The following is a 228705-nucleotide window of genomic DNA, read 5'->3' on the forward strand; positions in this document are numbered from 1 at the left end:
AATCGATAATTTCTATCGTTATAAAACCTATTTCATCGATAATAAACCCGTTCTAAGATGGCCGCAATCATCAACTTTCTTGGAGCAAGTATATGGCAAACGTTCTCTACATCAATAGCAGCGTGCGTAGCGCTGGTTCCCTGTCCCGCCAACTGTCGGCTGAGTTCATCGCCAAGTGGAAGGCTGCCAACCCCGCTGATACTGTGGTCGAGCGCGACCTGGCTGCCAATCCGGTGCCGCACCTGACGGAGCAGATGATGGGCGCCTTCTTCACGCCCGCCGAAGCGCGCAATGCGGAACAGGCGCAGGTGGTCAAAGTATCCGACACCCTGGTTGACGAACTGTTTGCAGCCGACGTGGTGGTGATCGGCGCCCCGATGTACAACTTCTCCGTGCCATCGTCGCTGAAGGCCTGGATCGACCACGTAGCCCGCGCCGGCCGCACCTTCCAGTACACCGCCAACGGCCCGGAAGGCCTGCTGAAGGGCAAGAAGGTCTACGTCTTCACCGCCAGCGGCGGCGTGTACAGCGAAGGCGCGGCGGTCGCCTACGACCACCTGACCACCTTCCTGCGCACCGTGCTGGGCTTCATCGGCCTGACCGACGTGCAATTCATCCGCGCCGAAGGCGTATCGATGGGCGAGCAAGCCGTCGCCGATACGCTGGCCAAGGCCCAGAAGTCGATCGAGCAACTGATCGCAGCCTGATACAGCCCAGCCCGTGTCACACCTTGGGGTCTCACCCCAGGGTGTGACACGGGCTCGACCATTCACTCTCCCCGTAGTGGACTTGGCAGCATCGGCCCGCCGGCCCGTGCTGCCTTTTTTATCATTTGCTATCATTGCAAAATGAAACGCCACTACCACTTGCTCATCATCGATCCGCAGAACGATTTCTGCGACTTGCCCGTCGAGGCCAATTCTCCTGCCGTACCGGCCTTGCCGGTTCCCGGCGCCCACCAGGACATGCTGCGCGTCGCCAGCCTGATCGACCAGGGCGGCGCCGGGCTGTCGGCCATTACCGTCACGCTCGATTCGCACCATCGCTATGACGTGGCGCATCCGACCTTCTGGCGTACGGCCGAAGGCACAGCGCCGGGGCCGTTCACGCAGATTTCCGCTGCCGACGTGCGCGCCGGCCGCTTCGCGCCGCGCGATGAAGCCGCCTTGCCGCGCGCGCTGGCTTACCTGGATGCGCTGGAATCGGCAGGTCGCTATCAGTTGATGGTGTGGCCCGTCCACTGCGAAATCGGTAGCTGGGGCCACAATGTGCACGACGCCGTGCGCGCTGCCTACAACGCCTGGGAAGAGGCGCGCCATGCCGTGGTCGCCAAGGTCGGCAAAGGCTCCAATCCGTGGACCGAGCACTATTCGGCTGTCATGGCCGAAGTGCCCGATCCAACCGACCCTGCCTCGCAATTGAACCGCGAACTGATCGCCAGCCTGTCGCAAGCCGACACCGTCTACATCACCGGCGAAGCCGGCAGCCATTGCGTGAAGGCGACCACCGAACATATCGCCGACCACGTCGACCCGCGCAAGCTGGTGCTGGTGACCGACTGCATGAGCCCTGTGTCCGGCTTTGAAAACCAATACCTCGAATTCGCGCAAGCCATGCAGCGCCGCGGCGCGCGCCTTGCCACTTCGGCTGAAGTCCTGCCGGAACTGCTGGCCAATGCGGAGAACAAATAATGATCCCTGTCGTCCGCAGCTTGCTTGAAACCGACCTGTATAAATTTACGATGTGGCAGGCTCTGCTGCATAGCCACCCAAGCGCCCATGCCGAATATGAATTCGTATGCCGCAACCAGACCGTCTTCCCGCTGTCTGAGCTGAAGGAGGAAGTCGAGGCGCAGCTGGACCACCTGTGCGGCATGTCCTTCACCGAGGACGAGCTGAATTACCTGCGCTCCCTGCGTTATATCAAGAGCGACTTCGTTGACTTTCTCGCCGTGTTCCGCTTCCAGCGCAAGTTCATCGAAGTACGCGCGCAAGGCGATACCCTGGTCATCCACGCCGAGGGCCCACAAGTGCACATCATGGCGTATGAGATCTTCGTGCTCTACATCGTCAACGAGTTGTACTTCCGCCGCGCCGGTACGCCGGCCGCGCTGGAAGAAGGGCGCAAGCGCCTGGGCGAGAAGATCGCGCAGTTAAAGGCTTTCGGCACGACGCCGGCGCTGCGCCATCCCTTCGAATTTTCCGACTTTGGCCTGCGCCGCCGCTTTTCTTCCGCTTGGCACGATGAAGTCGTCGAGCGCCTGGCACGCGAAGTGCCGCAGTGCTTCAAAGGTACTTCCAACGTCTATATCGCGAAAAAATTTGGCCTGATCCCTATCGGCACCATGGCCCACGAGTACATGCAGTCCTTCCAGGCGTTCGGCGTGCGGCTGCGCGACTTCCAGAAAGCCTCGCTCGAGGCCTGGGTGCAGGAGTACCGCGGCGACCTCGGTATCGCGCTGACTGACGTGGTGGGCATGGACGCCTTCCTCAACGACTTCGACCTGTACTTCGCCAAGCTGTTCGACGGCTTGCGGCATGATTCGGGCGATCCGATCGTGTGGGGCGAAAAGGCCATCGCGCATTACCAGGCCTTGCGCATTGATTCCAACACCAAGCGCCTGGTGTTCTCGGACGGCCTGGACTTCGACACGGCGTTCCGCCTGTACCGCCAGTTCGCCGACCGCATCATGGTGGGCTTCGGCATTGGTACCTGGCTGACCAACGATGTCGGCATCAAGCCGCTGAACATCGTGATGAAGCTGATCCGCCTGAATGGGCAATCGGTCGCCAAGCTGTCCGATTCGCCGGGCAAGACCTTGTGCAAGGACGAGACTTTCCTGGCCTACCTGCGGCAGGTGTTCAACCATCAGGCGTCCTGAGGACGGAAGCGCAGGCGGTAGTCGCCCGGCGTTACGCCGAGGCGGCGCACAAAGGCCCGCCTTAAGCTGTTCTGGTCGTGGAAGCCGCTGCGTGCCGCTATCCGCTTGAGCGGGTTGGCGGTTTCCTCCAGCAAGCGCCGCGCTGTGTCGAGCCGCGCGGCTTCGACAAAATCAGCCGGGGTTTCACCAGTATCGCTCTTGAATGCGCGCGAGAAGTTGCGCACGCTCATGCCCGCTTGTGCAGCCAGCTGGTCCACGGTCAGATCCTCGTCCAGGTTTTTCAGCACCCATTCCTGCACTTGCCGGATCGGGTCGCGTTGCGCGGTTTGCGCGGCCAGGTGGGCGCTGAATTGCGACTGGCCACCAGGGCGCTTGATGAACATTACCAGTTCGCGCGCCACGGCCAGCGCCACGTCGCGGCCAAGGTCTTCTTCGACCAGGGCCAGCGCCAGGTCCATGCCGGCCGTCACGCCGGCCGAGGTATAGAGGTTCCCGTCGCGCAGGTAGATCTGGTCGTGCTCGACCTGCACCTGTTCGAAGCGCCGCGCCAGCGAGGCCGAAAGATTCCAGTGGGTGGTGACGCGGCGGCCGTGCAGCAGGCCGGCGTGCGCCAGCAGCCAGGCGCCGGAGCATACGGAGCCGATGCGGCGCACCGCGGCCGCTTGCCGCTGCAGCCATTGCATCAGGCGCGCGTTGCCGGTGACGTCCTGTACGGCGTGGCTGCCGGTGACAAGCAGGGTGTCGACCACGCGGTCCAGCGTATCGATGGTGGCCGTCGGCTGGAACAACATGCCGTTGTCTGCGCGAACCGGGCCTTCCTCCAGCGCGACCAGGTCGAACTGGTAAGCGCCTGGCTTGCCCGACTGCCGGGACGCTTCGTGGAAGACATCCATCGGCCCGGCCACGTCGAGCAATTGCACGCCAGGGAAAACGAGTAAAGCGATACGCATGGTTAGCCTGCCAGGAGTTTGCCGGTGTACAGCGAATATAAGGTACGCAGCAGCAGCGCGGCAATCGTCACGGTCAGGAAGGCAAGCAGCACGCCGGCCAGCACCACCACGCCAGCGCTATCGGCCACGGCGGCATATTTGATCGCAGCGTTCACCAGCGCAGCGATCGGGAAGCTGATAGCCCACCAGGCAGGGCCGAAGGGTACCGAACGACGGAACACGCGCGGAGCCAGCACCAGGAACATGAACAGGCCAAAGTAGAACAGCATGGCGGCGAACATGTCGACGTGCTGCGTGACATTGACGTAAGCCAGGAAGCCGACTTCGAACGGCGCGATCATCACCATCAGCGATGGCAGCATGCCGGCCGGCAGCGGGTCGCCGTGCACCAGGCGGCTGAAGATCATCACGTAGAAGACGATGGCGATGGCCGTGCCGATGCCAAGCGCGATCATGTTCATTTCATGGCCCCAGGCGCCGCCGGTGACGGCGATATCGAGCGAAGCCACGCCGGGAATCAGCCAGGCCGGCACTACATTGGCCGGCGTGATATTCCCTTGCAGGACGCGTGACACCACCACATAACCCAGCACCAGCGTGGCGACCGAACCGACAGTCCACACCAGTTTCTGGAGCTGCCCGCTCCAGGGCGCCACAACGCTTGAAAGCAGCAGCACAGCGATGGCAATCGTGCCGAAGAAGTTGCTCGCCACCGGGTGCGAGAATTCGGCCTTCACAGCATCAGGGAACGCAGCCAGTTTCGACAGGTAGCCCACGGCCAGCACCGCAAACACCAGCAGCGACAGGATGCCGACGCCATCGGCGATCAGCGTGCTGCTGCCGAACAGGTGGGCGGCGCCGCGCCAAGCCAGGGCCAGGCCGGCGATGCCCATGACGGAGCCAAACAGGTTGACGGGGAGGTTTTTGACCGAGGCGCTGCCGGCGGGCAGGGCGGCGATGGTAGTGGTTTGCATGATTTTCATCCGATGGATTTGCGATGAATCCATTATCGGACGGCAAGCTTTTGGCCGATAGTGTGTGCATGCATCATTTTCGGCCAACCCTGCGCCACCCTCGGCCAAGGCCATTCCTTTCGGGGTGCGCCGGCCCGACAATGGCCGTCCCCAAACAAGTTGCATCTTTACAACCCCAGCCCACTTGCTTAGTTGTATATTGAATAATTATTTCTTGGCAATGGGGACTTTTATGTGGAAGTCGCAATTTGCTGCATTGAGTTTGGCGCTGCTGGCCAGTGACGCGATAGCGCAACAATTACTGGCGAAAGAGGAAATTCTGCAGATGAAGAGCGGAACTAATTTCACGCTGAATAATTTGGAGAATGGGCAGACACAAAGCTTCAAGAAATCGCAGTTGAGTGGGCCGCCTCACGTAATTTTGCAAGATCTGGAGGGCAACGTTGTCATGGATTCGAAACTTTCCGTGAGCCCAATGATGAAATCTGGACTGGATAAGCTTCATTCACGGCCAGAAACTATGCAAGTAGTTTCGCCGGACGGAATCATCAGATTAAACGAACAGCAGCCACGTGACGGGCTCATTTCTGCATTTTGTGACCAAGCCGACCAAACCTGCAGGGATGCAATCAAAGCATACGGCACAAGGGCAAAAGAATATGCCTCTGCCATTTCACAAGAGTGCAAGCAGGCAAAAGTCGCGTTAGCAAAAAATGATGCGATGACTAATGGTGATGCTGACAGAATCGATACCAATGACCTCGCATTGGTGCGTACTTACTATGAGAAGTGTACCAGCCATGTTTTTCCAAGCGAAATGCGACAGCGAATTGGCGTCATTGTCGATCTGGGCGAGTCGTTGGGCGATGGTCATTCAGGGATCGTCATCAATAGCAAGACTTATCTGCCAATAGGCATGGCTGTACAACTGGCGCCAGACCGAATTTATACGGCAAGGCATGTGATTTTTCGTTGGGCATCTGATGATGGCGCGCTGCAAAGTAAACGACAAATCAGCAGTCTGGTCTTCATTCCCATGAACGCACCGCAGCGTGTCATAAGTCTGATGAGCGAGCTCGGCTCAGCAGAGGATAATCGAGATGACGGCCTGGTGGCCTTTGACCAAGTTATGTTGAAGCTTCAACAGCCGTATAACCCAGGTGGGTTATGGCCAATTGTTCGCGATGAGCGCTCCAAAGTGAGTAGCGAACCTCCAGAAGTAATATTGGCTGGCTTTCACGCCCCGTTTGCTCGAGCGCTTGCAGCGCCATCGTCGAAGCCAGCAGCCATTAAGTTGGCCGACTGGCCGCAATATGTCCGATTTGATTCCTCACTTTCTTGTCGCATCGTCACCAAGAGTGTGGATGGATGCATGATTCATGCGTGCGACACGATTGGCGGCGTCAGCGGAAGCCCAATTTTCCTGGCCAGACTTGAAAGTGGCAGGCCGGTCGTCGTAGGTGTGCATCATGGTACTGCATTCAATACCCAGCACCGCGCTTGCGCCGCTGGAAATACTGGAGTCGTGTTCAATATGGGGGCGATTCCACTCAAAACGGCAATCCAAAACTAAAGGGAATATATGAAAAAAATACTGTGTTTCGCGATGTTGACGGGAGCCTTGTCGTCCGTTGCTCTCGCTGCAGATGAGAAAAAGGAAGTTTCGGCCACCGCAGCGCCACAATTCCCTCGCGCCGATCCGCCCCTGTTCATCGACGTCAGCAACAAATGCCCGGTTACGAAATCCGGGCAGGACGACTCGCCTATGCTGTTGATCGCAGGCGCTCTCCTTAAACCGCTGGTCGATACCGTTGTGCCTGCGGCGACGGGGTGGTTGTATGACAAGGGCGTTCAGGCTCTCGCGAAACACAACGAGAAAAAGACTTCATCTTCTACCGCAGTACAGACTACGATGTTGTACTCGCCAGATGCCAAGAAATTCAGCTTCGGTTGCATCACGTTGATACGTGCCCCTCATGGCAGGGCGGAAAGCGATAATTATTTGAAATTGTCGAAAGATCTCAATGCGAAATTGAGTGCTGACAGCCCTTGGCATGCAATCGACAAGGACAGTGCGATTGGTAAGCTGAATCTCGCGCGCGTGCCTGATTTTTATATGGAGTTGACACTCGGTTCCGAAAAATCTTCCCCTGCACCAGTTGCTCCAGCTGCAGCAAAGAAAACTCCCCCGCCTGAAGCTAAGCAGCCACGTACCTTATATCGTACGTTGCGCCCGGGCCGTTTGGATTACTTCAACACGGGGGCGGAAGATGGCAAGCGCAAACATGTCAGCGTTGAATTGCACATGGATATTATGGAAGCCAATGGGGAATGGAAGCCCTTTTACGCGAAGACGTATGATCTTGGGATGCTAAGCGTCAACAGCGAGAATGTAGATTTGCAATCTCAAGGTAAAGATACATTCCTGCCTCCGTTGCCTCGTACTACTGCGGACGGCTATATCGATCCGATTCCTTTGCGTATTACTGCCGTGTTGACCGAAACCGAAGATAACCTGGATCTAGGACGCGCTATCGAGACTGCCCTTAAAGAAGATCAGCACCGTAAAGCAGTGGTTGATGCAGCGTCTACATCAATCGGCGACGCAATTAAGGATGCTATTGACAAGAAAACTGGTACAGCGTCGACTCCCGCCAAATAATTCGCCAAAGGCCTTGCGTTGGGCCCAACTTCGATGCATGGATTAATTGGTGCGAAATTGGTCTGCGTGGCGCCTTTGGTTGTCACGCTTCCTGCGCGCCGAAGCGGGACATGATGCGGTCGGCCTGTTCGCGCTGGGCGTCGTCGTCGACGTCGACCGACAGCAGGGCGGCAGGGCGGTCCGGCTTGTCGGTGTTGTCGACATCGTCCGGCGTGAGCGAATCCATGATGTTCTGCACCGCCGAAGCAGTGGTGCTCAATGGGCGTGCTTCGTGCAGGTTCAGTTGTACGGCCGAATTGGCAAAGCCTTCGGCCAGCAGGGCGCTGCGTGCGCCTTCGGCATCAGCGATCTGGCGGAAATTTCGGTAAATGGTGCTTGGCATGATTAGTCTCCTGTTTGGCGGGATTGTCGCGTAAGGCGCTGCGACGTGGCGCGCGCTTACTTCGCCTGCGACTTGCGTGACGACCAGTGCAAATGGACGATCTGCCAGCCGTCGCCCGCTTTTTCCAGCACGGCGGTTTCCAGCCCGAACAGGTGAATCTCGGCATCCTTGTAGCTGCCGGTGGTTTCCGTCTCGCGCATGACGATTGCGGTCGCGCCATCGCGGCGTTCTTCATGGCGCAGCAGGCGCGATTTTGTCGTGCGCAGGAAGTCGATATCGCTGTCGAGATGGTGCGCGGCATATTCGTCGCGGCTATTTTCGGTATAGCCCGATTCGAATATCTTCACCTTGGGGCTGAGCAGGGCAAGCGCCGCATCGCGCTTGCCTTCGGCCAGCGCGCGCTGGAAAGCGTCCATCGTCTCGGCCGGCGTGGCGGCCAATGCTGGCAGGCTGGCCGCAGCCAGCAGCAGGCAGGCGAGGATTCGCATCAGAATCCGGCGACGACGTTGCTGGTGTGTTCGACGCGCGGGGTGTTGGCGAAGTATTGGCCAACCATGCCGCGCCACGCCTGGAAGTCTTCGCTGCCGCGGAAGTCGACGGTGTGGTTCTCCAGCGTTTCCCACACGATGACCAGCATATAGGTGTTGGCGCGCTCGATCACGCGCTCCAGCCGCATCGACTTGCAGCCTTTGGCGCGCTGGAACAGCGGCACGGCTTTCTGCACCGCTGCTTCAAACTCGGCGCCCTGGCCATCCTTGATCTCAAATTCCGCCAGCTCGTAAATCATCGGGACATTCCTTTCGCAAAGTAATGTCCCGATTGTGCCTCAGATGGATCAGAAGCGGTAGCGGGCCGTTACGCGGAAATTGCGCGGCGCGCCCGGCAGGTTAAGCAGCTTGCTTGACCCGTGGCCGGAAACGATGTACTCGCGGTCGAACAGGTTGTTCACGTTCAGCTGCACGTCGTACGACGCGGTGCGGTAAGCCACCATGGCATCGACCACGGTGTAGCCGGGCAGGGTGGTGGTGTTGCCCGGGTTGGCAAAGCGGTCGCCCTGGTAGTTCACGCCGGCGCCGGTGAACCATCCGCCGCCCAGTGCCTTGTTCAGCCACAGGTTGGCGCTGCGCTTGGGCGTCAGCGTTGGCTGCTTGCCTTGTACGTTCTGGCCGTCGTCGCGGGCGATGGACTTGATGATTTCCGCATCCAGCAGCGCCAGGCCGGAAGCCACTTGCCAGCCCTGGCCCAGTTCACCGGTGAAGGTCAGCTCAAGGCCGTCGGTACGCTGGGTGCCGACCGGCATGACGACGTTGGTGATTGGATCGGTGGCCTTGATGCCGGTGCGCTGCAGGCGGAACAGCGATGCGCCAACAGTCGCCTGGCCATCGAACAGGTCGATCTTGGCGCCCACTTCCTTGTTGGTGGTTTCTTCCGGTTCGATGGCTGCGTTGTTGGCGGCCAGCGCGAAGGTTTCACCCGAAGGCTGGAAGGACTTGCTGAACGAAGCGTAGTAGGAAACGCTGCCGCTTGGCTGGTACACCAGGCCCGCGCGCGGGCTCCAGGCGCGGTCGGTGCGCTCCAGGTCTTTCTGGCCTGCGCGGCGTTCGCGTGTCTCCTGGCTGAAGTCATCGTAGCGGACGCCGGCCAGCAGCTTCCACTGCGGCGTGAGCGTCGCCAGGTCTTGCACGTAGACGCTCTTGTTCTTCATGATGCCGAGGTTGTCCGTGCCCGGAGCGACGTTGGCTTCCAGTTGCAGCACCGGCAGCACCGGGTTGAACAGGTTGACCGTGGCGACATTGGTCTTGGAGCGGTTGACCTGGTCCTTGTCCTGCTTGCCGATCTCCACACCGTACAGTAACTGGTGCTGCATGCCGAAGAATTCTGCGCGCTGGGTCAACTCGGTCTGGTTGAAGTAGCCGTCTTCTTCGCGGCGCACATTGCCGTGGGTGAGGGAGGCGGTTTGCGCCGCTTCATTAACGCTGCCGACCAGGGTGTTATTGCGGTTCAGCGAATAGTCGTAGCGGCGGAAAGCGTTGCGCAGCGACCAGTTGGCGTTGAGGCGGTGGTCCAGCACGACGGCCAGCGATTTCACGCGCGCCTGGCTGAAGTCCGTGTCGCGTGCATTGGCGGCGCCGTAGTAGGTGCCAGGTTCCACGTCGACCGGCAAGCCCTTGTAGGAAGGGATGCCGAAGTCGGTCAGGCGGCGGTCGGACAGGTATTCACCCTGCAGCAGCAGGGAGGTATCGGCGCTCAGCTTCCACAGCAGGGACGGCGACAGTGCTTCACGCTTGAGGAATTGCTGGTCGCGGTAGCTGTCCGAATCTTCCTTGGCGCCGGTGACGCGGAAAGCGACGCCACTGTCCTTCAGGTTGCGCGCCACGTCGAACTCGCCGCGCTTCTTGCTCCAGCTGCCGAAGGTCACGCTGGCTTCCGTGCGGTCGATGCCAGGCTTCTTGGTGATGCGGTTGATCATGCCACCCGAAGAACCGCGGCCATACAGCACGGAGGCCGGGCCCTTGATCACTTCAATCTGTTCGACATTGGACAGGTCGCGGAAATACAGCGCGTCGTCGCGCATGCCATCGATGAACTGGTCGGCGATCGCTGTGAAGCCGCGGATGGTCACCTGGTCGCGCTGGCCGTCGCCGTGCGACAGGCCGACGCCCGGGATACCCTTCATAGCATCCTCCATCGAGCTCACGCCTTTGTCGCGCAGCAGTTCCTGCGGCACCACGTTCACAGTTTGCGGAATGTCGCGCAGCGGCGCGTCGATCTTGGTGGCGCTGGTGGCCGTGCCCGGGTTGTAGGCAGCTTCGCGGCCGGCGGTGACGGTGACGGAGGGGAGGGTGGCTTCTTCGGCGAATACGGCGAAATGCGGCAACGCCAGCGCAATGGCAAGCGCCAGCGGGGACTTGTTCAACGACATGCTATTTCCTAAGTGGCTGCGTAATGAGAATTGTTATCATTCTCAATTGTGCGCCACCCAGGAAATTTGTTCAACAGTAAATCTTGTACTGGATTAAGAATTAGCGTTCGCTGCGGCGGACGGTATCGGGGCCGGTTTGCCGCGCGTCGCCTTGCCGATATTGCGGACCGGTCTGGAAACCGTGCTCGCGTTCGTCCTCATCGACACAGCCGGATAGCAGGTCGTCGGTACGGCCGGCCGTGTCGGCCGATTGCTGGTTGCCTTGCTGGGATTGCGACAGGTTGCGGCGGCCAGTGCAGCCGTCGCCCATGGTCGCAATGCTGCTGGTGCCATCGTGGGTTTGCTGCGCCAGGCTGCGTCCCTTGTTGAGTGTGGACATGATTGCCTCCTTGTAGCTAGGGCCAAAGTTCATTGTAGGCCTGCGGGGAGGAATCTCCTAGTTCTCGGTGTACTTGCGGAGCAGCAGGTTGAAGCGTTTGTTGCCCTCGGTGCCCATCCAGTTCCAGAGCGTATCGACGTCGTGGCGGTGGGCCTCGTAATAGGCGGTATTGGTTGCGATCCAGTTAAAGGATTTGAGCACGGGTTTCTCCAACCGGACCAGTTGGCCCTTGTAGCGGTCGGCCACATACTTGTCGAGGTCCGTCGCGGTGAGCATCGGCACCACAAAGGCATCGATGCGGCCAAGCTGGAGCTTTTCAAAATTGCTCGGGACAGTGGGGGCGCCCTGGTCGATGACGGCGCCGGCCTTCTCCAGCCGCACCGCATAGGACGAGCCAAACATCACGCCCACCCGTTTGCCGCGCACCATTTCCAACGGGTCGAGGTCGCGCGGATAGCCATCTTTGGCGCGCACGAAGGCGGCCACGACCAGGGTGGTGGCGCGCTTGGTGTCTGGCTTGCCCTGTGCATCGCGCGGGATCACGATGCCCGGCTGACCGACGGCAGTGATGTCGACCGGCACGAAGTCCACGGCGCCGCTGATGAGCGAGCTGCGCAAGCGCATCACCGGCAGTCGCACCAGCTCGATCGCACAGCCACCGCTGGCGGCAAACTCGCGGATCCAATCAACGTTGGCGCCGGGCGGATTGGGCACGGTGGGGCCATTGCCCAGCCAATATGGGGGGCGGTGCTGGTCGGGGTAGGCGTAACGGATCGTGCCGCAGGCGGCATGCACGGTGTTGGCAGCGAATGCGAGGAGAGCAGCCGCAATGAAAGCTATGCATTTCATACTGCTACTATTCTAAGCCAACAGTACAGCGGCAGGCTGGGCAGAGTAGAATCTTATGGAAGGAGGCGACTATGGAAACCACTATGCGCCCGATCCATCCGGGCGAAGTCTTGCTGGAAGAATTCATGGACCCAATGGGGCTGACCGCGAGCACGCTGGCAGGCGTGCTGCACCTGGAACCCGGCTACCTGACTGGCATCGTGCGGCAGGAGCGCAGCATTTCGCCCGCCACCGCCCAGCAACTGGCCAGCTATTTCGACACCACGCCGGAGTTCTGGCTCAACCTGCAAACCACCTATGACACGCGCCGGGCCTTGCTGAAAGGGCGGCGCGCGCTAAAACGCACGCTGCATTGAATCGCCGCGGCGGTCGCTGGAGTGCCAGGGCAGGGATGCGACCGAGCGAACTTGCGTCGGGAAGCGCTCGGCGAAGGAGCGGATCAGCATGTGCTCCACGCCGCACAGGGCAAGGTATGTATATGCTGCGCCCTGGTCGAAAGCCAGGGCTGTACGCACTGCCATGTCAAAACGTTCGGCAGTGCCGCTGTCGTTGCGTCGTTCCTGGTGACTTCGTTTTTCCACGCTGCCTCCTCGACCAAGCGCTTAGGCTATTGTGCGCGAGTTGGTGTGGTCTGTGCGTCAGTCCACATCGTGCAGCCAATAACCCTTCATGCCGGGATCAAGTTTGACTGCGGCGATGCCGACCAGCAGGCCTATGGCGCTTGCGATGAGTGCAGGTGTGGCCGACGTTTGCCAAAATGCGATGACAGGTAACCCAAAAGAGCCAGCAGCGGCAAGTATGGTCGCTATCGACAAAAAGAATGGCTTGCGTTGCGGCGAAGGAGCGTTGTGGACCGTTTTCGCTTCTCTCTCCTCCATGCAAATGATTGCTTCTTCAAGGAGCTTTGCCTCGTTCTCCGAAATGCTGACATTGGAGCGATTCGTCGCGAATCGGTCACGTAGCTTCATCAGGATGTATTGCCGATTTTCAGTATCGTTCTCGGTCATGTTTAAGCTCCCTCTTGTGCGAAATAGCCTAAAGTTAGTACTCCAATGACCAAGAGGCTTGCGAAGACCTTGAGCGGCTGTCGAGGTTGCCAGCCTGAAGCTTGCCCGCGTTGATTCATTGCAGCCAGCAATAGCATTAGACAAAATCCTGCACCAATCATACACCCCCATGTTAGGAGTGAACGTTCGGCCCTTCCGACCGCACTTCTGATAGAAGCCTGAGGTGCAATGATTAATGCACCGTAAAGCCAACCTAGCGGATCAACCGCTTCACGCCAAGCAAATGCCGGTTTCCAAGACCCTCTCGCTATGGCGATCAACAGGCCCCATAGGCTATAAAGGACGCCAGCGCCGAAAATTGGGAGCAGCCCTTCGAAGATGAGCCATTTCATCGGACCGTCGAGTGCCATTGTGGTATCCCTGGTCTGCAGTAGACCCAGGATACGCGTGAGTCAATCGGTTCGATTGAGCTTGCTCAATGGCTGGTGGCTTCAGCCTAAGTCGCGGGCGTCGACGTAAGCCCACGCAACAGTTCCGGATGCCAGCGTGACGCCGTGCCGACGATACGCTGCCACCTTGTACGAGTCCGCTTGTCGTAGCTCCTCAGGTGTGACAAGGAGTACCGAACCCGTGACAGCATCCTCCTCGTTGCGACTGCGCGAAATGATCGGATGGTGCGTCTTGCCGCTCGTCGCAACCACGGCAGGATCATCGATCTCCTGCAGCCCGAGCTTATACCCGTTCAACTTGTCCGCCATGCCTTCAAGCTTGCGCCCAAACGTCGCAAGCTGAACGTCTTCCTGTTGCAGCGTCCCATAAGAAAACAGCCTCTCAAACTTTTCCATCTCGCCTCCGATGCAAACATTGAATTGTTTTAATGATAATGTAACGCGGCTGTCCACCATTCAAACACCAATACCGGAGCAAAGAATGCGACAAGATTTCCAGCCACGTTTCCGATCATTCCTGCGCGTGTTCAGCGGCCTGCTGCTGATGGCCTCCGCAGGCTTCGCAGCCGCAGAACCATGCCGCAAGATCAGCACAGAAGCCGAACTTTCCAGCTACGCCCAAACACAGGGAACCCAGGCCACAGTAGCCAGGGACATCTGCTATGCCGAGGGCACAGCGTGGGAGGAGAAGTCGCTAGCCGGTGCTTACGACGTTACGCTGGACCAGCGCTTCGACTTCTATCGACCTGCTTCACTGCCTGCATCGCAAAGGCTGCCCTTGATCATCTGGGCGCATCCGAACGGCATGACCGATAACCTGCCGCAGCAGGGCGACCTTTATGCCAAGCTGGTGACGCCCGCGCTGGCGCTGGGCTTCGCGTTCATGTCGGTCGAATTCCGCCACCCGGTTGCGAGCCAGAGGTATGGCCAGCCGCCCAATCTCGATATCCCCAATACGGACATCGCACGCGCGGTGCAATGGGCGCGGCACCGCTCCGGCATGCTCGGCATTGATGGCATGAATATTTTCATCGTCGGCCAATCACGCGGCACGCTTGGGCTGATGAACGCGTTGTCGAAGAACCTGGCCGATGACCAGAGCCCGTTCCCGTACCAGACCAAGTCTTCGCGTGTCAGGGCCGTGTATGCGGTGCAGGCGCAAACGAGCTACGAGAAAGACCAGGTCAAGGAGACCTTTATCCACCCGGACAGTTGGCCGGCATTCGATGAGCTCTACGCAAACTTCCACCAGCCGGGTAGTGCGATCAACGAAATCTCCACCGACGACCCACCCATCGCGATGCGATATGAGCGCATGCCGACTGACCAGTCGCTGCAGACAGTCGTGCCCCTTCATCTACCTGCGCAGAACGGCAGCTGTGCTTATCCGGAGGGATGCTTCGACTTCCATCATCCGAACTTCGGCTTGAAACTGCACTTGGCATTCAAGGCGCTCTCACCAACCCAGCCGGCTTCGAAATTCGACATCGCGTACAACGTGCCGACCGGGTATCTCTACGTTGACCAAGCGACCAACCGCCCCTATGCCTGCTTCTTCGCGAAGAACCTGACGCTGGAAGGTCGTGCGAATCTGAGCGCTTATGCAGTTGAGGCATGCGGACTGTAAGCGGAATTCTGCGAGGGAAAACGACAAATCACCCTGAAAATGCGAGGGAAAACGACAAATCCGTCTAGATGAGCTGGAAAATGCGAAGGAAAACGGCAAGTCAAGCAATTCTATGAGCGAAAACGACATACCGCTAGAATTGGTGTGCGCCAAAAAACTGGGGCTCCAAGCTTGGCTTGGAGCCCCAGTTTTTGTTCGGTTGGTGGAGACGGCGGGAATCGAACCCGCGTCCGCAAGCACTCTACAGACAGTTCTACATACTTAGCACTATCATTTAATTTAACCTGTACGGCACGGATGTGCACGTTCCGGACAAGCGATTCACCTTAGATTTAGAGCTACTCGAAGTGAACCCTCGTAGCTCGATCCCTTCTAAATGACCCAACACGGCCTTGCGGCCACACCCGAAGGGCGAGGTGTTGTCGGGCAGGTCAGCGATTAAGCTGCCAGTGCGTACGAGTTATCGTTTGCAGTTAGTTTGTTTCTGGATGTATTTACGAGGTGACCAGCCCTCGGTATGCCCTGTTCTGCTTTGCAACCCACGTCGAAACCAGGTCGTCCCCACAGAAGGAAGCTCTATTTTACATGAATCTTTTCCGCCGCGTCACTCTTCGAGCGAAACCAGCGGGCGGGCATCCTCGGGCAGGCGATTGGCGTGGATCTCGCCGCCGGGGCCGAAGGTGAATTCGACCAGGTGGCGGCGCGAGACTGGCACGTTGGCGGACTTCAGGTCGTGGAAGCTGTCGGCTTCCTTGAAGCCGAGGTCGACGGTCAGGCTCTGCAGCTGGTAAGTCTCGACCAACTGCTCCACGCGGTTGCGCCGGTTGTTGCTTTCGATAGTACCGTGGTGGGCAGGTTTTTCGCCTTCGAAGTAGCGGATCAGCGCGCCTTCCATGACTTCGACGTGCGAGCGGGTGGTGGCTTCGCCGAGCGGGTCCTGGGTTGCGGTTTCCACTTTCACATCCATGCGCTTGATCAGCAGGAAGGTGTCGCGCGCGCCGTCATTTTCTTCCACGATGCGGTTGACGGACGGCAGGCGGCCCTTGGCCAGGCGCGATTGCTGATCGCGCGTGATGCCGACGTATTCCACCGTGCTTTCGTACTTCAGGTCGTTCGGGAATTTCTGCAGCAGGTCGTGCGCGGAATAGCATTCCGTCAGCGCGCCCCAGTTCAGCGTGATGTATTTGTCGTGCAAGGTGACGATCGGCTTTTTGAAGGTCGCTTCAAACGGCACTTCCAGCTCGATCGTGAGCGATTCCTTGCGGTTGTCGGTGCCGGCCAGCAGCGGCACAGTCAGTTTCAGGCCGAAGAAGCCCCAGCTCGTGCCTTTCTTGATGTCGAAGCGCAGGCGCGGGCGGGAGACGACGAAGAACAGCAGCTGCTTTTCCATGGTCGCGTCGAGCGCGAACTGCATGCGGCGCTGGTAGCGGCCGATCGGGGCGCGGAAGTCGGGCTCGAGCGGGTCGTTGACCAGCAGGTCGTACCAGTAGAAGCGGCTCTCGGCAACGGAGGCATCCCAGACCTGCGGCGCGCTGCTGCGCGGTGGGAGCGCCGTCTCGATGTTGTCGTCCCCGTCCATAAAATCTCCAGTTGCCTTTTTCTGTAATCGCTACTGACTATAGTATAGAAATTTATTGCCGTTGGGCAAGTGATAACGTAGTTTCTAGGCTGCCAACGGTGTCGGGGATGGTACGGTTGCGCGAATCAGGGCCAGCAAGTCGGCCGGTGAGGCCAGCAGGTGGTCGGCGCCCCAGGCTGCGGGTTCGACCGCGCCGCAATAGCCCCACTGACAGGCGACGGTGCGCATTCCGGCGGCATGGCCGGCCTGGATGTCGCGCAGGTCGTCGCCGACGTACCAGCATTCTTCCGGCGCCAGGCCAAGGCGGGAAGCGGCTTCCAGCAATGGGGCGGGGTGCGGCTTTGCGTGGGGAGTCGTGTCGCCGGAGACCACGCAGCTTGCCAGTTCCAGGCCGATTTGCGGCACCAGCGGGTCGGTGAAGCGGGCTGGCTTGTTGGTGACGATGCCCCAGCGCAGCCCGGCTTCGGCAATCCCGGCCAGCAGTTCGTGAATGCCGTCGAACAGGGTGCTGTACACTACCATCGCCGCTTCGTAATTGGTGAAGAAGCCGTCGCGCAGTTCTTCAAAGCCTTCGTCCTGCGGCTTGAGGCCGAAGGATACGCCGATCATGCCGCGGGCGCCGTGCGATGCCTGTGGGCGCAGCACCTCGTACGGCGTCGGCTCCAGCCCGCGCACGGTGCGCAGCAGGTTGATTGCGGCGGCCAGGTCGGGCGCGGTGTCGGCCAGGGTGCCATCCAGGTCAAACAAGATGGCGCGCGGGGCTGGGAACAGGCTCATGGTAGGGAAGGGGCTTTCGAAACAGGCGGCGCGCAGGCCGCCTGGCTTTATGCGGGGCGGGTGCAGGCCACCAGGTAATTAACGCTGGTGTCGTTGTTCAGGGAGTAGACCTTGGTGAGCGGATTGTAGCCCATGCCCTTCAAGGCATCTACTTGCAGTCCAGCAGTGCGCACATATTGCGACAGTTCGGCTGGAGTGATGAACTTTTCATAATCGTGCGTGCCCTTGGGGAGCATGCGCAGCAGGTATTCGGCGCCGATCACCGCGAACAGGTAGGCCTTGGGGTTGCGGTTCAGGGTGGAGAAGAAGACGTGGCCGCCCGGCTTTACCAGGGCGGCTGCTGCGCGCACGATGGCGCCCGGGTCGGGCACGTGTTCGAGCATTTCCATGCAGGTGACCACGTCGTATTGGCCTGCTTCCTGGGCTGCCATTTCTTCGGCGGCGATCAGCTTGTAGCGTACCGGTACGCCGGATTCCAGGCTGTGCAGGTCGGCTACTTTGAGGGCTTTTTCGGACAGGTCGATGCCGGTCACCTTGGCGCCTTTGCGGGCCATGGACTCGGACAGGATGCCTCCGCCGCAGCCGATGTCGATCACGTTCTTCCCGGCCAGCGGGGCGCGGGCGTTGATCCATTCCAGGCGCAGCGGATTGATCTCGTGCAGGGGTTTGAATTCGGACGTGGGGTCCCACCAGTGATGGGCCAGCTCGCTGAATTTTTGCAGTTCTAATGGGTCGGCGTTCATAGGGCGGATGATACTTTAGATTCTTCTGGTGCCCAAGCACAAAACCGGTGAATCTGGGGCTGACCCAAGGGTCAGACCCAGGTTTACCGGTTCAAAAAAAAGCCCCGCTCAGGGCGGGGCTGCAATAGCGCTTTAGCGCCGGGAATTACTTCTTGGTGCCAACAACCTCGATTTCCACGCGGCGGTTCTTGGCGCGGCCTTCGGCGGTCGTGTTGTCCGCGATTGGCTGCTTCTCGCCCTTGCCTTCGGTGTACACGCGGTTGGCTTCAACGCCCTTGCTCAGCAGGTATGCCTTGACGGCTTCAGCGCGGCGCAGCGACAGCTTGTCGTTGTACTGGTCGGTGCCCATGGAGTCGGTGTGGCCGACGCCGATGATCACTTCCAGGTTGATGCCGTCCAGCTTGCCAGCCAGTTCGTCCAGCTTTTCTTTCGCTTCTGGCTTCAGCACGGCCTTGTCGTAGTCGAAGAAGGCGTCGGCTGCGAAGGAAACTTTCTCAGCGGTCGGTACTGCGGTCGGGGCTGTCGGGGTTGCAACTGGCGGTACGGCCACTGGCGGCTGCTCTGGTGCTGGTGGTGGAGGTGGCAGCACGCACTTGCCATCCTTCAGCTCTTCCGGTGGGGTGCAGAGCGGCAGGTCGCAACCTGGCACGGCATCGGCCGGAGTCCAGTAGCCGGTGCGCCAGCACAGGCCGAACGGATTGCGGGCGATGACGCCGCGGGCATCCTGCACATAGGCGCTCTTTGGCGTCGCGGCCTTGATGTCCTGGGTTACTGGTGCGAACGGAGGAGCGGTTGGCTTGTCTTGTGCTAGCACAGGGCCGGCCAGAACGGAAGACGCAGCAAACACGGTGGCGAGGATTTTCTTCATATTGGTCTTTTCCTTAAACGGGGTGTCACGCAAATAAAACTAGCTTTTTCATTAGTTTCTCGACCATTTTGCCATATTTTGCAAAACCGCATCAAAACTGGGGGAAAAGGGCAGTTTCGCGTATCTGACCAAAATGTTGTTTTGTTGCAACGCAGCGGTCATAATAAGGTGCATTTGTGTCAACCAGATGACTTTCGTCCGGCCGCCTTGGCGCCATGCTAAAATCGCAGGCTTGTACGCCTGGACACTATAGATCGACCCGCCAATGGATCAATTCGCAAAAGAAACAATCCCAATTTCCCTCGAAGAAGAGATGCGCAAGAGCTACCTCGATTACGCCATGAGCGTGATCGTTGGCCGAGCTCTGCCGGACGCTCGTGACGGTCTGAAGCCAGTACACCGCCGCGTCCTGTTCGGGATGCACGAACTGAACAACGTGTGGAACCGTCCTTACGTGAAATGCGCCCGTGTCGTCGGTGAAGTCATGGGTAAGTACCACCCGCACGGCGACGCGTCGATTTACGACACGCTGGTGCGTATGGCGCAGGACTTCTCCCTGCGCTACATGCTGGTCGACGGCCAGGGTAACTTCGGTTCCATCGACGGCGACAACGCTGCGGCGATGCGTTATACCGAGTGCCGCCTGGACAAGATTTCGCAGGAACTGCTGGCCGACATCGACAAGGAAACCGTCGATTTCGCGCCCAACTATGACGGCAAGGAGAAAGAGCCTACCGTCCTGCCGACCAAGATTCCTAACCTGCTGATCAACGGTTCCTCCGGTATTGCAGTGGGTATGGCGACCAATATCCCGCCGCACAACCTGACGGAAGTGATCAACGGCGCGCTGCACGTGCTGTCCAACCCGGATTGCTCGATCGATGAACTGATCGAGATCATCCCGGCGCCGGACTTCCCGACCGGCGGCACGATTTACGGCGTGTCCGGCGTGCGCGATGGTTACCGCACCGGCCGTGGCCGCGTGGTCATGCGCGCCAAGACCCACTTCGAGGAATACGGCAAGGAAGGCGGCCGCACCGCGATCATCGTGGACGAGCTGCCATACCAGGTCAACAAGAAGTCCCTGCTGGAGCGCATCGCCGAAAACGTGCGCGACAAGAAGCTGGAAGGCATTTCCGACATCCGCGACGAGTCCGACAAGTCGGGCATGCGCGTGGTGATCGAGCTGAAACGCGGTGAAGTGCCGGAAGTGGTGCTGAACAACCTGTACAAGCAGACCCAGTTGCAGGATACCTTCGGCATGAACATGGTCGCCCTGGTGGACGGCCAGCCGAAGCTGATGAACCTGAAGGACCTGCTGGCCACCTTCCTGTCGCACCGCCGCGAGGTGGTGACCCGCCGTACCGTATTCGAATTGCGCAAGGCGCGCGAACGCGGCCACGTGCTGGAAGGCCTGGCGGTTGCACTGGCCAACATCGACGATTTCATCGCCATCATCAAGGCGGCGCCGACGCCGCCGATCGCGAAACAGGAACTGATGGCGCGCGGCTGGGATTCGTCCATCGTGCGCGAAATGCTGAAGCGTACCGGCGAAGAAGGCCAGGGTGGTATCGAAGCCTTCCGTCCGGAGCACCTGCCGAAGCACTACGGCCTGCAGTCCGACGGCCTGTACAAGCTGTCCGACGAACAGGCAGGCGAAATCCTGCAGATGCGCCTGCAGCGCCTGACCGGCCTGGAACAGGACAAGATCGTCAACGAGTACAAGGACGTCATGGCCCTGATCGCCGACCTGCTGGACATCCTGTCCAAGCCTTCGCGCGTGACCGCCATCATCACCGACGAACTGAATGCCTCCAAGCTGGAGTTCGGCGAGAAAGATCCTCGCCGCTCGAACATCGAGAACAACGCGACCGATCTGGAAACCGAAGACCTGATCACGCCGCAGGACATGGTGGTGACCCTGTCGCACATGGGCTATATGAAGGCCCAGCCGCTGTCCGAATACCGCGCCCAGAAACGCGGCGGCCGCGGTAAGCAGGCAGCGGCAACCAAGGATGAAGACTGGATCGACCAGCTGTTCATCGCCAACACCCATGACTACATCCTGTGCTTCTCCAACCGCGGCCGCATGTACTGGCTGAAGGTGTGGGAAGTGCCGCAAGGCTCGCGCACTTCGCGCGGCAAGCCGATCGTGAACATGTTCCCGTTGCAGGATAACGAGAAGATCACCGTGGTGCTGCCGCTGTCCGGCGAAAACCGCACCTTCCCGGAAGACCACTACGTCTTCATGTCGACCAGCCTGGGTACCGTGAAGAAGACCCCGCTGAAGGACTTCTCCAATCCACGCAAGGCCGGCATCATCGCGGTCGACCTGGACGAAGGCGACTTCCTGATCGGTGCTGCGCTGACCGACGGCAAGCACGATGTGATGCTGTTCTCCGACGCCGGCAAGGCAGTGCGCTTCGACGAAAACGACGTGCGTCCGATGGGCCGTACTGCGCGCGGTGTGCGCGGCATGAACCTGGAAGAAGGCCAGAACGTGATCGCGCTGCTGGTGGCAGAGAACGAGCAGCAGTCGGTGCTGACCGCAACCGAGAACGGCTTCGGCAAGCGTACCCCGATCACCGAGTACACCCGCCACGGCCGCGGCACCAAGGGCATGATCGCGATCCAGACCTCCGAGCGCAACGGCAAGGTGGTGGCGGCCACCCTGGTGCAGGCAACCGACGAGATCATGCTGATCACGACCGGCGGTGTGCTGATCCGCACCCGGGTATCGGAGATCCGCGAGATGGGCCGCGCGACTCAGGGCGTGACCCTGATTGCGGTGGAGGATGGCACCAAGCTCTCGGGCTTGCAGCGGATCGTCGAGGCAGACGCCGACGAGCCTGAAGCGGAAGCCGAAAACGGCGACGCGGCCGAATAAGGCCGACCCGCAACGGGCCCCGTCTGAGTGATCAGGCCGGGCCCGTTAGTTTTTTCAACGACCAAATTCGAAAAACGGATAAGCAATGAAGAACATCGTCGTAGCCTTGATCGCTTCCCTCGCCCTGGTCCAGGGCGCATTGGCTGCCGACCCGGCGCCGGCCAATGCCGCCGCAGTGCGCGAACTGCTGGACGCAATGAACTACCGCACCATGTGGAAGGCATCGATGGAGCAGATGTCGAAGACCCTGCCAGGCATCATGCGCCAGCAGATCGAAGCCACGATTCAGGCCGACACCACCCTGACCGAGGCGCAGCGCAAGGAAAAGCTGCAGCAGCTGCAGGCGCAATTGCCGAAAATGACTGAAATACTGAACAGCGTTTTCACGGACCCGGGCCTGATGGCGGATATGGAAGCCGAAATGATCGCGCTGTACTCGCGCCATTTCACTGCCGACGAACTGAAACAGATCGCGGCTTACTACCGCACGCCGGTCGGCATGAAGAGCATGCAGTTGATGCCGCAAGTGATGGCTGAATCGATGGCGATTGGCCAGCGCGTGACCACGCCGCGCATTCAGAAGGCAATGGAGCAGTTCCGTTATAAATAAGGGAGCAAGCATGAAGAAGATCGCCTTTGCAGCTGCAGTATTCGCTTTCGCCGCCTCAGTCCATGCCGCCCCGGCAAGCGAAGCATCGGTCCGTGAGCTGATGGAAACGACTGGCGCCCGCGCCAACATGGCTATTTCGCTGCAAAACCTGGCGAAGACGCTTCCGCAGATCCTGCGCATGCGTGCGGAAACGATGGCGCGCAATAATCCCAAGCTCAGCGAGGAGCAGCGCAAGGCGGAACTGGCGACTGTGGAGCGCCGCATGCCGGCCATTACCATCGCGCTGCAAAAGGACCTGAACGATCCGAAACTGGTCGACGAGCTGTACAACCAGGTGGTGCCGCTGTACACGCGTCATTTCACGCAAGATGAAGTGAAGGCATTGACGGCTTTCTACCGCAGCCCGGCCGGCAAGAAATCGCTGGAAGTCATGCCTGTCCTGATGGGCGAAAGCGCACAGGCTGCACAAAAGCTGGTGCAGGAGCGCGCCAAGCGCATTGTCGAACAAACGAAGTGAGGAGTATCGAAGTGACGAACATCTACAATTTCTCCGCCGGCCCGGCCGTGCTGCCTAAGGAAGTGCTGCAACAGGCGGCCGCTGAAATGCTTGACTGGCAGGGTAGCGGGATGTCCGTCATGGAGATGAGCCACCGTGGTCCGGAGTTCATTTCGATCTATAGAGCGGCCGAGCGTGACCTGCGCGAGCTGCTGGCCGTGCCGGACAATTACAAGATCCTGTTCATGCAGGGCGGCGGCCTGTCGCAGAATGCCGTGCTGCCGATGAACCTGTGCGGCGGCGCCGACAGCACTATCGATTTCGTGCAGACCGGCTCCTGGTCCAGCAAGTCGATCAAGGAAGCGGCGCGCTATGCCCGCGTCAATGTGGCTGCCTCGTCGCAGGCTACCGGCTTCGACCGCGTGCCGGACCAGAAGGACTGGAAGCTCACGCCGGGCGCGTCCTACCTGCACATCTGCACCAACGAGACCATCGACGGCGTTGAATTCAACTTTGTGCCGACCGCGCAGGGCGATACCGATATCGTGGCCGACATGTCGTCCCACATCCTGTCGCGTCCGGTGGACGTCAGCAAGTACGGCGTGATTTTCGGCGGCGCGCAAAAGAATATCGGTCCGGCCGGCGTGACCGTGGTTATCGTGCGCGATGACTTGATCGGCAAGGCGCTGCCATTCTGCCCATCCGCCTTCGACTTCAAGAACGTGGCGGATAATGAATCGATGTACAACACGCCACCGACCTACGGCATTTATATTGCCGGCCTGGTGTTCCAGTGGCTGAAGAAGCAGGGCGGCGTGGCTGCCATGGAAAAGCGTAATATTGAGAAAGCCGAGCTGCTGTACAACGCACTCGACGCCGACGAGTTCTACCAGAATCGCGTCGCAAAAGAATACCGTTCGCGCATGAACATCCCGTTCTACCTGCGCGACGAATCGAAAAATGAAGCATTCCTGGCCGGTGCGAAGGCGCGCGGGCTGTTGCAGCTGAAGGGCCATAAGTCCGTCGGTGGTATGCGGGCGTCGATCTATAACGCGATGCCGATCGAGGGCGTGCAAGCGCTGGTCGATTATTTGAACGAATTTGCTGGCCGTTAAAACCGGCAAACCGGTGTCTGACCCACGGGGTCAGACACCTATACGCAGCCGCCGCAGGCCGGAGGTGCCTGACCCTGCGGGTCAGGCACCGGGTTACCGGTTTAAGCCAGCACAAAAGTGAACGCAAACTAATGACAGACAAACTGAAACCCCTCCGCGAGAAGATCGATTCGATCGACGCGCAAATCTTGGCGTTGCTCAACGAGCGCGCCAAAGTGGCGCAGGAAGTCGGCCACGTCAAGGCCGAAACCAACGCGCCCGTGTTCCGTCCCGAGCGCGAAGCCCAGGTGCTGCGCGGCGTGGCCGACCGCAACCCTGGCCCCCTGGGTGCACGCGAAGTGCAGACCATCTTCCGCGAAATCATGTCGGCATGCCGCGCCCTGGAGCGCCGCGTGACCGTGGCCTATCTCGGCCCGGCCGGCACCTTCAGCGAACAAGCGGTGTACGCCCAGTTCGGCACAGCAGTGGATGGCATCCCTTGCGCCTCCATCGACGAAGTGTTCCGCGCGACGGAAGCCGGTACCGCCGATTTCGGCGTGGTGCCGGTCGAGAATTCCTCCGAAGGAGCGGTGAACCGCACCCTGGACCTGATGCTGGCGACGCCTTGCCTGATCTCCGGCGAGATCGCCATTGCGGTCCATCACAGCCTGATGACCAAGACCGGCACCATGGAAGGCGTGCAGGTGATCTGCGCCCATTCGCAGGCCTTGGCCCAATGCCAGGTCTGGTTGAACCAGAATTATCCGCACATCGAGCGCCGCGCCGTGGCCTCGAATGCTGAAGCGGCACGCATGGCGGGCGACGACCCGACCATCGCTGCCATCGCCAGCGAACACGCCGGCGCGCAATATGGACTGGGCGTGGTCAATGCCCACATCCAGGACGACCCGCACAACCGCACCCGCTTCGTGGTGATCGGCAGCCTGCAGACCAACCCGTCCGGCCGCGACCACACTTCGATGGTGCTGGCGGTGCCGAACAAGGCCGGCGCCGTGTACCAGTTGCTGGCTCCGTTGGCCAAGCATGGCGTGTCGATGACGCGCTTCGAGTCGCGCCCGGCCCGCATCGGCACCTGGGAATACTATTTTTATGTAGACGTAGAAGGGCACGTACAAGACCCGTCCGTGACAAAGGCATTGGCTGAACTCAAGGACAATGCTGCCTTCTTCAAAGTGCTGGGCTCTTACCCGACCAGCCTCACCTGACCTTTAAAAGAGATTAGAAACATGTCCAAGACTTACGGCCCTGAATACGTTCGTGCAATCGCTCCTTACCAAGCGGGCAAGCCTATCTCCGAGGTGGCGCGCGAATTTGGCCTGAAAGAAGAATCCATCGTCAAGCTGGCATCGAACGAAAACCCGTTCGGCGTGCCGGAATCGGCGCAGAAGGCCATGGCCGCTGCCGCCGCGGAACTGGGCCGCTACCCGGATGCCAACGCCTTCGACCTGAAGATGGCGCTGTCCAAGCGCTACGATGTGCCGATGGATTGGATCACGCTGGGCAACGGCTCCAACGATATCCTGGAAATCGCTGCACACGCTTTCGTTGAGCGCGGCCAGTCCGTCGTGTACTCGCAGTACTCGTTCGCCGTGTACGCATTGGCGACCCAGGGCATTGGCGCGCGCCATATCGTGGTGCCGGCCAAGGACCATGGCCACGACCTGGATGCGATGGCTGCCGCGATTGAGGCGGACACCAAGCTGGTGTTCATTGCCAACCCGAACAACCCGACCGGCACTTTCGTCTCCGGCGCCGAGATCGAAGCTTTCCTGCAGAAGGTTCCGGCGCACGTTGTCGTGGTGCTGGACGAAGCTTACAACGAATTCCTGAAGAAGGAAGACCAGTACGAGTCGGCTGCCTGGGTCAAGAAGTACCCGAACCTGCTGGTGTCGCGTACCTTCTCCAAGGCCTATGGCCTGGCGGGCCTGCGCGTGGGCTTTGCGCTGGCGCAGCCCGAAGTGACCGACCTGATGAATCGCATTCGCCAACCGTTCAATGTCAACTCGCTGGCGCAGGCTGCGGCGATTGCGGCGCTGAACGACAAGGAATTCCTGGACAAGTCGGCTGCCAACAATGCCGCGGGCTACGAGCAGTTCGTGGAGGCGTTCAAGGATATGGGGCTTGAGTTCGTGCCGTCGTACGGTAACTTCGTGCTGGTGCGCGTGGGTAACGATGACGCGGCTGGCGCGCGCATCAACCTGGCGCTGCTGAAGCAGGGTGTGATCGTGCGCCCGGTGGGCAATTACGGCTTGCCGCAGTGGCTGCGTATTTCCATCGGCCTGCCGCAAGAGAATGCGGTGCTGATTTCTGCGCTGCGCAAGGCGCTGGCGGAGGATCGTGCTTAACAAGGTCGTCATCTTTGGCGTTGGCCTGATCGGCGGCTCGTTTGCGCGAGGGCTGAAGCAGGCTGGCGCTGCTCGGCATATTGTTGGCGTTGATCGCTCGGAGGCATTCCTGGCGCGGGCGCTTGAGTTGGGCATCATCGACTCGGCCGCCCAGACCGGTAACCCGGTGCCTGACCCGCAGGGTCAGGCACCGATACGCGACGGCCGCATACCGGTGTCTGACCCTGCGGGTCAGACACCGATACGCGACGGCCGCATACCGGTGTCTGACCCTGCGGGTCAGACACCGCTTTACAGGTTTGAAGACGCAATAAAAGGCGCCGACCTGATCCTGCTGGCCGCGCCAGTCGCGCAAACAGCCCGTATCCTGTCATCGATCCTGCCACACCTGGACGCCAACACCGTGGTCACCGACGCCGGCAGCACCAAATCCGACGTCGTCGTTGCCGCGCGCACCGTCATGGGCGACAAAGTCAGCCAATTCGTCCCCGGCCACCCCATCGCCGGCCGCGAAACCAACGGCCCCGACGCCGCCATCGTCGACCTGTACAAAGGCAAAAAAACCGTCCTCACGCCCCTGGCCGAGAACGCCCCCGCCGCCATCGAGCGCGTGGCGCAAGCCTGGAAAGCCTGCGGCGCCGTCATCCACACCCTGACCCCGGAAGAGCACGACAAAGTGTTCGCCGCCGTCAGCCATCTTCCCCACCTGCTGGCCTACGCGCTGGTAGACGACATCGAACGCAAGCCCCACTCGGATTTGCTGTTCCAATATGCTGCCAGCGGATTCCGCGACTTCACCCGCATCGCCGGCAGCTCGCCTGAAATGTGGCGCGACATCAGCCTCGCCAACCAGGCCGCACTCCTGACTGAGCTGGATGCATATCTGGCACAATTAACCCGTTTGCGCGCCAGCCTTGCCGCTGGCGACGCCGCCGCCCTTGAAGCGACCTACGCCAACGCCCAGCGCGCGCGCCGGCAATGGATCGAGACCATCGAGGCGGCTGAGCCGCCGCAGCCGAAAGACGCGGCGGCAGAATAAGGAACACGCATGACTGATTATCCGCATTACCTCGACCTGCTGCCGGTCGCCCGCGCCGAGGGCACGGTGCGCCTGCCAGGTTCGAAATCCATCTCCAACCGCATCCTGCTGCTGGCCGCGCTGGCCGAAGGCGAAACCCGCGTGATCGACTTGCTAGCCTCCGACGACACTGCCGTGATGCTGGCCGCCCTGCGCTCGCTGGGCGTGGAATGGACCGAGCATCGCGAAGGCGAAAGCACAGTGCACGTGGTGCAGGGCGTGAAAGGCAGCTGGCCGCTGCGCACTGCCGACCTGTTCATGGGCAACGCCGGCACCGCGATCCGCCCGCTGACCGCTGCGCTGGCCGTGATCGGCGGCGACTACAAGGTGCACGGCGTGCCCCGCATGCACGAGCGCCCGATCGGCGACCTGGTCGACGCGCTGAACGCCGCCGGCGCCGATATCGAATACACGATGAACAAGGGCTACCCGCCGCTGCACATCCGCACTGGCGAGTTCAAATCGCAGCGCTTGAAGGTGCGCGGCGATGTGTCGAGCCAGTTCCTGACCGCGCTGCTGATGGTGGCGCCGCTGATGGCGCGCGAGCATGCGGTGACCATCGAAGTGGAAGGCGAACTGATTTCCAAGCCTTACATTGAGATCACCCTGAACCTGATCCGCCGCTTTGGCGGTGTGGTCGAGCAGGATGGCTGGTCGTCGTTCACTACTCCGGCCAGCCAGACCTACAAGAGCCCGGGCACCATCCATGTGGAAGGCGATGCCTCCAGCGCCTCCTACTTCCTGGCTGCCGGCGCGATTGGCCGCGGCCCGGTGCGGGTGCAGGGGGTGGGCCGCGATTCGATCCAGGGCGACGTGCGCTTTGCGCAGGCGCTGGAGCAGATGGGCGCGACCATTGTCATGGGCGACAACTGGATTGAAGCCAGCGCGCCTGGCCCGCTGAAGGCGGTCGACATGGACTTCAACCACATTCCGGATGCGGCGATGACCATTGCCGTGGCGGCGCTGTATGCCGAGGGCACGACCACCTTGCGCAATATCGCTTCGTGGCGCGTGAAGGAGACCGACCGGCTGTCGGCCATGGCGACCGAGCTGCGCAAGCTGGGCGCAACGGTGGAGGAGGGGGTCGACTGGCTGTCCGTGACGCCGCCGGCTACACTGCTGCCGGCTGCCATTGATACCTATGACGACCACCGCATGGCGATGTGCTTCTCGCTGGCTTCCCTGGATGGGTTCATCCGCCAGGGCGCCAAGGTTCGCATCAATGATCCAAAATGCGTCGCGAAGACGTTCCCTGAGTACTTCACCGCGTTTGCGTCTATCGCTAAGCGTGGTAGCGTTTAACTTTTAGCCAAGACCTGGAAAACCGGTAAACCAGTGTCAGACCCGCAGGGTCTGACACTCGGCCTGCGGCTGCCGCGTCATAGGTGTCTGACCCTGTGGGTCAGACAACGGTTTACCGGTTTTAATGATTAAATTTATGCCAACATCGAACATCCCAGTCATCACCATCGACGGCCCGACCGCTAGCGGCAAGGGCACCGTGGCCCACAAGGTCGCGGATAAGCTTGGCTTCCACCTCCTCGATTCCGGCGCCCTGTACCGCCTGACCGCCCTGCAGGCCCTGCGCCGCGAAACCAACCTGAACGACGAGCACGCCCTGGCCAAGCTGGCCGAGCACCTGAACATCCATTTCGCTGGCGACGCCATCTACCTGTCGCAGGAAAACGTCACCGACGCCATCCGCGCCGAGGAAGTTGGCAATACTGCATCGAAAATCGCTGCTTTGCCCGCCGTGCGCCAAGCCCTGTACGGCCTGCAGCTGAGTTTCCGCAAGACCCCAGGCCTGGTGGCCGACGGCCGCGACATGGGCTCGGTCATCTTCCCGCACGCCCCCCTGAAGGTGTTTTTGACCGCCTCCGTCGAAGCGCGCGCCGATCGTCGCTATAAGCAATTGATCGGAAAGGGAATTTCTGCTAGTATGCAAGACCTGCTGATGGATTTGAAAGCGCGCGACGACCGGGATATGAACCGGGCCATTGCACCGCTGGCGCCGGCAGAGGGTGCGTACCTCCTCGATACGTCTGCCATGAACGCTGATGAAGCGACCGAGCAGGTGTTGAAATGGTGGGCCGCCGCCCATAAATAAATAGCTGTTTTTGTTCAACCCTCAACCCAGTTGAAGCCGCATAGTGCGGGCCTTACTGGCTAACCTGGAAATAAATAATGGAAAGTTTTGCAGCCCTCTTCGAAGAGTCCCTGTCGCGTCAAGACATGCGCTCTGGCGAAGTGATCTCCGCTGAAGTCGTGCGTCTGGACCACAACTTTGTGATCGTTAACGCAGGCCTGAAATCGGAAGCTTTCATTCCTGTTGAAGAATTCAAGAATGACCAAGGCGAACTGGAAGTCAAAGTAGGCGACTTCGTTTCCGTGGCCATCGAATCGCTGGAAAATGGTTTCGGCGATACCATCCTGTCCCGTGACAAGGCCAAGCGCCTGGCATCGTGGCTGGCACTGGAAAAAGCAATGGAATCCGGCGAAATCGTCGTTGGTACCGTCAATGGCAAAGTCAAGGGCGGCCTGACCGTTCTGACCAACGGCATCCGCGCTTTCCTGCCAGGTTCGCTGGTAGACACCCGTCCAGTCAAGGACACCACCCCATTCGAAGGCAAGACCCTCGAGTTCAAGGTTATCAAGCTGGACCGCAAGCGTAACAACGTGGTTCTGTCCCGCCGCGCCGTCATCGAAGCTTCGATGGGCGAAGAGCGTCAGAAGCTGATGGAAACCCTGAAAGAAGGCACCGTGGTGACCGGCGTCGTCAAGAACATCACCGACTACGGTGCGTTCGTTGACCTGGGCGGCATCGACGGCCTGCTGCACATCACCGACCTGGCATGGCGCCGCGTGCGTCACCCGTCGGAAGTCCTGACCGTTGGCCAGGAAATCACCGCCAAGGTCCTGAAGTACGATCAAGAGAAGAACCGTGTGTCCCTGGGCGTGAAGCAACTGGGCGACGATCCTTGGACCGGTCTGTCCCGTCGTTACCCACAAGGCACCCGCCTGTTCGGTAAAGTCACCAACCTGACCGACTACGGTGCGTTCGTTGAAGTTGAACAAGGCATCGAAGGCCTGGTTCACGTGTCCGAAATGGACTGGACCAACAAGAACGTGGCTCCTAACAAAGTCGTTCAACTGGGCGACGAAGTTGAAGTCATGGTCCTGGAAATCGACGAAGAGCGTCGTCGTATCTCCCTGGGCATGAAGCAGTGCAAGGCAAACCCTTGGGACGACTTCGGCATGACCCACAAGAAGGGCGATAAGGTCAAGGGCGCCATCAAGTCGATCACCGACTTCGGCGTGTTCATCGGCCTGCCAGGCAACATCGACGGCCTGGTGCACCTGTCCGACCTGTCCTGGACCGAGTCCGGCGAAGAAGCCGTACGCAAGTTCAAGAAAGGTGACGAACTGGAAGCCGTGGTTCTGGCAATCGACGTTGAGCGTGAGCGCGTTTCCCTGGGCGTCAAGCAACTGGAAGGCGATCCATTCAACAACTTCGCAGCCATGAACGACAAGGGCTCCCTGGTGACCGGTACCGTTAAGTCGGTTGAGCCAAAAGGCGCCGTGATCGCCCTGTCCGAAGAAGTTGAAGGCTACCTGCGCGCTTCCGAAATCTCCCGCGACCGCGTGGAAGATGCCGGCACCCACCTGAAGGTTGGTGATTCCGTGGAAGCCCTGGTGATCAACATCGATCGCAAGGCACGTTCGATCCAGCTGTCGATCAAAGCTAAGGACAACGCAGAAACCGCTGAAGTGATGTCGAAGATGGCTGCTGATTCCAGCGCCGCATCCGGCACCACCAGCCTGGGCGCGCTGCTGAAAGCCAAGTTCGACAACAAGAACTAATCTACCGAGCACTTAGATGACTAAGTCCGAATTGATCAACCGACTGGCTGAGCGGTACTCCCAGCTGGTGGCCAAAGATGCGGAGTATGCCGTCAAGACCATCCTCGATGCGATGACCAACGCTTTGGCCGACGGCCAGCGCATCGAGATCCGTGGTTTTGGCAGCTTTGCCCTGAATTCGCGGCCGCCACGCATTGGGCGCAATCCCAAGTCCGGCGACAAGGTGATGGTCCCTGAAAAACGGGTGCCGCACTTCAAGCCGGGCAAGCAGCTGCGCGAGCGGGTCGATGCGATGGTCGGGCAACCGATCATTGAGGACTGAGTCTCTGGCACAGTAGAATGAAGGGGCGGGCATTTGCCTGCCCTTTTTTTTGTTGTTTAGAACCGGTAAACCAGGGTCTGACCCGCAGGGTCAGACCCTCAACGGTTTCGAAGCCGCGGGTTTGGTTTCGAGGCCTTTGATCTTTTTCGAAAGTCAAAAGCTCAGAACCAACACCAACGGCCGTCGAGCAGACAGGGTCTGACCCTGCGGGTCAGACCCTGGTTTACCGGTTTTAAAGATAGGAACCAAGAATGAAATTTATTTCCACCGCCTTCGGCGTTGTCCTGTTTGTCCTGTTCTTTGGTTTTGCGTTAAAAAACACGCAGGAAGTCGACCTGCACCTGTTCCTGAATTACGAGCTGCGCGGCCCACTGGTGCTGATGCTGCTGGCCTTCTTCGTGGCCGGCGCCGCCCTGTGCATCCTTGCGCTGACTCCTACCTTGTTCCGCCAGCGCCGCGAATCGAACAAGCAGAAATCCACCATCCAATCCCTGCAGACCGCGGCCATGCAAGTAAACGAGCGCCCGCTGCCGGACAGCATCAACCCCCAGCGCTAAAATAAATATGGATTTTGAACTCTGGTGGCTGCTGGGCATCCCAGCCATGTTTGCCCTTGGCTGGATCGCCGCACGCGTCGATATCCGCGCCGTGGTATCCGAATCGCGCACGCTGCCGCGCGGTTATTTCCGAGGCCTGAACCATCTATTGAACGACCAGCCGGACAAGGCCATCGATTCGTTCATCGAGATCGTCAAGCTCGATCCCGAAACCGCCGACATGCACTTCGCACTGGGCAACCTGTTCCGCCGCCGCGGCGAAACGGAGCGCGCTATCCGCGTGCACCAGAACCTGCTGTCGCGCCCAGACCTGCCGGCCGAGCAGCGCGCCCATGCCGAATATGAGCTGGGCCAGGATTACCTGAAAGCCGGCCTGCTGGACCGCGCCGAAGAAACCTATACCCGCCTGCTGGACACTTCCTACGCCGTGCAAGGCCGCAAGGCGCTGCTGGAAATCTACCAGCGCGAAAAGGAATGGAAGCGCGCCATCGAAGCCGCGCTTGCGCTGCAGGAGTCCGGTGCCGGCTCGCGCCAGAAGGAAATATCGCAGTTCTACTGTGAACTGGCGCAGGACGCACTGGTGCACATGAAGCCCGAAGAAGCGGAAAGCCTGCTGGAACAAGCCCTGCAGGCCGACCGCAGCAGCGTGCGCGCCACCATCCTGTGCGGCGACGCGCAGCTGGCGAAAGGCGACACCGAAGCCGCGCTGGTCACCTGGCGCCGCGTCGAGCAGCAATCCGTGCCGCATACCGCGCTGGTCGCAACGCGCCTGATGGACGGCTACCGCAAGGTGGGCCGCCCGCAGGAAGGTGTCAGCCTGCTGAAGTCCTACCTGGAACAAGCATCCTCGATCGACCTGCTGGAAGTAGTGTTCAAGGCCGTCATCGAACTGGAAGGCGTGGACGCCGCCAAGCAAGTGGTGCTCGACGAACTGCGCCGCACGCCGACCCTGCTCGGCCTCGACAAGCTGCTGGAAGCGCGCATGATGGACGCGCCGGCCTCCGTGCTGTCCGAGCTGTCGATGGTCAAGAACCTGGTGCACGGCTACACGCAAAAGCTGGCCCGCTACCAGTGCAGCCACTGCGGCTTCAAAGCCCGCCAGTTCTACTGGCACTGCCCGGGATGCAGCCGCTGGGATTCCTACCCGCCGCGCCGCACCGAAGAACTCAACGTGATGAATTAATAGGTGCCTGACCCTGCGGGTCAGACACCGGTTTACCGGTTTTCAAAAATGACCACTAAAAAAGCGCTCGCACTCGACAAAGTACGCATCCTGGTCGCAGGCGACGTCATGCTGGACCGCTACTGGTTCGGCGACGTCAGCCGCATTTCGCCGGAAGCCCCGGTACCCGTGGTGCGCATCGAACGCCGCGAAGCCCGCCTGGGCGGCGCCGCCAACGTCGCACGCAATGCCGCAGCCTTGGGCGCACACGCCGGCCTGCTGGGCATCGTCGGCGCCGACGAAGCAGGATCGGAAGTGGAGCTGCTGCTGCAAAGCGGCGGCATCCACAGCTACCTGAAGCACGACAACGCCATCTCCACCATCATCAAGCTGCGTGTGATCGGCCGCCAGCAGCAGATGGTGCGCATCGACTTCGAAGAGCCGCCAAGCGACGCCGTCTTGCGCAACAAGCTGGTGCAGTTCAAGACCCTGCTGCCGGAATACGACGTGATCGTGCTGTCCGACTACAACAAGGGCGGGCTGGTCGACGTGGCGGAAATGATCGCCACCGCACGCGCAGCCGGCAAGATCGTCATGGTCGACCCGAAAGGCGACGACTTCTCGCCATACAAAGGCGCCACCGTACTGACCCCGAACAAATCGGAACTGAAGCGCATCGTCGGCTCGTGGAACAGCGAAGAACAGCTGGTCACCAAGGCACAGAACCTGCGCGCAGAATTGTCGCTGGACGCGTTGCTGCTGACCCGATCGGAAGAGGGCATGACCCTGTTCACCGACGAAGGCATCTTCAACGTGCATGCCAGCGCCCGCGAAGTGTTCGACGTCTCCGGCGCAGGCGACACCGTGATCGCCACCATGGCCGCCATGCTCGGCTCCGGCGCCGGCTGGCAAGAAGCCGTCGAGACCGCCAACCGCGCCGGCGGCATCGTCGTCGGCAAGCTCGGCACCGCCACCGTCACCCGCGACGAGCTATTCGCATAAAAGTCGGGGTCAGGTCTGGCAATCCGCCACAAAAGGCACGAATGTGCCTTTTGTGGCGGATTGCCAGACCTGACCCCGACTTTTATGGTAATTGCCGCGTGAGATTACCGGCGCGGGAGGGGAGGGATCTTTGTTATATTGGCAATCCGCTCACTCTTCCCGAATTGCCATGCGCCCGATCATCCTTTCCCTGCTGGCTGCCGCGTCGCTGCAAGCGAACGCGCAGCCGAACTTCAATAAAGACATCGCGGGCGGCAGCGACCATCCGCTCGTGCACCGCTATCAAGGTTCGATGCTCTACATGGTCGGCGGCGAAAACCTGGGCCAGGCTAAGGTCGTCGATACCGAAGCTGGCAAGCCGGTACTGAAAAAGGTGGAAGGCAAGACTGCCAACCGTTATTACTGGGGCCCGAAAGGCCGCAGTCCGCTGGAAATCCATCGCAACTACCAGCAGGCGCTGACTGCCGCCGGCTTCAAGGTCCTGTACGCCTGCGAGACCGACCAGTGCGAAAAGGCCAAAGTGCAGAACCTGGTCCAGGAGCTTCCGCGTGAAGTGAACTGGAAATCGTTCGACGCGTATATCAGCAGCACCTTTAATAGCGCCAACCAGCCGGGCTTCCATCTGGTGAGCGCTGCCAAGCCGGGGCCTGGTGGAAACACCTATGTCATGGTCGCACTGTCCGAGTACACCGACTTCCAGCGCGTGCGCCAGTTCGTGCAGATCGTCGAACCGACCGTGATGGAGGGCGGCAAGGTCACCGTTGACACGCGCGCCATCCAGGAAGGCTTGCAGCGCGACGGCAAGGTGGCGCTGTATGGCGTGACCTTCGACACCAACAAGGCCGTGATCCGTGAGCAATCGAGCGAACAACTGGAGCAGATGGCCAAGGCCCTGCAGGCGCAGCCCAAGATGAAAGTCTTCATCGTCGGCCATACCGACGACCAGGGCGAGTTCGAAGCCAACATGACGTTGTCGCAGAAGCGCGCCCAGGCCGTGGCCGATGCGCTGGCAGGCAAGTACGGCATTCAGGCCAGTCGCATGATGCCGCGCGGCGTTGCCAACATGGCGCCGGTGGCCAGCAACGCCAGTGATGAAGGGCGGGCAAAGAACCGTCGTGTGGAATTAGTTGTGCGTTGATTGATCTGCCTCAAACCGCGCGCGGCCCGTGTCAGCCGGGCGGCGCGGGCTGCGTTGTGGCGAAACGAGGTCTTCTCGTGTCCACTTTATGGAGGCAATCATGATCAGGAAACTGCTGCTCGCCGTCGCTACGCTGGTCGCTTGCATGGGCATGGCATTCGCCCAGGTTGACGTCAACAAGGCCGACCAGGCCGCACTGGATAGCGTCAAGGGCATTGGCCCGGCCAAGTCCAAGGCCATCATGGCAGAACGCGCAAAAGGGGAGTTCAAGGATTGGGCCGACCTGGAACAGCGCGTCAAAGGCATCGGCGAGAAAAACGCCATCAAGCTGTCGGAAGCTGGCCTGATGGTCAACGGCAAATCGCGCGAAGGCGCGGCGCCGCGCAAGGAGACTGCGCGCAAATAAGCCAGGACTCGCCGCGTTAATCCGCAGGCAGCGCCATTTATCGGGACGGGGAGGCGTTCATCGCATGCTTCCCCTGGCGCCAGCGGCATGGGGCACAGTTATGGACATGACAATGTCGTCATGCCATGAGAAACTAACGCCCCATGAAACCCCACGTTGTATTCCTCGCCGCAGTCGCCTCTGTTTCTTTGCTTGCATTAGCCCAGCCCACCGCAAGCCTAGACAAGAGCTGGTACCTCGCCGGTGAAAACCCGGACCTGTACGAAATAGGCGCCGACCCCAATGGCTACCGCCGGGGCAGCTTTGCGAAGTTCCTGCGCGCGAAAACAGATGATCGCAAAGCATGGGCAACGCTGATGCAGACCATCGCTGCCGACAAGTACCGCGGCAAGCGCGTGCGTTTATCTGCGCAGGTGCGTGCCGACAGCATCGGTGCCTGGAGTGGCCTGTGGATGCGGGTGGACCTGGAAAACGGCGAGACGGATGGTTTCTACAATAGCCAGGATAAGCCAATCAAGGGCAGTGCTGATTGGCAGCTGCGCAGTGTGACGCTTGATGTCGCTGAAAACGCGGACGTTGTCTTATTTGGCGTGAATGGCGTCGGCGGCGGCACGGTGTGGATCGATGACCTCAAAATGGAAGTGGTGGACAAGAGCGTGCCGGTCGATAAAATGCCGCCGCGCGAATATTGGCGTGCCCAGCACACCAATCCAAGCTTGTAATATGCAGAACGGACCCAAGGCCGCCTTGCGCGCCCTCTTATCCGTGAGCCTGCGGGAAGGCGCTTCCAGTGCCTGCATATTTTTGCTGGTGGCCGGCTGCGCCGTGTTTGCTGGCTCTTACGACCGGCTTGCCTTGTTCGGTGCGCTCTTGCTCGATGCAGCGATCGTGCTGGCCGGTGCGCTGGCGCTGCGATGGCTGCTGCCGTCAAAGGCTGGCTGGACCTGGTGCTGGGCAGCTCAGCCACTATTGCAACTAATCGCTGCCGTGGCAGCGATGCAGGCTTACGGCAAGGGGACAAGCTACTTCCTGCTACTGGCGCTGTCGCCCTTGCAAATGCTGGGGAGTGCGCTGGCTTTCGGAACCATCGTGCTGACGGTCCCGCTCATGTATGCCCATCGCCAGGCACGTGCTCTGGAAATTTCGGAGTTGCAGCGCGCAGCCTTGCAGGCGGAGTTGAGGTCCCTCCAGGCGCAGGTCGAGCCGCATTTCCTTTACAACACGCTGGCCAATACGCGCTACCTGGCGCGCCATGCACCGGAACGTGCGGTGGACATGCTGGACCACCTGATCGCCTATTTGCGCACGGCCTTGCCCGACATGCGCACATCGTCGTCGACGCTGGCCCGGGAGTGCGAATTGGCGGGCCATTACCTGGCGCTGATGGAGATCCGTTTCGGCACGCGCCTGGCCACCAGCATCGAGTGCCCGCAAGGGTTGGGCGAGCTGCCGGTGCCGCCGATGATGCTGATGTCATTGGTGGAGAACGCGGTGCAGCACGGAGTGGAGCCGAAACCTGGCGCCGTTTGCGTGAGCGTGGCAGCTGGACTGCGGGGCGATGGCCGGTTGGGCATCATCGTGCGCGACGATGGAGCTGGTTTGCAGCGCGAACAAGGCGCGCAGCTGCTGGGCAGCGGAGTTGGACTGCGCAACGTCCGCGAAAGGTTGCAGGCGTTATACGGCGGCCAGGCCGCGTTCGAACTTCGCCAGGCAGACGATGGCGCCACCGAGGCGGAACTGCTGTTGCCGGTCGGGGGCGCTGCATGAAACCGCGCATCCTGATCGCTGACGATGAACCGCTGCTGCGCGCCGAGTTGCGCGAACTGCTGGCTGCGCTGTGGCCCGAAGCGCAGCTGCTGCCCGATGCGGCGGATGGTTTCGAGGCGTTGCGGCTGGCACGCGAATTGGCGCCCGACGTGGCTTTCCTTGATATCCGCATGCCGGGGCTGGACGGCCTGCAGCTTGCGGCCACCTTCGGCTCACGCACGCACGTGGTATTCGTCACCGCGTACAACGAACACGCACTGGCCGCCTTCGAGCAGGGGGCGCATGACTATTTGCTGAAGCCGCTCGATGCGGCGCGGCTGGCTCGCACTGTCGAACGGCTGCGCGAACGCGTGTGGCTGCCGCCGCCAGACTTGCGCCGCATCGCCGGCGTTCGCGCGGCAAGCGCCGCTCCAGTGCAGCCGCCGTCATGGATCCAGGCTTCGGTGGGGCAGGCGGTGCACTTCATCGCGCTGTCCGACATCCTGTACTTCGTGGCGGAGGACAAGTACACGCGCGTGGTGGCGCAGGGCTTGGAGGCGCACATCCGCACTCCGCTCAAGGAACTGGCCGAAACGCTGGAAGGGGAGGGATTCTGGCAGGTCCACCGCAGCTACGTGGTGGCCGTGAAGCGCATTGCCGCCGCCGTGCGCGACGGCGACAACGCCATGTGGCTTTCTTTACGCGGGCATGGAGCGCGGCTGCCGGTCAGCCAGCGCTTCCAGCACCGCTTCAGGACGATGTGACAGGCAGGTTGGCCAGGAAGGCGTGGATCTGCGACACCACGGCCGCGCCTTCGCCGACGCCGGCTGCCACGCGCTTGGTGGAGCCGGAGCGCACGTCGCCGATGGCAAACACGCCGGGCACGCTGGTTTCCAGCGGCGCGCGCTGCGGCGCGTCGGCCAGCGTCATCTTGGCGCGGCACTGGTCCTTGATGGCGTCGAAGCCGGTGCGGATGAAGCCCTGCGCATCGACTTCCACGCCGCAGTCGGCCAGCCATGCCGTGTTCGGGTCGGCGCCGATGAACAGGAACAGGCGGCATACGTCGCAGCTATCGACTTCGCCGGTGTCCTTGCAGCGGAAGGTCACGCGCGACAGCCCGTCGTCATTGCCTTCCAGCGCCACGATCTCGGTATGCGTGTGCAGTTCGATATTCGGCGTGGCCTTGATGCGATCGATCAGGTAGGTCGACATGGTGGCCTTCAGGCCGTCGCCGCGGATCACCATATGCACCTTGGAGGCGAAGCTGGACAGGAATACTGCCGCCTGGCCGGCCGAGTTGCCGCCGCCCACCAGCACCACTTCCTCCGACTTGCATAGCTTGCCTTCGATCGGCGAGGCCCAGAAATAGATGCCGCGGCCTTCGAATTCGCCGATATTGTCGAGGGCAGGGCGCTTGTAGCGCGCGCCGCTGGCCAGCACCACGGTCTTGGCGCGCACCACCTGCCCGCCGGCGATCTCGACGCGCAGCGGCCAACTGTCGCACAGCAGGCGAGTGGCTGGCGCGGGAATGGCAACTTCGACGCCGAACTTCTGCGCTTGCACGAAGGCGCGGCCGGCCAGGGCGCCGCCGGATATGCCGGTCGGGAAGCCCAGGTAGTTTTCAATGCGCGCGCTGGCGGCGGCCTGGCCGCCAAAGGCGCGCTGCTCCAGTGCCAGCACGGACAAGCCTTCCGAACCGGCGTAGACGGAAGTCGCCAGGCCGGCAGGGCCGGCGCCGACCACCACCACGTCCCACAGTTTTTCGGTATCGATGTCCGGCAGCAGGCCGATGCAATAGCCTACTTCCGCATTGCTCGGGTTCTTCTTCACCACACCGTCCGGGCACACCACCAGCGGCCAGTCGTCCGGGCCCGGCGCGTAGTACTCGCACAGCGCGCGCGCCTGCTCGTCGTCTTTCGGATCGAGGATGCGGTAAGGGTAGCCGTTACTGCTCAGGAAGCTGCGCAGGTGGAACAGGGCCGCATTGCCGGTCGGGGAAACCAGCACCAGGCCGCCGCCTTCCTTTTCCAGCAGGCCGACGCGGCGCAGGATCAGGGCGCGCACGATGCGCTCGCCCAGTTCCGCTTCCGCGATCACCAGCGCGCGCAGGTTTTCCGGCGATACTTCCAGCACTTCGACATCGTCCTTGGCGGTCGCATTGACCAGGGAAGGGCGGCCGGACAGCTGCGATACCTCGGCGGTGAATTCGCCGGGACCATGCTCGGTCAGGAATTCGGAATTGCCAAGGCCGTCGTATTTGCAGATCGTGATCGTGCCTTTCAGCCCGATGATCAGGCCGAAGCAGGTGTGGCCCGCTTCGAGGATGCGCACGCCGCGCGCATACTGGCGCACCGTGCCGAATCGGTGCAGGCGCTTGATTTCCTGCTCGGTCAGCACCGGGTTGACCTGGTGCCGGCGGCTCTCCAGCGTGGAGGGCATGGATATGACTTCGGTGTCGCTCATGGGGTAGGGCTCCTGTGTTATCCGGGTAGTTTAATTCAATTACCCCGGCCTGCTATGATTTGTCATGACCTTTACCATCCGGCCGCTGCATCCAGAAGAATTGGCCGCCTTCTTCCGCTACCTCAACGACCACCTGCTCGATAACGGCCGCGATGGCGCTCCCCTGTTCCAGCCCATGTCGCGCACCAGCGCCGGCTTCCCGCCGGAAAAGGTGAATGGCTTCAGTACCGGCCTGCAGGCCAGTTTTGGCCAGCAAGGCTGGCGCCGGGTCTGGGTCGCGCTGCGCGATGGAGAAATCATGGGCCATATCGACCTGCGTTCGCGCCCCGAGCCGGCGGCACGCCACCGCTGCTTGCTGGGCATGGGCGTGCACCGCGCTGCGCGGCGCAGCGGCCTTGGTACGGCGCTGGTGGAAGCGGCTGCCAACTGGGCGCATGGCCAGGGGCTGGAATGGGTCGACCTGGAGGTCTTGGCGGGCAACCAGCCGGCCAGGGCCCTGTATCGCCGCTGCGGCTTCGTGCAGACGGGCGAGATTCCCGATCTGTTCCGGATCGACGGCGAGAGCCTGGGCTATGTCTTCATGTCCCTGCAGCTCGCCGCTGGAGCGGATAGAATGGGCGTTTGACAGAACAATTCATAGCAGGAACCATGGCATACAAAACAATCGCCGATACCATCGGTAACACGCCGCTGGTGCAGCTGGTGCGCATCCCCGGCGCGGAAGCGGCCGCACGCGGCAATATCATCCTCGGCAAGCTGGAAGGCGACAACCCGGCCGGCTCGGTGAAGGACCGCGCTGCCATGTCGATGCTGCGCCGGGCCGAAGAGCGCGGGCAGATCAAGCCGGGCGACACCCTGATCGAAGCAACCAGCGGCAACACCGGCATCGCGCTGGCCATGGCCGCCGCCATCAGCGGCTACAAAATGATCTTGCTGATGCCGGAAAACCTGAGCGAAGAGCGCCGCATGAGCATGGCCGCCTACGGCGCCAACATCATCCTGACGCCGAAAACCGGCGGCATGGAATACGCGCGCGACCTGGCCGAGCAGATGCAAAAGGATGGCAAGGGCATCATCCTCGACCAGTTTGCCAACGGCGACAACCCGCGCGCCCACTACGAAGGCACCGGTCCGGAGATCTGGCGCGATACCGAAGGCCGCGTGACGCACTTCGTGTCCGCCATGGGGACCACCGGCACCATCATGGGCGTGTCGCAATACCTGAAGGAACAGAACGGGAACATCCGCATCATCGGCGCCCAGCCTGAAGAAGGCTCGTCGATCCCGGGCATCCGCAAATGGCCGGAAGCCTACCTGCCGAAGATTTACGACAAGGCGCGCGTGGACCAGGTGGAATACGTGTCGCAGGCCGCGGCGGAGCGCATGGCGCGCCGGCTGGCTGCTGAAGAGGGCATCTTCTGCGGGATTTCGGCAGCGGGTGCCTGTGAGATTGCGCTGCGCATTTCGCAGCAAGTGGAAAACGCGACGATCGTGTTCATCGTCTGCGATCGTGGCGACCGTTATCTGTCGACCGGAGTGTTCCCAGCCTGAGCATAGGGCCGCTCACCCTCCCCGGGCGGGGAGGGTCAACCAGGGCTGGAATCAGCCCTCGTTTTTCGAGCCGCCGGCGCCTTCTTTCGGCTTGAACTGCTTGTCGCTGATGCGGAACTTATTGCGGCGGTCGCCCATCAGGTAGCGCAGGTCACGGATGCTCAGGTCGGAAACCTCGTGCATGCGGATCAGCAGCGATGCGCCAACCGGCAGGCGGTGGTGGCGGATCTTGGAGATCACAGGCGGCGCCACTTCCAGAGCGCGCGACAGGGCCGCATCGTTCTTCAGGCGCAGGTTTTCGATCAGGGTGTCGAGCAGACGGTTCGGATTGTACTGCAGCAGATCATCGCCTTCCGACTCGTTGTTCATATCATTACCGACTTGGTTGGTCATGTCTTCTGTTCCTTCTCTAAAGTTGTCCTGCTAACGACCCACGTCCTGCGACGGATTCCTGTTTAACAAGTTTCATAATATATACACAATTGTACAACAGTGCGGTCAGCAGTACTGGCGTGCAACAAAAAATAGTATATTGCTCTCGAAACGCGTTGTCCTATCGCAACATTCTGAGAGAATTCTACCTGAATTTTTGTGTTAGGGTAATTCTCTACTCTTGTATTTCACACAAGTTACACGCAGTTACAAAGTTTCTTTCATTGAAAGCTTTACGGCGCGCCCAAGTTCGACTACTGACATGGCATAGAAATAACTTCGGTTGTACTTGGTGATAGAAAAGAAATTATTGCTGCCAACCCAGTACTCGGTCGGTTCAGGGCCGTTTTGCAGGTCGACCAGGCCGTACAGGCCCGGCGGCAGGTCGGCGTCCGGGTGCACGCCGGCAGCCAGCAGGTCGGCGCCGCTATATTGGGCTTCCAGTCCGGTGCCCAGGTATTTTTCCCAGCCGCGTTCGGGCGATACGGTTGCCGGATAGGCCAGCCGCGCCGGGTCGTCGCGCTTCCAGCCATGAGCAATTAGGAAATTGGCCACGCTGCCGATCGCGTCGGCTGGCGAATTGCGCAGGTCGACCTTGCCGTCGCCATCGAAGTCCACACCCAGCTTGTAGATATTGCTCGGCATGAATTGCGGCATGCCAACCGCGCCGGCGTAGGAACCGGTCAGCGATAGCGGGTCGATTCCGGTCTGGCGCGCCGAAACAATGGCTGCTTCCAGTTCGCCGCGGAAGAATTCCATGCGCGCTTCGCGGTTCGGCGTCAGCGGGTAGGAGAAGGCCAGGGTGGCCAGTACGTCGAGCACGCGGAACTTGCCCATGTCGCGGCCGTAGATGGTTTCCACGCCGATGATGCCGACGATGATTTCGGCCGGCACGCCATACAGCGCCTCGGCCCGCGCCAGTGTGTCGCGGTTGGCGCTCCAGAACTCGACGCCCGCATTGATGCGCTTGGGTTCGATGAAGCGGCTGCTGTAGGCTTGCCAGTTTTTCGGCTTGCCCGGCGGCGCCGGTTTCACCAGCTGCACCGCGGCGTCGATATAGCGCAGTTCGAGAAACAGCTTTTCGGATTCGGCGATCGGCACGCCATGCTTCAGTTCCAGGTCGCCCATGAACTGCTGCACGTCCTTCCATTGGCCGAAGTTGACGAATTCGCCGCTGTAGTCAATGGCTGGCTTCTTTGGCGCTTTCTTGACCTTGGCCGGCTTGTGGATGGCGGCGTCGGCCACTGGCGCCAGTGCCAGGCCAAGGCAAGCCAGGGCGAGCGTAATGGTGGGGAATTTCTTTAGAAAAGTCATCGGCATTGCTTCAGCAAACTATTCAGTCGTGCGACCGGGTTATCGTTTTGCGCCACCGGTGCGCCATATTTGAGCGCGCCGTATAGCTCCAGGAATCCTGTCATGGCCGCTATTTTCTCGCGGGGCAGGTTCAGCTGCCGCACGCGTTGGGCCAGGCCCAGCGGGCCTTCGTCCGGCGCCTTGTGCACGCCATGCCGCGCCAGCTGGCGGCAGAAGGCGAGGTAAGCAGCATCGACGGGGTCGCGCGCGCTTTCGCTGCGGCGGTATTTGATCATCAGCCACAGCCCGGCGCACAGGGCCAATGCCGCGAGCAGGCGCCAGTCGCCAAAGGCGGTGGCTAGTTCTCTGAGGAAATCTTGCTGCCTGTTTGGATTGTAGTCGAGGATCCATTGATTCCAAGCATTATTCATCGCGCTGATGCCAAAACGCATCTGCGCCAGCCAGGAATCCTGGTCGCGCGCCAGGTCGGCCAGGCCTTGCAAGCCGAAAGGTGCTGCTTGCGGCAAGGTTTGCGCCAGGCTGGTGCGGATGCGTTCCGGCGCCACCGCGGCAGTCGGGTCGATGCGCATCCAGCCGCGCTGGGGGCCCAGCCAGACTTCGCTCCAGGCGTGCGCATCGGACTGGCGCACCGTATAGTAGCCATCGACCGGATTGAGTTCGCCGCCCTGGTAGCCGGTCACCACCCGGGCCGGCAGGCCGGCCGCCCGCATCACGTAGACGAAGGCGCTGGAATAGTGTTCGCAAAAGCCCTTGCGGGTATCGAACAGGAATTCGTCGATTTCATCGCGGCCCAGGCGGCCCGGCTCCAGCGTGTATTCGAAGCCTTTGCGGAACATGTCCAGCACGGCAGCAATGGCGGCTTCGTCGCCGCGTTCGGCGCGCAGGGCCTGGATCTGCGCCGCATAGCGCAGCGTGCGCGGGTTGTAGCCTTTGGGGAGCTGCAGCCAGCGCCTCAGCGCCTGCGGCTCCAGGTCGGGTTGTGCGAGGTAATCCGGATGTGCCACGGAACTGTAGCGCAGGCGCTTGTCGCTGCTGGCCCGCACCAGCTGTTCCAGCTCGCCGGTATAGAACGTATCGCCATCGCTGGTCCTGGCGCCCGGTTCGCTCAGTTCCAGCATGAACAGGAACTGATGGCGGCCCGGCTCCAGCGTCACCTCGTAGGGATAGGACGGCCCTTTCCAGGCCAGTTGCCTGGAAAGGCGCAACTGGGCGCTTGGAAGCAGCGCCTGGGCGATGCGGTTCCAGGTGCGGCCGTCGTAGTTGCTCATCACCGGGCCGCGCCAGTACAGCAGCGCTTTCGGCGGTGCGGCGCCCTTGAAGCTGGCGCGGAACGCCACCTCTTCTGACAGCGCCAGGCTGCTCATCGAGCCGGGCGACATGGTGTCCGACATGCCGCTCTTGCCCGCAGCGTCGCCCGGCAAGCCCCACAACGGCCCCTGGATGCGCGGGAATCCGACAAACAGCAGCATGCCCAGCGGCGCGGCGATGAGAAAAATGCGTCCGGCCAGCTTCAGGCGTGCGGCCAGCGGTGGCACGGCGCCGGTGAACTGGAAGGTAATCTGCGCCGACAGCAGCACGATGATCGTGGCAATCATCGCCAGCGCCGTGAGAATCGATTGCGAGTAGAAGAAGTTGGTCAGCAGCAGGAAGAAGCAAAGGAAGATCACCACGAACAGGTCGCGCCGCGCATGCATTTCCAGGAGCTTGAAGGTCAGCAGCAGGGCCAGCATGGTGACGCCGGGTTCACGCCCCAGCAAGGAGCGGAAGGTCAGGTAGACGCCAGCCATGGCCAGCAGCGAGACCGGCAGCAGCAGCCACATGGGCGGCAGGCGGCTGCCGCGCAGCGTGATGGCGCCGCGCCAAGCCAGGGTCACGCAGACCGCAGCCGAGGTCCACAGCGGCAGGTGACCGAAGTGCGGCAGCAGAACCATCACGGCAGCCAGCAGCAGCAACAGGGTGTCGGCTTTGTCGCGTGTGAGGCGATTGGCCATGCCGGTCAGGCGCGCAATCATGCCCCCTCCTTGCCATATAAGGCGAGCACGCGCAGGCAGTCGGCGCAATGCGCCTCGCCCAGGCCCTGCGCGATCTGGCGGTGGCCAACGGTAAGGGCGTAGGGCAGGGCGCGCCGCTCCGCTTCCAGCACCCAGGCGGTCAGGCGTGACAAGCGTAGCTCAATATCGAGCTGCGGCGGCAGCGCGTTGAGGTCCAGCAGCAAGTCGGATACGGCGCCTCCTTCGAAATGCTTGCTGACCAGGTTGCCCCCATCGGCCGGGTGCAGGCGCGCAATCTGGCGCCAGGCCAGGTGGCGCATCGGGTCGCCCGGCTGGTAGTTGCGGATGCCGGAGAAATTATCCAGGCCCACGGTGCCGTGGCCGTCCTCGCGTGCAGCGCCGGTGGTCGGCAGCGGCGGCGGCGCCACTTCCGGCTGCGGATAGACCAGTACTTTCAGGTCCGGTTGCCAGTACGACCAGGCGCCAAACAGGCCAAGCGGGAAGCGGGTGAACAGGCGCACGCGCGGCGCCGCCAGCCAGCCGCGTTCCGTGGTGGGGCGCGACAGCACGATAGCCGCGCTGCCTTTCGACGCGACATCGATCGACTGGCGCGGTTCGCCGTCTTCCTGGAAACCAAGCCAGATCGCGTAGCGGTCGCGCGGCGTGGCGTTACGCACCAGCAGTTCGAACTGGGCCTCGTCGCCGGCAAACACCGGCTGGGCACGGCCCGGCGACAAGTGCAGGAAGGCCAGGTTCTTGGCCGTCATGTACATGTCGACGATGGCGCAGGATCCGGTGAAGAAGGTCAGCACGAAGCCCAGGCCAAGGGTGTAGTTGATGGAGCCGATCAGCATGATCAGCAGCAGGCCGATAAAAGCCAGGCCGGGCCTGGTCGGCAGGATGAACACGCGGCGCATCACCAACTGCACCTCGCCCGGTTCCCTTTCCTTCAACTGGAAGATCCAGCCCCTGAGCCATCTCTGCGTTGCAGCAAACATGGACTTAAACAGGTACGGATTTCTGCAGCTGCAGCACCAGGTCGCGGCTGGCCATCGCGGTGCCGTGCGAGGACTTGAGCGGGCGCAGGCGGTGCGCGCAGACCGGCACCAGCACGGCTTGCACGTCTTCCGGCATGACGTGGTCGCGGCCTTCCAGCGCGGCCCAGGCACGCGCCGCCTGCAGCAGGGCCAGCGCGGCGCGCGGGCTCAGGCCTTCGGCAAAGAAGCCGTTCTGGCGCGAAGCCTGCGCCAGCGCCTGGACGTAGTCGATCAGGGCCGGCGAGGCATGGATCTGGCGCAGCGACTGCTGTGCTGCAAAGAGTTCGGCCGGCGTCATGGCCGGCGCCAGGTGCTTGAGCATCTGGCGGCGGTCTTCGCCCATCAGCAGCGCGCGTTCGGCGGCAGCGTCGGGGTAGCCGAGCGAAATGCACATCAGGAAGCGGTCCAGCTGCGATTCCGGCAGGGGGAAAGTGCCGACCTGGTGGGTCGGGTTCTGCGTCGCGATCACGAAGAACGGTTCGGGCAGGGGGCGGGTCACGCCATCGGCCGAAACCTGGCGCTCTTCCATCGCCTCCAGCAGGCCGGACTGGGTCTTCGGCGTGGCGCGGTTGATTTCGTCGGCCAGCAGCACTTGCGTGAAGATCGGGCCTGGATGGAAGCTGAAAGCATTCAGCTCGCGTTCATAGATCGAAATGCCGGCCACGTCGGCCGGCAGCAGGTCGCTGGTGAACTGGATGCGGTTGAACTGCAGGCCCAGCGACAGCGCCAGGGCGTGCGACAACGTGGTCTTGCCGACGCCCGGCAAGTCTTCCAATAAAAGGTGGCCGCCGGCCAGCAGGCAGGTCAGGGACTGGCGCACTTGCAATTCCTTGCCGACGATGACCTGGCCAACCTGGCGTGCTACGGCGTGTAATTTGGTATACATGGTTTTGGTACTCATCCCGCCGCGTGGTAGATTAGTCGCATTCTATGCGAGAACGCGATTCATGAGCACAGCAATTTACAGCCATCCCGACTGCCGGCGCCACGAAATGGGCGATTGGCATCCAGAATGCCCGGCGCGCCTGCAAGCCATTGCCGACCAGTTGATCAACGCCCACATCGACGACCTGCTGGAACACCGCGAAGCCCCGCTGGCCGAGGAAGCTTCCATCGCACGCAACCACACTGCCAACGCCATCGCCATCGTGCGCGACCACCTGCCGGCTGCCGGCGACTACTACCCGATCGATGGCGACACCTCGCTCAACGCGCATAGCTGGAACTCGGCGCGGCGCGCGGCCGGCGCCGCGATTGCGGCCACCGACGCCGTGATTGACGGCGAAATCGACAATGCCTTCTGCGCCGTGCGCCCGCCGGGCCACCACGCGCGGCCGACCGAGCCGATGGGCTTCTGCCTGTTCAACAATGTGGCAATCGCCGTCAAGCATGCGCTGGACGTGCGCGGGCTGGCGCGCGTGGCGGTGGTCGATTTCGATGTCCACCACGGCAACGGCACCGAAGAAGCGCTGCTCGACGAGCCGCGCGCGCTGATGGTGAGCTTCTTCCAGCATCCCTTCTATCCGTATTGCGAAGTGCTGCCGGAAACGCCGAACCGCGTCAACGTGCCGGTGCCGGCCGGCTCCAAGGGCGACATGGTGCGCGCACTGGTGCAGGAGAAATGGCTGCCCGCGCTGCACGCCTTCAAGCCGCAGATGATCTTCATCTCCGCCGGCTTCGATGCCCACCGCGAGGACGACCTGGGCGGCATGGGCCTGGTGGAAGCCGATTACGCATGGATGACGCAGCAAGTGATGGAGGTCGCGCGCCAGCACGCGCAAGGCCGCATCGTGAGCTGCCTGGAAGGCGGCTACAACCTGTCGGCCCTGGGCCGCAGCGTGGTGGCCCACGTAAAGGCCCTGGCCGAGATCTGACATGCTGTCGCTGCTGCTCGCGCTGGCCGGTGCCAGCGCTTTCCCCTATGAGTCGCTGGCCACCCCGGCCAGTTGCACCGTGCCCGAGTGGCCGCGCGAAGCCGTGCGCTACGAAATCGAAGGCACCACCACGCTGCAGTTCCAGGTCGGGCCCGACGGCGCCGTGCGCAATGCGCATGTGAAGCAGGGCAGCGGCTGGAGCATCCTGGACCAGGCGGCGCTGGCGGGCCTGGCGCGCTGCCGCTTCAAGCCCGGCCTGCTGGCGGCGCGCGAAGGCACGGTGTTCCCGCTGCAGTATGCGTGGACGCTGGAAGGCCCGGCGCCATTGCGGCCGGTTCTGATCCCGGGCAGTTGCAAGGCGGAGCCCCACATCGCCGGCTACGCCAACTTCGACCAGCAGGCGGAACTTCGCGCCGGCGTCAAGGTACGCTTCCTGGTCGGTTCCGACGGTGTGCCGCGCAATATCATTCCCGAACCGGGGCGCTATGCCCCACAGGTGGTGCGTGACGCAGTTGCCTACGTCGCCGGCTGCCGCTTCGGCATTGCACCTGGCGCCAGCGGCGAGCGCACCGATACCTCGTTTGGCAGGGTGCTGCTGAAGTAATGGTGCTATCAGCCGACCGAAGCGTTGGAGCTGCCAATCAGCTTGCATCCGCACTCAGTTTCGCAACCTTCTACCGCTACGGGAATTCCGCCGACTGTCAGTGACTCGTGGGCGGTGATGATCTTGTTGATCCCGTGTGGCTTGCCGCCCGGGTAGTGGTCCGGACAATCGACTTCGTCGCCTAGCCGTGCAATGGCCTTGCCGGCGATGTCGTGATCAGGCGAACCACTAATGACTTTGCCGTCATGGCTGGTTTTGTCGCCCACAGTGATGATTACTAAAGACATACTTCCCTTTCGAGGAAAACAGAACGCTTTTCCCGGACCGCATTGCTCGGGACGTGACGTGATCGCTGCATAGCTTGTTCAGCGGCATTGGGAGAGATATTTTGTCAGATGAGCGTAGGCCGCCGGAGGGTAGCTATGCATTCGGTGCGACAAGATGATTTCAATGTGGGTCAATTTAGCTGACCTGCGCATCGGCAGCATCCATTAGGTGCCACGTCAAATCCGTTGCTGGCAGGTCTAGTAGCCAGTCTTTGTCCGCTTGCGGGAAAGGCTGGCCTGCTGTGAGCCATGCCTGTCGCCAAGACTGATTGACGATGCAACTCAAAGCGTGATCTGGGTGCACCCACGGTTGCCAAGTGCCGGTGGCAGGACAAAGATCCTTGGCTGCGGCTGATTGGGCAAGAGGAAGCGGGGCGGTACGCGTAAGTCCGCTTGCCGCGCGTGGTGCGACCGAAGAGTGGTCGTGGCGGATGGTGTCCCAACGTTCCCATACCACGTCGCTGATCAAACGCCCGCCACCATTTGGCTGATAGAAGCGTTCGAAGGGCTCGTCCTGCAAGTACAGGCCTGGCGGGATAGCTGCCAGCGCTGCCTGGATCGTGGCATCCTGACCTGGCGCGGTAGGTTGCCAGTAGGCCGGAGCGGGCGCCAGCACTGCTGGGGCCTTGACTTCAGACTTGCGCAGCGTGAATTCGGCAGCCACGAAGTGTCGGCCTTTGAGTTGGGCCGCTGCGCTTGGTGGTGGTGCAACTGGTGGTGGATTCACACCCATCGCAGCTTTCAGCAAGGATTCTTTCTTGCCGTCCCAAGGAGGAAGTTTAGCTGGAGGCAGTGGCAAAATTTTGTCGAGGTTGGGGAACCGACGGTTGGGGTTAAAGCTCAAAGCATCACCAAGAATTCCATAGCGTTGCGCGCGACTCTTGTCAATTTGTGGTGGCAGCATCTTGGCTGGATCAAATGGCTCGCCGAATTCGATCTGCAATTTGTTAGCACAGTCTGCACAACCCAATTTGACCCCCTCGTGTAAAACCTTCAACGCACGTTCGTTGTTCTCTCGAGTTGGATTGCGGGCGATTTCGCGGTATTCGGACGCCAAGTAGTATGCCGCTGGACCGAAACCTTGTCCAAAGGCGCATTCGAGCATTTTTCTTCCAATAGGGATATTTGCCCAAAATCCATCCGCCGGACTGTCCCAAGTTGCCGTCAATTTCTCGCCAAGGAAAGTCATCGATTGTGGGTTACCCATTTCAGCTGCGCGCTGGAAAAATGAATACGCTTTGGTGGCGTCACTGTCGACTCCTGTGCCATTCATGTAATAAACACCCATGCGATCAAAGGCAGCAGGTACTCCGAGCTGCATCGCGTCTTCGACTAGCTTGATTGCATCTTGCGCGCCGTATTGGGGATCACGTTTTTCTAGGTAAAGGCTGGCCAGATTAAGCATCGCTTTCCAGTGATGTCGCTCGGCGGCCTGCCTCGTCAGCGCAACGATTTGTTTGTAATCACGGTCGTCTACGTAGATGGACGGGTCTTCGAGTTCAATGGCTTTTTTCAACCACGCATCGGCTTGCGCATCAATTGGGGGCAACTTATCAGCCTCGACCGTGCAAGTGAAATCTGGGCGGTGAGGGTTAAAAAGTGGAAGTTCTTGACTTCGCGGGCGGCTGTCATGTGTCATTTTGCAAGCGAATAACGTGAAACATAAGAATGCGAGCGCAGCAAGCGCCCTTAATCGTTGAAAGTTCTGTAGTAGTAGCATGACTAACTAAAACGAATTGTTGAACTGCGATTGTCACTGAAAGGAAGCAGGAAGCCGGTCATGCCTTGCCTCTTTGACTTCTGTATTTTGTTTGTCTTCATCAAATCGGCCCATTTCTTAAATGCTGAAGTAATCTCTTCCGCCGTGCCGTTCCCTCCTGATACTACGTCACCGCTATGCATCTTAAATATGCGCTGCCTCAATTCCGTCGCATGTCGCGGATCGTCGCTCGCGATATTGATCTCGCTGTCGACCGCCATGCTGCGCTGGTTTAAGTTGGCGCTGCCCAACGTGAAGAAACTGTCGTCAACTAACAGCAGCTTTGAATGGATGTAGATTTCGCGATAGCGCCAATGACCTTTGTCGACGCCGCTTGTTTGTAACATGGCAGTGCTCACCCTTAGGCCGAATTGATCTTCCAACATTTTCAGACTAGGCTTGCTGATGGTATTCGCGTACTGCACCACTTCAGGCGGCGGGGCCGGGCCTAAGTCGCGGGCGCCGGCTCGGGTGACTACGATGTGGCGTTTTGGGTTTTCATTGGCGTCTTTGATCAGCTTGCCTTGACCGGTCATGCCATCTTGTTGACCGAGTACGGCAAGGGTGTCGTAGGTGCGGGGAACCATCTGCGCGCGCTCGGGGGCCGGGATGACGATGAATACATGCATGTGGGGCATTTCTTCCATGCTTTTGCCGGCTTTTGCGCGGGCACGGTTCCAGGCGGCGACCACGCTTTTGCGCTTTTCGAGCAGGCGGCGCGACCAGTCTTCATATTGGAAGTACTGGTTCTCCATATACAAATAGCCACCGCCGAGGGCGGCGATATCGGTGGCCTGGAAATAGACCTCTTTGATCGTCATGTCATCATTTTCTTCGGGTTGGGTGCGTACGATCTGGACGGTAGAATCGTCGGGCCTTGCCGGGCGCGCCAAGCGGGCGGGCGGGGCACTGCAGCCATCTTGCCAGCTCGTGCAGGCGCGTTCCGCTGCGCGCGTTCGGTCGTCGACGGCGCGATCCCAAGCAGTGACAAAATTCTTGTACAGGCAGTGCAAGGCAGCGCCTTCAACTCGGCATGCGTAGTCCTGGTAGGGCTTTAGCGTGGCAAAGCCTTGGTCAGGATTAACTATTGCAGTGCCGTCGGCAGCGCTAAGTTGCACGGCCTCCTCGGCTTCTTTCTCGCCCCCACATTCGCGGCGAGAGTCTTCCAGCAAGTGTGCCGTGGTACACCAGTAGTCGGTGACGGAGTTGAGGCCCATAACGTATCCGACGGCTTTCGCCCCCTCATTGTGGGCGTAATCGATCAGGATCGGTTTCTGGTGGTGGGTGCCGCCGTGCACCAGGAGCGCACGTTCGACTTCGCCATCGCGCAGCCTGCCGGGTTTCAGCCTTTCCATGCCAAGGGCGGAGTTGATGGCACTCGCATCTCCTGTACGGACCCGAACTTTAATCAGGCCCAGCAAGCCATGCATCGCCGCCTTGTACCAGCTGCAGCAATATTCGGTGCGAGCATCGGAGTGAATGTTCTCCTGCTTGAGTCTGCTGAAGAAGCCGGGGTCCTTCTGCGCAGCCTGGCGCCGCGCCAGGCTATTTGCAGCGCTAAAGTGTTCCCTGTCGACCCGGTCATCGGTCCAGGGATCATTATCGTGTGAATAGCCCGGCATGTTTTTTTGCAGCCAACTTCCAATGGTGTCGTGCCAAATTAGCAGACGAACTGTGACGCCACGTTTGGCCGCCGCGATTAGCAGGTCGCCGTAGGTAGGTCCTCGTGGCCAGGTTTTCCCCGTGCGCACCAGTTCCATGCCGGGGTCGAAGCCCCAGCACACCAGGTCGATGCTCTGTTGGGCGGCTGCGATTTCTGCTGCGATGTCGGCGAACCCTTCCTGGCCGCAGATGAACAACTTAAGTTGATTGTTGTGCGTGATCGGATGGCTTGCCGCGCCTTTTTTGTTGCGATTTTCGGCAAACCATTGCACTGAACCATTGGCGGTGCGGTTTGTTTCGCAAATGTGCGAGGTTTCAGTTCGTTTGATCGGATCGGTCATGAATTGCTTGAATTACTCTGTCAGATGGTGCCGGTTTAAACATAGGTGCGGCTTTGCGCTTCGCCGTCGAGGGCGCGTGAACCGCGATTGGAAAGCGTTTGTTCCGCATGGGCGGCGTCGCCCGCCTGGGCCAATTGCTCTCTGACGGCCACCACGAACTCTTCGCCGGTCGGCAGTTTGACTTTATATTGCGGCGTTCCTGGCTCGTGATCGATGACGATGCGGCCGAACTCGTCGCTGAGGCCATCCTCGACCTTGGCGTCGCCCTTGTACAGCTCGTAGGGGACGTTGGCGAAAGGCCGCCCGCCGGCGCGCGATCGAATGGTGTAGTGCAATTGCTCTGGTGTGGGCTTGAGGTCCTTGTCAACCAAGGTTGGCGGTGTCGCGTTTTGCGGCCCCACGAGGCTATGTTTTGCGGCGTGGGCGACGAAGTCCCCATTGGTACCATGCTCAATGCCACCGGCTTTATAGATGCTGTAGCTACCCCCGCCGATGATTTTCAGTTCTTCCTTGGCACTGATGGTGATGCGATTGGCAGTCATGCTGATATCGAGTTTGGCGAGCATGTGGATGTTGTGCTTCAGTGCCTGAATGTCGATATCGCCGCTGTAGGCTAGCAGTTTCATGCCCAAGTTCTCGACGAAGAGGCGGAAAGTCTGTTTGACGCTGGCGAACAGGCTGCCGCCGCTGGCGAGCGACAAGTTTTTGCCGGTCGTCAAGGCGGTATCCTGGTCGCTGGCGATGTGCGTGGACTGGGCGGTTGTTGTTGCGATGCCAGCGGGGCTGGCCAGCACCAGCAAGGGCTTGCTCAGTTCCGGGAAGGGGCCACTGCCACCCCGGATGGCGTCGTTTTGCTGCTGGATGCCAGCCGCCACGATGGCTTGTTGCTGTGCTTCCTGGGCACCAGCCTGCTGCGCCAGGTCAGCCAGCGCGGCATGGTTTTCGCTCGCCACGTCCAGTCGCCGGGCGGATTCACCCATGTCCTTCACAGTGCCGCGCGCGCGCTCGCGCGCTTCGGTCGAAACCAACATGCCGAGACCGGCCCGGATCACGCCCCAAGCACCGGTGGCGAGTTCAAACCCTTCGCCACGCGTATCTTTGCGTCCGGCATTGTCTTCGATGCGGGTGATCTTGCCGAGGCTGAGTTGGCTGTGCTGGTGATCGCTCTTGAGCTGGGCCTGGATGTTCTGGTTGGTGTCATCGAGGATCAGATGGTTGCTGCGTCCGCCGGCCTGATTGCCGCCGCCCGGTGCCAGCTCGCGGCTGCGCATGCCGGTCAGCGCTTGTTGTTCGGGCAGCTTCCACGCCGGCATATTGTCCTGGTTGCTGACGGCTCCCATGATGATGGGGCGGTCAGGTGAACCATCCAGCCACTGCACGACGACTTCGCTGCCGACCCTTGGCGTTGCGGGGCTGCCCAGTTGGCTGCCTGCCCATGGATTGACGACCCTGATCCAGGCCGAGCTGCGGTCGTCGTGCTGGCCAATCCGGTCCCAATGGAATTGCACGCGGACCCGTCCAAATTCGTCGACGTGGATGCTGTCGTTTCCGTTTGGCCCGACCACCGTCGCTGTCTGTGGCGCAAAGATTTTGGTGTCGATGCTGTTGAAGCTGCGTCCTGGCCGCCATGGAATCATCTTGCGGATGCAGCTCAGGCTATTTGCATACTCGACGGCGTACTCAGGCTCTTGCAAGTAATTATTGGTGGCTATGTGGCGAACCTGAAGAACCAGGAACTCGTTCTGGTTCGAGGTGGCGTTGCCGAAATCCGCAGTGTCATCGAAATGGCCGGTCAAATGGAAGGCGCGACCAGGCATCATGAAGCGGTTGTTACCAGCACCGTCAAAGTGCTTGCCAAGCGCTTCCATCTCTTGCATGCGCAAGGTTGCCAGACCATCGCCGTCCTGGTCTTTGAACCCGTAAGCGCCGGTGTATTCGTAAGATTCGATATCCAGCACCGAGCCTTGCTTGTTCAAGGTGGGAGCAGTGCTTTGCATTTGCGGGCTTTGCAAAGGGTTCTTGAAATCGTACTGGGACAAGCGGACGCTGCCCGGCATAACCTGGCGTGTGGGCGACCATTCGCCTATGCCGTCTTCTTCGGTGGCGCCGCCGTGGCGCTGGAAGGGGGCACTGCCGCTGCCGTCGATGGGGGCGGCAGCCGTGGAGTCGTCCGTCAGGATCAGCTTATGCCCGGTGCTGCTGTGCTCATACCAGTAAAGCAGGCCAGCAGCCTCCCATCGGCGGCTGAGGTAATTGTGGTCGCTTTCGGCAAACTGGCAGGCGTCTGTCATTTGCGGATCCATTCCGGCGACGCGCCAGTCCCAGTCGGGGAGGGCACCGTAGCTGCCCAGGATGGTTTCTGTCTGGCCGTGCAGGTTCTTGTTGTGGAAGAGGTAACTATTCTTACGCAGGCTCAGGTATTTCAGCCAGGGACCGAGCTGAGCCTCGTAAAATGCCACCGCTCCGTCGGTCCGCTTCAGGCGGAATGCAAAGCAGTAACCTGTGAAATAGCGCAGAGTGCCATCGCCCCTGACCAATTCGATGCAAAGGAGCTTTCCTTGAAGTTGTTTGAGTTCCAGGGTGGCGCTGCCTGAGAGGAGTTCGACAGTAAATTCGAAGTCCCGCGACAGGCCCTCGTCCGCGTCGAGGCGGTTTACCAGCAGTTGCGCGGCAGGGCCGTCTTTATGCGGGAAAGCCAGGCGCAAAATACGGTTGTGTTGAGGGGTACTAATGAGTTCCCTGAAACTCTGGATGAACTTACTCATGCATTTTCGGCCCAACCACGAAGGATTGGTGTTGCAAATTGACAATAGTTACAAACTTTACCACATTATCAAAAATCTTCGGGATGGGCAGCGGGCAATCGTGTGAGCCCAAGTGTATGTGGGTAAAAGGCTGTGGCGCCATGTAAAATAGCGGATTGTTTATTCGATTTTTAGGGCAAGAGCATGTCTATCCAATGGTTCCCCGGGCATATGAACGCCGCCAAGAAAAAGGCGGCGGAACAGATGGCCGACGTCGACGTCGTCATCGAAGTGGTTGACGCGCGCCTGCCTGCGGCCAGCTGCAATCCTCTTGTGGAAGAGCTGCGCAAATTCCGCTCGCGCCCTTGCCTGAAGATCCTGAACAAGATCGACCTGGCCGATCCCGATGCCACCGCGGCCTGGATTCGCCATTTCGAGCAGGACAAGACCGTCACTGCCTACGCGATGACGACCAAGAAGCCGTCCGACGTAGCCAAGGTGATCGCCAAGGCGCGCAAGCTGGCGCCGCACCGCAATGAGCCGACCAAGCCATTGCGCATGATGATCATGGGAATTCCCAACGTCGGCAAGTCGACCCTGATGAACGCGCTGCTCAAGCGCCGCGTGGCGAAGGTGGGCGACGAGCCGGCCGTCACCAAGCAGCAGCAGAAGATCTACCTGGATATGGAAACGGTGCTGATCGATACGCCGGGCCTGCTGTGGCCGAAGATCGAGATGCCGTCCGACGGCATGGCGCTGGCGGCCTCGCACGCGATCGGCGCCAACGCGCTGATCGAGGAAGAAGTGGCGGTTTGGCTGGCGGAAGAACTGTTGAAGCGCTATCCGGAATTGCTCAAGGCGCGCTACAAGGCCGACGTGTCGGCGATGGATGGCGTGGCGCTGATCGAACGCGTGGCGCAATTGCGCAGCTACCGCTTGAAGGGCGGCGACTGGGATTTCGAGAAGGCGTCGCATATGCTGCTGCAGGATTACCGCAGCGGCGCACTGGGTCGCATTTCGCTGGAAACGCCGGCCACCCGTGCCGAAGCGCTGGCAGTCCACGCGGAGGCCGAGCGCATCAAGGCGGAAGAGGCGGAGCGCAAGGCCGCAGAGAAGGAAGCAGAGCGCATGAAGGGCAAGCGCGGGACCTGAAACCGGTAAACCCGGGTCAGACCCACAGGGTCAGACCCGCCTGCTCACCTGCAAACTGGAAAGTCTCCAGCAGCAGCTGATTTGACCGGGTCAGACCCTTGGGTCTGACCCTGGTTTACCGGTTTTAGCCGAGCTTAAAGCTGGACACCGCCAGCGCCCCCATGAAACGGTCTTCGTGATACACCACTTCGGCGGCTGCATCCTCGGCCGCACCCACCACCACCATCAAAGGCAGCAAATGCTCTTCGCGCGGATGCGCCATGCGCGCGGCAGGCGCCCGTTCCCATTCCAGCAAGCGCGCCGTGCGTTCACCCGGTGCTGCCGCCATGGTCTCGCGCAACCACGCATCGAACAGGCGTGAAGCCTCTGCGCCAGCGGCGTTGAATGCGCGCAGGTTGTGGAAACTCAGGCCGCTGCCGACGACCAAAATACCCTCGTCGCGCAAAGGACGCAGCAAGCGGCCAATCTCCAGGTGCTCCGCCGGGTCCAGGCCGTGGCGCAGCGAAAGCTGCACGATCGGCACATCGGCTTCAGGAAAAGCGGGATACATGGCGCTGAACGTGCCATGGTCGAAACCGCGCTCCGGATCGAGGCGCGCCCGCCCGGCAAGCAGTCCTGCCACGCGTTCGGCCAGTTCCGGCGAGCCGGGGGCGGGGTACTGGATCTGGTAGGTATGCGGCGGAAAGCCGCCGTAGTCGTAGATCATCGGCGGCCTGGCCGACGATGAAACGAGGAAGTCGCGTCCCTCCCAATGGGCGGTGACGACCAGCAAGGCCTTCGGCTTGCCGCCGGCCTGGCGCGGCAAGTCGCGCAGCGATGCATCGAGTTGGTCGTAAGCGTTGCCGAACTGGTCACGCATCCAGGGCCATGGGCCGCCGCCGTGGGACAGGAAGAAGGTGGGCAAGGTAGTCATGCCCACCAATATACTCTGGTCAGCGATTCGTTGCAGACAGCGACATCAGCGCAAACAGGCGGGCGGCGCGCATCCACGCCATCGCCAGGGCGATCAGCTGTGCCAGCACGAACGCAGCTACCAATAGCGCGGCATTGCTGCCGGCCACATTCAGCCGTGCCACTGCCAGCACGGCCGCCAGCAGCAGGCCGCCCGCAGTCAGCGCCGTGTAGGCGCCCAGCATGGCCGCGGGCCGGCGCAAGAGAAGCTTGACGCCCCACCACCAGGCCTTGACGGCAGACGTGCGGCGGCGGTCGATCGCCAATTGGGCGCGCCCGGCATCGAGCGTCAGGTTGGCCAGCGCCACCAGCAGGGCTGTGACGACCGTGGCTGCCAGCTGCCAGCGTGCCGCATCGGCTTCCAGTACTGCCTTGCCGGCATAGTTCTCGGCAGCTTCCGCCAGCGCACCGCCCAGTGCAAACGCCACGCCCAGCGGCACGATCGCCCACAGCAGCATGCGGAACATGCGCGGGTATTCGGCGACCCCGCCTGCGCACAGTTCGCGCAGGGTGGCGGTTTGCTGCGCACGGCCGGCAGTGACGATGGCGCCGGTCAGGAACGGCGACAGAAGCAGGGTCAGGACCAAGGCAGCGATGCCGCCGGCTTGCAGCGAAACGGCGTTGCGCCGCAGTTCGGCGGATATGTCGGTGAAAGCGAGGCCGTCGAGCGCGCGCGCCAGTTCGGGGGCGTGCACCGAGTTGTCCAGCAGCGGCGCCAGGCTATTCCAGATGGGCAGGGCCAGCAGGGCTGTCGGCAGCAGCATGGCGATCAGCCAGATCAGCATCAGGCGCCATTGCAGGGCGGCGCGGGCGGCATGTTTGAGGTTGGTTGTCAGCTTCATACAGTGGCGATGAAAGAGAGCAGGGTCTGGATGATGGCGGCCAGGTCGAAGGTCCAGCGGCGCGAGGCGCTGCCGTCCTTCTTCAGGGTGCGGCTGTCATCGAGCTTGCTGACGTCGAGCAGGTGTTTGCCCTCAGGGTCGAGCTGGGCGGATACCGCTTTCACGGGCTTGGTCCACTCGTAGGTATGCCAGCGCTGTTCGCCGCCCCAGAACACGGTCTCCTTGCTGCCATCGGCGAAGGTGACCACCAGTGTTTGCGAGACATCGGCGCCGCGCCGGCGCACGGTGACCCGTGTCAGGTAGGGGAACGGGCCAGTGCCCGGCTTGGCTTCCGGGTTGGCCTTTTCCCATGCATCGCGCAGTTGTTCGACGTGCTGGTCGACCTGCTCTTCGCTCAAGTCGGCAAGCTTGCCGCCCTTCATTTGCCGGCCCGGCAGTGGCAGCACCTCTTCGCTGCTGAAGGAGGAAATGCGGTCATCCACGCGAGTGGTGGCGTAGACCTGCTGCGCGAAGACGGTTTCCACCAGCTGGCGCTGGCCGCTGACTTCTGCCAGCGTCTCACGGAAATCAGCCACGCTTGGGTGGCGGAATTTCCAGCGGCGGTAATACTCCTTGAAGGCGCGCTCCATGGTTTCCTTGCCCAGCTGCGCTTCCAGGTCGTGCATGACCAGGGTGGTGCGCGAATACACCGGGCCAATGCCTTGCAGGCGGGTATAGGCATTCTGGCCCAGCGGATCGGAGGGCTCGTCACGCGGCGTGCCCTGGCGTTCGAACTCGAAGCCCTTGATGGTGGGCGCAAATCCGATCGCGCGCAGGAACGGCGTCGTGAGGTAGGCCTTGCGGCCCGTATCGCGCAGCATGCGCTGGTTCCAGTACTCGTTCAGGCCTTCGTCCAGCATCGGCTCTTCGAACTCGTTGCTGGCGAGGATGCCGTAGAAGTAGCCATGGCCGAATTCGTGAATGGTGACGAAATCCAGCGCCGCCGATGCGAACGTGCCCGGCTTCAGGCCGGCAAAGTTGTCGACAGTGAAGAAGGTGGGGTACTCCATGCCGCCCGCTTCGCTGGCGTTATGCGGAGGAATGACCACAGTCACGGTTTTGTACGGATAGGGGCCGAGGGTCTTCGAGAAGTAGTCCAGCGAATCCTTGGTGGCCTGCAAGGCAGGCGCCGCGTTGGATGCGAATTCCGGCGGATAAAGCACGGTGATCTTCACTTGCGGGCTGCCGGGCCCGGTCCAGGTGCCGGTCAGCGGTGCCGCAGTGCGCTTGTCGGCGGTCCACGCGAAATCGTGCACGTCGCCCTGCACGAAATGGTGGGTCAGCTTGCCGTCCTTTTCCTGCGGGGCGCCCTGCAGTTCGCCGGTGGCTCCCACGGTATATTCCCTGGGGACGGTGAGCTTGACGTCATAGCTGCCAAAGTCCGCGTAATACTCGGATTCCGCGTGGTATTCATGCGCGTTCCAGCGCACCGCGGTGGCGCCCCGTTCGCCCGGCAGTTCCAGCACGGCGATCTTGGGGAACCATTGCGCCACCAGGTGGAAGCTGTCGAAGTAGCCGCTGCGCGCCATCACGCGCGGAAGCTGGTCGAAAAAGGCGATATCGAGCGTGGTGCTGGCGCCCGCTGCGACAGCCTGCGGCAGGTCAAGGCGCACCACGGTCTGGTCGGCCGCCGGGCCGCCGTCGGGATGCACGAAAGTCCACGGCACCTTGGCGCCGCCTTGCTGCACGCTGCGCAATTCCGTGTAGCCCCATTCTCCATCTTTGCTCAGGGCGCTGTTGCGAATGCCGCTGCCGGTTTTGCGCTCCTCGGTGTGGAAGGTGCTGTAGCCGTTCTGGAAGGCATTCAGGTACAGGTGCAGGTAGACGCTGCGCACCGGTTCGGCGCTGCGGTTGCGCCAGGTCAGGCGCTGCTTGCCGTCGATGGTGTGCTTGACCGGGTCCAGGCTGGCTTCGATCTGGTAGTCCACCACGCGGTCGGACAACGTGGCCTCCTGGCCGGTGCGGATGCCGCCCCAGGCGCCGGGAGCGCTGGGCTGCATGACGGCGGCCGCCTTGGCTGGCGCCAGTGCGATGCCGCTACCGGCTTCCGGCACGGTGGCGGACGTCGCGCCACCGGCCCACAGGCTGGCCTGGACCGCGACCCCGCCCAACAGGGCGGCCGCGGCCAAAAGGTGAGTGATGCGCATAAGACTCCATTAGGTTTTTTGCAACACCAAAATATAGCCCGGGTGGCGGCCGATTGCCAAACTTTTATGCCAACTTTAACCGGCGTATAATGGCGGCGCCTTGGTGCCCGCCTCCTGTTCATGGAGGCAGTTAAACGGGAAACGCAATGTGCTGCCCCCGCAACGGTACGCAAGCGCCGTCATTGAGACGGCAGGCCGCGCCAATTAGCCACTGCTGCTGCAGGAAGGTGGCCCGGTCAGTCTTGCCAGCCCGGATACCGGCCAGGGAGGTGGAAGCGCGCCCGCGCAGGGTTCGTCTTCTGTGGATTCCGGCTGCGGGGACGCAGGCGGATACTCTTTCTACTGATTTGCCATGACCTTCATCACTTCGCGCTGCGCCGTTGCCGCAGCGGTTGCCCTGTGCTTTGCCGCAGCGGCCCAAGCCCAATCGAACACCGTTGTCGTTTCCGGTTCCCGCTTCGCCAGCGATCCGTCGCTGCTGCCGATCGGCGCCACCACCATCACCGCGGCCGACATCCGCCGCGCCGGCGTGTCCGACGTCAACCAGGCGATCCGCAAGATCGGCGGCGTGTACGGCCGCCAGAGCCTGACCGGCAGCCCCGACTTCGGCCTCGACCTGCGCGGCTTCGGCACCAACAGCGACCAGAACGTGGTGATTGTGCTGGATGGCGTGCGCCTGAACGAAAACGAGCTGTCCAGCGCAACCCTGTCCACCATTCCGATCGACATGGTGGAGCGCATCGACATCATGCGCGGCGGCGCCAGCGTGCTGTATGGCGAAGGCGCCACCGGCGGCGTGATCCAGATCACCACCAAGCGCCCGCAAGCCGGCGAGCGCAGCGGCAATATGTTCACTGAGCTGGGCCAGTTTGACAGCGGCGAGGTGCGCGCCAGCGTGGCACAGGGCTTCGACGGCTTTGCCTTCGACGCGTCGGCCGGCCACCAGCGCTCCGACAACTACCGCGACAACAATGAATTCAAGCAGTCGCGCCTTGACGGCGGCGTGAAATTCAGCACCGGCGTGGGCAGCTTCTCGCTGCGTGCCGACATCGCGCGACAGGACCAGCGCTTCGCCGGCAGCCTGACGGAAGCGCAATTCAACGCCAATCCGCGCCAGACCCTGACCCCGAACGATTTCGGCAAGCTCGATAGCGACCGATATACCGCCGCCTGGGAGCACAAGGTAGGCGCCTTCGACCTGGCTGCGGAGCTGTCGCATCGCAAGAAGGAAGCGGAAGCCACTTACTTCAGTCCATGGGGCGTTTCCAGCTCCGCCTACGACACGAAGCAGACCCAGTTCTCGCCGCGCGTGCGCCACCTTGGCCAGTTCGACGGCATGCTGAATGAACTGGTCGCCGGCTTTGACTTCGGCCGCTGGAACCGCGTCACCACCGCGTCCTTCTCCGCCGCCGACGCCAGCCAGCGCAGCAAGGCTTTCTACCTGCGCGACGAAATGAAGTTCTCCGGCCCGCAGCAATTCCGCCTGGCCGCCGGCGTGCGCCGCGAACTGTTCGACAAGGATTCGATCGATCCAGTGCCATTCACCACCGCCACCTACAGCGTGAAGCAAGCCAACAACGCCTGGGAAGTGCAGGGCAGCATGCTTGCCGCGCCGGGCCTGACAGCGTGGGCCAAGATTGGCCAGAGCTACCGCGTCGCCAACTCCGACGAGAACGGCTTCACTCCGCAGGCCAACAAGCCGCTGGAAACCCAGACTTCGCACGATGCTGAAATCGGCCTTGGTTATGCGCAGGGCGCCGCCAAGCTTGACGCGCGCATTTTCCGCCACAACCTGGACAACGAGATCTATTACGACCCGACCGCAGGCATGTTCGGCGCCAACACCAACCTGGCGCCAACCCAGCGCAAGGGCTTCGAGCTCGATGGCAGCTACCGCTTCGCGCCGGAATGGCAGGTGCAGGGCCACTTCCAGCAGGTGGATGCCGAGTTCCGCTCCGGTCCGAACGCCGGCCGCGAACTGGCGCTGGTGCCGAAGAACATCCTGACCGTGCGCCTGGCCTGGCTGCCGTCCGACGGCCAGAGCGCCGACATCGGCGTGCAGCGCGTCGGCAAACAGCGCTACGGCAGCGATTTCGACAACAGCTGCGACGCCCGCATGCCGGCGTACACCGTGGTCGATGGCCGCTACGCGCGCAAGTTCGGCCAATGGGAACTGGCTGTGACCGCGCTGAACATGTTCGACAAGGAGCATTTCAGCCAAGCCTTCAGCTGCCGCGCAGGCATCTACCCGAACAGTGGCCGTCAACTGAAAGTATCGGCACGCTACGACTTTTAAGCGCTTAAAACAGGCTTAAAAATGCCCCGTTGGCGCCTTTTTGGCCCACGGGGCTGATCACGGCGCGCAAAAAATGGTAATCTCGCGGCGTTTACCATTTACCTGTAAGGATGACCATGCGTTTGCTGCGACTGCTGCTTGCTTCTGCCGCCCTGATGTTCACCGCTGCCGGCGCCTATGCCGCCGAGCCGAAACAAGGCGTTGACTATACGGTTCTCGACACCCCGGTGCGCACCGAAGCCCAGGGTAAAAAGGTCGAGGTGGTCGAGTTCTTCATGTTCACTTGCCCGCACTGCAATGCGCTCGAACCGCGCATGTCGGCCTGGGTCAAGCAGAACGCCGACAAGATCCACTTCCGCCGCATCCACTTTGCCCGCGGTGAAAAAGACGTGCTGGCACGCGCCTACGTCACCCTGGAAACCATGGGCACGCTGGAACCAGCCAGCCAGAAGCTGTTTGACGCCATCCACAAAGAGCACAAGCGCCTGATGCGCGAGGACGACGTGACCGCCGTGGTGGTAAGCGCCGGCGTCGACAAGGCCAAGTACGAAAGCGTCTACAAATCCTTCAGCGTCGAGTCTAAAATGAAGCGCATGGAGACCATCATCGCCCAGTACAAGGTGGACAGTGCGCCAACCCTGGTGATCGATGGCCGTTACGTGACTTCCCCATCAATGGCCGGTCGTCCAGGCCAGCCGGAAGACCAGTCCCAGGCAGCCGCCCTGGCAGTTGCGGACTACCTGGTAGCCAAGGCTGCAGCGACCAAGAAGTAAGACATGGATCAACGTGAAGAAGGCGTGATGCGTGCGTTCCGGGAGTCGGCCCCTGATGAGGCCGGCCTGGTGCAGCGCACCTGGGTCAACCATTTTGCCTGGACGCTGGTGGTCCTGTTGTCCGGGCTGGTGTTCTGGCTCGTGGTGGCCGTGGTGAATGCCGAAAACCAGCGCAATGCGCTGGCCAATATGCAATGCCGCGACCGCGTCTTCAAGGAAGAGATCGACCGCCAGTGCATGCTGAGCGTGCAGTCACGCGAGCACTGGTGGCAGCACCTGGTCTACGCAATGAAGCACACCAAGCCCCAGAAATAAAAAAAATGGGGACGTACCCCATTTTTTTAATCAGGCTGTGACGTCGAGGTTGGCGAGTTGGCGCTTGAAGAGCTGTTCCTGCACGCGGATATCGTCGCCGTTGTAGCCGTCGTAAGCGCGGGTGGTGCGCGACCATACTTCCGGCATCACCTGCTCGATCAGGTTGCGGCCGGCATCGGTGAGGGTAATCATCACGCAGCGGCGGTCGCCCGGGCGGTTGCCGCGGGTGATCAGGCCTTGCGCTTCCAGGTCGTTGCAGACCCTGGTCAGGTTGGCCGGCTTTTCCATGCAGGCTTCGCCCAGGTTGGACGCCGTCGAAGTTTCATTCTCCGACCCATACAGCACCGCCAGCACCATGTAGCTGGCATCGACCAGGTCATACTTGCGCAACACCGAATTCGCCAGGTCCTTCATGCGTTTCTGGACGTGATAGGTCATGCGCAGCAGGCGTACCAGGTCTTCCGGGAATTCCGGGATGCGAGTATGAATATTTTTCAGGCGCTTATTGGTTGCGTCAAAACTACTCATTCTGCAGGCACTCCTGTGCAATTTGTTCAAGCCTGAATTGTACTAGTGTTGACCTAAGGTAAATGCCTTTTTGATCTGTATCAAACCCCAAACGAAAGCTTCGGTGACGCTCGGGTTGCGTCTTTTTTGAAAGTTACATATTGGGAAAACCTTATACTTAAAGGGGAAATTTGGTGCAAGCCGGATACGGCCGAAGATGTTTCAGCTTTATTGCCCATGTAACATAGTGTTGGCAACTTCCAACACTGCGCCGCTTGGCCCCTGTTTTCGTTAGATTATTGGAAACAGGAGGACACCATGTCAGGAACCAGTACCCTCGACCCGGACAATATGCCAGCCCAGCCTGACCGCGAAGTCAGCAAGGGCCATGGCACCGGGGCCCTTGGCCCCAGCGATTCGTCCGATTCCGGCAGCGACCTGCAAGGCGCGCGCCCGCCAGGGCCCGGCGACACTGAACTCGACAGTGATTCCGATGCCCAGGGCACCGGCGAACGCGCCAGTGTCGGACGCGATACGCCGGCCCCGGATGGCGGCGATATCGATGTCGACCATGTCGAATCGCTGCCCGACGCCAAACGCCAGGAACACGACGACGTCGAGCGCGGCAGCTAAAGGCTGTTGCTACAAGACTACAACCCACCCCGGCAGGGCGGGCCGGAAGAGGCACGAACGCGCTTTCTCCTCTGGGCCGCGCCGCTCCTCGATATCAAAACTGGTATTAAAGTCGGAAAAGATTTAATTGGATTGCATCCCGCTTGATCCCCTACATTCGGTTTTAACAAAAACCAACTCAGGGAGACCGCAAATGCAACACCAGTTAAATTTGAAAACCACCGTCGCCTGCATGCTGGCCACTGGCCTGCTGAGCAGCGCATCGGTCTGGGCGCAGGAAGCCGCCCAGGCCAATCCTGACGTCGTCGCCGAGAAGAAGGAAGCGACTGACAACGCGACCGTGATCGTCACCGGCGTCAAGGCATCGATGATCAAGAGCCTGGCGATCAAGCGCACCAGCGACCAGGTCCTGGAATCGGTCGTTGCCGAAGACATCGGCAAGCTGCCCGATAATAATGTCGTTGAAGCGCTGCAGCGCGTGACAGGGATTCAGGTCACCAACCGTTCCGGCGGCGAAGTCGGCACCTTGTCCATCCGTGGCCTGCCGGACGTGCAAACCACCTGGAACGGCCGCAACATCTTTACCGCGTCGGGCACCCAGGTCGCGCTCCAGGACATTCCTTCGACCCTGGTGCGCCAGATCGACGTCTACAAGACGCGCGACGCCAGCCAGTTGGACACCGGCATTGCAGGCCAGGTTGACGTCAAGTCGCTGCGGCCGTTCGATTTCAAGGGGCCAAAAGCTTCGCTGTCGGTGCGTGAAACCTATCTCGATCCCGCGAAAAAGGCGAACCCGCAGCTCAGCGGCATGTTAAGCAACCGCTGGCAAACCGGCGTCGGCGAAATCGGCGCCCTGGTCAATCTGTCGGTCAACAAGACGAATTACCGCAATGAAAGCGTGACCCCGGGCGCCATGGTGCCGTTCACCAGCCCCAATGCCGGCGAAGTTCCCCCAGGTTACATCCCGTTGCAGCGCATCTTCGATAATAAGATCTGGACGCCAGGCACCCATGCCGGCTTGCCGATGGCCGAGGGTTCAACGCTGGATTTCAACGGCAAAGCTTATCCTTACTACCTCGCGCGTGACGCCGTTTTCCAGAGCGACACCCACGGGGAGCGAAAGCGTCCGGCCGCCAATATCGCCTTGCAGTGGAAACCGAACGCCGATTCGGTCTACACCTTCGAATCGATGTACAACGGTTATCGTGACAAGTCCTTCAACCGCTTGCTGTTCAGCTTTGTTGACTGGTGGGGGGATCTCGGCAGCAATCCTGCGGGGACCATTACGACGTACCCGGGAACCAACGTTATCAAGAGCCGTCAAGTCAATAACGTCTATGGCTTCAACAGCGGCGACTACACCACATCGGCAACCGATTCTCGCATATATGCCCTGAACGGCAAGTGGGACCTTGGCGATCGCCTGAGGCTGGAAGGCGACCTGTCGTACCAATCCAGCACCTATCACTCGGAATTCACGGCCACCCGGATTGATCGCGTTGCACCGTCGATCAACGTCAACTTCAATGACGGCGGCAACAATACCGCCTTCCATTTCAACAACGATGCCGACCTGGCCGACCCGGCCAAGTGGAATGTTGCGCAGTTCTACGATAACGCCAACCGCAACAAGGGCAGCGCCGCGACGGCCAACCTGTCGGGCGTCTACGATGCCAACTGGGGTGCGCTGGAGACGATCCAGTTCGGCGTGCGCTTCGACGACCGCAAGGCGTCGGAGGCCAACCGGACGCAATCGGGCAATCTGGGCCGCACGCTCGCCTCGCTGGGCCCGGCGTATTCCTCCACCAACTCGAACTTCGGCACGGACATTTCGGACGTTCCGCGCTCATGGGTGGAGCCGAATGCTTATTACATCCGCGACCACATCGACGACTGGCGCAAGCTCTATAACTCGGTCGATGCCAACTTCCTGACGACAGACAAACTGAGCCTGCAGAAGACGTTCGAGGTCGATGAAAAGACGAACAACCTCTTCCTGATGGGGAATACCCAGAACGAATTGTTCGGCCGTCGCCTGCGCGGCAATTTCGGCGTGCGCTACGTCAAGGTCGATACCGACATGACCTTCTATAAGGTTGATCCCACCACCAAGGCGGTCTCGTCGTCTACTGCCAGCAAGTCGACTAGCAAGGTCCTGCCTAGCATGACCCTGATTTATGACGCATCCAAGGACGTGGTGACGCGCTTCAACTATGGTGAAACCCTGCGCCGCCCGAAGTTCAGTGACCTCAACCCTATCCTGCAGCTCAACGACGATGTTTCGAAGGTGGGTTATGGCTCGGGCAGCGGCGGCAATCCGGACCTGAAACCGACGCATTCCAAGAACTTCGACCTGACGGCCGAGTGGTATTTCCAGAAGGACAGCGCACTCTACGGCACGCTGTTCAAACGCAAGATCGACGGCTTGACCGTAGACTTGCGCCACAAGGTTCACGTCGATCCGGCGAACGACCCATTCCGCAACTCGACCGCGGGCGGCGACCATACGAACGGCTATGACTACGTCATCAACTCGCCGGTCAACGCCTCCAACGGCACGATCAAGGGCGCCGAGCTCGGCTTCATTTACTTCCCGAAGGGGCTGCCGAGCCTGCTGGACGGCCTGGGCGTCCAGGGCAGCTATACGCGACTGACCTCGTCGCAAAACGTGCCTGACGCCAATGATGCCGGCGTCATCGTCTCGCAACTCGAAACGCCGTTCTTCGGCGTGTCCAAGAGCTCCTACAACGCCACCCTGGCGTACGAAAAGGGCCCGGTCAGCGCGCGCTTGTCCTATGTCTGGCGCTCCGGCTTCCTGGACCGCAATGAAGCCGCCTTGTTTGCCAATCCGATTGGTATCTGGCGTCATCCGGAAAAGAGCGTGGACATGCAGATCTCGTACAAGATCAACGACAACATGTCGTTCGATATCAGTGGCGTCAACTTGACGAACGAAATGCAGCAGCAGTACTACCACTTCGGCAATGCGGGTAACGCGCAGTTGACCAATTTCGGCACGGTGCAGATCGGACGTTCGGTTTCGGCAGCGTTGCGTTGGAGGATGTAAGGCTAGACGGTCAAGAAGACCCCCTAGCCACGCAGGGCGTTGCTCGGTTCACACCGGCAACGCCCTTTTTCATGCACTCGGCCGGTCCCGGCGCTGGTGCAGGTGATCTGCCGCCAGCGGGACCGCAGGGTTCTCCTCCGCGCTCGCGAGGTAGATCGGCGTAACCTCAAGCAGCGTGTCGATTGCGACCCGCAGCTTGGCGGGCATGTAGGGAGTATGGGGCCACACCAGGTGCATGCGCGAGGCTTCCATTTCTCCGCAATCGAACAGCACCTTCAGTTCGCCCCGTTTCACGTACGGGGCCACCAGCCAGCAGGGCAGCCATGCCAGACCCATGCCGCGCGCTGCCGCGTCGGCAATCACCTGCAAGTCATCCACCAGCATGCGCTGCCGCGGCAGCAAGTCGTGCGTGCGGCCGTCCGGCATGGCGACCGTCCATTCTTTCACCACGCGTCCGCGCGAGTACAGGATGCCATCGCGCTCGCAGACTTCCTGGATGTCCTGCGGTTCGCCGTGCGCCTGCAGATAGGAGGGCGCGGCGCAGATCAGCATGCGCTGCTGGCCCAGGGGGCGCGCAGCCAGGCTGGTACTGTTCGGCAGCGGACCGACGCGCAGGCCGAGATCGAAGCCTTCATCCAGCAAGTCCACCACCCGGTCGCTGAACGAGATATCGATGGTCAGTTGCGGGTAGCGCTGGGCCAGGTCCATCATCAGCGGCGCCACGAACTGCCGGCCGAACAGCACCGGCACGCTGATGCGCAAGCGGCCGGTCGGCTCGCTGCGGCCGGTACCGATGCAGGCTTCGCCCGCATCCAGTTCGGCAAGAGCGCGCACGCAGCGCTCGTAATAGGACTGGCCCGCTTCGGTCAGGGCCTGGCTGCGCGTGGTGCGATGGAACAGGCGCACGCCCAGCCGTTCTTCCAGCCGCGCGATGGCCTTGGCCACGGCGGAGCGGGTCTGGTGCAGCCGCGTGGCCGCCGCCGAAAAACTGCCTGCCTCCACGGCCTGCACGAAGACGTTGATGCCATTCAGGCGTTCATTCATATTGATTCCTTTTGGGCGACAATCTGTCGATGAAACTCCACCACTGTGGATAACGTGGAAACTATATAGTTCTTCTCACTTAACCACAACTTGTAAGGAGATCCAAATGCATGCATACCAAATCACCCCCGGCGGCGGTATCGACAGCCTGGAAGCCGTCAAGCTGCCGAAACGTGAACTGCAATACCACGAGGTTCGCGTAAAGGTGCGCGCGGTTTCGCTGAACTATCGCGACCTGATGGTGGCGCAGGGCACTTACCCGACCAGCGGCGAAGGTGCAGTGGTGCCGGGTTCCGACGCGGCCGGTGAAGTGGTCGAGGTAGGCCCGGGCGTTGAACGATTCCGCGTCGGCGACCGCGTAGCGACCGCGTTTTTCCCTGAGTGGGAAGAAGGCAAGGTCACGCCGGGCAAGACGGCGGTGACGCTGGGGGCGGGCAGCAATGGCGTGCTGTCGGAAGAACTGGTGATCAAGGAAGGCGGCCTGGTTGCCGTGCCGGCGCACCTGAGTTATGAGGAAGCGGCGACCCTGACCTGCGCCGGCGTCACAGCCTGGAATGCGTTGTTCGTGGAAGGCGGCGTGAAAGCCGGCGACACCGTGCTGTTGCTGGGCACCGGCGGCGTGTCGGTGTGGGCGCTGCAACTGGCCAAGGCGGCAGGCGTGCGCACGATCGTCACCTCGTCCAGCGACACCAAGCTGGAACGGGCACGCGCCTTGGGCGCCGACGTGTTGATCAACTACCGCAAGACGCCTGAATGGCAGGACGAAGTGCTGCGCGCCACCAACGGCGAAGGCGTCGACCTGGTGCTGGAAGTGGGTGGCCAGGATACGCTGGCGCGCTCGATTGCCTCGGCCGGCATGGGCGGCAAGGTGGCAGTGATTGGCGGCCTGGGGGGCGGCTTCGAAACCAGCGTTCAACTGCTTGGCATTGTCATTGGCGGCAAGAGCATGAGCGGCATTTACGTCGGCAGCCGCAAGATGCAGGAAGACTTGTCGCGGCTGGTCTCCCAGCGCAACATCAAGCCGGTGGTGGACCGCGTGTTCGACATCCACGAGGCGCGCGAAGCCTACCAGCACCTCGCATCCGGCAACCACTTCGGCAAGGTCGTGATCAGCGTCAAGCCGCGCTATTGATCCTTCAATTCGGGGTCAGGTCTGTCATTTGGACACGCGTGCAGTTTGTTTGACAAATCTCAATACGCAAATTCCGTGGAATTAGCGTATTGAGAAATATCAAATGAGAGCGCTAGCTGTCCGAATGACAGACCTGACCCCGAATTTGACCCCGAATTTGGTCGAAAAAAAGCCCGCTCGTAGCGGGCTTTCGATGGGCGAACAACCGCGATCAAGCAAAGTTCTGGGCCACGAAGTTCCAGTTCACCAGGTTCCAGAAGGTTTCAACGTACTTAGGACGTGCGTTGCGGTAGTCGACGTAGTAGGCGTGTTCCCATACGTCGCAGGTCAGCAGCGGCTTGTCGGCGCCGGTCAGCGGAGTGGCGGCGTTGGAGGTGTTGACGATCTCGACCGAGCCGTCAGCCTTCTTCACCAGCCAGGTCCAGCCGGAACCGAAGTTGCCCACGCAGGACTTGGTGAATTCTGCCTTGAAGTTGTCGAAGGAGCCGAACTTGGCGTTGATGGCGTCAGCCAGGGCACCAGCTGGTGCGCCGCCGGCGTTGGGAGCCATGCAGTTCCAGTAGAAGGTGTGGTTCCAAACCTGGGCTGCGTTGTTGAACACGCCGCCGGAAGACTTCTTCACGATCTCTTCCAGGGACAGGTTTTCGAACTCGGTGCCCTTGATCAGGTTGTTCAGGTTGGTGACATATGCCTGGTGATGCTTACCGTAGTGGAATTCCAGGGTTTCCTTGGAGATGTGCGGCTGCAGTGCGTCCATCGCATACGGCAGTGGTGGCAGGGTATGTTCCATGAATGTTTCCTTTTGATTGAGACGAAAAGTTATTTTTGCCGAAACGGCCACTATTCTAATACGAACGCTAGGTAAGCGTCGGTTGCACGTTGGCCACGCCGATTTGGGCGCTGCCTTCGGCCAGGCGGACGCCCAGCGGCTGCCCCGGTTGGATATGCGCCGGGTCGCGCAGTACGGCGCCGGCGGCATCGGTGACGATGGCGTAGCCGCGTTCCAGCGTGCGCTGGGGATTCAGTAATTCCAGTTGCGCCGACAGCGCATTCAGGGCATCGCGCCGCTGCAGCAGTTGCGCACGCATGCTGGCGCCGGCGCGATGCTGCAAGGCTTCCATTGCGGCACGTGCCTTGCTCGCGTCGGGCTTGCGCGCGGCCAGGCGGCCGGCCAGCCGGTCGACCGTGAAGCGGGCCTGCTGCAGCGGGTTGCGCGTGGCGTGCATCATGGCGGTGGACAGGCTTTGCAACTGCATGCGCTGCTGGGCGATGCGGGCCGTCGGGCTGAGCAGGCGGCGCTGCAGGTTGTCCAGCGTCTGCGTGGCGTCGCTGAGGGCGCGGCGCATGGCGCGGCGCAGGTCGGTGGCGTCGGCGCGCAATGAACCGAGCCAGTCGGCACGCGGCGTTGCTGCCAGTTCGGCTGCGGCGGTTGGCGTGGCGGCACGCACGTCGGCGGCGAAGTCGCAGATGGTGAAGTCGGTTTCGTGGCCAACTCCGGACACTACAGGGACATTGCAATTGGCGACGGCGTAAGCGACCACTTCTTCATTGAAGCACCACAGGTCTTCCATGCTGCCCCCACCACGCACCACCAGCAGCACGTCGCATTCGGCACGGCGCGAGGCAGTTTCGATGGCGGCCGCAATCTGGGCGCCCGCTTGCTGGCCCTGCACCAGGGCAGGGTAGAGCACTACGTTGACATGCGGCGCCCGGCGGTGCAACGCAATCAGCACGTCGCGCAGGGCGGCTGCCTGGGGGCTGGTGACGATGCCGATGGTGCGCGGGAACAGGGGCAGGGCGCGTTTGCGCTCGGTGTCGAACAGGCCCGCCGCCGCCAGGCGCTCCTTGAGGCGCTGAAAGGCTTCGAACAGGGAGCCGACGCCGGCCCGACGGATTGCTTCTACATTGATCTGGTAGTCGCCGCGTGGCCCGTACAGGGTGACCAGGGCCCGCACCTCGACCTTGTCGCCTTCGCGCGGCACGAAGCCGGCGTACTGGGCGCGGCCGCGGAACATGACGGCGCGCACCTGGGCGGCATCATCTTTCAGGGTGAAATACCAATGGCCCGAACTGGCGCGCGTGAAATTCGAGATTTCCCCAGATATCCACTGCAAGGGGAATGAGCGCTCCAGCAGGCGCGCGACTGCCTGGTTGAGGGCGCTGACTGAAATGACCTGGTTGGGTTCGGGGCTATTGATCATGGACCTGTCCACACTTTTTGAAAGCGGTCATGCTTATGTCATATATCACTTCATATCGCAAGTATTTTTTGTAAACACATGATTATTAAGGGTAAACGCCAATGCCACATAAGCGGGCAATTGTTGAATTTCCTTATAGATCAAGGACTTTGCGATAGCGCGTGGCTGTTACGCACAAAGATATCCACAGAATGTGTGAGGAACTTCTCCGCCCGAAGCCTTGCGTGATGAAAATGTTTGCAGGGTAACTTTCATTTTAGAAATCAACGACTTGGCACTCCAGTCTGTCCCTTGCTAACAATTTTATCCACAGAAGCTGTGGGGAAAAACGCTGCCTAAATTTTCAGCTCGAAGTGATTGTCTTTCCATATCAAAGACTTGCGCTACCTCCTGTGGCCTTGCTCACACTTTTGTCCACAGAATTTGTGTATTTCGCTGAAAATGTGTCTGGAATGCATCGGGAAATCAGCGTGCGAGATTTTTACGCACGGCAAGAAAACCCTTATAGATCAAGTACTTTACCGCTCGAGCATAGCCTTGCTAACAATCTTATCAACAGAATATGTGAAGAAGTGCACAGATGGGGAAAAGCAGGAAAAGTGCCAATGCGCATTTTTTGTGCTTGAGAATAATTCGCTTTCCTTTCAAAGGCTTAGCATATAAAAGCCACCATTCCCCACAATTTTGTCCACAGAATATGTGTAGAACTGCGCTGAGCGAAGCTGATGAAAATTTTTGCATTAGGAAAAATCATAAACAAATCATGGGTTTAGGGTGAATTAGTTGGATTGCCAACAATGTTGTCCACAGAAAATGTGAAGAATGCGCACACTTGCCTGATAGCTCTCGACACGCTACATTGCGCGTTTAGGTTTTCTTTCTTAGGAGTATGTCTTGCTCGCAATTTTCCAGGCCGCCGGCTGGCCTATCTGGCCTCTGCTGATCGCTTCCATCGTTGCCCTTGCTCTGATCGTTGAGCGCCTGATGTATCTGCGCCGTTCGCGCATCATTCCGAAGACACTGCTGGACGAGGTGGTTCGCGTCTATCGCAGCGGAAACATCAATAACGACATCATCACCAAGCTGGAAAAATCGTCCCAGCTGGGCGTTGTTCTTTCGGCAGCGTTGCGTAATGTCAACGCCCCACGCGATGTGATGAAAGAGTCGATTGAAGAGGCGGGCGGCGCCGTGGCGCACGAGCTGGAGCGCTTCCTGACCACCCTCGGCACCATCGCTACCCTGGCACCGCTGATGGGCCTGTTCGGTACCGTGGTCGGCATGATCGAGATCTTCGGTTCGCAGAATTCCGCCGGCGCCAACCCTGCGCAACTGGCGCACGGTATTTCGGTGGCGCTGTACAACACCGGTTTCGGCCTGGCAATCGCGATGCCGACCCTGGTGTTCTATCGCCACTTCCGCGCCCTGGTTGACTCCTTCGTCATCGACATGGAGCAGCAGGCGGTCAAGTTCGTGGACGTGGTCCACAACTCCCGCAAGTAAGCGAGGGATCAGTTTATGGCGATGAATTTCCGCCGAGGCCAGAAGCGCGAAGATCCCGAGATCAACCTGATCCCGTTTATCGACGTGCTGCTGGTGATCCTGATCTTCCTGATGATCACCACCACGTACAGCAAGTTCACCGAGCTGAAAATCACCTTGCCGACCGCCGATGCGGAAAAGACGGTGGAGCAGCCGAATGACCTGAATGTGACAGTGGATGCCAAGGGCAACTACACCATCAACGGCACGCCGGTTGCGTTCCACGACGTAGCCGGCCTGGCCGAGCAGATGAAGGCTGCCACCAAGGATGCCAACCCGATTGTCAAGATCAACGCCGACCAGTTCGCGATGCACCAGATGGTGATCAACGTGATGGAAGCGGCGCGCGTGGCTGGCTTCGAGCGCGTGACCTTCGAGGCACAGACCGCCCAGGCCAGGTAATGGCCTCTTCCCTCGAGACGACGTTCTCGCGCGAGTGGTTGCGGCGGGGCGCGCTGGCATGCGTGCTCTGGCCCTTGTCCCTGCTGTTCCGGGGGCTGGCCGCCGTGCGCCGCGGCCTGTATGCGCTTGGCGTCTCGCACGCCGAGCGCTTGCCGGTGCCGGTCGTCGTCGTGGGGAATATCTTCATTGGCGGTACGGGAAAGACGCCGCTGACCATCTGGTTGGTCGATGCGCTGCGTGCGGCCGGTTTCCGGCCGGGCGTTGTGTCGCGAGGCTTCGGCAGCACGGATGCCGCGCCGCGCGAAGTCAGCGCCGTGTCGACGCCGGCCGAGGTGGGCGACGAACCAGTCCTGATTGCCGCCCGCACCGGCTGCCCGGTTTTCGTTGGCCGTGCGCGTGCGGCGGCAGGCGAGGCGCTGCTGGCGGCTTACCCCGAAGTCAACATTATCGTCACGGATGACGGCTTGCAGCATTACGCCCTGGCGCGCGACATCGAAATCGTGCTGTTTGACGGCAGGGGAGTTGGCAATGGCTGGACGCTGCCAGCCGGGCCGCTGCGCGAGGCGCCGTCCCGCAAACGCGATTTCACCGTGGTCAACGCGCCCGAACTGACGGCAGCGCTGTGCACCGCCATTGCGCCACCCGGCGCCGCCCGCGGTGGCGCACCGGCTGCTCCCTGGCAGATGCGCCTCGCCGGCGACGTTGCAGAACGGCTGGCTGAGCGCAGCGAGCGCATGACGCTGGCCGAACTGGCCCGCCGTGCGGGGCAAGGCGACGGGCTGCGCGTGGCCGCAGCGGCAGGCATCGGCAATCCGGGCCGTTTTTTTGCCATGCTGCGCACCGCGGGACTTGAGCCGCAGGAGTTGCCGCTCCCCGATCATCACGACTTTAAAGACCGCCCGTTCGCGAATGTCGAGGCCGACTTTATTCTGGTGACGGAGAAGGATGCAGTAAAATGCTGGCAAATTGAAGAACTACGCAACGATCCAAGAATCTGGGTCGTTCCAGTCAGCGCCCGCATCGACGCGGCGCTGGCCGATCAAATTGTGGAGAAACTACGTGGACGCACGCCTGCTTGATATCCTGGTCTGCCCTGTGTGCAAGGGCCCTCTGGAGTACGACAAAAAAGCCCAGGAAATGATTTGCAAAGGCGACCGCCTGGCATACCCGATCCGCGACGGCATCCCGATCATGTGGGCCGACGAAGCGCGCTCCCTGCCAGACACCACGGAGTAAACGGTGTCCTTTATCGTCATCATCCCGGCCCGCCTGGCCTCGACCCGCCTGCCCAACAAGCCCCTGGCCGACCTGGGCGGCAAGCCGATGGTGGTGCGCGTGGCCGAGCGCGCGAAGGAAGCCGGCGCGGCCCGCATCGTTGTCGCCACCGACCACGCCTCTATCAAAGAAGCCTGCGAACAGCATGGCATCGAAGCTTTCATGACCCGTGCCGACCACCCGTCCGGCACTGACCGCATCGCCGAAGTGGCGCGCGCCATGAATTTGCCGGCAAACGCCGTCGTGGTCAACCTGCAGGGCGACGAGCCCCTGATCGAGCCGCAACTGCTGCAGGCTGCCGCCGCCCGCATCGGCGCCGACGTGCCGATGTCCACCTGCGCACACCCGCTGCACGACGTGGCGGACGCCTTCAACCCGAACGTGGTGAAGGTGGTGCTGGACAAGCAGGGCCGCGCATTGTATTTCAGCCGTGCCACCATCCCGTGGCACCGCGATGCCTTCGCCAAGGACAAGTCGGCCCTGCCGGCCGGCTACGTGCCCTTGCGCCATATTGGGCTGTACGCCTATAGAAACGACTTCCTGCAGGCCTATCCGGCGCTGGAAGTGTCGCCGCTGGAAGGGATTGAAGCCCTGGAGCAGCTGCGCGTACTGTGGCATGGATACCCCATTGCCGTACACGTGACCGATTCCGCCCCGGCGGCCGGTGTGGACACCCCGGAAGACCTGGCGCGTGTACAAGCACTCTACAAAAGTGGCGGATAAGCCAACTTCTGTGGTAAGTTTCTAGCAAGGTGGCTAAGGCATCATCAAAAATTATTATTAAATCGTTTAGGAACATTCATGCGTCTCATTCTGTTAGGAGCACCAGGAGCCGGTAAGGGCACCCAGGCCAACTTCATCAAGGAAAAGTACAACATCCCTCAGATTTCCACCGGCGACATGCTGCGTGCGGCAATCAAGGAAGGTACTGAACTGGGCCTGGCCGCTAAAAAAGTGATGGACGCGGGCCAACTGGTTTCGGACGACATCATCATCGGCCTCGTGAAAGACCGCCTGAAAGCGGCCGATTGCGCCAATGGCTACCTGTTTGACGGCTTCCCGCGTACCACCGCGCAAGCCGACGCGATGAAGGACGCAGGCGTCAAAATCGACTACGTGCTGGAAATCGCCGTACCGGACGACCAGATCGTCGAACGCATGAGCGGCCGCCGCAGCCACCCGGCTTCGGGCCGTGTGTACCACGTCAAATTCAATCCTCCTAAAGTCGAAGGCAAGGACGATGTCACCGGCGAAGACCTGGTGCAGCGCGACGACGACAAGGAAGAAACCGTCAAGAAGCGCCTGGACGTCTACCACAACCAGACTGAAGTCCTGCTTGGCTACTACGGCGAGTGGGCCAAATCGGGCCAGCCTGGTGCGCCGAAATATCGCAAGATCGAAGGCGTTGGTCCAGTCGAAGAGATTCGCGACCGTGCGTTCGCGGCTCTGAACAGCTAATACTTATGAAGCGGGCTCCTGGCCCGCTTTTTTCAAACCGGTACGCGACAGTCGCGTCGCAAGTGTCAGACCCTGCGGGTCTGACACTGGTCTACCGGTTTGGCGGCCCCCTGGCCGTGAAGTGTCAAAGTTTTGCAGTACGTAGTTCGGTCGTACCGAGTTCGTTTTGTGGCTTTTGATTCTAATAACGTAAGGGGGCAATCTATGGCAGCAAGTTTGTGGTTCGCGATTGCGTGCGGCGTGCTCGCGGTGGTGTACGGGCTGTGGGCGCGCAGCTGGATTCTTGGACAGAACGCGGGCAACGCCCGCATGCAGGAAATCGCGACAGCCATCCAGCAAGGTGCTGCGGCCTACCTGGCCCGCCAGTACCGCACCATCGGTATCGTCGGTGTTGTTCTGCTGGTAGCCATCGGGGCGGCGATCGATATGAAGACCGCCATCGGCTTCCTTCTTGGCGCCGTGCTTTCCGGCGCTTGCGGCTTTATCGGCATGAATGTGTCGGTGCGGGCCAACGTGCGTACCGCGCAGGCTGCGTCGGTGGGCATGAACGAGGCGCTCAATGTCGCCTTCAAGGGCGGCGCCATCACCGGCATGCTGGTGGTCGGCCTCGGGCTGCTGGGCGTAGCCGGATTCTACTGGGTGCTCACCGTGATGGGCGCTCCGGGCGCGCCTGACCCGACGCACAATGTGCATGAAGTGCTGAAGCCGATGATCGGCCTGGCCTTCGGCGCTTCCCTGATCTCGATCTTCGCCCGCCTCGGTGGCGGCATCTTCACCAAGGGCGCCGACGTGGGCGCCGACCTGGTGGGCAAGGTGGAGGCGGGCATTCCCGAGGACGATCCGCGCAATCCGGCGGTGATCGCCGACAACGTGGGCGACAACGTGGGCGACTGCGCCGGCATGGCGGCCGACCTGTTTGAAACCTATGTGGTGACCCTGATCGCGACCATGCTGCTTGGCGCGTTGATGATCACCAGCGCGCCGGCGCAGGCGGCCATCTATCCGATGCTGCTGGGTGCCGTGTCCATCATCGGCTCCATCATCGGCTGCTCCATGGTCAAGGCGAAACCGGGCAAGAAGATCATGTCGGCCCTGTACACTGGCTTGTGGTGGGCCGCCGGCCTGTCGCTGATCGGCTTCGTCATCGTAACCTGGATGGTCTGGCCGGATGATGAGATGCGCTACAAGATGCTGGGTGCAACGGTTGTCGGCATCGTGCTGACCGGCCTGATGGTCTACATCACGGAGTTCTATACCGGCACCGAATTCACGCCGGTGCGCCATATCGCGGAAGCTTCCACCACCGGCCACGGCACCAATATCATTGCGGGCCTGGGCGTGTCGATGAAATCCACCGCATGGCCAGTGCTTGCCGTGTGCGTGGCGATCCTGGTTTCCTTCAAGCTGTCCGGCCTGTACGGCATTGCGATTGCGGCGACCTCCATGCTGTCGATGGCTGGTATCGTCGTGGCGCTGGACGCCTACGGCCCGATTACCGACAACGCCGGCGGCATCGCCGAAATGTCGGGCATGCCGGATTCCGTGCGCGCCATTACCGACCCGCTGGATGCGGTGGGCAACACCACCAAGGCGGTGACCAAGGGCTATGCGATCGGCTCGGCCGGCCTGGCTGCGCTGGTGCTGTTTGCCGACTACACCCACGCCCTGCAGTCGCGCGGCATGGAGATGTCCTTCGACCTGTCCGACCCGATGGTAATCGTCGGCCTGTTCATCGGCGGCCTGATCCCTTACTTGTTCGGCGCCATGGCGATGGAGGCCGTCGGCCGCGCTGCCGGCGCCGTGGTGGTGGAAGTGCGCCGCCAGTTCCGCGACATCAAGGGCATCATGGACGGCACCGGCAAGCCGCAGTACGACAAGGCCGTCGACATGCTGACTGCCTCCGCCATCAAGGAAATGATTGCGCCTTCGCTGCTGCCCGTACTGGTGCCTATCCTGGTCGGCATGCTGCTCGGCCCGCGCGCGCTGGGAGGCCTGCTGATGGGCACCATCATCACCGGCCTGTTCGTGGCGATCTCGATGACCACCGGCGGCGGCGCCTGGGATAACGCGAAAAAGTATATTGAGGACGGCAACCATGGCGGCAAAGGTTCCGACGCGCACAAGGCGGCGGTGACCGGCGATACCGTGGGCGACCCGTACAAGGATACTGCCGGTCCGGCCGTCAACCCGCTGATCAAGATCATCAACATCGTGGCGCTGCTGCTGGTGCCGCTGTTGCCGGTCACCGGCATCCTGTCGGTGACCATGGCGCCGATGCAGGCGCAGCAACAGGTGGTGGCCCCGGCTTCGGCTGCGGCGCCGCAGGTGGCAGCGCCCGTGGCTGCGCCAGCGGTGGCTCCCGCCATGGCCGAGGTGCCGGCCCAAGCCGCAAGCGAGACGCCGGCGGCGAAGTAAGTCGCGCCGCGTCAACCCTCTGCGGCGTATGATGTCTGTACGCTGCGGAGGGCAACATGAACTATCCACTCCTGCTGGCGCTGGCCGCCGGGCTGTCCGGCCCGGCCGCTGGCACCGAATCCCTTGACGAGTACCGGCGCTTGCCGGAATGCCGGCTCAGCGCAGATGGCAAGCGCCTGCTGCAGGAGCCTTGCCGCACGGCGCCTGCCCGCAAGAATATGCCGCGCCGCCCGGTGCCGCTGACTGTCACCCCGACTCCGCGCATTGCGCCGGCCCCCGATCCTTCACTGACCTGGGCGCCCATGCTGACCAAACGCGATCCGCATGCGGCGCCGACGGCGATCGCCCAACTGCCGCGTGCGGGCCAGCCGTCGCTGCCGCCGGGCGCTGTCTTGCCGCCAGCGACGCCGCTGCCCGGCCCCAGCGCGCCGATCCCGGTCCAGTGCGACGCTGGCGGCTGCCGCGACACCAGCGGTACCTATTACCACGGGCCGCCCGGCCAGGTCATCAGCCCGAGCGGAAAAGTGTGTTCCCAGAGCGGAGGATGGATGACTTGCTACTGATTTCGGCTACAATACGCCTCGATTGACGTTTACGTAACGTAAAGTGAATAGGGGAGACAAAAGCATGCAGATCAAGGACCAAGTATTCATCATCACCGGCGGCGCGTCGGGCCTGGGCGCGGCGACCGCGCGCATGATCGTCGATAACGGCGGCAAGGTCGTGCTGGCGGACGTGCAGGTGGAAGCCGGCGAAAAGCTGGCGGCAGAACTGGGCGCAGCAAAATTCGTCAAATGCGACGTGACTTCGGAAGCGGACGGCCTGGCTGTGGTGGCTGCGGCTACCGCCATGGGCACCCTGCGCGGCCTGGTCAACTGCGCCGGCGTGGCGCCGGCGATCAAGACCGTGGGCAAGGATGGCCCGCACCCGCTCGAATCCTTCGCGCGCACCATCAATATCAACCTGGTCGGCACCTTCAATATGTGCCGACTGGCGGCTGATGCCATGGGCAAGACCGAAGCGGCGGAGTGGGGCGAGCGCGGTGTGATTATCAATACTGCATCGGTGGCCGCATTTGATGGCCAGATCGGGCAGACGGCTTATGGCGCCTCCAAGGCTGGTGTGGCCGGCATGACCTTGCCGATGGCGCGCGACCTGTCGCGTTCGGGCATCCGCGTGATGACCATTGCGCCGGGTATCTTCGAGACCCCGATGTTGCTGGGCATGCCGCAGGAAGTGCAGGATGCGCTGGGCAAGATGGTGCCGTTCCCGCCACGGCTGGGCAAGCCGTTCGAATATGCTTCGCTGGCCAAGTCCATTATCGAAAATACTATGCTGAATGGTGAGACGATCCGTTTGGATGGCGCGATTCGGATGCAGCCTAAATAAACCGGAAAACCCGTGTCTGACCCGCAGGGTCAGACACGAATACGCGGCCGCCGCATGCCGAGTGCCAGACCCTATGGGTCTGGCACTGAATTGCCGGTTTTGGTGTAGCATGGCCGGATGAAAGCACTAGCCCTTGCCGCAGCACTGCTCTGCACCCTCCCGCTCCACGCCCAAGACAACCGTGCTCCTGAAATCGCCACTGGCTGGCAGGATAAAGCCGGTTGGTCCGCACAGAAATTCATGGTCGCCGCGGCCAACCCGCTGGCCACCGAAGCCGGCTACCAGATGCTGAAGCAAGGCGGCTCCGCCGTTGATGCAGCGATCGCCACCCAACTGGTACTGACCCTGGTCGAGCCGCAATCTTCCGGCATCGGCGGCGGCGCCTTCATGATGCATTGGGACGGCAAGAAAGTCCGTTCCTTCGACGGCCGCGAAACCGCGCCCGCCGCCGCCACCGAAACCCTGTTCCAGGACGCCAACGGCAAACCCTTGCCGCGGCCGGAAGGCGTAGTAGGCGGCCGTTCGGTCGGCGCCCCCGGCGTGCTGCGCATGCTGGAACTGGCGCATAAGGAGTACGGCAAGCTGGCCTGGTCCAAACTGTTCGCGCCCGCCATCAAGCTGGCGGAAGAGGGCTTCGCCGTCAGTCCGCGCCTGAACGCCTTGCTGACCAGCGAGCGTTACCTGCAGCGCGACCCGGTCGCTGCCGCCTATTTCTTCGACAAGGACAAGAAACCCTGGCCCGTCGGCCATGTCCTGAAAAATCCGGCACTGGCCAAGACCCTGCGTGAAATCGCTGCCGAAGGCGCCGATGCCTTCTACCGTGGCCGCATCGCGCGCGACATCGCTGCGAAAGTGCAGGGCCACCCGACCAATCCCGGCGGCCTGACGGCAGCCGACATCGCGGGCTACCGGGCCAGGGAACGCGAGCCGCTGTGCACCGACTACCGCGCCTACAAGGTGTGCGGCATGCCGCCGCCGTCGTCGGGCGGCGTAGCGATCGCGCAGATCCTGGGCATCCTGGAGAACAGCAAGATCGGCGACTACGCGCCGGTCAACGGCGTGATCACGGCTGACGCCATCCACTTGATGACGGAAGCCGAGCGCCTGGCCTACGCCGACCGCAACCGCTACGTGGCCGACACCGACTTCGTGCCGCTGCCCGGCAAGGGCGCCAGCGGCCTGCTCGACAAGTCCTACCTGCGCCAGCGCGCCGCCCTCATCGGCGACAAGTCGATGGGCCGCGCCCGCGCCGGCGTGCCGGCTGAAGTCAAAGTAGCCTGGGGCGATGACACTGCGCTGGACAAGCCGTCCACCTCGCACCTGGTGGTAGTCGACGGCAACGGCAACGCCATTTCCATGACCACTTCGGTGGAAGACGCCTTCGGTTCGCGCCAGATGGTCGACGGCTTCCTGCTGAATAACCAGCTGACCGACTTCTCCTGGGATTCGGTGGACGAAAACGGCCCGATCGCCAATCGCGTGCAGCCTGGCAAGCGCCCGCGCAGTTCGATGGCCCCGACCCTGGTCTTCGACAGGCAGACCAGGCAACTGGTGCTGGCCACCGGCTCGCCGGGCGGCTCGACCATCATCAACTACGTGGCCAAGGTGCTGGTTGGTGCGCTTGACTGGAACCTCAATGTGCAGCAGGCCATCAGCCTGCCCAATTTCGGCAGCCGCAATGGCCCCACCGAGCTGGAAGCGGGCAAGTTCCCGGGCGAGGTGGTGGATCAGTTGAAAGCGCGCGGCCACGAGGTGCGCCAGGTGGAACTCAACTCGGGCCTGCAAGGCTTGCAGCGCACGCCGGCCGGCTGGTTCGGCGGCGCCGACCCGCGCCGCGAAGGCATCGTGCGCGGCGAGTGACGAGCGCGCGACAGGCTGCTGGCGGGCAGGGCGCAAGTCATTCCCGCCCCGCAGCCAGCATGTTACCCTTGATAAATGGGCATGAAAAAGAAAACGGGCTTGATCCTGACGGGCGGCGGCGCCCGGGCGGCTTACCAGATTGGCGTTTTGCAGGCGATTTCCGAAATCCTGTGGGAAGAGGGATGGCCGCCGGCACGTAATCCCTTCCAGATCATTTGCGGCACTTCGGCTGGCGCCATCAATGCCACCGCGCTGGCCTGCCGCGCCGACAATTTCGGCGAAGGCGTGCAGAAACTGCTCGATGTATGGAGCAATTTTGAAGCGAACCAGGTGTATCGCGCCGATTCGCTGGGCGTGCTGCGTTCGGGGGCGCGCTGGCTGTCGCTGCTGTCCTTCGGCTGGCTGCTGCGCAAATGGCGCGCCGCGCCGCCGCAGTCGCTGCTCGACAACACCCCGCTGGTGAACCTGCTGCACCGCATGCTGGACTTGCCGCGCCTGGACAACTGCCTGCAGGAAGGCCTGCTGCACGCGGTAGCCGTCACCGCATCGTCCTACACCGGCGGCCAGCACATCACCTTCTACCAGACCGCCGCCGAAATCGCACCCTGGGTAAGGATGCAGCGCGTGGCGATGCAGGACCAGATCGGCGTCGAGCACCTGCTGGCGTCGTCGGCGATTCCCTTCATCTTCCCGGCCACGCCCCTGTACATGGGCGGCCACCTGGAGTATTGCGGCGACGGTTCGATGCGCCAGCTGGCGCCGATTTCGCCGGCCATCCACCTTGGGGCGCAGAAGGTGCTGGTGGTCGGCGCCGGCCGCCTGACCGAGCCGCCGCGCCAGATGACGGAAACGCCGCGCTACCCGAGCCTGGCCCAGATCGCCGGCCATGCCATGTCCTCCATCTTCCTGGACGGGCTGGCGGTCGATATCGAACGCCTGAACCGCGTCAACCAGACCTTGTCCGTGCTGCCGGAAGACCTGCTGGCCAAGACTCCGCTGCGGCCCGTGGAACTGCTGGTAATCGCGCCGTCCGAACGGCTGGACGACCTGGCTGCGCGCCACATCGGCAGCCTGCCGGCGCCGATTCGCACCATGCTGTCCGGGATCGGCGCCACCGAGGCGCGCGGTTCGGCGCTGGCCTCCTACCTGCTGTTTGAAGCCAGCTACACCCAGGAGCTGATCCGGCTCGGCCAGCGCGATACCCAGGCCCGCCGCGCGGACGTCCTGGCATTTTTCGGGTCCTGATGGCGAGCAATAGTAAAATGGCAGCTTTTGCCCATTTCTGAACCGTGGCTGGAATAGTTCGTCGTCTGCTTCCTCGCCTGGCCGCACTGGCCCTGGCTTGCACGCTCGCCCTCCCGGCGCTGGCGGCGCCGCCGCGCACCCTGCGTTTCGAGCAGCTGGACGTGGACGACGGCCTGGCTCAGGAGTCGGTACTGGCGATCATGCAGGACCGCCAGGGCTTCATGTGGTTCGGCAGCCAGGCGGGCCTGAGCCGATTTGACGGCTACAAGGTCACGGTCTACCGCAATATCGTTGGCGACCAGCGCAGCCTGGCCGAGAACTGGGTCGGCGTGCTGCACCTCGATCCGCGCGGCCGCATGTGGGTCGGCACCGATGGCGGCCTTGACCTGTTCGACCCCAGAACCCAGTCGTTCAGCCACCATCTGCCGCGCGAGCCGGAAAAGCGCGGCAGCGGCAACCGCCATATCAAAGCCATCATCGATGACGGCGCCGATGGCCTGTGGATCGGCACCGCCGACGGCCTGCAGCATTTCGATCCGTCGACGGGCAAGTTCCTCATTTACCACCACGATCGCGCTGAAGCGGGCAGCCTTGGCCACGACCAGGTCAATGCCCTGGCGCGCGACAAGCAGGGCAGGCTGTGGATTGCCACCTCGGCCGGCGTCGACATGCTGGAGACGGGGTCGCGCACGTTCATCCACTATCCGCTCAAGGCAGCGGGCGCCCGCGGCGCCCAGTCCCTGCTGGTGGACCGCGACCAGGTGCTGTGGGTCGGCACCCAGAACGGCATCGAGCGCTGGACGCTGGAAGGAAAATATCCGCAGCGCCGGGTGCTGGGCGCGGCGGAAGGCCTGCCGCAAAGCACGGTCAAGCGCATCTACCAGGACCAGGATGGCACGCTGTGGGTCGGCAGCCAGACCGGCGGCTTGTTCCGCTGGCGCCAGTCGGACGACCGCTTCGTGCAATACCGCCACCAGCAGGGCGACCCGCACAGCATCGCGGACAACTATGTGTTCTCGCTGTTCCGCGACAACGTCGGCACCTTGTGGGTCGGTACCTGGTATCGCGGCGTCAGCCGGGTCGACCTGGGCAGCGGCGGCTTTGCGCGCCTGGTCAAGGACCCGGGCCAGCCCTTCACGCTGACCGACAACAAGGTGCGCGCCTTGCTCGACGCAGGCGACGGCAAGGTCTGGGTTGGCAACAGCGACGGCCTCAATTACTACGATCCGGTGACCGGCAAGACCGTGCTGTATCGCACCGGCAGCGGCAACGACAGCCTGGAATTCCAGGTCACGGCCTTGCTGCACGACCCGCGCGACCGCAATGTGCTGTGGGTTGGCAGCCGCAACGGCGTGCGCCGCTTCGACATCAGGGCGCGCCGCTTTGGTCCGCTGATGCTGTCGCACGGCGATCCTGAAAACGATGTGATCCGCTTCCTGTACGGCGACCGCGACGGCATGGTCTGGGCGTCCGCCCGCAATGGCCTGCACCGCATCGACCCGTCCAGCAACGGCGTGCTCACCTTCCGCCACGATCCGGCCGACATCCACAGCATGGCCGACAGCGTGGTGCGCCCGGTGCTGGAAGACCGGCGCGGCAACCTCTGGATCGGTACCTTCAACGGCCTTGACCTGCTGGACCGCAAGACCGGCCGCTTCACGCACTATCGCAACAACCCGAACGACCAGGGCAGCTTGAGCCACAACGAGGTGCACTACCTGTTCGAGGACGACGATGGCATGCTGTGGATCGGCACCGCGGCCGGCCTGAACCGGATGGAGCGGCGCCCCGACGGCAGCGTGCATTTCCGCCGCTTCCTGCGCAAGGATGGTCTGGCCGACGATGCGATCGCCGGCATCCTGCCGGACCGCGGGAAATACCTGTGGCTGTCCACCAATACCGGCATCTCCCGCCTCGACATGGGCAACGGGCAGGTGCGCAACTACTCCGGCGTGGACGGCACCATCGAGGGCGCCTATTTCGACGGCTCGGCCTTGCGCGCGGCCGACGGGACCCTGTACTTCGGCGGCTTCAACGGCATCACGGCATTCGATCCGCAGGAGGTGCGGGAGAACAGTTCGGCGCCGACTGCCGTTATCACCGATTTCCAGATCTTCAACAAGCCGGTGCGGCCGGGCCAGGGCGGCGCCAACAGGGGCGTGCTGCAGCAGGCCATCGAATACACCAGCTCCCTGTCGCTGCGCGAAGGCGACTCCGTATTCTCGCTGGAATTCGCGGCGCTGCACTACGCCGCGCCGCAGCGCAACCGCTTTGCCTACCAGCTGGTCGGCTTCGACAGGGACTGGGTGGTGACCGATGCGGGCAAGCGCTTCGCGACCTACACCAACCTTGACCCCGGCACCTACCAGTTCCGCGTCAAGGCTGCCAACAAGGACGGCATCTGGAACGACAACGCCGCCACGCTGGAAATCACTATCGCGCCGCCGTACTGGAAAACCTGGTGGTTCCGCCTGTGCATGCTGGCCGCCGCGCTGGGCGCCGCCGGGGGCGCTTACCACATGCGCGTGCGCGTCCTGCGCAGCCAGCAGCTGCAGCTGGAAAAGCAGGTCAGCCTGCGCACGGCCGAAGTGGAGCTGAAGAACCAGCTGCTGGAAGAGCAGAAGCGCGAGCTGGAGCAGCGCGACAAGCACCTGTCGCTGGCCAAGCAGAGGGCTGAGGACGCGACGCGCCAGAAGTCCGAGTTCCTGGCCAATATGAGCCACGAAATGCGCACCCCGCTGGCCGGGGTGATCGGCATGCTGGGCTTCGCCCTGCGCGACAACGCGCTGGCCGAGCGCACCCGCGAGCAGATCGAGCGCGGCCAAGGCAATGCACAGTCGCTGCTGGCCATCATCAACGACCTGCTGGACTTCTCCAAGATCGAAGCCGGCAAGCTGCACATCGAGTCGATCGACTTCGCGCTGGCCAGCATGGTGGAGAACGTGGTCAGCCTGTTTGCCGAGCACACCATGTCCAATATGGTGGGCTTCGAAGTCGATTTTGCGCCCGACCTGCCGGAATTCGTGGTCGGCGACCCGACCCGCCTGCGCCAGGTGCTGGTCAACCTGGTCGGCAACGCCTTCAAGTTCACGGAGCGCGGCAAGGTATCGCTGCGCGTGGAGCGCGAAAGCAGCGGGCCGCAAGGGCATCGCATCCGCTTCACGGTGGAAGACACCGGCATCGGCATTCCGCCCGACGCCTTGCCGCGCCTGTTCCAGAAATTCGAGCAGGGCGACACCACCACTACCCGCCGCTACGGCGGCACCGGCCTGGGCCTGGCGATCAGCAGCCAGCTGGTGGAGCTGATGGGCGGCCAGATCGACGTAGTCAGCGCGCCTGGCGCCGGCTCCAGCTTCGCCTTCACCGTTCCGCTGCGCGACGGCGTGGCGCCGCCGCTGGCGCCGCACGTGGCGCGCGAGCCGCATACGCATCAACTGCGCGTGCTGTGCGCAGAAGACTTCCCCACCAACCAGATCATCGTGCGCATGATGCTGGAAGACCTGGGGCACAAGGTCGATATCGCCGGCAACGGCGTGCTGGCGCTGGCCGCCTGCGCCCAGCAGCGCTACGACCTGGTGCTGATGGACGGCCGCATGCCGGAAATGGACGGCTCCACCGCGACGCGCCTGATCCGCTCCGGCGGCCCGCGCGAAGCGCCGGTGCTCGATCCGCACCTGATGATCGTGGCCCTGACGGCCAACGCCAGCGACGAAGACCGCAGCCGCTACCTGGCCGCCGGCATGGACGATTTCCTGACCAAGCCGATCGACGAGGGCGCGCTGCACATGCAGCTGGAACGGGCCATCGAGCGCCAGCTGGCGCGCGGCATCAAGCTGCCGCCGTTGCGGGCGCGAACGGCCGAACTTCCTTCGGTGGCGGAGCTCGATGCCATGTTCGGCGTGTGCGACCTGCCGCCGCCGGCGCCGATGCCGGGCCAGGCAGGACAGGCGCTCAAGCTGCGCCTGCGCGATGCCTTCATCGCCGACTTGCCGGCGCGCCTGCGCGAACTGGACCAGGCCCTGGCCTCGGCCGACGCCGATGCTGCCGGCCGCCTGTTCCACGGCATGAAGGGCAGTGCCGCCTACCTGGACGAGGCCGAACTGCATGCCCTGTGCGGTGAACTGGAACGGGCCGCCGACCGCGCCATGTGGCCGGCGATCCGCGAAAAGCTGCCGCGCTTGCGGCTGCTGCTGGAACACGTCGTATCCCCAACGCGTCATTAAAACAAGAGCGGAGAGAGCATGAAAGTATTGGTAGTCGACGACGACGTAGTCTCACGCATGGTGCTCATGCACCTGATCGATGGTTGCGGCAAGTTCGAGATCGTTGAAGCGGAAGACGGCGCCGACGCCTGGCGGCAGCTGGAGGGTGGGCTGCGTCCGGGCATCGTTTTCTGCGACCTGCGCATGCCGCGCCTGTCCGGCATCGAATTGCTGCAGCGCGTGCGCGGGCAGGGAGACCTGGCCGAAGTGCCGTTCGTGCTGGTGTCCTCCGCCACCGACAAGGAAACGGTGCAGCAGGCCACCCTGGCCGGCGCCACCGGCTACATCGTCAAGCCGTTCCAGTCGGAGCAGGTGCGCGCCCACCTGGGCGCTTTCCTCGACCAGGCGGCCAACGGCTATGAGCACCGGGCGGAAGAGCCGGCAGCCACCCTGGCGCGGCTGGGCATTGCCGCCGACCGTTTGCTGGTCTACCTGACCGGTTTCCAGAACCAGCTGACGGCAGCCAGCAACGAGATCGATGCGCTGCTGGCGCACGACGAGCAGGCGGAGGTTCGCGTGCGGCTGGAGCGCCTGCTTACCGGCTGCACCACGCTGGGCTTGCACGGCGCCGCGGCCTCGCTCAAGCCGCTGATCGGCGTCCACGTCAGCAACGAAGCCGTGCAGGCGGCGCTGACGGACGTGATCAGGGCAGTGCTGCACCAATCCTCGCTGGTGCGCCAAAGCTGAGAAAATCGCCAGCCCGCTTGCGGGAAAATCCTCCCACCGGGCTGGCGCGGCCTTGCGGTAAATATAGTTTAGGTTTAAAGTAGTCTGCACCGCAGGCTGTACTTTCAACCGAACCTTACCCAGGCGACCATGAACAGACCCACTGCAGCAGAACCGAGCGCGCATCTCGACCAGTTCGCGCGCCAGCATCTACCTCCGGTTGAACAATGGCCGGACCTGGTGTTCGACCTTTCCGAGTTGCAGTACCCGGCGCGCCTGAATTGCGTGGCCGAGATCCTCGACCAGGCCGTGGCAGCGGGCAGCGGCGCGCGCATCGCCCTGCACGGCGAAGGCTTCGGCTGGACTTACGCCGAACTGCAGCAGCAGGTTGACCGCATCGTCAACGTCCTGCGCGGCCCGATGGCGCTGGTGCCCGGCAATCGCGTCCTGCTGCGCGGCGCCAACCATCCAATGATGGCCGCCGCCGTGCTGGCCGTGCTCAAGGCCGGATTGATCGCGGTGCCCACCATGCCGCTGCTGCGCGCGCGGGAGCTGGGCGTCATCATGCAGAAGGCGCAGGTGCAGGCGGTGCTGTGCGCCCATGCCCTGCGCGAAGAGATCGAGGCTGCGCCCAACCGCCCTGGACGCACCCTGTGGTTCAACGTGCCGGCCGAGGCGCAGGCTGCCGCCGCGGCGTCCGGGCATTCGCTCGAGGCCATGATGGATGCGCAGCCGGCGAGCGCCGCGGCATGCGACACGGCGGCCGACGACATCTGCCTGATCAGCTTCACGTCCGGCACCACCGGCGTCCCGAAAGGCACCATCCACTTCCATCGCGACGTATTGGCCATCTGCGACTGCTTCCCGCGCCATGTCCTCGAGTCCCGCGCCGACGACCTGTTCATCGGCACGCCGCCGCTGGCCTTTACCTTCGGCCTGGGCGGCCTGCTGCTGTTCCCGCTGCGGGTGGGCGCCGCCGCCGTGCTGCTGGAAAAGCTGACGCCGGAAACGCTGCTGCAGGCGATTGAAAAATACCGCGCGACGATCTGCTTTACCGCGCCGACCTTTTACCGCCAGATGGCCACGCTCGCAGGCAAATACGATCTTTCGAGCCTGGACAAGTCCGTCTCGGCCGGCGAAGCGCTGCCGGTGGCAACGCGCGAAGCCTGGCAGCAGGCCACCGGCTTGCGCATGATCGACGGCATCGGCGCCACGGAGATGCTGCATATCTTCATTTCCGCTGCGGGCGACGATATCCGTCCGGGCGCCACCGGCAAGCCGATTCCCGGCTACCGCGCCTGCGTCCTCGATAACAAAGGCCAGCCGGTAGGCCCTGGCGTTGTCGGCCGCCTGGCGGTGAAAGGCCCGACCGGCTGCCGCTACCTGGACGACCCGCGCCAGCGCGACTACGTGCTGGACGGCTGGAACCTGACTGGCGACGCTTACGAAACGGATGCCGACGGCTACTTCTTCTACCGCTCGCGCACCGACGACATGATCATTTCCGCCGGCTACAACATCGCTGGCCCCGAAGTTGAAGACGCCTTGCTGCGTCATCCCGCCGTGGCCGAATGCGGCGTGGTCGGCAAGCCGGACGAGGAACGCGGCCAGGTCGTGGAAGCGCATGTCGTGCTCAAGCCGGGCTTTGAAGCAACGCCCGACATGGCGGCGCAGCTGCAAGACTTCGTCAAGGAACAGATCGCCCCGTACAAGTATCCGCGCTCGATCCGCTTCCTGCCTTCGCTGCCGCGCACCGAAACCGGCAAGCTGCAACGCTTCAAACTCCGTAGCACTTGAGGAACAGCATGAATATCGTTTGTATTGGCGGCGGCCCGGCCGGCCTGTATTTTGCCCTGCTGATGAAAAAGCAGGACCCGTCGCACCGCATCGTGGTGGTGGAGCGCAATCGGCCTTACGATACCTTCGGCTGGGGCGTGGTGTTTTCCGACCAGACGCTGGGCAACCTGGTGGCGGCCGACGAAAAGACTGCGCGCGAGATCCTGCAGTCTTTCAACCATTGGGACGACATCGACGTCTTCTTCAAAGGGCAGAAAGTCACCTCCGGTGGCCACGGTTTCTGCGGCATCGGCCGCAAGCGCCTGCTGAACATCCTGCAGCAGCGCTGCGAAGAACTGGGCGTGGAGCTGGTGTTCGAGACTGACGTGCAGGACGACCAGGAACTGGCGGCGCGCTACAACGCAGACCTGGTGATCGCTTCGGACGGCCTCAATTCGCGCGTGCGCGCTCGCTACGAGGCGACGTTCCAGCCGATGATCGAAGCGCGCCAATGCCGCTTCGTCTGGCTGGGTACGACGAAGAAGTTCGACGCCTTCACCTTCGACTTCCAGCAGACGGAACATGGCTGGTTCCAGGCCCACATCTACCAGTACGACGGCGAGACGTCGACCTTCATCATCGAGACGCCGGAATCGGTGTGGCGCGCTGCCGGGCTGGACGACATGCCGCAAGAAGAAGCGCTGGCCTGGTGCGAGAAGCTGTTCGCCGAGCGGCTGGAAGGGCATAAGCTGATGTCCAACGCCGCCCACCTGCGCGGCTCGAATGTCTGGATCAAGTTCCCGCGCATCGTGTGCCAGAAGTGGGTGCACTGGAATGGCGACGTGCCGGTGGTCCTGATGGGCGATGCGGCGCATACTGCGCACTTCTCGATCGGTTCCGGCACCAAGCTGGCGCTGGAAGACGCGATCGAGCTGGCGCGCTGCTTTGCTGCGCATGGCAGCGCACGCGACGCGCTGGCTGCCTATCAGGACGTGCGCGCGGTCGAAGTGCTGAAGATACAAAGCGCAGCGCGCAATTCGATGGAGTGGTTCGAAAACGTGCAGCGCTACTCCGCGATGGAGGCGCCGCAGTTCGCCTACTCGATGCTGACGCGCAGCCAGCGGCTGTCCCATGAAAACCTGCGCGTGCGCGACCGGGACTACGTGGCTGGCTTCGAACGCTGGCTTGCCGGCCGGGCGTTCGCGCAAGCCGGGGTGCCGCAGCCGGCCGGCAGCCTTCCGGTGCCGCCGATGTTCACCCCGTACAAGGTGCGCGGCCTGGTGCTGAAAAACCGCATCATCGTCTCGCCGATGGCGCAATACAGTGCGGTCGACGGCTGCGTTGGCGACTGGCATATGGCGCATCTGGGTGCGCGCGCCATGGGCGGCGCAGCACTGGTGATGGCGGAGATGACTTGCGTTTCCGCCGATGCCCGCATTACGCCGTTCTGCCCCGGAATGTACGCACCTGCGCACACGATGGCCTGGAAGCGCATCGTCGATTTCGTCCACCAGAACACGGACGCCAGGATCGGCTTGCAGCTCGGCCACGCCGGCGCCAAGGGCTCGACCCGCGCCATGTGGGACGGCATTGACCTGCCGCTCGACAAAGGCAACTGGCCCCTGCTGGCGGCCTCGCAGCAGCAATACCTGGCGGGTGTGTCGCAGGTGGCCCGCACCGCGAGCGCGGAGGACATGCGGCGCATCGAGGCCGACTTCGTGCGCGCCACGCTGGCGGCCGAAGAAGCGGGCTTCGACTGGCTTGAACTGCACTGCGCGCACGGTTACCTGCTGTCGTCTTTCATCTCCCCGTTGACCAATGTGCGCGGCGACGAGTATGGCGGCTCGCTCGAGAACCGTTGCCGCTTCCCCTTGCGCGTGTTTGCGGCCATGCGCGCGGCGTGGCCCGCGCATAAGCCCATGAGCGTGCGCATTTCGGCGCATGACTGGGTCGAGGGCGGCATCACGCCGGATGATGCCGTGCAGGTCGCGCGCCTGTTCAAGCTGGCGGGCGCGGACATGATCGACTGCTCCTCGGGCCAGGTCAGCAAGCTGGAAAAGCCGGTATTCGGGCGCATGTTCCAGACGCCGTTTGCGGACCGGGTGCGCAACGAGGCGGGGATTCCGACCATTGCAGTCGGCTCGATCTTCGAAGCCGACCATGCGAACGGCATCATCGCGGCCGGCCGCGCCGACCTGTGCGCCGTGGGCCGCCCGCATCTCGCAAACCCTTCCTGGACGCTGGCCGAGGCGGCCAGGCTTGGCTACACGCCCGTGACCTGGCCGAAGCAATACCTGGCCGGCAAGCAGCAGCTCGAGCGCAATCTTGAGCGCGAACGCCAGCTGGCCGCCGCCAATGCCGGGCTGACGCCGCAGCAGGTCGCGGCGAAATTGCTGGAGGGCTGACGATGGTGCTCTCTGGCCAGCATGCATTCATCACCGGCGGCAGCAGGGGCATCGGGCTGGCCTGCGCACGTGCATTGCTGGCCCAAGGCGCCAGCGTGACGATTGCCGGACGCGATGCGGTAGCGCTCGAACGCGCGGCGGACTCGCTGCGTACCGGGAACGCTCGAAGCGGGACGCAGGTGCCGCGGGTGGACATCTGCGTGCTGGACGTTACCGACGAAGCGGCCGTCCACGCGGCCATCGCCGCAGCCGCGCAGCAACTCGGCCCGATCACCATCCTGCTGAACAATGCCGGGCAGGCGCGGCCCGCGCCGTTCGCGAAAACCACCAGCCGGCACTGGCAGCAAATGCTCGACGTGAACCTGACCGGCGCCTTCCACTGCACGCAAGCGGTCCTGCCGCAGATGCTGGAAAAAGGCTGGGGAAGAATCGTCAACATCGCCTCCACCGCGGGCCTGAAAGGCTACAAATACGTCAGCGCCTACGTCGCCGCCAAGCACGGCCTGGTCGGCCTGACCAAGGCGCTGGCGCTGGAACTGGCGACAAAGAACATCACGGTGAACGCCGTCTGCCCCGGCTACACGGAAACCGACATCGTGCAGGACGCAATCGCCAACATCATGCAAAAAACCGGACGCAGCGAGGAGCAAGCGCGCGCCGAGCTGGCGGCCGGCAACCCGCAACAGAAGCTGGTGCAGGTCGAGGAAGTCGCCAACGCCGTGGCCTGGCTTTGCCAGCCGTCCAGCAGCGCAATGACCGGCCAATCCATCGCCGTCGCCGGCGGTGAAGTCATGTAAGGAAACCGGAACGATGCAATTAGACCTGGAAAGCCGCCTGACCAAGGACCACCACCAGTCGCTCAAGCTGTGGCTGCGCATGCTCTCCTGCACTACCAAGATCGAAACCGAAATCCGCAGCCGCTTGCGCACCGAATTCGGCATCACGCTGCCGCGCTTCGACCTGATGGCGCAGCTTGAGCGCCACCCCGAAGGCCTGCGCATGGGCGAACTCTCCAAACGCATGATGGTCACCGGCGGCAACGTCACCGGCATCACCGACCAATTGGAGCAGGAGAACCTGGTCGTCCGCGTACCCGACCCGAAAGACGGCCGCGCCTTCAGTGTCAAGCTCACGCCCGCTGGACGCAAAGCCTTCGCGCAAATGGCCGCAGTCCACGAAAGCTGGGTTGCCGAACTGCTGCAAGAGATTTCGCAAGAAGACAAAGGACAGCTCATCGAATTGCTGTCGCAAATGAAGGGCCACCTGTACGCCCGCGAACCAAAGGACAAACCATGAAATACCTGCAAGGGGAACCGCAACACCTGCCGGGCAACCGCGCGCAACTCGCCGCCTACCAGGCCAGGCACTTCCAGTTCACGGTGGAGCAGGGCGTCGCCACGCTTACCCTGGACCGCCCCGAGCGCAAGAATCCGCTCACCTTCGACTCCTACGCCGAGCTGCGTGAACTGTTCCGCGCACTGGCCTATGCCGATGACGTCAAGGTCATCGCCATCACCGGCGCCGGCGAGAACTTCTGCTCCGGCGGCGACGTGCATGAAATCATCGGCCCCTTGACCAAGCTGGACATGCCTGGCCTGCTGGCCTTCACCCGCATGACCGGCGACGTGGTGAAAGCCATGCGCGCCTGCCCGCAACCGGTCATCGCCGCCATCGACGGCGTGTGCGCCGGCGCCGGCTCCATGCTTGCCCTGGGTTCCGATATCCGCCTCGGCACGGAGCGCAGCAAGACCGCCTTCCTGTTCACCCGCGTCGGCCTGGCTGGCTGCGACATGGGCGCCTGCGCCTTGCTGCCGCGCGTGATCGGCCAGGGCCGCGCCGCAGAACTGCTATACACCGGCCGTTCCATGTCCGGTACGGAAGGCGAGCGCTGGGGCTTCTTCAACAGCCTGCACGCGCCGGAAAGCCTGCTCGCCGCAGCGCAAGCCTTTGCCCAAGGCCTGGCCAGCGGCCCGACCTTCGCGCACGGCATGACCAAGAAGATGCTGCAACAGGAGTGGAACATGGGCGTCGACGAAGCCATCGAAGCGGAAGCGCAGGCGCAAGCCATCTGCATGGCCACCAACGACTTTCACCGAGCCTATCACGCCTTCGTGGCGAAACAGAAACCGGTTTTCGAGGGCGATTGAGATGGCTGATAAATCCTACCTTGGCTGGCCCTTCTTCGAACAACGCCATGCGGTGCTGGAGCGCGACCTGGACGCTTGGGCCGCCGAACATGTGCGCGACGCGCACGGCAGCGACACAGACGCCCAATGCCGTTCCCTGGTGCGCGCCCTCGGCGATGCGGGCTGGCTGCGGCACGCCATCGGCGGCACCGCCTATGGCGGCGCGCTGGACGCCATCGACACCCGCGCCATCTGCCTGATCCGGGAAACCTTGGCCCGCCATAACGGCCTGGCCGATTTCGCCTTCGCGATGCAGGGCCTGGGCTCCGGCGCCATCAGCCTGTTCGGCAGCGACGCCAGCAAGCAAGCCTACTTGCCGCGCGTCGCGAAAGGCGAAGCGATTGCCGCCTTCGCGCTGTCCGAGCCGCAGGCCGGCTCCGACGTCGCCGCCATGCAATGCGCCGCCGTGCCGGATGGCGACCATTATGTGCTCAATGGCGAAAAGACCTGGATCTCCAACGGCGGCATCGCCGACTTCTATGTGGTCTTCGCCCGCACCGGCGAGCAACCCGGCGCGCGCGGCATCAGCGCCTTCATCGTCGACAAGGACACGCCAGGCTTCGCGATCGCGGAGCGTATCAACGTCATCGCCCCGCACCCGCTGGCGCGCCTGGAATTCAGCAACTGCCGCATTCCCTCCAGCCAGCGCCTTGGCGAGGCAGGGCAGGGCTTCAAGGTCGCAATGGCAACGCTGGACGTATTCCGCACCTCGGTCGCCGCCGCCGCGCTGGGCTTCGCCCGCCGTGCGCTGGACGAAGCGCTGGCCCATGCCCAAAGCCGCAAGATGTTCGGCCAGGCGCTGGCCGACTTCCAGCTCACGCAAGCCAAGCTGGCGCAGATGGCCACGGGCGTCGATTCTTCCGCCTTGCTGACCTACCGCGCCGCCTGGCAGCGCGACCAGGGCCAGAAAGTGACGAAAGAAGCCGCCATGGCCAAGATGACCGCGACTGAGACTGCCCAGCAGGTGATCGACGCCGCCGTACAAATGTTCGGCGGCATGGGCGTGGTCAGCGAACATCCGGTCGAGCGCCTGTACCGTGAAATCCGCGCGCTGCGCATTTATGAAGGCGCCTCCGAAGTACAACAATTGATCATCGCGCGCGAACTGCTGCGCGAAGGCTAAGGAGTCAGTATGCAAGTATTACAACCGCCGGGTTGGGCGCGTCCACGCGGCTATTCCAATGGCATCGCAGCGACAGGCCGCATGGTGTTTGTCAGCGGCATGATCGGCTGGGATGCAAATTGCGAATTCCAAACAGATGATTTCGCCGGACAAGTACGCCAGGCCATTGAAAACATCCTGACCGTGCTGAAAGAAGCGGGTGGCGGGCCTGAGCATATTGCCCGCATGACCTGGTATGTGGTGGACAAGCATGAATACATGGGCGCCTATAAAGAGATCGGCGCCATCTATCGCGAGCTGATCGGCAAGCACTATCCGGCCATGACGGCAGTCGAGGTCGCCGGGCTGCTGGAGTCGCGTGCAAGGGTGGAAATTGAGGTGACGGCAGTCGTGCCCGCGTAGTTTTAATGAAGTGCTATAGTCCGGCCGTGGAGGTGCAATCCCATGGCCAAACTTCTCTCGCGCCTGCTTGGCGCAATTTTCCTGCTAGTCTTGTCGACCGCGCAAGGCGCAACGCCGCTGTTGACGGAGGCTGACATTGCCCAGCTATCGACCTGGCTTGGCAATGGCCCGATCAGGCTGGAGCGCTTGTACAAGAAGCGCGATGGACAAACCGCAGCGGATTTCCACGCGGCAGTTGACGGCAAGGGCCGTACGTTTACCGTGATGGAAGCGACCAATGAGCTGGGGCAACTGTTCAAGGTCGGCGGCTATAACCCGCAAAGCTGGGACTCGTCCGGCAAATTCCACATCACGACCGAAGATGAAAAGCGCACCGGCTTCCTGTACAACCTGACGTCGCGCCAGATGCATCGCCAGACGCCGCGCACCTATGCGCTCGATACGGTCGGCTCCTTCCAGACCTGGAACGATGCCAGGACCGGCCCGGTGTTCGGCGCCGGCCATGACTTGTACGTGCCGTGGGACCTGACCAACGGCGGCTACTCGATCATGTATTCCTACATCGATCCCGAACGCAGCAATTTCGATTCCAGCCTGCTTGATGGGAGGGATTACAAGTCGCCGAACATCACATTCGGCGATATGGAAGTGTGGCGCGTCTTTGCTGTTCCCGAGGCCGACACCTGGTTGATGCTTGTAGCGGGCCTCGTCATACTGGGCTTTGCTGCTCGCTTCGCCCAACCCTTAAGACCGATCAGTAAAGCCCCGCAATGCGGCCCATCAAGCCAAGCAGAAAGAGGAAACCGGTCAGGAATGTCCCCATTGTCCACCTGAAATTTGTGTTTGCCTCGCGACGCAATTCCGCAATCTGCGCTTGCTGCTCATTGAAGCGCCGATCCATCGTGTCGCGCAGCGCAGTAATTGCTTGCGCATTTTTTTCGACCAGCTCTTTAAGTAATTCCACCTCAACCTCGACTTTTGCGAGACGATTCTCCCTTGCTATCTCCCAAAGCAGTTTGGCTAACTGTGGTGTGAAACAAGCCGGGAGATTTGAAATTGGACAGGCGGGAAGGAAAAAAGTTCCACTTCGGAGCTAATCGGTACGCCCCACCAGGTCGTTGAGAGCCCGGAATTGCTATGCCTTGCGGAGGTTCGGCAGCGTCGAAATCAGCACCGCACCGCAACTTACCTGATGACCTTCGTACGCCACTTCGATGCCGCCAATGCGATGCGTCGGATCGCCTTCGACAATGACGCAGTTGGTATGGCCAGGGCGTGGACAGGAACAAGCGTCTCCCTTGCGTGCCACCTTGATACCCACGATGCTGAAATTGTCGGAGGCGGAAACCACTTTTCCACCATGGCTGGTCGGGTCACCCAATCGAATAATTCTACGCATACAAAATCTTCCAGTGTTAACGGACAAAAATGACGACCTTCATGTCGCCGCGTGCTATTGCAGGCAATGTACCTTGCCCGCCGGCCGCGGAGGCGAGGATGTCAAATTGCATAGGCCCTGGCGGCGCATATCGGTCATGCGGCTTCTTGCATAACGTCTTGTGGCGCTTTCTCAAAAGGCGGAGCAACGAAAAACATCGCAACGGACTCGTCCTGATTGAATTCCGTACACATTACCGGCTGCTTCAACATGGCACTTTGCATTGCCGACAGAGCGAGCATGCCGACGCCGTTCGCTTTGCCAAAATCGCCGAGGACGATGGCCACATTGGTCGCTTTCTCCAACGGGTCGACATTCATCTTGTGATGGTTCATTGCCGTCGCGGTCGCCGCCAACCGCGCGCCCATGACGCTGACACTCCCGGCGTTGTGAATCAGCCAGCCGCATTCCGCCTTGTCTTCAGCCCTGTTGGCACTGTCGGATGCGGCCGGTTCGCCTACCGCTTCGCCATCAGCAATTGACGGCTGATCCGGCCAACCGGCATGCGCTTTGGCGCGCTCCAATAAAGTGCTCAGCGCGTTATGCAAGGCCGGCGGGCGCGCCGGGGCTTCGGGCTTGAGGACGATGGCAGTGCCGCGCCGGATCTGCGCCATGACAGGCAGCTCTATCAGCTGTTCTCGGGCCGCATGGTAAGCCTCCGCTAGTAGCTTGATCGCCAGCTGCTCGGCCGATGGGCGTCCAGAATACCTATTTTCTTCTTGCGTGCTTTGCACCGGCAGCGGTGAAAGCCCCGCCGGGGTCATCAGCAGGGCGATCACGCCTTGGCCTGGTGGTCCAGCCCATCGTTCCTGCGGCGTGGCGCCGGAACCCGTTTTCTGTGCCTGTACCAGCGGTGAGTCGAAGGCCAGAATCACTGCGCCAGGAAGGGCAGAATCGTTTTCGAATACCGACAGCACGGCATCTGCAATATTGCCGTCAACATGCAAGAGGCGAATAAAAGCAGGGTCATTCGGGACTGTGGACACAGGCTCCATTGCTTCCGCAATTTCTTTACGGATGCGGCCCAGTCCAGCGGACATCTGTGCCATGTCCATCTGATCCGACGCCACGACATAAATCGGCAATGCGATGCTCGCGGGGCACTTATCATAGAGATGCTGAAGTGTGTCGTATATCAAGGGCGCAAATCCGTCGACAGCCAAGGCCGGGTCGGCTTTTTTCATCGCCTCGAATACGTCCGACTCATCGCCTTTGGCCTGGGCAAGTTGAAGCACGACATTGGGCAGATCAATATCGAACAACGTTTCCGGCGCCAGCGCCTTGGCTTGCATGACGATCGCGCGGCATTCGCAATGAGAACGACGGCTGGAGCATTCCTGTTCGTGGCGCAATTGGGCCGCCTCCATGTTTGCCTGTTGTTTGATGGCCGCCTCGTCTTCCTTTTCCTGGTCCTCGCTCCGCCACTGACGAAGCAAGCGCCAGCCACCCCAGGCCAGCAATGGGGGCGCCACGTGCATGACGATCAGCACGACTGCACTCCACCGCGCGAAGTTGAGAGTGATGCCGAACCATAGGATGGCTATCCACGCTACAGCTGCGACGAATAGGATAAAGAGATTGATTAAGAGACTGGTGATCACGATAAAGTCGAATGCTAATGATTAAACCGGAGCGAAAGAGTAGTCGGACGCACGACGGGGCCTGAGGGTGTGATGCAGGATGAACTCGTTACTTCCGTATCAACTAAAAAGGCCACATCAACGTTTGCCGCGAGAACTGGCGCGGCGCGGTTTCTTGGCTGACTTCTTTTCGGTGGGCAGGGCAGGCTTTCGGTCAAGGGTAGGCTTTCGGTCGCGTAGTAGGGGATAATCATCGAGCCGCTTCAAGAGTTCATTCCTCGCTGACTCATAGTCCGGAAAAATATCTTCCCAATTCGTTTTCCTCATCATCGGCGTACCGTCAATTTCATCTTCGTGTTGGATTCCGATAATGAATCCGGTTTTCGCCTCGGCAATGTGGAAATCATATCGAAATCCATCCTGATCGCGGACGCTTTCAAGCGGCACCGATTCGAAAACCGGAAAATTACGCGCGTAACGCCTGTCTTTTGCACCGAGTAAATATATCCACAAAAAAATACATGCGAACACTGCCACCATCGCAAGGAACATTCGCCAACCAATCATCAAAAAAAGGCCAATGGTTATGAGCGGGGCATAGACGAGGAAAGCCCGGAAGCTTAAAAGAAAGAAAAGACTGATTAAGGAGCCGGAAACAAAGAGCGCAGTTCCTGTTAATTGGTAGTTGTCCATGAAAAGATCTTTATTCGGCAGTAGATTGAGATCAATGGTGCTTATTTTCGTTAAGCTTTTGGAGCATCAAATCAGCTTGTCAAACAAAATTCCACCCCATTGTGCAATCGCCTAAAGGCGTTTTCAAGTTCTTGTAATTGCTTAATGCAGTGCTTGAATTTAGCCATACTGCGTGAGGGTAAACTGTATAAGTATATATTTTTACTTTATATTCAGTTTTTGCAATATCAAATCCGCTTGCCAAGAATATTCCCACCCCGATTCTTTAATGTTCATGTTGCCTACTTTGGTGAGGTCAATGTCATTTGGTTGTGGAAAACCTAATACTTCAAAAATCGCTGTTGCGTAATAACCAGCATAGCGGAAGGTGCGGTATGTCCAAATTTCCATAATAAAACAAAGAAGAAAATTTCCCGCGCTTACAACCGAAGTCAATAGCAATTGCTGCACGCGAGTAAGGTTGTTGTGTTCTTCTCCATACACTCCCATGAAATAGAATACTGCAAGGAAAAAAATTGAGGCTGCTATAGCTGACCGTTTTGCGACACGCATACAGTTTTTAAATAGAGCCCGTCTGCCCGCAAATACACTCAAGGGCATATAGAATTGCTGGGTTTTTGCCTGCATGATGGCATGGACATAGAGAACATCGCCTCGCTGTGACACCACGGCCTTGACTGGTTCGCCATTCTTGAATTGGTCGGCATGCTCCAGGGTGCCACATACGATGTGCTCGCCCAGTACGGCGGCGAAGTTGTACGTGTCTTCGCCATCGTACAACGTCAACGCAGCGGCATTGGCAACCATGCCGTGCATGCCGCCAACCACACCGGCTGCCCCACTTGCGAGGTTTTTTGCCTGGATGTTTTCTTCGATTTGTGCCAGCAAATTTACGGTGGTGCGGGCGATTTGCAGTTCACTTAGCGTGCCTTCAACGAGGAAGAGTGTTTCGCCGCCATAAGTCGCGGATGGTGAATGGATAGATTGTTCCATCGGAATTCTTCAAAAAGCCTCCGTAGGCGATGCCGGTATGAAGTCTCAAATTACGCGGAAGGAGACTGCGTTGGCCATCACCGCTTATTTTGCATTGAGCTTTTGGAGCATCAAATCAGCTTGCCAAGCAAATTTCCACCCAGTTTTTCCAATGTTCATACTACCGGTTTTAAAAAGATCAATATTATTTGGCTGTGGAAAATTGAATACTTTGAAAATTGCTTCTGCATAAAAGCAGGTATATTTGAATGTGCGGTATGTCCAGATTTCCATTGTGAAACTTATGAGAAAAGTCCCCAATATAAAAACTGAAGTCAAGATCAATTGATCCATTTTTCCAATATTTTCATATTTCCCATCATACAATCCCAAGAAATAAGATATTGCAAGAAAAAGAATTGAGCCCGCCGAAGCTAACCGGCTTGCAGTACGCATGCAGCTTTTAAAGAAGGCATCTTTGCCCGCAAATACGTTCAGTGGCATATAAAATTGCCCGCTTTTTGCCTGCATGATGGCATGTACATAAAATATGTCGCCTCGCTGTGACACCACAGCCTTAACCGGTTCGCCATTCTTGAACTGATCGGCATGTTCCAGGGTGCCGCATACTATATGCTCACCTAATGCAGCAGCAAAGTTGTACGTGTCTTCTCCATCATACAACGCCAACGCGGCGGTGTTGGCTACCATGCCGTGCATGCCGCCGACCACACCGGCTGCCCCACTTGCGAGGTTTTGTGCTTGGCTATTTTTCTCGATTTGCGCCAGCAAATTTACGGCGGTGCGGGCGATTTGCAGTTCACTGAGCGTGCCTTCAATAGGGAAGAGTGTTTCGCCGCCGTACGTCGAAGACGGTGAATGGATAGACTGTATCATTGGACAAGCACCTTAAAGGCTTTTTCATGTTTCGCAATTGCTTTAATGCAATGCTTGAATGTGGCCATTCAATTGCATAGAGACTGCATGAAGTCATGGTTGCCTATTCTGCACCAAGTTTTTGGAGCATTAAATCTGCTTGCCAAGCCTTTTTCCATCCTGTATTTTCATGGTTCATGCAGCCTACTTTGGTGAGATTAATTTTCTCTGGTTTTGGGAAGCCAAATACTTTAAAGATCGCCTCGGCGTAGATGCCTGCGCCTCTAACTGTGCGGTATGTCCAGATTTCAACAATGAAGGAAAGAGAGAACGTTGCAAAGACAATGAACAATGTCATTAGGAGTTGTTCTCTTCTTCCAATATTTTCAAATTTTCCGTCATATACTCCAAAGAAATAGGATGCTATCACGAAGGCAATTGATACTGAAACTCCTCCCGATACAGCCGAACGCATAAAACTCTTAAAGAAGGCCTTTTTTCCAGCAAATACGCTCAATGGCATATAAAATTGCTGGGTTTTCGCCTGCATAATTGCATGGACATAGAGCACATCACCTCGTTGTGACACCACCGCTTTGACGGATTCGCCATTCTTGAATTGGTTGGCATGCTCCAAGGTGCCACATATAATTAGCTCGCCCAGTACGGCGGCAAAGTTGTACATGTCTTCCCCATCGTACAACGCCAACGCAGCAGCATTGGCAACCATTCCGTGCATGCCGCCGATCACAGAGGCTACCCCGCTGACGAGGTTTTTTGCCTGAATGTTTTTTTCGATTTGAGCCAGCAAATTCACGGTGGTTCGGGCGATTTGCAATTCACTGAGCGTACCTTCGACGAGGAAGAGTGTTTCGCCGCCATATGTTGCAGATGGAGAATGGGTAGATTGGGTCATTGGGTAATCACCTTAAAGGCTTTTTCAAGTTCTTGTAATTCTTCAACCGCGTCGGGATAGGGCTTTTCGCTGAGCCAGCCTTTGTTTTTGTTCTTTCTAAAACAGCAGGCTTGGCACCAATTTTCCAGGTCGTCGTCCATGATCCAGCAGCGGTAAACAATCTCTCCCACTGTGATGGCAACGCCAATCAGATTGAATCGTGCCACCCGAATGAGCCAGATGGTGCGCGCAGCCACCATTTCTTCACCAACATGTTCGGCAGCCCTTTTAAGCAAGGGTGCCAAGCGTGTGCCAATAGCCCCACCGTTGCTCAACAGGTGTTTCAAGAGAGGCTCGGTATAAGAGACGGCTGCGAGAAAACCATACCGAACAGCTAATCCGTTTGCGCCCGCTCGGAAGACATACATACCTGTTAACACAAAGTTCGTTCTCTCCTTGTTGACTTCTATGAACCCCGAATATAAGTCAAGCAACGCGGAAATTACCCCTGCCGCCGCACTGAAGGTTCCGGCAGTCATTTTGAGCCCGCCGCGAATTATGTCTGCAGATTTATCCACAGTCGCGATACTCTTGAGCGGTTCAATCTCCACAGTCGCCATACTCTTGAACGGTTCAATCTCGCGAAGGGATTTGGTGACGGCGTACACTAAATCAAACGTCATGCCGATAAGTGAACTTACGGAGGCTGCCACTTCGGCCATGCCGCGATAAGTCAGCTCTTTGTCATTGGTCAATTTCAAGGTCAGCGCCAAGCCTTCGATGGACATGAGCAGCACCCCCATGCGCGCCTGGCGGAAGTTGTTAGTTTCAGGGCGCTTGCCCTTTTCCAATTCGACTAGCGTAATTTTGACTTTGTCCCTGACTTTTCTTTGTTCATCGCGAATCAAGACCTCGATCGGGTCCTCCATAAACAACTGTCGCGGAGTGCGGCCAGCTTTTTTCGCGGCATCGCGCTCGGCCAGTTCAAGGTTGCGTTGTGCGGAACGTTTTCTGTAGCCTTCAGCTAGCCTGTCTGGCGGCACCTTGAGCATGAATGCTTCAAAACTGATTTCTTCCGCCAGTTTGCCGAGCCTCCCATAAAGCATCATGCCTACAACCGCCTGAATGCCTTTATCCATTTTCCCAGCCTTGTTGGACAAGGCTTGTGACCATTCGGCAATCCTGGCGTACATTCTGCCTTCGTTGCTGCGATGGAATGTGGAGAGGTTGCTAATGCGATCGTCGGCCCGGCCCATGGGCTTGCCTTCATGAATCTTTTTAATTTCTTTATCGCGCAGCCATTCGTCCCATGCTGAATCGGTTTTCTTCAGCACGTCAATCAAGCCCTTGCCAGCCTTGAGCCACGGTGCGCTTGCCACAGCACCTAAACTGCCCGCCGTCGCAACAAGTTGCTTGGCCTCGGTAAAAGCTTTGGCGGCTTCTTCTTCCAGCGACTTATGGTTATACAAATTGGCGCGCATGTAGAGGTTTTTCCGCTCCACCTTGCTCACATTCATCCATTCAGCCAATTTGGGTTTGTTCTTATCAATGCCAAACATGCCGAAGGTGCATACAGAGTGTTCTTGCGTAAAGCAGAAACCACTCCCCAGGTTGTTTGGGTCATATGTGTCAAAGGCATCAACCAGCCTGTCAGCGACAAGCCATTGCAGATGATCGTCTGTGCGGCTGTCGGCTTTTTTTCCGCAAGCTTCGGACAGTGCAGCAAGATCGTCTCCGAACTTTTTGATGCCGTCCATATCGAGCAGCTTGGCATACTTGTTTTTCCATTCGCGCTCTGCATCGGCACCCGACAGTATTTTCTGGCGATTGGCTTCGCGGGTTGCATGACTTCTCTTTATGTCTTCTTCGACTTTTTCTGCCTCTGCTACCCGACCCATACTGCGCAGATTTTTGGCGGTATTTTCCCGGAAGTCCGGCATGTGGCGAGAATCCATAAATTCGACCTGTTTTTGAGCCAAGCCGATGCCGTGCTGCATAAAGCCATATTTGATGTCTTCGATGGCATGTGCCACGTCCATCTTGCGTCTGTTGTCGACGCCTTCGCTGTCCTTTGTCTCAAGAAACTGTTCGATTGGTTCTAGCGCAGCATTCCTGAAATTATTGAGTTCCTGTGTAATGCCGATATAGTCGTACACGACGAAGCTTGCGGCACCACGGTCGCGCATGCTGAGATAAAGGGGCGTCAGCCGATCCGCAGCGGGGATTGCGCCCACTAGGCCCAAATCGGGCTTAGGAGATGCGGCCGGCGGGAACAACTGGTTTTCAAGGCCGGGGCCCAGCCGTGATTGCCACAATTCCTGCTTACCTTGCTTGTGCAGTATCCATTCCGTGGTGTGCGTGTGCATTTCGTCAGCCTGCATGGCATGCGGCTGGTTGGTCGGTAAGCGTCCGTTCAATACCGTATTGAATGAAGCGCCTACTTCCCTGATGATGTGAACACACCGCTGGGAAGCGGCGTGTAGTTAATTGGAAGGTGCGAGCTGCGCCGCGCAGTTCCAAGGCAGGAACTCGTTAACGCGGTTGACGGGGTGGTCGGCGATGTGGGCCAGCACATAGCGCAGCCAAGCTTCGGGGTCGACACCGTTTAGCTTGGCCGTGCCGATCAGCGCATAGATGGCGGCTGCGCGTTCGCCGCCGCTGTCTGCACCGGCAAACAGGTAGTTGCGGCGACCCAGGGCAACGCCGCGCAGGGCGCGCTCTGCGGCCGAGTTGTCGATCTCGATCTGGCCATCATCGCAATAGCGGGTCAGCGCTGGCCACAGCTTGAGCGAGTACGTGATGGCAGCGGCCGTGTCGGACTTGTTCGACAAGGTGGTGAGCGTGGCGCGCAGCCAGCGTTCAAGATCGTCCAGCAAGGGGCGTGCGCGCAGCAATCGAGCGTCGCGCCGCAGATCCGGTGGCTGGCCCTGGATCTCGGCTTCAATGGCATAGAGCGCGCCGATACGCCGCAACGCCTCGGTGGTCACGGTCGATGGCCGTGCCACATGCAGGTCATGGAATTTGCGTCGCGCGTGCGCCCAGCACGCGGCTTCGCGTACCTGGCCGCTGTCGAAGATGGCATCGAAGCCGGCATACGCATCGGCCTGAAGGATGCCTTTAAATTGGGCCAGGTGGGTTTGCGGGTGGATGCCTTTGCGATCTGGGCTATAGGCAAACCAGACAGCCGGCGGCACCGCCGATGCGCTGGCACGATCATCGCGCACATAGGTCCACAGGCGTGCCGTGCGCGTTGTACCGTTTCCAGGTGCAAGCACCGGAATTGGGGTGTCATCAGCATGCAGCTTGGTGGCGGCAAATACGTGGCACCGAACCGCATCAACCAAGGGGCGCAGCAAGCTGCTAGCGGCGCCAACCCAATTGGCCAGCAGCGAACGATCCAACTCGATGCCTTCGCGCGCATAGATCACGCTCTGGCGATACAGCGGCAGGTGGTCAGCGTACTTTGCCACCAGCACGTGAGCCAGCAGGCCAGGGCCAGCAATCCCTCGTTGCACCGGCCGACTTGGCGCAGGTGCCTGCACGATGACGTCGCAGCAGCTGCAGGCCAGCTTCGGACGCACGTGGCGGACCACGCGGAAGCTGGCTGGCACATATTCCAACTGCTCCGATACATCCTCGCCAAGGTGGCGCAAGCCGCCGCCGCATGCCGGGCAGGCATCTACCTCCGGGGTATGCACGCATTCATCGCGTGGCAGATGATCTGGCAACGGCTTGCGCGCCGCCTTGCGGCGCGCTGGCGGGTTGGACTCTGGTTCGGCCTCTTCGGCGGCGCCCGTTTCAGCCTCCAGGTCTTCCAACTTCAACTCCAGCTGCTCGATCTGGCGTTCCAACTTTTCGGAACGGCGGCCAAACTGCATGCGCTGCAGTTTGGCGATCAACAGCTTTAGGTGTTCAATCTCTGCCGCGCGGGTGTCGAGCTGCGCCGTCAGGCGCTGCACTTGCTCGTCGCGCGCCAACAGCATTGCCTTCAGGGCGGCAATGTCGTCAGGGAGATCGGTGGCGGTCAGCATGCGTCTCAGTTTACGAGAATGCTGTCATGTTTACAAGGCCGACTGTGGGCGCCAAGTTCGCTCGGGCCGGCGCCAGTCAATGCCTTCCAGTAGCATCGACAACTGCGCCTGCGTCAGTGCCACACTGCCGCTGCTGGCCTGTGGCCAGATGAAGCGGCCATGCTCAAGCCGTTTGGCCAACAGGCACAAGCCGTCGCCGGTCCACCACAACAATTTGATCAAATCACCGCGCCGGCCACGGAACACAAACACGTGGCCGCTAAATGGATCTTCCGCCAGCGCGGTCTCTACCTTCGCAGCCAGGCCGTTGAATCCGCTGCGCATGTCGGTGGTGCCGGCCGCCAGCCAGACTTTGGTTCCCGCCGGTAGGCCGATCATCGCAGCACCCGATCCAGTATTTGCGCCAACGTAGAGGGATCTGCTTGACCGTCAATGCGCAATCTCACACGCCCAATCTCCAGCGTGATGGCACCGGTGTTGGGCTGTTCCGGCACTGGCGCTGTTGTTGGCGCCGCCAACATCACCGGCAGCAACGCAGCCTCCTGCGTTGACCCATCGGGCACCGGCAGTTCCGCCTCGAACAACTTGCGTCAACTGAATACCTGGTTTGCGTTCACGCCGTGTTCGCGCGCTATGCGAGCGACCGAGGCGCCAGGCTCCAAGGTCAACGCGACGAGCCTGCGCTTAAACTCCAGGGAGTGGCGCCGGTAATTACCTCTCGGCGCGCGCTGAATGACTGGTTGAAAATTCGTGTCCATAATCAAATTTGTGGGCACAACTGCTGTGCCAAAATTCAATCATGGCTGGGACCTGCTAGACGGTCCAGACGGTGGTGACTGTACGCTTACGTTGGTCGATCCTGCCAGCCATGCCTTCGGATTGAAGACTTGCATCTTCCCTTGTCGGGCCAGTTCCGTTGCGTTTTTCTTGTATTCGTCCAGCTTGGCCTTGGTCATGGCAGTGGGCGTAAACAGGAAGTAGACTTTTTCGATCTCGCTGGCGTGCTCAATCGAGATCATCGACGCGTCGATGCCGCAGCTATTGGGCGCGCAGGTGAATTCGACCTTGGTCTGAGGTGGAACATCCACCGGGAATTTGTAAAGGTAAGCGTCTTTGGTGACCTGATAGCCTTCCCAGCTTTTGATGCCCTCTCGGTCGATCAATACGTATAGGTAGCCGGCCCGCAGCATTGCCGGAGCATACTTGCCCTTCGTAAGGACCAGGTCGCTTACGCCTTTGCCAAGGGTCGACGGCAGCGCTGGAATGGCGCGTAAGGATGCCATGTCGTCGGCAAGCGCCACGCTGTAACGCAGCGGCAGGATCATCAATCCTTTTTTGTCGCAAAATTTGCAGTCTTTTTTCATCAGAATTATTTGTTGGCAGGTGTTACTCGTGCTGGGCGGCCGGCGATACAAGCGCGATGCCAGCGGCTTCCAAAACGTCTCTCAGTGCGAAGGCGCGTTCGCGCACCAGGTTCAGTGCGCGCTGCCACTGCGGCTGGCGCAGAATGTTCTCGCTGCGACTGATAACGTGGCAAGCCAGTGTTGCTCGATCTTCCTTCGTCGACAATCCGCAGGCGTGGGCGGTCTTCAAGGCCGCATGCAGCGCAGCTTCGGTCTTTTCATCCAGTGCATATCCCTCCTGCCATAGCGTGTGCAATGCGAGGTTGAAGGTTTCGATCTCTTGCAGGGATGCCGATTGGGCGCTGCTGAGGCTCATGCGAACATAAGCAGGTTTGTCGGGCTGGGGGCCGTAGTCTTGCGCCTTGAGCGCAATGCGCCGGTCGCTCCAGTGCGGGTAGGTCCAGTAGTCTGCCATTGAGCAGTTGCGCCATTTCCGCCGGCTGAAGCAGACGCGGCAAATGGTGCATCACGCGCGGATCGAAGAACCGGAAAAAAACACGTTTGCCGGTCTTGATGCGAAGATCGAGCTGGCGGGTCAGGTGCCCGGCGAGTTTTTCACATGGCAGATGGCTGAACAGGAAGGCGCAAATCGCTTGTCCTTGTCCAGGCCTTTGCGCTTCCTCTGCGGCGAGGGCAAGATAGCTCTCGATGAGGCTTGATGCATCCACCGACAGGCGCACCAGAAGCGGCGCCTCATCGGGAATCGTCATAAACAGCGGATCGATCAGCGGCAACGACTCTGCCAGATGGCCTTTCAGTGCTTTCAGTTCTTCGCGCAAGGGAAAGCCGCGCATCCGGTCGATGACGATGTCGCAGTGTCCGTATTCTTCCAGATGCGTGTGGAAAGACGTGGCGATATTGGGGGACGGGAATGACATGGCAACCTTACCTTTCTACAAAGGCTGCACCGGCGTCACTCGCACCTGATAATTTCATCTTGCACGGTTTGGCCGTTCCAGTGGGCAGTGTCAACGACGTGCTGCTGCTGGCCGGTCCCGCCAGGTCAAAGTCCGCCGCCTTGAGCGACAGGGCGCCAGGGTTGTGGATATCGATCCGGTTGCCCACATGGATCAACCCGCCTTCTCCCTTGATCCAAACTCCTTGCTCCGCCTCGATAATGTATTTGCCCCTGGTCTTGAACACGATATCGCCGTTCGATTCGACCTCGTATTTGCCCGCCAGCACGCGCTGCAGCATGTCGCCCTTGGCGACAGTGGTCTTGAACGTGTATTTGATCTTCGCCTTGCCGCCGTCAATGAACAGGCTGGCCGACTCGCCGACATTGTGAATCCAACGCCGCCCTGTCGTCTGGTTTGTGTCGCGTTGCGCTACCTGGTCGAGGTTGGTGTTGGCCGCCATGGTCACGCTGCCCTGGCTGGTCAAGGCTGTGCCATCGGTGGAACCGAGCATGAGAATGCCTTGCTTGCCGCGCTGCCCGCCCTGTCCGCTGCTGCCCTTCGGGTCGGTATTCCAGCCCCGCTCCAGATTGTCGACCGCTTCCTTTAATTGGGTTTGATGACCGGCATCGGTCTTGGCGCCGGGTTTGCTGTCTTCTTCGACCAGCATGTTATCGCGGCCCGTTTCCGGCAGATTGGCTTCGACTTCGCCGGCATGATCGCCTTGGCGCTGCACTTGGTCCAGTGCTGCGGTGAGCACTTGAATAATGGCTTCGCGCATCAATTGCGGTCCGGAGCCGCCTTTTTGCTGTTCGGCCGTCAGCAGCAGGGAACATGCGCGCAAGGCACCGGCAGCTTCGCTCGCCACTTCAAATCCTTCACCTCTCGGTTCGGCTTTGCCGTCGGCTCTCGGGTGCGTCAAATAGCCGAGATTCAGCTCGGTGTTCCCGTGTTCGCTCGCCAGTTGTGCACTGATCTGGCCGTTGGTATCGTCCAGGCGCAGCTGGTTATGGCGGGTTCCTTGCAGCTCCTGGCTCAGGAAGCCCGACAGCGATTTATTGCCGGGCAAGCTGCCCTGGCGGCTGAACCTCGGCGGCAGCGCGCGGCCGTTGAAAGCACTGCCGACAATAATCGGCTTGTCGCAGTTCCCATTAAGAAATAGAACAGTCACTTCGTCGCCAGCCCGGGGCAGGGCAATCATGCCGTAGCCTTCCCCGGCAAAGGGCGTGGCTACGCGCAGCCACGCTGAGCCAGGAACGGTGCTGTGGGCGATTGAATCGCCGCCGCGGGTATCAGTGCGGCTGCCGGCTTCGATCGTGTAGCCCGGAAAGCGGACCTTGACGCAGCCCAGTTCATTGCACAGGATTTCATCGCCTTCGGCATCCCCGGCGACCACAATGGCGCTCATGGGATGGACGGCCGGCAGATCGGTGCGCGGATCGTAGGACGGGACGATCGGAATGCCGCGCCGAACGCAAGTGAGGCGGTTGCTGTAGCGCGCGTTGCGTTCGCCGCTGGCTTCTTCTAGCGCTGCGGGGTCGAAGCCAGTCGCCGATGCTGTGTTCCAGCCGTTGCGGGCGAACAGGCGGCGCGCCTTGTCGCTGAGATCCGGGTGGACGTTATTTTCTGCGGTGACGTGCAGTTCAGTGATGACGAATTCGCGTTCTTCGGCCGGGTGGGCGTCGATTTCGGCGTGGCCGGTCAGGCTGAATGAGGCACCGACGCAGGCAGTGCGCTGGTCGGATTCGGCATAGAATTTCTTGCTCTCGTATTCATGGTGCTGGATGCGCAGGCGTGTCAGGTACTGAAAATCCGCGCTGTCTTCCCCAATATGCGGCGCCTCGACCAGGTTGTCGGTGAGGCTGACGGCGCATTGGTTGCCCAGCTCGCCTTGGTCGAGGGCGGTCGGGTCGCTGTAGGAATCCAGCTGCACCGTCTTGTAATCCCAGGTGTGGCGCGTGATGTTGCCGGGCGCGAGGGTGCGGGTCGCACTCCAGGCGGTGACGCTGTCGGCTTTTTCGGTGCCATCGGCGCGGTGGAAGCGCCAGACAGTGGCGTCTGCCTGAGGGAGCGTCCTGACGTCGTCGAACATGACCATGACATGGGTGGGTACGTGGTCGCTGCCGGAGTTGCTGGTGGGGCCGGGGCGGGTGAACCAGGCAATGCCCCGCCGGCTAAGCAATCGTCGGATGAACTGGGAATCGCTTTCGTTCGCCTGCATGGTGAACGCCCGCGCCGGATGCTTGGCGGCGCTCACGCCCGATAAGTCGAAGCTGAAGGTGCGCGCAGCACGGGGTTGGTCTGGCGCCATTCGCTCAAGTTCTGCTGAACAATATCGACTTCGCTCATATTGACGAAGACGCGGGTGTTTGTGTGCAGCGCCTTGAAGGCCAGGGCATCGCGCATGACGAGTTCATACGTGGCCCAGCCGCCGTCGCTGTGACCTTCCGTGGCGCTTTGGACGATGCCGCATACGGAGCGCAGGGCGCCCGCGGCGGTGACGAACTGCACTTCGGCAGGCATCGCGACGAATTGCTTGAGGGGCAAGCCGGCTTGGGTGGAAACACAGAGCAGGCGATATTCGATACCATCGCCGCACATCGCTTCGACGCCGCTCACGCATTGGACCATGAGCATATCTTCGGCGGCGAGGGCGCTACCTTTGGCGGGGAACAGGCGCAGACGGATGGGGCGGTTGGCTTGGGTGAAGCGGTCTCGTGATGCGAATGGATCGGACAAGTCCATGGAACTCCGTTTAAGTCAAATTGAGCGCTTGGGTCGTCAGGCGGCTCAGGGCAAGATATTTCTGTCGGTCAACTTGCAACTTTAGCATGATATAAAAAAAACAGCTCGCACAGTACGAGGCTCCCGATCCACCGGACTGGACGCGGCAGCGGGCATACGGCTTCAGGCCTAAATGTCGGAGGCGGATTGTGATGGAATGGCAGGCGGAGACAGCGCAAAACGACTGGAAACGCGCTTGGCCTTGAGTTGCGGGATGTATGAGGTGAGGGGGAATGCGGTGAGAGTGCCGATTGGTCCCCCCGACTGGAATCGAACCAGTATCCCACGCTTAGGAGGCATGTGCACTATCCATTGTGCTACGGGGAGGACGCAAAGCGAGCGCAATTATAGCTGACAGGCTAGCAACAGGTAAAATGCTTGTTTTTCTGTCCCTATTTGCACCCCATGGCTGTCATTTCCTTAACATCCGCACAACTGGCTTTTGGCCACCACGCCCTGCTGGACCACGCTGAATTTTCCCTCGAGACTGGGGAGCGGATCGGCCTGATCGGGCGCAACGGCACCGGCAAGTCCTCCTTGCTGAAAATTATCGCCGGCATGCAAAAGCTGGATGACGGCCTGCTGGTGATGCAGCAAGGCCTGAAGATCGTCTACGTGGAGCAGGAGCCGCAATTCGAGACGGGCCATACCGTGCACGATGCCGTCGCCGCGGGCTTGGGCGAACTGCCGACGCTGCGCAAGGAGTATGACGCGCTGACCAGCCAGTTCGGCCAGGGCGACGATGACAAGCTGATGGAGCGCATGCACGACATCCAGGTCCTGCTGGATGCCGGTGATGCCTGGAACCTGGATAACAGGGTGGAAAACGTGCTGGGCCGCCTGAACCTGGATGGCTCGGTGCTGGTGGAAACCCTGTCGGGCGGCACCAAGAAGCGTGCCGCGCTGGCGCGCGCCCTGGTTGGCGCACCGGACGTGCTGCTGCTGGACGAACCGACCAACCACCTGGACTTCAGCTCGATCCAGTGGCTTGAGAGCCTGCTGCGCGATTTCAAGGGCAGCATCCTGTTCATCACCCACGACCGCTCCTTCCTGGATAACGTGGCGACCCGCATCATTGAACTGGACCGCGGCATCCTGCTGTCCTACCCTGGCAACTTCAGCGCCTACCAGACGCGCAAGCAGGAGCAGCTGGCGATCGAGGAAGTGGAGAATGCCAAGTTCGACAAGGTGCTGGCGCAGGAAGAGGTGTGGATCCGCAAAGGCGTTGAAGCACGCCGCACGCGTAATGAAGGTCGGGTGCGCCGCCTGGAGCGCCTGCGCGAGCAGCGCTCTGCGCGCCGCGACCAGCAAGGCCAGGTGCGCTTGGAAGTGGGCACTGGCGAGCGTTCCGGCAAGATCGTGGCGGAACTGGAAAACGTCAGCAAGGACTTCGGCGAGAAGGTCATCGTGCGCGACTTCAGCGCGATCATCATGCGCGGCGACAAGGTCGGCTTGATCGGTCCGAACGGCGCCGGCAAGACCACGCTGCTCAAGCTGATCCTCGGTGAAGAGCAGGCTGACGCCGGCACCATCAAGCAGGGCACCAAATTGCAGGTGGCATATTTCGACCAGATGCGCGCGCAGTTGAACGACAATGCCACGCTGGCCGATACCATTTCGCCCGGCTCGGACTGGGTCGAAATCAATGGCCAGCGCAAGCACGTCATGAGCTACCTTGGTGACTTCCTGTTCGAGCCGCAACGCGCGCGCTCGCTGGTGAGTTCGCTGTCCGGTGGCGAGCGCAACCGCCTGCTGCTGGCGCGCCTGTTCGCCAAGCCTGCCAACGTGCTGGTGCTGGACGAACCGACCAACGATCTCGACATCGACACGCTGGAACTGCTGGAAGAATTGCTGGAGGATTACGCCGGTACCGTCTTCCTTGTCAGCCACGACCGCATGTTCCTCGATAATGTCGTCACGCAAGTGATCGTTGCCGAAGGGCAGGGCAAGTGGAAAGAGTATGTGGGCGGCTACAGCGATTGGGAACGCGTGCGCGACGCCAGCGTTGCCGCTGCACCCGCGCCGAAGAAGGCTGAAGCAAAACCCGCCGCAGCACCGGCCGCGCCCGCGGCACCGGCGCCAGCCAAGGCAAAAAAACTCAGCTACAAGGAACAGCGCGAGCTCGAAGAATTGCCGCAACTCATTGCCAAACTGGAAGACGAACAAACCGCGCTGAACCTCACGCTGTCCGATCCGGACTTCTATAAGAAGACGCCAGCGGAAGCGAAGCGCCTCAACGAACGCATTGCGCAGATTGAAGAAGAGCTGATGGCAGCGCTGGAGCGTTGGGAAGCAATCGAATCCCGCAACAACGTTTGATGTAACTCAATCCACTCTTTGCACTTTCTCACTTTCGTGCGCTTGCGCACGATTGCCCGCTGTAATATCTGACAACCTTAATGCCGAGGCAGTCCTGCTTCGGCATTTCCAACGGGAAGGCAGATATCGTGACTTTACAGCAGCCACCTAAGCGCATTTCCCAACAGCCGCAGGCCAGCGCGGCTGCCGCGCCTGTGCTCGCACTGCGCGCCCGCAGCGGCGCCATGCCGCGCGTGCTGCCGTTTGCCACCTTCATTATTTTCATCATCTTCGCCGACGTGCTTGAACGATTCGGTGCGCACGCTAACACCATGCGCTGGCTGTATCCCGCCAAGATTGCGCTGGTGCTGGCAATGCTGCTGGCGTGGCGCAGGCATTACCGCGAATTGCGCACGCTGCCTGCCAGGCGCGACGCCTTCGTTGCCGCCGGCATCGGCGCCGGTGTCTTCGTCTTATGGCTTGCACTCGATGCGAGCTGGATGCAGATTGGCGCTGCGCGCGGTTTCGATGCCGCCGGCAGCGATGGCCGCATCGACTGGCCGCTGGTTGCCGTGCGTGCATTGGGCGCGGCCCTGGTGGTGCCAGTGATGGAAGAACTGTTCTGGCGTTCCTTCCTGCTGCGTTGGCTGGAACAACGTGATTTCCTGTCGTTGCGTCCGGCAGCTGTCGGCCTGCGTGCAGCAGCGATTTCGATTCTTCTGTTCGGTATCGAACATAACTTGTGGCTGGCCGGCATTGTCGCGGGCCTTGCCTACACCTTGTTGTACATGCGCAGCGAAACGCTGTGGACTCCCGTCCTGGGGCATGCCGTGACGAACGGCTTGTTGGCTGCCTGGATCATGGTGACCGGCAGCTGGACCTATTGGTAGTGTTACATAAGGCTAAAAATAATATGCGCATCCTGCCAACTCCATTGGCGCTGGCTGCCGCACTGGCGTGCAGTCCTGCGCAGGCGGACATCAGCGAAACCTTCAAGCCCTTTATCAGCGTGGGCCAGACCTACGACGACAACCTGCTGCGCCTGCCGGACAATACGCCGGACGGCATCCAGCGTTCCGACCGCGCCACGCAAGCCATTGCCGGCATTGCGCTGGATCGCCCCATCGGGCGCCAGAAGATTACCGGGCAAGCGAAAGTCTCGCGCGTGACTTTCGACCACTACGACCAGCTTGATTACAACGGCAAGGATTTCAGCCTGGACTGGGCCTGGGTGGTGGGCAACCACTTCGACGGCAATATCGGCGGCAGCTACCAGCAGGTGCTGACGCCGTTCAACGATTTCCACTCGGAAGAACGCAACCTGCGCACGCAGCGCCGCGAGTACGCCAACGGCGGCTGGCGCATGCATCCGAGCTGGCGCATTTACACCGGCTTCCAGCGTGACCGTTTCGACTACGAGCTGGAAGCGCAAAGCCTGAACAACCGCAAGGAAGACCGTAGTGAAGTCGGCATCGACTATCATGCGTCGAGCGGCAGCAGGGTAGGCCTGGTGGCACGCCATATCAAAGGCAACTTCCTGAACCCGCGCCGAATCGGAGCCACCTTCCTCGACCAGAACTATACGCAGGATGAGCTGAAAGCCAATATCAATTGGCTGTACAGCGACATCACGCAGTTGCAATTGCTGGCCGGCTACGCCAAGCGCAAGCACGATACCTTTACCGAGCGTGACACCAGCGGCCTTAACGGCCGCGCCACGCTGAACTGGCGGCCGCGCAGCAAGCTGCGCTTTTCCGCCGAGACCTGGCGCGAATTCGCGGCGGTGGAAAGCATCGTGGTCAACAACAGCGTCAACAAGGGCGCCAGCCTGAATGCCACCTGGGACCTCTCGGCCAAGGTGCAGGCCAACGCCGGGATCAAGCGCGAGAAACGCAAATTCGAACGCATGCCCTACGTCACCTTCAATGGCGACCCGAGCGATACCACGCGCAGCACCAATGTCGGCGTGGTCTACCAGCCCTGGCGCAAGGTCCAGCTGAGCGTGACCGGCTTCAAGGACCGCCGTACCGGCACGCCGCTGATCGGCACCGGCAGCTACAAGGCCAAGGGCGTTTCCTTCATGGCCACAGTGCAGTTCTGATGACAAGGAGCGACGATGACGGTAAACGATATTCCCCTGGTCTCCTTTTTCCAGCGTGTGCTCGATCCGCTGATCATCATGGGGATGCTGTACGCCACGTCGATGGTGTATGGGGAGCCGTTTACCGGGTATTCGCTGGTGCTGATGGTACTGGCTTTCTTCATCTCGTCGGCGGTGTACCAGCACGTCGATCCTTACCGCACCTGGCGCAGCGGACGGATCACCGCCTATGCACGCGATATCTTCATGGGCTGGATCGTCACCGCCGTGATCCTGGTCTTCCTTGGCAATGTCAGCGGCCTTGCTTACCACTACGATGAGGCCGTGGTGTTCAGCTGGTTCCTGGCGACGCCGTTCGCGCTGCTCATGAGCCACCTGGCGGCCCGCCATGTCGGCACCGACCCGGCCAAGGAAAGCGAGGTGCGCTCGGTGGTCATCGTCGGCGCCAATGAAGTGGGCACCAAGTTCGCCGCCACCGTGGAGCGCATGCCCAACCTGTTCCTCAGCGTGCGCGGCTTCTTCGATGACCGTACTGCCGACCGCCGCAAGTCGGGCCTGTCGCACCCCGTGCTGGGCAATATGGGCGAGGTCGCCGGTTTCGTGCGTGACCACCACATCAAGATGATCTTCATCAGCCAGCCGATTTCGGCCCAGCCGCGCATCCGCAAGCTGTTGGACGAGTTGCAGGACACCACGGCCTCGGTCTATTTCCTGCCCGATATTTATGTGTTTGACCTGATGCAGGCGCGTTTCGACAGCGTGGGCGGCATGCCTGTGGTGGCGATTTGCGAAACGCCGTTTGTCGGTTTCGACGGCATCGTCAAGCGCGCCAGCGACGTGCTGATCGGCAGTGCGATCCTGATGGCGCTGGCGCCGCTGATGCTGGTGATTGCGCTGGCCGTGTGGATCAGTTCACCAGGCCCGGTGATTTTCCGCCAGCGCCGCTACGGCCTGTATGGCGAGGAAATCATCGTCTACAAATTCCGCTCGATGCGCGTGACGGAGGACGGTCCGGTGGTGAAGCAAGCCACTGCCCATGACGCGCGCATCACGAAGATCGGCGCCTTCCTGCGCCGCACCTCGCTGGATGAATTGCCGCAATTTATCAACGTGCTGCAAGGAACGATGAGCATAGTCGGGCCACGCCCGCATGCCGTTGCCCACAACGAACAATACCGCAAGCTAATCAAGGGCTATATGTTGCGCCACAAGGTCAAGCCGGGCATTACCGGCTGGGCCCAGGTCAACGGCCTGCGTGGTGAAACGGAGACCCTGGAAAAGATGGAGGCGCGCATCCGCTATGACCTGGACTACCTGCGCCACTGGTCGCTGTGGCTCGACCTGTGGATCATCTTGCGGACAGTCAAGGTGGTGTTGAAGCGGCAAAACGCGTACTGAGTCAATCGTGCGCGCTGGTCGCGCTATTAGAATGAGTTGCAACAGTCGAGGGAGGATATTTTGAAGCACATCAACCCGAATATGGCTTTCGCGGGCATGCTGGTGGTCCTCGTTTCCGCCTGCAGCAGCAAGGCGGAACAGAAACCGGGCCAGGCCCTGGCCAACGTCAATGGTGAGGAAATCACCGTGATGCAGTTGAACGACGAACTGTCGCGCAGTAACGCTCCGGCCGCGCAACAGGAAGCCGCGCGCAAGCAGGCACTGGAGGCCCTGATCGACCGCCAGTTGCTGATCGGCGAAGCGGCGAAAGAGAAGGTCGACCGCGATCCGCGCGTGGTGCAGGCGATCGAGAGGGCGCGCTCGGTGATCCTGGCGCAAGCCTATATGCAGAAGCGCCTCGGCACGCCGGCCAAGCCGACCGCGGCGGAAGTGGAAGCCTATTACAGCCAGAACCCGCAATTCTTTGCGCAACGCAAGCATTTCGACATGCGTGAAATCATCTTGCCGACACGCGAGGTGAACGATGAGTTGAAGGCGGTAATGGACAAGACCCGTTCGCTCGATGAGGTGGCAGCCTGGCTCGACCAGCACAAGGTCAAGTACCAGAAGGCGCAACTGAGCCGCAGCGGCTCGGAGCTGCCGCCGGAACTGTCGGCCAAGTTGCTGGCGCTGTCGAAGGGCCAGCTCTTCATCGTGCGCGAGGGCGAGCGCAGCATGCTGGTCACCATTGCCGATATCCGTTCTTCGCCGGTGGAACTGGATGCGGCCAGGCCGCAGATCGAGCAATACCTGGTCGCCAAGAAGGGCAAGGAGTCGGCCGAGGAGGAGGTCAAGCGCCTGCGCGCCAGCGCCAAGATCGCCTATATCAACCAGCCCTCGCCGGTAGCGGATGCGGGCGCCCCGGCCACCGCACTGGAACGTGGTGTGGCCGGCCTGAAATAATACTGGATCGAGGAGCAATCATGAAACGACTACTGATGTGGATGGTGGCGATGGCTTTCGTACTGGGTGCAGGCTTTGCACAGGCGGCCGACCTGACGCTGGGCGCAGGCGACGTGATCAAGGCTTCCGTGTTCGGCAACCCGGACATGGCGACAGAGACCCGGGTCAGCGAATCGGGCAAGATCACCTTCCCCTTGCTGGGGGAAGTCAAGGTCAGCGGCATGACAGTGCAGCAGGCCGAGCGGGCGATTGGCGAGCAGCTGGTCAAGAAGGGCTACCTGAAAACGGCGCAGGTCAGCATCATCGTCTCGCAGATCCAGAGCGCGCAAGTGTCGGTGCTGGGCATGGTGAACCGTCCGGGGCGCTATCCGCTCGATGGCGGCAAGCGCGGGGTGATGGACATGCTGGCGCAGGCCGGCGGCTTCAATGCCGATGGCGGCGATACCGTGAGTGTGGTGCGCACCCGCGATGGCAAGACCACCAAGACCGTGATCGACGTGGTCGACATGGTGCGCAATGGCGCGCTGGACAAGGAGATCGAGCTCGGCCCCAACGATGTGATCTATGCCGAGCGTTCGCCGCGCTTCTACATCTATGGCGAGGTGCAGCGCCCCGGTTCCTTCCGGCTGGAGCGCACCATGACGGTCAGCCAGGCGCTGGCGGTGGGCGGCGGCCTGACCCCGCGCGGCACTGAAAGCGGCATCAAGATCAAGCGCCGCGGCGGTGACGGCACGGTGCAGGTGATCGCCGCCAAGAACGAGGACGTGGTGCAGACCGACGACGTCATCTTCATCAAGGAAAGCTGGTTCTAAGGAGGTGTCATGAATTTCGCCCAGTTCCTGCTGATCCTCCAGGCGCGCAAGAAGATCGTGCTGCTGACCTTGCTGGTCACGGTGGCCGCCACCCTCGTAGTCAGCCTGCTGCTGCCCAAGACGTATGAGGCGACCAGTTCGCTGGTGATGAATTACAAGGGCGTCGATCCGCTGACCGGCATGGCCCTGCCGGGCCAGCTCTTGCCCGGCTATATGGCGACGCAGATCGACATCATCAGCAGCAAGAATGTCGCGCTGCGCGTGGTGGACCAGCTCAAGCTGGCCGAAAGCCCGGCCGTCATCGCCCAGTTCAATGAGTCGACAGGCGGCAAGGGCACAGTGCGCGATTGGCTGGCCGACCTGCTGCAGAAGAAGCTCGATATCGTGCCGGCCAAGGAAAGCTCGGTGCTGAACGTCACCTTCAAGGCTTCCGATCCGCAGTTTGCCGCCGCGGTGGCCAATGCCTTCGCCGACGAATACCAGAAGATCAATGTGCAGCTCAAGGTCGAGCCGATGAAGAAGGCCACCAATTATTTCAACGCACAGTTGAAAGTGCTGCGCGATAACCTGGAAGTGGCGCAGGCCAAGCTGTCGAAATACCAGCAGGAGCACGGCATCGTCAGCGTCGACAACCGGCTCGACGTCGAATCGATGCGCCTGAACGACCTGTCGGCGCAATTGGTGGCGGCGCAGTCGCAGGCGATGGAAGCCAATTCGCGGCAGTCGGTGGCGCGCGGCTCCGGCAGCGCTTCGCCGGACGTGACGGCCAGCCCGGTGGTGCAGAACCTGCGCGTCAACCTGGCGCAGCAGGAATCCAAGCTGGCGGAAATGGGCCAGCGCCTGGGCCGCAACCACCCGCAATACCAGAGCGCCGCGGCCGAAGTGGCGCGCCTGCGGGCCGGCCTCAATGAGCAGACCGCCCTGGTTACTTCCTCGGTCAGCAACAACGCCAATGTCTTTGCCCAGCGCGAAGCAGCGTTGCGCACGGCGCTGGCCGACCAGAAGACCAAGGTGCTGCAGCTGAACCGCCAGCGCGATGAAATGAATGTGCTGAACAAGGATGTCGAGAGCGCCCAGCGTGCCTTCGACAATGCCTCGCAGCGCTCTTCGCAGACCCGCATCGAGGGCGGCTCCGACCAGTCCGACGTGTCGGTGCTGAACCCGGCCGTGGCGCCGATCGAGCCGGCTGGTCCGCGCGTGGTACTGAACACGGTGCTGTCGCTGCTGCTGGGGAGCATGCTGGGCATCGGCATTGCGATGCTGTCTGAAATGTTCGATCGCCGCGTGCGGTCGGAAGCCGACCTGGCCGAAGTGGTGCACATTCCGGTGCTGGCCACGATCGACTGGAATCCGCCGCGCCAGCGCCGCTTCGGCCTGCCGCACCTGCATGCGCCGCGCACGCTGCGGCTGAACTGAGGAGGTGCTGATGAACAGCCCATTGCATTTCAATCCCGCCTCGCCGCACGGCGTGGGCGATGCGACCATCGGCGCCCTGCTGCAGGAAGCGGGCAAGCTGACGCCGGAAAATACCGATGCCGTGCTGCGCATGCAGGAGGAAACCGGCGTGCGCTTCGGCGAGGCGGCGCAGGCGCTGGGCATGGTCAGCGCGGCCGACATCCAGCAAGTGCTGGCGCGGCAGTTCGACTATCCCTATATCCCGGCCGGGGAAAAGTATTTCTCTTCGCGCCTGGTCGCTGCCTACGACCCTTTCAGCCGCCAGGTCGAAAAGCTGCGCGCAGTGCGCGGCCAGCTGATGCTGCGCTGGTTTGCACGCGGCCACAAGTCGCTGGCCATCGTCGGCGTCGAGCCGGGTTCCGGCACCAGCCTGTTCGCCGCCAACCTGGCGGTGGTGTTTTCGCAACTGGGGCAGAACACGCTGCTGGTGGACGCCAACCTGCGCCAGCCTTCCCAGCACGAGATCTTCAACCTGCAGGGCAAGACAGGGCTGTCGGACATGCTGGCCGGGCGCGCCACGATGGCGGCGGTGACGCGCATCGACGCGTTCGAATCGCTGTCCGTGCTGGGCGCCGGCACGCTGCCGCCCAATCCGGCCGAACTGCTGGCGCGCAAGGACTTCACCGGCCTCAATGCCCAGCTTGAGGCGCTGCACGATGTCGTGCTGTACGACACCTCGGACGTGCTGACGGCGCACGACTCGCTGCCGGTGATGGCGCGGGCCCACGGCGTGCTGCTGGTGGTGCATCGCAATGCCACCTCGCTGTACGAGGTGGCGGCGCTCAGCGAGCAGGTGCGCTATGCCGGGGCCGAAGTGGTAGGTTCCGTGCTGCTGGAGTTCTGAGTGGACCCGGGCCTGGCCATCCGCCCCCAAGCCGCAGCGCGTGCGGCCCTGCGCGATGCGCTGCCCGATTGGGCGCCCGTCCTGGCCGGCATGCTGGTGCTGTATGTCCCCACCTTCTATCGCCTGTTCACCGGCTTGTGGGCGACCGAGGAGCAGGCCCATGGGCCGATCATCCTGCTGCTCGCGCTGTGGCTGATGTACCGGCAATGGCCGGCCATGCAGGCGCGCGCCGACGGCCAGCCCGCCGCTGCCGGCTGGCCGGTGCTGGGCGTGGGCCTGCTGGCCTACATCCTGGGCCGCTCGCAAGGCATCATCGCCTTCGAAATTGCCTCCTTCGTCCTGCTGCTGGCCGCGGTGCTGATGCTCAAATGCGGCCATGGCGCGCTGCGTGTGCAGTGGTTCGCCTTCTTTTTCATGGCCTTCATGGTGCCGCTGCCCGGGCCCCTGGTCGGCATGCTGACCATGCCGATGAAGATGGCGGTGTCTTGGGCGACGGAGCACATGCTGTATGCGGCGGGCTACCCGATTGCGCGCAGCGGCGTGATCCTGCAGGTGGGCCAGTACCAGTTGCTGGTGGCCGATGCCTGCGCCGGGCTGCAAACCCTGCTGACGCTGGAGGCGCTCGGGCTGTTTTACCTGAACGTGGTGCGGCATTCCTCGGCCTTCCGCAACGTGGCGCTGGCGCTGCTGATCATCCCGATCTCCTTTACCGCCAACGTGATCCGCGTGATCACGCTGTCGCTGGTGACCTACTACCTGGGCGATGCGGCAGGGCAGGGCTTCCTGCACGGCTTTGCCGGCATGGTGCTCTTCATCACGGCGCTGCTGCTGATTATCGGCGTGGACGCCTTCCTGCAATGGTTCGTCAGGTGGCGAAACTCATGAAAAAATCAATGATGGTGAGCTTGGCGCTGGGCGCGCTGATGGTGTGTTCCGCCGCGCTGACTCGGGCCTTGACCCCGACGGCGCGCATGGCCGATGCGGCTGGGCGCTTCAGCCTGGAGCAGATGGTGCCGCGCACCTTCGGCGAGTGGCAGGTCGATACGCGGGTGATGCCGCTGCAAGTCGATCCCGCCACGCAGGCCAAGCTGGACAAGATCTACAACCAGACCCTCGGCCGCACCTATGTCAACCGCAATGGCGAGCGCATCATGCTGTCGATCGCTTACGGTGGCGACCAAGGCGACAATATGGGCGTGCACAAGCCTGAGGTCTGCTATACGGCGCAGGGCTTCACCGTGCGCGATGGCCGGAAAAGCAGCCTCGATACGGGACTCGGCGTGCTGCCGGTGAAGCGCTTGTTTGCCGTTGCCGGTGCGCGCCAGGAACCGATTACCTACTGGATTACGGTCGGGCGCAAGGCGACCATGCCCGGCGTCGACCAGCGCCTGCAGGAATTGCGCTACGGCTTGAGCGGCACGGTGCCAGACGGCATGCTGGTGAGGGTGTCGAGCATCAGCGCCGATTCCGCTCCGGCTTACGCGCTGCATGACCAGTTCGTGCGCGCGCTGCTGTCTGCGCTCGACAAGCCCGCGCGTGAGCGCCTGGTCGGCGTGTTCGAAGGATAGGGGGCGACGATGCGCATGCCATTGTTCCACCGGGCTGCAGCGGGAACTGCCGTCGCCGCCGGACCGCGCGCGCTGGTTCGTCCCAATCGCGGGCTGCCGCTGATGCTGCTGCTCCCCTTCCTGCTGCTGGCGGTCTTCGTCGGCGTGGTCGGAGGGCTCGATTCGCCGCCGCTGGTGGCCATCGTCGGCACGGCCGTCTTGTCGGTGCTGATGGTGTTCGTCCTGCCGCTGCATGGCATGTTCTGGTGCCTGTTCGTGCTGACCTTCCTGCTGCAGGGTTCGGCCGTCTACTTCCTGAAATTGCGGCCGGCCGCCTGGCTGGCCTTCGGCCTGGCCATCTTGTTCTTTTGCCGCGCACTGCTTGACCTGGTGGTGCACAAGCGCGAGCAGCAGCGCATGCGCAAGGGCGACGGCTCGACCGTTGAGCTGGCGGCTGTGTTGTTCGTGGCGGCCTTCGTGATCAGCCTGGTGTTCAACCGCGTGCCGAAGTCGCAGATCTTCTCGGCGGCGAAAGCCATGCTGCCGATGTTTTCGGTGCTGTTTGCCCTGTACTGGTTTCGCTGGAAGGAGCAGCACCTGGAGCTCAGCTGGCGCATGATGTTCTGGGTCGTGCTGGTGCAGGTGCCTGTGGTGCTGTACCAGCACTTTTTCGTCGCCACGACAACCACCTTCGATTCCATCGTGGGGACCTTTGGCGGCACGCCTGGCTTTGGCGGCAATAGTGCAATCATGGTCTTGTTCACCGTGCTGGCCATGGGCTATGCCGCTTCGCGCTGGAACGCGGGCCAGATGTCGGGCAAGGCGATGTGGGCTTTCCAGGCGACCGGCTTTGCCATCATCCTGTTGGGCGAGGTGAAGGCTGCTTTCGTCTGGTTGCCGCTGGTGCTGGCCTGGGTGCTGCGGAAGCGCATCCTGCGCAGCATCGGCGCCTTCATCGGCTTTGCCGTGCTGCTAGCAGCCTTCGTCGGCACCACGTACACCGTGTACGAAACGCTGTACTGGGGCAAGAAGGTGCAGTCGGCGCATAGCATGGCCGAAAAGCTGGACCGCGGCGGCGGCTACTTCTTCGACCCGAACAACGTCAATTACCGCACCGGCGAGATCAGCCGCGCCGCTTCGCTTGCGCTGTGGGCGCATGACCCGCTGGCTTCGGTGCCGCGCCGCCTGGTCGGCTACGGACCGGGCGCCAGCAAACCGTCCGGCCTGCTCGGCGCGGGCGAGGTCGCCAAGCGCTACCAGCCGCTGCATCTCGATGCCACGGCGCTGGCGATCCTGCTCTGGGATGTGGGCCTATTGGGCGCTCTCGCTTATAGCTCCATGCTACTGTTTTCACTGCTAGCTGCCTGGCGCTACGTGCGCCGAAAACAAGGTAGCGTGGCCCAGCTCGCGCTGGCAGATACCTGTGTCGCAGCCATGCTGCTGTTCCTGATGATGCTCGTATATAACCGCGCGCTGATGGATGAACCCACCGCCCAGCTGCTCCTGATGATGTGCATGGGGACGATTGTCCAGTTGTGCCGTTTCGGCTCGTCCCAAGGCTAGGGGATTGTGTCATTTCTGAGCGACACTGTTACAAAAATTTTGTCGCACGGAAACGAATTTGTGAAATGCGTGATGTTAGACTTTCCTTGTTGTGCCGGATCAAAAAGTCGTTAACTTATTGATTCGCAAACGAAATTGTCTGGAGAGTATCACATGAAATTCGTTAAATATTCCCTCTTGCCCCATGCAGTCTTCGCCGCCCTGGCCACGTTCGCAAGTGCGAGCCGCGCCGACTGGGCGATTTCCCCCAACATCGAAGCTGTGCGCCCGGCGCCGGACAAGATGCAATTGCAGCCACAGAATCCGCCGGGATTTTCCTGGTCGCGTTATCCGATCGCTACTTCGTCCACCTGGTACCTGGTCATCATCCAGCCGCCCGGCACCGCCTCGCCCATCAAGCACGTGGTGCCGCGCAACTGGCTGCTGCCGACCCACGCTTTCGCCACGGCCGGCATCTATACTTGGAAGGTGGCGCCGTTCACCCGCACCCAGGCCATGAACGATGCAGACGCGGCAGCGCGCGCCAAGGCCAAGGCTGCCGGCTCGAACCTGGCGCAGATCGAAGCGGCAGCCGAAGCCGCAGTGGTGCCGCTGGCTGAAGCGGTGGCCAAGGACTGGTCGACCGTGCGCAGCTTCACCATCGACAGCAGCGCCATCAAGTTCGAGGTCTACGACAACGCCACCCTGCGCGACAATGTGCTGCGCCATGGCCGCTCGCGCACGCTGGCGCCGAACTTCCTGCCTTACCTGAAGTGGACCTCGGCCATGGTGACCGAGCGCGGCGACCAGGTGCGGCGCCTGATCGAGACCGTGCAGTCGCGCCTGACCATGGCGCCGGTGCGTGACAGCGATTGGCCGCTGATCAGCAGCGGCACCATGACCACGGCGCTCAGCAACCAGAACTCCGATATCCGCAACCGCATCAACCGTACGGCGCACCAGGTGGAAGCGGCTGCCTTGTTGTACCGCCTGAAGCAGGGCGAGGCCATCGCCACCGCCTACCTGAACGAAGCGATCAAGCGCGGCGACGAACTGGCTGCGCTGAGCCCGACCGGGCCGACCAGCTATGCCAACCAGGACCAGGCGACGCGCACCATCGCGCTGTCGCTGTCGAAGGCGCTCGACATGCTGTGGAATAACCTCGACGCCACGCGCAAGGCAAACTGGCAAGCTTCCATCGCGCGCCGTACCACGGATATCTACAACGACCTGGCCGGCAGCAATGGCCGCATGGACCAGTACCCGTATGACGCCCACGGCGGCAACACGCTGGGCTTCCTGGCGCTGATCGCGGCGCTGAACCTGGGCGACGTGCCGGCGGCGCAGACCTGGTTCGACTTTGCGGTGCGCACCTACGTGCACCAGGTGTACACCTGGAGCGGTCCGGAAGGCGGCTATGCCAACGGCACCGCCTATGGCCAGGCGGCGGCCGATTTCTCGATCCAGATCTGGGACCCGCTGAGCCAGGCGCTGGGCGTGTCGATCTACCGCAAGCCATGGTCGGACGGCTTCCTGCGCTTCATGGCGCACTTCGTCCCACCAGGCACGCCGAACCACGTGTTTGGCGATGGCCACGAAGACGTGCCCAACACCTATCTGCTGAAGGCCTTTGCGTCGCGCTTCAATACGCCGGCGGCAAAATGGTACTTCAGCAGCATGGTCGGGGTGGAAGATCCACTGACCCTGCTGCAGGCGCCTTCGCCGCTGCCGGTCAATACCGTGACGACCGCGCTGCCCCCGCCGAACGGCGCCTTTTATCCGAGCGTAGGCTGGGCCGCCATGCACAGCTCGCTGGCGGACATGAAGCGCACTTCGCTGTACTTCAAGTCCAGCCCCTACGGTTCGTACAACCACAGCCACGGCGACCAGAATTCGATCGTCCTGAACAGCGGCGGCAAGCGCCTGCTGATCGAGGCCGGGTATTACGACTGGTACGGCTCGCCGCTGTGGAGCAGCTGGTACCGCGCGACCAAGTCGCACAATGCGGTGACCTACGACAACGGCATTGGCCAGCGCATCGAGGGCAACACGGTGAACCTGGGCCGCAACGGCAAGATCACCGGCTTCTCGACCACCTCCGCCATGGACTACGTGGAGGGCGATGCCACGCCGGCGTTTGAAGGCGCGTTGTCGCTGAACCGGCGCAAGGTGTGGTATTTCCGCAGCCAGGATGCGGCAGTGGTGATGGATACGCTGACCGCGCCGGTGGCCCATTCCTGGGAATGGAACTTCCACGCGGCGGTCGCCATCACGGTCAACACCGATGGCACGGCAACCATCGTCAACGGCGACCGTTCGCTCTGCGTGCGCTCGATCACGCCGGGGGCCACCCTGGTCAAGCGTGACGGCCCGGCGCCGCGCACCGGTATCGAGGAGCATGCGGCGTTCACGCGCCCGGCCGCACTCAAGGGCGAGTTCGTGATCTTGCTCGATGTGGGCTGCAAGAAGCCGGCAGTCAAGCTGACCACCGGCACCACCAGCCGCGTGCTGACGGTGGGCAGCCAGACCATTACGCTGCCGCTGCCTTGAGCCGCCAGGGGGACTGAGCCATGCCATGACAGCACCATACTCGGGCCCCCAGACGCGGCGTAATATCGCCGCTTTCCTGGTAGGCAAGGTGCCTACCGCCGTGCTGACAGCCTGCGTGCTTGGCTTGTCGGCACGGGTGCTACCGTCCGCCGAGTTCGGCCACTACGTGGTCGGCATGGCGCTGGTGGAACTCATCCTCGGGCTGTCGAGTTTCGGCCTCGACTGGGTGCTGCTGCGCTTCCTTCCCGAATATCGCTTGCGCGGCAGCCGCCAGGCGCTGCTGCGCCTGGTGCTGGCGGTCGCCACCTGCCGCATGCTGGTGCTGGCCCTGGTCGCTGGCGGGCTCCTGCTGGCGCGCGGCGCCGGCGTGCTGCCCGTTTCGTTCCCGCCCGAACTGGCCGGTGTGGCGGCCATCCTGCTGGTGGTGGAAGGCGTGATGCGCATCCTGCGCGACAACACGCTGGAGGCGCTGGCCCTGCAATCGCGCATGCAGCTGGTCACGGTGCTGCGCGGCGCTATGATCGCCTGCGCCTTGCTTGCGATGGGCAGCGGCACGGCACGCCAGCTGCTGCTGGCGGAACTGGCGGCCAGCGCCGGTGCGCTGCTGCTGGCGGCGGGCTTTGTGGCGCATGCGGCGCGCAGCTTGCCGGTTCATGCGCATGCGGGTTGGCTGCCGCCCACGCAGGCGCAAATGCGCTCCGTAGCCTTGCATAACTATGCCAGCGGCATTGTGGAATACCTGTATTCGCCGTCCTGCCTGATCCTGCTGCTGGCGCGCAGCCAGGCGCCGGAAGCCATGGCGGGACTGGGATTCGTCCTGCGTTTGACGGATATCATCCGCAACTACATGCCCGGCATGGTAATTTTCTCGGTGGTGCGCTCGCGCATGATCGGCGCCTATGCGGGCAATCGTGACTACGGCGAATTGCAGCGCTGGGCGCACTTCGTCTTCAAGGTCAGCGCCCTGAGCTTGCTGCCGGTGCTGGCGGTGGCGGCGGTGTATGGCGACCTGGTGCTGCAGCTGGCCAGCGGCGGGCGCTTTGGCGAATACCGCCTGCTGTTTGCGGTGCTGTGCGGCTGGCTGGCGCTGCGCCTGCATCGGCTGATCCTCAACGTGGTATGCAATGCGGTTGGACTGATGGGCATGTGGGCGCTGGCCTCGCTGTGTTCCTTGCTGGTGCTCCCCTTGCTGGCCTGGCTGGGCTCTGCGGCCCTGGGTTTGTGGCTGGTGCCTGCCGCCTTGCTGGGCAATGAGCTGATCGTCAACGGGCTGGTGGTGACGGGCATGCGGCGGCGCGGATTCGCCTGGCCGCTGGGCTTGCGCTGGTGGGCGCGCGCACTGCTGGCAATTGGCGCGGCGGCTTGCGTGGCCTGGCTGTTGCCAGGGCAGGGCGTGCTGGGCGCGGCGGTCGGAACCATGCTGCTGTGCGCCGTTTTTGCTGTAGCGCTGCTATTGTCAGGTGCAATTGATGAGAAAGATCGACAGCTTATCAACCGAGTGCTGGGACGCCAACTGTTGCGCGAGGTTTCATGAAAGTGCTTGCCATCTATCCCGGATTGAATCCTACCTTCGATGAGGTAGCGTACGTGTTGCCGCCGCTGGTTGCGAAAGGCGTTGCGGTGGAGGTGGTGACGTCGCGCGTATCGGCGCTCAAGAGTTCCGAGCCGGGCGAGGCCTACGAAAATTTCCAGGGTGTGCCGATCCACCGCCTCTTTCCCAGCTTGCGCGCCTTGTCGCACGAAGCCGCGCGCTACCTGCCGCAGGTACGCGAAATTGCAGACGCTTTCCCGCCGGATGTTTTGCTGGTGAATTCCTTCCATACCTTGCCGCTGCTGGAATTGTTGCGGCCACTGTACCCGGTTCCAGTGCTGCTGCGGGTGGAGTCGGCCGACCCGGTGCAGCTGCTGCGGCGGCGCTATTACGGCGGCGTGCCGGCGCTGGGGCGGGTTGCGGGGCGCATGCGCTGGTGGCAGGTGTGCGGGCAGGTCGATGCGCTCATGAGCAACGATCCGGCGGACCTGCCGCAACTGGCCACGCTTGGCTTGCGCGGGCGGCGCGCCTACTACGCGGCGCATTGCGCGCAGCGGCCGGCGGACTGGCGGCCGGCGCGCGAGCGGCGGCAGGGCGAAATGATCTATGTCGGCTCGCTGATCCGCCACAAGAATTGCGAACGCTGGCTGGAGACGGTGCCTGCCATCCTCGAGCACACGCCGGTGGAGCGCTTCGTGGTGATCGGCCGCGGGCCGTATGCGCATATTGTCAAGCAGCTGCAGGAACGGCTTGGCGATCGCGTCGAGCATGTGGAAGGGGTGACGCGCATCGAGGCGCTGCAACGCCTGTCGTCGGCCTGGTTCGCCTATACGGAGAGCCATTCGGGGTGGGGCTTCCTGTGCGATGCGTGGTCGACGCGCACACCGGTGCTGTGCCCGCAATCGACTTTCAGCATCGTGCCTGGATGGACCGGGATGATGCCGCAGGACGTGCCGGCAATGCTGGCGTCCATCAACCGCCTGTATGACGATGCCGAGTACTACAGCACCTTGCAGGATGGCGGCGCGCTGCGCTACGCCTCGGAACATACGGCCGAGGTGGTGAGCCGGCAGTATATGCAGATCTTGCGCGAGGTGGTGGCGGAGGGGCGGCGGCCATGATCCATGTCCTGCTTCCGCAAGCGAGCAGCTATCGCGACATCACCGGCTACCTGCGCGAACGCGGTGCGCGCGTGACGATCGTGGGCTCCGGCGCGCAGGGCATGAGTGGCAAGCTGTCCATCGTGATGTCGATGTTCTCGCCGAAGCTGCTGCGCTGTTTCGGTTTGTGGAAAAAGACCGACCGCTTGCTGGTGGTCGGCTGGCAGGCGCTACCTGTGCTGGCGCTGGTCAAGGCGGGCTTGCTGCCGCGACCGCAGCGCCTGCTGGTGATGAGCTGCTTCGTGCATGGAAAGCGCGCGCGCCGCCTTGCCGACCGTGTGCTGCGCGCGCTGCGCGTGCCGGGCCTGGGCTTCATCGCCTTCTCGCCGGGGGAGGCGCGCAACCTGGTCCAGAACGTCGGCATGGCGCCGCAGGACGTGCATTGCCACTTGTGGCGGCAGGAGCTGGATGGCCGGGCCGCGCAACAGGATGATGACGGCAGTATTTTCGCAGGCGGTTTCTCCAATCGCGATTACGACCTGTTGCTGGAAGCAGCCGAACCCCTGCCGGCGCCGCTGGTGATCGTCGCTTCGCAGCGCAACCAGATACGCCAGCCGGCGCGCGGCAGCACCCGCATCCTGCGCGACCTGCCGGAGGCTGAATTCGAAGGCCTGCTGGCGCGCAGCAGCGTGGTGGCGATGCCGCTGCGTGGCGTTGGCGAGGCCTGCGGCCAGAGTGTCCTGCTGCGCGTCCTGCGGCATGGGAAGCCGCTGGTCGCGACCCGCCACGAGTCGATTGAAGCCTATCTCGGCGAGGACTACCCGGGCTTCGTCCCGCATGACGACGTAGGCGCGATGCGCGAAGCGCTGGCGCGTGCGATCGAGCAACCGGCGCGGCGCGCCGAACTTGCACAGCGCGTGCGGCTGGCGGCGGGAAAGCTGGAAGGGCGAGGCGAACCGGGCGCTGAAATCGAGCAGTTCTTGCTAGGATGAAGCATGGCTCGCCCAGTACGTATCTTGCAGCTCGTGCCGGAACCCTTGCCGACTTTTCGCGCCGACGTGGCGACCCTTTTCGGAAAATACCTGCCGCGCCATGGCGTGCAATGCCACCTGGTCGGCAAAGGCAGCGCGGCGCCAGCCGATAACCAGGGCTTCGCCTCTTCACGGCGGGCACGAGTTGGTGCGCGCTGGAAAGCGGAACTGTCTTTTCTCTGGCTATGCCTGCGCGCCTTGCTTGGCGCTAACCGCCGCACCCACGATGCGCTGCAGGTGCGCGACATGGTCAGCATCGGCTTGCTGGCGTTGCTGGTGGCGCGCATGAAGGGGATGCCGATGATGTATTGGCTGTCATACCTGATGAGCGAAGGGCGTATCGAGCGGGCTCGCGATGAGCTGGCGCGGCTGCAGGGGCGCCCTGGCTGGCGGCGCCTGCGGGCGCGCCTCGTCCTCGCCAAAGGCCTGGCCGAACGCTGGCTGCTGTACCGCGTGCTGCTGCCGCGCGCCGATCACGTGTTCGTGCAAAGCGAGGCGATGGCGCGCCTGGTGGCGCAGCATGGCGTGCCGGCAGGACGGATCAGCGCGGTGCCGATGGGCGTCGACATGGAAGCCCTGGCGCGGCCCGAGCTGCGGCCCGCGGCCCGTGCCTGGGCCGGCTGGCAAGGGCGGCCGGTGGTGGCCTATCTCGGCACGCTGGACCGGGCGCGTTGCCTTGAGCGCGTGCTAGATGCGCTGGTGCTGGTGCGGCGCGAGCTGCCGGAGGCGAGCTTGCTGCTGATCGGCAGTTCGCCGCAGCATGGCGACGTGGTTCAGCTGCTCGGCGCCGCGCGCGAACGCGGGCTGGAAGAAGCGGTGCAGGTCACCGGCTGGCTGCCTCCCGTGCAAGCCTGGGAATACCTGCTTGGAGCGCAGGCTGCCATATCGTATGTGCCGCGCGGCGCACTGTATGACGTCAGTTCGCCGACCAAGTTGCTGGAATACCTGGCGTTGGGCATGCCTTGCGTGGGCAACGACATCCCTGACCAGGAGGCCGTGCTGGCGGCAAGCGGCGCCGGCTGGCTGGCGGCAAGCACGCCGCAAGCCATGGCCGAGGGCCTGCTGGCGATCCTGCGCGATCCGCAAGCGGCGCGGGCACGCGCTGCGGCCGGCCCGGCCTATATCGAGGCGGCGCGCAGCTACCGCGTGCTGGGCGAGGCGGTGGCGCAACGCTACCGGAACCTGGTTGGAGGCGATCATGCTGGCCGAATTGCGTAAAGAGTTCCTGTACGGCGGGCGCGCCCTGGTGCGCGACAATGCGCTGAGCCAGCGCCTGGTGCGGCGCCTGCGGGGGCATGAGCTGATGGACGATTACGCGCTGAAGGTGATGGGCGACCGGCTCCTGCACCGCAGCCTGCAGGCCGCGATCGAGAAGCTTCCATACTACGCCCACATCACGCGCGACTTCTCGCCTGTCGAAGCGCGGCAGGCCTTGCGCGAGCTGTTCCCGATTGTCGATAAGTCGGCCTTGCTCGAGCATCCGCTGGCGCTGTATCCGAACGGAGGCAGCAAGCGGCCGTGGCAGGCGCTCGGCAAGACCAGCGGGACCACGGGCACGCCGCTGGTGATCATTCGCAGCCTGCAGTCGGTGCAGATGGAGCAGGCCTTCATCAAGCGCCATTGGACCTGGGCCGGCTATGTTGACGGCATGCCGCGCGCGACCTTGCGCGGGGACATGGTGGCTGGCCTGGACCAGGCGCGCCCGCCCTACTGGTTCGAGAACCGCTACAACCGGCAGCTGCTGCTATCGTCGCGCCACTTGACCGATCATTGTGTCGGTCCCATCATCGACAAGCTGCGCGACTATGCGCCCGCCATGATGCAGGCTTACCCGTCCACCGCCTATACGCTGGCGCAGCAACTCGAGCGGCGCGGCACGCGCTTGCACGTGCCCTACCTGTTCACCGCTTCCGAGCCGCTTTACCCGCACCAGAAAGAGCTGATTGGCGAGCGCCTGGCGGGAAAGATCATGGACATGTACGGCATGGCGGAGCGGGTTGCCTTCGCGACCCAGTGCGAGTATGGCTCCATGCACGTCAATCCGGACTATTCCCACGTCGAAATCCTCGACGAGCATGGCGAGCCAACCGACGGCTACGGCCATGTGGTGGGCACCACCTTGCATAACCTGGCGATGCCGCTGGTGCGTTATCGCCTGAGCGACCGCACGCGCTGGAGGCATGGCCATTGCCTTTGCGGCCGGCCGTTCCCGATGATCGAGCCTGTCACCGGCAAGCTGGAAGACCGGATCACCGGCGGCGATGGCTCGGAAGTCAGTCCTTCCGTGCTGACCTTTGCCTTCAAGGGCGTGGAAAACGTGCGCAAGTCGCAGGTCGCGCAGGTCGGCCCGGGCTTGTGGGAACTGCGCCTGGTGCCGGATGCGCGTTTCTCGCAGGCGGACCAGGACAAGCTGCTGCGCAACATCGCCCAGCTGGTCGATGCGACGGTGCAGGTGAAGGTGGTGCTGCGCGACGAGTTGCCAAATACCGCTGCAGGCAAGTTCCGCTGGGTCGTCAACGAATGGCAGGACGGGCGGCGCTCATGAAAACCATCGTGATGCTGGGCACCGGCATGGACACCATGGGTGGCATCGCTTCCGTGGTCAGGGTGTATGAGCAGGCGGGCATGCTGCGGCGTTTTCGCGTGCGCTACCTGGCTACGCATTGCGACGGCAGCCGGTGGCGCAAGCTGCGCGTGATGCTTGCGGCCTACGCCGTTTTCGCGGGCATGCTGTTGCGCGGACAGGTCGGGCTGGTGCACGTGCACCTGGCTTCGCGCGCGAGCTTCTGGCGCAAGTCGGGCTTCTTCCTGCTGGCTTTCGCGGCCGGGGTGCCGGCGATCCTGCATTTGCACGGGGCCGAATTTGCGCAGTTCTACGGCGATGAGTGCGGCCCCTGGCGCAAGCGCTTCGTACGCTTCATCTTCGATCGCAGCACACGCGTCGTAGTGCTGTCGGAGGCCTGGCGGCGCTGGGTGGAGGGCATGTCGCGCAACCGGCATGTGCAGGCGATCTATAACCCGGTGCTGCTGCCTGCCGCCAGTGCGTGGGAGCAGCGGCGGCGCGGTGCGGTGCTGTGCCTGGGGCGCCTGGGGCGGCGCAAGGGCAGCTACGACTTGCTGCAGGCGGCGGCGCGCGTGGCGCCGCAGGTCTCGGCGCTGGAGTTGCGGCTGGGGGGCGATGGCGAGCTTGATGCCGTACGCGAGCGGGCGGCGCAACTGGGCATTGCCAACCAGCTCAACCTGCTCGGCTGGATCGGGGCGGAAAGCCGCCAGCAGCAGCTGGCGCTGGCCTCATTGTTTGCGCTGCCTTCGTATAACGAGGGCCTGCCCATGAGCGTGCTGGAAGCGATGGCGGCGGGCTTGCCGGTGCTGGCAACGCCGGTCGGCGGAATTCCGGAAGCGGTCGCCGACGGCGTGGAGGGTTTCCTCGTCGCGCCGGGCGACGTCGATGCGCTGGCTGCGCGGCTGGCGCAGCTGCTGGAAGACGATGCGCTGGCGCGGCGCATGGGGGAGGCAGCGCGGCGCAAGGTGGAATCCACCTTCTGCAGCGATGCCGTGTTGCCGCAGGTTGAGCGGCTGTATCGCGAACTGGGGTTCTTGCCGCAATGACTGCACTTGCCTGGAAAATCAATCGCCTCAAGCTGATGGGGCCTGCCGAAGTTGTCTGGCGCGTGCACCAGCTGGCGCGGCGCAAGGCCGCGGCCATGGGGCTGGGACTGGCGAGCTATCCGCCGGTGCCGGCGCTGGACCGCTTTGGCGCGGCCTTCCTTGCCGCGCCGGCGGGCGTCGACCAAGCCGCGCTTTGCCTGGCCGCCGACTCGCTGCTGGCAGGGCGCTGGAACGTGTTTGCGCTGCAGGGCGTGCAGCTTGGCTTCCCGCCGCAATGGAACCGCGATCCGCGCACCGGCACCACGTCGCCGATGGCGCCGGGGCCTTCGATCGATTACCGCGACGCCTCGCTGGTGGGCGATATCAAGTACCTGTGGGAGCCGAGCCGCCATCTGGAACTGGTGACGCTGGCACAGGCGTGGCGCGGCTCCGGCGAGCGCAAATACAGGGACGGCGCGCGTACGCTGCTGCTTTCCTGGCTCGACCAGTGTCCTTATCCGCAAGGCGTGCACTGGGCCAGTTCGCTGGAACTTGGCGTACGCCTGCTGAACTGGTCCGCCGCCTGGCAACTGCTGGCCGGCAGCCTTGACGACGACTGGCGGCATCGCTGGCTCAACGCGGTCTACAAGCATTGCCACTTCATCAGCCATCACCTGTCGCGCCATTCGTCGGCCAACAACCATTTGCTTGGCGAGTACATGGGCTTGTACATCGCGAGCGTGCAATGGCCTTGCTGGAGCGAGAGCGTGCGCTGGCGCGCCCTGGCCGAACGCGGCCTGGTCGAGCAGGGCTTGCAGCAGAACTGGGAGGACGGCGTCAACAAGGAACAAGCCATCTACTATCACCACGAAGTGATGGACATGATGCTGCTCTGCCAGCTTGCTGCGCAAGCCAACGGCAGCAGCTTCCCGCCCGAATGGCTGGCGCGCCTTGAGCGCATGGCGGAGTTCCTCGCGGCCGTGATGGATGCCGGGGGCAACGTGCCGATGATTGGCGATGCCGACGATGCGCGCATGCTGCGCCTGGACGGCTCGGCTGCGCCGCCGTACCGCTCCCTGCTCGCCAGCGCGGCGCTGCTGTTCGGGCGCGCCGACTTCAAGGCAAAGGCGGGCGTGCTTGATGAGCGCAACCGCTGGCTGTTCGCCGATGCCGACGCGCGCTGGGCCGCCTTGCCGGCGCCTGCGCCCGGCGCAAAGGAGACGCCGCGCCTGGCGTTTCCGCAGGGCGGCTACTACCTGCTCGGCAAGGACTTTGGCACGCCGCAGGAAGTGCGCATCGTGGCCGATTGCGGCCCCCTGGGCTATCTTTCGCTGGCGGCGCACGGGCATGCCGATGCGCTGGCCTTCACGCTCTCCATGGGCGGGCAGGAGATGCTGGTCGATCCCGGCACGTATGCCTATCACACGCATCGCCAGTGGCGCGATTACTTCCGCAGCACGACTGCGCACAACACGGTGCAGGTCGATGGGCTGGACCAGTCTGAGATCGGCGGCAATTTCATGTGGCTGCACAAGGCCAATGCGCGCGCGTTGTCGCACGATGCACCACATTTCTTCGAGGGAAAACATGATGGCTATATGCGCTTGCGCGATCCCGTCATGCATCGCCGCACCATTCGTTTCGATTCCAAACGGAACACGGTAAAAGTTGAAGATACCCTAGAATGTTCTGGCGAGCACGAGGTAGCCCTGCACTGGCATTTTGCGGAAGGCTGCCATGCCGAAAAGGTTGGGCAAGCTTTGCATGTCGCCAGGCGCGACAAGGGCTTGCACATGGCATGCCATTTCGGGAATGGGCCGCAACTCCATTGCGCCAGCACGGCGCCAATCGCGGGATGGATCTCGCGCAGCTTTGACAGCAAATCCGGCATCGCGACAGCAGCGTGGCGCGGAACGATACGCGGCACCAGCACGATTGTGACCGAAATTACCTTACTGGAAGGAGCGTCATCGTGAAGATCAGTATCTTTGGCATGGGCTACGTAGGTGCAGTGTCGGCAGGCTGCCTGGCGGCAGAAGGCCATACGGTGATTGGGGTCGATCCGAACCGCACCAAGGTTGGGCTGATCAACGAGGGACGCACGCCGATTATCGAGAAGGATATCGGCGAGATGATTGCCGGCGCGGTGCGCGATGGCCGCTTGCGCGCCACCGACAGCGTGCGCGATGCCGTGATGTCGAGCGAGATTTCGCTGGTGTGCGTCGGCACGCCATCGCAACTGAACGGCAATCTCGACCTGAGCGCGGTGCGCAAGGTGTGCGAGCAGATCGGCCATGCGCTGCGCGAGAAAGACGGTTTCCATGTCGTGGTGGCGCGCAGCACCATGCTGCCCGGTTCCATGCGTTCGCTGGTGATTCCGACGCTGGAGGAGGCGTCCGGGAAACGCGCCGGCGTCGATTTCGGCGTGTGCAGCAACCCCGAATTCCTGCGCGAGGGCACGGCGGTGCATGATTACCACCACCCGCCGAAGACGGTGATCGGCGAGACCGACGAGCGTTCGGGCGAGCTGTTGCTGCAACTGTACGCCGGCATGGATGCGCCGGTGGTGCGCACCGACGTCGAGACGGCTGAAATGGTGAAGTACACCGACAATACCTGGCACGCGCTGAAGGTCGATTTCGCCAACGAGATCGGGAATATCTGCAAGGCGGTCGGCATCGACGGGCACGAGGTGATGGAGATCTTCTGCAAGGACACCAAGCTGAATCTCTCGCCTTATTATATGAAGCCCGGCTTCGCCTTTGGCGGCTCCTGCCTGCCGAAGGACGTGCGCGCGCTGGTCTACAAGGCGCGCCAGCTCGACCTGGAGCTGCCCCTGCTGAACGCCATCCTGCCGTCCAACCACAAGCAGGTGGAAAAGGGCCTGAAGATGGTAATGGAAAAGCCGGGCAGGAAGGTCGGCATCCTAGGCTTTTCGTTCAAGGCGGGCACCGACGACTTGCGCGAATCGCCGCTGGTGGACGTGATCGAGCACCTGATCGGCAAGGGCTATGACCTGCGGCTGTACGACAAGAACGTGAAGCTGGCGGCGCTGACCGGCGCCAACCAGGATTACATCATGAATATCATTCCCCACATCTCGCGGCTGATGGTCGACTCGATGGATGCGGTGCTGGCCTTTGCGGACACGGTGGTGATCGGCAATGGCGCGCCGGAGTTCCAGGCGGTGCCAGACCGGCTGCGGCCGGGGCAGCACCTGGTGGACCTGGTGCGCGTTACCGGCAAGCAGAGCGAAGGGGCATACGATGGCATCTGCTGGTAAGCGCACGGATCAGCGCCGCGTCCTCATCATCGTCGAAAACCTGCCCTCGCCATTCGACCGGCGCGTCTGGCAGGAGGCGACGACCCTGCAGGCCAACGGCTACCAGGTGGCGATCATCTGCCCGACCGGCAAGGGTTACGAGTCGCGCTACGAGGAGCTGGACGGCATCCACATCTACCGCTACAAGCTGCCGATGGAGGCCGAAGGGGCGTTGGGCTACGCCATCGAGTATTCGGCCGCCCTGTTCCACAGTTCGCGGCTGGCGTGGAAGGTCCTGTTCCGCCATGGATTTGACGTCATCCATGCCTGCAATCCCCCCGACCTGCTGTTCCTGGTCGGGGGCTTCTTCAAGTTCGTGCTGGGCAAGCGCTTCCTGTTCGACCACCACGACATCAATCCGGAACTGTACGAGGCCAAGTTCGGGCGGCGTGACTTCTTCTACAAGCTGATGGTCTGGCTGGAACGCCTTTCGTTCCGTACCGCCGACGTCTCGATTGCCACCAACGATTCGTACAAGCGCATCGCCATCGGGCGCGGCGGCATGGACCCGGACAAGGTGTACGTGGTGCGCAGCGGACCCAAGCTGGACCGCCTGCGCGTGTTGCCCGCCGTGGATGCGCTGAAGCAGGGCAGGCGCTTCCTGGTCGGCTATGTTGGCGTGATGGGAGCGCAGGAAGGCATCGACCTGCTGCTGCAAAGCGTGCGCGTAGTGGTGCACGATATGGGCCGGCGCGACGTGCATTTCGGCCTGGTGGGCGGCGGCACTTCGCTGGAGGACATGAGGTCACTGGCGCGCGAGCTTGGCGTGGCCGACTACGTGACCTTTACCGGGCGCGTGCCCGACCAGCAATTGCTGGAAATGCTGAACACGGCCGATGTGTGCGTGAACCCGGACGTGGCGAACGAAATGAACGACAAGTCCACCATGAACAAGATCATGGAGTACATGGCGCTGGGCAAACCGATCGTGCAGTTCGACCTGACCGAGGGCCGGGTCTCGGCACAGGAAGCTTCGCTGTACGCGGCAAGGAACGACCCGGTGGACATGGCCGTGAAGATTGTGGAACTGCTGGACGATCCGGAGCGGCGCGCCCGCATGGGTACCTACGGGCGCAACCGCGTGGTCAACGAACTCGAATGGGAGTACGAGGCGCCCAAGCTGCTGGCGGCCTACGAACGCCTGTACTCCGCTCCCGAGCTGGTGTTAAGAAAGGACAACCCATGAAAGCGATGATTCTGGCGGCCGGCAAGGGCACGCGGGTGCGCCCTTTGACCTATGAACTGCCCAAGCCGATGATCCCGATCCTCGGCAAGCCCGTCATGGCCTATCTTGTCGAGCACTTGCAGCGGCATGGCGTCAGCGAGATCATGGTCAACGTCAGCTACCTGCATGAGAAGATCGAAGAGTATTTCGGGGAAGGGCACCAGTTCGGGGTGCAGATCGGCTATTCCTTCGAGGGCTATACCAACGACAAGGGCGAAGTGGTGCCGCAACCGATAGGCTCGGCCGGCGGCATCAAGAAGATCCAGGAGTTCGGCGGATTTTTCGACGAGACCGTGGTGGTGCTGTGCGGCGATGCGCTGATCGACCTGGACCTGAAGTCGGCCCTGTACGAGCATCGGCGCAAGGGCGCGCTGGCGACCGTCATCACGCGCGAGGTGCCGTGGGACAAGGTGAGCAGCTATGGCGTGGTGGTCAGCGATGACGATGGCCGGGTGCTGGAATTCCAGGAAAAGCCCGCGCGCGCGCAAGCGAAGTCGAATTGCGCCAGCACCGGCATCTACCTGTTCGAACCGGAGGTGATCGACCTGATTCCCTCCGGCCAGGAATTCGATATCGGCTCCGAGCTGTTCCCACTGCTAGCCCAGCGCGGCCTGCCGTTCTACTGCCAGACGCGCAAGTTCGACTGGATCGATATCGGCAGCGTCAAGGATTACTGGGAGGTGCTGCAGGGCGTGCTGACCGGCGGCGTCGCGCACATGACCGTGCCGGGCGTGCAGGTGGAGCAGGGCGTGTGGGTCGGCTTGAACACCAGCATCGACTGGAACGGCACGCGCATCATCGGGCCGGTGTACATAGGTTCCGGTTGCCGCATCGAGGCCGGCGCCACCATCATCGGGCCGACGTGGATTGGCCACGGCAGCCACATTCGCAGCGGGGCAAGGGTAGTGCGCAGCGTGTTGTTCGAATATACTCGAGTCTTACCAGACGTTACGCTCGACGAATTGATCGTGTTCAAAGAGTATAGTGTCGACCGCGCTGGCGAAATGCAGCATATTTCGCAGGCAGAAGGCGGGGGCTGGGCGAATGCGCGGGATCGCCGCGCGACCCGGCGTGCCGCGCACAATGTTGCCAAAGAGACAACTCTAATATGAAAATTTATCCTGTCATCCTGTCCGGCGGCGCCGGTACCCGGCTGTGGCCCCTGTCGCGCGCGGCCTTGCCGAAGCAGTTGCTGCCTTTAGTGTCGGACAAGACGATGTTGCAGGAGACCGTGCAGCGCCTGGGCGGGCGCAACGGCATGATGGCGCCGCTGATCGTGTGCGGCAATGAGCACCGCTTCCTGGTGGCGGAACAGATGCGTGAGATCGGCGTGGCCCCGCTTGGCATCTTGCTCGAGCCGGTGGGGCGCAATACGGCACCGGCGGTAGCCGCCGCAGCCCACTACCTGAAAGCGATCGACCCGCAGGCGGTCATGCTGGTGCTGCCGGCCGACCACGTGATCAAGGACGTCGATGCTTTCTATGCCGCGATCCAGCGCGCCGCCGGCCTGGTGGAGGAGGGCGCGCTGGCCACTTTCGGCATCGTGCCGACCGCGCCGGAGACCGGCTACGGCTATATCCAGAGCGGCGAGACCTTGTCGTCTGAAGGCTGCTTCAAGGTGGCGAAGTTCGTCGAGAAGCCAGACCGAGAGACGGCACAGGGCTTTATCGCTGCCGGCAATTTCTTCTGGAATAGCGGCATGTTCCTGTTCCGCGCCGACGCCTACCTGAAAGAGCTGGCGCAATTCCAGCCCGACATGGCCAGGTTCAGCGAAGAGGCGGTGGGCAAGGGCTATCGCGACCTGGATTTCTGCCGCCTCGACGAAGCGGCATTCACGGCATGCCCGTCCGATTCCATCGACTACGCGGTGATGGAGCACACCCGGCAGGCGGTGGTGGCGCCAGCCTCGATCGGCTGGAACGATGTCGGGTCCTGGTCTGCGCTGGTGGACGTGCTGCAGGCCGACGGCGACGGCAACGTGACGCGGGGCGACGTGTACACCGATAACGCCAGGAACTGCCTGGTGCGCGCCGAAGGCCGCATCGTGGCAGCGATCGGCGTGCAGGACCTGGTGATCGTGGAAACCTCCGATGCGGTACTGGTGGCGCACAAGGACCATGTGCAGCGCGTGAAGCAGGTAGTGGACCACCTGAAGGCCAATGGCCGCACCGAGCACCTGCACCATACCAAGGTGTACCGTCCGTGGGGATCCTACGAAGGCATCGACATGGGCGACCGCTTCCAGGTCAAGCGCATTATCGTCAACCCGGGCGGCAAGCTGTCGCTGCAAATGCACCACCATCGCGCCGAGCACTGGGTGGTGGTGTCGGGCACGGCGCGCGTGACCTGCGGCGACAAGGTGACCCTGCTGACCGAGAACGAATCGACCTACATCCCGATCGGTATGAGCCATCGCCTGGAAAATCCCGGCAAGCTGCCGCTGCACCTGATTGAAGTGCAGTCGGGCAGCTACCTCGGCGAGGACGATATCGTTCGCTTCGAGGATGTCTACCATCGCGGCTAAGCGCTGCGCCTTTGCCGCGCTCCTGCTGATTGCAGCCGGGGCGCGCGCCGAACTCCAGCCGGCCCAGCTTGGGCTGGTCATCAACGATGCCGATCCTGCCAGCGTGGCGCTGGGCGCCTACTATGCGCAGCTGCGCGGCATCGCGCCGGCGCACATTGCCCACGTCAGCATTCCCGGCAAGCCGCACCGCCTCGATGCCGAGGCTTTTGCGCGGCTGAAAAGCGAGATCGACCAGCAGCTGCCGGCGGAAGCACGCGCCGTGCTGTTCGCGTGGACAGCGCCTTACGCAGTCGAATGCAATAGCCTGACATCGGCCTACACCCTGGGTTTCGATGCGGCGCAATGCGAGCGCAGTTGTGCGCCCGGCCGCAAGAATCCCTATTTCAATGCCAAGGCGCTGCCGCCCGGCATGCGACTGTCGATGCTGTTGCCGGCCGAGCCGCTGGACGTGGCGCGCGCCGTGGCCGAACGCGGCAAGGCGGCCGGCTTCAGCCTGCCGCAGGCGGGCGCCTACTTCCTGCAGACCAGCGAAGCCGCGCGCAATACCCGGGCACGCTTCTTTCCCCCCAGCGGCGCCATTCCCGCACGCAAGCTGACCATCCACACGCTGCAGCAGGATGCACTGGAGGGCGCGCAGGACATCATGTTCTACCAGACCGGGCTGGCGCGCGTCGGCAAGCTGGAGACGCTGCGCTTCTTGCCCGGCGCCCTGGCCGACCACCTGACTTCCTACGGCGGGGATTTGCTGGGCAGTGGGCAGATGAGCAGCCTGCGCTGGCTGGAGGCGGGCGCCACCGCCAGCTATGGCACGGTCAGCGAACCGTGCAACCACTGGCAGAAATTTCCCCATCCACAAATCCTGTTGCAGCATTACCTCAGCGGAGCCACCGCCATCGAAGCGTATTGGCGCAGCGTGGCCTGGCCGGCGCAGGGCCTGTTCATAGGAGAACCGCTGGCGCGGCCCTATCCCCGTTAGTCCGTTCGGACTAATCGTGTGTCACCAACTAGTCATATCAAACAGTTAATATGCAAAAGAACAATAAAAAATCCTTTTGGTAAAAACTCTGGGGGTACACCTTTTCATGGACAAACGCATTTCCTTGCGCGCTACCGCGCTGGCCGCCCTGTTGGCCTGCCAGCCGGCATTCGCTGCCGACGTGGTGATCAGCCAGATGTACGGCGCGGGCGGCAACAGCGGCGCTACCCTGCGCTACGATTACGTTGAACTGTTCAACCGCGGCAGTGCTGCCGTGGCGGTGGGCGGCTGGACCATCCAGTATGCGTCCGCCAGCGGCACCAGCTGGGGCAGGGCAGAACTGCCGGCCGGCACCAGCATCGATCCGGGCAAATACTTCCTGGTCAAACTGGCCAGCAGCAATACCGCCGTCGGCGCCGACGTGGCGGCCGATTTCTTCAGCGGCAGCGTGAACATGAGCGGCGCTTCCGGCAAGGTGGCGCTGGTCAACAACAACAGCGCGCTGACCGGCGCCCAGCCGAGCAGCGCGGCGATCCAGGACGTGGTCGGCTACGGTTCGGCGAATTTCTCCGAAACTGCGGCGGCGCCGGCAATGAGTGCCACCACCAGCCTGCTGCGCGCCAATAACGGCTGCACCGACAGCAACAATAACGCTGCCGACTTCACTGCCGTCGCGCCGCAATTCCGCACTGCCGCTTCGCCGGCCAATATGTGCGATGGCGGGCCGCTGCCGCAACCTGTCGTGCCGGTTTGTCCGGCCAGCGCCAAGCTGACTTTCGGCACGGGCGGCAGCATCGCCTTGTCAGCCTCGGACGCAGACGGCATCGTCAACGGCGCTGTGATCACGTCGGCAGCCGTGCCAGGCCTGAGCCTGGGCAGCCTGACTGCAGCTGGCGGCATCGGCGGTAGCGCCAGCGTGTCGCTGGTGGCGTCGCCATCGGTGGCAACCGGCACGTATCCGGTGGCCGTCAAGTTCAGCAACGACCAGGGCCAGGACGCCAGCTGTACCGTCAGCGTGACCGTGGAAATGGGAGCCGGCACCGTGGTGCCGGTGCCCCAGGTGCAGGGTTCGGGCGCCACCAGCCCGTACAACGGCGTGAAGCTGACCACCGAAGGCGTGGTGACCGCCAGGGTTGGCAGCGGCTTCTTCATCCAGGACCTGGCTGGCGACGGCGATCCGAATACCTCGGACGGCATCTTCGTCTACATGGGCTCGTCCCAGGTCACCGTGGGGCTGGGCGACCTGGTGCGCGTAAGCGGCACCGTAACCGAGTACAAGCCTAGCGGCGCCACGCGCTCCTACACCGAACTGTCGACTGTGACCAGCGTCGTCACCCAGAGCACGGGCAACAGCATTACCCCTGTCAATATCGACCTGCCCGGCACCAACCTGGCCAATGTGGAAGGCATGCTGGTACGCTTTCCCGCCAAGTTGACCGTCAACGGCACCGAATCGCTGGGCAGCCGCGGCGAACTGGCCTTGGCCGATGGCCGCCGTGAAGTGCCGACCAACCGCTATCCGGCGCGCAGCGCCGAAGCCATTGCCATGGCAGCCGCCAACGCGGCCAATATGATCACCCTGGATGACGGCCTGTTCGTTACGCCCGATAGCGTGCCATATCTCGGCCAGGACGGCACCGTGCGCAGCGGCGACACCGTCAGCGGCCTGACCGGCGTCATCGATTTCGGCGCGCTTGGCAGCGGCGGCGCCGGCTTCAAGCTGCAGCCGACTGAAACCCCGGTCTTCGCGCGCGAGAATCCGCGCAGCCTGGCTCCTGAAGTGGCGGCGGGTAACGTGAAGGTGGCCAGCGCCAACGTGCTGAACTTCTTCACCACCTTCACCGACGGCACCGACGTGCTGGGCCAGTCCGGCCAGGGCTGCACCCTCGGTTCAGGCACCAGCAAGAGCAACTGCCGCGGCGCCGACAATATGACCGAGTTCGTTCGCCAGCGCGACAAGATCGTGGCGGAATTGAAGGCGATCGATGCGGACGTGGTCGGCCTGATGGAAATCCAGAACAATGGCGACTATGCCGCCAGCTACCTGGTCGACAGCCTGAACGCCGCATACGGCAAGGTGGAATATGCCTACGTGCCGAAGCCGGACGCGACCGGCACCGATGCAGTTCGCGTGGCGATGATCTACAAGCCTGCCAAGCTGGCACTGGTGGGCGGCGCGCTGTCCGACGCGAACAGCGTCTACGAGCGTCCGCCGATGGCGCAGACCTTCAAGGCCGCCAACGGCGCGAAATTCAGCCTGGTCGTCAACCACCTGCGGGCCAAGCGCTGCAATAACGCCAGCGGCGCCAACGCCGACCAGGGCGATGGCCAGGGCTGCTACAACCCGGTGCGCATGGCTCAGGTGCAACAGTTGTCCGACGGCTTCGTGCCGCAAGTGGTGGCCGCGTCCGGCGACGCCGACGTGCTCCTGATCGGCGACTTCAACGCCCATGGCATGGAAGACCCGATCCTGTACCTGGCGTCGCAGGACCGCCAGGTCCGCTTCGAAAACCAGCTCGAGCGCTTCGTGCGTCCGAACGGCATTCCGCATTCCTATGTGTTTGGCGCCGAGAGCGGCTACCTGGACCAGGCATTGGCCAGCACTTCGCTGAGCCAGCAAGTGGCCGGCGCCGTGCTGTGGAATGTCAACGCCGATGAACCGGAAGTGCTGGACTACAACCTCATTGGCAAGAACGCTGCAGCCCAGGCGCTGTACAACACCCTGCCTTACCGTGCCTCCGACCACGACCCGGTGGTGGTCAGCCTGAACCTGCCGGCCGCGTATGTGGATGTGACGTCCAGCGTGCAGATCCAGCGCTCCGGCCTGGTACAGGGCCGCTTCAGCAGCGTCGGCACCGCGACTGCCTGGATCACCAACACCAGCGGCGCCGACATGGCCGCGCCGGTGCATTATGTGCTGCAGGGCCTGCCGGCCGGCGTGACCCTGGCCAACGCCACCGGTTACGTCAACGGCATGCCCTACATCACCGCCGCGCCGGCGCTGGCTGCCGGCGCCCAGGCCACCGTCCAGCTGCAATTCAATAATCCGAGCCGTGTAGCCGTCAACTACACGCCAAAAGTCTACAACGGCAGTTTCTGAGGACAGCAACCATGCAAAACACATTCATCACCCGTTTCCTGCGCAGCTTGGCGCTGCTGCTGGCTTTTAGCGCCAGCAGCCACGCCATGGCCGACGTCGTGCGCCTGGTGACGCTGGATACCGCCATTTATGGCGCCGGCCGCGCCGGCTACCTGGACTTCACCTTCAATGGCGTCGATGGCGCGCCGGCCGTCACTGCGACCATGTCGCAACTGCAGGGCTTTGACATGGACCCGGCCAATTTCTCGCCATGGGGCGATGCCGCCGCCGTGCCGGGCGGCTTTGCCCTGTTGAATACTGCCACCCCCAACGATGTGCTGTACCAAGGGGTGTTTGGCGGCGTGTTCAGCTTCCTGCTGACCATTTCCGGCGATCCGTCGGCATTGATGTTTTCCAATTTCGGCGTCCTGGCCCTTGACGATGCCGGCGTCCAGATCAAAGGCAAGGTCCTGGACCTGATGTTTGTCGCCGCGGCGGACGGCAGCCCGGACCTGCAAATCCTCAGCATCAACGACGCGGTGGCCAGCGTTGCGGCGCCGGCCGCCGTGCCGGAGCCGGCTTCGCTGGCCCTGGCGGCACTGGGCTTGCTGGCGCTGGCCTGCGCGCGCCGGCGCCGCGCTTGAATACGGCCGGTTGCACAAACACCACAAGCATCCTGGGAGTTTCGGCTTCCAGGGTGCTTTTTCATTTGGATGGCACAGAGTGAAGCGGGGTATTTATTTCGGCAGAATATTAATACTTAATTAAAATTGTATTAGCGCGCAGGACTTGGCATGATTCATAGTTTTCCGCATAACGACCTGCGTTTTTTGCCATGTCCTTCAACATTCTCGTCATCGACAGCGACCCCGCTGTGCAGCAACTGCTGGCCCATAACCTGGGGCAGGCGGGCTACGCGGTGCAATGCCACGGCGATGCGATGAGCGCGCTCGCAGCGCTGCAGGGGACGTTGCCGGAAGCGGTGCTGCTGGAGTGGGATTTGCCGGGCCAGTCGGGCCTGTCGCTGATCCGTCATGTGCGTGCCGCGCCGCGCACCAGCGAGCTGCCGCTCCTGATGCTGAGCGCGCGCTGCGCCGAACAGGACAAGGTGCTGGCGCTGGAAAGCGGCGCTGACGATTTCATCTGCAAGCCCTTCGGGCCGCGCGAAACCATCGCCCGCCTGCATGCGGTGCTGCGGCGCCGGCGCCCGGCTGGCATGCCGGGGACGCTGCAGGTGGCGGGCCTGCGGCTCGACCCGCATACCCTGAGCGTGACCGCGGGCGACCGCCAGTTGAACCTGGGACGCGTCGAATTCCGCCTGCTGAACTACCTGATGCACCATCCGGGCCGCGTGCACAGCCGCGCGCAGTTGCTGGACCAGGTGTGGGGCAGCCACGTCTTCCTTGACGAACGCACGGTCGACGCCCACGTCGGGCGCTTGCGCAATGCGCTGCAACCGAGCGGCCTGCACCAGGCGATCCAGACCGTGCGTGGCAGCGGCTACCGCTTCCACACCCAATGCTGAGCCCCGACGCCCGCGAACAGGAATACCTGCTGCACGCCATCGATGGCGCGCATGGCCTTGCCACGCTGGGCGAGTTATTCCTGTGGAGCCAGGGCGCCTTGCAGGCCTTGTTGCCGCATGGCGTGCTGCTCTGCATGCAGCTCGACGAACAGGGGCGGGCGCGCAGGGTGGACTGCCTGCACAGCACGATGCTGGCGCCGGCCGAGCGCGCCTTGCTGTGCGATGCGCGGCAAGGGCCGGTGCCGGCCTGGCTGCGGCTCTGGCAGCAGGCCGGCGGCCGGCCGCTGCCACTGCAGGCCGGCGCCATGGGCCATGGCCTGCTGCACGGCAGCGGGCCGCTGGCCTCCGGCGGCAGCGCCGTAGCCCTGCTTGGCCTGCCCGCGGCAGCCGGCTTGCGCGAATGCTGGCTGCTGCAATTGCTGCTGCCCTACCTGCACCTGGCGCTGCAGCGTATCGCCACGGCGGCCCAGGCCCCGGCCATCTCGCCGCGCCAGGCGGAAATCATGCAATGGCTGCGTGAGGGCAAGAGCAACGAAGAAATCGGCCGCCTGCTCGGCATCAGCCCCTTGACCGTCAAGAACCACCTGCAACGCCTGTACCGCCAGCTCGGCGTGAGCAACCGCGCCCACGCCGTGGCGCAATTCCCCATCCTGCCTCTCCCCGATTTGTCGAAGATCTTTACAGTTTGATTAATTGCCAATAGTGGCATGACAGCAAGCGATTGATTCTTTTGGAAATGTTGTTTTGGCATGTTTTTTGCGTGCGCCGTCCCCCACGCACAAGTATCCGTGCGTAAAGTTGTGTTGTAGGCAATAGATTGGAGTCAGGCACCTATCCACGAGGCAGGCGCCATTTTCGAGAGTTCAACCATCCAGGGGATTCCGTGGCTAATTTTTCTAAGAACCAAACACATCGCGCAGGCAAGGCGATCAAACAATTCCTGTGTGCGGCAGCGCTGGCAATGGGCAGCGTGGCGCAGGCAGGGGTACTCGATTTCGAAGGCCAGGTAGATTCGCCGTTCGTCTTCGCCGGCGACCACATCAAGGTCGGCTCCTATTGGATCGAGTCGTATGGCGGCAGCCTGACTTCCGACCTGGTCGGCGCCTTTGTCGACGGCAGCGATCCTGCCAGCTGCTTCGGCGTCAGCTGCCCGGTCAACAACGCGTCGCAGTACTACAGCGGCCTGGATGATGGCTACTTCTACTTTGGCATGAATAACGATTCCCTGTTCCGGCTCGGCAGCCTGCGCGCCAGCTTCATCGGCAACGGCCAGGCCAGCTTCCCGGCCGTCGCCGGCATGCTGGTGCTGCAAGGTTTTAATGCCATGGGCCAGGCGGTGGGCGCGGCGCGCCAGCTCGGCCTGTCCGGTCCTGTCGGCGGCCAGTTCCGCTTCGGCACCTTCGACCTCAGCTCCATCAAGGAACAATTCGCCTTCGTGCGCGTGCTTGGCTATGCCTGCGATGCCGCTGGCAGCTGCAACCGCAATTCCAACCTTGCCAACTTCGCCATCGACGATATCGTCACCGTTCCCGAACCAGGCAGCCTGGCGCTGTTCGGCCTGGGCGTGGCCGGCCTCGGCCTGGCCAGCCGCCGCCGCCGTGCGCGCTAAGCCGACGCTCTTTCGCTAACCTGAACCGGGAATCCAAATGAAAATGACCATGAAACTGCGTCCTGCGGCACTGGCGGTGCTGGCCGTGCTGTCCTGCCTGGCCGTGAGCGCCGGCGCGCAAGAGGCGCGCAAAACCTATATCGTGCAATTGAGCGACCAGCCGGCGACGACCTATGTCGGCGGCATCAGCGGCTATCCGGCTACCCAGCCGGCGCCAGGCGCGGTGTTCGACTACCGCGATCCCAACGTGCAGAACTATGTGCGCTACCTGGGCGACCGCAAGGCCGACGTGCTGGCCAGCGTCGGCAATCCGACCGTGATTGCCAATTACGATGTGGTGCTGAACGGCTTTGCCGCGCTGCTGACCGACAGCGAAGTGCTGGCCCTGAAGAACAATCCCGCCGTGGCCGACGTGCAAGCCGATTCGGTGCGCCGCATGGAAACGATTTCGACGCCGCGCTTCCTGGGCCTGAGCACCGCCGGCGGCCTGTGGTCGCAATTTGCGAGCGGCAGCCAGGTCAAGGGTGAAAACCTGGTGGTCGGCATCGTCGACGGCGGCATCTGGCCGGAAAACCCGGCCTTCGCCGACCGCGTCGATGGCAACGGCGTGCCGACCTTCGATGCCGGCGCCAGCCTGGCCTACACCGCGGCGCCGGCCACGTTCACCGGCGGCTGCGTGGGCGGGGAGGGCTTTGATCCTGCCACTCACTGCAACAACAAGCTGGTGGGCGCCAAGTACTACAACGCCGGCTTCCTGGCCAGCGGCCGCCCCAAGAACTGGACGGAATTCTATTCGCCGCGCGATTCCAACGTCGGCAGCAATGGCGTCAGCAGCGGCCATGGCGGCCATGGCGACCATACCGCCTCCACCGCGGCCGGCAACAGCAATGTCCCTGCCGTGGTGGCAGGCATCCCGATGGGCCCGGCATCGGGCATCGCCCCGCGTGCGCGCGTGGCCGCCTACAAGGTGTGCTGGACCTATGACGATCCGGCGGCCGACGACGGCACCGGCGCCTCCAACGGCTGCTTCAATTCCGATTCGGTGCAGGCCATCGACGACGCCGTCAAGGACGGCGTGAACGCCATCAACTTCTCGATCAGCGGCGCCCAGAACACGGTCAACGACCCGGTCGAACAAGCCTTCTACCGCGCTTCGCTGGCGGGCGTGTTCGTTGCCGCTTCGGCCGGCAACAGCGGTCCTGCCAACGCGGTGGCCCACATCAGCCCGTGGCTGACCACGGTGGCTGCTTCCACCCATGACCGCAGCCTGGTGGCCGACGCCACCACCGGCGGCGGCGTCAAGTACACCGGCGCTTCGCTGAACACCCATGCGCTGCCGCAGACGTCCCTGGTGCGTGCCGAGGATGCCGGCGTGGGCGGCGGCAACGCCAGCCTGTGCTTCAGCAGCTCGCCGCCTGCTGGCCAGGTGCTGCTCGATCCGGCCAAGGTGGCCGGCAAGGTGGTGATCTGCACCCGCGGCACCAACGCCCGTGTGGACAAGAGCCTGGCCGTGCTGAACGCCGGCGGCGCCGGCATGATCATGATGGACAACGGCGCCGGCCTGGTGGCCGAGGCGCATTCGGTGCCGAGCGTGCATGTCAGCTCCGCCGACGGCGCTGCCATCAAGGCTTATGCGGTGGCCCAGGGCGCTGCTGCCACCAGCGCCATCGGCACGTTCTACCCGGGCAGCAAGCCGGCGCCGGTCATGGCCGGCTTCTCGTCGCGCGGGCCGAACATGGGCGACGCCAACGTGCTCAAGCCCGACCTGACCGCGCCCGGCGTGGACATCATCGCCAGCGTGTCGGCAGCCTTGACACCGGCCCAGCACAACGCGGTGGTGGCGGGCAGCTTCGTGCCGCCGGCGGCTTACGAGTCCTACCAGGGCACGTCGATGTCGAGCCCGCACGTGGCGGGCCTGTCCCTGCTGCTGCGCCAGGCGCATCCCGACTGGTCGCCGGCCGCCATCAAATCGGCCCTGATGACCACCGCCTATTCGACCCTGAACGACGGCCTGGCCGGCGCGCAGAACGGCTTGCTGCCATGGTCGCAGGGCGCCGGCCATGTGGATCCGAACAAGGCGGTCGACCCGGGCCTGGTGTACGACATGGGCAAGGCCGACTACGTGCAGTACCAGTGCAAGGTCAACCGGCCTGCCGTGCCGGCAGCCGATTGCACCGCCTTTGGCACGCTGGACGAGACCTATAACCTGAACCTGCCGTCGATCACGGTCGCTTCGGCACTGGGCGGCGTCGGCACCACGGTGCGCCGCAAGGTGACCAATGTGGGCCCGGCAGCCACCTACACCGCCAGCGCGGTGCTGCCAGGCTTCACCGCAGTGGTTTCGCCGTCGTCGCTGACGCTGGCGACCGGCCAGAGCGGCAGCTTCACTGTCAAGCTGACCCCGAACGGCGCCCCTGCCAACGCCTGGCAGTTCGGCAGCCTGACCTGGAACGATGGCAGCCATAGCGTGCGCATTCCGGTGCAGGCCAAGGTGGGCAAGGCGGTGACGGCGCCAGCCATGCTGAGCGGCGACAAGGTTTCCGGCAGCCGCCTGTTCCCGGTCCTGACCGGCTTCTCCGGCCGCATGGGCTATGCGAAGGGTGGCCTGAAGGCGGCCAGCTATGGCGATGCCGTGACCCTGGAAGCCCAGGCGATCAACTCCGCCACCCTGAAGACCCTGTGCACGGCCGGAGTCGATACGGCCAACGTCAAGGTCTACAAGGTTAGCGTCCCGGCCGGCGCCGTGGCTGCCAAGTTCGCCCTGTTCGGCAAGGACTCCGGGGCGACCGACGACCATGACCTGGGCGTGCTCTCGCCAAGCGGCACCTGGGGCTACTCCGGCAACGACGGCAGCAACGAGTCGGTGCAACTGGCAGCACCTGCGGCCGGCACCTACAATGTCTGCGTGGTGGCATACGGCAGCACGACGCCGCAAGCCATGCAGCACAAGCTGGCATCGTGGGTCGTGACCACGGCCGACGCTGGCGGCAAGTTCGTGGTGGCAGTGCCGAGCAAGGTGGTGGCGGGCAACAACACCACCGTGGGCGTCAGCTGGTCCGGCCTCGACAATGACCAGAGCTATGTCGGCGCCGCCCAGTTCATGGACCTGAATGGCGTGGTGCAGGCGACCACCCTGGTCAATGTCAACACCGGTACCGCGGCCGTTCCGATTGCCGAGACCGACCGCGTGGCGGCTGCCAAGCTGAAAGACTAAGGCCTGGCAGGAGGCATCAGCTCCGCCCTGGCATGCGCAGCAGCGCATGCCAGGGCGGTTTTTTTTTGCGGCGGGCTGCCGGCACGGTTGACCGGGCGGGCGGCGGGGCCGATGATAGGCCATCGCCTTTGGAGCAATATGTCATGAAACAGTTTGCCATCCTGCTGGCCTGCCTGGGCGCCGCTGCCTGCAGCCACGCCACCCCCGACACCTTGTCGCAGTTGCGCGCGATGGGCCGCGATGCTGGCTGCGACAGCGACCAGCAGTGCCGGACTGTGCCGCTCGGCGCCAAATCCTGCGGCGGGCCGGAAGGCTACCTTGCCTATTCCACTGTGCGCAGCGACCCCGCCAAGGTCGCGCAGCTCGCCGAGCGCTACCGCAAGGAGCGCAGCGATGCCAATGCCCGCTCGGGCATGGCCAGCGACTGCCGCTTCATGGCCGATCCCGGCGCTGCCTGCGTGGCCGGCAAATGCCAGTTGGGCGGCGCGCTGGACCGCTGACCTCCTTTCTTCCTCCCCCGACCAAGCCGGCCGAGTGTCGGCTTTTTGTCGTGCATTCGTATGCAAAGTGTCGGAAATCTTTACACTTTTTGTAGTTAAATAAATCTTGCCAAGATAACATATTGATTCTTTTGATAATTATTTCCTTGGCATGAAATATGCTTCCTACCGGCAACTTGTGGTTAGAAAATTTTCCACAAGTAAAGTTGCTCGATAAGCAACCGTGTTGTAGTGGAGCCGGGCGGTGCGGAGCAAAAGTTCCGCCATCGCCTGTCATGATGATAATTCGCAGAGGAATCGAAGTTGAAATTTTTTAATAATCAAGCACCTCGCGCAGGAAAAGCATTCGGTCAAATGATGTTGGCGGCAACGCTGGCCATTGGCGGCGTCGCCCAGGCAGGAACCTTGAGTTTCGAGGGCAAGCCGCAATCGCCATGGGTGACGGCTGGCCAGCATGTCCAGATTGGCGACTATTGGATGGAAGCCTATGGCGGTAGCCAGCTGGGCGATCTGGTGGGGGTCTTTGTCAAAGGCAGCGAGCCGGAAACGTGCGTCTCGGCCAGCTGCCCCGTCAACAATCCCAGCCAGTATTACGCCGGCCTGGACGATGGTTATTTCTATTTCGGCCGCAATGACAATACTTCCTTCCGCCTGGATAGCCTGAACGCCAGCTTCGTGGGCGCCGGCCAGCAGAGCTTCCCGGACATGGCCGGCCAGCTGCTGCTGCAGGGCTTTGATGCCGCGGGCAAGGAACTGGGCCCGCTGGTGCGCCTGGCCCTGGCCGCGCCGGAAGATGGCCAGTTCAGCTTCCAGCATTTCAACCTGGGCAAGCTGACCGATTACTACAACTCCGTGCTGGTGTTCGGCCTGCAGTGCGACGACGTTGGCCAATGCTTCCGCGGCGCCGGCATGGCGAACTTCGCGATCGACGATATTGCGACTATCCCGGAACCGGGCAGCCTGGCGCTGTTTGGCCTTGGCATGGGCGGCCTGGCCCTGGCCAGCCGTCGCCGCCGCGTGCGCTGAACCTCCCGCTAACCTGAACCGGAAAGATTCCATGAAACTGAATTTGAAACGCCGTCCAGCCGCCCTGGCAGTGCTGGCGCTGCTGTCCAGCTTTACCCTGTCCGCCGCCGCGCAAGAAGAGCGCAAGGCCTATATCGTGCAACTGCAAGACCAGCCGGCCGCCACCTATACCGGCGGCGTCACCGGCCTGGCCGCCACCCAGCCGGCCAAGGGCGAAGTCTTCGATTACCGCTCGTCCAAGGTGCAGAACTACGTCAGCTACCTGGGCGCCAAGAAGGATGAAGTGCTGGCCAGCGTCGGCAATCCGACCGTGGTCGGCAATTATGACGTGGTGCTGAACGGCTTTGCCGTGATGCTGACCGATGCCGAAGTGCTGGCGCTCAAGGCCAATCCGGCCGTGGCCGACGTGCAGGCCGACGCCGTGCGCCGCATGGACACCGTGTCCACTACCCGCTTCCTGGGCCTGAGCACCATCAATGGCCTGTGGTCGCAATTTGCCGGCGGCAGCCAGGTCAAGGGCGAAAACCTGGTGATCGGCGTGATCGACGGCGGCATCTGGCCGGAAAACCCGGCCTTTGCCGACCGTGTCGATGCCAACGAGGTGCCGACCTTCGACCCGGCCGGCACCCTGGCCTACACCGCGCCGCCGTCGACCTTCAAGGGCGGCTGCGTGGCGGGCGAGGGCTTTGACCCGGCCCAGCATTGCAACAACAAGCTGGTGGGCGCCAAGTTCTATAACTCCGGCTTCCTGGCCACCCGCAAGCCGAAACACTGGACTGAATACTTCTCGCCGCGCGATTCGAGCTCCGGCACCGACGGCCATGCCATCGGCCACGGCGGCCACGGCGACCATACCGCGTCGACCGCAGCCGGCAACGCCAATGTGATGGCCACCATCGGCGGCGTTCCGATGGGGCTGACTTCCGGCATGGCGCCGCGCGCCCGCGTGGCCGCCTACAAGGTGTGCTGGAGCACGGCCGAAGAGGGCGCAGCCGACGGCACCAATGTCAACAACGGCTGCTACAACTCGGACTCTGTGCAAGCGATCGACGACGCCGTCAAGGATGGCGTCAACGTGATCAACTTCTCGATCGGCGGTTCGCAGACCAGCACCGGCGATGCCGTTGAACAGGCCTTCTATCGCGCCTCGCTGGCAGGCGTGTTCGTGGCTGCGTCGGCCGGCAACGCAGGCCCGGCCAATACCGTGGCCCACATCAGCCCATGGCTGACCACCGTGGGCGCATCGACCCATGACCGCAAGTTCCAGGCCGACGTCAAGCTGGGCAACGGCAGCAAGTATTTCGGCGCCTCCAACAACCTGAACAGCCTGCCCGATACGGCCCTGATCCGCGCCGAAGATGCAGGCGTGGGCGGCGGCAACGCCAGCCTGTGCTTCAGCGCCGCGCCGCCGGCCGGCCAGGTGCTGCTGGACCCGGCCAAGGTGGCCGGCAAGGTGGTGATCTGCACCCGCGGCAACAACGCGCGCGTCGACAAGAGCCTGGCCGTGCTGAACGCCGGCGGCGTCGGCATGGTGCTGAGCGACAACGGCACCGGCCTGGTGAGCGAGATCCACTCGGTGCCAACCGTGCACGTGAGCGCCGCCGACGGCAGCGCCATCAAGGCCTACGCCGTGGCGCAAGCTGCCGGCGCTACCGCGTCCCTGAGCGCCTTCTATCCTGGCACCAAGCCGGCGCCGGTCATGGCCGGCTTCTCTTCGCGCGGCCCGAACATGGGCGACGGCAATATCCTGAAGCCGGACGTCACCGCGCCGGGCGTGGACATCATTGCCAGCTACGCGGCACCGCTGAACCCTGCCGAAACGGCAGCGGTGGCAGCCGGCGCGCCGGGCCAGCAAGCCTATGCGTCGATCCAGGGCACTTCCATGGCCAGCCCGCACGTGGCCGGCCTCGGCCTGCTGCTGCGCCAGGCGCATCCGGACTGGTCGCCAGCGGCCATCAAGTCGGCGCTGATGACCACGGCATACGATACGCTGGACGACGGCCTGGCAGGCGCGCAAAACGGCAAGCTGTCATGGTCGCAGGGTGCCGGCCATGTGGCGCCGAACAAGGCCAACGATCCTGGCCTGGTGTACGACATGGGCAAGGCGGAACTGGTGGCCTACCAGTGCAAGGTGAACCGCGCACTGGTGCAGCCGGCTTCCGACTGCACCACCTACGGCACGCTGGATGAGACCTACAACCTGAACCTGGCATCGATCACGGCCGGCGCGATCCAGAACAGCGTCACCATCAGGCGCAAGGTCACCAATGTGGGCGGCGCAACGGCCACCTACAATGCCAGCGCCTCGGTGGCCGGCTTCAGCACCGTGGTGACGCCTTCCACGCTGACCCTGGCGCCTGGCGCCACCGGCAGCTTCACCGTCAAGCTGACCCGCACCACGGCGCCGGAAACCGCGTGGCAGTTCGGCAGCCTGGTATGGAGCGATGGCAACCACGTGGTGCGCAGCCCGATCCAGGCCCGCACCGCCAAGCCGGTCATTGCGCCGGCGCTGATGACTGGCGACAAGGCTGACGGCACCCGCCTGTTCACCGTGCGCACCACCTTCAGCGGCCGCATGACGGCGCTGAAGGGCGGCCTGAAAGCGGCCACCTTCGGCGACAGCGTCACGCTGGCTGCCCAAGGCCTCAGCTCGGCGGCACTGAAGACGGCCTGCGCGGCCGGCGCCGATACCGCCAACGTCAAGGTCTACAACGTCGCCATCCCGGCCGGCGCGGTAGCGGCGCGCTTCGCACTGTTCCAGAAGGATACCGGCAACGCCAGCGACGACCATGACCTGGGCATGCTGGCGCCGGATGGCAGCTGGAACTATTCCGGCCATGACGGCAGCGCCGAAGCGGTGCAGGTGGCATCGCCGGCAGCTGGCAACTACAAGGTGTGCGTGGTGGCTTACGGCGGCGAGAACCCGGCAGCGATGCAGCACAAGCTGGCATCGTGGATCGTGACCCCGGGCGACAGCGGCGGCCAGTTCACAGCGGCCCTGCCAGGCCGCGTGTACAGCGGCGCCAACGCGATCGTGGGCGTGAGCTGGGCCGGCCTGGACGAGAACCAGAGCTATGTCGGCGGCGTGCAGTTCCAGGACCTGAGCGGCACCGTGCAGGCGACCACCCTGGTCAACGTGAACACCGGCAGCGCCACCGTGCCGGCGGCGGACTCGGACCGCGCCCAGGCCAAGCTGCAGGACTGATTGCGGCTGGCTGAGTGAAAAACCGCCTGGACGCATGCCGTCCGGGCGGTTTTTTTTTGCCATTGACTGCAAAGACACACACTATTGCGCAAAATGTTGTTGAATACTTAAACCGCATGGTAGGCTTGCGAGTTTCTTCAGCGGTCATCATAGGAGTCGTCCGGATGCAAGTAGCAAAGTTTCAAGGTCAGCGCCGCGCCACCGGCTTCACCCTGCTTGAGTTATTGGTGGTGATCGTCATCATCGGCCTGCTGGCCGCCTATGTTGGCCCAAAATATTTCTCCCAGCTGGGTAAATCCGAAGTCACGGTCGCCAAGGCGCAGATCGAAGCCTTCGACAAGGCGCTCGACACCTACCGCCTGGATGTCGGCCGCTATCCGAGCACGGAAGAAGGCTTGGCTGCGCTGCTGACGGCGCCGGCCACGGCGGGCGCCAAATGGAATGGCCCCTACCTGAAGAAGGTTGTGCCGGCCGATCCATGGGGCCGTCCTTACCAGTACAAGGCGCCGGGCGCCAAGGCTGAATACGAGATCATCTCCCTCGGCAAGGATGGCCAGCCGGGCGGCGAAGGCGAGAACGCCGACATCGGCGCCCAGTAAGAACAGCGCAGACTGGATTATGCAGTTCGACGTTCGCACCCTGTCGCCGGACATGGCTATCGGCCAGATGGTGGTCGACGGCCGCGACGAGGCCGATGCCCGCCGCCAGGTGGAAGCGCGCGGCCTGTTTGTCAGCGCCATCACGCCGCGCAGCGCCGGCCTGCGCGCAGGCAAAGCCAAGGCGCTCTCGCTGGTGCTGTTCAGCCAGGAGCTGCTGGCGCTGCTGAACGCCGGCCTGGGCGTGGTGGAGGCGCTGGAAGCCTTGCTGGAAAAGGAGGCGGCGCCGGCCACGCGCGGCGTGCTGGAACGCCTGCTGGCCGGGCTGCGCGAGGGCCAGCGTTTTTCCACGGTGCTGGCGGACCAGCCGCAATTGTTCCCGCCGCTGTATGTGGGCATTGTCAAGGCGGCCGAAGGCACCAGCGACCTGCCGCGCTCGCTCGAACGTTTTATCGATTACCAGCAGCGGGTGGACCTGGTGCGCGCCAAGCTGGTGAGCGCGGCCATTTATCCGTGCATCCTGCTGCTGGTGGGCGGCGGCGTGTCGCTGTTCCTGATTGCCTATGTGGTGCCGCGCTTTGCCGAGGTATACCAGGGCGCGGGGCGCAACCTGCCGTGGATGTCGCAAGTGATGCTGAGCTGGGGCCAGTTTGCGGCCGCGCATACCCTGCCGCTGGTGGCCGGCATTGCCGCCGCGATCGGCAGTGCGGTCTTCGGTGTGCGCCAGCTGGTGCGCAGCGGCGGCATGGCGCGCCTGCTGGCCCGCCTGCCGGGCGTGGGCGAACGCGTGAAGATTTACGAGTTGTCGCGCCTGTACCTGACGCTGGGCATGCTGAGCGAAGGCGGCATCACCATCCTGAATGCGGTGGACACCGTGCAGGCCATGGTATCGGCCAATGTGAAAGAGGGCCTGCAGGGCGCGCGCGCCATGATCGAGGCGGGCTTGCCGCTGTCGTCGGCCTTCGAAGCCAACGGACTGACCACGCCGATTTCGCTGCGCATGCTGCGCGTGGGCGAGCGCACCGGTGAGATGGGGGCGATGCTGACGCAGTCGGCGGCCTTCTACGACGGCGAGATCGGGCGCTGGATCGACCGCTTCACCCGTACTTTTGAACCGCTGCTGATGGCCGGCATCGGCCTGGTGGTGGGGGCTATCGTGGTACTGCTGTATATGCCGATTTTTGACCTGGCCGGAGAAATGGCATGACCTTGCCCGTGCTTGACGCAACCCTGCTGTCAAAGGCGCGCGCGCAAAGCGCGTTGTCGAAACGCAGCCTGGTGGAGGAGCTGGAAGAGTTGTCCGGCATTGAACCGCGCATGGCGGTGCGGGCGCTGGCCCAGCCTTTCGGCCTGGCCGTGCTGGAAACGGCGGACATGCTGGCTTTCGCGCCGGCCTTCGACCTGCTGCCGCTGTCGCAAGCGATGGCGCGCCACTGCGTGCTGCTGCGTTCCCACGAGGGGGCGGCGGTGGGCGTGATTGCCGATCCTTTCGACCTCGATTTGCAGACCTGGCTGGCGACGCAGGCGCGCTGCTCGGCGGCGGCGCCGCTGCAATTGCGGCTGGCGCTGCAGGCCGATATCCAGGCCTACCTGTCCAAGCAGGAAGAATCGGCGCGCGCCGTCGACACCCTGGTGTCGGGCGCGGAGGGCACGCGGCGCGACGGCAAGACGGCTGCGGTGCTGTCCTTTGCCTCGGTGTCGGAGGGCGCCAGCCCGGCCGTGAGGCTGGTGAATTCAACCCTGTACGACGCGCTGAAGGCGGGCGCTTCCGACATCCACCTGGAGTCGACCGCCGGCGGCCTGGCGGTCAAATACCGCGTGGACGGGGTGCTGGACCATGCCACGGCCGTCAACGGCATCGACGTGGCGGAGCAGATCATTTCGCGCCTGAAGGTGCTGGCCGAACTGGACATCGCGGAGCGGCGCGTGCCGCAGGACGGCAGCTTCCGCGTCGAATCGATGGGACGCGAGATCGACTTGCGGGTATCGATCATGCCTTCCATCCATGGCGAAGACGCAGTGATCCGTATCCTGGACAAGCGCGCCATGATCGAATCCTATGGCTCGCTGACGCTGGAAGCGCTGGGCTTCGACGAGTCCTCCCTGTCGACCTTGCGTGCGCTGGCGCAGGAGGCATACGGCATGCTGCTGGTGACCGGGCCGACCGGTTCCGGCAAGACCACCACGCTGTATGCGGCGCTGACCGAGATCCACAATGGCCGCGAAAAGATCATCACCATCGAAGACCCGGTGGAATACCAGCTGCCGGGCATCCTGCAGATCCCGGTCAACGAAAAGAAGGGCCTGACCTTTGCCAAGGGCCTGCGCTCGATCCTGCGCCACGATCCGGACAAGATCATGGTGGGCGAGATCCGCGACCGCGAAACGGCGGAAATCGCCGTGCAATCGGCGCTGACCGGCCACCTGGTGCTGACCACCGTCCACGCCAACAACGTATTTGATGTGTTCGGTCGCTTTACCCACATGGGCATCGATCCCTACGCATTCGTGTCGGCCCTGAACGGCATCTGGGCGCAGCGCCTGGTGCGCATCAACTGCCCGCATTGCGCGGTCGAAGTGACGCCGTCCGACGAGGAACTGGCCAGCGTGGGGCTGGCGCGCGCCGACGTCTACGAATACAGCTTCAAGGAAGGCAAGGGCTGCGGCGATTGCCGCGGCACCGGCTACAAGGGGCGCCGTTCGATCGCCGAGATCCTGACCCTGAACGATGAAATCCGCGAACTGATCGTGGAAAAACGGCCGATCCGCCAGATCAAGGCGGCCGCCTATGCCAACGGTACGCGCAGCCTGCGCCACGCGGCGCTGGAAGTAGTGCGGCGCGGCGATACGACCCTGGCAGAAATCAAGCGGGTGACCTTGCATGCTTAAGAATTTCACGCAATCGCTGCGCATCGACGTCACGCCGCAAGCCTTGCGCCTGCTGCGCGTGCGGCGCTGGAGCCCGGCCGCGCCGGAACTGCTGGCCGGTCAAGGCCTGGCCGCCGGAACCGCAGGGCCGGCCGGCGTGGCAGAAGCCTTGCCTGGCGCGCTGGCCGCGCTGCTGGCGGGGCAGGACGCCGCCGGCATGTGCGCCAGCTTTGTCCTGTCCGATGAACTCGTGCGGCTGTGGCAGGTAACCCCGCCGGTGCAGGCCGCCCGCCTGGCCGACCTGGAGGGCGCCGCCGCGCTGCGGTTTTACACGCTGTACGGTGAAACCCCGGCCGCCTGGCACGTCAGCGCGGACTGGAACGCTGCCGCCCCCTTCATGGCCGCTGCGGTTCCGCGCTTGCTGAAGGCCGCCATTGAAAACGCCGCTGCGCAGCATGGCCTGGCCGTCATTGCCATCGTTCCGCATTTCGTGGCGGCCTGGAACCGCCATGCCGGCGCCTTGAAGAACGACGCCTGGTTCGGCGTGGCACAAGACAATGTGCTGGCCTTGGCGGCCTGCGAAGACGGCAAGTTGCGCGCCGTGCGCCACGTCGCGATTCCGCATGGCGCCGATCATTACTGGCTGACGCAAGCGGCGCAGCGCGAGGCGCTGCTGCTTGGCCTTCAGCCGCCGGCGCTGATCCAGTTGAGCGGCGACATCCCGCCGGCGCTGGCAAAGCCGGCCGGCAGCGACAAGCATATCGCCACCGCCGCGCTGGGAGTGGCAGCATGAGGCCGATGCAGATCGATTTCGCCGCTGCGAGCTGGCGCGGCACGCTGTATCGCGTGCATCCGGCCTTCCTGGCTGCCGGCGCGCTGGGCGCCGCATTGCTTCTGGCCGGCGCCGCCTTCGGAATGCAGGCCGCAAAACAGCAAGCGCTGCGCGAAGAAAGCCTGCACGCCCAGCAGCGCAAGCAAGCCGCCGCCGTGCGTGCGCCGGAGCGCAAGCCGGAAACCGTGATTCCGGAAGCGCAGGCCGTGGCCGTCAACGCCGCCATCCTGCAATTGAACCTGCCATGGCGCGACCTGCAGGACGCCGTTGCAGCCGCCAATACGCCGGCCGTGGCCTTGCTGGCGCTGGACCCCGACCCGCGCAAGCAAACGCTGAAAATCACGGCCGAGGCCAAGAACAGCGACGACATGGTTGGCTACATCGAACAATTGAAGCAGCAGGAATTCTTCGCCGGCGCGGCGCTCTTGCGCCATGAAATCAACGACCAGGACCCGAACCGCCCGCTGCGGTTCCAGGTGGAAGTGCAATGGAGGGCGCGATGAACCTTGCCGCCCTGTTGCTGCGCCTGCGCCTGGTGGCGATGCGCCTTGGCGTTGCCGGCTGCGTTGCGCTGGCGCTGCTGCTGGCGGGGGCTTGTGCGCTGGCATGGTCGCTCAAGGCGCGCCAGCAGGCAGCCGAGCCTTTGCCGCCGGCGCCGCCGGTGCTGGTGCAAGCGGCGCCGCCGCCAACTGCCAACGAGAACCTGGCCCATTTCTATGCCACGCTGGGCGAAAAGCGCCTGGCGGAGCAGCAGGTCAAGCAACTGTTCGACATCGCTGCCAAGACCGGGCTGGCGCTGGAGCAGGGCGATTACAAATTCAGCGTAGACAAGGCCAGTGGCGTGTCCGCCTACCAGGTGACGCTGCCGCTGAAAGGCGCCTACCAGAATATCTGGCAGTTCAGCATGCAGGCGCTGTCGGCGATCCCGTTCGCGGCGCTGGACGACATCGCCTTCCGCCGCGAAACCATCAGCGAACCGGTGGTCGAGGCGCGGATGCGCTTTACGCTGTACCTGAAGGAGAAACCATGAAGCCTCGCCACATGCTGATGGGCGTGGCGCTGGCGGGGGCTGCCGCGCTTGTGCTGTTCGGCGACAAGGCGCCCAGCGACACGGTGGCGGAAGCGGTCGAACGCAAGCCTGCGCGCGCCCCGGCAACCAGCGTGGCGCCCGCCACCAAGGCGGACAGTGCGGCCAAGGGGGCGCTGGGCGAAGCATCGATCCTGCGCCTGGTGCCGCGCGAAGAATTGATTGGCGAAGTTGGCGAAGGTTCCTTCAAGAGCAAGGACGGGGTGTTCGGCGGCCAGAACTGGAATCCGCCACCGCCGCCGCCAACGGCAGCGGAACTGAAGCCGCCGCCCCCGCCGCCGCCCACCGCGCCGCCGCTGCCGTTCCAGTTCCTGGGCAAGGCGGCCGCCGACGGCCAGTGGGAAGTCTACCTGGGCCGCGGCGAACAAACCTTTGTTGTGAAAAAAGGCATGCAGATTGACGGCACTTACCGCGTGGATGCCATTGCACCGCCAACCCTGACGATGACCTACCTGCCCATGAACCAGGTGCAGCAGTTAAATATTGGAGTGATTGAGTGAAGCCAAGTCTGAGAACGCTGTCGCTGTCCGTGCTGGTCCTGGCACTGTCCGGCTGCGCGGCCGAAATGGCCTACCGCGACGGCCGCAACCTGGTCGAAAAGGACCAGGTGGAAGCGGGGCTGCTGAAATACCAGGAAGCGATGCGGAGGGAACCGGACAACGCGATCTACCGCTCCGCCTACCTTGACACCCGCGACCGGGCCAGCGCGCGCCTGCTGGTGCAGGCAGACCAGTTCGTGAACGAGGGCAAATACGTCCCGGCTGCACAAAATTTCCAGCGCGTGCTGTCGATGGACCCGCAGAACGAGCGCGCGCGCGCCGGCTTGCGTTCGCTGGAAATGGCCGATCGCCATGATAAGCTGCTGGCGCAGGCCGGCGCGTCCCTCGAGCAGAAGGAATTCGAAGCGGCGAAGAACCGCATCGGCACCATCCTGGCCGAGAAGCCTGACCATGCGCGCGCCCGCGCCATGATGCGCGAGATCAATGAGCAGATGCCGCAGCCGCCGGCTGAAAGCGGCCTGTCCAAGGCCTACAAGACGCCGATCACGATCGAATTCCGCGAGGCGCCGCTGAAGCAGGTGTTCGACATTATTTCGCGCCGATCGGGACTGAACTTCATTTTCGACAAGGACGTCAAGAGCGACGCCCGCACTACCATCATGCTGAAGAACAGCACGGTGGAATCGGCGATCTACTTCCTGCTGATGACGAACCAGCTGGAACAGCAGGTGATGGATGCCAACACCATCCTGATCTACCCGAACACGGCGGCCAAGCTGAAGGAGTACCAGGAAACGGTGGTGCGTACCTTCTACCTGTCGAACGCGGAAGCCAAGACTGTCGCCAACACGCTGAAAACCATTCTCAAGTCGCGCGACGTGGTGGCCGACGAAAAGCTCAACCTGGTGATCCTGCGCGACAGCGCCGACGCGGTGAAGCTGGCCGAGAAGATCATCGCCACGCAAGACCAGGCCGAGCCTGAAGTGATGCTGGACGTGGAGATCCTGGAGGTCAAGCGCAGCCGCCTGCTGAAGCTGGGCGTGGATTGGCCGAACACGGTAGGGCTGTCGGTGCTGAACAGCGCTGGCGCCGGCGACAAGCTGAGGTTGCGCGACCTCGATTCCATCAACCGCGATACCATCGGCGTGTCCGCGCTCGGCACGACCGTCAATATCAAGAAGACCGACGGCGACACCAACCTGCTGGCCAGCCCGCGCATCCGCGTGCGCAACAAGGAAAAAGCCAAGGTCGTGATCGGCGAAAAGGTGCCGGTGATTACCACCACCATTTCGCCGGGCACGGGCGGCTTCGCCTCGGAGTCGGTGAGCTATGTCGACGTCGGGCTGACGCTCAATGCGGAGCCGATCATCTACCTGAACAACGAAGTGGGCATCCGCATTGCGCTGGAGGTGTCGAACCTGATCGACCGGGTGACCACCGCCACCGGCACCACCGCCTACCAGATCGGCACGCGCCAGGCCTCCACTTTCCTGCAACTGAAGGATGGCGAGAACCAGGTGCTGGCGGGCCTGATCAACAGCGAAGAGCGCAGCACGGGCAACCGGGTGCCGGGCCTGGGCGACCTGCCGATCCTGGGCCGCCTGTTCGGCACCCAGACCGACGACAACCAGAAAACCGAAATCGTGCTGTCGATTACGCCGCACCTGGTGCGCAACCTGCAGCGCCCGGAAATCTCGGCCGCGGAATTCTCGGCCGGCACCGAAGCGAACTTCCGCCGCAAGCCTGATGTCGCGCCGCGCCAGGCCGTGGTGTTGCCGGGTGCACGCCCGGCCGGAGCCGCTCCGGCACAGGAGGCGGCACCGGCAGCCGTGCCGACCGCCGTGCCGACCCCTGGCGCCGCGCCAGCAGCCCCGGCCGACCTGTCCGCGCCGCAGAAGCTGCCTTTGTCGAACACTCAGCCCGGCCCCGCGTCTAGCGTGACCAAGCCGCTGCCGCCGCCGACGCCCGCGCCGGCCAACACCGTGCAGCCGCCTGCCAGCACGGAGCGTAAAGAGTAAGCATGCGCGCGCGCGGATTCACCCTGATCGAACTGCTGGTGACGCTGGCCATCCTTGGCCTGCTCGCCGCGCTGGCGATCCCGGTCGGCCAGACCGTGGTCCAGCGCCGCAACGAGCAGGAGCTGCGCAGCGCGCTGCACGTGATCCGCAAGGCGCTGGACGATTACAAGACCGCCTACGATGAAGGCCGCATTGCCAAGTCCATCACCGGCAACGGTTACCCGCGCACGCTGGAGGTGCTGGTGGAAGGCGTGGTCGACGTGCGCAGCCCGAAGCGCGCCAAGATCTTCTTCCTGCGGCGCATTCCGCGCGACCCTTTCAACGCGGACTCGAACGCCAGCAATGGCCAGAGCTGGGGCAAGCGCAGCTACGCCAGCGACGCCGACGATCCGCGCGAAGGCGAGGATGTTTTTGACGTGTATTCGACTTCGGAGCAGGTAGGCCTGAACGGCGTGCCTTACAAGAAATGGTGAACAAGAAGGGCTTCACGCTGATTGAACTGCTGGTGGTGCTGGGCATCATCGCCTTGCTGCTGACGCTCGCCGTGCCGCGCTACTTCCCGAGCGTGGACAAGACCAAGGAAACCATCCTGGCCGACAACCTGCGCAGCACGCGCGCCATCATCGACCAGTACTACGGCGATACCGGCCGCTTCCCGGACAGCCTGGAACAGCTGGTGGAAAAAAAATACCTGCGCGCGGTGCCGATCGACCCGATCACGGAGAAAAGCGACAGCTGGACCATCGTGCCGCCGGATGACGTCGGCAAAGGCGGCGTGGCAGACATCAAGAGCGGAGCGCCCGGCAATGACCGAAGCGGCAAGCCTTACTCGGAATGGTAGCCAGCACGGGTTCACCTACGTCAGCGTAGTGATCCTGGTGGCGATAATCGGCCTGGTTGGCGCCATGTCGCTGCGGCTTGGCACGACCATGCAGCGCGCCGCGGCCGAGCAGGCCCTGCTCGATATCGGCATGGAGTACAGCAATGCGCTGGCCAGCTATGCCGCCGCCACGCCACAGGGGCAGCCCAACTATCCGAAGTCTTTTGCCGAACTCCTGAAAGATCCGCGCTTCCCGCAGTTGCGCCGCCATTTGCGCCGCGTGTATGTCGACCCGATGACAGGCAAGGCTGAATGGGGACTGGTGAAGGCCACCGAAAACGGCGGCATCCTGGCCATCTACAGCCTGTCCAAGGCCACGCCGATCAAGATCGGCAATTTCCCGCCGCGCTTCGTCGCATTTGAAGGCAAGACCAGCCTGGCGGACTGGAAATTCAGCGGCGAAGGCGTGCAGGTCGCGGGTGCCAAGGGTGGGGACGGACAGCAGCCCGCCCAGCAGCCGGGCCAGCGGGCCAAGCCGGGATCGGGCATGCAGCCAGGCAGCCCGCTGACCGGCATGGACGGCACCCAGCCGGGTGGCTTGAATGGCACGCCGCCCGGCAGCAAGACCGGCACGCCGCAAGAGCCGCCAGAGCCGCCACAGGAGCCGCAGGAACCGCCGCAAGAACCGGCACAGGAACCGCAGGAACCGCCGCAAGAACCGCTGCCAAGACAGTCCGGCGAGCAGCCGCGCGAGGAGCCGCCAGCACCGCCGCCGCGGCGCTGAGGCTGCGCCGCCTTATTTGGCGCGGCGCTTGAAGTCGCGCAGACGGAAACCGAGAGCGAACAAGGTGCCGAAGTACACCACCACGCAAGCGCCGATCACCAGGAACAGCGCACCTGCGCGCAGGAATGCATGGTGGCGCATGGCCAGCCAGTCAAACTGCTGCGCACCGAACCAGCCGGCAAGGCCCATCAGGATGACAGCCAGCAGCAGGCGGGCCAGGAACTTCGGCCAACCCGGTTGCGGCGCGTAGATGCCTTTTGCGCGCAGGCCGCGGTACAGCAGGGCAGCGTTCAGCAGTGCCGCCACGCTGATCGACAGCGCCAGGCCCGCCACCTTGAACTGCCAGACGAAAGCCAGGTTCATCACCTGCGTCGCGACCAGGGTGATGATGCCGATGCGTACCGGCGTGCGCACGTCCTGGCGCGCGTAGAAGGCCGGCGTCAGCGACTTGACCAGGATGATGCCGAGCAGGCCGACCGCATAGGCCAGCAAAGGCTGGGCCGACATCACGGCAGCGAAGTCGGTGAATTTGCCGTTGTGGAACAGGGTCGCCATCAGGGGCAGGGCCAGCACGGCGATGCCCACCGCCGCCGGCATGGCAAGCAGGAAGGTCAAGCGCAGGCCCCAGTCCAGCAGGGCCGAATATTCCGCGTGGTCCTGTTCCTGGCTGGCCTTGGACAAGCTTGGCAGCAGGATGGTGCCGAGCGCCACGCCGAGCAGGGCGTTGGGAAACTCCATCAGGCGGTCGGCGGCGGTCAGCCAGGAAACGCTGCCTTCCTGCATCCAGGAGGCATAGGTGGTGTTGATCATCAGGCTGATTTGCGCCACCGAGACGGCAAACAGGGCTGGCACCATATTCTTCAGCATGCGGCGCACGCCCGGATCGGCCAGGCCGGCGCGCGGATTCCACGACAGGCGTGGTAGCATGCCGATCTTCACCAGCGAAGGCACCTGGATCGCAACCTGCAGGACGCCGCCGACCATGACGGCAATCGCCATCGCGTAGACCGGCTGCTTCAGGTGTGGCGCCAGGAACAGTGCGGCGCTGATGAAGGAAATGTTCAGCAGCACCGGAGTGAAGGCCGGGATCTTGAACTGGCGCCAGGTATTCAGCACGCCGCTGGACAGCGCGACGAAGGACATGCAGGCGATATAAGGGAACATCAGGCGCGTCATCCAGACGGCGGCGTCGAACGATGCCGGATCCTTGCTCAGGCCGGAACCAATCAGGTAGATGAACAGCGGGGCGCCTATAATACCGACTGCGCTGGTGAGCAGCGTGGCCCAGACCAGCACGGTCGCCACATGGTCAACCAGGGAGCGGGTCGCTTCTTCGCCCTGTTTGTTTTTGTATTCTGCCAACATTGGCACAAATGCCTGCGAAAACGCGCCTTCGGCAAACAGGCGGCGCAGCAGGTTGGGGATGCGGAAGGCAATGTAGAAGGCGTCGGTCATGCCGCCCGCGCCGAAAGCGCGGAAGAACAGGACTTCACGAAGCAGTCCCGTAATGCGGGACAACATTGTCATGCTTGAAATAGCGGCGAGGGTCTTGAGCAAGTTCATGGGCGCTGATTATAGCGAAAGCGGCAACGCCCCGATATTTAGAATTGCCCTGGCAGCAAAACCCCGTTATAATTTAAGGCTGTACAGAATTCAGTAAGGCAGGCAGCGACGTTCAGCCGGCTCTGAAAACACCGCACCGGTTTGGCAAACGCTATTGTTTGCAAACGAACTTTGACAACGAATTAGGATTCTCAAATGGCAAATACCGCACAAGCGCGCAAACGCGCTCGTCAAGCAGTCAAGCAAAACGCTCACAACTCCGCTCAGCGTTCGACCCTGCGTACCGCTATCAAGGCTGTTCGCAAGGCAATCCAGGCTGGCGACAAAGCTGCTGCTACCACCATCTTCCAGGCTTCCGTGTCGACCATCGACTCGATCGCTGACAAGAAAATCATCCACAAGAACAAGGCTGCTCGTCACAAGAGCCGTCTGGCAGCTGCCCTGAAGGCACTGTCCGCCTAAGTTCGTGTGCTGGCGGCATTAGCCGCCAAACAGGTGTACCGGAATAACCCGCATGGCATTGCGCCATAGCGGGTTTTTCGCTTTGTGCTTACTTCATCGAAGCAGCCGCGGAAGCAGCGGAAGCGGCCGATGCGGCAGCGGAGGCTGCGGCAGAAGCGGCTTTCCTGGCTTTCTTGGCCGATTTCTTGGCGGAGGCAGCATCCGAGGCGGCGGCGGAAGCGGCCGATGCGGCGGAAGCCATTGGCGCGGCGGAAGCCATCGAGGCGGCGGAGGCTGCGGCCGAAGCGGAAGCCGAACCTTTCATGTGATGGTCGGCAGCGAAGGCGGAGAGGGAAAGCAGGGAGGCAAGCAGCGCGACAGTAGTCTTAGACATGACGAACTCCTTTTATAGTGGGTGCAGGTTCAGGTGAACCTGATTCATCAACGCTGCTGCAAGTTGCCTGGTTGACTTATTAGCGCGTGCTGAGGTCGTCTGGCGACACTTCGGCCCACTCGCCTGGCAGCAGCGGGTGGCTGGCCAGTGAGATGCCGCCGATGGCCGAGCGCACCAGGCGCAGGGTGGGGTGGCCGATGGCGGCCGTCATGCGGCGCACCTGCCGGTTCTTGCCTTCCTGCAGGGTGATCGCTAGCCAGGAGGTTGGCTGGCCGGCACGCTGCCGGATCGGCGGATTGCGCGGCCACAGCCAGACTGGTTCAGCAATGCGCACCGCCTTGCAGGGCAAGGTGGTGAAGTCGCCCAGGTCGAGCGGCGCCTGCAGGCGCGCCATGGCGCCGGCATCCGGCACGCCCTCCACCTGCACCAGGTAAGTCTTGGCCTCCTTACGGTCGGGGTGGGCGATCTTGTGCTGCAGCTTGCCGTCGTCGGTCATCAGCATCAGGCCTTCGCTGTCGTAGTCGAGGCGACCAGCGGGATAGACGTTCGGGATCGTGATGTAGTCGGCCAGCGTTTCCTTATCTCCAGAGGGGGAAAACTGGCACAATACCTGGAAAGGTTTATTAAAAAGTATCAGAGGCATAGGTAGCTAGTATAGCGCCCAGTAAAATACTGGTGCATAATGTGGAACGCTAGTGTCTTATGTCTTATAGAAGACTGCCAAAACCCTTCTTCGGAGAACACGATGTACCAACATATCAAAGTACCTGCCGGCGGCCAGAAAATCACCGTTAACGCCGACTTTTCCCTGAACGTGCCTGACACCCCGATCATTCCTTACCTGGAAGGCGACGGCACCGGCGTGGACATCACCCCGGTGATGATCAAGGTGGTGGATGCTGCGGTTGCCAAGTCCTACGGCGGCAAGCGCAAGATCAGCTGGATGGAGATCTTCGCCGGCGAGAAGTCGACCAAGGTCTACGGCCCGGACGTGTGGCTGCCGGAAGAGACCCTGAAGGTACTGAAGGATTATGTGGTGTCGATCAAGGGCCCGCTGACGACCCCTGTCGGTGGCGGCATCCGTTCCTTGAACGTGGCACTGCGCCAGGAACTGGACCTGTACGTCTGCCTGCGCCCGGTGCGCTACTTCAAGGGCGTGCCTTCGCCAGTGCGCGAGCCTGAGAAAACCGATATGGTGATCTTCCGCGAAAACTCGGAAGACATCTACGCCGGCATTGAGTGGCAGGAAGGCTCGGAAGGCGCCAAGAAGCTGATCGAGTTCCTGACCAAGGAAATGGGCGTCAAGAAGATCCGCTTCCCGGGCACCTCCGGCATCGGCGTCAAGCCGGTTTCGCGCGAAGGCACCGAGCGCCTGGTGCGCAAGGCGATTCAGTACGCGATCGACAACGACAAGCCATCGGTGACCATCGTCCACAAGGGCAACATCATGAAGTACACCGAAGGTGGCTTCCGTGACTGGGCCTACGAACTGGCGCAGAAGGAATTCGGCGCCGAGCTGATCGACGGCGGCCCATGGTGCAAGTTCAAGAATCCGAAGACCGGCCGCGAGATCACCGTCAAGGATTCGATCGCCGACGCGTTCCTGCAGCAGATCCTGCTGCGTCCGGCGGAGTACTCGGTGATCGCCACCCTGAACCTGAACGGTGACTACATTTCCGACGCGCTGGCGGCACAGGTAGGCGGTATCGGCATTGCGCCGGGCGCCAACCTGTCCGACTCCGTGGCCATGTTCGAAGCGACCCACGGCACCGCGCCTAAGTACGCGGGCAAGGATTATGTGAACCCTGGCTCCCTGATCCTGTCGGCTGAAATGATGCTGCGCCATATGGGCTGGACCGAGGCGGCGGACCTGATCATCGCCTCGATGGAGAAGGCGATCACCTCCAAGAAAGTTACCTACGACTTCGCCCGCCTGATGGAAGGCGCGACCCAGGTGTCGTGCTCCGGCTTCGGTGACGTCATGATCGAGCAGATGTAAGCCAAGCTCGTTTCCATGCAAACCCCGCCATCCGCAAGGAGGCGGGGTTTTTTGTTGTGCGCCTGACGCGGCTCAACATGGCGGCGTGTGAAGCGGCAGAGAATAAACCGCTTACGCTCACTCGAGGAGGCTGCCATGCCGCAGAGCTTGCTTGACGATGAATCGTCCCCGTCCGAAGATGATGATGACGCGCGACTTCACCGGCTGGAGAAACAGGTGGATACCCTTAATTGCGAACTGGCCTTATTACGTCAGCACATGGACAGTGGCTTTGCCCTGGTGCGGTCCGATATGGCGGCGCGCTTTGCCGAAGCCGACCTCAAGAGCTCCGAGCGCTTTGCCGAGGCGGAATGCAAGAATATGGAGCGCTTTGCCGAGGCCGAACGCAAGAATATGGAGCGCTTTGCTGAGGCCGAACGCAAGAATACGGAGCGCTTTGCCGAGGCCGACCGCAAGAATACGGAGCGCTTTGCCGAAGCCGAACGGAAGAATCTCGAGCGCTTTGCCGAAGCCGATCGGAAGAATCTCGAGCGCTTTGCCGAAGCCGATCGGAAGAATCTCGTGCACTTTGCCGAAGCCGAACGGAAGAATCTCGTGCACTTTGCCGAAGCCGAGCGCACGACCTGCGAGCGCTTTACCGAGGCGCGCCGAGAGTCGGAACAGCGTTTCATTCGGCAGGATGACAATATGAAGGCGCTAATAGGCCAGTTGCAAACGCAGATGCTTGAAATGGACAAGCGTCATGATGCACACATGGTCGAGATGAGACGTCGGCACGATACGTTCAGCCGCTGGATGGTAGGTCTGACGCTCGGCGTCGTTGTGTTGGTGGCGGATCTGGCCAGCCGCATGTTTTAGCGAATTGCGCGAGCGTGACAAAAGTGCAGGCAATCGAGTGCGCTGCCGGCGACTTCTGCCTGGATAGGGGAGGGGCCGGCAAAGATGAAGCCGGCCCGCTGCAGGACGCGGGCGGAGGCGGCGTTGGCGATAGTAACGTGGGCGTCGAGGCCACGTAGCTGCCAGTGGCCGTAAGCCAGTTCCATCAAGTGTGCCAGCGCGGCGCCGGCAAGCCCCCGGCCGCAGGCATAAGAGGCGATCCGGTAGCCGACTTCGGCGCGCAATGAGACCTGGTCGATACCTTTCAAGTTGCAACGGCCAATAATCTCCCCATCTTCAACCAGCAGGCAGGGATGCATGGTGCCGCTCGCATGGCGCGCCAGGTAGTCTTCGATATGCGCAGCCACGCCGATAAGATTGTAAAAGTCTGGCGCACGGGCATCGACCTGGGATTCGAACCAGTCGCGGTTGGCGAGCTCGAATTCCAGCAGCGCGGGCGCATCGGCTGTTGTCAAAGTGCGGATTTGCATGACGAAATCGGCATAGTGCAGGTATGATGGCAGGCGAAAAAAAACCCCGCGGGGCGGGGCTTTTCGTTGTCCGAGGCCAGGGATTAGTTGGTCTGGATGTTGGAAGCTTGCTTGCCTTTAGGGCCCTGAGTAACTTCGAACTGCACTTTTTGACCTTCTTTCAGGGTCTTGAAGCCGTTCATGTTAATCGCGGAGAAGTGTGCGAACAAATCCTCACCGCCATCATCAGGAGTGATGAAGCCAAAACCTTTGGAGTCATTGAACCACTTAACGGTACCAGTTGCCATTTTAAAAAAACTTTCAATAAAAACGAATCACACGAGCCATAAAAGCAAGAAGCTTCCTGCCCCCTCCTCGACAACTCACTTCTTACCAACATGTACAGATCTGCACAAAGTCGATATCGCATTGTTGGCGGAACAATTTTTAATGTCAAGCGCTTTCACTAGCACATGGTGAGCTTTTTGCAACAGCTTTTTTTCGAGCCCTTGATTTTGACCAAGCTGACCGCCATCTGCGGCAATCGGCGAAAACGCGTAAGATGAGTACTGGTGGAAATGGCCCTCTGAAATGGGCGTTGCAACTAGTCTGAAAGCATTAGAATATAAGCGTATGGCAACCAAGCATGACACCGAAACCGTCCTGGAACGGCAGGCGATAAAGCCGCCACCTATGTACCAGGTGGCGCTGCTGAACGACGACTACACTCCAATGGAGTTTGTGGTCGCCATCATCCAGGAGTATTTCAATAAGGACCGGGAAACGGCCACACAAATTATGCTGAGTGTCCATCGCTACGGCAAAGGCGTGTGCGGCGTTTTCTCTAAAGATATAGCTTCAACCAAAGTGGAGTTCGTTTTAACGCATGCACGCAAGGCGGGGCATCCCCTGCAATGTGTGATGGAGGAAGTATGATTGCGCAGGAATTGGAAGTAAGTTTGCATATGGCGTTTGTCGAAGCGCGGCAGGCGCGACACGAGTTCATCACCGTGGAGCACTTGCTGCTGGCGCTGCTCGACAATCCATCGGCAGCCGAGGTGCTGCGCGCCTGCGCAGTGAATATTGAGGACCTGCGCAAAACGCTGACCAACTTCATCGGCGACAACACGCCGACCGTGCCTGGCACCGGCGAGGTGGACACCCAGCCTACCCTGGGCTTCCAGCGCGTGATCCAGCGCGCGATCATGCACGTGCAGTCGGCTTCCAACGGCAAGAAGGAAGTGACCGGCGCCAATGTGCTGGTGGCCATCTTCGGCGAAAAAGACTCGCACGCTGTTTACTACCTGCACCAGCAGGGCGTGACCCGCCTGGACGTGGTCAACTTCATCTCGCACGGCGTGCGCAAGGACCAGCAGATGGATTCCGGCAAGGCATCCGAGGGCGTGGAAGAAGGCGCCGCGCCGGAAGGCCAGGCCAAGGAATCGCCGCTGGACCAGTTCACCCAGAACCTGAACAAGTCTGCCGCCGAGGGCAAGATCGACCCGCTGATCGGCCGCGAAGACGAAGTGGACCGCGTGATCCAGGTGCTGTGCCGCCGCCGCAAGAACAACCCGCTGCTGGTGGGCGAAGCCGGCGTGGGCAAGACCGCCATTGCGGAAGGCCTGGCCTACCGCATCACCCAGGGCGACGTGCCGGAAGTGCTGTCGAACGCGGTGGTCTACTCGCTGGACATGGGCGCGCTGCTGGCCGGCACCAAGTACCGCGGCGACTTCGAGCAGCGCCTGAAGGCCGTGCTCAAGCAGCTGAAGGATAATCCGAATGGCATCCTGTTCATCGACGAGATCCACACCATCATCGGCGCCGGCTCGGCGTCGGGCGGCACGCTGGATGCGTCCAACCTGCTGAAACCGGCCCTGGCCAACGGCCAGCTGAAGTGCATCGGCGCGACCACGTTCACGGAATTCCGCGGCGTGTTCGAGAAAGACCATGCGCTGTCGCGCCGCTTCCAGAAAGTCGACGTCAACGAGCCGACCGTGGAACAGACCGTGCAGATCCTGCGCGGGCTGAAGTCGCGCTTTGAGGAACACCATGGCGTGAAGTATTCGTCGTCGGCGCTGTCGACCGCAGCCGAATTGGCGGCGCGCTTTATCAATGACCGCCACCTGCCGGACAAGGCCATCGACGTGATCGACGAGGCGGGCGCCGCACAGCGCATCCTGCCGAAGTCGAAGCAGAAGAAGACCATCGGCAAGACCGAGATCGAGGAAATCATTTCCAAGATCGCGCGCATCCCGCCGCAGACCGTCAACCAGGACGACCGCAGCAAACTGGCTACCATCGACCGCGATCTGCGCAACGTGGTGTTCGGCCAGGACCCTGCAATCGAAGCGCTGGCATCTGCGATCAAGATGTCGCGCGCCGGCCTGGGCAAGCAGGACAAGCCTATCGGTTCCTTCCTGTTCTCCGGCCCGACCGGCGTCGGCAAGACCGAGGTGGCCAAGCAGCTGGCCTTCATCCTGGGCATTGAGCTGATCCGCTTCGACATGTCGGAATACATGGAGCGCCATGCGGTGAGCCGCCTGATCGGCGCGCCTCCTGGCTACGTGGGCTACGACCAGGGCGGCCTGCTGACCGAAGCGATTACCAAGAAGCCGCACGCCGTGCTGCTGCTGGACGAGATCGAGAAGGCGCATCCGGATATCTTCAATATCCTGCTGCAGGTGATGGACCACGGCACGCTGACCGACAACAACGGCCGCAAAGCCGACTTCCGCAACGTGATCATCATCATGACCACCAATGCGGGTGCGGAAAGCCTGCAGAAGCGTTCGATCGGCTTCACCGACAGCAAGGAAGCGGGCGACGAGATGGCGGACATCAAGCGCATGTTCACACCGGAGTTCCGCAACCGCCTGGATGCGACCATCAGCTTCCGCGCGCTGGACGAGGAAATCATCCTGCGCGTGGTGGACAAGTTCCTGATGCAGCTGGAAGAGCAGCTGCACGAGAAGAAGGTGGAAGCCATCTTCAGCGAGAAGCTGCGCAAGTTCTTGGCGAAGAAAGGCTTCGATCCTTTGATGGGCGCGCGCCCGATGTCGCGCCTGATCCAGGACATGATCCGCAAGGCGCTGGCCGACGAACTGCTGTTCGGCCGCCTGGTGTCCGGCGGCCGCGTGATTGTCGACCTGGACGAAGCGGAAGCAATCAAGCTGGAGTTCCCGGAACCGGATGCGGCGCCTACGCCGCCACCGGAGACCGTCGAAGTCGAATAAGCAGTGTGCCGCTTCGAAAAACCCGCTCGCCGAGCGGGTTTTTTTTCCTTCAGAATTCCTGGAGTTGTTTCAATGCCGCCACGCGGCGGCGCGACACCTCTACGCTCATGCCGTCGACGCGCAGCAGGACGGCGCCACCGTCGCCATTCTCGATGCTGCACACGGCGGCCAGGTTGACGATGTGGCGGCGATTGGCGCGGAAGAACTGCTGTGGATCGAGGCGCTGTTCCAGTTGCAGCAGCGAGCGCGCCAGCAACGGCGCGGCGCCGTCGAAGTAAAGGCGGGTGTAATTGCCCTCCGATTCGAACAGGCGGATGTCTTCCAGCCGCACGAACCAGCAGCGTTCACCGTCGCGGATGAACAGTTTTCGCGGAATGGCGCTGGGCGCAGGCGCGAAGCCAAGCCGCGCAGCGGCACGCTCCAAAGCCGCGGCCAGGCGTCGCGGCTCGATGGGCTTCATCAGGTAGTCGAGCGCACTGGCTTCGAAGGCCTGCAAGGCGTACTGGTCGAAGGCGGTGGTGAAGATCACCTCGGGCGGGTCGTCGAGCGCGGCCAGCAGGTCAAAGCCGCTGGCGCCGGGCATTTGCACGTCCAGCAGCAACAAGTCGGGCTGCAACGCAGCCACCTGAAGCGCCGCTTCGGCGGCATTGGCCGCCTCTCCAACCACGGCGACGCAGGCGTGGCAGGCCAGCATGCGCCGCAGTTCGGCGCGAGCCAGGCGCTCGTCGTCAACGAGCAGGACGCGTATCATGCGGCCCGTACCGGCCAAGCTTGCCAGAAGCGGATGCAGGGTGTCCGCCATTGTCATTGGGTGGCACCCATGACTTCCACAGCCACGCCCGCCACATTCAGCGCCAGTGAACCGCCGGCGGTTTGCACGATGCGATCGACATCGGCCAGGTTGACCAGGTGGCGGCTGCTGGCGCGGAAGAATTGCTGGCGGTCGAGCATTTGTTCGAGCTGCTGCAGGGAGCGCGGGATAAGTGGCGCAGCGCCGTCGAAATAGGCGCGCGTATGCTCGCCTTCCGCTTCGAACAGGCGGATGTCGGTCAGGCGCACGAACCAGCAGCGCTCCCCCTCGCGGATGAACAGCTTGCGTGGCCTGCTGCCCATGCCGGCGCGGACGGCAGCACGTTCCAGTGCGGCGGCAAGGCGTTGCGGGTGGATCGGCTTGAGCAGGTAGTCGGCCGGGCAGTGGCCATGGCCCGTGGTGAAAATAACTTCCGGCACGTCGTCCAGCGCATCGAGCAGGTCGAAGCCGCTGCCGCCCGGTATCTGCACATTCAGCAGGAGCAGGTCCGGCGCCAAAGCCCTGGCCCGCGCGATGCCATCGGCAACATCGGCGGCCTCGCCGACGATTTCAAATTGCTGCTGGCCTGCCAGCAGGCGGCGCAGCTCCTTGCGGGCCAGCCGCTCATCGTCGATAACCAGCACGCGCATCGTCATGACAAAGGGAAGCTCAGGGTGGCGCGTACCCAGCCATCGCGCTCCACCAGATCAAGGCTGGCGTTGCCGCCCTTGGCATGCAGCAGCCTTTTGCGGGCGTTGGCCAGGCCGACGCGCGTCGAATCGCCTAGCTTTGCCAAGGCGCCGCGGTTGGCCACCTCGATAGCGGCGTGGCCGTTGGCATGGCTGGCACTGATGCGGATTTCCGTGCCGGCGCTGCTTTGCTCGACGCCGTATTTCACCGCGTTCTCAACCAGCGTCTGCACGGCCATCGGCGGAATGGTCACGCTATCCATGCCGTCGGCGATGCAGACGGTGACGTTCAGGCGCTCTTCGAAGCGGATCTTTTCGATGGCCAGGTAGGATTCAACAGCTTCCATCTCTTCTTGCAGCGGCACGGTATCGGCATAGCTGGCAGCCAGCGTATAGCGCATCAGCGTTGCAAGCTGGTCGATCATTTGCGCGGCCGATTGCTGGTTCTCGAAAATCAGGGCGCGCACGCTGTTCAGGCTATTGAAGAAAAAATGCGGGTTCACCTGTGCCTGCAGGGCCTTCAGTTCGGCTTCCTTGGCGAGCACGTCGAGCCGCAGCGCTTCCGATTCGAAGCGGTTGGCGCGCCGCAGGGCCGTGGCAGCCATATACGAGACCTGCCATGCTGTCATGATGCCGGACCAGAACAGCAAGAGCATGGGCAGCCAGCTGCCGCCGTCTGCCACGCCGACCAGCGAACGGGCAATGATGGTGACGAGCGCCAACTGCACGGGGCCGAGGATGAAGATGGCGACAAGGACCTGCCGCCAGTCCACGCGGCGCGTGTTCCAGTCGCGCAGCTTCATGTAGCGGCGCCACAGGTCCGTCAGCAGCAGGCCGCTGGCGCCGTCCAGGATGCAGGTCAGGACGGCGCCCGGCCGCGCCAGGAACGGCCCGTTGACCAGCATGAGGAAGGCAATCACGGCGCTCCAGCCAAGCCCTTGCAAGATCCAATACCAGTTGAGCCGCGCCAGCAGCGGCATGTCGCTGCCGTCGGTGCGGTTCATTTGGTCGTTTTCCGTCCCGGTGAGTGCTCTTTTCATGGCATGGGAGCATACCGTATCCATCCAGCTGGCGCTCCAGCGATATGACGAGCGGTCGAATCGGATGACAAGCGGTTGCTCAGGAGCTGTGCCGGCGGCGCCGGGCGCGCAGGGGGAAGACGAACCACGTGCCGATCAGCAGCAGGAAGGCGGCCAGTCCTCCGGCCGCGCTGCCCATATCGCTGCCGGTGACCATGTAGAGCACCACGGCGATGTCCAGCGCCAGGCCTGCGGCCAATGGCGCGAGGGCGTAGCAGATGGCGCGCGAAGAAATGGTGATCGCATGCATGGAAACCTGGCCTGGTTCGGCGAGGCGATGGTAGGCGGCCGGCAACATGACCAGCGCGATGGCCACCACCACCAGGGCCAGGGCGGCAGCGTGGCAGTCCTGGGCATAGACCGGCAGCTGCTCGAAACGGTCGTTGAAGACGGCAATGGCCTGGAAGCCGAACAGGGCCTGGATACCTGGCAGTATCATGCGCGCCTCTTCGATGATGCGGCCCATCTGCTCTTTTAGTGACTCTTGCTCGGTGTGCTCGTCCATGCCGTCGATTCTAGCGAGCAGCCGTTTTGACAGGCGCGCGCCTGTGCTGCCACGACCTGCTGCGCCACCAGCCCGGCGCCGTAGCTGGACATGTGGTCATCATCGAAATACAAGGCCTTGCCATCCTTGACGGCGTAACAGCGCGCAGCGTCACAGAACAGCGTTTCCGGCCGCAGGATGCGCACGCCGGCAGGCAATTCACCCAGCCGCTGCTCCACAAAGGCGCTGCGACGTCGCCACCAGTCGGTCGTGACCCCATCCACCGTGCGCGGGTCGTCGGCCTGGCGTATCAGCTTATCCACCTGGCGCGGGAGTTCGGGCGCCTGCAATACCACGGTGACATGTTTGCCCGCGCTGGCAAAGCGGTTCAATATCGTCTTGTACGAGGCCCAGATGGCGTCGCGCTTGGCATCGCTGAATTCGTCCGGCAGGCGCGGGTAAATGCCTTCATGGTCGCCAAACAGGGCACTGTGGATGCGGTAGCTGACCACGACCTCCTTGATATGCGGATCGGCGGCGATGAAGTCGACAGCCTCGCGCGTCCAGTCGCTGCAGCCGGGATTGGTGTCGGCGCGCTGGTAGGAAGGCGAGCAGCCGCTGAAGCTGAACTGGCGCACACCCTGGTGGCGGCCGTTCAACTGTACCGCCAGCGCGTGCGCCAGCTCGATCGCATGGCTGTCGCCGAACACTGCCCATTCCCCGGCGGGACCGTTGAAGGCGCAGGCGTCTTGCGGCTTGCGGTACTCCAGACCCTTGGTATGGCAGGCAGCGCGCTCCGGGCTTGCAGTGACAGTGCGCAGCACCTCTTCCTGCTGCGGGGTGGTCTTGACGCTGCGCATGCCGTTGGTCTTGTGGCCCGCCATGCCGATGCCGAAGAACAGCAGCGAGCCGGCAATGGCGAAGGCGAAGATTTGTTGCCGGCCAAACCTGCTGCGGTTGCGGAACGGCTTTTCGACGAATTGCCAGCTAAGATAGGCCAGCACCAGCGTCAGCACCACCAGCGCGGCCATCAGGGCCGGACTTGGCCCGTCCAGGCTACGGTGGCGTGCGAATGCAAGGATAGGCTGGTGCCACAAGTAGGCGCTGTAGCTGACCAAGCCGACGCCAACCATCAGCCGGCTGCCCAGGATCTTGCCGACCGTGGTCGACGGGACTGCGAACAGGATGATCAGCGCTGCGCCGACCGTGGGCAGGAGCGCGTACACACTGGGGAAGGGCGTGTATTTGCTGAAAGCGAAAATGCCGGTGCCGATCAGGCCGAGGCCGGCAAGGCTGGCAAGTTCGCGCGTGCGTTGCGAATGCCGGCCGGCGCCAGGGCGCGACATGTAATAGGCGCACAGCGCGCCGATGGCCAGCTCCCAGGCGCGTGTGGGCAGCAGGAAGAAGGTGGCGGAAGGGTCCCTGGCCACACCCCATTGCGCCGCACCGAGGCTGGCCAGCGCCGTGCCGACCAGCACCGCCAGCAGCAGGCGCTGGTCGCGGCGCCAGAACAGCATCAGGAACAAGGGGAACAGCAAGTAGAACTGTTCTTCGACCGCCAGGCTCCAGGTGTGGAGCAGGGGCTTGAATTCGGCCGAGCTGTCGAAGTAGTCGCTCTGCTCCCAGAACAGGATATTCGACGCGAAGGCGGTGACGGCCACCAGGCTTTGCGCAAAGCCTTTCAGGTCGTCCGGCACCAGCCAGAGCCAGGCGAACGGCAGGCAGGCAAACAGCAGCAGGAATAGCGCCGGCAGGATGCGGCGCGCCCGTCTTTCATAGAAATTGAGGATGGAGAACTGGCCAGCTTCCAGCTCGTGGATCAGGATCGTCGTGATCAGGTAGCCGCTGATGACGAAAAAGACGTCGACGCCGACGAAGCCGCCGCCAAAGAACTGGAACCCTGCGTGAAACAGGATTACCGGCAGGACGGCAACCGCCCGCAGACCATCGATTTCCCTGCGATATTCCATGTAATGCCCCTGAACTCAACGCAAGAAGATACTACGGGATTGTCATTGATGCAATATGCTGTGGCGTCGACGCCTCGGCTCAGGGTTCCTGCTCTTCGCGCAGGCGGCGCCACAGCGTCGTGCGGCTGATGCCCAGGTAGTCGGCGGCGGCGTCACGGCGGCCGCCGAAGCGGGCCAATACTTCGGTGACGCTGTTCGGCGCGGGGGCGGATGCATGGGGCGCAGGCAGTTGCGTTGCCGCCTGCGGCAAGGAATGCAGTTCGGGCGCGACGCCTGCAACGAAGCTGGGCGTCAGGGCCTGCAGCGGTTCGGCGGCGAGGAACAGGGCGAGGCGTTCGGTCAGGTTGCGCAGTTCGCGTACATTGCCGGGCCATTCATAGCGCAGCAGCAGGGGCGCGCAGGCGGCCAGTTCGGCCGGCAGGTTCGGATGGGCGCGCGCGCCCAGGCTGGCCAGGGCGGTACGCAACGACCATTCGGCCAGCGGCAGGATGTCGGTCGGGCGCTCGCGCAGCGGCGGCAGCGACAGGCGCAGCACGGCCAGGCGGTAGAACAGGTCGGGGCGGAAGCGGCCCTCGCGCACCCTCGCTTCAAGGTCGCAATGGGTGGCGCTGATAATGCGTACATTGACCGGAATCGGCCGCGTGCCGCCGACCCGCACCACTTCGCGTTCTTCCAGCACGCGCAGGAGCCGGGTCTGCAGTGCAAGCGGCATTTCGCCGATTTCGTCGAGGAACAGGGTGCCGCGGTTGGCTGCTTCGAACAGGCCGGCGTGGCCGCCGCGCCGGGCACCGGTAAAGGCGCCTTCCTCATGGCCGAACAGTTCCGACTCCAGCAGCGATTCGGCGATCGCGCCACAGTTCACCGCGACAAAGGGACGGTTGGCGCCGCCCAGCGTGCGCGGGGATTCGCGGTGGATGGCTTGCGCCACCAGTTCCTTGCCGCAGCCGGTTTCACCCTGGATCAGCACCGTGGCAGGCGACTTCGCGTACAGCACGACCGCCTGGCGTACGCGCTCCATCGCCTCGGACTCGCCGCGCAGGTCGGCCAGTCCATGCTTGGCGCGCAAGGTGTCGGCCACCACGTGGCGCCTGCTACGGTTGGATTCCAGCTGCGCCAGGCGCGCCAGTTCAAGTGCGTCGTCGAAGGCCTGGCGGATCGATGCGGCGGAATAGACAAAAACGCCGGTCAGGCCGGCTTCTTCGGCCAGGTCGGTGATCAGGCCGGCGCCGACGATGGCCTTGATGCCGGAGGCCTTCAGGTCATTGATCTGGGCGCGTGCATCTTCCTCGGTGGCATAGGTGCGCTGCTCGATCGGCACGCCGAAGGTGGCGGCGAATTCCGCCAGCGCCGGCATGTCTTCCTGGTAGGTGATCACGCCGATGCGGCCGGAAACCTTGCGGGCGCGGGCAAGGGCTTGCATGAAATCGAAGCCGCTGGCCTTGGCGATCACCACGGGTACCGACAGGCGTCCCTTCAGGTAGGCCGCATTCGAGCCGGCCGCAATGACGGCATCGCAGCGCTCCGTCGCCAGGCGTTCACGGATATGGCGCGCAGCCTCGTCGAAGCCAAGGTTGATCGGTTCGATATCGGCCAGGGCGTCATATTCCAGCGTGATGTCGCGGAACAGCTCCGACAGGCGCGAGACGGAAACCGTCCAGATCACCGGCTTGTCGGCCGGGTCGAAGGGCAGGGGAGTGGAATGTCGCATGTTTCACCTGAAACGTTTCACGTGTTTCAACATGAAACATTATACTCTGGCGCCCGCGTTGCAAGTGCTTGATTTTGCTGGGAAGCCACGGCTGGCATGCCACTTGCACTATGGACGGCAAACATTCCTCAAACAGAAAGGACATCATGAGCCAATATTCCGCAGGCGCCGCCTTCCGCAAGGCCGTGCAAGAAGAATCCCCGCTGCAGGTGGTGGGCGCGATCAACGCCAACCACGCCCTGCTGGCCAAGCGCGCCGGCTTCAAGGCGATCTACCTGTCGGGCGGCGGCGTGGCTGCCGGCTCCCTCGGCCTGCCGGACCTGGGCATCTCCAACCTGGACGACGTGCTGACCGACGTGCGCCGCATCACCGACGTGTGCGACCTGCCGCTGCTGGTGGACGTGGACACCGGTTTCGGCGCCTCCGCCTTCAACGTGGCGCGCACCGTGAAGTCGATGATCAAGTTCGGCGCCGCCGCCATGCATATCGAAGACCAGGTGGGCGCCAAGCGTTGCGGCCACCGCCCCGGAAAGGAAATCGTGTCCAAGGGCGAGATGATCGACCGCATCAAGGCTGCCGTGGACGCGCGTACCGACGAAAACTTCGTGATCATGGCCCGTACCGATGCGCTGGCCGTGGAAGGACTGGACGCCGCAATCGACCGCGCAGTGGCCTGCGTGGAAGCCGGCGCCGACATGATCTTCCCTGAAGCGATGATTTCGCTGGATATGTACAAGCAATTCGCCGCAGCGGTAAAAGTCCCGGTGCTGGCGAATATCACCGAATTCGGCTCCACCCCTCTGTTCACCGTGGAAGAACTGAAATCCGCCGACGTGGGCCTGGTGCTGTACCCGCTGTCCGCCTTCCGCGCCATGAACAAGGCTGCGGAGAATGTGTACACCGCGATCCGCCGCGACGGCACCCAGCAGAACGTGGTCGACACCATGCAGACCCGCGCCGAATTGTACGAGCGCATCAACTATCACGATTTCGAACAGAAGCTGGACGCCCTGTTTGCAGCCGCCAAAAAATAATTCGACGATCCGAGGAGAGACCAAAATGACCGAGCAAGCCCCAACCTTCAAGCCTAAGAAATCCGTCGCCCTGTCCGGCGTCGCAGCCGGCAATACCGCCCTGTGCTCCGTAGGCAAGACCGGCAACGACCTGCACTATCGCGGCTACGACATCCTGGACGTGGCCACCACCTGCGAATTCGAAGAGATCGCCTACCTGCTGGTGCACGGCAAGCTGCCGAACATGGCCGAACTGAAAGGCTACAAATCCAAGCTGAAATCCCTGCGCGGCCTGCCGCAAGGCGTGAAGTCGGCGCTGGAAGCGCTGCCTGCATCGGCTCACCCGATGGACGTGATGCGTACCGGCGTTTCCGTGCTGGGCTGCTGCCTGCCTGAGAAGGACGACCACAATATCGCCGGCGCGCGCGACATCGCCGACCGCCTGATGGCTTCCTTCGGTTCCATGCTGCTGTATTGGTACCACTACAGCCATAACGGCAAGCGCATCGATGTGGAAACCGACGATGAAACCATTGGCGGCCACTTCCTGCACCTGCTGCACGGCGAAAAGCCGTCCGAATCGTGGGTGCGTGCAATGCATACCTCGCTGATCCTGTACGCGGAGCACGAGTTCAATGCCTCCACTTTCACCAGCCGCGTGATCGCCGGCACCGGTTCCGACATCCATTCCGCCATCACCGGCGCGATCGGCGCGCTGCGCGGTCCCAAGCACGGCGGCGCCAACGAAGTGGCGCTGGACATCCAGCAGCGCTACGAAAACGCGGACGAAGCGGAAGCCGACATCCGCAACCGCGTCGCCAACAAGGAAGTGGTGATCGGCTTCGGCCATCCCGTGTACACCGTGTCCGACCCGCGCAACGTGGTGATCAAGGAAGTGGCGCGTTCCCTGTCGCAGGAAGCCGGCTCGATGAAGATGTTCGACATCGCCGAACGCCTGGAGTCGGTGATGTGGGAAGTCAAGAAGATGTTCCCTAACCTGGACTGGTTCTCCGCCGTGTCGTACCACATGATGGGCGTTCCGACCGCCATGTTCACCCCGCTGTTCGTGATTTCGCGCACCTCCGGCTGGTCGGCGCACATCATCGAGCAGCGCATCGACAACAAGATCATTCGTCCAAGCGCCAATTACGTCGGCCCTGAAGACCTGGCCTTCGTACCGATCAAGGATCGCAAGTAATCATGAACTCCCAATACCGTAAGCAACTCCCTGGCACCAAGCTGGATTATTTCGACGCGCGCGAAGCGGTCGATGCGATCAAGCCGGGCGCCTACGCCACGCTGCCGTACACCTCGCGCGTGCTGGCGGAGAACCTGGTACGCCGCTGCGATCCGGCCACGCTGACCGCGTCGCTGTCGCAGCTGATCGAACGCAAGCGCGACCTGGACTTCCCATGGTTCCCGGCCCGCGTGGTGTGCCACGACATCCTGGGCCAGACCGCGCTGGTCGACCTGGCCGGCCTGCGCGATGCCATCGCAGAGCAGGGCGGCGATCCTGCCCTGGTCAATCCGGTGGTGCCGACCCAGCTGGTGGTCGACCACTCGCTGGCCGTGGAATGCGGCGGTTTCGATCCGGACGCCTTCAACAAGAACCGCGCCATTGAAGACCGCCGCAACGAAGACCGTTTCGACTTCATCAACTGGACCAAGAAGGCGTTCCAAAACGTCGACGTGATTCCGCCGGGCAACGGCATCCTGCACCAGATCAACCTGGAACGCATGTCGCCGGTCATTCAAGCGAGCGATGGCGTGGCCTATCCGGACACCCTGGTAGGCACCGACTCGCACACTCCGATGGTCGACGCGCTGGGCGTGATCGCCATCGGCGTGGGCGGCCTGGAAGCGGAAACCGTGATGCTGGGCCGCGCCTCCTGGATGCGCCTGCCGGACATCATCGGCGTTGAGCTGAGCGGCAAGCCACAGCCCGGCATTACCGCGACCGACATCGTGCTGGCGCTGACCGAGTTCCTGCGCAAGGAGAAAGTGGTCTCGGCCTACCTGGAGTTCTACGGCGAAGGCGCCGCCGCACTGACCCTGGGCGACCGCGCCACGATCTCGAACATGGCGCCGGAATTCGGCGCCACTGCCGCGATGTTCTCGATCGATGCGCAGACCATCAAATACCTGAAGCTGACCGGCCGCGACGACGACCTGGTGGCGCTGGTTGAAACCTACGCGAGGCACACCGGCCTGTGGTCGGACGACCTGGCCAAGGTGGAATACGAACGCGTGCTGAAGTTCGACCTGTCGACCGTGGTGCGCAATATCGCCGGCCCGTCGAACCCGCACAAGCGCGTCCCAACCTCCGAATTGGCAGCGCGCGGGATATCGGGCGTGGTGGAAAACGAGCCAGGCAAGATGCCTGACGGCGCCGTGATCATCGCTGCCATCACCAGCTGCACCAACACCAACAACCCGCGCAATATGATCGCGGCAGGCCTGCTGGCCCGCAACGCGAACAAGGCCGGGCTGCTGCGCAAGCCGTGGGTCAAGTCTTCGCTGGCGCCAGGCTCGAAAGCCGTGACGCTGTACCTGGAGGAAGCAGGCCTGATGCCTGAGCTGGAAAAGCTGGGCTTCGGCGTCGTGGCGTACGCCTGCACGTCCTGCAACGGCATGTCAGGCGCGCTCGACCCGGTGATCCAGAAGGAAGTGGTGGAGCGCGACCTGTACGCCACCGCAGTCCTGTCTGGCAATCGCAACTTCGACGGCCGCATCCACCCGTACGCCAAGCAGGCCTTCCTGGCATCGCCGCCGCTGGTGGTGGCCTACGCCATCGCCGGCACCATCCGTTTCGACATCGAGAAGGATGTGCTGGGCCACGATGCCGCCGGCAAGCCGGTCACCCTGAAGGACCTGTGGCCGAGCGACGAAGAGATCGACGCGATCGTGGCAAGCAGCGTCAAGCCGGACCACTTCCGCAAGGTCTACATCCCGATGTTCGCGCGCAGCGAAGAAGCTGCGGAACGCGCCGAGCCGCTGTACGACTGGCGTCCGCAATCGACCTACATCCGTCGCCCTCCTTACTGGGAAGGCGCGCTGGCAGGCGAACGCACGCTGAAGGGCATGCGCGCGCTGGCCGTGCTGGGCGATAACATCACCACCGACCACCTGTCGCCATCGAACGCGATCATGATGGACTCCGCTGCAGGCGAATACCTGCACAAGATGGGCCTGCCGGAAGAGGACTTCAACTCCTACGCCACCCACCGCGGCGACCACCTGACCGCGCAACGCGCTACATTCGCCAACCCGACGCTGAAAAACGAAATGGTGCGCAATGCCGACGGCAGCATCAAGGCCGGTTCGCTGGCCCGTGTGGAGCCGGAAGGCAAAGTGACCCGCATGTGGGAAGCCATTGAAACCTATATGGACCGCAAGCAGCCGCTGATCGTGATCGCCGGCGCCGATTACGGCCAGGGCTCTTCGCGCGACTGGGCAGCCAAAGGCGTGCGCCTGGCGGGCGTGGAAGCCATCGTTGCCGAAGGCTTCGAGCGCATCCACCGCACCAACCTGGTGGGCATGGGCGTTCTGCCGCTGGAGTTCAAGGCTGGCGTCAACCGCCTGACCCTGGGCATCGACGGCACCGAAACCTTCGACGTGATCGGCGAACGCGCGCCACGCGCCACGCTGATCCTGGTGATCAACCGCAAGAACGGCGAACGCGTGGAAGTGCCGGTGACCTGCCGCCTCGACTCGTCGGAAGACGTATCGATCTATGAGGCAGGCGGCGTGCTGCAGCGCTTCGCGCAGGACTTCCTCGAAACCGCAAAGGCTGCGTAAATGGAACACAAACCGCAAATCAAGGTAGCTGCCACGTATATGCGTGGCGGCACCAGCAAGGGCGTGTTCTTCCGGCTGCAGGACTTGCCGGAAGCGGCCCAGGTGCCAGGCAAGGCGCGCGACGCCTTGCTCCTGCGCGTGATCGGCAGCCCGGACCCGTACGGCAAGCAGATCGACGGCATGGGCGGCGCGACATCGAGCACCAGCAAGACGGTGATCCTGTCCGCCTCCACCCGCGCCGGCCACGACGTGGATTACCTGTTCGGCCAGGTCAGCATCGACAAGGCCTTTGTCGACTGGAGCGGCAACTGCGGCAACCTGTCGGCGGCAGTGGGCGCGTTTGCCATCAGCGGCGGCCTGGTGGCGCCGGCCCGCGTGCCGCGCGACGGCATGGCCGTGGTGCGCATCTGGCAGGCCAATATCGGCAAAACCATCATCGCGCACATTCCGATGACCAACGGTGAAGTGCAGGAAACCGGCGACTTCGAACTGGATGGCGTGACCTTCCCGGCGGCCGAAGTCCAGCTTGAATTCATGGACCCTGCGGCGGAGGAAGAGGGGGCAGGCGGTTCGATGTTCCCGACCGGCCGCCTGGTCGACGACCTGGAAGTTCCGAGCGTCGGCACGCTGAAGGCGACCATGATCAACGCCGGCATTCCGACCATCTTCATCAACGCGGATGCCATCGGCTACACCGGCACCGAGCTGCAGGAAGCGATCAACGGCGATGCCGCTGCCCTGGCAAAGTTCGAGACGATCCGTGCGCACGGCGCAGTGCGCATGGGCCTGATCAAGGACGTGTCGGAGGCGGCCACCCGCCAGCACACGCCAAAGGTCGCCTTTGTCGCCCCGCCCACCGGCTATGCCGCGTCCAGCGGCAAGCAGGTGCAGGCCGGCGATATCGACCTGCTGGTGCGTGCGCTTTCGATGGGCAAGCTGCACCACGCGATGATGGGTACCGCCGCCGTGGCAATCGGCACGGCGGCGGCGATTCCCGGCACGCTGGTCAACCTGGCCGCCGGCGGCGGTGAACGCGAAGCAGTGCGCTTCGGCCATCCATCCGGCACGCTGCGCGTCGGCGCCCAGGCCAGCCTGGAAAACGGCGAGTGGACCGTGAAGAAGGCCATCATGAGCCGCAGCGCGCGGGTCTTGATGGAAGGTTGGGTACGGGTACCGGCCGAATAAGCCTTGCGCGCCCGGCTGCCGGCCGGGCGCGCATTTTAAAGCTGCAGTGAGAGCGCGTCCAGCATGCGGGATACCGCCGCACCGGCGTTGGACCTTGCTTTGGCGATGGCGCCCCGCAGTTGCGTGGCTTGGCCGCCGATGTCCAGGCCGTAGCAGGCCAGGGCATTGATCGAGTCGAGCGCGGCGATCGTCACGTCATCGTCTCCCTCTTGCATCAGCCGAAGCAACAAATCGAAACTCCGAGTCTGATTCGTGACTTCGCTGAGCGTTTCTGCGCATGAGCGCTGCCAGAGCCGGGGGCGTTCTGCCAGCAGGTCTTGCAACATGATCCACTCTTGGTCGGAAAATGCCTCCAGGAAGGCAATGGCGTCGAGGATACCGACGTCAGCCCAGTAGTCATCGCATTCGCGCACGCCCCTCAGCAGGGCATCATAATTTTTCAGCGTGTAGTTCATCCGAACAGACCGAGATCAGACCTTGCACGTCTTCTGCACGCGTGCTGTGGCGAGAGGTCAACTGATCCAATAATTGCTGCAGCCTTCCTCGCAGGGAAACTGGCAGTTGAACCTCCATATCGTCTAGTTGGCTGGCAGCGATTGCCGCGACATCGAGGCAGGACGATGACATAAGCAGCGTCGTCAAAACGCCAATTCCATCGTTGCTCCTGGACTCGCCAACTGCCTCGGCACAGCGCTCCTGAAGGCATGCGGAAAATGACAGGACCCTGGACTGCAGGTCGCTCCAGTCATCGGAGGTAAATTCATTCAAGGCTTCGCTAGCGATCTCCAGGTTGTATTCAAACCAGGGGGAGCTTTCATTGCCAAGCAGTCTTTCAAATTCACCTGTACTCATCATCCGATATCGTCTTCATCATAGAACTTTCCGGGAGGGCCTTATTCCCCGTTCTCTAGTACCGGACACCAGCCAAAGCTTGTGTCGAACATGGCCAGGTCGATGATCTTGTAAATGCCCGGCTGCGCAATTTCCAGGGTCACCATGCCAAACGTGTAATGGGTGTACAGACCGCCAATGCCCGAAATAACCCGCTCGTGAAGCAGCTTCCAATCCCAGCCCTGCACAACACCTGTCGATCCCGGTAATGGATCCAAAAATTCGATCTCGAATTCCTCGGCTACCTTGCAAAGGCAAGGGATGTTTTTTTGCCGGGTCACTTCTTCCGAACTGAGGTTCTTTGGCAAATCAATTTGCAGGTACAAACTCACTACTTCTCCTGGAGCTCATTAGCAGTGCATCGTATCTGCTTAGCGCTGGCCCTCATCTTCCGAAATCGTCTTCTTCGTCATCATCAGAGAATTTTCCTGGGGGAGCGTAGTCTCCGTTTTCCAGGATCGGGCACCAACCAAAGATTCTGTTAAAGAACGCCAAATCGACGATCCTGTAAACGTCCGGCTGTACCTGGTCGAGGGTCACGAGACCAAATGCATAGTGCGTATAAAGCCCTCCCGCGCCGGCGACAGCACGTTCATCGAGCAATCGCCTGTCCCAGCCCTGAACCACGCCGGTCGCCTCTGGCAGCGGGTCCATGAATTCGATCTCGAATTCCTTGGCTACTTTACATAGGCACGGGATATTCTTTTGCCGGATCAGGTCAGCGGTGACCAGGTTCTTGGGCAGAGAAATGTTTAACTGCAGACTCACTTATTTACTCCTCGGTACTATGACTTCCCGCGTATAGTTTTTCTCAAATGTGCTAACCGGGCTGAAATACTGCTTGCCGTGAGGGTCCCGGATCGCAACAACCGGTACGCCGTTCCTCGTCGTCACGCCATCGACAACAATGAAGTGACGGAAGCTGGAACCGCCCGTTCTATCTTCAATGACAGCAACGACAGGTGTTCCATCCTTAGTATAACGTGCCAGGTCATTCACGTTGCGCCCAGTCCTGTAATTGGCGCGAACGCCTTCGGACTTGAACAGGGCAACGACGTCCTGCGGATAAATGCCATCCTTGCCGGGTGGGATGCGTTCAATCAGCGCGCCAATCTCAACGGGTTTTCCCATCGTGTCCAGGACCATGCCGCAGGAATTATGGCCGCAGGTCGGTACCCGCCCCTGGTTGACCACCAAGCGGTCCCCATCGCGCGGCATCGCATCGTCCTTCAGCGGGTTGCGGGCCGGGTTGGTATTGACAGTCGGTTCGCCTGCAGGACTCTTTGGAGACCAGAGCTTGCCGCCTTTGGCACCCAACAAGCCACCCAGCAAACCGCCGCCCAACATCGACCACTTCTGTCCATCGGACCCTTCGCCAAAGACTTTTCCACCCACCCAACTGCCGCCCATGCCACCAAGTATGCCGCCGGCAAGGCCGCCAATCGCTACGAGGGGCGCCGCCAAGACAAATGCAGCGCCTGCCCCCACGACGAACATGGTCACATGTACCCAGGTGGGCACCAGGTCTTCGGCGTGAATTTCGTCGGTCTGCACAGTCTCGCCGCCGATGTTCACGTTGGGAGAACCCTTGGTGATGGTGGCGCTGCAGGTCGTCTTGTCGTCGACACGCGCGGCAGGCCAGCTGTTGATGAACACCTTATTGCTGCCGGTCGCCACCTTTTCAGTGTCCGTATGCTTGTCGCATTTTGCCGTGTCGAGATGGGCACGTATGGCGCGCAGGCTGTTGGTGAAGACATTGGGCGAGCCAGTCGTGGTTATATTTCCCACTTCTTCCTTGGGAGCCCAACTCATGGTGCTCAATACTTCGCCGATGCCGCCGCCGGCGGCGGCAGCGCCGCCAATGATGGCAGCGGCAGCCAGGCCGCCAGTGCCGACGACAGCAACCGCCGTCACGGCGATGGCCGCGGCGGCAATCACGCCGGCCAACAGCCAGCTCATGGTCGGGCTATGGCCGATCGGGTCATTCAGCCTTGCAGCAGCCTGCGCCATGGCTAGCCTGCCTGCCGCTCAAGGAAGCTGCGCACCGCATCGAGGTGCGGAAGGCCCGGGATGTCCATCGGGGGATCGTAGATAGCCGCCAGGTGCAGGTTGTCGAGCAGGGTGGCCGCATCAGGATCGGAATGGGCGGCGAGCTGGTACATGCCTGTGTTGCGCAGCCCCGGATCGTAGGAATTGGGCGCCGTGAAATGCGGCTGCAGACGGTTGCCGGCAGCGTCGAAAAACGCCCAGGTTTCCAGCTCCACTTCGCGCGGATCGGTCCTGCGGCAGGCCTCGCCCTGGTTTGCGAAGACGTGCAGGCTGCGCCGGCGGGCGGAAAGCGCGAAGGTATAGGGCTGCGTGGCCACGACGACCTTGCGTTTTGGAGCTGCCGCGGCCACGCTCAAGGGATTGCGCAGCGTCATGCTGGCGAGGAGGCCGTCGAACGCTGCGTTCCATTCGTCGCTGAAGGCATTCAGGCAGGTGGCGGCGACCATCATGGCTTGCCGCGTGCCGGGCGCTGGCCCTTCGACCAGCACGATGGCCTGGCGCTGGTGCATGAAGTTGCCGTCCTTGCGCCAGCTATAGGCCAGCTCGATCGCCGGCGAGCCGCCGACTTGGCATTCCTTCAGGCCCCGCAGCTGGAAGCGGGGCAGGGCGCGGCCCAGTTCCTTTTGCAGGCGGTCGCCGAAGTCGGCCAGGCTCTCTTCCCGCTGAACGTCGGCTTGGGTGATCACTACGCTGAATTCACTGGGCCCGTCGTCGCGCACGACGAACATGTGCATGGACTTGTCCTTGAGCGGTGCCGGAAGCTCGAAGGTGGCGCTGTTGGTGTGATATTGCATGGTTGTCGGCTCCTACTTGTTCAGGTCGATACGGTCGCTACCGACGATGTCGACATACTTGCCCTGGATCGTGATGGTGCCGTCGGCGCGCAGTTCGATCTTGCTGGCGCCGACCTGCAGCGTGATGTCGGTGTTGGCCGTCAGGTGAATGTGCTGGGTGTCGGATTTAATGTCGACAAATTTGCTGGCGCCCACTTCCACGTGCTCGGTTTCGGCTTTCAGCTGGATGTGCTTTTTCGCCGTGGCGGCAATGTGTTCGGTCTCCGCCTTGAGTTCCACGAATTTCTTTGCCGTGGCGCCGATATGCTCCGTTTGCGCCACTACTTCGACATGTTTTTTCGCGGTCAGGGCGATATGTTCGGTCTCCGCCGTCAGCGCGATATGCTGCTTGGCCCGCTGGTCGATATAGGATGTCTCGGAAACGATTTCGATCTGCTGCTTGACCGTGTTGCGCTGGTAGCCTTGGCTCACCGTGTTGGTCTGGTGCGGGCCATTGACGGTCGTCGCGTGCGCATTCTGCACGGTCGTGACCATGTCCTTCTGCGCGTGGATGTTGATCAGCTCCGAGCCCTTGGAGTCGTGGATCACCATTTCGCTGTAGCCGCCACCGCCCGGCGTGGAGCGGCTCTTGAAGCCCATCATATGGGCGCCGCCGGGCAGTGCGTAAGGCGCCGGCTGGTCGGCGTTGAACAGGCGGCCGGTACAAACCGGGCGGTCCGGATCGCCTTCCAGGTAGTCGATCAGTACTTCCTGCCCGATGCGCGGGATGGAAACCGTGCCCCAGCCCTTGCCGGCCCACGGCTGCGAGACGCGGATCCAGCAGGAACTGGCTTCGTCGCGGCGGCCGTAGCGGTCCCAGTGGAACTGCACCTTGATGCGGCCATACTGGTCGGTGTGGATTTCCTGCCCCTTCGGGCCGACCACGGTGGCGGTCTGCGGGCCGGGCATGCGCGGCGAACGATGCTCGCGCACCGGGCGATAGGGGATCTTGCGGCGGATCGCCGTGAAGCTGTTGCGATAAACGTCGCTCTGGTCGCTGCCGAAGAAATTGTTGCGGCAGTTGATTTGCACGCAGATGACCAGGAAATCGTTGTCCTTTTCGTCGGTGACGTCGAACCAGTGGTGGCCGTGCAGCTTGAAGGTGTGGCCCGGCGCCAGGCCGCGGCAATCGGATTCGCCTGCAAACAGCTTGGCCTGCCATTCCATGGCTTCCATGCGCAGCTGCGCCTCGCGCTCGCCGCTGTCGCGGTCCTTGTAGGAGAAGGCCGGGTTGCCGTCGTAGACCTCGAGCGTCGGCACGTCACCCTGTCGCGCGGCGGTCGGCAGTTCCACATATTGCACCGTGTTGGGCGACTTGAAGTCGAAGGTATTGAGGGCGACCTTGGTCGGTTGCAGCACACGCCGTGCGGTGAAGGCAGTGACGGCATCGCGGTCGTGCCAGCGGTTGCCGCCATTGAATTCGATGTCGGCATGTGCGAACTGCGGCGGGCAGAACGAGCTGTCACGCGAGTCGTCGCTGATCACCATGACGTGGCCTTCTTCGCTGTGCTCGAAGTAGTAGAACAGGCCATACTTCTCCATCAGGCGGCTGGCGAAGTGTTCGTCGGTTTCGTCGTACTGGACGATGTAGTTTTCCGGCAGGTAGGTCCGTGCGGTGCGGAATTCATAGGCCGCCAGGCTGCCGTAGTCGGAGCTGAAGATCTGCGTCAGCACATCGACCACGCTGGCGTCCTGGAAGATCCGCGAGTTGGTGCGGCGCTGCAGGAAGGCCAGCCAGGGCACGATTTCGGCGTGGTAGAAGGCGAACCCGCCATCCGATCGGGTGAATCCGAATACGTTGACATAGCCGTTGATGAAATGCTCGCTGCCGTCGGCCAGGCGCACGCCGACGCTGACGTTCTTGCCCAGCAGGTCTTGCAGGTCGATGCTGGAGCTCTTGGAGAGCAGGCCTAGCGTGTAGCGGTAAGGCGACGACAGCCTGGCTTCGCCGGTGACCGTTTCGACCAGCAGGGCCTTGTCGCCCTCCAGCGGCGAGTAAAAGCGCAGCAGGCGGCTGCCTTCGTGGAATGCGGCAAAGGGGCCGCTGCCAACTGCCTCCTGTAATGCCGCCAGGTGCGGCTTCATGACGGCCGGCGCATATTGAGGGGCCGGAGACATGAAGTCCTTGATGGCCAGGCCGGCCAGCGGGTGTTCTTCGATTTGCAGCGCCCTGGCAACTGCCGGCGTGGCGACGGGCGCGGCTTGTTCGGCAGCGTACGTCCCCGCGGCGCCAGGCTCGGGTGCCCGGCCTTCAGCAGCGTGGAGCCGGACGGCCTGGGATCCGGCAGTCAGCGCCTCCCCGGCAACCGCCGCCTCTTCCGGCGCGAGCATGCCGCCGAGGCTTTGCACGGCCAGGGCGGTCGCGCCTTGCGTCAGCGCGCTCGCCGGCGCTGCAGCAGGCGCGTCGCCGCTTGCGTTCGTGCCAAATCCGGCGCCAAGTCCGCCGATCGCGGTTTGCGCCAGTTGCGCAGCAGCGGGTGGGATTTTGTCTTGCGCCGCCATCTCAACTGCAGTGGGCACGATGTTGTCGGCCAGCTTGCCGACCAGCGACGATGCGCCAGGCGCTTCGCCCAAGGGCGACGACGCCAATGCTGTCTTGCCATCCAATGGTCCAAACGACATTCAGGCAACTCCTATCAATTATCAAGTTGCGACAAGCGCGTATCTAACGTACTTATCAAATAAGCAAACTTGCGGACGATACCAAATTGCGCCGAATTACTTCGCACGGTTGAAACTGGATGGTGGATTACTGCGTGGCGGCAAAAAGACATGTTTTTGTTGTAACAATGTCAGCAAGCCCGGCCTTTTCTTTGACTAGCCAGGTTTGTACGCTATGATCGGCTGGATACCCCCGGAGTCCAGGCGTACATGAATTCTGTTTCGAGTAATGTTGAAGTTGTGGCCAATGCCTTGCAATTGGTCGGAATGCCAGCCTGCGCCTGCGATGCGGACGGCCTGGTGTTCGCTTCCAACGCCGAATTCGACGCCTTGCTGCAATCCGATCCGCGTGGCCGCAACGTGGTGGAAATGTTTGCCCGCCATGTGCGCGCCGAAGCGAATGCGCAGTTGAATGCCGCGCTGGTGGTGTCCGCGGCATTGCCGAACATGGCGCCGCGCACAGCGCCCAAATGGGACAGTGTGCTCACCAACGCCAGCGGCAATTACGTCGCGGTGCAACTGACCGTCAAGGCGCTGCCGGGCGGGCTGGATGGCGGCGCCACCATCATCTTCAACGATATCAGCAGTGCCCAGCGCGACCAGCGTGCGCTGCGCAAGGCCATGCTGGAGCAGCAGGCCATCCTGGAAAATGCGGCAGTTGGCATCATCCTTGCCAAGAACGGCTATATCGTCGAGTGCAATATGCGCGCTGCCGAAATGTTCGGCTATGCACGCCAGGAGCTGGAAGGCGCGCCAAGCGAAATCCTGTACTCGACGCCGGAAGAAGCGCTGCGCATCCGCACCGAGTATTTCCCGATGCTGGCGAAAGGCACGCCGCTGACGCTGGAGCTGCAGTTGCGGCGCCGGGACGGCAGCCTGTTCTGGTGCCGTTCCAACGGCCGTGCGCTGGACCCGGCCGATGCCCGCGAAGGCACCGTGTTCATCCTGGAAGACATCAATGAGCAGCGCATGGCGAACGAAGCAATGGGCCGACTGCTGCGCGAGCAGAAGGCGATCCTGGACAATGCCTCGGTCGGCATCCTGTTCACCAAGAACCAGGAAATCATGACGGTCAATCCGCGCATGGCTGAAATGTTCGGCTATACGCTGGAAGAGCTGCGCGGCCGCCACGCTTCGCAGCTGTTTGAAAACGTGGAGCAGCACACGGTCTTCGGCCTGCAGGCGGGGCCCTTGCTCGCTGCCGGCCAGCTGTTCGAACTGCGCGAATGCCAGCTGGTGCGCAAGGACGGCAGCATCATCTGGTGCCGCGTGCGCGCCCAGGCCGTGGACCAGGAGCACAACGCAGGCGGCACCATCTGGATACTGGAAGACGTGACCGTTTCGCGCCAGACCCAGATGGAAGTCGAGGCCATCATGACCAATGCCTCGATCTCCATCCTGTTCACCAAGAACCGCCTGATCACGCGCTATAACCGCGGCTTTGCCGACATGTTCGGCTACCAGGGCGAGGAAGCGCTTGGCATGCCGGGCCGCGCCATTTATCCGGACGACGAGACCTATCATCGGGTCGGCGCCATTGCCGGCCCCCTGCTTAGCCAGGGCAAGCACTTCCACTGCGAAACGCTGATGCGCCGCAAGGACGGCAGCGACTTCTGGGCGCAACTGATCGGCTATGTCGTGAATCCGGAAGATCCGACCCAGGGCACGATCTGGATCATCGAGGATCGCACCGCGCAAAAGCATGACGAGGAATCGCTGCGCAATGCCTTGCTGGAAAACCAGGCAATCCTGGACAGCGCGGTGATGGGCATTTCCGTCTGCGAGAAGGGGCGCAACCTGCGCTGCAACGCCAAGATGGAAGAGTTGTTCGGCTACGGCCCGGGCGAAATGGCCGGCGTCAGCGTGCAGACCTTCTACCCCGACCTGGCTGCCTGGGACGCGGCGCGCAAGGCCACCGAAAAGGACTTCCTGGCGGGCCATGCCAGCTCCTACGAATACCAGCTTGTGCGCAAGAATGGCAGCAGATTCTGGGCACGCCTGTCGGGGCGTCCATTCGACATGGCCGACCCCAAGGGCCGCTCGGTATGGCTGATCGACGACGTCACCTCACGCCGCGAAGCCGCCGAAGCAGTGCGCCGTGCGCGCGACGAACTGGAGGTGCGAGTGCTGGAGCGCACCGCCGAACTGGCCGGCGCCAACGCGCAACTGCAGGCTGAAATCGTGGAGCGCCGCCAGGCCGAGGCCCGCGTGCACCATATGGCCTACCACGACAGCCTGACCGGCCTGCCCAACCGTGCACTGCTGGCCGATCGCCTGGATCGCGCCATGCTGGCCGCGCAGCGTTCGGAGCGCCGCCTGGCCGTGATGTTCATTGATCTCGACCGCTTCAAGACCATCAACGATTCGCTGGGCCACATGACCGGCGACGCCTTGCTGAAGGAAGTGGCGGGGCGCCTGGTGGGCGCGGTGCGCGCCAGCGATACCGTGGCGCGCCTGGGCGGCGACGAATTCGTGGTGCTGCTGCCGGGCATCCACGGCACGGACGAATCGAGCCACGTCGCGCAAAAGATCATCGACCTGCTGTCCGAGCCAATTGCGCTGGAAGGGCGCCTGCTGCATATCACGCCGTCGATCGGCATCTGCACCTATCCCGACGACGGCGGCGACGTCGCCACCCTGATGCGCAATGCCGATGCGGCCATGTATCACGCCAAGGCTTCCGGACGCAACAACTACCAATACTTCAACGAAGAGATGAACACGGCGGCGGCCATGCATTTCGAAATGGAGAGCGCGCTGCGTTCGGCGCTGCAGCTCGGCCAGTTCGAATTGCACTACCAGCCGATCATGGATATCGCCACACGCCGCCTGGCCACGCTGGAGGTGCTGCTGCGCTGGCGCCGCCCGGCCGGCGGGCTAGTGATGCCGGACCAGTTCATCCCGCTGATCGAGGAAAATGGGCTGATCGTGCCGATCGGCGAATGGGTGCTGCGGCGCGCCTGCGAGCAAAGCATGGAATGGCAGCGCCAGGGCATGGCGCCGGTGCCGATGGCGATCAACCTGTCGGCGCGGCAGTTCATGCACCGCGGCCTGGTCGATTCGATCCGCCGCACGCTGGAAGACACGGGCATCGATCCGGCGCTGATCGAATTCGAAATCACCGAAACAGCGCTGATGCAGCATGGCGAACAGACGCTGGCTATCCTGGGCCAGATCAATGCAATGGGGATCCGGCTGTCGATCGACGACTTTGGCACCGGTTATTCTTCGCTGGCTTACCTGAAGCGCTTCCCGGTGCGAAAGATCAAGATCGACCGCGCCTTCATCAAGGACCTGGAGCAAAGTGCGGAGGACCGCGCCATCGTGGCCGCGATCGTCGCCCTGTCGGACAGCCTGCAGCTGTCGGTGGTGGCCGAAGGGGTGGAGACGGAAGGGCAGTTCCAGCTATTGCGCGAGCAAGGCTGTACTTATGCCCAGGGCTACCTGTTCTCGAAACCGGTGCTGGGCGTGCGCGCCCAGCTCATGATGGAGCGCCAGGCCGCTTAGGCGCCCAGGGTTGCAATCACCGGCGCGTGGTCGGAGGGCTGCTGCCACTTGCGCGGTGCGCGGTCGATCACGCAGGAAACGCAGCGCTCCTTCAGCGGCGCGGACAGCAGCACGTGGTCGATGCGCAGGCCTTTGTTCTTCTGGAAGCCCAGCATGCGGTAGTCCCACCACGAGAAAGCCTTCTCCGGCTGTTCGAACAGGCGGAAGGAATCGTGCAGGCCGAGGTCGAACAAGGCTTGCAGGGCGGCGCGCTCCTTGTCCGAGCAGAAGATGTCGCCTTCCATCGCCGGATCGTGCGTGTCGCGTACATCGGGCACGATGTTGTAGTCGCCCAGCACGGCCAGGTGCGGGTTGCGCGCCATTTCTTCGCCCAGCCAGTCGCGGAAGCCGGCCAGCCAGCCCAGTTTATAGGTGTATTTGTCCGAGTCCAGCGCCTGGCCGTTCGGCACATAGGCACTGACCACGCGAATGCCGTTGATGGTGGCGGCCAGGATGCGCTGCTGTTCGTCCGGGTAGTGCGGATTGTTCTTGACCACGTCTTCCATCGGGTGGCGCGACAGGATGGCGACGCCGTTGTAGGTTTTCTGGCCGCTGAAGGCCACCTGGTAGCCCATCTCCTCGATTTCGCGGACCGGGAACTTGTCGTCGGTGAGCTTGGTTTCCTGGATGCAAAGCACATCGACCGGATTTTCGCCCAGCCATTTCGTAACGTGCGGCAAGCGAACGTTCAATGAGTTAACATTCCAAGTGGCTAATTTCATTTCAGTCTTTCTAATCAGGTGGGGGCAGATCTTATCAATACTCACTATGCTATGGGAAGCTGTCGTATTTGAGCCAAACAATGATTCTACGGTGACATCAAAATTGTGCTTTCTTGTCGCAAAAAAGGTGCCGCTGTAAAAATAATTTCCAATAGTGCTTCATAGTTATCAGATTGGTACTAAAATTACGGTATCAACAACCGTAAATGTCAATATAATTACAAGGTTGGTATCGAAGTTGTTTCCACGAAGCTGGGTGATTTTGCTTATTTGCAACGGATTTGAATGTTGTCCTGCGTCAATAAGTGGTAATATAGGGAAACTAATTCCGATTTAACGAGCACTGCAAACTAAAGGAATACACATGCGATCTGCATTCGAAGCATGGGCGCAGAAGGACGGCCAAATCGTCCGTCGGCGCGAAGACAAGCCAGAAGAGTATCTGGTCTATGAGACACAACGTCGTTGGCTGATCTGGCAAGCGGCGTTGGAACATGGCAAATCGCCAAGCGGCCGCAAGTCGGCCCGCGAGGCAAGCGCCCGCGCAGCGTCCCAGCGCCCGCAAGCGATTGCTACTGCTGACGCCGAGGTGCGTAACGAAGTCCTGAACGAAGTCCTCGATGCGTTCCAGGGCATCGGCGCGAACAGCATGGACGACATCATGCATGTCATCCAGGGGCTGCGTCAGAAAAGAGGCCAGTCGGCCGACTGAGCCCGACTGCATGCCATCCAGGCTGAGCCGATCCGCGTTCGCTGCGCTGTGCGCAGCGGCGTTGGTCGGCTGCGCCACGTTGTTCGACTCGACCGAGCAGTCGGTGCTGGTGCAAACCGTGCTGGATCACCAGCAGGTGTCAGCCATCGGCTGCGTGCTCTCCAATGACAGGGGGCGCTGGTTCGTTACTTCCCCCGGGCGGGTGACGGTGCACAAGAGCACCCAGCCGCTGGTGGTGGATTGCCGCCGCGAAGACGTCTGGGCTTATGACCAGATCGAAGCGCGCCAGAACGCCTCCAAGTGGGGCAACATCATCTTCACCCTCGGCGCCGGCCAGATAGTCGACAAGCAGACTGGTGCCGGCTTTGACCTGCCTTCCACGCTGACGGTCGTCCTGCAGCGCGGGGAGGGCGCCGCCGCGCGCGGTGCGCCGCCGCAGCAGCCGATGCCGGCATCGGCGATCTACTAAACAAAAAAGCCGGGTCTCCCCGGCTTTTTTGATGGTCACTCCAAATATCAGCCTGCGCGGCCGATCAGGAAGTTGGTCAGCAGCGGCACTGGACGGCCGGTGGCGCCTTTGGCAGCACCCGATTTCCAGGCGGTGCCGGCGATGTCGACGTGCGCCCATGGATACTTGCGGGTGAAGTTTTCCAGGAAAGCGGCAGCGGTGCACGATGCGCCGCCCGGGGAGCCGATATTGGCCAGGTCTGCGAAGTTCGACTTCAACTGTTCGTTGTACTGCTCGCCGATCGGCAGGCGCCATGCGGTATCGCCGGTTGCCTTGCCCGATGCCATCAGGGCGTCGGCCAGCGCGTTGCCAGCTTCGTCGTCGCGTGCGAACACGCCGCTATTGTGGTGGCCCAGGGCGACGATGCAGGCGCCGGTCAGGGTTGCCACGTCGATCACGGCGGCCGGGTTGAAGCGCTCGGCGTAGGTCAGGGCGTCGCACAGGATCAGGCGGCCTTCGGCGTCGGTGTTCAGGATTTCGATGGTCAGGCCGTTCATCGAAGTGACGATGTCGCCCGGCTTGGTGGCGCGGCCCGACGGCATGTTTTCGCATGCAGCGACGATGCCGACTACGTTGGACTTCAGTCCCATTTCGCCGATGGCGCGGAAGGTGCCCAGCACGGAGCCGGCGCCGCACATATCGTATTTCATCTCGTCCATGCCGGGACCGGCCTTGATCGAAATGCCGCCGGTGTCGAAGGTGATGCCCTTGCCCACCAGGACGGTCGGCGCATCCTTGGCCTTGCCGCCCTTGTGTTTCAGGACGATGAACTTGGGCGCCTGCTCGGAGCCGTTGGTGACGGACAGGAAGGAGCCCATCTTCAGGGCTTCCATCTGCTTGCGGTCCAGGATTTCGACTTCAAAGCCGAAGTCCTTGCCCAGTTTCTTGGCGACGTTGGCCAGGTAGGTCGGGGTGCAGACGTTGGCGGACAGGTTGCCCAGGTCCTTGGTCAGTTCCATGCCGTTGGCGGTGGCAACCGCTTGCGACAGCGCCAGCTTGTTTCCGGCGTTGTTCGCCACGGCCAGGGCCACTTTCCCGGGGCCGGCCCAGGCAGGGTCTTTCCTGGATTTCTGTGCGTCGGTGCGGTATACGGCGTCGCGGCCGGCCAGCACCACGGAACGGATCGCCCAGTTGGCGTCGCGGCCTTTCACTTCTTCCAGAGGCAGTGCGATAATAGCGTCGCTCGATGCGACGGTGCCCAGCGCCTTGATGGCGGCATTGATCGCGGAGCCGATGGCTTTTTCGGCGACTGCTTCATCGGCGCCCAGGCCTACCAGCAGCACGCGTTCCGCAGCGGCGCCTTTCAGGCCGCGCAGCAGCAGGGTGGTGCCGGCTTTGCCGGTAATGTCGCCGGATTTCAGTGCGGCGGTGATTTCGCCTGCGCTGTCGAGGGCTTTAGCCGCTTTCGAGAGTTTCTTGTTTTCGAAGACGCCGACCACGACGCAGCCGCTTTTGGCGCTGGCGATGGTGTTCTTGGCGTCGAGTGCTTTTATGCTAAAGTCCATTTGGTTTCTCCTTAATTTTGTAGAACGAATTATAAACGTCGAATGATTTTCCATCGCGCCCTCCGCCGTGAGCTGGTCAGCTCTGCCGGGGCTTCCTTTACGGTGCTGTTCTCGATCCTCCTGACGTGGACCCTGATCTCGATCCTCGGCAAAGCCGCAGGCGGCAAGGTCGCGTCCAGCGATGTCATCGCGCTCATTGCGTTCGCAGCCCTGAATTATCTGCCAATTGTCCTGATTTTCACCAGTTTTATTTCCGTGTTGATGGTGGTGACCCGCATCTACAAGGATTCGGAGATGGTGGTATGGTTTGCCGCAGGCGTCAGCCTGACTCGTTTCGTCAGGCCGGTGTTCCTGTTTGTCCTGCCGCTGGTCCTGCTGACCGGTGCGCTCAGTTTTTATGCAACGCCGTGGGCGCGCTCGAAGAGCGCCGAATATATTGAGCGTTTCTCCAAGCGGGAAGACCTGCAGAAGGTTTCCCCCGGCCAGTTCAGGGAATCCTCGTCGGCCAACCGCATCTTCTTCGTGGAAGGCGTTTCGGGCAGCAGCTCGGTGGTGCGCAATGTGTTCGTCAACCAGGTTGATGCCAAGGGTACTTCCGTCGTAGTGGCGAGCGAGGGCGTGATCGAGACGCTGCCCTCCGGAGATCGCCACCTGGTCCTGAAGAACGGTCGCCGCTATCAGGGCAAGCCGGGCGATGCCAGTTTCCAGAGCATGGAATTTGAGCGCTACAGCATGCGTGTCTCGCAGCAGTCGTCCGAGGGCGATGGCCAGAAGGAAACCAAAACCCTTCCGACGTTGGAGTTGATCGCCGCCGGTACCAATCCGGCCAAGGGCGAATTGATGTGGCGCCTGTCGCTGCCGCTGGCCTGCCTGGCGCTGTCGATGCTGGCGATTCCGCTCGGTTTCGTCAATCCACGAGCGGGCAGTTCGGTCAACCTGATTCTCGCAGTGCTGATCTTCTTCACTTATAACAACCTGATCAACGTGTTCGAGTCTGGTATCCGGCGCGGCAACTTCACGTTTGGCATGAGCTGGTGGCCCTTGCACCTGGCGATGGCACTGGCAGTACTGGCGTTGTTTGCCTGGCGCCTGAACGTGAATCACCGCTACCATCCACGCGCGATCTGGGCGGCATTCAAGCGAGGCGCGCGCAAATGAGCATCCTGCAACGCTATTTCTTCGTCTCGATCCTGCAGGCGGTCGCATTTGCACTGGCGGCATTGCTTGGATTGCAGGCATTCTTTGACCTGACCGGCGAGCTGCCAGTCGTCGGCAAGAACGGCTATGGCATGCAACATGCTGCCTTGTACACGCTGACGATGCTCCCTCAGCACGTGAACGAGGTGCTGCCTGTGGCGGCCCTGATCGGCACCATCTACACCATGGCGCAGTTCGCGTCGACTTCGGAATTCACGATCATGCGTGCCTCGTCCCTGTCCACGGGCAGGGCCGCGGTCATGGTCGGGAAGGTGGGACTGGTGCTGGTCGTTGTTGCCTTCATCTTTGGCGAACTGATTACGCCACGCCTGGCGCCGGTGGCGGAGAAAGTTCGCTTGATGGGCCGCGGCGCCACGGTGTCGTCGGAGTTCCGCTCTGGCATGTGGACCAAGGATATCATCAAGAGCGGAGGCATGACCGGCGATGTGCAGGGGACGCGCTTCTTCAATGTGCGCGAAGTGCGCTCGGATGGACAACTGGTGGATGTCAAGCTGTACGACTTCGACAACCGTTTCCGCCTGCGCACCCTGACGCTTGCCGAGACGGCCACTTTCAAAGGCAACAATACCTGGCTCCTGAATGGCGTGACGGAAAATATCTTCAGCAATCCGGCATTGCTGGCCGACGGCGCGCAAGCCAATCTGGCCAATAATTACGCGCAGGCGACCAGCTCGGTGGAGATCCAGCGGCATGCCAGCAAGGAGCTGATTTCGGAGATCACCCCGAAAATCCTGTCGGTCTCCGCATCCGATCCGGAACATATGTCGGCCAACGAGCTGGCGGTTTACACCCGCCACCTGCAGGAAAACAAGCAAGGTACGGAACGTTTCAAGATCGCCTTCTGGAAAAAGCTGTTCGACCCATTGGCCATCTTCGTGCTGATGGCGCTGGCACTGCCTTTCGCCTACCTGCATACCCGCTCCGGCGGCGTGAGCCTGAAAATCTTCATCGGCATCATGATCGGCGTCAGCTTCCTGCTGGTGAATACGCTGTTCTCGCATATTGGATTGTTGTCGGCGCTGCCGGCATTCCTGACGGCGCTAATGCCAAGCCTGCTATACCTGTTGCTGGCGCTGGGTGCCCTTTACTGGGTGGAGCGCCATTAGCATGGGCGGCCGCGCGCTGGTGCTGTTTGCCCACGGCGCCCGTTCCGCCAGTTGGGCGGCGCCGTTCGAACAGCTGCGCGACATGGTCGCGGCGCGCGCGCCGGGCATCGATGTTTCGCTGGCTTTCCTGGAATTGATGTCGCCGCGCTTGCCGGAGCAGGTGGCTGCGCTTGCCGCACTGGGCATCGACGACGTGACGGTGATTCCGGTATTCCTGGGACAGGGCGGGCATGTGCTGCGCGACCTGCCGCTGATCCTTGACGAAATGCGCCTGGCGCATCCGGGAGTGACGATACGCGCAGTCGGCGCGGTAGGGGAAGACCCCACGGTGCTGCGCGCGATGACGGACTACTGCCTCAACTCGGTGACCAATGGCGCCTGACGTGCCGCTGGTTGCGGCAATCCAGTCGCTTTCCATCAAGGGTGATATCGCCGCCAATGTTGCGCGCCACGTGGCACTTGCAAGCCAGGCTGCGGCGCTCGGCGTGCGGCTTGCGCTATTTCCCGAACTTTCCCTGACAGGTTATGAGCCTGAAATTGCGGCAGCCGCGGCGCTGCGTGGCGATGACCCGCGCCTTGCGCCGCTGGCCTCGCTGGCCCGGCGCAGCGGAATGATTATCGTGACCGGCGCGCCGCTACGAATCGAGGGCGCACTGTACATCGGCGCCTTGTCCTTCCTGCCCGACGGCCGCGTGGCCGAATATACCAAGCAGCACCTTCACGCTGGCGAGGAGACCGTGTTCGCGGCCGGCAGCGGCGGCGCTTTGCTTGACGTCGATGGCGTCCCGGCCGCCTTGGCCGTCTGCGCCGATTTTGCGCATGCCAGTCATGCGCAAGCTGCAGCCAGGGCGGGGGCCATGCTGTATGCCGCCAGCGTCCTGGTCTCGCCAGCCGGCTATGCAAAGGACGGCGCAATCTTGCAAGGGCACGCCTCCCGCCACGCCATGCCCGTGCTGATGGCCAATCATGGCGGCCCTACGGGTGGGTGGCAATCGGCGGGGTGCAGCGCGCTTTGGGACGAAGGCGGGCAACTGGTGGTGCAGGCGGGAGAGGGCGAATGGCTGCTCCTGGCCAGCCGCGTGGCTGGCCGCTGGCAGGGACGGGCCGTGGCGGCCGGCCAGGCGGCTTAAGCGCCCTTGGCGTGGGAGACCATGGCGGCAATGGTGCTGCCCGGGTTGTCGAATTCGCGCTGCACAGCGTCGCGCAAGGCTTCCGACTTCAGGGAGTCGAGTGCCGCGGCGCTTGCCTTGGCCACTTCCTCATCTTCGCCCAGACGGCGGAACACTTCGACGATCAGGCGCACTTCCTTGGTGTAGTTCAACACGAACGCCAGCAACTGCGGGGCAGACGAGGTGTTGCCGCGCTTGGCCAGTTCTTCGGCGAAGTCGTTGACGCGCTTGGCCAAGGCAGCGATGCGTGCCACCGGGTCCGGTAGGTAGCGGCGCGCCAGCTGGAAATCCTCTACCGCCACCAGGGCCGGCAGGGCCAGTTCGGCACAATCCTTGGCTAATTCGGGCAGTTGGGCGTCGATCTGGGTGAACAGGTCGTGGGTGGCGCGTTCTTCGCCCAGCGCACTGTTGATGGCGCTGACGTCGTGGAAGCGGGCCAGGGTGGCGCTGCCGTTCAGGATGCGCTGCGTGTCGCGGTCGCGAATGGCCTGCAGTGCGCGGCGCGCCAGCGGGAATTGTTCGGCGAGGTAGATCCAGTCGCGCAGGGCGAAGGACAGGCGAACGCCCGCCAGGGTCGGGTCTTCGTCGAGCGCATGTTCGTGGAACCACAGGTGGTCGCGCAGGGCGTCTTCGTATTTGCCTGCCAGGCGCGCATTGCGGGCGCGCTCCAGGACTTCGTGGGCTTGGCTCATCTTGTTCCTCTCATTGCAAGAGGACGATATTCTACCGTTTTTGCTGCGGCCGCGGCGCCATAGCCTTGCCCAGCATGACCAGCACGGGACCGTGCGCGGCCGGCAGGCCATGCGCCAGCTCGGCCAGGGTGATGCGTTCGACGCGCTGGTCGGGGCGGCTGACATTTTCGATCACGACCACCGGCGTATCCGGCGAGCGGCCCTGCGACAGCAGATTGTTGGCAGTGGCAATCGCCTCGCGCCCGCCCATGTACTGCACCAGGGTGTCGGTGGAAGGGATAGTGAGTTCTTCCGGATGGCCCGGCGCGGTGGAGGAGGTGAAGAAAGCCACGCTGCGCGCCACGCCACGCTTGGTCAGCGGCTGCTGTGTTGCCGCGGCGGCGGCAACCGCGGTGGTGATGCCCGGAACGACTTCGACTTCGATGCCGTGCTGCTCAAGCGCCGTCAATTCTTCGTCGGCGCGGCCGAACAGCATCGGGTCGCCGCCCTTGAGGCGCACCACCAGGCGGTAGCGCGCTGCGCATTCGACCAGTTGCTGGTTGATGACGCCCTGGGCGGTGGAGCGTTGGCCGGCCCGCTTGCCGACTGAGATCTTCTCGGCCTGCGGGCACAGTTCCAGCATTTCTTCAGTCACCAGCGCGTCGTACAAAACGACGTCGGCTTGCGCCAGCAGCCGCGCGCCACGCATGGTGATCAGGTCCTGCGCCCCCGGTCCAGCTCCAATCAAATACACTTTCCCGTATGGCATGCGCAGGTTTCCTTTCTTGGCGAAGCTTACTCGCCGAGGCGGATCATGCCTGCAGCGACTGTCTGGTGCGTGACCTCATCGATCAGGATGAAGGCGCCGGTGGCGCGAATATCCGAATAGGCATCGGCCGCCAGCGGTTGCTGCACGGTCAGCGCAATGCGCGCCACGTCGTTCAGCTTCAACGCATCCGCATCGTGCCGCTGCTGGGTGTTGATGTCAAGGATCGAATCGATCTTCGTCACTTTTGCAGCGGTCTGCTTGGTGCCGTGCTTGATCCAGTATTTGCGGCGCAGGTCCAGCGGTTCTTCGGACAGCCAGCACACATCGGCGTTCACCTGTTTGAGCAGGTTGGCCGGCTGCGCCCTGGAGGCCAGCAGGTCGCCGCGCGACACGTCCACGTATTCTTCCAGCACGATGGTGACCGACTGGCCGGCGCTGGCCGTCTGCAGGGAGCCATCGAAAGTGACGATTTCCTTGACCGTGGCGCTTTGACCGGACGGCTGCACCACCAGTTTGTCGCCGACCGCGACGCTGCCGGCTTCGATACGTCCCATGTAGCCGCGGAAGTCATTGGCTTCGTGGCCGTTGTGGCGCGCCACCAGTTGCACAGGGAAGCGGAATGCGGAGTTGTGCGACTCATCGTACACCGACAGGTCTTCCAGCAGCTCGATCAGGGTAGGACCCTGGTACCACGGCATGCGTTCGCTTGCGTCGACCACATTGTCGCCGGCCAGTGCCGACAGCGGAATGGTCTTCACGTCCGTGATGCCCAGCGTTGCAGCGAATTCGCGGTAAGCCTTGACGATGCGCTCGTACACGTCCTGGTCGTAGTTCACCAGGTCCATCTTGTTCACGGCTACCACCACGTGCTCGATCTGCAGCAGGTGGGCGATGGTGGAGTGGCGCTTGGTCTGGATCAGCAGGTCCACGCCACCGTCTTCGCGCAGCTTCACTTTCGACACGTCGACCAGGATGATCACGGCGTCGGCGGTGGAGGCGCCGGTCACCATATTGCGGGTGTACTGCTCGTGGCCCGGGGTGTCGGCGATGATGAACTTGCGCTTTGGCGTGGCGAAGTAGCGGTAGGCGACGTCGATGGTGATGCCCTGTTCGCGCTCGGCTTCCAGGCCGTCGGTCAGCAGGGACAGGTCGATGGTGTCGCCCACGGTGCGCTTATGCTTGGCGCGCGACACGGCTGCCAGCTGGTCGGCGAAGATGCCCTTGCTGTCGAACAGCAGGCGGCCGATCAGCGTGCTCTTGCCGTCGTCGACGGAGCCGGCCGTGATGAAGCGCAGCAGGTTACGTTCGTTCAGGTTGTCGTTCAGTGCGTTCATCAGAAATATCCTTGCTTCTTGCGTTTTTCCATGGAGGCTTCGGAGGTCTGGTCATCCATCCGGGTGGCGCCGCGCTCGGTGATCTGGGTCACTGCGGTTTCGGCGATGATCGCGTCCACGTCGGCAGCGTCCGAAGACACGGGGCAGGTGCAGGAGATATCGCCCACGGTGCGGAAGCGCACTACTTGGGTTTCGATGGTCTCGCCTTCACGGGCCGGGGTCAGGTCGGTCAGCGGCACCAGCAGGCCGTTGCGCGGGATCACCTGGCGCTCGTGCGCGAAATAGATCGACGGCAGCGCCAATTTTTCGCGGGCGATGTACTGCCACACATCCAACTCGGTCCAGTTCGAGATCGGGAACACGCGCATGTTTTCGCCCGGGTGGACGCGGGTGTTATACAGGTCCCACAGCTCCGGGCGCTGTGCTTTCGGGTCCCATTGGCCGAATTCGTCACGGAAGGAGAAGATGCGCTCCTTGGCGCGGGCCTTTTCCTCGTCGCGGCGGGCGCCGCCGATGCAGGCGTCGAAGCCGTGTTCGGCGATGGTTTCCAGCAGGGTCACGGCTTGCGCGGCATTGCGCGAATCGGTGGCGGGATTGCGCAGGCGCACGGTGCCCTTCTTGATCGAATCTTCGACCGAGCCGACAATCAGGCGCTCGCCCAGTTCGGCCACGCGGCGGTCGCGGAACTCGATCACTTCCGGGAAGTTATGGCCGGTGTCGATGTGCACCAGCGGGAAGGGGAATTTCCCTGGACGGAAAGCCTTCTCCGCAAGGCGCAGCAGGACCACGGAGTCCTTGCCGCCGCTGAACAGCAGGGCAGGGTTCGAGCATTCGGCGGCAACCTCGCGCAGGATGTGGATGGCTTCCGACTCCAGGGCGTCGAGGTGGCGCGAATTGACGTGTTGTTCTACCAGTGCGTTCATTTAGCCTACTTTCTTAATTCGAATCAGTTTGCCGTCTACCAGGTGCAAGCCGCATTCCTTCGAGTCCGGGTTTTCCCACCACCAGCGGCCGGCGCGTACGTCTTCGCCAGGCTGGATGGCGCGGGTGCAGGGTTCGCAGCCGATCGACGGGTACCCCTGGTCGTGCAGCGGGTTGTAAGGCACGTCGTTGGCGCGGATGTAGTCCCACACTTCCTGTTCCGACCAGTCGGCCAGGGGATTGAACTTCTCCATGCTGTGCGAACCATCATACTCCTGCACCGACAGGTCGGAGCGGGTTGCAGATTGGGCGCGACGCTGGCCGGTAACCCAGGATTTTTTGCCGCTCAGGGCTCGGCCCAGCGGTTCGACTTTGCGGATCTGGCAGCATTCCTTGCGCAGTTCCACACTGTCGTAGAAGGCGTTCACGCCTTTCTTTTCCACATAGGCGTCGATGTCGGCCTGCACGGGACGGTACAGCGCGATTTCGTAGCCGTAGCGCTCCTGCACGCGTTCGACCATGCCCAGGGTTTCCTTGTGCAGGCGGCCAGTTTCCAGTGAGAAGATGCCGATCGGCAGGCCGGCCTTCAGGATCAGGTCCGTCAGGACCATATCCTCGGCGGCCAGGCTGGAGGCGAAAACGGCAGGCGAAAACTCTTCTGCAACGCGTTCGAGCGTGGCTAGCGTATCCCGCACGCGGGTGGCGAGCTCGCTCATGTTCAGGCTCCGGCGGCAGGCGTTGGACGCGCGTGGCGGCGGAACAGCGGTACGCGCTGGTCGACCGATGCCTGGTAAGTCTCGCTGAACACGGTCAGGCCTTTCAGCGCGTCTTCAATGCTGCGGTCCGGACGGGTGTCGTAGGCGTCAAAGCCTACGCGCTGCATCGAGAACAGCTGGTCGCGCAGCACGTCGCCGATGGCGCGCAGTTCGCCGGTCCAGCCCAGGCGGGAGCGCAGGTTCCAGGCGTGGGAGTAGCCGCGGCCATCCGTGAATTTCGGGAAGTCGATTGCGACCAGGGCCAGGCGCGGCAGGTCGTCGTGCAGGGCGACCGGATCTTCGTCAGGCGCCAGCCATACGGCGATCTCGCCGGCGGCGGCGCGGGCAGACAGCGCATCGCGCTGCGCCAGCCAGGTTGCCAGCGGCAGGATTACGCGGCCTGCCGGCACAGCCAGCGCAGCCACGGTGGCGGCTTCGGCGCCTTCCTCGGCGCGCAGCAGGTTCCAGTCGTCGGCCACGATCGCGCGGCCCTTGATGATTTGCTTAGGCATATTCGTCTTCTCCTACCAGGCGGCCAGCGATTTCAATCGGCGTGGCGTATACATATTCCTTGAACGGGGCAATGCCCAGGCGCTGCGCGGTGTCCACGAAGCGCTCTTCCGGGGTACGCTCGCGTACATACACTTGCAGCAGGCGGTCGATCACTTCCGGCATCTGCTGCGCGGAGAACGACGGGCCAATAATCTTGCCGATGGCGGAGTTGTTGCCTTGCGCGCCGCCGATCGACACCTGATACCATTCGCTGCCGTCCTTGTCGACACCCAGCACGCCGATATTGCCGACGTGGTGGTGGCCGCAGGCATTGATGCAGCCCGAGATATTCAGCTCGAAGTCGCCAATATCGTGCAGGAAGTCGATGCGGTCGAAGCGCTCGGCAATCGCTTGCGCGATCGGGATCGACTTGGCGTTCGCCAGCGAGCAGAAATCGCCGCCAGGGCAGCAGATGATGTCGGTCAGCAGGCCGATGTTCGGGGTAGCCAGGCCGTGCGCCTTGATCTCTTGCCACAGGTCGAACAACCGGGATTGCTCGACATCGGCCAGAACGATGTTCTGCTCGTGGGTCACGCGCAGCTCACTGAAGCTGTAGCGGTCGGCCAGGTCGGCCATGTAGTCCATCTGTTCCGCGGTCGCATCGCCCGGCGGCACGCCGGTCTTCTTCAGCGACAGCACCACGGCTGCATACCCCGGCACCTTGTGCGCTTTCACATTGCGCTTCAGCCAGTTGCCAAAAGCCTTGTTGTCGGCGTGGCCCGCGGCCGGGTCGATGGCTGGCAGCGACTTGTAGGCGTGCGGCTGGAAGTAGGCAATGATGCGCTCCATTTCTTCCAGCGTCAGGGTCTGCTCGGTGCCTTTCAGGTCTTCCCATTCGACTTCCACCTGGCGGGTGAATTCTTCCACGCCCAGGGCTTTCAGCAGGATCTTGATGCGGGCCTTGTACTTGTTGTCGCGGCGGCCGTGCAGGTTATACACGCGCATGATCGCTTCGATATAGGTCAGCAGGTGCTCTCGCGGCAGGAATTCGCGGATCACGCTGCCCAGGATCGGGGTACGGCCCATGCCGCCGCCGACCATCACCTTGAAGCCGATCTCACCGGCTTCGTTATGCACAACTGTCAGGCCGATATCGTGCACGGCGATGGCGGCACGGTCTTCCACGGCGCCATTGATCGCCACCTTGAACTTGCGGGGCAGGGCGATGAATTCCGGGTGGAAGGTGGACCATTGGCGCAGTACTTCGGCGTATGGACGCGGGTCGATGATTTCGTCGGCCGCTACGCCGGCGAATTCGTCCGAAGTCACGTTGCGAATGCAGTTACCCGAAGTCTGGATGGCGTGCATCTCCACCGAAGCCAGGTCGCTCAGGATTTCCGGCGTTTCTTCCAGCTTGATCCAGTTGAACTGGATGTTCTGGCGGGTGGTGAAGTGGCCGTAGCCACGGTCATATTTGCGGGCGATGTGCGCGAACATGCGCATCTGCTTGGATGACAGCAGGCCGTAAGGGACGGCAATACGCAGCATATAAGCGTGGCGCTGCATGTACAGGCCGTTCTGCAAGCGCAACGGCAGGAATTCGGCCTCGGTCAACTCATCGTTCAGGCGTCGTTGAACCTGGTCGCGATACTGCTCGATGCGTTCGCGGATGATGAGGTGGTCGTATTGATCGTATTGATACATAGCTTTCCCAGTAAGGCATGCCCAAAGTGGAATCAATGGTAATAAACTGGGGGCTTATTCCAAACAACATAGTCTTTATTTGCTTATATGCTGTTAAGGCATAAGCATCAGCGTAAAATATGCGCTGGGGAGTCCAACGAGAGCGAGAATGAACCTTCACCAACTGCGATTCGTGCGGGAAGCCGTGCGCCAGAACTACAACCTGACCGACGCCGCCAAGGCCTTGTTTACCTCCCAGCCGGGCGTTTCCAAGGCGATCATCGAACTGGAAGAGGAGTTGGGTGTTGATATTTTCACAAGGCATGGCAAGCGGATTCGCGGCCTGACCGAGCCTGGCCGCCTGGTTTTGTCTTCGGTCGAACTGATCATGCAGGAGATCGACAGCCTGAAACGGATCGGCAAGGAATACGCGGCCCAGGACTCGGGCAGCTTCACCATCGCCACCACGCACACCCAGGCCCGCTATACCCTGCCGAAAGTAGTACAGGCCTTCATGCAGAAGTACCCGAAGGTGCGCTTGTCTTTATTGCAAGGCAATCCGAAGCAAATCGCGGAGATGGTGCAGCGCGACCAGGCCGACCTGGCCATCGCCACCGAATCCATTGCCGCCATCGATGGCCTGATTACGCTGCCTTGCTACCAATGGGAGCACGTGGTGGTGGTGCCTCCGGACCATCCGCTATTGAGGATCAAGTCCGTCACGTTGGAAGAAGTGGCCGAGCACCACATCATCACGTATGATGCCGCCTTCGCCGGCCGGTCGCGCATCGACCAGGCCTTCGAAAAGCGGGGCCTGAAGCCGGACGTGCTGCTGGAGGCGATCGATGCGGACGTGATCAAGACGTATGTGGAACTGGGCATGGGAGTCGGGATCATCGCCGGCATGGCCTTCGACCCTGAGCGCGACCGCAACCTGCGGGCCATTCCCGCCGGCCACCTGTTCGGCATGAATGTGTCGCGCGTGGCTGTCAAGCAGGGCGCCTACCTGCGATCCTATATATATACCTTCATCGAGCTGCTGGCGCCGACGTTGAACCGCAAGCTGATCGAACAGGCGATGAAGGGCGAACATGAGAACTACGAACTGTGATTAACGAAGAAGAATTGTACGAAGTGCGCGAGCACATCGAAGAACTGCTGGATGGCCACGAGGTCCTGCAGCTGGGAAGCGCCGACCTGTCCATGCTGGACGTTCAGCCGGGCCAGTACACGGCTGTCTACGCCGAATTCCTGTGGGCCCAGGTGCCGCGCGAGAACCAGGACAAATTCCTGAAACAATTGCGCGAGAAGGTCGGCAAGGATGTCTTGCTTGTCTTGATGGGTGAAGACTATGTCGACGGCGAGAGCTTCCCGGTCGCGCGCACCGACCAGCACGGAAATACCTACGAGTTCCAGAAAGATGACGACGGAAATCGCTTCGAAGTGATGAAGAACTACCCGTCCGACAGCTGGCTGCGCAAGCGTTTGGGCATCGCTGCGCGTGAAATCAAAGTGTTGCGGTCCGAATATTACTGGGTTGTTACATCACGCCTGAAGTAATTTTTTCCTGTCACATTGTTGAAGTAATTGAGGGGCAATATAGCTGCGTTTGAAACATTTCCCTCAACTTCAACAACGTAGGACAACAAGTGAAAAAACTTACTCTGGCAGCACTGATCATCAGCGGTTTCGCAGCACAAGCTCAAGCCCAGTCCAATGTGACCATCTACGGTATCGCTGACGCAGGCTTCGTCGCAGAGCGTGGCGGCGTAAACGGCAGCGTCAACAAGGTGACCAGTGGTGTGGGTTCGGCTTCCCGCCTGGGCTTCAAAGGTGTTGAAGACCTGGGTGGCGGCACTTCCGCTATCTTCACGATTGAATCCGGCGTCAAGATCGACACCGGCGACCAGGACACCGCAGGCGTGTTCGCACAGCGCCAGGCCTTCGTTGGCCTGAAGAGTGCTGAAGCCGGCCAGATCACCCTGGGCCGCCAGTACACCATGCTGTACAACGCCCTGTCGCAGGTTGCCGACCCATTCGGCGCCGGCTATGCTGGCAGCGCCAAGAACCTGTTCCCAACCGGCGGCGTCAACACCCGCCTGTCGAACTCCATCGTTTATAACTCCCCAGTGTTCTCCGGCTTCAGCGTCGATGCACTGTACGGCATGGGCGAACAAGCCGGCGACAACACCGCTGGCCGCCAGTTCGGCTTTGGCGTGAACTACACCAGCAAGGAACTGAATGTTCGCCTGGTGCACAACAACAAGAACAACGACACGGCTGCAGTGGGTGCCACTCCAGCCGTGCGTAAGGACAAAGCCAAGAACACCCTGTTGGCAGCCAACTACGATTTCGGCGTTGCCAAGGTCTACTTCGGCTACGAAAAGGACAAAGGCGCCGGCTCGGCACCACTGCCAGTGGCTAACGCCTACGGCCTGAAAGTTGCACCCAAGTCCTCCGCGGACAGCGCTGAATGGCTGCTGGGCGTAGGCGTGCCAATGGGCGGCGGCACCCTGGTTGCTTCTTACATCCATAAAGACGACAAGCAAAACGACCAGGACGCCAACCAGTTTGGCATCGGCTACCTGTACGCCCTGTCCAAGCGCACCACTGCCTACACCGCGATCGCCAAGATCAAGAACAAGAACGGCGCCGGTTACACCGTTGGCAACAACACTGAAGCGGGCACTGGCGACAAGGCATTCAACCTGGGCCTGCGTCACGCCTTCTAAGCAGTTTTTGTAGCAAGCAGTACCTCTCTCTCTCTCGAGGTGATTCATGATCTTTGGCGGGTCTTCGGACCCGCCCTTTTTTTATGCGCCTGCGGGGAGGGGAATGCGGATCGCGATGCGCGTGCCGCCGCCGCCGTCGACGTTCATGGTGCCGCGCAGTGCGGCGACACGTTCGCGCATGCCAAGCAGGCCAAGCGCGTCTGCCTTGGCCATGTCGCCGACAGCAATGCCGCGCCCATCATCCGAAATATTGATGAGCAGTTCCCGGCTGTCGCGCCGGACACGCACTTCGGCAGTGGCGGCTTCCGCATGGCGGGCGATATTGGTTAAAGACTCCTGCACCAGCCGATAGATGGCGGTGCTATAGCGCTCGTCAAGCACCAGGGTCTCTGGCCGCGCATCGAGCAGGCAGCTAATGCCGTGCCGTTTTTCGAACTCGCGCCGCAGCGATTCCAGTGCAAAGTACAAACCGCCTTCATCGAGCGCGCGGGGGCGCAAGTTGCCTGCAATGCGGCGCAGCGAACCAATGGCCGTCACGAGCAGGTTGTCCATGCTGGCCAGGCGCGCCTCGGCATCGGGCGAGCCCGGAGGCAGCTGCTTCAGGAGAGTGAGTTCGACGCGCAGGGTTGCCAGCAATTGCCCCAGGTCGTCGTGTAGTTCGCGCGAGATGTGGACGCGTTCATCCTCACGGATTTCCGCCAGCGCGGAATCTGTGGAGCGACGTCCCTGGACGCGGGTGCGGGGATTCTTCAAAGTTGGCCTCCTGGTGGCTGCAACCACCAGGACACCGTATTACAGCAAGCCGGTGGACGGCTTGATCTGGATCACATCTGCTTGAACAGATGGAGGAAGGAGCGGCTGACTTCCAGCTTATCGGGGCGGCCTTTGATCATAACCAGGTGGCGGCCGCGAATGTCGCGCGTTACGCCTTCGATGGCGTTCACATTGACGAGGGTCGCGCGGTGGATTTGCCAGAACAGGGAAGGGTCCAGCTCTTCGGCCAGGTCGCGCACCGGCTTGCGGATCAGCGCCTCGAATTTATCGGTCTGCACGCAGGTGTATTTTTCGTCCGAACGGAAGAACAGGATTTCCTCGACCGGGATCATGCGCAGGTCTGAACCGATGCTGGCCTGGATCCATTGCAGGTACTTCGGTTTTGGCGCTGCGATTTTCTCGGCAAGCTGGTTCAGGATCGCGGCCATGTCGGCGCCTTGAGCGGCGCTGGCTGCCGGCGAAGACAGGCGACCTTTCAGGCGCTCGACGGTGATCTTCAGCCGCTCCGGCTCCGGTGGTTTCAACACGTAGTCGACTGCGCCGCGTTCGAAGGCTTCCACGGCGTAGGCATCGTAAGCGGTGACGAAAACCACATTGCTCTTGTTGCCGATTTCGGCAGCTGCTTCCATGCCGGTCTTGCCCGGCATGCGGATATCGAGGAAGGTGAAATCAGGTTTCAGTTCGTCGACCAGTTCTACTGCTTCGTCGCCGTTCTTGGCTTCGCCGAGGATCTCCAGTTCCGGCCAGACTTGTTCCAGCCGCATGCGCAGTTGGTCGCGCATCAATCGCTCATCGTCGGCAATAATTGCTGTGGGCATAGTGCTCAATATGTGGAAATAAGAAGTATCAATTATTCAATGGATCGCAGCGTAAGGCAATCGCTTATTCCGAACGCGCCAACTGGTATGGCACCTCGATAATCGCGATCACGCCGCTCGGCTGGTTGGGCTCGATTTTCAGCGAAGCCTGGTCGCCGTGCAGCAGCTTAAGGCGTTCGCGGATATTGGTCAGGCCCAGGCCGGTGCCGGTGCTCGGCTTGGCGCCAAAGCCCAGGCCATCGTCGCTCACCGTCACGCGCAGCTTGCTGTGCGCCACTTCGGCGCGGACTCTCAGGTAGCCGCCCTCCGGCTTGCCTTCCAGGCCGTGCTTGATCGCGTTTTCGACCATCGACTGCAGCATCATTGGCGGGAAGGCGGCGGTGCGCAGTCCTTCCGGCACATCGAAGTCGATGGTGAGGCGCTCTTCCATGCGCATCTTCAGCAGGGCCAGGTAGGCCGCCACCATATCGGACTCGCTGCCGAGCGTGCTGGTCAGCTTGTTTTCACGCATTTGCGGCAGTACCGCGCGCAGGTATTTGATCAGGCTGCGCTGCATGGCTGAAGCGCGCGGCGGATCGGTCTCGATCAGATGCTCCACCGAAGCCAGGGTATTGAACAGGAAATGCGGTTCGACCTGGGCCTGCATCATTTGCATTTTGGCTTCGCTCAGTTGGCGCTGCATGGATTCGCGCTCGGCCGCGGCGTTTGCCACTTGCGCCTCGGCTTCTGCCTTCTTCTTGCCGCCAACCAGCGCTTTCATCGCGAACAGTGCTAGCAAGAGCAGGGTGATGAAGCTGGTGAACCAGGTCGACGCCTGCTTGTGGTAGCGCGAGACTTTTTCTTCGGCTGCACTATCGACAGCCTGCTCCAGTGCGTTTGACAGTTCTTCGCCGATCTGCGGCGGCAGTTCGATATGGACTTCTTCGCCAGGCATTGGCGCCACTGGAGCCGCCGGCGCCGCAGGAGGTTTAGCCCGACTGGCCTTCGGCGCCGGCGGGGCAGGGGGCGTTGGGATCGCGGCATCTGCCGGCTCGGCTGGCATCGCCGGCGCTGCTGCTTCGGCTGCCGCCGCTTCAACAGCATCCGCTGATTCATGTTCATTGGCCGCATCATCGCTGCTGGCTTCAGTGCTGGCTGGCTTCTTGATCTTCCCAGCGCGCGGATTGAAATGGATGCCACTGTCGTCAATCGTGATGTTTGGGTCCGCGTTACCTGATTTTGTACGCTTATGGGAGCGAATCACCATCTCTTCGTCGCGGGAGGGCGAGAACAGCTCATCCTGCAAGATCGATGCTGCGATCATCGACAGCGCCGCAAACAGGAAGAACTTCCACCAAGACAAGTGCGTAACCCAGCCGGTCGTCGCATCAAAGCCGCGGTGGAGCCAGGCCAGGATGGTTTTTGCTGTGTCTTGGGCTTTCGGAGTTGGAAACATGCGCGACTTTCTATTGAATATGGGGCAAGTGTAGATAACCTTGCGTAAAGCCGCCACCGATGTGCGACAGAATGCAGAAATACGGGAATAGAAGAAGGCCCTTGCGGACAGCCGGATCGTTTGCTATAGTTCTGTCCCTCGCAACGCAGCGCTGACAACTCAGCGAAGCGAAACGAGGAAAAGATGGGGTTGACGAGTTATACGAAACATTGCATAATCTCGCTTCTCTGCTGCAACGAACACAACGCTTCGTTAAATAAAAGCAGCGATCTTTAAAAATCAACAGTCGATAAGTGTGGGCGTTTGACGATATGCCCGGACCTTCGGGTCCGATGCTCAAAATATACGTTGTAACGCTCGCACAAAATTAAACGTAATCTCGAAAGAGATTTCGTCAGTATTTTGAGTGAGTGACCTGCCGCAGAAATGCGGCAAAAACAGAGATTGAACTGAAGAGTTTGATCCTGGCTCAGATTGAACGCTGGCGGCATGCTTTACACATGCAAGTCGAACGGCAGCGCGGGCTTCGGCCTGGCGGCGAGTGGCGAACGGGTGAGTAATATATCGGAACGTACCCAAGAGTGGGGGATAACGTAGCGAAAGTTACGCTAATACCGCATACGATCTAAGGATGAAAGCAGGGGATCGCAAGACCTTGTGCTCCTGGAGCGGCCGATATCTGATTAGCTAGTTGGTGAGGTAAAGGCTCACCAAGGCAACGATCAGTAGCTGGTCTGAGAGGACGACCAGCCACACTGGAACTGAGACACGGTCCAGACTCCTACGGGAGGCAGCAGTGGGGAATTTTGGACAATGGGGGCAACCCTGATCCAGCAATGCCGCGTGAGTGAAGAAGGCCTTCGGGTTGTAAAGCTCTTTTGTCAGGGAAGAAAAGGGTCTGGCTAATATCCAGATCTGCTGACGGTACCTGAAGAATAAGCACCGGCTAACTACGTGCCAGCAGCCGCGGTAATACGTAGGGTGCAAGCGTTAATCGGAATTACTGGGCGTAAAGCGTGCGCAGGCGGTTTCGTAAGTCTGTCGTGAAATCCCCGGGCTTAACCTGGGAATGGCGATGGAGACTGCGAGGCTAGAGTTTGGCAGAGGGGGGTAGAATTCCACGTGTAGCAGTGAAATGCGTAGAGATGTGGAGGAACACCGATGGCGAAGGCAGCCCCCTGGGTCAAAACTGACGCTCATGCACGAAAGCGTGGGGAGCAAACAGGATTAGATACCCTGGTAGTCCACGCCCTAAACGATGTCTACTAGTTGTTGGGTCTTAATTGACTTAGTAACGCAGCTAACGCGTGAAGTAGACCGCCTGGGGAGTACGGTCGCAAGATTAAAACTCAAAGGAATTGACGGGGACCCGCACAAGCGGTGGATGATGTGGATTAATTCGATGCAACGCGAAAAACCTTACCTACCCTTGACATGGCAGGAATCCTGGAGAGATCTGGGAGTGCTCGAAAGAGAGCCTGCACACAGGTGCTGCATGGCTGTCGTCAGCTCGTGTCGTGAGATGTTGGGTTAAGTCCCGCAACGAGCGCAACCCTTGTCATTAGTTGCTACGCAAGAGCACTCTAATGAGACTGCCGGTGACAAACCGGAGGAAGGTGGGGATGACGTCAAGTCCTCATGGCCCTTATGGGTAGGGCTTCACACGTCATACAATGGTACATACAGAGGGCCGCCAACCCGCGAGGGGGAGCTAATCCCAGAAAGTGTATCGTAGTCCGGATTGTAGTCTGCAACTCGACTACATGAAGTTGGAATCGCTAGTAATCGCGGATCAGCATGTCGCGGTGAATACGTTCCCGGGTCTTGTACACACCGCCCGTCACACCATGGGAGCGGGTTTTACCAGAAGTAGGTAGCTTAACCGCAAGGAGGGCGCTTACCACGGTAGGATTCGTGACTGGGGTGAAGTCGTAACAAGGTAGCCGTATCGGAAGGTGCGGCTGGATCACCTCCTTTCTAGAGTCGGCATCAGACTCAAACGTTCACACTTATCGACTGTTGTAATACGAAGAACAGCAATGTTGGGGCTGTAGCTCAGCTGGTTAGAGCACCGTGTTGATAACGCGGGGGTCGTTGGTTCGAGCCCAACCAGCCCTACCAAACCAATGGGGGATTAGCTCAGCTGGGAGAGCACCTGCTTTGCAAGCAGGGGGTCGTCGGTTCGATCCCGTCATCCTCCACCAAGTTTTCAAACGTAAGCGTAGCCGCTTAGGTTTGAACGCTTAAATGTTCATCGTTCTTTAACAATCTGGAAGAAGTAAAAGTTTTATTAAGCGATATCGAAAGATATTACTTAGGGTAGTAGTAAAACTCATCAAACACAGTAGTAAGTGCTTGTAACTGATAGCCGTCAAGGTTATAGGGACAAGTGAATAAGTGCACATGGCGGATGCCTTGGCGATTACAGGCGATGAAGGACGTAGAAGTCTGCGATAAGCTTCGGGGAGCTGACAAACAAGCTTTGATCCGAAGATTTCCGAATGGGGAAACCCGGCCTTATAGGTCATCACTCACTGAATACATAGGTGTGTGAAGCGAACGCGGCGAACTGAAACATCTAAGTAGCTGCAGGAAAAGAAATCAACCGAGATTCCCAAAGTAGTGGCGAGCGAAATGGGAAGAGCCTGTACGTGATAGTCGTTCTGATAGTGGAATCCTCTGGAAATAGGAGCCATAGCGGGTGATAGCCCCGTACACGAAATCAGAGCGGTGGTACTAAGCGTACGACAAGTAGGGCGGGACACGAGAAATCCTGTCTGAACATGGGGGGACCATCCTCCAAGGCTAAATACTCGTAATCGACCGATAGTGAACCAGTACCGTGAGGGAAAGGCGAAAAGAACCCCGGGAGGGGAGTGAAATAGATCCTGAAACCGTGTGCATACAAACAGTCGGAGCCTCGCAAGGGGTGACGGCGTACCTTTTGTATAATGGGTCAGCGACTTACATTCAGTGGCGAGGTTAACCAGATAGGGGAGCCGTAGAGAAATCGAGTCCGAACAGGGCGCCAGTCGCTGGGTGTAGACCCGAAACCAAGTGATCTATCCATGGCCAGGTTGAAGGTGCGGTAACACGCACTGGAGGACCGAACCCACTAATGTTGAAAAATTAGGGGATGAGCTGTGGATAGGGGTGAAAGGCTAAACAAACTTGGAAATAGCTGGTTCTCTCCGAAAACTATTTAGGTAGTGCCTCAAGTATCACCGACGGGGGTAGAGCACTGTTATGGCTAGGGGGTCATCGCGACTTACCAAACCATTGCAAACTCCGAATACCGTTGAGTGCGAGCTTGGGAGACAGACATCGGGTGCTAACGTCCGGTGTCAAGAGGGAAACAACCCAGACCGCCAGCTAAGGTCCCAAAGATTGGCTAAGTGGAAAACGAAGTGGGAAGGCTAAAACAGTCAGGATGTTGGCTTAGAAGCAGCCATCATTTAAAGAAAGCGTAATAGCTCACTGATCGAGTCGTCCTGCGCGGAAGATGTAACGGGGCTAAGCCAGTCACCGAAGCTGCGGATATCCGCAAGGATATGGTAGGAGAGCGTTCTGTAAGCCTGCGAAGGTGTCTTGTAAAGGATGCTGGAGGTATCAGAAGTGCGAATGCTGACATGAGTAGCGATAATGCGGGTGAAAAGCCCGCACGCCGTAAGCCCAAGGTTTCCTGTTCAACGTTCATCGGAGCAGGGTGAGTCGGCCCCTAAGGCGAGGCAGAGATGCGTAGCTGATGGGAAGCAGGTTAATATTCCTGCACCGTCGTATGATGCGATGGGGGGACGGATCGCGGAAGGTTGTCTGCCTGTTGGAATAGGCAGTTCCTGGTTCATAGAAGGCGCTTAGGCAAATCCGGGCGCGTAATTCAAGGGACTGGGACGAGCGAACTTGTTCGCGAAGCAATCGGAAGTGGTTCCAAGAAAAGCCTCTAAGCTTCAGTCATACGAGACCGTACCGCAAACCGACACAGGTGGGCGAGATGAGTATTCTAAGGCGCTTGAGAGAACTCGGGAGAAGGAACTCGGCAAATTGGTACCGTAACTTCGGGATAAGGTACGCCTCGGTAGCTTGACCACTTTACTGTGGAAGGGCGAAAAGGTTGCAATAAACTGGTGGCTGCGACTGTTTAATAAAAACACAGCACTCTGCAAACACGAAAGTGGACGTATAGGGTGTGACGCCTGCCCGGTGCTGGAAGATTAAATGATGGGGTGCAAGCTCTTGATTGAAGTCCCAGTAAACGGCGGCCGTAACTATAACGGTCCTAAGGTAGCGAAATTCCTTGTCGGGTAAGTTCCGACCTGCACGAATGGCGTAACGATGGCCACACTGTCTCCTCCCGAGACTCAGCGAAGTTGAAGTGTTTGTGATGATGCAATCTACCCGCGGCTAGACGGAAAGACCCCATGAACCTTTACTGTAGCTTTGCATTGGACTTTGAACCAATCTGTGTAGGATAGGTGGGAGGCTTTGAAGTAGGGACGCCAGTTCCTATGGAGCCATCCTTGAAATACCACCCTGGTTTGTTTGAGGTTCTAACCTTGGTCCGTGATCCGGATCGGGGACAGTGCATGGTAGGCAGTTTGACTGGGGCGGTCTCCTCCCAAACGGTAACGGAGGAGTTCGAAGGTACGCTAGGTACGGTCGGACATCGTGCTAATAGTGCAATGGCATAAGCGTGCTTAACTGCGAGACCGACAAGTCGAGCAGGTACGAAAGTAGGACATAGTGATCCGGTGGTTCTGTATGGAAGGGCCATCGCTCAACGGATAAAAGGTACTCTGGGGATAACAGGCTGATTCCTCCCAAGAGTTCATATCGACGGGGGAGTTTGGCACCTCGATGTCGGCTCATCACATCCTGGGGCTGTAGCCGGTCCCAAGGGTATGGCTGTTCGCCATTTAAAGTGGTACGTGAGCTGGGTTTAAAACGTCGTGAGACAGTTTGGTCCCTATCTGCCGTGGGCGTTGGAAATTTGAAGGGGGCTGCTCCTAGTACGAGAGGACCGGAGTGGACGAACCTCTGGTGTACCGGTTGTCACGCCAGTGGCATTGCCGGGTAGCTAAGTTCGGAAGAGATAACCGCTGAAAGCATCTAAGCGGGAAACTTGCCTTAAGATGAGATTTCCCGGAGCCTTGAGCTCCTTGAAGGGTCGTTCGAGACCAGGACGTTGATAGGTCAGGTGTGGAAGTGCAGTAATGCATTAAGCTAACTGATACTAATTGCCCGTACGGCTTGTCCCTATAACCTTGACGGTTATGTAGCATTTACACAGTGTTTGAGAACCCTACCCCCACTTTACTTCTTCCACGATTGTTGACAAGTCATGCCTGATGACCATAGCAAGTCGGTCCCACCCCTTCCCATCCCGAACAGGACCGTGAAACGACTCTGCGCCGATGATAGTGCTGCAACCAGTGTGAAAGTAGGTTATCGTCAGGCTCTTATACCGAAGGCCCGCTAAGCATAAGCTAGCGGGCCTTTTTGCTTTCCGAGCAGGAAAATCAGCTACATCGCCTTGAACAAGTGTACGAACGCACGGCTGACCGGCAGTTCCTTCGCTTGCCCTTTCATGCGTACGAACAGGCGGCTGGCCTCGTCGCGCCGAGTGCCTTCCACGAAAGCCAGGTTAATCAGGGTGGAGCGGTGGACTTGCCAGAACTGGTCCGGATCGAGCTGTGATGCGAGGTCGGTGATGGTGGTGCGGATCAGGTGCTCGCCGGCGGCGGTGGTGACCACCGTGTACTTGTCGTCGGCATGGAAGAACATGATGTCGTCGACCGCCACCTGCGATGTCAGTTCGCCGCGCGCCGCGCGGATGTAGCGCAGGCGCGGTTGCTGGGGCGGCGCCATCAGGCGTGCCAGAGCATCGGCCAGGCGCGCGTCGGGTTGCACGGAGGCGCGCGCCGCCTTGATCCGCTCTAGCGTACGTGCCAGCCTTTCGTTCTTGAGCGGCTTGAGAACATAGTCCAGTGCCGCGTGATCAAACGCCTCGACCGCGTATTCATCATAAGCGGTCACGAACACCACGCGCGTTGGTCCTTCGATTCCCTGAGCCACCTCGAGTCCGGTCATGCCCGGCATCTGTATATCCAGAAATGCCAGGTCGGGCGCGAGCGCAGCGATACGTTCGGCGGCTTCAATGCCATTGCGCGCGACATGCACGATCTCGAGCTCGGGCCATAGCAATGCCAACTGGCTGCACAAGTACTGCGCCAGGTGCGGCTCGTCATCGGCGATCAAGGCGCGCCATGGCAATTGCGTATCCAGTTTAGAAGTCATGGCGGCATTGTAGCCATTCGTCGGCTCGATTGTCGATTCGTCGCTTGGTGCGTGGCGTCGCGTGCGGGTTCTGGAATCCTTCTTTCATCTCAACCAACGAAGAAGGAATGCAATGCCAAAAAATATCGTCCTGATGTCCGCCTTGCTTTGGGCGGTGCCCGCTTTCGCGACCGACAAGGTCATGCCGATTGAACCGCCGATGGTCACCATCAAGGCCGGCGAGTTCATGATGGGAAGCGATCGCAAGGCCAACTCGCAGCCGGTGCATGCGGTGGCCATCAAGTCGTTCAGGTTGGGGAAGTATGAAGTCACTGCCGCTGAATTCCAGCGTTTTGTCGAGGCCACCAATTACCGCATCCCGCGCATGTGCACACAAATGGCGTCGAGGAGCTGGTTTCTCAGCATTCCGGGAGAATATCCTGTGGCCACCACGCTGCAGTCGATGAGCAAGTTCGAACCGGCAACCTGCATTGGCTGGAACGGCGCCGACGCCTATGTCAAATGGCTGGCCAAGGAAACCGGCAAGAAGTATCGCTTGCCGACCGAGGCTGAATGGGAATACGCGCATCGCGCCGGCAGCACCCAGCGCTACTTCTTTGGCAACGACGAAGCCCAGGCGTGCCGCTATGGCAATCTGGGCGACCGCTCGGCCGAGGCGGCGATCCGGCGCGACTTCGGGCTGGAGTCAATGAACCACGTCGGCGTCATTCCGTGCGACGACAAAGCCGAGTACGCCAGTATCGTCGGCATGTACGAACCGAATGCTTTCGGGCTGTACGATACGCTTGGAAATGTCGCCGAATTCCTGCAAGACTGCGAACACGATGACTATAACGGTGCGCCGAAGGATGGCAGTGCCTGGGTGAGCGGAGCCTGCAAGGCGCGCGGACTGCGCGGCGGCACCTGGCACTGGCGCGGTTTCCACGCCTCGATGCGCGGCTTCACGGCGCCTGATTTCATCGGTGGCTTAGAGGGCTTCCGCATCGCCGAAGACTTGGGAGGGGTGCAGGCTCCCAGCGATAAGCCAAGCGCATTCGAAGTGGAGCTGGCGCAGGCACAGCGCATCGAGCGCGAACGGCGCAGCGCTCTTGCGGAAATCACGCCGCCCAGGAACTGAGCCGTTACACTGTCGCCCCATGACGATCATACAAACCCTGAAATATACGCTGCGCACCTTCCTGGTCCTGAAGAAGGAGCGCGTCGATCCGTGGTGGGCGCGGTTGCTGGTGGGGAGCGTCCTGGGGCTCAGCGTTGCAATGGCATTGATGGGGCTGTCGGTCTTCTTGATGGGCAGCGATGCCCAGGGCTGGATGGCCTCGTCGTTACGCACCAATCTGCTGCTCGGACTGTGTGCGGCATGCACAATGATGTTCATGCTGCGCGGCTTCGAACTGTTGCTGCCAGGCGCGAAGCTCGACGCGCTGTCGGCCCGGCCGGACTGGCGCGCGGCAGCAGTCGTGAGTGTGCTGTTGATCGCAGGCATGGCAGTGGGCGTGCGCCTGGGCTACGTGCTATTGGGGTATCCATACAGTCTCAACCTTTGGAACAAGTTGTCTGGTGTCCCCTTGGTCCAGCTCAAGTTCTTGATCTTTGCGCTTTTCATTGTGGCAGCGAACTGGATCTGGTGGCTGCTGCGGGCGAAGGAGAATGCGTTGGCGCAGCAGGCGGCCGAATCGCAATTGCGCATGTTGCAGGCGCAGATCGAGCCGCACTTCCTGTTCAATACCCTGGCCAATGTACAAAGCCTGATTGCCATCGATGCGCCGCGCGCGCAGTTGATGCTTGAATCGTTTACCGACTATCTGCGCGCCAGCCTCGGCCAGATGCGGGCGAGCGACAGCACGCTGGACGTCGAGCTGGAGACTGCACACAATTATCTGCAATTGATGCAGATCCGGATGGGAGACCGGTTGCGCTTCTCGATCGACGTGAGCGAACAAGCGCGCAAGGCGGTGCTGCCGCCGCTGCTGCTGCAGCCGCTGGTGGAGAACGCCGTGCACCACGGGCTCGAGCCGAAGCTGGAGGGTGGCACGGTGCGCCTGTTTGCCGACGTCAAGGACGGGCAACTGAATATTCGAATCGACGACGATGGGCTTGGATTACATCATTCGCGGCGTCCGGCGCGACTGGGCAGCGGTGTTGCCCTGGCGAATATCCGGGCGCGTTTGCACACCCGCTACGGCGCACAAGCCTCGCTGGAGTTGGCCGCGCTGGAAGAGGGAACACGGTCATCGCTTACCTTGCCTTACTCCGGCAGCCAGGCGTTTAAACAAGATAGCGCTGAAACCGCTGTGAAAGCGGGCTATGGTCAGGCTCTTATTGGAAAATCCCGCTAGCCATGTGCCAGCGGGACTTTGTTGTGGAAAAGCATCAAAGTTTTCATTTATATTATGTTGCTTAATGGAAAATTCATATAATTTTCATTTTCCACCTAGCAGAAACATAATATGGCGTTGAAGTTCCGGTACGTAGCACTCCTGGCTTGTCTGCACTTCCCCGTGCATTTTGCACATGCGCAGGCATTTTCCCGCACCCCTAATGAAGAGTACGCAAAAGGCAATTACGCGCGCGCTTTCCGAGGGTTTTTTGAGCAAGCCACACGCAGCAATGACCCGAACGTACAGTTCAACTTGGGCATGATGTACGAGCGCGGACAGGGTACCGACCAGAACGATGTCGAGGCTGTGAAGTGGTACTCGCGCGCTGTCGACCAGGGCAGCGTACCTGCGATGCGCCAACTGGCTGGCCTGATGGCCGCTGGCCGCAGCATCAAGCAGGACGGCGCCGGTGCACTGGCCTTGCTGCGCAAGGCGATCGAACAGAATGATGTTGCAGCGATCGAGCAGGTGGCAGGCATGTATTTCGAAGGCCGGGGAGTCCCAGCCGACCAGGCGCAGGCAAAGCAGTGGTACCAGAAGGCAGCCGCCGCCGGCAGCAAGAGTGCACAGGAGGCGCTGGACCTGATCGCAGCAATGGAGCGCCAGGCGGCCGGTCCTCTTGCGCCAATCCGCAAGCGCGCCGTGACCGGAGATGCCAACGCCCAGTACGACCTTGCAGTGGCCTATCACACCGGTAATACGGTGCCAAAGGACCCTGCCCAGGCGCTGGAGTGGTACCTGAAAGCTGCCGCGCAGGGACATGCGATGGCGCAGTTCTACGCGGGGCTGCTGTATTCCAATGGCGACGGCGTTGCGCAGGACCTGGCGCAGGCCCGCGCATGGTTCAGCAAAGCTGCTGCACAGGACAACAAGGATGCCGCCACCAACCTCGCCGTCATGCTCGACCTGGGCAAGGGCGGCCCGGTCGACCTGGCGCAAGCCGCGGTGGTCTACCAGCAGGCGGCAAAGCTGGGAAGCGCGCAAGCGCAAGTCAGGCTGGCTGGCATGTACTGGATGGGGCAAGGCGTGAAAAAGGACTACATCCAGGCCGCAACCTATTATCGCCAGGCAGCGGAGCAGGGGGAAATTACTGCTATCCGCAAGCTGGTCTACCTGCTCGAGAATGGCGTCGGCACAGCCCGTAACGTCGACGAGTCGAAGAAGTGGGCCGCCAAGCTGGAACAACTGGGCGGCAGCAACTGACATGAAAAGCCCGCCAGGCGTTTGCTGGCGGGCTTTTTAGTTTAAGGGCTGACGTTCATGCGTTGCGTGTGCGTCCAATTGTGGTCATAGGCGCTGACTGCCGATGCAAAGGTGCGGTAGGTCTGTCCTTCGCCTGGCCACGGGTTCATGATGTAGATGTAGTTGGTTCCGTTGTAGGTTTCGTAACCGCGTCCCACCATGATATGCCCCCCGCCATTGGTCCAGCCGTAGCGGATCACGAAGGGGCGGTTGCCATTGATCTCATTCACCACCGAATTCCACGACAGGTAGTTGTTGATCGCCGTGTTTGGCACGCCCCAGTTGTACAGGATGTTCTGCACGCTGCCGGACGTGCCGTACATATTGTTCGGCCGGTTGGCGTAGCTGTTCCAGTTGAAGGTGCTGTTGCCGCAGGCGTAGTTGATGCCGTAAGCCCAGTTCA

At 61.9% G+C, this 228705-nt stretch carries 203 protein-coding genes, 3 tRNA genes, 3 rRNA genes, 1 other RNA gene, 1 pseudogene and 1 riboswitch (1 of these 212 only partly in view); of the genes and pseudogenes, 129 read left to right on the plus strand and 82 right to left on the minus strand.

Annotated elements, in window-relative coordinates; all coding sequences use genetic code 11:
* Positions 1-92 precede the first annotated feature (92 nt).
* The 3 genes from ACN9MU_RS10330 (at position 93) to pncB (ending at position 2881) form a co-directional block, all read left to right on the plus strand.
* Positions 93-707 (plus strand): FMN-dependent NADH-azoreductase, encoded by a 615-nt coding sequence (locus tag ACN9MU_RS10330; protein ID WP_426344527.1) that lies wholly within the window; start codon positions 93-95, stop codon positions 705-707.
* 141 nt (positions 708-848) lie between these two features.
* Positions 849-1691: a cysteine hydrolase gene (locus ACN9MU_RS10335; protein WP_426344528.1), complete on the plus strand. Its 843-nt coding sequence runs from the start codon at positions 849-851 to the stop codon at positions 1689-1691.
* The gene (gene pncB, locus ACN9MU_RS10340) at positions 1691-2881 is read left to right on the plus strand and encodes a nicotinate phosphoribosyltransferase (RefSeq protein ID WP_426344529.1); all 1191 of its coding nucleotides are present in this window, start codon (positions 1691-1693) and stop codon (positions 2879-2881) included. Before ACN9MU_RS10335 ends, pncB begins: the two co-directional genes overlap by 1 nt.
* On the opposite strand, the gene ACN9MU_RS10345 is transcribed toward pncB, so the two are convergent.
* Complete coding sequence (locus ACN9MU_RS10345; protein ID WP_426344530.1) at positions 2869-3831, minus strand: GlxA family transcriptional regulator; 963 nt, start codon at positions 3829-3831, stop codon at positions 2869-2871. The genes pncB and ACN9MU_RS10345 overlap by 13 nt on opposite strands.
* Before the next feature lie 2 nt (positions 3832-3833).
* Positions 3834-4814 carry an SLAC1 anion channel family protein gene (locus ACN9MU_RS10350; RefSeq protein WP_426344531.1) on the minus strand — a complete coding sequence of 327 codons (981 nt, stop codon included), beginning with the start codon at positions 4812-4814 and terminating at the stop codon, positions 3834-3836.
* A gap of 223 nt (positions 4815-5037) precedes the next feature.
* Between ACN9MU_RS10350 and ACN9MU_RS10355 the strand changes: the two genes are divergently transcribed.
* Positions 5038-6378, plus strand: a complete 1341-nt coding sequence (locus ACN9MU_RS10355; RefSeq protein ID WP_426344532.1) for a trypsin-like serine peptidase — start codon at positions 5038-5040, stop codon at positions 6376-6378.
* 9 nt (positions 6379-6387) lie between these two features.
* Entirely contained in the window at positions 6388-7467 is a 1080-nt protein-coding gene (locus ACN9MU_RS10360) for a hypothetical protein (RefSeq protein ID WP_426170374.1), read from the plus strand.
* An 82-nt stretch (positions 7468-7549) separates the two neighbouring features.
* Here the strand turns inward: ACN9MU_RS10360 and ACN9MU_RS10365 are convergent, their stop codons facing one another.
* The 6 genes from ACN9MU_RS10365 to ACN9MU_RS10390 all read right to left on the minus strand — a co-directional run bounded on the left by ACN9MU_RS10365 (position 7550) and on the right by ACN9MU_RS10390 (position 12000).
* The gene (locus ACN9MU_RS10365; protein ID WP_426170375.1) at positions 7550-7849 is read right to left on the minus strand and encodes a hypothetical protein; all 300 of its coding nucleotides are present in this window, start codon (positions 7847-7849) and stop codon (positions 7550-7552) included.
* A 56-nt stretch (positions 7850-7905) separates the two neighbouring features.
* Positions 7906-8337: a YybH family protein gene (locus ACN9MU_RS10370; protein WP_426344533.1), complete on the minus strand. Its 432-nt coding sequence runs from the start codon at positions 8335-8337 to the stop codon at positions 7906-7908.
* Complete coding sequence (locus ACN9MU_RS10375; RefSeq protein ID WP_426170377.1) at positions 8337-8636, minus strand: antibiotic biosynthesis monooxygenase family protein; 300 nt, start codon at positions 8634-8636, stop codon at positions 8337-8339. Before ACN9MU_RS10375 ends, ACN9MU_RS10370 begins: the two co-directional genes overlap by 1 nt.
* Positions 8637-8684: 48 nt before the next feature.
* Positions 8685-10772, minus strand: coding sequence for a TonB-dependent receptor (locus ACN9MU_RS10380; RefSeq protein WP_426344534.1), 2088 nt, complete (start codon positions 10770-10772; stop codon positions 8685-8687).
* Positions 10773-10872: 100 nt separating this feature from the next.
* Complete coding sequence (locus ACN9MU_RS10385) at positions 10873-11151, minus strand: hypothetical protein (protein WP_426322176.1); 279 nt, start codon at positions 11149-11151, stop codon at positions 10873-10875.
* Positions 11152-11208: 57 nt separating this feature from the next.
* A complete protein-coding gene (locus ACN9MU_RS10390) occupies positions 11209-12000 on the minus strand; it encodes a hypothetical protein (protein WP_426344535.1) in 792 nt (263 codons plus the stop codon).
* Positions 12001-12071: 71 nt separating this feature from the next.
* Here ACN9MU_RS10390 and ACN9MU_RS10395 point away from each other — a divergent pair, with 71 nt between their 5' ends.
* Positions 12072-12356 (plus strand): HigA family addiction module antitoxin, encoded by a 285-nt coding sequence (locus ACN9MU_RS10395; RefSeq protein WP_426170384.1) that lies wholly within the window; start codon positions 12072-12074, stop codon positions 12354-12356.
* Here ACN9MU_RS10395 and ACN9MU_RS10400 read toward each other — a convergent pair.
* From ACN9MU_RS10400 to ACN9MU_RS10415, 4 genes are all read right to left on the minus strand, one after another.
* On the minus strand, positions 12336-12581 hold the full coding sequence (locus ACN9MU_RS10400; RefSeq protein ID WP_426170386.1) for a hypothetical protein: 246 nt from the start codon (positions 12579-12581) through the stop codon (positions 12336-12338). The two genes, ACN9MU_RS10395 and ACN9MU_RS10400, sit on opposite strands and share 21 nt — an antisense overlap.
* A 57-nt stretch (positions 12582-12638) precedes the next feature.
* Positions 12639-13007: a hypothetical protein gene (locus tag ACN9MU_RS10405; RefSeq protein ID WP_426344536.1), complete on the minus strand. Its 369-nt coding sequence runs from the start codon at positions 13005-13007 to the stop codon at positions 12639-12641.
* 2 nt (positions 13008-13009) lie between these two features.
* Entirely contained in the window at positions 13010-13417 is a 408-nt protein-coding gene (locus ACN9MU_RS10410) for a hypothetical protein (RefSeq protein WP_426344537.1), read from the minus strand.
* Positions 13418-13498: 81 nt separating this feature from the next.
* A complete protein-coding gene (locus ACN9MU_RS10415) occupies positions 13499-13852 on the minus strand; it encodes a gamma-glutamylcyclotransferase family protein (protein WP_426344538.1) in 354 nt (117 codons plus the stop codon).
* An 85-nt stretch (positions 13853-13937) separates the two neighbouring features.
* Here ACN9MU_RS10415 and ACN9MU_RS10420 point away from each other — a divergent pair, with 85 nt between their 5' ends.
* Complete coding sequence (locus ACN9MU_RS10420; protein WP_426344539.1) at positions 13938-15083, plus strand: alpha/beta hydrolase family protein; 1146 nt, start codon at positions 13938-13940, stop codon at positions 15081-15083.
* A 200-nt stretch (positions 15084-15283) separates the two neighbouring features.
* Here the strand turns inward: ACN9MU_RS10420 and ssrA are convergent.
* The 5 genes from ssrA to ompA form a co-directional block, all read right to left on the minus strand.
* Positions 15284-15646, minus strand: a transfer-messenger RNA (tmRNA) gene (gene ssrA / locus ACN9MU_RS10425).
* 41 nt (positions 15647-15687) lie between these two features.
* The gene (locus tag ACN9MU_RS10430; RefSeq protein ID WP_426170401.1) at positions 15688-16662 is read right to left on the minus strand and encodes a hypothetical protein; all 975 of its coding nucleotides are present in this window, start codon (positions 16660-16662) and stop codon (positions 15688-15690) included.
* 84 nt (positions 16663-16746) lie between these two features.
* Entirely contained in the window at positions 16747-17439 is a 693-nt protein-coding gene (locus ACN9MU_RS10435) for an HAD family hydrolase (protein WP_426344540.1), read from the minus strand.
* 47 nt (positions 17440-17486) lie between these two features.
* Complete coding sequence (gene ubiG / locus ACN9MU_RS10440) at positions 17487-18182, minus strand: bifunctional 2-polyprenyl-6-hydroxyphenol methylase/3-demethylubiquinol 3-O-methyltransferase UbiG (protein WP_426170405.1); 696 nt, start codon at positions 18180-18182, stop codon at positions 17487-17489.
* A 145-nt stretch (positions 18183-18327) separates the two neighbouring features.
* Positions 18328-19050, minus strand: coding sequence for an outer membrane protein OmpA (gene ompA, locus ACN9MU_RS10445; RefSeq protein WP_426344541.1), 723 nt, complete (start codon positions 19048-19050; stop codon positions 18328-18330).
* Between the two features lie 265 nt (positions 19051-19315).
* Here ompA and gyrA point away from each other — a divergent pair, with 265 nt between their 5' ends.
* The 19 genes from gyrA (at position 19316) to ACN9MU_RS10540 (ending at position 38539) form a co-directional block, all read left to right on the plus strand.
* A complete protein-coding gene (gene gyrA / locus ACN9MU_RS10450; protein ID WP_426170408.1) occupies positions 19316-21937 on the plus strand; it encodes a DNA gyrase subunit A in 2622 nt (873 codons plus the stop codon).
* An 85-nt stretch (positions 21938-22022) separates the two neighbouring features.
* Positions 22023-22547, plus strand: a complete 525-nt coding sequence (locus ACN9MU_RS10455; RefSeq protein WP_426344542.1) for a DUF2059 domain-containing protein — start codon at positions 22023-22025, stop codon at positions 22545-22547.
* 10 nt (positions 22548-22557) lie between these two features.
* Positions 22558-23064, plus strand: coding sequence for a DUF2059 domain-containing protein (locus ACN9MU_RS10460; RefSeq protein ID WP_426170411.1), 507 nt, complete (start codon positions 22558-22560; stop codon positions 23062-23064).
* 11 nt (positions 23065-23075) lie between these two features.
* Positions 23076-24158: a 3-phosphoserine/phosphohydroxythreonine transaminase gene (gene serC, locus ACN9MU_RS10465; RefSeq protein ID WP_426170413.1), complete on the plus strand. Its 1083-nt coding sequence runs from the start codon at positions 23076-23078 to the stop codon at positions 24156-24158.
* A gap of 131 nt (positions 24159-24289) precedes the next feature.
* Positions 24290-25363, plus strand: a complete 1074-nt coding sequence (gene pheA / locus ACN9MU_RS10470) for a prephenate dehydratase (protein WP_426170415.1) — start codon at positions 24290-24292, stop codon at positions 25361-25363.
* 21 nt (positions 25364-25384) lie between these two features.
* A complete protein-coding gene (gene hisC, locus ACN9MU_RS10475; RefSeq protein ID WP_426322200.1) occupies positions 25385-26503 on the plus strand; it encodes a histidinol-phosphate transaminase in 1119 nt (372 codons plus the stop codon).
* Positions 26496-27542 carry a prephenate dehydrogenase gene (locus ACN9MU_RS10480; RefSeq protein WP_426344543.1) on the plus strand — a complete coding sequence of 349 codons (1047 nt, stop codon included), beginning with the start codon at positions 26496-26498 and terminating at the stop codon, positions 27540-27542. The genes hisC and ACN9MU_RS10480 overlap by 8 nt, the downstream gene beginning before the upstream one ends.
* Positions 27543-27551: 9 nt before the next feature.
* Positions 27552-28883, plus strand: a complete 1332-nt coding sequence (aroA, locus tag ACN9MU_RS10485; protein ID WP_426322204.1) for a 3-phosphoshikimate 1-carboxyvinyltransferase — start codon at positions 27552-27554, stop codon at positions 28881-28883.
* A 136-nt stretch (positions 28884-29019) separates the two neighbouring features.
* Positions 29020-29688, plus strand: a complete 669-nt coding sequence (gene cmk / locus ACN9MU_RS10490) for a (d)CMP kinase (RefSeq protein ID WP_057260304.1) — start codon at positions 29020-29022, stop codon at positions 29686-29688.
* Positions 29689-29765: 77 nt separating this feature from the next.
* The gene (gene rpsA / locus ACN9MU_RS10495; protein WP_155453574.1) at positions 29766-31442 is read left to right on the plus strand and encodes a 30S ribosomal protein S1; all 1677 of its coding nucleotides are present in this window, start codon (positions 29766-29768) and stop codon (positions 31440-31442) included.
* A gap of 16 nt (positions 31443-31458) precedes the next feature.
* Positions 31459-31764 (plus strand): integration host factor subunit beta, encoded by a 306-nt coding sequence (locus ACN9MU_RS10500; protein ID WP_028100433.1) that lies wholly within the window; start codon positions 31459-31461, stop codon positions 31762-31764.
* A gap of 251 nt (positions 31765-32015) precedes the next feature.
* Positions 32016-32321 carry a LapA family protein gene (locus ACN9MU_RS10505; RefSeq protein WP_426170425.1) on the plus strand — a complete coding sequence of 102 codons (306 nt, stop codon included), beginning with the start codon at positions 32016-32018 and terminating at the stop codon, positions 32319-32321.
* Positions 32322-32328: 7 nt separating this feature from the next.
* The gene (gene lapB, locus ACN9MU_RS10510) at positions 32329-33504 is read left to right on the plus strand and encodes a lipopolysaccharide assembly protein LapB (protein WP_426170427.1); all 1176 of its coding nucleotides are present in this window, start codon (positions 32329-32331) and stop codon (positions 33502-33504) included.
* 48 nt (positions 33505-33552) lie between these two features.
* On the plus strand, positions 33553-34485 hold the full coding sequence (rfaE1, locus tag ACN9MU_RS10515) for a D-glycero-beta-D-manno-heptose-7-phosphate kinase (protein ID WP_426322209.1): 933 nt from the start codon (positions 33553-33555) through the stop codon (positions 34483-34485).
* 169 nt (positions 34486-34654) lie between these two features.
* Positions 34655-35623 carry an OmpA family protein gene (locus ACN9MU_RS10520; RefSeq protein ID WP_426337277.1) on the plus strand — a complete coding sequence of 323 codons (969 nt, stop codon included), beginning with the start codon at positions 34655-34657 and terminating at the stop codon, positions 35621-35623.
* A 100-nt stretch (positions 35624-35723) separates the two neighbouring features.
* Positions 35724-36029 (plus strand): ComEA family DNA-binding protein, encoded by a 306-nt coding sequence (locus tag ACN9MU_RS10525; protein ID WP_426170433.1) that lies wholly within the window; start codon positions 35724-35726, stop codon positions 36027-36029.
* Positions 36030-36172: 143 nt separating this feature from the next.
* Complete coding sequence (locus ACN9MU_RS10530) at positions 36173-36751, plus strand: transcriptional regulator (protein WP_426322213.1); 579 nt, start codon at positions 36173-36175, stop codon at positions 36749-36751.
* 1 nt (position 36752) lies between these two features.
* On the plus strand, positions 36753-37796 hold the full coding sequence (locus ACN9MU_RS10535) for a sensor histidine kinase (RefSeq protein WP_426344544.1): 1044 nt from the start codon (positions 36753-36755) through the stop codon (positions 37794-37796).
* A complete protein-coding gene (locus ACN9MU_RS10540; RefSeq protein WP_426344545.1) occupies positions 37793-38539 on the plus strand; it encodes a LytR/AlgR family response regulator transcription factor in 747 nt (248 codons plus the stop codon). The genes ACN9MU_RS10535 and ACN9MU_RS10540 overlap by 4 nt, the downstream gene beginning before the upstream one ends.
* Here ACN9MU_RS10540 and ACN9MU_RS10545 read toward each other — a convergent pair.
* Positions 38526-40238: an FAD-dependent oxidoreductase gene (locus tag ACN9MU_RS10545; RefSeq protein WP_426170437.1), complete on the minus strand. Its 1713-nt coding sequence runs from the start codon at positions 40236-40238 to the stop codon at positions 38526-38528. The genes ACN9MU_RS10540 and ACN9MU_RS10545 overlap by 14 nt on opposite strands.
* A gap of 64 nt (positions 40239-40302) precedes the next feature.
* Here ACN9MU_RS10545 and ACN9MU_RS10550 point away from each other — a divergent pair, with 64 nt between their 5' ends.
* Positions 40303-40863, plus strand: coding sequence for a GNAT family N-acetyltransferase (locus ACN9MU_RS10550; RefSeq protein WP_426170438.1), 561 nt, complete (start codon positions 40303-40305; stop codon positions 40861-40863).
* A 23-nt stretch (positions 40864-40886) separates the two neighbouring features.
* A complete protein-coding gene (gene cysM, locus ACN9MU_RS10555; RefSeq protein WP_426170440.1) occupies positions 40887-41789 on the plus strand; it encodes a cysteine synthase CysM in 903 nt (300 codons plus the stop codon).
* A gap of 51 nt (positions 41790-41840) precedes the next feature.
* On the opposite strand, the gene ACN9MU_RS10560 is transcribed toward cysM, so the two are convergent.
* The 5 genes from ACN9MU_RS10560 to ACN9MU_RS10580 all read right to left on the minus strand — a co-directional run bounded on the left by ACN9MU_RS10560 (position 41841) and on the right by ACN9MU_RS10580 (position 47449).
* Positions 41841-42182: a hypothetical protein gene (locus ACN9MU_RS10560; RefSeq protein WP_426170441.1), complete on the minus strand. Its 342-nt coding sequence runs from the start codon at positions 42180-42182 to the stop codon at positions 41841-41843.
* A 246-nt stretch (positions 42183-42428) separates the two neighbouring features.
* Positions 42429-43541, minus strand: a complete 1113-nt coding sequence (gene mltB / locus ACN9MU_RS10565) for a lytic murein transglycosylase B (RefSeq protein ID WP_426344546.1) — start codon at positions 43539-43541, stop codon at positions 42429-42431.
* The gene (locus tag ACN9MU_RS10570; RefSeq protein ID WP_426344547.1) at positions 43532-45547 is read right to left on the minus strand and encodes a transglutaminase TgpA family protein; all 2016 of its coding nucleotides are present in this window, start codon (positions 45545-45547) and stop codon (positions 43532-43534) included. Before ACN9MU_RS10570 ends, mltB begins: the two co-directional genes overlap by 10 nt.
* Entirely contained in the window at positions 45544-46479 is a 936-nt protein-coding gene (locus ACN9MU_RS10575) for a DUF58 domain-containing protein (RefSeq protein ID WP_426344548.1), read from the minus strand. The genes ACN9MU_RS10570 and ACN9MU_RS10575 overlap by 4 nt, the downstream gene beginning before the upstream one ends.
* Before the next feature lie 49 nt (positions 46480-46528).
* On the minus strand, positions 46529-47449 hold the full coding sequence (locus ACN9MU_RS10580) for an AAA family ATPase (RefSeq protein WP_426322228.1): 921 nt from the start codon (positions 47447-47449) through the stop codon (positions 46529-46531).
* Positions 47450-47510: 61 nt separating this feature from the next.
* Between ACN9MU_RS10580 and ACN9MU_RS10585 the strand changes: the two genes are divergently transcribed.
* Together ACN9MU_RS10585 and ACN9MU_RS10590 are read left to right on the plus strand one after the other, a co-directional pair.
* On the plus strand, positions 47511-48437 hold the full coding sequence (locus tag ACN9MU_RS10585; protein ID WP_426344549.1) for a histone deacetylase family protein: 927 nt from the start codon (positions 47511-47513) through the stop codon (positions 48435-48437).
* Position 48438: 1 nt separating this feature from the next.
* On the plus strand, positions 48439-49041 hold the full coding sequence (locus tag ACN9MU_RS10590) for an energy transducer TonB (protein WP_426170447.1): 603 nt from the start codon (positions 48439-48441) through the stop codon (positions 49039-49041).
* Between the two features lie 8 nt (positions 49042-49049).
* Here the strand turns inward: ACN9MU_RS10590 and ACN9MU_RS10595 are convergent, their stop codons facing one another.
* The 4 genes from ACN9MU_RS10595 to ACN9MU_RS10610 all read right to left on the minus strand — a co-directional run bounded on the left by ACN9MU_RS10595 (position 49050) and on the right by ACN9MU_RS10610 (position 55894).
* Positions 49050-49328, minus strand: a complete 279-nt coding sequence (locus ACN9MU_RS10595) for a PAAR domain-containing protein (RefSeq protein WP_426344550.1) — start codon at positions 49326-49328, stop codon at positions 49050-49052.
* 175 nt (positions 49329-49503) lie between these two features.
* Positions 49504-51006, minus strand: a complete 1503-nt coding sequence (locus ACN9MU_RS10600; protein ID WP_426322233.1) for a tetratricopeptide repeat protein — start codon at positions 51004-51006, stop codon at positions 49504-49506.
* 83 nt (positions 51007-51089) lie between these two features.
* Entirely contained in the window at positions 51090-53129 is a 2040-nt protein-coding gene (locus ACN9MU_RS10605) for a phospholipase D-like domain-containing protein (protein ID WP_426344551.1), read from the minus strand.
* Between the two features lie 35 nt (positions 53130-53164).
* The gene (locus ACN9MU_RS10610) at positions 53165-55894 is read right to left on the minus strand and encodes a type VI secretion system Vgr family protein (RefSeq protein ID WP_426170451.1); all 2730 of its coding nucleotides are present in this window, start codon (positions 55892-55894) and stop codon (positions 53165-53167) included.
* A gap of 183 nt (positions 55895-56077) precedes the next feature.
* Between ACN9MU_RS10610 and ylqF the strand changes: the two genes are divergently transcribed.
* Positions 56078-57025: a ribosome biogenesis GTPase YlqF gene (gene ylqF / locus ACN9MU_RS10615; RefSeq protein WP_426322239.1), complete on the plus strand. Its 948-nt coding sequence runs from the start codon at positions 56078-56080 to the stop codon at positions 57023-57025.
* A gap of 124 nt (positions 57026-57149) precedes the next feature.
* Here ylqF and ACN9MU_RS10620 read toward each other — a convergent pair whose 3' ends face one another.
* The 3 genes from ACN9MU_RS10620 to ACN9MU_RS10630 are packed head-to-tail and all read right to left on the minus strand — an operon-like array spanning position 57150 to position 61004.
* Positions 57150-57938: a DODA-type extradiol aromatic ring-opening family dioxygenase gene (locus ACN9MU_RS10620; RefSeq protein WP_426322241.1), complete on the minus strand. Its 789-nt coding sequence runs from the start codon at positions 57936-57938 to the stop codon at positions 57150-57152.
* A 19-nt stretch (positions 57939-57957) separates the two neighbouring features.
* Positions 57958-58818, minus strand: coding sequence for a hypothetical protein (locus tag ACN9MU_RS10625; protein WP_426344552.1), 861 nt, complete (start codon positions 58816-58818; stop codon positions 57958-57960).
* On the minus strand, positions 58815-61004 hold the full coding sequence (locus ACN9MU_RS10630; RefSeq protein ID WP_426344553.1) for a M1 family metallopeptidase: 2190 nt from the start codon (positions 61002-61004) through the stop codon (positions 58815-58817). Before ACN9MU_RS10630 ends, ACN9MU_RS10625 begins: the two co-directional genes overlap by 4 nt.
* An 84-nt stretch (positions 61005-61088) precedes the next feature.
* A riboswitch (cobalamin riboswitch) is annotated at positions 61089-61284 on the plus strand.
* A gap of 72 nt (positions 61285-61356) precedes the next feature.
* Between ACN9MU_RS10630 and ACN9MU_RS10635 the strand changes: the two genes are divergently transcribed.
* The 3 genes from ACN9MU_RS10635 (at position 61357) to ACN9MU_RS10645 (ending at position 64388) form a co-directional block, all read left to right on the plus strand.
* Positions 61357-63300 (plus strand): TonB-dependent receptor, encoded by a 1944-nt coding sequence (locus ACN9MU_RS10635; protein WP_426344554.1) that lies wholly within the window; start codon positions 61357-61359, stop codon positions 63298-63300.
* Positions 63301-63416: 116 nt separating this feature from the next.
* Positions 63417-64073 carry a thiol:disulfide interchange protein DsbA/DsbL gene (locus ACN9MU_RS10640; RefSeq protein ID WP_426170461.1) on the plus strand — a complete coding sequence of 219 codons (657 nt, stop codon included), beginning with the start codon at positions 63417-63419 and terminating at the stop codon, positions 64071-64073.
* A gap of 3 nt (positions 64074-64076) precedes the next feature.
* The gene (locus tag ACN9MU_RS10645; RefSeq protein WP_426170463.1) at positions 64077-64388 is read left to right on the plus strand and encodes a hypothetical protein; all 312 of its coding nucleotides are present in this window, start codon (positions 64077-64079) and stop codon (positions 64386-64388) included.
* A 30-nt stretch (positions 64389-64418) separates the two neighbouring features.
* On the opposite strand, the gene ACN9MU_RS10650 is transcribed toward ACN9MU_RS10645, so the two are convergent.
* Positions 64419-64916: a transcriptional regulator, SarA/Rot family gene (locus tag ACN9MU_RS10650; RefSeq protein ID WP_130314940.1), complete on the minus strand. Its 498-nt coding sequence runs from the start codon at positions 64914-64916 to the stop codon at positions 64419-64421.
* Positions 64917-65213: 297 nt separating this feature from the next.
* Between ACN9MU_RS10650 and ACN9MU_RS10655 the strand changes: the two genes are divergently transcribed.
* Both ACN9MU_RS10655 and ACN9MU_RS10660 read left to right on the plus strand, forming a co-directional pair.
* Positions 65214-65528: a hypothetical protein gene (locus tag ACN9MU_RS10655; protein WP_426322250.1), complete on the plus strand. Its 315-nt coding sequence runs from the start codon at positions 65214-65216 to the stop codon at positions 65526-65528.
* A gap of 193 nt (positions 65529-65721) precedes the next feature.
* Positions 65722-68595: a TonB-dependent receptor gene (locus ACN9MU_RS10660; protein WP_426337284.1), complete on the plus strand. Its 2874-nt coding sequence runs from the start codon at positions 65722-65724 to the stop codon at positions 68593-68595.
* Positions 68596-68664: 69 nt separating this feature from the next.
* On the opposite strand, the gene ACN9MU_RS10665 is transcribed toward ACN9MU_RS10660, so the two are convergent.
* Positions 68665-69639, minus strand: coding sequence for a LysR family transcriptional regulator (locus tag ACN9MU_RS10665; RefSeq protein ID WP_426337285.1), 975 nt, complete (start codon positions 69637-69639; stop codon positions 68665-68667).
* Between the two features lie 106 nt (positions 69640-69745).
* On the opposite strand from ACN9MU_RS10665, the gene ACN9MU_RS10670 reads away from it, so the two are divergent.
* Positions 69746-70771 carry a zinc-dependent alcohol dehydrogenase family protein gene (locus tag ACN9MU_RS10670; protein WP_426170469.1) on the plus strand — a complete coding sequence of 342 codons (1026 nt, stop codon included), beginning with the start codon at positions 69746-69748 and terminating at the stop codon, positions 70769-70771.
* Positions 70772-70982: 211 nt separating this feature from the next.
* On the opposite strand, the gene sodB is transcribed toward ACN9MU_RS10670, so the two are convergent.
* Positions 70983-71561, minus strand: a complete 579-nt coding sequence (gene sodB, locus ACN9MU_RS10675) for a superoxide dismutase [Fe] (RefSeq protein WP_426170471.1) — start codon at positions 71559-71561, stop codon at positions 70983-70985.
* Between the two features lie 67 nt (positions 71562-71628).
* The gene (gene xseA, locus ACN9MU_RS10680) at positions 71629-72972 is read right to left on the minus strand and encodes an exodeoxyribonuclease VII large subunit (protein WP_426344555.1); all 1344 of its coding nucleotides are present in this window, start codon (positions 72970-72972) and stop codon (positions 71629-71631) included.
* A gap of 894 nt (positions 72973-73866) precedes the next feature.
* Here xseA and ACN9MU_RS10685 point away from each other — a divergent pair.
* The 21 genes from ACN9MU_RS10685 to ACN9MU_RS10785 all read left to right on the plus strand — a co-directional run bounded on the left by ACN9MU_RS10685 (position 73867) and on the right by ACN9MU_RS10785 (position 98209).
* Positions 73867-74472 carry a MotA/TolQ/ExbB proton channel family protein gene (locus ACN9MU_RS10685; protein WP_426170474.1) on the plus strand — a complete coding sequence of 202 codons (606 nt, stop codon included), beginning with the start codon at positions 73867-73869 and terminating at the stop codon, positions 74470-74472.
* A 21-nt stretch (positions 74473-74493) separates the two neighbouring features.
* On the plus strand, positions 74494-74913 hold the full coding sequence (locus ACN9MU_RS10690) for an ExbD/TolR family protein (protein WP_057260354.1): 420 nt from the start codon (positions 74494-74496) through the stop codon (positions 74911-74913).
* Positions 74913-75992: a tetraacyldisaccharide 4'-kinase gene (gene lpxK, locus ACN9MU_RS10695; RefSeq protein WP_426344556.1), complete on the plus strand. Its 1080-nt coding sequence runs from the start codon at positions 74913-74915 to the stop codon at positions 75990-75992. The genes ACN9MU_RS10690 and lpxK overlap by 1 nt, the downstream gene beginning before the upstream one ends.
* Positions 75973-76149: a Trm112 family protein gene (locus tag ACN9MU_RS10700; RefSeq protein WP_082507565.1), complete on the plus strand. Its 177-nt coding sequence runs from the start codon at positions 75973-75975 to the stop codon at positions 76147-76149. The genes lpxK and ACN9MU_RS10700 overlap by 20 nt, the downstream gene beginning before the upstream one ends.
* Before the next feature lie 3 nt (positions 76150-76152).
* Complete coding sequence (gene kdsB / locus ACN9MU_RS10705; protein WP_426170477.1) at positions 76153-76911, plus strand: 3-deoxy-manno-octulosonate cytidylyltransferase; 759 nt, start codon at positions 76153-76155, stop codon at positions 76909-76911.
* 78 nt (positions 76912-76989) lie between these two features.
* On the plus strand, positions 76990-77646 hold the full coding sequence (gene adk / locus ACN9MU_RS10710; RefSeq protein ID WP_426170479.1) for an adenylate kinase: 657 nt from the start codon (positions 76990-76992) through the stop codon (positions 77644-77646).
* A 204-nt stretch (positions 77647-77850) separates the two neighbouring features.
* Positions 77851-80061 carry a sodium-translocating pyrophosphatase gene (locus ACN9MU_RS10715; protein ID WP_426322266.1) on the plus strand — a complete coding sequence of 737 codons (2211 nt, stop codon included), beginning with the start codon at positions 77851-77853 and terminating at the stop codon, positions 80059-80061.
* A 56-nt stretch (positions 80062-80117) separates the two neighbouring features.
* Positions 80118-80624 (plus strand): hypothetical protein, encoded by a 507-nt coding sequence (locus ACN9MU_RS10720; RefSeq protein ID WP_426337286.1) that lies wholly within the window; start codon positions 80118-80120, stop codon positions 80622-80624.
* A gap of 64 nt (positions 80625-80688) precedes the next feature.
* Positions 80689-81450 (plus strand): 3-hydroxyacyl-CoA dehydrogenase, encoded by a 762-nt coding sequence (locus tag ACN9MU_RS10725; protein ID WP_426337287.1) that lies wholly within the window; start codon positions 80689-80691, stop codon positions 81448-81450.
* A 117-nt stretch (positions 81451-81567) separates the two neighbouring features.
* On the plus strand, positions 81568-83310 hold the full coding sequence (gene ggt / locus ACN9MU_RS10730) for a gamma-glutamyltransferase (protein WP_426337288.1): 1743 nt from the start codon (positions 81568-81570) through the stop codon (positions 83308-83310).
* A 75-nt stretch (positions 83311-83385) separates the two neighbouring features.
* Complete coding sequence (locus ACN9MU_RS10735; protein ID WP_057260261.1) at positions 83386-84555, plus strand: patatin-like phospholipase family protein; 1170 nt, start codon at positions 83386-83388, stop codon at positions 84553-84555.
* 44 nt (positions 84556-84599) lie between these two features.
* On the plus strand, positions 84600-88778 hold the full coding sequence (locus ACN9MU_RS10740) for a two-component regulator propeller domain-containing protein (RefSeq protein WP_426337289.1): 4179 nt from the start codon (positions 84600-84602) through the stop codon (positions 88776-88778).
* 18 nt (positions 88779-88796) lie between these two features.
* Complete coding sequence (locus ACN9MU_RS10745; RefSeq protein ID WP_426337290.1) at positions 88797-89504, plus strand: response regulator; 708 nt, start codon at positions 88797-88799, stop codon at positions 89502-89504.
* Between the two features lie 129 nt (positions 89505-89633).
* Positions 89634-91280: an AMP-binding protein gene (locus ACN9MU_RS10750; RefSeq protein ID WP_426344557.1), complete on the plus strand. Its 1647-nt coding sequence runs from the start codon at positions 89634-89636 to the stop codon at positions 91278-91280.
* 8 nt (positions 91281-91288) lie between these two features.
* The gene (locus ACN9MU_RS10755; RefSeq protein ID WP_426170491.1) at positions 91289-93664 is read left to right on the plus strand and encodes a bifunctional salicylyl-CoA 5-hydroxylase/oxidoreductase; all 2376 of its coding nucleotides are present in this window, start codon (positions 91289-91291) and stop codon (positions 93662-93664) included.
* A 2-nt stretch (positions 93665-93666) separates the two neighbouring features.
* Positions 93667-94461, plus strand: coding sequence for an SDR family NAD(P)-dependent oxidoreductase (locus tag ACN9MU_RS10760; protein WP_426344558.1), 795 nt, complete (start codon positions 93667-93669; stop codon positions 94459-94461).
* A gap of 13 nt (positions 94462-94474) precedes the next feature.
* Positions 94475-94960: a MarR family winged helix-turn-helix transcriptional regulator gene (locus ACN9MU_RS10765; RefSeq protein WP_426170495.1), complete on the plus strand. Its 486-nt coding sequence runs from the start codon at positions 94475-94477 to the stop codon at positions 94958-94960.
* Positions 94957-95811, plus strand: coding sequence for an enoyl-CoA hydratase family protein (locus tag ACN9MU_RS10770; protein WP_426344559.1), 855 nt, complete (start codon positions 94957-94959; stop codon positions 95809-95811). The genes ACN9MU_RS10765 and ACN9MU_RS10770 overlap by 4 nt, the downstream gene beginning before the upstream one ends.
* Position 95812: 1 nt before the next feature.
* Complete coding sequence (locus ACN9MU_RS10775) at positions 95813-96973, plus strand: acyl-CoA dehydrogenase family protein (protein ID WP_426322281.1); 1161 nt, start codon at positions 95813-95815, stop codon at positions 96971-96973.
* A gap of 9 nt (positions 96974-96982) precedes the next feature.
* Entirely contained in the window at positions 96983-97375 is a 393-nt protein-coding gene (locus tag ACN9MU_RS10780) for a RidA family protein (protein WP_426322283.1), read from the plus strand.
* A 42-nt stretch (positions 97376-97417) separates the two neighbouring features.
* The gene (locus tag ACN9MU_RS10785) at positions 97418-98209 is read left to right on the plus strand and encodes a PEP_CTERM-anchored TLD domain-containing protein (protein WP_426170502.1); all 792 of its coding nucleotides are present in this window, start codon (positions 97418-97420) and stop codon (positions 98207-98209) included.
* A 301-nt stretch (positions 98210-98510) separates the two neighbouring features.
* On the opposite strand, the gene ACN9MU_RS10790 is transcribed toward ACN9MU_RS10785, so the two are convergent.
* From ACN9MU_RS10790 to ACN9MU_RS10865, 16 genes and pseudogenes are all read right to left on the minus strand, one after another.
* Positions 98511-98774: a PAAR domain-containing protein gene (locus ACN9MU_RS10790; protein ID WP_426337295.1), complete on the minus strand. Its 264-nt coding sequence runs from the start codon at positions 98772-98774 to the stop codon at positions 98511-98513.
* A gap of 134 nt (positions 98775-98908) precedes the next feature.
* Positions 98909-100414, minus strand: coding sequence for a hypothetical protein (locus tag ACN9MU_RS10795; RefSeq protein WP_426344560.1), 1506 nt, complete (start codon positions 100412-100414; stop codon positions 98909-98911).
* A gap of 117 nt (positions 100415-100531) precedes the next feature.
* Positions 100532-101086 (minus strand): hypothetical protein, encoded by a 555-nt coding sequence (locus ACN9MU_RS10800; RefSeq protein ID WP_426344561.1) that lies wholly within the window; start codon positions 101084-101086, stop codon positions 100532-100534.
* A gap of 201 nt (positions 101087-101287) precedes the next feature.
* Positions 101288-102079, minus strand: a complete 792-nt coding sequence (locus ACN9MU_RS10805) for a putative type VI secretion system effector (RefSeq protein WP_426344562.1) — start codon at positions 102077-102079, stop codon at positions 101288-101290.
* 84 nt (positions 102080-102163) lie between these two features.
* Positions 102164-102955 carry a putative type VI secretion system effector gene (locus ACN9MU_RS10810; RefSeq protein WP_426344563.1) on the minus strand — a complete coding sequence of 264 codons (792 nt, stop codon included), beginning with the start codon at positions 102953-102955 and terminating at the stop codon, positions 102164-102166.
* Between the two features lie 103 nt (positions 102956-103058).
* Positions 103059-103850 (minus strand): putative type VI secretion system effector, encoded by a 792-nt coding sequence (locus ACN9MU_RS10815; protein WP_426344564.1) that lies wholly within the window; start codon positions 103848-103850, stop codon positions 103059-103061.
* The gene (locus ACN9MU_RS10820) at positions 103847-106246 is read right to left on the minus strand and encodes a T6SS effector BTH_I2691 family protein (RefSeq protein ID WP_426344565.1); all 2400 of its coding nucleotides are present in this window, start codon (positions 106244-106246) and stop codon (positions 103847-103849) included. The genes ACN9MU_RS10815 and ACN9MU_RS10820 overlap by 4 nt, the downstream gene beginning before the upstream one ends.
* Before the next feature lie 66 nt (positions 106247-106312).
* Positions 106313-107860, minus strand: coding sequence for an IS66 family transposase (gene tnpC / locus ACN9MU_RS10825; RefSeq protein WP_426317945.1), 1548 nt, complete (start codon positions 107858-107860; stop codon positions 106313-106315).
* Positions 107861-107890: 30 nt separating this feature from the next.
* Positions 107891-108238, minus strand: a complete 348-nt coding sequence (gene tnpB / locus ACN9MU_RS10830) for an IS66 family insertion sequence element accessory protein TnpB (protein ID WP_426317946.1) — start codon at positions 108236-108238, stop codon at positions 107891-107893.
* Positions 108239-108456: 218 nt separating this feature from the next.
* Positions 108457-108534 (minus strand): annotated as a pseudogene (locus tag ACN9MU_RS10835) (transposase); the annotation flags it as partial.
* A gap of 123 nt (positions 108535-108657) precedes the next feature.
* Positions 108658-109224, minus strand: a complete 567-nt coding sequence (locus ACN9MU_RS10840; protein WP_426344566.1) for a T6SS effector BTH_I2691 family protein — start codon at positions 109222-109224, stop codon at positions 108658-108660.
* A 22-nt stretch (positions 109225-109246) separates the two neighbouring features.
* A complete protein-coding gene (locus tag ACN9MU_RS10845; protein ID WP_426344567.1) occupies positions 109247-109453 on the minus strand; it encodes a hypothetical protein in 207 nt (68 codons plus the stop codon).
* 28 nt (positions 109454-109481) lie between these two features.
* Positions 109482-110141, minus strand: a complete 660-nt coding sequence (locus ACN9MU_RS10850; protein ID WP_426344568.1) for a DUF4123 domain-containing protein — start codon at positions 110139-110141, stop codon at positions 109482-109484.
* Between the two features lie 7 nt (positions 110142-110148).
* Entirely contained in the window at positions 110149-112470 is a 2322-nt protein-coding gene (vgrG, locus tag ACN9MU_RS10855) for a type VI secretion system tip protein VgrG (RefSeq protein WP_426337303.1), read from the minus strand.
* Complete coding sequence (locus tag ACN9MU_RS10860) at positions 112413-112904, minus strand: contractile injection system protein, VgrG/Pvc8 family (protein WP_426170519.1); 492 nt, start codon at positions 112902-112904, stop codon at positions 112413-112415. The genes vgrG and ACN9MU_RS10860 overlap by 58 nt, the downstream gene beginning before the upstream one ends.
* Positions 112905-113195: 291 nt before the next feature.
* A tRNA-Arg gene (locus ACN9MU_RS10865) sits at positions 113196-113270 on the minus strand.
* Between the two features lie 78 nt (positions 113271-113348).
* On the opposite strand from ACN9MU_RS10865, the gene ACN9MU_RS10870 reads away from it, so the two are divergent.
* From ACN9MU_RS10870 to ACN9MU_RS11085, 44 genes are all read left to right on the plus strand, one after another.
* Entirely contained in the window at positions 113349-115262 is a 1914-nt protein-coding gene (locus ACN9MU_RS10870) for an ATP-binding cassette domain-containing protein (protein WP_426322302.1), read from the plus strand.
* Positions 115263-115390: 128 nt separating this feature from the next.
* Positions 115391-116131 carry a CAAX prenyl protease-related protein gene (locus tag ACN9MU_RS10875; protein WP_426170534.1) on the plus strand — a complete coding sequence of 247 codons (741 nt, stop codon included), beginning with the start codon at positions 115391-115393 and terminating at the stop codon, positions 116129-116131.
* A gap of 23 nt (positions 116132-116154) precedes the next feature.
* Positions 116155-117342, plus strand: a complete 1188-nt coding sequence (gene epsL, locus ACN9MU_RS10880) for an XrtB/PEP-CTERM-associated polysaccharide biosynthesis outer membrane protein EpsL (protein ID WP_426170535.1) — start codon at positions 116155-116157, stop codon at positions 117340-117342.
* 15 nt (positions 117343-117357) lie between these two features.
* The gene (locus ACN9MU_RS10885; protein WP_426170537.1) at positions 117358-118740 is read left to right on the plus strand and encodes an undecaprenyl-phosphate glucose phosphotransferase; all 1383 of its coding nucleotides are present in this window, start codon (positions 117358-117360) and stop codon (positions 118738-118740) included.
* A 60-nt stretch (positions 118741-118800) separates the two neighbouring features.
* A complete protein-coding gene (locus tag ACN9MU_RS10890) occupies positions 118801-119682 on the plus strand; it encodes an EpsD family peptidyl-prolyl cis-trans isomerase (RefSeq protein WP_426170538.1) in 882 nt (293 codons plus the stop codon).
* 20 nt (positions 119683-119702) lie between these two features.
* On the plus strand, positions 119703-120494 hold the full coding sequence (epsE, locus tag ACN9MU_RS10895) for a polysaccharide export protein EpsE (RefSeq protein WP_426170540.1): 792 nt from the start codon (positions 119703-119705) through the stop codon (positions 120492-120494).
* 9 nt (positions 120495-120503) lie between these two features.
* Positions 120504-121910, plus strand: coding sequence for a chain length determinant protein EpsF (epsF, locus tag ACN9MU_RS10900; RefSeq protein ID WP_426170541.1), 1407 nt, complete (start codon positions 120504-120506; stop codon positions 121908-121910).
* A 10-nt stretch (positions 121911-121920) separates the two neighbouring features.
* Positions 121921-122793 carry a chain length determinant protein tyrosine kinase EpsG gene (gene epsG / locus ACN9MU_RS10905; RefSeq protein ID WP_426170543.1) on the plus strand — a complete coding sequence of 291 codons (873 nt, stop codon included), beginning with the start codon at positions 121921-121923 and terminating at the stop codon, positions 122791-122793.
* The gene (xrtB, locus tag ACN9MU_RS10910) at positions 122794-123678 is read left to right on the plus strand and encodes an exosortase B (RefSeq protein WP_426337304.1); all 885 of its coding nucleotides are present in this window, start codon (positions 122794-122796) and stop codon (positions 123676-123678) included.
* Entirely contained in the window at positions 123675-124361 is a 687-nt protein-coding gene (gene epsI / locus ACN9MU_RS10915) for an exosortase-associated protein EpsI, B-type (RefSeq protein WP_426322308.1), read from the plus strand. The genes xrtB and epsI overlap by 4 nt, the downstream gene beginning before the upstream one ends.
* Positions 124362-124370: 9 nt before the next feature.
* Positions 124371-125903, plus strand: a complete 1533-nt coding sequence (locus tag ACN9MU_RS10920) for a hypothetical protein (RefSeq protein WP_426170548.1) — start codon at positions 124371-124373, stop codon at positions 125901-125903.
* A 153-nt stretch (positions 125904-126056) separates the two neighbouring features.
* The gene (locus ACN9MU_RS10925) at positions 126057-128432 is read left to right on the plus strand and encodes a heparinase II/III domain-containing protein (RefSeq protein WP_426337305.1); all 2376 of its coding nucleotides are present in this window, start codon (positions 126057-126059) and stop codon (positions 128430-128432) included.
* A 25-nt stretch (positions 128433-128457) separates the two neighbouring features.
* The gene (locus ACN9MU_RS10930) at positions 128458-129966 is read left to right on the plus strand and encodes a hypothetical protein (protein WP_426344569.1); all 1509 of its coding nucleotides are present in this window, start codon (positions 128458-128460) and stop codon (positions 129964-129966) included.
* Complete coding sequence (locus tag ACN9MU_RS10935; protein WP_426344570.1) at positions 129963-131084, plus strand: glycosyltransferase; 1122 nt, start codon at positions 129963-129965, stop codon at positions 131082-131084. Before ACN9MU_RS10930 ends, ACN9MU_RS10935 begins: the two co-directional genes overlap by 4 nt.
* Positions 131081-132055, plus strand: a complete 975-nt coding sequence (locus tag ACN9MU_RS10940; RefSeq protein ID WP_426170554.1) for a glycosyltransferase — start codon at positions 131081-131083, stop codon at positions 132053-132055. Before ACN9MU_RS10935 ends, ACN9MU_RS10940 begins: the two co-directional genes overlap by 4 nt.
* Before the next feature lie 3 nt (positions 132056-132058).
* Positions 132059-133312 (plus strand): glycosyltransferase, encoded by a 1254-nt coding sequence (locus ACN9MU_RS10945; protein ID WP_426170555.1) that lies wholly within the window; start codon positions 132059-132061, stop codon positions 133310-133312.
* Entirely contained in the window at positions 133293-134639 is a 1347-nt protein-coding gene (locus tag ACN9MU_RS10950; RefSeq protein ID WP_426344571.1) for a phenylacetate--CoA ligase family protein, read from the plus strand. Before ACN9MU_RS10945 ends, ACN9MU_RS10950 begins: the two co-directional genes overlap by 20 nt.
* Entirely contained in the window at positions 134636-135703 is a 1068-nt protein-coding gene (locus tag ACN9MU_RS10955; protein ID WP_426344572.1) for a glycosyltransferase family 4 protein, read from the plus strand. Before ACN9MU_RS10950 ends, ACN9MU_RS10955 begins: the two co-directional genes overlap by 4 nt.
* Positions 135700-137658, plus strand: coding sequence for an alginate lyase family protein (locus tag ACN9MU_RS10960; RefSeq protein ID WP_426344573.1), 1959 nt, complete (start codon positions 135700-135702; stop codon positions 137656-137658). The genes ACN9MU_RS10955 and ACN9MU_RS10960 overlap by 4 nt, the downstream gene beginning before the upstream one ends.
* Positions 137655-138965 carry a nucleotide sugar dehydrogenase gene (locus ACN9MU_RS10965; protein ID WP_426344574.1) on the plus strand — a complete coding sequence of 437 codons (1311 nt, stop codon included), beginning with the start codon at positions 137655-137657 and terminating at the stop codon, positions 138963-138965. Before ACN9MU_RS10960 ends, ACN9MU_RS10965 begins: the two co-directional genes overlap by 4 nt.
* Positions 138949-140190 carry a glycosyltransferase family 4 protein gene (locus tag ACN9MU_RS10970; protein WP_426344575.1) on the plus strand — a complete coding sequence of 414 codons (1242 nt, stop codon included), beginning with the start codon at positions 138949-138951 and terminating at the stop codon, positions 140188-140190. Before ACN9MU_RS10965 ends, ACN9MU_RS10970 begins: the two co-directional genes overlap by 17 nt.
* Positions 140187-141341 carry a sugar phosphate nucleotidyltransferase gene (locus tag ACN9MU_RS10975; RefSeq protein ID WP_426170564.1) on the plus strand — a complete coding sequence of 385 codons (1155 nt, stop codon included), beginning with the start codon at positions 140187-140189 and terminating at the stop codon, positions 141339-141341. The genes ACN9MU_RS10970 and ACN9MU_RS10975 overlap by 4 nt, the downstream gene beginning before the upstream one ends.
* The gene (locus tag ACN9MU_RS10980) at positions 141338-142753 is read left to right on the plus strand and encodes a mannose-1-phosphate guanylyltransferase/mannose-6-phosphate isomerase (RefSeq protein ID WP_426170566.1); all 1416 of its coding nucleotides are present in this window, start codon (positions 141338-141340) and stop codon (positions 142751-142753) included. Before ACN9MU_RS10975 ends, ACN9MU_RS10980 begins: the two co-directional genes overlap by 4 nt.
* Positions 142734-143729 carry a TIGR03790 family protein gene (locus tag ACN9MU_RS10985; protein ID WP_426322326.1) on the plus strand — a complete coding sequence of 332 codons (996 nt, stop codon included), beginning with the start codon at positions 142734-142736 and terminating at the stop codon, positions 143727-143729. The genes ACN9MU_RS10980 and ACN9MU_RS10985 overlap by 20 nt, the downstream gene beginning before the upstream one ends.
* Before the next feature lie 106 nt (positions 143730-143835).
* Positions 143836-146829, plus strand: a complete 2994-nt coding sequence (locus ACN9MU_RS10990; RefSeq protein WP_426344576.1) for an ExeM/NucH family extracellular endonuclease — start codon at positions 143836-143838, stop codon at positions 146827-146829.
* Positions 146830-146840: 11 nt separating this feature from the next.
* Positions 146841-147452: an NF038129 family PEP-CTERM protein gene (locus tag ACN9MU_RS10995; protein WP_426170572.1), complete on the plus strand. Its 612-nt coding sequence runs from the start codon at positions 146841-146843 to the stop codon at positions 147450-147452.
* Positions 147453-147643: 191 nt separating this feature from the next.
* The gene (locus ACN9MU_RS11000) at positions 147644-148333 is read left to right on the plus strand and encodes a winged helix-turn-helix domain-containing protein (protein ID WP_426322330.1); all 690 of its coding nucleotides are present in this window, start codon (positions 147644-147646) and stop codon (positions 148331-148333) included.
* A complete protein-coding gene (locus tag ACN9MU_RS11005) occupies positions 148327-149022 on the plus strand; it encodes a LuxR C-terminal-related transcriptional regulator (RefSeq protein WP_426344577.1) in 696 nt (231 codons plus the stop codon). Before ACN9MU_RS11000 ends, ACN9MU_RS11005 begins: the two co-directional genes overlap by 7 nt.
* A 194-nt stretch (positions 149023-149216) precedes the next feature.
* Positions 149217-149942: an NF038120 family PEP-CTERM protein gene (locus ACN9MU_RS11010; RefSeq protein WP_426322334.1), complete on the plus strand. Its 726-nt coding sequence runs from the start codon at positions 149217-149219 to the stop codon at positions 149940-149942.
* 49 nt (positions 149943-149991) lie between these two features.
* Complete coding sequence (locus ACN9MU_RS11015; protein ID WP_426337316.1) at positions 149992-153156, plus strand: S8 family serine peptidase; 3165 nt, start codon at positions 149992-149994, stop codon at positions 153154-153156.
* A 143-nt stretch (positions 153157-153299) separates the two neighbouring features.
* Entirely contained in the window at positions 153300-153656 is a 357-nt protein-coding gene (locus ACN9MU_RS11020) for a hypothetical protein (protein WP_426170578.1), read from the plus strand.
* Between the two features lie 354 nt (positions 153657-154010).
* On the plus strand, positions 154011-154682 hold the full coding sequence (locus ACN9MU_RS11025) for an NF038120 family PEP-CTERM protein (protein WP_426344578.1): 672 nt from the start codon (positions 154011-154013) through the stop codon (positions 154680-154682).
* 31 nt (positions 154683-154713) lie between these two features.
* A complete protein-coding gene (locus ACN9MU_RS11030) occupies positions 154714-157887 on the plus strand; it encodes a S8 family serine peptidase (protein WP_426322339.1) in 3174 nt (1057 codons plus the stop codon).
* 164 nt (positions 157888-158051) lie between these two features.
* A complete protein-coding gene (gspG, locus tag ACN9MU_RS11035) occupies positions 158052-158486 on the plus strand; it encodes a type II secretion system major pseudopilin GspG (RefSeq protein WP_426322341.1) in 435 nt (144 codons plus the stop codon).
* A 19-nt stretch (positions 158487-158505) separates the two neighbouring features.
* The gene (locus ACN9MU_RS11040; protein WP_426344579.1) at positions 158506-159690 is read left to right on the plus strand and encodes a type II secretion system F family protein; all 1185 of its coding nucleotides are present in this window, start codon (positions 158506-158508) and stop codon (positions 159688-159690) included.
* The gene (locus ACN9MU_RS11045) at positions 159687-161372 is read left to right on the plus strand and encodes a GspE/PulE family protein (RefSeq protein ID WP_426322343.1); all 1686 of its coding nucleotides are present in this window, start codon (positions 159687-159689) and stop codon (positions 161370-161372) included. Before ACN9MU_RS11040 ends, ACN9MU_RS11045 begins: the two co-directional genes overlap by 4 nt.
* Complete coding sequence (locus ACN9MU_RS11050) at positions 161365-162144, plus strand: hypothetical protein (RefSeq protein ID WP_426322345.1); 780 nt, start codon at positions 161365-161367, stop codon at positions 162142-162144. The genes ACN9MU_RS11045 and ACN9MU_RS11050 overlap by 8 nt, the downstream gene beginning before the upstream one ends.
* On the plus strand, positions 162141-162686 hold the full coding sequence (locus ACN9MU_RS11055; RefSeq protein WP_426170588.1) for a hypothetical protein: 546 nt from the start codon (positions 162141-162143) through the stop codon (positions 162684-162686). Before ACN9MU_RS11050 ends, ACN9MU_RS11055 begins: the two co-directional genes overlap by 4 nt.
* The gene (locus ACN9MU_RS11060; RefSeq protein ID WP_426170589.1) at positions 162683-163213 is read left to right on the plus strand and encodes a hypothetical protein; all 531 of its coding nucleotides are present in this window, start codon (positions 162683-162685) and stop codon (positions 163211-163213) included. The genes ACN9MU_RS11055 and ACN9MU_RS11060 overlap by 4 nt, the downstream gene beginning before the upstream one ends.
* Entirely contained in the window at positions 163210-163770 is a 561-nt protein-coding gene (locus ACN9MU_RS11065) for a hypothetical protein (protein ID WP_426170591.1), read from the plus strand. The genes ACN9MU_RS11060 and ACN9MU_RS11065 overlap by 4 nt, the downstream gene beginning before the upstream one ends.
* Positions 163767-165788 carry a secretin N-terminal domain-containing protein gene (locus tag ACN9MU_RS11070; protein WP_426344580.1) on the plus strand — a complete coding sequence of 674 codons (2022 nt, stop codon included), beginning with the start codon at positions 163767-163769 and terminating at the stop codon, positions 165786-165788. Before ACN9MU_RS11065 ends, ACN9MU_RS11070 begins: the two co-directional genes overlap by 4 nt.
* A gap of 2 nt (positions 165789-165790) precedes the next feature.
* Positions 165791-166261, plus strand: coding sequence for a prepilin-type N-terminal cleavage/methylation domain-containing protein (locus ACN9MU_RS11075; RefSeq protein WP_426170594.1), 471 nt, complete (start codon positions 165791-165793; stop codon positions 166259-166261).
* Positions 166255-166629: a type II secretion system protein gene (locus ACN9MU_RS11080; RefSeq protein ID WP_130314880.1), complete on the plus strand. Its 375-nt coding sequence runs from the start codon at positions 166255-166257 to the stop codon at positions 166627-166629. The genes ACN9MU_RS11075 and ACN9MU_RS11080 overlap by 7 nt, the downstream gene beginning before the upstream one ends.
* Positions 166595-167392, plus strand: a complete 798-nt coding sequence (locus ACN9MU_RS11085; RefSeq protein ID WP_426344581.1) for a type II secretion system protein — start codon at positions 166595-166597, stop codon at positions 167390-167392. The genes ACN9MU_RS11080 and ACN9MU_RS11085 overlap by 35 nt, the downstream gene beginning before the upstream one ends.
* A gap of 12 nt (positions 167393-167404) precedes the next feature.
* Here ACN9MU_RS11085 and murJ read toward each other — a convergent pair whose 3' ends face one another.
* Positions 167405-168955, minus strand: a complete 1551-nt coding sequence (murJ, locus tag ACN9MU_RS11090; protein ID WP_426344582.1) for a murein biosynthesis integral membrane protein MurJ — start codon at positions 168953-168955, stop codon at positions 167405-167407.
* A gap of 195 nt (positions 168956-169150) precedes the next feature.
* Between murJ and rpsT the strand changes: the two genes are divergently transcribed.
* Positions 169151-169417, plus strand: coding sequence for a 30S ribosomal protein S20 (gene rpsT / locus ACN9MU_RS11095; RefSeq protein ID WP_055937377.1), 267 nt, complete (start codon positions 169151-169153; stop codon positions 169415-169417).
* Positions 169418-169505: 88 nt separating this feature from the next.
* Here rpsT and ACN9MU_RS11100 read toward each other — a convergent pair whose 3' ends face one another.
* Together ACN9MU_RS11100 and ACN9MU_RS11105 are read right to left on the minus strand one after the other, a co-directional pair.
* Positions 169506-169790 carry a hypothetical protein gene (locus ACN9MU_RS11100; RefSeq protein ID WP_426322353.1) on the minus strand — a complete coding sequence of 95 codons (285 nt, stop codon included), beginning with the start codon at positions 169788-169790 and terminating at the stop codon, positions 169506-169508.
* A 79-nt stretch (positions 169791-169869) separates the two neighbouring features.
* Positions 169870-170433: a pseudouridine synthase gene (locus ACN9MU_RS11105; protein WP_426322355.1), complete on the minus strand. Its 564-nt coding sequence runs from the start codon at positions 170431-170433 to the stop codon at positions 169870-169872.
* A 102-nt stretch (positions 170434-170535) separates the two neighbouring features.
* On the opposite strand from ACN9MU_RS11105, the gene icd reads away from it, so the two are divergent.
* Both icd and ACN9MU_RS11115 read left to right on the plus strand, forming a co-directional pair.
* On the plus strand, positions 170536-171789 hold the full coding sequence (gene icd / locus ACN9MU_RS11110; RefSeq protein ID WP_426322357.1) for an NADP-dependent isocitrate dehydrogenase: 1254 nt from the start codon (positions 170536-170538) through the stop codon (positions 171787-171789).
* A gap of 135 nt (positions 171790-171924) precedes the next feature.
* A complete protein-coding gene (locus ACN9MU_RS11115) occupies positions 171925-172647 on the plus strand; it encodes a hypothetical protein (RefSeq protein WP_426344583.1) in 723 nt (240 codons plus the stop codon).
* Here the strand turns inward: ACN9MU_RS11115 and ACN9MU_RS11120 are convergent.
* Both ACN9MU_RS11120 and cspE read right to left on the minus strand, forming a co-directional pair.
* Entirely contained in the window at positions 172644-173156 is a 513-nt protein-coding gene (locus tag ACN9MU_RS11120) for a GNAT family N-acetyltransferase (RefSeq protein WP_426337323.1), read from the minus strand. The genes ACN9MU_RS11115 and ACN9MU_RS11120 overlap by 4 nt on opposite strands.
* Positions 173157-173239: 83 nt before the next feature.
* The gene (gene cspE / locus ACN9MU_RS11125; RefSeq protein WP_130314874.1) at positions 173240-173443 is read right to left on the minus strand and encodes a transcription antiterminator/RNA stability regulator CspE; all 204 of its coding nucleotides are present in this window, start codon (positions 173441-173443) and stop codon (positions 173240-173242) included.
* A 325-nt stretch (positions 173444-173768) separates the two neighbouring features.
* Between cspE and clpS the strand changes: the two genes are divergently transcribed.
* A complete protein-coding gene (gene clpS / locus ACN9MU_RS11130; protein ID WP_055937573.1) occupies positions 173769-174071 on the plus strand; it encodes an ATP-dependent Clp protease adapter ClpS in 303 nt (100 codons plus the stop codon).
* The gene (clpA, locus tag ACN9MU_RS11135; RefSeq protein ID WP_426170608.1) at positions 174068-176368 is read left to right on the plus strand and encodes an ATP-dependent Clp protease ATP-binding subunit ClpA; all 2301 of its coding nucleotides are present in this window, start codon (positions 174068-174070) and stop codon (positions 176366-176368) included. The genes clpS and clpA overlap by 4 nt, the downstream gene beginning before the upstream one ends.
* A gap of 49 nt (positions 176369-176417) precedes the next feature.
* Here clpA and ACN9MU_RS11140 read toward each other — a convergent pair whose 3' ends face one another.
* The 6 genes from ACN9MU_RS11140 to prpR form a co-directional block, all read right to left on the minus strand.
* Positions 176418-177176 carry a LytR/AlgR family response regulator transcription factor gene (locus ACN9MU_RS11140; RefSeq protein WP_426344584.1) on the minus strand — a complete coding sequence of 253 codons (759 nt, stop codon included), beginning with the start codon at positions 177174-177176 and terminating at the stop codon, positions 176418-176420.
* On the minus strand, positions 177173-177814 hold the full coding sequence (locus ACN9MU_RS11145; protein ID WP_426344585.1) for a LytR/AlgR family response regulator transcription factor: 642 nt from the start codon (positions 177812-177814) through the stop codon (positions 177173-177175). The genes ACN9MU_RS11140 and ACN9MU_RS11145 overlap by 4 nt, the downstream gene beginning before the upstream one ends.
* Positions 177811-178851 (minus strand): sensor histidine kinase, encoded by a 1041-nt coding sequence (locus tag ACN9MU_RS11150; protein WP_426344586.1) that lies wholly within the window; start codon positions 178849-178851, stop codon positions 177811-177813. The genes ACN9MU_RS11145 and ACN9MU_RS11150 overlap by 4 nt, the downstream gene beginning before the upstream one ends.
* Positions 178852-178966: 115 nt before the next feature.
* Entirely contained in the window at positions 178967-179431 is a 465-nt protein-coding gene (locus ACN9MU_RS11155; protein WP_426170616.1) for a DUF6328 family protein, read from the minus strand.
* Positions 179401-181380, minus strand: a complete 1980-nt coding sequence (locus tag ACN9MU_RS11160; RefSeq protein ID WP_426344587.1) for an acyltransferase family protein — start codon at positions 181378-181380, stop codon at positions 179401-179403. Before ACN9MU_RS11160 ends, ACN9MU_RS11155 begins: the two co-directional genes overlap by 31 nt.
* Positions 181381-181459: 79 nt before the next feature.
* Positions 181460-183088 (minus strand): propionate catabolism operon regulatory protein PrpR, encoded by a 1629-nt coding sequence (prpR, locus tag ACN9MU_RS11165; RefSeq protein WP_426344588.1) that lies wholly within the window; start codon positions 183086-183088, stop codon positions 181460-181462.
* A gap of 146 nt (positions 183089-183234) precedes the next feature.
* Between prpR and prpB the strand changes: the two genes are divergently transcribed.
* The 4 genes from prpB to prpF are packed head-to-tail and all read left to right on the plus strand — an operon-like array spanning position 183235 to position 189084.
* On the plus strand, positions 183235-184122 hold the full coding sequence (gene prpB / locus ACN9MU_RS11170; protein ID WP_426344589.1) for a methylisocitrate lyase: 888 nt from the start codon (positions 183235-183237) through the stop codon (positions 184120-184122).
* A 25-nt stretch (positions 184123-184147) separates the two neighbouring features.
* Positions 184148-185299 carry a bifunctional 2-methylcitrate synthase/citrate synthase gene (prpC, locus tag ACN9MU_RS11175; RefSeq protein ID WP_426170623.1) on the plus strand — a complete coding sequence of 384 codons (1152 nt, stop codon included), beginning with the start codon at positions 184148-184150 and terminating at the stop codon, positions 185297-185299.
* Between the two features lie 2 nt (positions 185300-185301).
* Positions 185302-187899 (plus strand): Fe/S-dependent 2-methylisocitrate dehydratase AcnD, encoded by a 2598-nt coding sequence (acnD, locus tag ACN9MU_RS11180; RefSeq protein WP_426344590.1) that lies wholly within the window; start codon positions 185302-185304, stop codon positions 187897-187899.
* The gene (gene prpF / locus ACN9MU_RS11185; RefSeq protein ID WP_426344591.1) at positions 187900-189084 is read left to right on the plus strand and encodes a 2-methylaconitate cis-trans isomerase PrpF; all 1185 of its coding nucleotides are present in this window, start codon (positions 187900-187902) and stop codon (positions 189082-189084) included. It abuts the gene before it with no gap.
* 35 nt (positions 189085-189119) lie between these two features.
* On the opposite strand, the gene ACN9MU_RS11190 is transcribed toward prpF, so the two are convergent.
* Genes ACN9MU_RS11190 through tssI form a run of 7 tightly spaced genes read right to left on the minus strand, consistent with a single transcriptional unit; the run spans position 189120 to position 195479 of the window.
* Positions 189120-189539 (minus strand): hypothetical protein, encoded by a 420-nt coding sequence (locus ACN9MU_RS11190; RefSeq protein WP_426337328.1) that lies wholly within the window; start codon positions 189537-189539, stop codon positions 189120-189122.
* Positions 189514-189939: a hypothetical protein gene (locus tag ACN9MU_RS11195; protein WP_426322383.1), complete on the minus strand. Its 426-nt coding sequence runs from the start codon at positions 189937-189939 to the stop codon at positions 189514-189516. The genes ACN9MU_RS11190 and ACN9MU_RS11195 overlap by 26 nt, the downstream gene beginning before the upstream one ends.
* Positions 189940-189977: 38 nt before the next feature.
* Complete coding sequence (locus ACN9MU_RS11200) at positions 189978-190307, minus strand: hypothetical protein (protein WP_426344592.1); 330 nt, start codon at positions 190305-190307, stop codon at positions 189978-189980.
* Between the two features lie 52 nt (positions 190308-190359).
* On the minus strand, positions 190360-190743 hold the full coding sequence (locus tag ACN9MU_RS11205) for a hypothetical protein (RefSeq protein WP_426322385.1): 384 nt from the start codon (positions 190741-190743) through the stop codon (positions 190360-190362).
* Positions 190744-191985, minus strand: coding sequence for a PAAR domain-containing protein (locus tag ACN9MU_RS11210; RefSeq protein ID WP_426170633.1), 1242 nt, complete (start codon positions 191983-191985; stop codon positions 190744-190746). It lies immediately after the preceding gene.
* 2 nt (positions 191986-191987) lie between these two features.
* Positions 191988-192818, minus strand: a complete 831-nt coding sequence (locus ACN9MU_RS11215) for a DcrB-related protein (RefSeq protein ID WP_426170635.1) — start codon at positions 192816-192818, stop codon at positions 191988-191990.
* 12 nt (positions 192819-192830) lie between these two features.
* The gene (gene tssI, locus ACN9MU_RS11220; protein WP_426322388.1) at positions 192831-195479 is read right to left on the minus strand and encodes a type VI secretion system tip protein TssI/VgrG; all 2649 of its coding nucleotides are present in this window, start codon (positions 195477-195479) and stop codon (positions 192831-192833) included.
* A 249-nt stretch (positions 195480-195728) separates the two neighbouring features.
* Here tssI and ACN9MU_RS11225 point away from each other — a divergent pair, with 249 nt between their 5' ends.
* A complete protein-coding gene (locus tag ACN9MU_RS11225) occupies positions 195729-199025 on the plus strand; it encodes a sensor domain-containing protein (protein WP_426344593.1) in 3297 nt (1098 codons plus the stop codon).
* On the opposite strand, the gene xth is transcribed toward ACN9MU_RS11225, so the two are convergent.
* Complete coding sequence (xth, locus tag ACN9MU_RS11230) at positions 199022-199786, minus strand: exodeoxyribonuclease III (RefSeq protein WP_426170640.1); 765 nt, start codon at positions 199784-199786, stop codon at positions 199022-199024. The genes ACN9MU_RS11225 and xth overlap by 4 nt on opposite strands.
* Positions 199787-200150: 364 nt before the next feature.
* Here xth and ACN9MU_RS11235 point away from each other — a divergent pair, with 364 nt between their 5' ends.
* On the plus strand, positions 200151-200498 hold the full coding sequence (locus ACN9MU_RS11235; RefSeq protein WP_426170642.1) for a hypothetical protein: 348 nt from the start codon (positions 200151-200153) through the stop codon (positions 200496-200498).
* Between the two features lie 10 nt (positions 200499-200508).
* Positions 200509-200967 (plus strand): hypothetical protein, encoded by a 459-nt coding sequence (locus ACN9MU_RS11240; RefSeq protein ID WP_426322393.1) that lies wholly within the window; start codon positions 200509-200511, stop codon positions 200965-200967.
* A 47-nt stretch (positions 200968-201014) separates the two neighbouring features.
* Here the strand turns inward: ACN9MU_RS11240 and ACN9MU_RS11245 are convergent, their stop codons facing one another.
* On the minus strand, positions 201015-202511 hold the full coding sequence (locus ACN9MU_RS11245) for a leucyl aminopeptidase (RefSeq protein WP_426322395.1): 1497 nt from the start codon (positions 202509-202511) through the stop codon (positions 201015-201017).
* A 42-nt stretch (positions 202512-202553) separates the two neighbouring features.
* Here ACN9MU_RS11245 and lptF point away from each other — a divergent pair, with 42 nt between their 5' ends.
* The 4 genes from lptF to ACN9MU_RS11265 are packed head-to-tail and all read left to right on the plus strand — an operon-like array spanning position 202554 to position 205965.
* Positions 202554-203669, plus strand: coding sequence for an LPS export ABC transporter permease LptF (lptF, locus tag ACN9MU_RS11250; RefSeq protein ID WP_426344594.1), 1116 nt, complete (start codon positions 202554-202556; stop codon positions 203667-203669).
* Complete coding sequence (gene lptG / locus ACN9MU_RS11255; RefSeq protein WP_426170648.1) at positions 203666-204835, plus strand: LPS export ABC transporter permease LptG; 1170 nt, start codon at positions 203666-203668, stop codon at positions 204833-204835. The genes lptF and lptG overlap by 4 nt, the downstream gene beginning before the upstream one ends.
* 1 nt (position 204836) lies before the next feature.
* Complete coding sequence (locus ACN9MU_RS11260) at positions 204837-205217, plus strand: sirohydrochlorin chelatase (RefSeq protein WP_426322399.1); 381 nt, start codon at positions 204837-204839, stop codon at positions 205215-205217.
* Entirely contained in the window at positions 205207-205965 is a 759-nt protein-coding gene (locus ACN9MU_RS11265) for a carbon-nitrogen hydrolase family protein (protein ID WP_426337332.1), read from the plus strand. The genes ACN9MU_RS11260 and ACN9MU_RS11265 overlap by 11 nt, the downstream gene beginning before the upstream one ends.
* On the opposite strand, the gene ACN9MU_RS11270 is transcribed toward ACN9MU_RS11265, so the two are convergent.
* From ACN9MU_RS11270 to ACN9MU_RS11300, 7 genes are read right to left on the minus strand one after another with little or no spacing between them, the layout of a single operon-like run.
* Entirely contained in the window at positions 205962-206696 is a 735-nt protein-coding gene (locus ACN9MU_RS11270; protein ID WP_426322405.1) for a hypothetical protein, read from the minus strand. The genes ACN9MU_RS11265 and ACN9MU_RS11270 overlap by 4 nt on opposite strands.
* A 31-nt stretch (positions 206697-206727) precedes the next feature.
* A complete protein-coding gene (cobA, locus tag ACN9MU_RS11275) occupies positions 206728-207444 on the minus strand; it encodes a uroporphyrinogen-III C-methyltransferase (RefSeq protein ID WP_426170654.1) in 717 nt (238 codons plus the stop codon).
* 26 nt (positions 207445-207470) lie between these two features.
* A complete protein-coding gene (locus ACN9MU_RS11280) occupies positions 207471-208778 on the minus strand; it encodes a sulfate adenylyltransferase subunit 1 (protein ID WP_426344595.1) in 1308 nt (435 codons plus the stop codon).
* Entirely contained in the window at positions 208778-209701 is a 924-nt protein-coding gene (gene cysD / locus ACN9MU_RS11285) for a sulfate adenylyltransferase subunit CysD (protein WP_426322409.1), read from the minus strand. The genes ACN9MU_RS11280 and cysD overlap by 1 nt, the downstream gene beginning before the upstream one ends.
* Positions 209702-210415: a phosphoadenylyl-sulfate reductase gene (locus ACN9MU_RS11290; RefSeq protein WP_426170659.1), complete on the minus strand. Its 714-nt coding sequence runs from the start codon at positions 210413-210415 to the stop codon at positions 209702-209704.
* Between the two features lie 2 nt (positions 210416-210417).
* Positions 210418-210966: a DUF934 domain-containing protein gene (locus tag ACN9MU_RS11295; RefSeq protein WP_426337335.1), complete on the minus strand. Its 549-nt coding sequence runs from the start codon at positions 210964-210966 to the stop codon at positions 210418-210420.
* Positions 210959-212650 carry a nitrite/sulfite reductase gene (locus tag ACN9MU_RS11300; protein WP_426322413.1) on the minus strand — a complete coding sequence of 564 codons (1692 nt, stop codon included), beginning with the start codon at positions 212648-212650 and terminating at the stop codon, positions 210959-210961. The genes ACN9MU_RS11295 and ACN9MU_RS11300 overlap by 8 nt, the downstream gene beginning before the upstream one ends.
* A 148-nt stretch (positions 212651-212798) precedes the next feature.
* Between ACN9MU_RS11300 and ACN9MU_RS11305 the strand changes: the two genes are divergently transcribed.
* The 3 genes from ACN9MU_RS11305 (at position 212799) to ACN9MU_RS11315 (ending at position 215361) form a co-directional block, all read left to right on the plus strand.
* Positions 212799-213740: a CysB family HTH-type transcriptional regulator gene (locus ACN9MU_RS11305; protein WP_426170664.1), complete on the plus strand. Its 942-nt coding sequence runs from the start codon at positions 212799-212801 to the stop codon at positions 213738-213740.
* A complete protein-coding gene (locus ACN9MU_RS11310) occupies positions 213737-214189 on the plus strand; it encodes a hypothetical protein (RefSeq protein WP_426322415.1) in 453 nt (150 codons plus the stop codon). Before ACN9MU_RS11305 ends, ACN9MU_RS11310 begins: the two co-directional genes overlap by 4 nt.
* A gap of 89 nt (positions 214190-214278) precedes the next feature.
* Positions 214279-215361 (plus strand): porin, encoded by a 1083-nt coding sequence (locus tag ACN9MU_RS11315; RefSeq protein ID WP_426170666.1) that lies wholly within the window; start codon positions 214279-214281, stop codon positions 215359-215361.
* 81 nt (positions 215362-215442) lie between these two features.
* Here the strand turns inward: ACN9MU_RS11315 and ACN9MU_RS11320 are convergent, their stop codons facing one another.
* The 3 genes from ACN9MU_RS11320 to ACN9MU_RS11330 form a co-directional block, all read right to left on the minus strand.
* Positions 215443-216114 (minus strand): sensor histidine kinase, encoded by a 672-nt coding sequence (locus ACN9MU_RS11320; RefSeq protein WP_426170668.1) that lies wholly within the window; start codon positions 216112-216114, stop codon positions 215443-215445.
* Between the two features lie 71 nt (positions 216115-216185).
* On the minus strand, positions 216186-216953 hold the full coding sequence (locus ACN9MU_RS11325) for a LytR/AlgR family response regulator transcription factor (protein WP_426170669.1): 768 nt from the start codon (positions 216951-216953) through the stop codon (positions 216186-216188).
* 64 nt (positions 216954-217017) lie between these two features.
* The gene (locus ACN9MU_RS11330) at positions 217018-218388 is read right to left on the minus strand and encodes a sensor histidine kinase (protein WP_426170671.1); all 1371 of its coding nucleotides are present in this window, start codon (positions 218386-218388) and stop codon (positions 217018-217020) included.
* 446 nt (positions 218389-218834) lie between these two features.
* On the opposite strand from ACN9MU_RS11330, the gene ACN9MU_RS11335 reads away from it, so the two are divergent.
* The 5 genes from ACN9MU_RS11335 (at position 218835) to rrf (ending at position 223842) form a co-directional block, all read left to right on the plus strand.
* Positions 218835-220365: ribosomal RNA gene (locus ACN9MU_RS11335) — 16S ribosomal RNA — on the plus strand.
* A 67-nt stretch (positions 220366-220432) separates the two neighbouring features.
* A tRNA-Ile gene (locus ACN9MU_RS11340) sits at positions 220433-220509 on the plus strand.
* Positions 220510-220516: 7 nt separating this feature from the next.
* Positions 220517-220592: transfer RNA gene (locus ACN9MU_RS11345), tRNA-Ala, on the plus strand.
* Between the two features lie 179 nt (positions 220593-220771).
* Positions 220772-223643: ribosomal RNA gene (locus ACN9MU_RS11350) — 23S ribosomal RNA — on the plus strand.
* Between the two features lie 86 nt (positions 223644-223729).
* Positions 223730-223842, plus strand: a 5S ribosomal RNA gene (gene rrf, locus ACN9MU_RS11355).
* Together the 16S, 23S and 5S rRNA genes with 2 tRNA genes alongside form the textbook arrangement of a ribosomal RNA operon.
* Before the next feature lie 66 nt (positions 223843-223908).
* On the opposite strand, the gene ACN9MU_RS11360 is transcribed toward rrf, so the two are convergent.
* Complete coding sequence (locus ACN9MU_RS11360; protein ID WP_426322419.1) at positions 223909-224682, minus strand: LytR/AlgR family response regulator transcription factor; 774 nt, start codon at positions 224680-224682, stop codon at positions 223909-223911.
* 112 nt (positions 224683-224794) lie between these two features.
* On the opposite strand from ACN9MU_RS11360, the gene ACN9MU_RS11365 reads away from it, so the two are divergent.
* The 3 genes from ACN9MU_RS11365 to ACN9MU_RS11375 all read left to right on the plus strand — a co-directional run bounded on the left by ACN9MU_RS11365 (position 224795) and on the right by ACN9MU_RS11375 (position 228263).
* Entirely contained in the window at positions 224795-225799 is a 1005-nt protein-coding gene (locus ACN9MU_RS11365) for a formylglycine-generating enzyme family protein (protein WP_426322421.1), read from the plus strand.
* Positions 225800-225818: 19 nt separating this feature from the next.
* Positions 225819-227018 (plus strand): sensor histidine kinase, encoded by a 1200-nt coding sequence (locus ACN9MU_RS11370; protein ID WP_426344596.1) that lies wholly within the window; start codon positions 225819-225821, stop codon positions 227016-227018.
* A gap of 111 nt (positions 227019-227129) precedes the next feature.
* Complete coding sequence (locus ACN9MU_RS11375) at positions 227130-228263, plus strand: tetratricopeptide repeat protein (RefSeq protein ID WP_426337339.1); 1134 nt, start codon at positions 227130-227132, stop codon at positions 228261-228263.
* Positions 228264-228304: 41 nt separating this feature from the next.
* On the opposite strand, the gene ACN9MU_RS11380 is transcribed toward ACN9MU_RS11375, so the two are convergent.
* On the minus strand, positions 228305-228705 hold the 3' portion of the coding sequence (locus tag ACN9MU_RS11380) for a C39 family peptidase (protein ID WP_426170679.1). Its footprint extends 181 nt past the window's final position; 401 of the gene's 582 nt are visible here — the last part of the coding sequence; its start codon lies off the right edge, out of view; the stop codon is at positions 228305-228307.

The organism is Pseudoduganella sp. R-32 (assembly GCF_049913245.1).
In the GTDB taxonomy this organism is placed as follows: domain Bacteria; phylum Pseudomonadota; class Gammaproteobacteria; order Burkholderiales; family Burkholderiaceae_D; genus Rugamonas.

Excerpts from the sequence above, each read along its gene's own strand:
- ACN9MU_RS10330 (WP_426344527.1), top strand. The coding sequence starts at position 93 with ATGGCAAACGTTCTCTACATCAATAGCAGCGTGCGTAGCGCTGGTTCC.
- ACN9MU_RS10335 (WP_426344528.1), top strand. The coding sequence starts at position 849 with ATGAAACGCCACTACCACTTGCTCATCATCGATCCGCAGAACGATTTC.
- pncB (WP_426344529.1), top strand. The coding sequence starts at position 1,691 with ATGATCCCTGTCGTCCGCAGCTTGCTTGAAACCGACCTGTATAAATTT.
- ACN9MU_RS10345 (WP_426344530.1), bottom strand. The coding sequence starts at position 3,831 with ATGCGTATCGCTTTACTCGTTTTCCCTGGCGTGCAATTGCTCGACGTG.
- ACN9MU_RS10350 (WP_426344531.1), bottom strand. The coding sequence starts at position 4,814 with ATGAAAATCATGCAAACCACTACCATCGCCGCCCTGCCCGCCGGCAGC.
- ACN9MU_RS10355 (WP_426344532.1), top strand. The coding sequence starts at position 5,038 with ATGTGGAAGTCGCAATTTGCTGCATTGAGTTTGGCGCTGCTGGCCAGT.
- ACN9MU_RS10360 (WP_426170374.1), top strand. The coding sequence starts at position 6,388 with ATGAAAAAAATACTGTGTTTCGCGATGTTGACGGGAGCCTTGTCGTCC.
- ACN9MU_RS10365 (WP_426170375.1), bottom strand. The coding sequence starts at position 7,849 with ATGCCAAGCACCATTTACCGAAATTTCCGCCAGATCGCTGATGCCGAA.
- ACN9MU_RS10370 (WP_426344533.1), bottom strand. The coding sequence starts at position 8,337 with ATGCGAATCCTCGCCTGCCTGCTGCTGGCTGCGGCCAGCCTGCCAGCA.
- ACN9MU_RS10375 (WP_426170377.1), bottom strand. The coding sequence starts at position 8,636 with ATGATTTACGAGCTGGCGGAATTTGAGATCAAGGATGGCCAGGGCGCC.
- ACN9MU_RS10380 (WP_426344534.1), bottom strand. The coding sequence starts at position 10,772 with ATGTCGTTGAACAAGTCCCCGCTGGCGCTTGCCATTGCGCTGGCGTTG.
- ACN9MU_RS10385 (WP_426322176.1), bottom strand. The coding sequence starts at position 11,151 with ATGTCCACACTCAACAAGGGACGCAGCCTGGCGCAGCAAACCCACGAT.
- ACN9MU_RS10390 (WP_426344535.1), bottom strand. The coding sequence starts at position 12,000 with ATGAAATGCATAGCTTTCATTGCGGCTGCTCTCCTCGCATTCGCTGCC.
- ACN9MU_RS10395 (WP_426170384.1), top strand. The coding sequence starts at position 12,072 with ATGGAAACCACTATGCGCCCGATCCATCCGGGCGAAGTCTTGCTGGAA.
- ACN9MU_RS10405 (WP_426344536.1), bottom strand. The coding sequence starts at position 13,007 with ATGACCGAGAACGATACTGAAAATCGGCAATACATCCTGATGAAGCTA.
- ACN9MU_RS10410 (WP_426344537.1), bottom strand. The coding sequence starts at position 13,417 with ATGGCACTCGACGGTCCGATGAAATGGCTCATCTTCGAAGGGCTGCTC.
- ACN9MU_RS10415 (WP_426344538.1), bottom strand. The coding sequence starts at position 13,852 with ATGGAAAAGTTTGAGAGGCTGTTTTCTTATGGGACGCTGCAACAGGAA.
- ACN9MU_RS10420 (WP_426344539.1), top strand. The coding sequence starts at position 13,938 with ATGCGACAAGATTTCCAGCCACGTTTCCGATCATTCCTGCGCGTGTTC.
- ACN9MU_RS10430 (WP_426170401.1), bottom strand. The coding sequence starts at position 16,662 with ATGGACGGGGACGACAACATCGAGACGGCGCTCCCACCGCGCAGCAGC.
- ACN9MU_RS10435 (WP_426344540.1), bottom strand. The coding sequence starts at position 17,439 with ATGAGCCTGTTCCCAGCCCCGCGCGCCATCTTGTTTGACCTGGATGGC.
- ubiG (WP_426170405.1), bottom strand. The coding sequence starts at position 18,182 with ATGAACGCCGACCCATTAGAACTGCAAAAATTCAGCGAGCTGGCCCAT.
- ompA (WP_426344541.1), bottom strand. The coding sequence starts at position 19,050 with ATGAAGAAAATCCTCGCCACCGTGTTTGCTGCGTCTTCCGTTCTGGCC.
- gyrA (WP_426170408.1), top strand. The coding sequence starts at position 19,316 with ATGGATCAATTCGCAAAAGAAACAATCCCAATTTCCCTCGAAGAAGAG.
- ACN9MU_RS10455 (WP_426344542.1), top strand. The coding sequence starts at position 22,023 with ATGAAGAACATCGTCGTAGCCTTGATCGCTTCCCTCGCCCTGGTCCAG.
- ACN9MU_RS10460 (WP_426170411.1), top strand. The coding sequence starts at position 22,558 with ATGAAGAAGATCGCCTTTGCAGCTGCAGTATTCGCTTTCGCCGCCTCA.
- pheA (WP_426170415.1), top strand. The coding sequence starts at position 24,290 with ATGACAGACAAACTGAAACCCCTCCGCGAGAAGATCGATTCGATCGAC.
- hisC (WP_426322200.1), top strand. The coding sequence starts at position 25,385 with ATGTCCAAGACTTACGGCCCTGAATACGTTCGTGCAATCGCTCCTTAC.
- aroA (WP_426322204.1), top strand. The coding sequence starts at position 27,552 with ATGACTGATTATCCGCATTACCTCGACCTGCTGCCGGTCGCCCGCGCC.
- cmk (WP_057260304.1), top strand. The coding sequence starts at position 29,020 with ATGCCAACATCGAACATCCCAGTCATCACCATCGACGGCCCGACCGCT.
- rpsA (WP_155453574.1), top strand. The coding sequence starts at position 29,766 with ATGGAAAGTTTTGCAGCCCTCTTCGAAGAGTCCCTGTCGCGTCAAGAC.
- ACN9MU_RS10500 (WP_028100433.1), top strand. The coding sequence starts at position 31,459 with ATGACTAAGTCCGAATTGATCAACCGACTGGCTGAGCGGTACTCCCAG.
- ACN9MU_RS10505 (WP_426170425.1), top strand. The coding sequence starts at position 32,016 with ATGAAATTTATTTCCACCGCCTTCGGCGTTGTCCTGTTTGTCCTGTTC.
- lapB (WP_426170427.1), top strand. The coding sequence starts at position 32,329 with ATGGATTTTGAACTCTGGTGGCTGCTGGGCATCCCAGCCATGTTTGCC.
- rfaE1 (WP_426322209.1), top strand. The coding sequence starts at position 33,553 with ATGACCACTAAAAAAGCGCTCGCACTCGACAAAGTACGCATCCTGGTC.
- ACN9MU_RS10520 (WP_426337277.1), top strand. The coding sequence starts at position 34,655 with ATGCGCCCGATCATCCTTTCCCTGCTGGCTGCCGCGTCGCTGCAAGCG.
- ACN9MU_RS10525 (WP_426170433.1), top strand. The coding sequence starts at position 35,724 with ATGATCAGGAAACTGCTGCTCGCCGTCGCTACGCTGGTCGCTTGCATG.
- ACN9MU_RS10530 (WP_426322213.1), top strand. The coding sequence starts at position 36,173 with ATGAAACCCCACGTTGTATTCCTCGCCGCAGTCGCCTCTGTTTCTTTG.
- ACN9MU_RS10535 (WP_426344544.1), top strand. The coding sequence starts at position 36,753 with ATGCAGAACGGACCCAAGGCCGCCTTGCGCGCCCTCTTATCCGTGAGC.
- ACN9MU_RS10540 (WP_426344545.1), top strand. The coding sequence starts at position 37,793 with ATGAAACCGCGCATCCTGATCGCTGACGATGAACCGCTGCTGCGCGCC.
- ACN9MU_RS10545 (WP_426170437.1), bottom strand. The coding sequence starts at position 40,238 with ATGAGCGACACCGAAGTCATATCCATGCCCTCCACGCTGGAGAGCCGC.
- ACN9MU_RS10550 (WP_426170438.1), top strand. The coding sequence starts at position 40,303 with ATGACCTTTACCATCCGGCCGCTGCATCCAGAAGAATTGGCCGCCTTC.
- cysM (WP_426170440.1), top strand. The coding sequence starts at position 40,887 with ATGGCATACAAAACAATCGCCGATACCATCGGTAACACGCCGCTGGTG.
- ACN9MU_RS10560 (WP_426170441.1), bottom strand. The coding sequence starts at position 42,182 with ATGACCAACCAAGTCGGTAATGATATGAACAACGAGTCGGAAGGCGAT.
- mltB (WP_426344546.1), bottom strand. The coding sequence starts at position 43,541 with ATGCCGATGACTTTTCTAAAGAAATTCCCCACCATTACGCTCGCCCTG.
- ACN9MU_RS10570 (WP_426344547.1), bottom strand. The coding sequence starts at position 45,547 with ATGATTGCGCGCCTGACCGGCATGGCCAATCGCCTCACACGCGACAAA.
- ACN9MU_RS10580 (WP_426322228.1), bottom strand. The coding sequence starts at position 47,449 with ATGTATACCAAATTACACGCCGTAGCACGCCAGGTTGGCCAGGTCATC.
- ACN9MU_RS10585 (WP_426344549.1), top strand. The coding sequence starts at position 47,511 with ATGAGCACAGCAATTTACAGCCATCCCGACTGCCGGCGCCACGAAATG.
- ACN9MU_RS10590 (WP_426170447.1), top strand. The coding sequence starts at position 48,439 with ATGCTGTCGCTGCTGCTCGCGCTGGCCGGTGCCAGCGCTTTCCCCTAT.
- ACN9MU_RS10595 (WP_426344550.1), bottom strand. The coding sequence starts at position 49,328 with ATGTCTTTAGTAATCATCACTGTGGGCGACAAAACCAGCCATGACGGC.
- ACN9MU_RS10600 (WP_426322233.1), bottom strand. The coding sequence starts at position 51,006 with ATGACACATGACAGCCGCCCGCGAAGTCAAGAACTTCCACTTTTTAAC.
- ACN9MU_RS10605 (WP_426344551.1), bottom strand. The coding sequence starts at position 53,129 with ATGACCGATCCGATCAAACGAACTGAAACCTCGCACATTTGCGAAACA.
- ACN9MU_RS10610 (WP_426170451.1), bottom strand. The coding sequence starts at position 55,894 with ATGAGTAAGTTCATCCAGAGTTTCAGGGAACTCATTAGTACCCCTCAA.
- ylqF (WP_426322239.1), top strand. The coding sequence starts at position 56,078 with ATGTCTATCCAATGGTTCCCCGGGCATATGAACGCCGCCAAGAAAAAG.
- ACN9MU_RS10620 (WP_426322241.1), bottom strand. The coding sequence starts at position 57,938 with ATGACTACCTTGCCCACCTTCTTCCTGTCCCACGGCGGCGGCCCATGG.
- ACN9MU_RS10625 (WP_426344552.1), bottom strand. The coding sequence starts at position 58,818 with ATGAAGCTGACAACCAACCTCAAACATGCCGCCCGCGCCGCCCTGCAA.
- ACN9MU_RS10630 (WP_426344553.1), bottom strand. The coding sequence starts at position 61,004 with ATGCGCATCACTCACCTTTTGGCCGCGGCCGCCCTGTTGGGCGGGGTC.
- ACN9MU_RS10635 (WP_426344554.1), top strand. The coding sequence starts at position 61,357 with ATGACCTTCATCACTTCGCGCTGCGCCGTTGCCGCAGCGGTTGCCCTG.
- ACN9MU_RS10640 (WP_426170461.1), top strand. The coding sequence starts at position 63,417 with ATGCGTTTGCTGCGACTGCTGCTTGCTTCTGCCGCCCTGATGTTCACC.
- ACN9MU_RS10645 (WP_426170463.1), top strand. The coding sequence starts at position 64,077 with ATGGATCAACGTGAAGAAGGCGTGATGCGTGCGTTCCGGGAGTCGGCC.
- ACN9MU_RS10650 (WP_130314940.1), bottom strand. The coding sequence starts at position 64,916 with ATGAGTAGTTTTGACGCAACCAATAAGCGCCTGAAAAATATTCATACT.
- ACN9MU_RS10655 (WP_426322250.1), top strand. The coding sequence starts at position 65,214 with ATGTCAGGAACCAGTACCCTCGACCCGGACAATATGCCAGCCCAGCCT.
- ACN9MU_RS10660 (WP_426337284.1), top strand. The coding sequence starts at position 65,722 with ATGCAACACCAGTTAAATTTGAAAACCACCGTCGCCTGCATGCTGGCC.
- ACN9MU_RS10665 (WP_426337285.1), bottom strand. The coding sequence starts at position 69,639 with ATGAATGAACGCCTGAATGGCATCAACGTCTTCGTGCAGGCCGTGGAG.
- ACN9MU_RS10670 (WP_426170469.1), top strand. The coding sequence starts at position 69,746 with ATGCATGCATACCAAATCACCCCCGGCGGCGGTATCGACAGCCTGGAA.
- sodB (WP_426170471.1), bottom strand. The coding sequence starts at position 71,561 with ATGGAACATACCCTGCCACCACTGCCGTATGCGATGGACGCACTGCAG.
- xseA (WP_426344555.1), bottom strand. The coding sequence starts at position 72,972 with ATGATCAATAGCCCCGAACCCAACCAGGTCATTTCAGTCAGCGCCCTC.
- ACN9MU_RS10690 (WP_057260354.1), top strand. The coding sequence starts at position 74,494 with ATGAATTTCCGCCGAGGCCAGAAGCGCGAAGATCCCGAGATCAACCTG.
- lpxK (WP_426344556.1), top strand. The coding sequence starts at position 74,913 with ATGGCCTCTTCCCTCGAGACGACGTTCTCGCGCGAGTGGTTGCGGCGG.
- adk (WP_426170479.1), top strand. The coding sequence starts at position 76,990 with ATGCGTCTCATTCTGTTAGGAGCACCAGGAGCCGGTAAGGGCACCCAG.
- ACN9MU_RS10715 (WP_426322266.1), top strand. The coding sequence starts at position 77,851 with ATGGCAGCAAGTTTGTGGTTCGCGATTGCGTGCGGCGTGCTCGCGGTG.
- ACN9MU_RS10720 (WP_426337286.1), top strand. The coding sequence starts at position 80,118 with ATGAACTATCCACTCCTGCTGGCGCTGGCCGCCGGGCTGTCCGGCCCG.
- ACN9MU_RS10725 (WP_426337287.1), top strand. The coding sequence starts at position 80,689 with ATGCAGATCAAGGACCAAGTATTCATCATCACCGGCGGCGCGTCGGGC.
- ggt (WP_426337288.1), top strand. The coding sequence starts at position 81,568 with ATGAAAGCACTAGCCCTTGCCGCAGCACTGCTCTGCACCCTCCCGCTC.
- ACN9MU_RS10735 (WP_057260261.1), top strand. The coding sequence starts at position 83,386 with ATGGGCATGAAAAAGAAAACGGGCTTGATCCTGACGGGCGGCGGCGCC.
- ACN9MU_RS10745 (WP_426337290.1), top strand. The coding sequence starts at position 88,797 with ATGAAAGTATTGGTAGTCGACGACGACGTAGTCTCACGCATGGTGCTC.
- ACN9MU_RS10750 (WP_426344557.1), top strand. The coding sequence starts at position 89,634 with ATGAACAGACCCACTGCAGCAGAACCGAGCGCGCATCTCGACCAGTTC.
- ACN9MU_RS10755 (WP_426170491.1), top strand. The coding sequence starts at position 91,289 with ATGAATATCGTTTGTATTGGCGGCGGCCCGGCCGGCCTGTATTTTGCC.
- ACN9MU_RS10760 (WP_426344558.1), top strand. The coding sequence starts at position 93,667 with ATGGTGCTCTCTGGCCAGCATGCATTCATCACCGGCGGCAGCAGGGGC.
- ACN9MU_RS10765 (WP_426170495.1), top strand. The coding sequence starts at position 94,475 with ATGCAATTAGACCTGGAAAGCCGCCTGACCAAGGACCACCACCAGTCG.
- ACN9MU_RS10770 (WP_426344559.1), top strand. The coding sequence starts at position 94,957 with ATGAAATACCTGCAAGGGGAACCGCAACACCTGCCGGGCAACCGCGCG.
- ACN9MU_RS10775 (WP_426322281.1), top strand. The coding sequence starts at position 95,813 with ATGGCTGATAAATCCTACCTTGGCTGGCCCTTCTTCGAACAACGCCAT.
- ACN9MU_RS10780 (WP_426322283.1), top strand. The coding sequence starts at position 96,983 with ATGCAAGTATTACAACCGCCGGGTTGGGCGCGTCCACGCGGCTATTCC.
- ACN9MU_RS10785 (WP_426170502.1), top strand. The coding sequence starts at position 97,418 with ATGGCCAAACTTCTCTCGCGCCTGCTTGGCGCAATTTTCCTGCTAGTC.
- ACN9MU_RS10790 (WP_426337295.1), bottom strand. The coding sequence starts at position 98,774 with ATGCGTAGAATTATTCGATTGGGTGACCCGACCAGCCATGGTGGAAAA.
- ACN9MU_RS10800 (WP_426344561.1), bottom strand. The coding sequence starts at position 101,086 with ATGGACAACTACCAATTAACAGGAACTGCGCTCTTTGTTTCCGGCTCC.
- ACN9MU_RS10805 (WP_426344562.1), bottom strand. The coding sequence starts at position 102,079 with ATGGAACAATCTATCCATTCACCATCCGCGACTTATGGCGGCGAAACA.
- ACN9MU_RS10810 (WP_426344563.1), bottom strand. The coding sequence starts at position 102,955 with ATGATACAGTCTATCCATTCACCGTCTTCGACGTACGGCGGCGAAACA.
- ACN9MU_RS10815 (WP_426344564.1), bottom strand. The coding sequence starts at position 103,850 with ATGACCCAATCTACCCATTCTCCATCTGCAACATATGGCGGCGAAACA.
- tnpC (WP_426317945.1), bottom strand. The coding sequence starts at position 107,860 with ATGCTGACCGCCACCGATCTCCCTGACGACATTGCCGCCCTGAAGGCA.
- tnpB (WP_426317946.1), bottom strand. The coding sequence starts at position 108,238 with ATGATCGGCCTACCGGCGGGAACCAAAGTCTGGCTGGCGGCCGGCACC.
- ACN9MU_RS10840 (WP_426344566.1), bottom strand. The coding sequence starts at position 109,224 with ATGAAAAAAGACTGCAAATTTTGCGACAAAAAAGGATTGATGATCCTG.
- ACN9MU_RS10850 (WP_426344568.1), bottom strand. The coding sequence starts at position 110,141 with ATGTCATTCCCGTCCCCCAATATCGCCACGTCTTTCCACACGCATCTG.
- vgrG (WP_426337303.1), bottom strand. The coding sequence starts at position 112,470 with ATGGCGCCAGACCAACCCCGTGCTGCGCGCACCTTCAGCTTCGACTTA.
- ACN9MU_RS10860 (WP_426170519.1), bottom strand. The coding sequence starts at position 112,904 with ATGGACTTGTCCGATCCATTCGCATCACGAGACCGCTTCACCCAAGCC.
- ACN9MU_RS10870 (WP_426322302.1), top strand. The coding sequence starts at position 113,349 with ATGGCTGTCATTTCCTTAACATCCGCACAACTGGCTTTTGGCCACCAC.
- epsL (WP_426170535.1), top strand. The coding sequence starts at position 116,155 with ATGCGCATCCTGCCAACTCCATTGGCGCTGGCTGCCGCACTGGCGTGC.
- ACN9MU_RS10885 (WP_426170537.1), top strand. The coding sequence starts at position 117,358 with ATGACGGTAAACGATATTCCCCTGGTCTCCTTTTTCCAGCGTGTGCTC.
- epsE (WP_426170540.1), top strand. The coding sequence starts at position 119,703 with ATGAAACGACTACTGATGTGGATGGTGGCGATGGCTTTCGTACTGGGT.
- epsF (WP_426170541.1), top strand. The coding sequence starts at position 120,504 with ATGAATTTCGCCCAGTTCCTGCTGATCCTCCAGGCGCGCAAGAAGATC.
- epsG (WP_426170543.1), top strand. The coding sequence starts at position 121,921 with ATGAACAGCCCATTGCATTTCAATCCCGCCTCGCCGCACGGCGTGGGC.
- epsI (WP_426322308.1), top strand. The coding sequence starts at position 123,675 with ATGAAAAAATCAATGATGGTGAGCTTGGCGCTGGGCGCGCTGATGGTG.
- ACN9MU_RS10920 (WP_426170548.1), top strand. The coding sequence starts at position 124,371 with ATGCGCATGCCATTGTTCCACCGGGCTGCAGCGGGAACTGCCGTCGCC.
- ACN9MU_RS10925 (WP_426337305.1), top strand. The coding sequence starts at position 126,057 with ATGAAATTCGTTAAATATTCCCTCTTGCCCCATGCAGTCTTCGCCGCC.
- ACN9MU_RS10930 (WP_426344569.1), top strand. The coding sequence starts at position 128,458 with ATGACAGCACCATACTCGGGCCCCCAGACGCGGCGTAATATCGCCGCT.
- ACN9MU_RS10935 (WP_426344570.1), top strand. The coding sequence starts at position 129,963 with ATGAAAGTGCTTGCCATCTATCCCGGATTGAATCCTACCTTCGATGAG.
- ACN9MU_RS10940 (WP_426170554.1), top strand. The coding sequence starts at position 131,081 with ATGATCCATGTCCTGCTTCCGCAAGCGAGCAGCTATCGCGACATCACC.
- ACN9MU_RS10945 (WP_426170555.1), top strand. The coding sequence starts at position 132,059 with ATGGCTCGCCCAGTACGTATCTTGCAGCTCGTGCCGGAACCCTTGCCG.
- ACN9MU_RS10950 (WP_426344571.1), top strand. The coding sequence starts at position 133,293 with ATGCTGGCCGAATTGCGTAAAGAGTTCCTGTACGGCGGGCGCGCCCTG.
- ACN9MU_RS10955 (WP_426344572.1), top strand. The coding sequence starts at position 134,636 with ATGAAAACCATCGTGATGCTGGGCACCGGCATGGACACCATGGGTGGC.
- ACN9MU_RS10960 (WP_426344573.1), top strand. The coding sequence starts at position 135,700 with ATGACTGCACTTGCCTGGAAAATCAATCGCCTCAAGCTGATGGGGCCT.
- ACN9MU_RS10970 (WP_426344575.1), top strand. The coding sequence starts at position 138,949 with ATGGCATCTGCTGGTAAGCGCACGGATCAGCGCCGCGTCCTCATCATC.
- ACN9MU_RS10975 (WP_426170564.1), top strand. The coding sequence starts at position 140,187 with ATGAAAGCGATGATTCTGGCGGCCGGCAAGGGCACGCGGGTGCGCCCT.
- ACN9MU_RS10980 (WP_426170566.1), top strand. The coding sequence starts at position 141,338 with ATGAAAATTTATCCTGTCATCCTGTCCGGCGGCGCCGGTACCCGGCTG.
- ACN9MU_RS10985 (WP_426322326.1), top strand. The coding sequence starts at position 142,734 with ATGTCTACCATCGCGGCTAAGCGCTGCGCCTTTGCCGCGCTCCTGCTG.
- ACN9MU_RS10990 (WP_426344576.1), top strand. The coding sequence starts at position 143,836 with ATGGACAAACGCATTTCCTTGCGCGCTACCGCGCTGGCCGCCCTGTTG.
- ACN9MU_RS10995 (WP_426170572.1), top strand. The coding sequence starts at position 146,841 with ATGCAAAACACATTCATCACCCGTTTCCTGCGCAGCTTGGCGCTGCTG.
- ACN9MU_RS11000 (WP_426322330.1), top strand. The coding sequence starts at position 147,644 with ATGTCCTTCAACATTCTCGTCATCGACAGCGACCCCGCTGTGCAGCAA.
- ACN9MU_RS11005 (WP_426344577.1), top strand. The coding sequence starts at position 148,327 with ATGCTGAGCCCCGACGCCCGCGAACAGGAATACCTGCTGCACGCCATC.
- ACN9MU_RS11015 (WP_426337316.1), top strand. The coding sequence starts at position 149,992 with ATGAAACTGCGTCCTGCGGCACTGGCGGTGCTGGCCGTGCTGTCCTGC.
- ACN9MU_RS11020 (WP_426170578.1), top strand. The coding sequence starts at position 153,300 with ATGAAACAGTTTGCCATCCTGCTGGCCTGCCTGGGCGCCGCTGCCTGC.
- ACN9MU_RS11025 (WP_426344578.1), top strand. The coding sequence starts at position 154,011 with ATGATGTTGGCGGCAACGCTGGCCATTGGCGGCGTCGCCCAGGCAGGA.
- ACN9MU_RS11030 (WP_426322339.1), top strand. The coding sequence starts at position 154,714 with ATGAAACTGAATTTGAAACGCCGTCCAGCCGCCCTGGCAGTGCTGGCG.
- gspG (WP_426322341.1), top strand. The coding sequence starts at position 158,052 with ATGCAAGTAGCAAAGTTTCAAGGTCAGCGCCGCGCCACCGGCTTCACC.
- ACN9MU_RS11040 (WP_426344579.1), top strand. The coding sequence starts at position 158,506 with ATGCAGTTCGACGTTCGCACCCTGTCGCCGGACATGGCTATCGGCCAG.
- ACN9MU_RS11045 (WP_426322343.1), top strand. The coding sequence starts at position 159,687 with ATGACCTTGCCCGTGCTTGACGCAACCCTGCTGTCAAAGGCGCGCGCG.
- ACN9MU_RS11050 (WP_426322345.1), top strand. The coding sequence starts at position 161,365 with ATGCTTAAGAATTTCACGCAATCGCTGCGCATCGACGTCACGCCGCAA.
- ACN9MU_RS11055 (WP_426170588.1), top strand. The coding sequence starts at position 162,141 with ATGAGGCCGATGCAGATCGATTTCGCCGCTGCGAGCTGGCGCGGCACG.
- ACN9MU_RS11060 (WP_426170589.1), top strand. The coding sequence starts at position 162,683 with ATGAACCTTGCCGCCCTGTTGCTGCGCCTGCGCCTGGTGGCGATGCGC.
- ACN9MU_RS11065 (WP_426170591.1), top strand. The coding sequence starts at position 163,210 with ATGAAGCCTCGCCACATGCTGATGGGCGTGGCGCTGGCGGGGGCTGCC.
- ACN9MU_RS11075 (WP_426170594.1), top strand. The coding sequence starts at position 165,791 with ATGCGCGCGCGCGGATTCACCCTGATCGAACTGCTGGTGACGCTGGCC.
- ACN9MU_RS11080 (WP_130314880.1), top strand. The coding sequence starts at position 166,255 with ATGGTGAACAAGAAGGGCTTCACGCTGATTGAACTGCTGGTGGTGCTG.
- ACN9MU_RS11085 (WP_426344581.1), top strand. The coding sequence starts at position 166,595 with ATGACCGAAGCGGCAAGCCTTACTCGGAATGGTAGCCAGCACGGGTTC.
- murJ (WP_426344582.1), bottom strand. The coding sequence starts at position 168,955 with ATGAACTTGCTCAAGACCCTCGCCGCTATTTCAAGCATGACAATGTTG.
- rpsT (WP_055937377.1), top strand. The coding sequence starts at position 169,151 with ATGGCAAATACCGCACAAGCGCGCAAACGCGCTCGTCAAGCAGTCAAG.
- ACN9MU_RS11100 (WP_426322353.1), bottom strand. The coding sequence starts at position 169,790 with ATGTCTAAGACTACTGTCGCGCTGCTTGCCTCCCTGCTTTCCCTCTCC.
- ACN9MU_RS11105 (WP_426322355.1), bottom strand. The coding sequence starts at position 170,433 with ATGCCTCTGATACTTTTTAATAAACCTTTCCAGGTATTGTGCCAGTTT.
- icd (WP_426322357.1), top strand. The coding sequence starts at position 170,536 with ATGTACCAACATATCAAAGTACCTGCCGGCGGCCAGAAAATCACCGTT.
- ACN9MU_RS11115 (WP_426344583.1), top strand. The coding sequence starts at position 171,925 with ATGCCGCAGAGCTTGCTTGACGATGAATCGTCCCCGTCCGAAGATGAT.
- ACN9MU_RS11120 (WP_426337323.1), bottom strand. The coding sequence starts at position 173,156 with ATGCAAATCCGCACTTTGACAACAGCCGATGCGCCCGCGCTGCTGGAA.
- cspE (WP_130314874.1), bottom strand. The coding sequence starts at position 173,443 with ATGGCAACTGGTACCGTTAAGTGGTTCAATGACTCCAAAGGTTTTGGC.
- clpS (WP_055937573.1), top strand. The coding sequence starts at position 173,769 with ATGGCAACCAAGCATGACACCGAAACCGTCCTGGAACGGCAGGCGATA.
- clpA (WP_426170608.1), top strand. The coding sequence starts at position 174,068 with ATGATTGCGCAGGAATTGGAAGTAAGTTTGCATATGGCGTTTGTCGAA.
- ACN9MU_RS11140 (WP_426344584.1), bottom strand. The coding sequence starts at position 177,176 with ATGACAATGGCGGACACCCTGCATCCGCTTCTGGCAAGCTTGGCCGGT.
- ACN9MU_RS11145 (WP_426344585.1), bottom strand. The coding sequence starts at position 177,814 with ATGACGATGCGCGTGCTGGTTATCGACGATGAGCGGCTGGCCCGCAAG.
- ACN9MU_RS11150 (WP_426344586.1), bottom strand. The coding sequence starts at position 178,851 with ATGAACCGCACCGACGGCAGCGACATGCCGCTGCTGGCGCGGCTCAAC.
- ACN9MU_RS11155 (WP_426170616.1), bottom strand. The coding sequence starts at position 179,431 with ATGGACGAGCACACCGAGCAAGAGTCACTAAAAGAGCAGATGGGCCGC.
- ACN9MU_RS11160 (WP_426344587.1), bottom strand. The coding sequence starts at position 181,380 with ATGGAATATCGCAGGGAAATCGATGGTCTGCGGGCGGTTGCCGTCCTG.
- prpR (WP_426344588.1), bottom strand. The coding sequence starts at position 183,088 with ATGCGACATTCCACTCCCCTGCCCTTCGACCCGGCCGACAAGCCGGTG.
- prpB (WP_426344589.1), top strand. The coding sequence starts at position 183,235 with ATGAGCCAATATTCCGCAGGCGCCGCCTTCCGCAAGGCCGTGCAAGAA.
- prpC (WP_426170623.1), top strand. The coding sequence starts at position 184,148 with ATGACCGAGCAAGCCCCAACCTTCAAGCCTAAGAAATCCGTCGCCCTG.
- acnD (WP_426344590.1), top strand. The coding sequence starts at position 185,302 with ATGAACTCCCAATACCGTAAGCAACTCCCTGGCACCAAGCTGGATTAT.
- prpF (WP_426344591.1), top strand. The coding sequence starts at position 187,900 with ATGGAACACAAACCGCAAATCAAGGTAGCTGCCACGTATATGCGTGGC.
- ACN9MU_RS11190 (WP_426337328.1), bottom strand. The coding sequence starts at position 189,539 with ATGAACTACACGCTGAAAAATTATGATGCCCTGCTGAGGGGCGTGCGC.
- ACN9MU_RS11195 (WP_426322383.1), bottom strand. The coding sequence starts at position 189,939 with ATGATGAGTACAGGTGAATTTGAAAGACTGCTTGGCAATGAAAGCTCC.
- ACN9MU_RS11210 (WP_426170633.1), bottom strand. The coding sequence starts at position 191,985 with ATGGCGCAGGCTGCTGCAAGGCTGAATGACCCGATCGGCCATAGCCCG.
- ACN9MU_RS11215 (WP_426170635.1), bottom strand. The coding sequence starts at position 192,818 with ATGCAATATCACACCAACAGCGCCACCTTCGAGCTTCCGGCACCGCTC.
- tssI (WP_426322388.1), bottom strand. The coding sequence starts at position 195,479 with ATGTCGTTTGGACCATTGGATGGCAAGACAGCATTGGCGTCGTCGCCC.
- ACN9MU_RS11225 (WP_426344593.1), top strand. The coding sequence starts at position 195,729 with ATGAATTCTGTTTCGAGTAATGTTGAAGTTGTGGCCAATGCCTTGCAA.
- xth (WP_426170640.1), bottom strand. The coding sequence starts at position 199,786 with ATGAAATTAGCCACTTGGAATGTTAACTCATTGAACGTTCGCTTGCCG.
- ACN9MU_RS11235 (WP_426170642.1), top strand. The coding sequence starts at position 200,151 with ATGCGATCTGCATTCGAAGCATGGGCGCAGAAGGACGGCCAAATCGTC.
- ACN9MU_RS11240 (WP_426322393.1), top strand. The coding sequence starts at position 200,509 with ATGCCATCCAGGCTGAGCCGATCCGCGTTCGCTGCGCTGTGCGCAGCG.
- ACN9MU_RS11245 (WP_426322395.1), bottom strand. The coding sequence starts at position 202,511 with ATGGACTTTAGCATAAAAGCACTCGACGCCAAGAACACCATCGCCAGC.
- lptF (WP_426344594.1), top strand. The coding sequence starts at position 202,554 with ATGATTTTCCATCGCGCCCTCCGCCGTGAGCTGGTCAGCTCTGCCGGG.
- lptG (WP_426170648.1), top strand. The coding sequence starts at position 203,666 with ATGAGCATCCTGCAACGCTATTTCTTCGTCTCGATCCTGCAGGCGGTC.
- ACN9MU_RS11260 (WP_426322399.1), top strand. The coding sequence starts at position 204,837 with ATGGGCGGCCGCGCGCTGGTGCTGTTTGCCCACGGCGCCCGTTCCGCC.
- ACN9MU_RS11265 (WP_426337332.1), top strand. The coding sequence starts at position 205,207 with ATGGCGCCTGACGTGCCGCTGGTTGCGGCAATCCAGTCGCTTTCCATC.
- ACN9MU_RS11270 (WP_426322405.1), bottom strand. The coding sequence starts at position 206,696 with ATGAGCCAAGCCCACGAAGTCCTGGAGCGCGCCCGCAATGCGCGCCTG.
- cobA (WP_426170654.1), bottom strand. The coding sequence starts at position 207,444 with ATGCCATACGGGAAAGTGTATTTGATTGGAGCTGGACCGGGGGCGCAG.
- ACN9MU_RS11280 (WP_426344595.1), bottom strand. The coding sequence starts at position 208,778 with ATGAACGCACTGAACGACAACCTGAACGAACGTAACCTGCTGCGCTTC.
- cysD (WP_426322409.1), bottom strand. The coding sequence starts at position 209,701 with ATGAACGCACTGGTAGAACAACACGTCAATTCGCGCCACCTCGACGCC.
- ACN9MU_RS11290 (WP_426170659.1), bottom strand. The coding sequence starts at position 210,415 with ATGAGCGAGCTCGCCACCCGCGTGCGGGATACGCTAGCCACGCTCGAA.
- ACN9MU_RS11295 (WP_426337335.1), bottom strand. The coding sequence starts at position 210,966 with ATGCCTAAGCAAATCATCAAGGGCCGCGCGATCGTGGCCGACGACTGG.
- ACN9MU_RS11300 (WP_426322413.1), bottom strand. The coding sequence starts at position 212,650 with ATGTATCAATACGATCAATACGACCACCTCATCATCCGCGAACGCATC.
- ACN9MU_RS11305 (WP_426170664.1), top strand. The coding sequence starts at position 212,799 with ATGAACCTTCACCAACTGCGATTCGTGCGGGAAGCCGTGCGCCAGAAC.
- ACN9MU_RS11325 (WP_426170669.1), bottom strand. The coding sequence starts at position 216,953 with ATGCCCACAGCAATTATTGCCGACGATGAGCGATTGATGCGCGACCAA.
- ACN9MU_RS11330 (WP_426170671.1), bottom strand. The coding sequence starts at position 218,388 with ATGTTTCCAACTCCGAAAGCCCAAGACACAGCAAAAACCATCCTGGCC.
- ACN9MU_RS11360 (WP_426322419.1), bottom strand. The coding sequence starts at position 224,682 with ATGACTTCTAAACTGGATACGCAATTGCCATGGCGCGCCTTGATCGCC.
- ACN9MU_RS11365 (WP_426322421.1), top strand. The coding sequence starts at position 224,795 with ATGCCAAAAAATATCGTCCTGATGTCCGCCTTGCTTTGGGCGGTGCCC.
- ACN9MU_RS11370 (WP_426344596.1), top strand. The coding sequence starts at position 225,819 with ATGACGATCATACAAACCCTGAAATATACGCTGCGCACCTTCCTGGTC.
- ACN9MU_RS11375 (WP_426337339.1), top strand. The coding sequence starts at position 227,130 with ATGGCGTTGAAGTTCCGGTACGTAGCACTCCTGGCTTGTCTGCACTTC.